The following is a 224,452-nucleotide window of genomic DNA, read 5'->3' on the forward strand; positions in this document are numbered from 1 at the left end:
AATAGGACACATGAACTGGCTTAGCTTTAACCGACCACACCACGCCTTGAAAACGTGGCAGACCGGAGCCGCCGCCCACATGTCCCTTCATCTTAACCAACAATGTCAAAGAACAAAACGCCGGCGCCGAATGGCACCCCCTTTCGGGAGTGGCCCGGTACCTCGCGTTTCAGAACCGTTCGAACCAGGCCGTGAAGGCCGCCCCGTCCGGTGAACAGGCATTTAGGGTAGGGGTCGGATACCGTCAAGCGATTCGATTGCAGTTTTTTGAAATTTGTTCCGCGGAGCCAGAAAAGGGCTCCTGCGCCGCCCCCGACCGCCTGTGCGCCTCATATAGGGTGCGCCCAGCTTGGCGCCACGCCCCCGCTCGGGCAGGCTGGGCTCCACCGGGCCGCTTCGCCGCCCGGCTAGGAGACCTGCCGCATGCGCATGCCCCTGCTCCTCTTTGCGGTCCTGCTCCCCGCCGCGTCCGATCCGCCGCCGGCGGCCGGAACCATCCGGATCGCCCCGCCCTATGCCGACGCGCCGGAGATGGCGCCCGCAGCCGGGCAACCACGCGGCACCCTCCACAGCTTTCTGCTGTTCTCCCGCGACAGCCGCATCTATCCCGGCATCCGCCAGCGCGACACCGAGGCGACCCGCCGCCGCGACCCCTGGGGCAACCGTATCGCCGCCCCCGCCGCCGAACAGTCGGAGCCCGGCGCCTATCGCCGCGAGGTGTTCGTCTATGTCCCCGCCGGCTATCGCCCGGGGACCGAGGCACCGCTGCTCGTGGTCCAGGACGGCCGCGACTATGCCGCCCGGGTCGCGGCCGCGCTCGACACGCTGATCGCCGAGCATCGCGTCCCCGCCATGGTCGCGGTGATGATCCAGTCCGGCGGCGGCGATGCGCAAGGCTCGCAGCGCGGGCTCGAATACGACACGCTGTCCGGCCGCTATGCCGAGTTCGTCGAGGAGGAGGTGCTGCCCCAGGTCACCCGGCACACCGGCGTCCGCTTCACCCGCGATCCCGCCGGGCGCGCCGCGATGGGCGGCAGCTCCGGGGCGGCGGCGGCCTTCTCCATGGCCTGGTTCCACCCCGAATGGTACGGCAAGGTGCTGTCCTACTCGGGCACCTTCGTGAACCAGGCCTCGCCCGTCGATCCGGCAACCCCGCATGGCGCCTGGGACTATCACGCCCGCCTGATCCCCACCGCGCGCGCCAAGCCGATCCGCGTGTGGATGGAGGTCGGCGAGAAGGACCTGCACTGGCAGGATCCGGAGGCGAGCTTCCACAACTGGCCGATGGCCAACGACCGCATGGCCGCCGCGCTGATCGCGAAAGGCTATGACACCCGCTACGTCCGCGCCGCCGGTGCCGTCCATGTCGACGGCGACGTCATCGCCCAGACGCTGCCGGGCGCGCTCGAATGGCTGTGGCGCGACTATCCGCGCTGAGGGGCGGCGCCGGGGCTCAGCCCTCCGGCTGCTGCCAGTGCGGATAGGTGACATAGGCGGTCACCGCGCCCGCCTCGTGCGATCGGATGGTGACGCGCGAGCCCTTGGGCATGTGCACGATCTCGCCCGGCCCGGCGGTGACGGTGCCGCCGTCGCTCTCGACCGAAACCCGCCCCTCCAGCACGATCATCACGTCGTCGACGACGATCTCCTCTTCCATGCGCTGGTCGGGACCGTAGCGGCCATAGCCGATGGTGATCGGCGCACCGTCGCGCTGGTCGACCAGGTTGGCGACATAGGCCGCGCCCTCCTGCCCGGGCGAGCGTTCGAAGCGGGCGTCTGCAATGGCGAACTTGCGAACCGGCATGGGGAACCTCCTTGCGATGATCCGGGCGGCTCGACGCACGAACCCGCGTCCGGGTTCATCCGCGTTCAGAAGCGCAGCGCCTCCACCCGCTCTCCCGCCGCCAGCGCCGGCGCGCCTGCCGGGCGCCGCACCAGCAGGTCGGCAAGCGCCAGCATCGCCTGCGACGCCGCCGACTGGCGGTCGAGGACCGCGACGCCCCCGGGCGTGCGCGCGGCGCACAGGAACGCCTCGCGCGGGCCTGCCGCCTCGGCCGGCGCCGCCAACGGAAGCGGCTGCCAGTCGAGCCCGGCGGCAAAGCCCCGCCCCTCCAGCGCCGTCAGCAGCGGCACCAGGAACAGCCGTGCGACCGTCATCGCCGCGGTCGGGTTGCCGGGCAGGCCCAGCACATGCGCCGCTCCCACCCGGCCGTGCCACACGGGCTTGCCGGGCTTCATCGCCACGCCTGCGAAGTCCGTCTCCAGCCCCAGCGGCTTCAAGCCGGCGCGGGCGAAGTCGCGCTCGCCGCGTGACGCACCGCCCGCCATCACCAGGATGTCGCAATCGGCCAGCGCCGCCTGCGCCGCGGTCGTGATCGCTCCCGCATCGTCGGGCACGCGGGTCGCGCCGCCGGGCTGCCCGCCCCATTGCCGCACCAGCAGCTGCACCGCCTCCGAAAGGCTGTCGGGCAGCAGCGCGTCCCCTGCCGCGGCATGGCCCGGCGGCACCAGTTCGTCGCCGCTTGCGATCACGTGCACGCGAGGGCGCCGCCACACGACGACCTCCGCCGCATCGGCCGCCGCCGCGACCACCAGCGCGCGCGCGTCGAGGATGCGTCCCGCCGCCAGCACCTGGGCCCCTGCCGCGAAATCCGACGCGCGCGGGCGGACATGGCGCTTGTCCGGCAGCCGCGCCGGCAGCAGCACCCCGGCGTCCGTTTCCGTCAGCAACTCGACGGGCACCACCCGGTCGGTCCCGGCCGGCAGCGCCGCCCCGGTCGTCACCCGCACTGCCGCCGCCGGTGCCGCACCGGCGAAGGGCGACCCCGGATAGGCCGCCCCCGCAACCGCCAGGCGCCGCGTCCCGTCCGCCACGTCGCGCTCGCGCACCGCCACGCCGTCCATCGCCGCCGTGTCCCGCCGCGGCGAATCGAAGGCCGCCAGCACCGGCTCGGCCAGCACCCGCCGCCCCGCCTTGCGCAGCGCCACCCGTTCGGTGCCGAGCGGCACGGCCGCGGCCGCCAGCAGCGCCTGCGCGGCATCGAAGCTGCAATCGGCCGCGCAAGGGACCGGGGCGGGGGACGGCTCTTCTACCAGCGGCATGCGCGTTTCCTGCTTCTCCAACCCCGCCCCTGTTTGGCGCATCGGCCGCCGCCCTGGCCAGTGGCAATCGGCACCTGCCCCGGCTTGTGCGCCGGGTCGCGCTGGTTCAACAGCGGCGGGCCGACCGCCCGAGAGGAGCCGCATGACCCAGGAGCCTGCCGAAACCGGCCGATCGGTCGTGGAGACCCTGGTCTCCGTCCGCGCCGACGGCAGCCGCACGGCGGTCGAGCGCGCGGTCGCGGTGGAGCGGCCGGTCGCGATCGAGTTCAACGGCCTCGGCTATGCGGTCGTGATGGCGACGCCAGCCGACCTGGCCGACTTCGCCATCGGCTTCGCGCTCTCCGAACGGCTGATCGCGCGCGCGGACGAGATCGTTGACATCGAATGCCACCCGGTCGAGGCCGGGGTGGTGCTGCGCGTGACGCTCGCCCCCGCGCGGACCGCCGCCGTCGTGGACCGGGTCCGCCACCGCGTGACCGAATCGAGCTGCGGCCTGTGCGGCATCGAGAATCTCGAACAGGCGATCCGGCCGCTCCGCCGCGTACCCCCGGCCCCCGCTCCTGCCGAAGCCGCGATCTTCGCCGCGCTGGCGGGGTTGCGCGGCCACCAGCCGCTCAACCGCACGACCGGGGCGGTGCATGCCGCCGCCCTGGTCGCCGCCGACGGCAGCGTCCGGCTGGCGCGCGAGGACGTCGGCCGCCACACCGCCTTCGACAAGCTGATCGGCGCGATGCTGCGCAGCGGCCTCGGCTGGGACGGCGGCTTTGCGCTGCTGTCGTCGCGCTGCTCCTACGAGCTCGTCGAAAAGGCCGCGCTCGCCGGTTGCCCGACGCTGGTGACGATCTCGGCGCCCACCAGCCTCGCCATCGCCCGCGCCCGCGACGCGGGGCTGCGGCTGGTCGTGCTCGCCCGCTCCGACGCGATGCTGCTGCTGCCGGACGCGCCGTGAGGATCCTGGGCGCCATCCTCGCCGGCGGCCAGGCGCGCCGGTTCGGCTCCAACAAGGCGCTGGCGACCCTGCACGGCGAGCCGCTGATCGCCCATGCGGCCCGCGCGCTGGACCCCCAGGTCGCCGAGGTGGCGGTCTGCGGCGGCGCGCCGCTCCTTCCCGATCGGCTCCACCTGCCCGACCGCCCGGCTCCCGGCCTCGGCCCGCTCGGGGGTCTCGCCGCCGCGCTCGCCCATGCACGGCAACATGGTTTCGACGGGGTGGTGAGCGTCGGATGCGACACGCCGCTGCTCCCGGACGACCTGGTCGCCCGGCTGCGGGCCCCCGGCGGCGCCAGCTTTCTCGAGGCCATGCCGCTGATCGGCTGGTGGCCGGGCGCGCTCGCCCCCACGCTCGACGCCTTTGTCGCGACCGACCCGCGCCGCTCGCTGCGCGGCTGGGGCACGGCCGCGGGGGCCACGCCCCTCGCCCTCCCTCGCCCGATCCCCAACATCAACACGCCCGGGGACCTCGCCGCGCTGCTGCGCTGAGCCGAAACCCGCAGGCTGCATCCTTCGGCGCCCTCGGGGCGTTGTGCCTCTTCAAGGCACGCCGGCCAGGCGGAGGGAGTCGGGGCGATGGACGAGGAAAAGAAGGGCACCGTACATTATAAGGGTGCCGAAGGCGGCTGGGGCTCGGTCCGCGGCATCACCGAGACCTGGATGCGCGAAGTCGACCGCCCCGGTGCGTTGCGCACGCTGGAGCGGCAGAACAAGCCCGGCGGCTTCATGTGCGTGTCCTGCGCCTGGACCAAGCCCGCCCATCCCCACGCCTTCGAATTCTGCGAAAACGGCGCCAAGGCGACGCTCTGGGACCTCACCAGCCGCCGCTGCACCCCGCAGGTGCTCGGCCGCCACCGGGTCAGCGAGCTTAAGACCTGGCGCGACCACGACCTCGAGCAGCTCGGCCGCCTCACCCACCCGATGCGCTACGACGCGGCCACCGACAGCTATGTGGCGTGCAGCTGGCAGGAGGCGTTCGAGGGCATCGGGCGCGAGCTGCGCGCGATCGATCCGGGCTCGGCCGTCTTCTACACCTCCGGCCGCGCCAGCCTGGAGACCGCCTATCTCTTTCAGCTGTTCGCCAGGCTCTATGGGCACAACAACCTGCCCGACAGCTCCAACATGTGCCACGAGACGACCTCGGTCGCGCTCAAGAAGCTGATCGGCGTGCCGGTGGGCACCAGCGTGCTCAGCGACTTCCATCATTGCGACGCCATCTTCTTCTTCGGCCAGAACACCGGCACCAACAGCCCGCGCATGCTCCATCCGCTCAAGGAAGCGGTCGAGCGCGGGGTGAAGATCGTGACCTTCAACCCGATCCGCGAGCGCGGGCTGGAGGTGTTCCGCGATCCGCAGAGCCCGGCGGAGATGCTGCACCTCAAGAAGCCAACCCTGATCTCGCACCAGTATCTGCAGGTGCGCGCCGGCGGCGACATCGCGGCGATCACCGGCCTCATCAAGCACATCCTCGCGGCCGAGGAGAAGCTCTGGGCCGAGGAGCAGCGCCACGTCCTCGACGTCGACTTCCTGGAACAGCACACCGAGGGGTTCGAGGCGCTGAAGGCGCATGTCGCGGGCGTGGGCTGGGACGCGATCGAGGCCGAATCCGGCCTTTCGCGCGCCGATCTGGAGGCCGCCGCCCAGGTCTATGTCGAGGCCAAGAACACCATCGTCATGTACGGCATGGGCCTCACCCAGCAGGTGCACGGGTTCGAGAATCTGGCGATGATCGTCAACCTGCTGCTGCTGAAGGGGAACATCGGCCGCGAGGGCACCGGCTGCTCGCCGGTCCGCGGCCATTCCAACGTCCAGGGCCAGCGCACCGTCGGCATCTCGGAAAAGCCCGAACTGGTCCCGCTCGACACGCTCGCCGAGCTGTTCGGCTTCGATCCCCCGCGCGACAAGGGGCTGAACACGGTCGAGGCCTGCGAAAAGATCCTGAGCGGCGAGGTGAAGGCCTTCATCGGCCTGGGCGGCAACTTCGTGCGCGCCGTGCCCGAGCGCGAGAAGATGGAGGCGGCGTGGACGCGCCTGCGCCTCACCGTCCAGATCGCGACCAAGCTCAACCGCAGCCACCTCATCAACGGCCAGGTCGCCTATCTGCTGCCCTGCCTCAGCCGCACCGAGGTCGACGAACAGGCGAGCGGGCCGCAGACGGTGACGATGGAGGACAGCCTCAGCTGCATCCACGGCTCGGTCGCGCACAACAAGCCGGCGAGCGAGCACCTGCTCTCCGAACCCGCCATCGTCGCCGGCATCGCCAAGGCGACGCTGCCCCCCAACCCGAAGGTCCAGTGGGACGAGTGGGTCGCCGACTATGGCCGCGTCCGCGACCTGATCGAGCAGACGTATCCGGACGAGTTCGCGCAATTCAACGAGCGCCTGTTCACGCCCGGCGGCTTCTACCGCGGCAATGCGGCGCGCGACCGGGTCTGGAAGACGGAGAGCGGCAAGGCCGAGTTCACCGTGCCGGATCATCTGTCCGCCGCCGGGTTCGAGGATGCGCCCGGCCGCTACCGGCTGATGACCCTGCGCTCCAACGACCAGTTCAACACCACCATCTACGGCTATTCGGACCGGCTGCGCGGGATCGAGGGGACCCGCGACGTGCTGCTGATGCACCCGGACGAGATCGCCGCGGCTGGGCTGAAGGAAGGGCAGGTCGTGGGTCTGAAGACGGACGCGGGGGACGGCATCCATCGCGAGGTCGGCGGGCTCACCGTCACCCCCTTCCTGCTGCCGCGCGGCTGCGTCGCCTCCTATTATCCGGAAATGAACGCGCTGGTCCCGCTCAGCCACCACGACCAGGAGTCCAAGACGCCCGCGGCCAAGGCGGTGCCGGTGCGGATCGTCACCTGATCCGCTGCCTTTCGGAAATCCCGTTCCGGTCAACTATCCTGTGTGCTTGACCGCCTCTTCCCGATTGGCAAGGCTCGCCGCGTGCCGGGCAACAGATCCTCGTCCTTCCTCGTCTTGTGCGCATTTGCCCTGGCCGGGTGCAGCGCGGAGTCGCGCACGGCCGGCGCCGACCTGCCGCAGACCCCGCCCACAGGCGCGCAGGATCCGCGCGCGGCCCGCTACGAGCGCAACGCCTATCAGGTGGCGCAGGGCGGCCGCTACTTCACCTGGTACGGCTGCGGCGGCTGCCACGGCAGCGATGCCGCGGGCGCGCTCAATCTCAACGGCAAGCTCTGGGCGCATGGCAGCGACCTCGACCGGGTCTATCGCTTCATCGCCGAGGGCCATGGCGATGCGCGCTATGGCGAGCGCATCCCCGTCGAACAGCTCTGGCAGATCACCGCCTATGTCCGCACACTTCCCCGGCTGAAGCCGGAGAAGCGCCGCCGCCAGGACGTCGACCAGGTCGGCGAGGCGCAGGGCGACAACTGGACCGGGCCGGTGCTGCCATGACCCTGCGCAGGCTCGCGCTGCTGCCGGCGGTGCTGGCGCTTTCGGCGTGCGAGGGCGGCTTCCAGTCGCCGCTCGCGCCCGCGGGCGAGCAGGCGGCGAGCATCCATTCGCTGTTCTGCCTGATGATGGCGGTGTGCGGCTTCATGTACCTGCTGGTGCTGGCCGGGCTCGGCATCGGCCTGCTGCGCGCGCGCCGCCGCCGCGGCGAAACGGGCGAGCCCAGCATCGATCCGGCCGACCGCGGCCTCACCCGCGGGCTGGTCGCCTGGGCCGCGCTGATCGTCGTCGGCCTCACCGTCCTCATCACCGGCAGCTTCCTGGTCGAGCGCACCATCGCCGGCGCCCGCAGCCGCGACGCGCTGGAGGTCCGCGTCACCGGCCACCAATGGTGGTGGCGCATCCAATATCGCGACCCAGCGACCGGCGGCTGGATCGAGACCGCCAACGAACTTCACCTCCCGCTCGGCCAGACGACGCGCGTTGCGCTCGGCTCGTCGGACGTGATCCACAGCTTCTGGGTTCCCAACATCGCGCAGAAGCTCGATCTGATCCCCGGCCGCATCAACCGCGTCGACCTCACCCCCACCCGCGCCGGCTGGTTCCGCGGCCAGTGCGCAGAGTTCTGCGGCATCCAGCACGCGCACATGGCGCTCGACGTGAAGGTCGACACGCCGGAAGCGTTCGCCCGCTGGCTCGCGGGCCAGCGGCGCCCCGCCGCGGCCCCGGCCGATCCCGTGCTGGCGCGCGGGCGCGAGATCGTCACCCGCGGGCCGTGCGCGATGTGCCACGCGATCCGCGGTACCCAGGCGGTCGGCCGCGCCGGGCCGGACCTCACCCACTTCGGCGGCCGCCGCTCGGTCGCCGCCGGCACCCTCGCCATGACCCGCGGCGCCGTCCAGGGCTGGATCACTCAGCCGCAGGCGGCCAAGCCCGGCACGATGATGCCGCCCGTCCCCTTGTCGCCCGCCGATGCGGACGCGGTGTCGCGCTATCTGATGGACCTGAAATGAGCGATCCGCGCACCCCGGCCGTTGAGCTCGGCAAGCTGCACGTCTCCTGGGCCGACGCGCCCGGCATCCGGGGCTTTTTCACTACCGTCGATCACAAGCGCATCGCCGCGCGCTACATCGTTACGGTGGTGCTGCTGCTGTTCCTCGCCGGCATGCTCGCGCTCGACATGCGGCTCCAGCTCGCCCGGCCCGACATGGAGCGGATGACGCCGCAGCTCTACAACGAGAGCTTCTCGCTCCACGGCTCGACCATGTTGTTCCTGGTGTCGGTGCCGGTGATGGAGGCGATGGGCATCTGGCTGGTGCCGCTGATGCTCGGCCAGCGCGCGCTCGCCTTCCCGCGGCTCGCCGCCTTCAGCTACTGGCTGTATCTCGGCGGGGTGCTGATGCTGTGGGTGCCGCACGCCTTCGGCATCACGCCCGATCTCGGCTGGTTCGAATATCCGCCGCTCTCCGGTCCCGCCTATTCGCCCGGCCACCGCGCCGACATCTGGGCGCAGATGATCACCTTTACCGAGGTCGCGGCGCTCGCCGCCTCGGTCAACATCGCCGCCACCGTGCTCAAGATGCGCCCGCCCGGCATGACGCTGCCGCGCATCCCGCTGTTCGTCTGGGCGATGTTCCTCGCCTCGCTGATGACGATCTTCGCGTTGCCGGCGGTGATGATGGTCACCAGCATGCTGATCGCGGACCGCCTCGTCTCCACCCAGTTCTTCGCGGCCGCGGCCGGCGGCGACCCGGTGCTGTTCCAGCACCTCTTCTGGTGGTTCGGCCACCCGGAGGTCTACATCATCTTCCTGCCCGCCGCCGGCTTCGTCTCGATGATCGTCGAGACCTTCTCGCGCCGCACGCTGTTCGGCCATGCGGCGGTGGTGCTCTCGATGCTCGCCATCGCCGCGCTCGCCTTTGGCCTGTGGGTCCACCACATGTTCGCGGTCGGGCTGCCGCGGCTCGGCAACGACTTCTACACCGCCGCCAGCATGGCGGTGGCGCTTCCCGCCGGCGTCCAGATCTTCTGCTGGATCGCCACGCTGGCAACCGGCCGCCCCCGCTTCGACACGCCGCTCCTGTGGGTGCTCGCCTTCATCGTCACCTTCGTGATCGGCGGCCTGTCGGGCATCATGACCGCCTCCGCCCCGCTAGACCAGCAGCTGACCGACACCTATTTCGTTGTCGCCCACTTCCACTATGTGCTGGTCGGCGGCGCGATGTTCCCGCTCTTCGGCGCCTTCAGCTACTGGTATCCCAAGGCGACCGGGCGGATGCTGTCGGAGCGCTGGGGCAAGATCAGCTTCTGGATGGTCTTCGGCGGCTTCAACCTCGGCTTCTTCCCCATGCACATCCTGGGGCTCCAGGGCATGCCGCGCCGCATCTACACCTATGGCGAGGGCATGGGCTGGGGCCCGCTCAACCTGGTCGCCTCGATCGGCTCGGCGATCGCGGTCGCGGGTGGCGTGCTGTTCGTCGCCAACGCCGCCTGGAGCTATTTCCGCGGCAGGGCGGCGGGCCCCAACCCCTGGGGGGGCTCCACCCTCGAATGGGCCGCACCCTCGCCCCCGCCCCAGCATAATTTCGACGCCATGCCCGTGGTCGACAGCCTCACGCCCTTGTGGACGCAGAAACGGGAACTCGCCGTCATGACCGGCCTCGCCGTCGATCGCCGCGAAGTGCTCGTGACTTCGGTCGTGGAGGCGGCGCCGGAGTACCGCCAGAAAAGCCCGCCGCCTTCGACCGCGCCGCTGCTCGCCGCGGTCGCCGTCACCATCCTGTTCGTCGGCAGCATCTTCACCCCCTGGGCGCTGGTCTGGGGCGCGGTGCCGGTGGCGATCGGCCTCACCCTCTGGTTCTGGCCGCAGCGCGAGCGCTCGACCACCGGGCCGCTTCGGGTGCGCAACCGATGAGCGACGCCGTGCCCACCCGCGTCGTCGGCGACCTCTCCGACCTGCCCGAAAGCGCATCCGGCGCGAGCCACCTCGTCTGGTGGGGCAACATCGGCTTCATGGCGATCGAGGGCACCGCCTTCGCGCTCGCCGCCGGCGCCTATCTCTACCTCATGAGCCAGACGGCCGGCTGGCCGCCCGACGGCGTCCGCCCGCCCGACCTGCTGTGGCCGGCGGTGCTGACGCTCGGCCTGTTCGTGAGCGAGATCCCCAACCTCTGGGTGCGCCGCTGCGCCAAGGCCAAGGACGAGCGCGGCGTCCGCATCGGCACGCTCGCCATGACCGTCCTCGGCCTCCTGCTGCTGATCCCGCGCGGCATCGAGTTCGGGCACCTCAACGTCGCCTGGTACGACAATGCCTATGGCTCGCTGACCTGGATGCTGCTGGTGCTGCACACCAGCCACCTCATCACCGACATCGGCGACACCGCCGTCCAGTCCGTGTGGCTCTACACCCATGAGGTCGGCGACGATCAGTTCGCCGATGTCGAGGACAATGCCAATTACTGGACCTTCGTGGTGCTGACCTGGATCCCGGTCGGCGCGCTTGTCTATCTGGCGCCGAGGTTCGGGTGAGCGAGTCCCTTTCCCGCGCGGCACGCGTGCGTCCCTGGGCAGCGCTGCTGCTGCCGCCGGTCGCCTGGTACGTGTTCGAGCTCGGCCTTGGCAGCGTGCTCAAGGTCGATTGCGCCCCCGTCGGCGCCTGGCTCGGCATCGCCTGGGGCCTCGCCAGCCTTGCCGTCTGCGGCCTCGCCATGGCGATCGCCTGGCCCTGCGCGCGGCCCGCGGGCGACCAGACGCGGCCGCGCGCCTGGCTGTCGCGCGTCGCGCTGCTGCTTGCCGGCATCTTCGCGCTCGCCATCGCCTTCCAGACGCTGGCCGTGCTGATCGTCCCGCCATGCGTCGGCTGATCCGCCTCGCCCCCTTGCTGGCGCTGGCGCTGCCGGCCGCCGTCCTGGCGCACGGCGGCCACGACCATGGCGAGCCGCCCGGCTGGACCTGGGATCCGTGGATCACCGGCCCGCTGCTGCTCTCGGCCGTCCTGTTCGCGCTCGGCTGGCGGCAGCTCTATGCGCGCTCGACCGGAGGCCGCACCCGGCTGCGGCGGCGGGCCTGGTGGTTCGCCGCCGGCTGGATCACGCTCGCGGGCGCGCTGGTGTCGCCGCTCCACGAGGCGGGCGAGCGCTCCTTCACCGCACACATGATCGAGCATGAGCTGCTGATGCTGCTCGCCGCCCCGCTGATCGTGCTGGCCGAACCGCTGTCGGCGATGCTCTGGGCCTTTCCCTCGGCCGCCCGCCGCACGCTCGGCCGCATCAGCGCCAGCCGCGCGGTGGCGGTCCCCTTCGCCTGGGCGACCGGCGCCGTCGTCGCCACGCTCCTCCAGGCGGCGGTGCTGTGGATCTGGCACATGCCGTCGCTGTTCGACGTGGCGCTGGCGAGCGAGGGCTGGCACGCCACCCAGCACCTCTGCTTCATCGTCAGCGCGCTGCTGTTCTGGACGGCGATGCTCGGCCGCCGCGGTGCCGGGGCGAGCGCGCTCGGCGATCGCGCGCTGGCCGCCTTTTGCCTGCTCGTCACCTCGTTCGTGACGGGGGCGCTGGGAGCGCTGATGGCCTTCTCCGACTCCCCCTGGTACGCGGGCTATGCGCGCCTCGCGCTCGCGCCCTTCGGCATGACCCCGGCGGAGGACCAGCAGGTCGCCGGTCTCGTCATGTGGGTGCCCGGCGGCCTCGTCCATCTCGTCGCCGCGCTCGCCCTGTTCCGCACGCTCCTCGTGCCGCCGCCGCAAAGGACCGCCGATGCCGTCTGAGCTGCGCTTCGTGCTGATCCTCACCGGCATCGCGACGATTGCGGGCGCCGCCTCGGTGTTCGGCATCTACCGGCAGGATAGCCTCCAGACCCGCACCCAGGCGGAGGCGATGACCGGCGGCGATGTCACGGCGGGCAAGGCGGCGATCGGCCGCTATCATTGCGGCGCCTGCCACCGCGTGCCCGGAATCGCCGGCGCCACGGGCACCACCGGCCCCGCCCTCAACGGCATCGCCGTGCGCGCCGAGATCGCCGGCGTCCTGGTCAACGATCCGAAGAACCTCACCCGCTGGCTGCGCCAGCCGCAGCAGGTGCTGCCCGGCAACGGTATGCCGGATCAGGGCGTGACCGAGCGCGACGCCCGCGACATGGCCGCCTATCTCTACACGCTGAAGCGCTAGCTGCCCGCGCAGGGGAAAGGCCGGCGCTTCCGTTGCGGGAGCGCCGGCCCTGTCCGTCACTTCGCGACGGTGGCCTCTGCCATCGCCGGTGCCGACTGGATGTCGGGGGCACCGCCCATGTCGCCGTTCTTGGTGCGGCCGGCGCCCGGGCCCGCGCCCAAGTCGGCGCCGGTGGTCGGGTCGGCGCTCGGATCGGACGCGGTCCGCTCCACCATCTTGGCCGCGACCTTCTTGTCCTTGGCCGGCAGCTTGACGGACGCGGTGCCGTCGCCCTCGTCGGCCGGCATCACCTGCTGCAGGTCGTCCACGCGGTCCCATTCGTCCCCGGTGTTCCACGGACCCGTGGTGTCGCCCTCGCCCTGCGAGGTGTTGACGTACATGCTGGCGTATTTCTCGACGCCCGGCAGCTTGCCCGACGGGAAGTTGTTCTCGATCGCATAGAGCGCCTTCTCGAACGATTTCTGGTGCGCCACCTCGCGCGTCATCAGAAAGCCCAGCGCGTCCTTGATGCCGGGATCGTCGGTGATGTTGATCAGCCGCTCATAGACGATCTTGGCGCGCGCCTCGGCCGCGATGTTGGAGCGCAGGTCGACGGTCGGCTCGCCGCGCGAGTCCACATAGGCCGCCGTCCATGGCACGCCCGCGCTGTCGCACAGCGCCGGGGCGCCGCCGAACAGGATCGACTCCTTGGCGCTGGTGCCGGTCTGCCCCACCATCTGGTAGAGTTCGGCCTCCTTCATCGTGCCCTCGGCCAGCTGCGCCTTGAGGCCCTTGTTGAGCATGGTGACGATCGACCCGATCACCTCCAGGTGGCTCAGCTCCTCGGTCGCGATGTCGAGCAGCATGTCCTTGCGGCCGGGATCGTCCTCACCCAGGCCCTGGGTGAAGTAGCGCATCGCCGCGGCCAGCTCGCCGTCGGCCCCGCCGAACTGTTCCATCATCATGGTGGCGAGCCGCGGATTGGGCTCGGAAACGCGCACGGTATATTGCAACCGCTTGTTATGCATGAACATTGCCGGCCTCCTGCTGTATCCTTCTGGTCCATCCCAAGCGCATCAGCCACGCACCCGTTCCTGTTGAAAATGACTCGCACCGGTTGCTGCGGGGCGGCTTGAGGCTTTGCGCGGCCGCTGCCACGAGGAGGGGATGACCGATCTTCACCGCCGCACCCTTCTGAAGGCAGGCATCGGCGCCGCAGCACTCGCCGTCCCGGATTCGATCGCGCGCGCGCTCGCGATCCCGGCGGACGTGCGCACCGGCACGCTGCGCGACGTCGAGCACGTCGTGATCCTGATGCAGGAGAACCGCGGCTTCGATCATTATTTCGGGACGCTGCGCGGCGTTCGCGGCTTCGGCGATCGCCTGGCGATCCCGCTCGCCCCGGCTTCGGACGGCGCGGCCCGCACCGTCTGGCAGCAACTCGACCGCACCGCAAAGCAGGGGCCGCGCACCGTCTCCCCCTTTCATCTCTCGACCCGCACCGACTGGGCGCTGATGCGCATGGAGGGCACGCCCCATAGCTGGCCGGACGCGCAGCGCGCCTGGGATCAGGGCCGCATGGCGCATTGGCCGGAGGTGAAGACCGAGCGCGCGATGGGCCACTATCGGCGCGACGACATCCCCTTCCAGTTCGCGCTCGCCGACGCCTTCACCATCTGCGACGCCTATCACTGCTCAGTGCAGACCGGCACCAACACCAACCGGCTGTTCCTGTGGACCGGCACCAACGATCCCGGCGGCCGCGCCGGCGGCCCCGCCATCGCCAACTCGCACGACAGCTTCGCCGAGGACGGCGGCTGGGCCGAGCCTTATCGCTGGACCAGCTATGTCGAGCGGCTCCAGGCGGCCGGGATCGACTGGCGCATCTACCAGGACATGGCAGACAATTTCACCGACAATCCCCTGGTCGGGTTCGAGGCGTTCCGCATCGCCCACAAGAACGCGCCCGGTGCCGATCCGGCGCTCCGCGACCGCGCGCTCACCACCCGCGCGCTCGACGGGCTGCGCGCCGACGTGCTCGCCGGCCGCCTGCCGCAGGTCTCCTACGTGGTCGCGACCGCCGCCGGCTCCGAGCATCCCGGCCCGTCCAGCCCCGCCCAGGGCGCCGCCTATACCGCCGAGCTGCTCGACGTGCTCACCGCCGATCCAAAGGTCTGGGCGCGCACCGTGCTTCTGGTCATGTTCGACGAGAACGACGGCTTCTTCGACCATGTGCCGCCGCCCGCCCCGCCCTCTCCGGATCCGGCGGCGCCCGACGGCCTCGCCGGTGCCTCCACCGTCAGCACCGCCGGCGAATATCACCTCGTCCCGAGCGCCGCCGACGCCGCGGTCGACCTGCCGGAGCTGCGCGGCCGCCCCTATGGCCTCGGTCCCCGCGTCCCCTTCTACGCCCTCTCCCCCTGGAGCCGCGGCGGCTGGGTCAACTCGCAGGTGTTCGACCACACCTCGGTGATCCGCTTCCTGGAACAGCGCTTCGGCGTCGCCGAGCCCAACATCTCGCCCTGGCGGCGCGCGGTGTGCGGCGACCTCACCTCGGTGTTCGACTTCGCCAGCCCGAACCGCGGCTTTCCCGACGGCATCCCCGATCCGCGCCCCGACGCCACCCGCAGCGCGGCGATCCAGGGCCAGGTCGCGCCCCGCGCACCCGCCGCCGCCCAGCCGCTGGTGCAGGAGCCGGGGGTCCGCCCCTCGCGCCCGCTCGCCTATCATCTCTCCGTCACCGAGGCGGCGGACGACGCCGGCATCCGCCTCACCTTCCGCGCGGGCGCGAACCGCGCCGGCGTCGCCGCCGTCTTCCACGTCTACGACCGGCTCGCGCTCGATCGCCTGCCGCGCCGCTACACGGTGGAAGCGGGCGGGCAGCTCACCGGCCATTGGGCGGGCGCGGGCGCGGACGGCGCCTACGACCTGTGGGTGCTCGGCCCCAACGGCTTCCATCGCCACTTCGCCGGCCGCGCCGCCGATCGCGCGCTTGCCGGGCACATCGCCTGGCGCCTCGATCCCGCGCGCGCGACCCTTGCCCTCGCCGCCCGTCCCGGCCCCGCCGCATGGCAGGTCCACCCCAATGCCTATGCCGACCACCACCGCTCCTGGCGCGGCACCGGCACTCCGCCGCTCTGGGACCTCGCGTCCACCGGCGGCTGGTACGACGTGACCCTCACCAGCCCGGCCGCCCCCGGCTTTGTTCGCCGCATCGCCGGCCGGCTGGAGACCGGCCGCCCCTCCACCTCCGACCCCGCCTGATCCGGCGCTTGCGGCGGCATCGGCTTCCGGTCCGTCCCCGCCGTTCCCGTCGCGGATCGGCGTTGCGGGACCCTCCGATCGCGGGCAGCATGGTGCGATCAGGGGGGGAAAGACCATGTGGCGGCTTGTAATCGGACTATTGGCGGTGCTGCTCAGCCCCATGCCGGCGCGGGCGGACAGCTGGGCGCCGGCGACACGGCAGACCTACGAATCGGCGGGCAAGAAGGTCCGCTTCACCGTCATCCCCCGCGATCTCGAAAGCTCGCTTTCCTACTTCGAAGACAAGGTGGCGCACCGGGACCCCGCCGGGCAGCGTGCCGGTGGCGAACCCAGAGCGCGCGGCATTCTCGAGCGCCTTGTCGCCGGCCGCTGGACCACCGTGTGGGAAGCACCGCTGGTGAACGAAGTGGCCCCCGTCTCGGCACTCGTCACGGAGGACGCGGCCTATGTCGTCACCTTCGACAACTGGCATTCGGTCGGCTTCGGCGAGCATGTGGTCGTCCTCTACCGCGGCGACGGGAGCGTCGTTCGGTCCTACGAACTCACCGACATCCTGCCCGCCGACTATGTCCGCGCGCTGCCGCGATCGGTCAGCTCGCTCTGGTGGAGCGGCAGACATGTCCTGTCGGAAGACGGCAAGCGGCTGGTTCTGAAGGTCGTCGTCCCGCGCGCTTCCGGGAGGGAGCCGCGCGGCTACGTCGATGTGACCATCGATCTCGCGACGGGCGCGGTCGCGCCGCTGACGGGTCCGGACTGGGATGCCGCCCAGGCCGCCGCCGCTCCCATCGCCGCCCGTGACAAGGCAGAGGAAGCGCGGTGGCGGGCCTCGGCGATCGCGCCGCTCAGCGCACCCGCGGGAACCGAGCAGGGCGCGTGGAGCCGCTATCTCGCGCAAGCGATGCGGCGCCTGGTGCCCGAAGCCGCCCCCTTTTCCTATGATCTTTCCCTGGTCCTGCCTGCGCCTTCCGCCGCCAACCATGCCCGGACGGCACGTTCCATCCGCGGGCATCTGACCAAGGCTGAAGGCAAGCGCGACCTCGCCGTTGCCGCCCCTGCCGATCCTGGTGCGCTCCTGCGCCTCCTGGTCGAGGCCGGACAGGCATCCGGGCCAGGCAGCCTTGCGGGTTCACGATTGTTCGTGGCCCTGCCCGCTGCGATGGCAGAGCCGGCGCGGGCGGCGCTCGCCCCCACGGGGGCAACCGTCATTCTCTTCGATCCCGCCGTCGCCATTCCCCAACGGCCCGAGATGCTGTCGCGGCTCGGCGTCCGTCCCGATCAGGTCGAGACGGAGGCGCTGAACGCACAGGCGGACGCGCTTCATCACGAGGCGAATGCGGCTGCGCTGGCGGCCCAGGCACCCGCCGACCCACCCGTCGAACCGCCTGCCGGGGAAGAGGGTCTGGTGGAAATGGCAGACGATCTCGAGCGCACCGCGGACATGCTGGAGCAGGAGGCCGAGAGGCTCACCGCCGATCCGGCCGCGTCGGACTAAAGCGCGGGAGCAGTTTCGGTCGGCAGCTGCTCGGGGTCCCGGCGCGGATCATAGGCGACCACCCATTTGGGATAGCCGTCCGGCGTCATGACGATGTCGGGGTGCCCGACCGGATCGTCGCCGGTCTCGATCCATCCGGCGCCGAGGCAATAGTCGCAGACGGCACGCTTGCACCGGAAGCTGACCAGGTCGATCTCGGTGTTCCACTGGCCGTGCCCCCGGCAGATCGGACACTTCGCATCCAGGGTGCCGTTTCTCGGCTGGAGCGGGACGATGTCGAACGCGTGGGGGCTGTCGGGGCCTTCGCATTGCACGACGTTGCTGGCGTGGGCGATCGCTTTTCTCCTCAGCAGCGCCCAACGATCCTGCCCGGGAGCGGTTGCGCCGGGCCCCGGCCCGCCGTTCCGGCCGAAGGCCCGGCCGACGACTCATCGAGCCGATCGTCGGGAGCCGCCCCACACCCGCAGGTTCAGGCTCGCGATCTGCGCTCCCGATGCCGGCCCTTCGGCAAACGCGATTCCATTTCTCCGTCTTCCTCAGGCCATTTCGGGAAAGAGCAATCGGCAACAGATGATGCGAAAGAGGGCGGCCCCGGCGGCTTTCGTCCCAACCGCCCGGCCGTCTGTCCCGCTATAGGTTCCCGATCGGGAATGACTAACGGGCTTGGCTGCGCCACGCCCGTATTGCCGTATACTGGCATCAGCCAGCTTTATACCGAAAGACGATCAGCAAACCGACCACGACCAAAGCAAGGCCGCCCATCATCAGCGCGGACATGGGATTGCCGAGGAACGCCCAATCCATCGCCGCGGTGACACCCGGCACAAGGTAAAACAGGCTAGTGACGTTGACGAGGTTGCCGCGTGCTATCAGTCGGTAGAGCAGGAACGTGGTGCCGACCGAAATGACGAGGCCGAGCCACAGAACCGGCAGCATGAATCCGGCATCCCAGGATGCCCTGAACTCACCGAGCGGTGACACTGCGACTGCGAATGCGAGTCCGACAGCATACTGCATCGGCAGCACCACCCACGGAGCTTGCTTTTCTCGCTTCTGGAGGATTGACCCCGCCGTGATCCCGGCAAGCGACAGTCCGGCGAATGCCAGCCCCAGCAGATCGAAGCGCATCGAGGCGAGGCCATCTGATACGACGAGCGCGAGTCCGGCCAGCGCGCATGTCAGCCCCAGCAGACGGGAGGCAGTGTCGCGTCGTTCGGTGAGAAAGATGGTCAGGATCGGTTGGACACCTAATAGGGTCGCCAGCGCGCCGGGCGTAATGCCGTTGTCCAGTGCCAGAAGGTAAAAGGCGGAATACAGCCCCGCGATCAGGAAGCCGATGAGCGTGTTGCGACGGCGGGTTCCCCGCTCAGGCAGCAGCGTGCCGTTCCAGACCGCAAAGGCCGACAGGACCATGAAGGCGATGGCATAGCGCAGGATGAGCAGCGCGAAGGGAGAGCCGTGCTGTAGTCCGATTTCGGAAACGATGGCCCCGCTGCTCCACAGCAGGACGAAGGCAGTCGTCGGCAGCAGCGCCGACGCATGACGATAGAACATGAAACTTCACCTGAAAGACGTTGCGACGCCCGCGACGCACACGGGCAAGCCTGCCGGCTGTTAGCCGACGACGATCGACACGGGCGGGGGCGGTGCCCCGACACGGCCAATCCGGTCAGTCAGATGAGGCGGGGGAGGTGCTGACGAGACGCGCGTAACCATGCCAGCTACGGCACTATCATGGTCAAGGCAGATGTTCCCGAGCATCGTGGTATGAATACTCCGCTTTATCATCGCGGCCAAGCACACCAACCGACGGCGGCAACTGATTCTCGAAACACCATCCTTTTCGAGAAAGCCGGCAGGGGCAGCCGACGTCGGCTCTCCGCTCTAACGCTCCTGAACGCGGACCGGCAGCAAACACCCACACTCAGCCGTTCAGCGCTCGATCCGGGAGCGGCCCCGCTGATGGGCGCACGACTCAGGCCGAACCGATCCCCACCGCCGGGGCGATGATCGGGCAGGACATGGACGGCAGGGGCACAGCCGGCTACCCGGCGACTATGCCTTTCCGCACCGCATCCGCTATCCCCTCCGGCCCGACGTGCGCCTCCCTGCCCACGCGCGTCTGGCAGGCGGATGGGCCGATCTGCGTGCCCCCAGTGAAGGCGCACCGGTGTTGAGAAAGAAGCGGCGCGCAGACGCCGCGCCCCCCGGCGGCACGGCGCGCCCGCTGACCCTGAAGGCGCACGCATCCGCTCTCCTTGTCGCCGGTGTCGCCGGGCCGCTGGTCTCGGCGTTCGGATCGGTGGCGCTCTTGCTGATCGCGCCGGGCTCGGCGGCGCGCATGAGCCTGCCGAACGCGGCCATGGTGCTGTGCCTGCTCTGGATCGCCATCGCGTTCGTCGCCGCGCCCACTGCTGCCGTGCTGCTGTCCGCCTTGTGGCCCGTGACCCGGCGCGGGACGGCGGCCGGCCGAGCGGTCTGTGTCCTCGCGGGGATCACGGGCGGCATCGTGTTGGCGTCGTTGGGCGGGAAGGGCTCGTTGGCCACGATGCTGATATCGGCCATCATCGGAGCGGCAACCGCAGGCGTCTACTGTGTCGTGCTGGCACGCGCCCTCCGCCGGCGCCGCGCCGAGCCGCAGCTCGACACGATCTTCCGCTGACGCTCTGCTCCCGCCGCGGCGTCACGGGTCCGGCCCGACGCACGTCGAGAAAGATCTCGGAAAATGGTGCACCCGACTGGATTCGAACCAGTGGCCTCTGCCTTCGGCAGGGCTCGGGCGAACGCGTGTTTGCTTGTACATCCACGCGAATCTGCGGCGGCGGCCCACCTGCTTCCCTGCCACGGCTCCTGCCAAACGAACACATAATGGCCACCAAAGCCTTTATCTCTCCACATGATTTGCTGAGCCGACCGTCAACACGGCTGTGACCGGTACGCGCTGCGCACTTCGACAGGTGGGTGGATTGCCGAAGCAGCGAGAGCGAACGCTTGCCCTGTAAAACACTGAAGCGGTCATCAAGGCTATGCCCACTTCGAACTTGAAACATCCGTTCATGGGGAGGCGGGCTGGGGCGCATGGATGCCCCGCCCGCACAAGCCCGCTAGTCTTTTTCGCTACTTCAACTCCTCGCCCGAGGTGATCCGGTTGGTGGTGCTGATGTACGTGCGTTTCCCGCTGTCGCTGCGGAATGTAGAGGACCTGCTGTTCGAGCGCGGGATCGACATCTGTCACGAGGCGGTGCGGCACTGGTGGAACCGCTTCGGGCCTATGTTCGCAGGGACATCCGCTGCCAGCGGGTGAGCCGAATGCGTGGGTTCCGCCACTGGCGGTGGCACCTGGACGAGATGTACGTGAAGCTGAACGGCGAGATGGTCTGCCGGTGGCGTGCGGTCGACCATGAGGGCGAGGCGCTCGAGAGCTTCGTGACCAGAACCAGGGACAAAGCTGATCTGCTCTCCGAAACCCCGTTCCTTCCATCTGTCCATCTCCCGTTGAGGCGGGATCGACCTTGGCGGGTTACGTTCAGGGGAGGCACGTTACAGATTTGTGAGAAAATGTGACAAAACAGCGATAAAGGCGGTTGCGGTCGTTAGTTGCGCATGCACTATGGTGCCATGCAACAATTCGCCCGATTACCGGGGCTGTGTTCCTGGATACTGACGGAGTAACCGCGTGGTAGAGTTTGCCGGGGTGAGCGGCCGGCTCGCCTCACCGCTTCTGTCTTTCGGTGCCTTCAGTTTCGCGCCCGCCACTCAGCAGCTGTGGCGTGGCGGTACGCAGGTGTCGCTCGGCAGCCGCATGGCAGACTTGCTTCTAGCGCTGCTCGCCAGGCCGGGCGAGCTCCACCTCAAGGAAGAACTGATCGCTTGCGCGTGGCCGGGGCGGACCGTGGAGGAGGTTAACCTTCGGACGCAAATCGCCGCGTTGCGTCGCGTCCTGGGCTGCGAACGCGACGGCACGCGCTTTATCGCGACCGTTCCGGGGCGTGGGTACCGCTTCGTGGCGCCCGTCACGGCGACCGCCGCGTCCGGCTTGCCCGCTCAGGCCACGCCGCTCGCGAACTTGGAGCAACCCCGGACTCCGCTGATCGGTCGGGATCAGCCGCTTGCTGCTGTCGTCCAGGCTCTGCGAACCCGCCGCCAAGTCACGATCGCGGGCGCGGGCGGCACCGGCAAGACGGCCGTGGCGTTGGCGGCGGCGCGGGCTGTCGCCGCAGAGTATGCGGCTGTGTTGTTCCTCGATGGCACCAGCGGCAGCCTTACCGCGCAGCTTCTCTCCGGGCTGGGCATTACCGACGGGACAGACCCCGACCAGCAGCTGCCGACGGTGTTGCGGTCCAGTGCGCACCTGCTGGTTGTCGACGGATGCGAGGCTTGCATCGACGAGGCCACCGAACTTGTCGCGACGGTGCTGCGGCTCGCGGCGCGCTCGGCCCTTCTGCTGACCAGCCGAGAACCGCTGCGCACGGACGCGGAAACGGTGCTTCGGCTGGGACCCCTCGACGGTCCGAACGCGGTTGAGCTGTTCGTCGCCCGCGCCCCGCTGGACTTCCCGACCGGCAGCCCGGACGCGTTGGCCGCGATCGGGCGGATCTGCCGACAGCTTGAAGGCAATCCGCTGGCGATCGAGCTTGCCGCCGCTCAGGTCGACCGTCGCGGACTCGAGGGGCTGGCCGATGCGGTGGATTGTTCGGCGGTGCTGCGGCTGCGGGGTTCGCGCACCGCCACGCCGCGCCACCGCAGCCTTGAGGCGTCGGTTGCATATGACGTAGACCGATTATCCCCACTCGAGCGGAACCGACTGCTGGCGCTCAGTGCGTTCACCCGGGCGTTCACCTTGAAGGCGGCAGAGGCGATCGTGGCGGACGACTCGCCCGACCTGCACGACGGCGTTGCGGAGCTCGCCTCCAGGTCGCTGCTGACGGTCAGGCCGTTAGCCAACGGTACCAGCTTCGCCATGCCGCGCATGGTCCGCCTCTACGCCTATGAGCAGCTCTGCGGATCGTCGATGCACGCGCAGGTCATGGAGCGGTTGGCCGAGCAGCTGCGCCGCGACCTGGAGCAGCGCACCGGATGGAGCGGCATCGACGGTGAGGAGCTGGCATGCGCGCTCGATTGGTGCTTCGCCGCTCCGGAGAGGGAGGAGCTCGCACTCGCGCTGACGCTGGCGGCGGTGCCCTTCTGGTTTCATACCGGCGCCTTCGGCCATGCGCTCCACCGGCTGAACCACGCCATCGATCTGGTTGCCAACGGGCCGCGCCGCGCGGTGGAGGTGGAACTCCGCACGGCGCTGACCACCCTGCTCGCGACCCGCATCATGCCCCCAGATGTCCAGCTGGGTGCCGCATCGGTTCTGATTGCGCATGCCGAGGCGGTGGGCAATCGCGATGCGGCAATTCACGGGCGATGGGCGCTCTGGTCGGGCAGTATTTGGCGCGGCGACTTTACGGCAGCACGCCAGCACGCCCGGGATATCGAGGCAATCGCACGCGGCGGTGCCAGCCGAGAGGTGCAGGTCGCGGCTGACCGGCTAATCGGAACCGTTCTCCACTTCACCGGCGAGCAGGACGCGGCGCTCGCCCATCTCGACCGGGTGCTGGCCTTCTATCCCTTTCCGGAGTGGCAAACGCAGAACATCCCGTTCCAATACGACCAGCGTATCGTCAGCCTCTGCTACCGAGCGCGCATCCTCCATCTCCAGGGCGACACCGACCAAGCGTTGCGCACGGCGGAGACCGCGCTGGCGGAAGGGGAGGGGATGGGGCACCTGCTCAGCATCACCTACGCCCTTGCGGTGGGGATCTGTCCGATCTTGCTCGATGCCGGCAGGGTGGAAGAGGCGTGCGCCCCGGTCGCTAAGCTTCGTGCGACCGTGAATGCGCTGCGCATCCCGGCGTGGCAGGGCGTGGCTCAGATGTTCGAGGACTGGCTCGTCGTCGCGCACGAGCGCACGCCCCGGCTCGCTGCGGTGAACCATGCGCTGGCCTCCGTTCGCCGCAGCTCCTTTGGGCCGGTCCGCACCATGGCGCTATGCTCGCTGACCGACGCGCTTGCCCGCGCTGGTGCGACGCCAGAGGCGCTGGCGCTTGCCTCAGCGCTGATCCAGGAAACTGGGGTCACCGGCGAGCGATGGGCGCTGCCAACGGCGAAGCGGCTGCGCGCCGAACTCCTGCTCCGCACGCGCGGTGAGGCTGCGATTGCGGAGGCGCTGGCCGAGGCCAGCGGCGCCCTGCGCCTCGCCCGCGATCAGGGCGCCGGTGCCTGCGCGGGTGCGGCGCAACGTCTGATCGACGCCATCGCCGCACGCTCGGTCGACACGGTCTCTCACGCAGCCTGAAGCGGCCGGGCTGCCGATCGTCCGGCTCCGGCGCACCCGGTCGGCGCGCCGGGCGCGGCTTAGAAGCGGAAGGCTACCCGCCCCGTCGCGGAGCTGGTGCGAACGTCGTCACGCCCGACCGTGACCTGTCCCGAAAGCGCGAAGTCGAGCGCGCCGGTCTGCGCCCGCACGCCAGCGCGCAGCTCGCCCCAGCTCCGGTCCCAGCTCGTCAGGGCAAATGGCGCGCCGACACCGATGCCATCGACGAAGTCAGCCAGGAATACCTCGTCCGGGTCGTTGAAGCGGTTGACCAGGGTGGCCGTGGCGAACGGCCGCACGCCGTTGCCCTCAAAGGCAACGGTCACGCTCGCGCGCCCTTCCAGGCTGGTGAAGGCGTCGCGCTGGATGCCGAGTGCGCCTACGCCGCCGGTCTCGTCCACGTCGCTGAAGCCGATGTGTTCGCCACGGAATGCCGCCCGCGGCTCGAGGCTGAGGGCGCCGGCCCGCAGCGTCCCGCTGACGCCGACCTCGCCGGAGAAGGTCGTCGCGCTGCTTTCGCTGCGCAGCGTGCCGGTCGCCAGCGGCGACTGGCTGCGGCTGGTGTCGGACGACAGGCGGCCAAGAGTCGCCCGGCCGTCAAGCGCAAGCGCCCCGGTGCCAAAGCGACCATAGATCGTCCCGGCGAAGTGCTGTCCCTTGGCCTTGCCGTTGACGCTGTCGCCATCGAGATCGGTGTAGCTCACCGCCAGGCCGACCGCGCTGGTGGCGCCGACCAGCTTCTCCACGCCTGCTGCCAGGCTAAAGCCGCTGAAATCGTCGGTGCCACCCATCCCGGTCATGCGCGCGGCGCTCCCGTCGATGTAGCCCACCGAGAGAACCGCGCTCATGTCGTCAGGCAGGTTCGCCGGCACGACCTCCTGCACCGAGTCGGTCGCGGTCGCAGGGCTAGCGGAACCGGAGCGCCCATTCAGGGCGTGCGCAAGCCGGACCGGCTGGCCGACCAGCGTCAGCTTTCCGCCCGCATTCCCGCTGCTGATCGCGATCAGACGGTCGCTCACCAGCGCGGCGGCATTCTCGGTCGCGGCAATGCCGACGGCGGTCTTGAGTGTTTCGACCGACGGCGCCAGCCCTTCCAGCGACGCGCGAATTCGGTCTGGCGTCTGCATGTCGAGCGCGTCGTACAGGTCAACCAGCTCCGCGGACCTGCTGCGATCCTGGTCGAGCAGGGTGGCGTAGCTGCGCTGCACCGGCGACTGCGGATCGATCACGGTGTTGTAGCTTGCCGCATCGATCCGCACGTCTACCGCGTTGGCGGTGTAGACAAAGGCGGACTTAAGGATGGCGCTGAAGCTGTTCACCCCGCTGAACCTCTCGGTAACGCCACCCTCCGCCGTTAGGATACGAAAGGTGTCGCCATAGCGCACGCGCGTGTCCGGGGTGGGCAGCAACGCCACCTGGCCGCCTACCGAAGCGATGCCGTCCACTCCGGCGTCGTCGTTGGCCCCGATCACCAGCGTGTCCGACGCGCCGTTCGGCCCGATATCGATTGCCAGGATCGACTTGGAGGCGAGCACGACATTGCCGTCGATGTTGAGGGTGCCCACCGTACCGGCGCCACCCGGCGCGATCGTGCCCATCATGTTGGTTACGTAGGGTGCCGCGATGGTGCCCTCGCCACGCAGAAGCCCCGACACCAGCATGAAATCGCCGACGCTTGCCAGTCGTCCGTCGACGATGATCTCTCCGGCAAACTGCGTGATGTTCATCAGGCTGGTCAGCGAGCCCGCCTCCCGGATGTCGAGCCGTGCGGCGTTGTTGCCCAGGGCGAAGCGATCCACCGTAACGTCGCTGGACAGCGTGGTCGTGCCCGGCAGCGACAGCGTCACGTCGAAATAGGAGCCTTTGACGCCGTTGGGCACGTCGGGGTCGCGGTTGTCGGGCGTGAAACCGGTCGCGCCGGGCAGGCCATTGGCAAGCGAGGCAACGGGCGGCACGTAGACCAGGGGATCACCCGAGGCTTCGGCCCGCGCGCGCAGCGCCGCCAGCGCCTCCTCGCTGCCCTGCGGCTCGACGTCGAGCACCTCCTCGCCGTGGTCAAAGAACTTCTTGGTCCGGAGATCGTAGCAGAGGTCGACATCGTCCGCCCGGCTCTGCTGGCAGACCTGGCCATAGGGGGCGATGATCGGGTTGAGGCCCGCACCTGGTGTGTCCGGAATGCCGTTCACCAGATTGCCCTTGGCGTCGATCACGCGATAGCTGGGGTCCAGCACCGTGACCCAGTGGTTCGGGTCTTCCCACGCGCCGTCCCCGCCCTTGGCGTTGACGTAGTGGTACGGGTTGTTGGCCGCGATCCAGTCCCAATAGAGGAACAGGGGCTGGTAGAAGCTGAGGCTGCCGTAGGAACCGGGGGGAAAACCCGGCCCGCCCGACGAGCCGCCGGAGAGCACGCCCAGGATGACCTGGTCGGAGAAGGTCTCGTCCAGGATCAGCGGCCCGCCCGAGTCGCCCGGTGCGGTGATGCCCTCGTTCGGCCGCGCATCATCCTTGAACACGTTGGTGTCATTGGGCGACTCGCGCGATGGGTCGTCGAAGTCGAGGAAGTAGAGGCTCTGGCTCAGGCCGGTCGGATCGTTGCCGAAGGTGACGTCCAGGTCGTCGAACGAGCCGAAGATGCCGATCATGTTTTCCGCGATGCGGCGACGGTAGTCGACCTGCTGGTAGGCGCCGTCCACGCCGTTTCCTGACAGGCCGTAGCCGCCGATGGAGACGTGGTAGCCCGTGCCGTCCGTGTCGCTGATGGTACCGGGCGGAGGCAGGGGAGAGAACAGCATCGCCCAGGTCGGCACGCCGGCCGCGGGGGTGTCCAGCGTCGCGACCGCGATGTCGCCTTGGTAGAAGGTCGAGTTGAGGTCGCCGGTCGCTTCAGCGATGGCAACGGAATTCGGGTGGTAGGCAACCTGACTGATGTTGTAGAACATGTTGCCAAGCGCGGTGCGGTGATAGTTGGCCGACGCCGGGTTGGTGAAATCGCTGAAGCCCGGCCGATTGTCCGCCCGCACGCCAAAGCCGAGCGCGATGCCGCCCGCGCCATAGCCCGTTGGGTCGGCGATGCCGGTCGGCACCGTCACATACTGGCCCGTCGCGGGGTCCAACACGAAGTTCACCTTCGTGTTGACGCAGTGCGCTGCGAACAGGATCGTGCGGGGATTGATCAGGGATGCCGTGCAGGTGCTGCTGCCGAACCCGAAATCGACAACCAACTGGCCGACGCCGGTGACGTCGTTGGGGTCCAGCGCGCCCTCCGGCGTGCTGTCGCCGCCCTGCAGTGTCTGCGCCTCGACCAATTCGGAAACCGACAAGCCAGCCGGGCCGTCGGAGCCCGCCCAGGCCGCGCCGGGCAAGCTCAAGAGGCCGGTCAGCGACACCGTGGCGGTCAGGATCGCCCGAAGCGAGCGGCCGGGGCGCGTGCCAGAGGGGGAAGTCGCCATGGTCTTCTACGATCCTTTTCTCAATGAAGCTGCCGCCAGGGTCGCGCGAACCCACGATCCGGAAATCGGGCAAACCCGTTCCGACGCCGCAGGCCGACGCTGATGGACCCTGGCCCGCCCCCGCCGGCGGACGGTCCCGCACGACGGGCGTGAGCGCTTCCGGCTCCCCCCGCAGCACCGCCTGTCGAGCGACCGGCAGCACGTGAGCGCAAATAAGCACCGGACCCGTGCCGCGCGTAAGTTGAACGTTGTGAAATGATGCGGAAATTGGCCGCACCATCTTGAAATGCTGTGTGTTCGGCAGCGCCGCCCGGGCGGCGCCGACCCGTCCAAGCTACTTGCGGGGCTTGGACGCTACCGCTGGGCACGCTGTGCCCGCCACGCGCGCTAGAGCGGCTGGGCCACTGGCGCACCGTGGCGCCGGGTCGAGCGCAGTGCCTTGGGCGCGGACCGCAGCGTTGGTACCGCCAAGGGCGGTTCGGTCGCCGCCGGCCGCGCCACCCACCGGGCAGCATAGGCGCGAACGGGTGCCGGTAGCCGGTAGCGCATGCCGTTATCTGCCGGACAGATCTCCACCAGCGAGCGCCCGACCAGCAGCCGGAACTGCGTCGCGACCGCGCGAGGGCTACAGAGCGCCGCCTCGGCCGCGGGTTCGAGGGCGAATGTGTCCGGCAGCGTGCTCAGGCGGGCGAGCAATTGCCGCTCGGCCTGTTCCAAGCCGGCAAACGCCGCCTCCATCAGCACGCCGAGCGAACGCTGGCGTAGCGGTCCCGACCGGCGTTGCAGCGAAAGAAGCAGTGCGTCGTCCAGGATGTCGAGCAGCGCGCCGACGCCGATCGTGCGCGCCTCGGCAGCGACCAACTCGATCGCAAGCGGGTTGCCGCCGGTCCGGTGGGCAAGGTCCGCAAGTTCTGGTGGCGTTGCCTCGCACGGAATCCGCCCAAGGCGTGCGCGCAGCAGTGCAACGGCGGGAGAGCCGAGAACGGCGTCGTCACCGCCCGCCTCGTTCGGCAGCGCCAGCGGAGGCAGACGCAGCACATCCTCGAACGCGCCGCCCATCGCTTCGCAACTCGTCATCAGGAGTGCGCAGCGCGGCAGGGCGGTGAGCAGCCATTCGGCGAAGGCGGCCGCAGCATCGAGGTGCCTGTCGGCCCCGTCGATCACCAGCAGCAGCGCGCGCTCGCCGGCCAGCGCTACCAATGCCTCGCGCGCGTTCGCTGCGCACAGGTTCGGATCGATCGCCGTGACCAGCGCCTCCTCAAACCGTGTTGCCGGGCAGTCCTCGTCCGGAGCGAACCAGTGCGCCGCGTCGAACCGATGTGCGGCGGACGCCGCAGCGAGCGCGACCGCCGTCTTGCCGCCGCCGGCCTGACCCACGATGGTCACCTGCCGGTGCTCGCCGATGCGCTCGACCACCTCGGCGATCTCGGCATCCCGGCCGATCACCGCAGTTGCGCACCAGGGCGCCGCCAGGCGCAATTGGTTCGTCCCTGGCGGCGCTTCGGGGGACCGCTCCGCTGACGCAGTCGCCTCCGTCGTGCCGAACTGCACGGGGGCGGCGAAGCGGTAGCCGCGGCCCGACGACGTGGCAATGTACTGCTCGCCGCGCTTGCTGCACCCGAGCGTCCGGCGCAATACGGCCACCTGAGAGCGCACGTTGGAACTGTCGATGGTGCGCCCGGGCCAGACGTGGCGCATCAATTCTTGCTGGCTCAGCAGTTCGCCCGGTCGCTTGAGCAGCACCATCAGCAGTTCGAACATCGTGCCGCTCATGGCGACGCGCTGCTCTCCGCGGAACAGGGCCTGCCGCCGGGGATACAGCCGAAAGCTGCCAAAGGAGATCACTGGTTCCCCAACAACGCCACTCACAGCATCCCCCTGTCACGATGGCCGATCGAGAGGCAGGGTGCCGCGCAGCCACCCGCCCCGTGACCGCCAGCACAGCTAGAAAGGGGTTTGAATGTTGGCGAGCGTTCGGGTCATTCTTTAACAACTATTAGCATCGCCCAGCCGCAGCTACTCTCGCGCCGCGAACTTGGCCGGTTGCCGTTGCATCACGCGGCTGCGGCCACCTCCTCGAGTGCCGGGAAGCTGATGGTGCTGTGGATCTCCGGGCTCGCGGGGCTCACCGACATGGGGCAAGCGACCCCGGGCAGCGCCACCACGTCGAACAACTCGGTGATGTGGCCTTCCAGGCGGATCCACTCGACGATGTCACCCTTGTTCAGATCGACAATCAGCACGCCGCACCAGGGTTCCGCGTCGCGTGCCTTGAGCGCGCCGTCGAGCAGCAGGCCCTTGAACGCGCCGTTGCGCGGCTTGGAGACGGTGACGATCGCGTGGCCGTCGTGGATCGCCAGCCCCCGCAGGAACCCGGGGCAGAACGCCACGTCCTGCTTGGCGCCGGTCTCCCGGTCGATGCGGATGATCTGGCCCCGTCCGCTGTCCAGCGCGAACACGTGCGCGCCATGCACGCGTGGGCTGTGCGGCATGGAAAGCTGGTCGGTGACGATCCGGTCCGTCTCCACGTCGATCAGCATGCCGCCCTCGTGCCGCCGCTCGCGCCAGCCGGTGACGATGTCCGACCGGCTGACGCAGGTGACGTAGCGAGCGCGCCCCCCATCCATCGCGAGCCCGTTCAGGTGGCAACGGTCCTCCGGCGCAAGCTTGGAGATGAAGCTCGGCTTCCACACCGGTTTGAAGCTGTGAGTCAGGTCCAATGTCGCCAGGCAGGAATAGCGGGTGTTGACGAAGATCACCCGGCCGCTGCCGTCCACGCCCAGTTCGTGGATGTCGACGTCGCCAGTGATCTGCGCATTGCGCGGCATCAGCGCCATGTCGAAGGTCTTGTTGGCGACCTCACCCGGCCTGAGCATGTTCTCCAGCCGCCACAGCTGGAAGTGCGATCCCAGGTACAGCCGGCCGGGCCGCCAGCACACGCCCATTGCCCGGTTGAATTGCTGCTGGTTGAACGACACCGTCCCGTTCGGGTGCCGGCCCACTAGGAACAGCTGCCCCGTCTGATAGCTGGTGAAGCCGAGGCTCAGGCGGTGGGTGCGCAGCCAGTCGCCGAACCCGCGCGACACGGACAGGCTGGTTGATCCGGGTGCCGCCGGGGCGGGACCTTCACCGGGCGCAAAGGCGGCGCCGCTGCCGGATCCGCCGCTGGTTTCTTCCGTCATCGCTTACCCCACTCGCCCACCAGGCCGTTCGATTCGTTAGCGCGGCCGATCATGGCAGCAACGGCGCCATGTCGCAGCTGTGATATCGGCGTTTCACACCGATCCACATCTCTTAACGCCGGACCGCCGCGGCCTTCCTGAGGCCGCGGTCGCTCCCCGCCTCAGAAGCGGTAGCGCAGGCCGACCCGGCCGCCGCCGCCGCTGCGGTCGCCACCGAACACCGCGTCGCCCTGCACGAAGCCGTCCAGCGCGCCGCCGAACGCCAGGTTCAGGCCCAGCGCCGCCTCGCCATGATCGACCAGGCGCCGCCCCGCGATCGCTTCGCTGGCGCTGCCGCTGCGGAACAGCAGCCCGCCGTCGCCGCTGAACGCGTGCACATAGTTGGCCCGGGCGTAGAAGATCGACGACGTCGCACCCAGGTCGAACGTCCCCCCCACGCGGGCGCCGAGCTTGCCGGTGACCGCGTCGCTTCCGTCAAACTCGATCGACTGCCTCAGCGCCGTGATCGTATCGATGCTGCTGTTCTGCCACGCCAGGGTCGCCATCGGTTCGACAAAGAAGCTGCCGCTCCCCAGCCGCGCTCCGGCCTCGACCTGAACACCCACCGTGTTGCCGTTCACCGAGTCGCGGAAACTGGCGCCGGTGGTCTCGTCCCGTACGTCGATTGAGTGGCGGTCGTACTGGCCGAGCAGGTTGGCGAACAGCACGCCCGCCCGCACGCTGCCATAGGCACCGATGCCGAAGGTGTCGAACTTCGCCTTTGCGGCGCTGTTGCGCAGGTTCAGGGTGGACGCACGATAGCCGCCGGTGACGCCGAACCGCGCGGTTTCGCCGCCGGCCAGGTCGACGCCGATCTGGGCGCCATAGAAGTTCTGCCGGTAGGCAAGTTCCGGCGCCGCGTCGCCTGCGCCCTGCTTGACGACGCTGCCGAACATCTGTCCCCACAGGCTCCGTCCCGCCCCGGGCGCGTCGCGCTCCTGGGTCCATCGCGTGCTCACCGCAGCGGCCGCCTGGTTCCAGATGTTGCGGGTGGCTTCTTCGATCCGGGTCAGGCGGCGAACCGCGGTGCCGGCCCGGCTGCTCAGCCGGTAGCTGTTCGATGCGCCGTCAAAGGTCAGGCTGTAGTCAATCAGGCCAACGGAGGTGTCGGCCAGGGTGAAGGCGTCGGCCGCCGATGCGGCACCCAGCGCCACCACCGTGTTCTCCCCCGTCAACAGCCGTGCGTCGGCAGCGTCGATGTTCAGCAGGATAGCCGTGCTGCCTGTCGCCGCTCCACCGATCACCAGTTTGTCGGTGGTGCCGTCCGCCACGTCGATGCCCAGACGCGCGTTGCCTGCACCGACGTAGCCGCCCGGCAGCGTCAGCGTGTCGCCCGCCACGTCGTTGCGCAGGTCGATGAGGCCACCGCTGTTCTCGAACCGCTCCAGCCCGAGAAGCGAGAAGGAGCGGGGCGTAGTCGCAGCCCCGCCTGCGGGATCGAGGAACAGCAGCGTGCCGCTGTTGACGAACAGGTCGTCGCCCGCGCCGAAGTCGCTGTTCCTGTTGATGCCGAACGTGCCGGAATTGTCGATCCGATCGGCCAGACCGGTCAGGCGCACGCCGCCTTCGATCCGGCCGCTGTTGGTGATGCGCACCGCCGACAGCGCGGGGGTGTCCGCGCTGTCGGGCGCGAAGATGGCGAAGCCGTTGCCCGCAACGCCGATCGTACCGGCGTTGGTGACCGTCGCCCCGGTCCGGCCGGAAAGGACGATGCTGTGCCCGCCGGTGGCAGACGTCGGGTCCGCCGGGTCGTACCGGCCGCCGCCCACTACGGAGCCGCCCGCGGCGATCGATACCGCCACCGCGCCGTCGCTGGAGGTGGCGTCGATCGCGACCTGGTTGGGCGTTCGCACCGCGCCGGTCACGGTCACGGTGTTGTCGCCGCTCGCCAGCGACCGTACGCCAAGCCCGGTGGAGGTGAGTTTGCCGACCGAAAGGTCCGCGCCGCCGTTTGCCGCCTCGACGTTGATGCCGATCGTTCCCGCGCCGCTTGCCGCGATCGTGCCGGCGGTGATGCGGATGTCGCCACTGTAGCTGTAGGCGAGGATCGCCGTCGCGTCATCACCGCTGACCGACACGTCCGCGGCGTCGATCGACAGGATATTGCCGGCGGCCGCCGCCGCCGTGCCCCCGCCGCCGACCGCGAGCGGCTGCGCGCCCACCAGCCCGGTCGAAAGCGGCACCACCGGCCCACCTCCGTACGGCGGCGGCGGCGACTGCGGAACAAAGGGCGTGATCGCCGCGGCGATGCCGTTGCTGCCTTCGCCGCTGGCGGAGATCGTTCCGGTCGAGGTGATGCTGAGGCTGCCGTGACCGATCGCCAAAATCGCGTCCGCATCGCCCCCCGTCGTGGCGATGCCGCCTGCGTTGGTCACGGTGACGGCGGAGAAGTTGTCGGGGTTCGCCGTGACGAAGATGCCGCTCGCCGCCTCGCCGGCCGTCGTGATCTCGCCGTTGTTGGTGACGCTTAGCGGCCCGATGCCGGCGACCTGCACGCCGTCGCTCTCCGCCCCGCTGGTGCTCACTGCGCCGCCGACCGTCACGGCCACGCCCGCGTTCAACGCATAGCCGCGGATCGCGGCAGCCGCATTGCCGGTGGTGGTGATGTTGTTCGCGGTGATCGTCGCCGTTCCCTCTAGACCGACCGCGTACAGGCCCAGCGCGCCGTCGCCGGTCGTGGACACGTTTCCGGTCGCTGTCACCTGCGTGTTGCGGCCGATCGCGAGCACGCCGACCGCATCCGTGCCGCCGGTGCTGAGGTCGCCCACGGTGACCCGGGTCGAACCCGCGCTGGCAAAGGCATAGGCGCCCAGCGCCATGTCCCCGCTGGTGGCGATGCTGCCGACGTCGATCGTCACGTCCGACGTGACGGACACGCCCAGGATGCCCAGCGCACCTTCAGCCGCCGTGGTGATGCTGTCCGCTGTGACCGATGTGGTTCCGCCGATCGTGGAATTGATCGCGTACACCCCGATCGACCCGACGCCCGCGGTGTCGATGTCCCCCGCGGTGATATCGATGTTGCCGGTCCAGCCATAGTTCCGGGAATCGCTGGTCCGGGCATAGATGCCGAGCGAACTGTCGCCTGAGGTGCTGATGTCGCCCACCTCGATCGTGACGTCGCGCCCCATGGAGCTGGCGAGCACCGCGCTCGACGAGTTGCCCGACGTGGTGACGTCGGTCCCACCGTCGATCACCTGGTTGCCAAAGCTCTGCGTCCGGATGCCGGCGGCGTAGTTGCCTTCGGTCGAGACGCGCTCGCCCAGATGCGCGGCCAGCGAGCCGTCGCTCTGCAGGAACACCGCACCCGAATAGTTGCCGTGCGTGATCACCGATCCGCTGACCGAGATCTCGGCGGTGCGCTCCGGATCATAGACGGGCGGGCCGCCAAAGATCGGCGGGATGCCGGAGATTGCCGACAGCCCGGCCGAATAGTCGCCAAAGGTCTCGACCTCATCGACCGTGATCCGCGCGGTGGTGCCGTTCGCGGTCGCGCCGTAGGACGCGAAACCTTCGGTCCGGATCGTGGAGACGTCGATGATCGCGTCATTGCCGCCCGATGCGACCAGCGCCTGCGACCGGTCGCCCAGCGTGGTGGCGCTGTCGCCGGTGATGACGACGTCAACTCCCTGCGCGAATACGCCGCCGGAGTTCAGTGCATCAGTCTGCACCGTATCAAACGCAACCGTCGCGCGTCCGTCGCGCGCGAACACGCCGATGCCGTTGTAATAGTCGTGGTCCGCGTTCAGCGTGCCCACCCCAATGGCGACATCGCCATAGCTTGCCGACGTGAAGATGCCGCCGCCGGTGACGGTTTCGACATCGATGTTGACGTCGCCGTCGTAGGAATAGGTGTAGATGCCCAGGCTGCGCTGGTCCTCGGTCTTGACCGAGCCTGCGGTGATGCTGATGTCGCCGTTGGTAGCGCGGGTGATGACGGAGATGCCGTCGGAATAGGCGCCGGAGGTCGCCACCGACCCGACGTTGATCGCGACGTCGCTGTTGGTGGCGTAGCTATAGGCCGCGATGCCCGCGGCCCTGTCGCCAAGCGTGGACACACTGTCCGCGGTGATGTCGGTCAGGCTGCCCCGACCGTTGGAAACGGCCAGCACGCCGGTGGAGCCCAGGCCCCGCGTCGAAATGTTGCCGATCGTCACGGTGCTGCTGCTGTTGTCGTTCAGCAGTGCCATGCCGGCGGAATAGTCGCCGGTGGTGTTGATGTCGCCGACCGTCAGAAAGGCAAAGCCCACCGCTCGCACCACCATGCCTGCTGCGCCGTCGCCGGTGGTGGTGATGTCGCCACCCTTCGCGACGATGATGCTGTTGCTGGGCGCGTTGATCCGGACGCCGGTGGAACCGTCCCCGGCGGTCGTCACCTGGTCGAAGTAGGTGAAGCTGTTCTCAAAGCCGTTGTTGTTGACGTTGATGCCGATCGCGTCGGCGCCGGATGTCGCAACGCTGCCGACGTCGACGATCAGGCGGCTGTCGGACACCGTTCCATAGGGGACTTGGTTGACTTGCACCGACACGCCCGCCGCACCATCGCCCGAGGTGGTCACGCTGTCGGCGTAGACGCTGGCCTTGCCGCCCACCGCGACGATGCCGCGCCCGACGGACTCGATCGTGCCGGCAGTGATGGAGGTGGCCGCGCCCGACCCGGCAAGCACCCCCTGGCCGCCGCTGGTGACGTCACCGACGGTGATCGAGGCACCTCCATATTGGGATACCGCGATCGCGCCGATGCTGTCGACGCCGGAGCTCGCGATGGCCCCGGCGTTGATCAGGATGTCGCCGCTGGAGGAAGTGGCGGCGATCCCGTCCGAGCGCACGCCGTCGGTGGTGACTTGCGTCGCGTCGATCACGATATCGCCATCCGCGTCGACGACGATGCCCTGCGCCACGTCGCCGCCTGTGGTCACCACGCCTGCATTGACGGTCGCGGTTCCGCCCGCCGAAACGGCGATGCCGGCCTCACCGGGCTGGGCCGTGACATTGCCGACGTTGACGGCCGCGTCGCCCCGGGTGACAACGGTGATGCCGCGATCATAGTCCGGACCGGCGGCGGCTGCCGCTGTGACGTCGCCCGCGGCTTTCGGCACTACCAGCGTGGGGTCGATCGGCAGGTCGGCCGCTGCCGGCTTCAGCGCGATCGGCGGGAGGTGGCGCGCCAGGCCCAGCGTGGGGGCGACGCGGGCCCGAGCCGGTGCGGCGGCCTGTGCTTGCGAGGCGAGCAGCAGCGCCGCCGTCGAGCCGGACAGGCAGGTCCCGACGGCCAGCGCCGAGCGGAGCCGCCGTGCGCCGCTCGAAAGCATTTTCAACGAGCGCGCGCGCGCATCCGAGCTCGACGAGCGTGTCATGCCAACCCCCAATTGTGCTATTTCGAAGGCATAGCTGACCCACGCGCCACCCGCAGGGCAAGTCGCAAGTTGTGAAGAAACGTGGGAAATCCGTAAGCCGGACCGGGACGTCACCGCGATGGCAGCGTCAGACGAAATGCATCAGATGGTAATCGATCGCGGGCAGGGCTGGTACATGCCCGGTCCGCGCAACCCCGGGAGCCCGTTTCGCTATTTACAAGCAACGACGCTCCGCCACCCTGAGGAGTGGCAGATCCTCGGAGCTCGGCGGCCGCGCTCAGAGCCCGAACTGCATCCTGTGGAGAGCGCTTCGCGTTAGACTGACAGCACCAGCCAAGGGCCGTATCGCTTGACGTCCGCGGTCCCAAAGTTGAATCGCGCAGAATGCAGATCGCCTACAGGCGACGATACGGGTTGAGCCGGAGGAAACGGAGAGTCCGCGTCCGCGCGCGCCATCGCGCGGATCGGCACGATCTTGCAGGCTCGCCCGGCGACCAGCGCGCTTACGGAGTCCGCGTGACGCCGGCTGGGTCGATACCGACCGATGAATTCGTCAGATCATCCGAGACACGCCAACCTTGTCCCCGCTTCATGAAGCCGGCTCTTCGCTCCTGATCGACAGGTCGGAATGGCGGGGCAAGCGAATCGAGGTGCTATACGCGCCATTCGAGCATATCGAACCAGGCGCCCGGATCGTCATCGACGGTCTCACCCCGGGCCGACAGCAGGCGGAGCGCGCAATCGCCTCGTTCGCGTCAGCATCGCGTCGCGGCGAAACTTCCTAGCGCGCCAACGCAGAACGAATTTCCTGCTTCCTCGGCGACAAGCCGGCACATCTCGCGTCCGACAAAAACGACGGACACGCGCTGGTGGCAGCACGGGAGCGCCTGCGCAACCAAGTGGCCGCACTCGTATCGCCGGTGAAATCATGCCCGCGAGCGTCCAGTTAACCCAACCCGCGTTAGGCGATCATCCGATCCCAGGTGCACACAGGAGGCATGACGATTGTTCCTCTCAGGAACGTCAGAGCCCGCCTCGGCGGGGCGTATGATGAACTAGGCCGGCGGGCATTCCATCAGGATCGGCGCTGTCCGTTCTCGTTGGCGAGTACGTGATAGCAGAGGTGCTGAGGGTTTGGCTGACCGCCTCGATGCACCGCTGCTGCATGCGTGGGCGCACAATTTCCACACCTACTCTGACAACGTCAGCGTGTTCGTGGAGCGGAGACGGGCAGACGCCATTGTGGACCTTATTAGGGAGGCGTTCGCCGCCTCGCCCGCCAGCCGCTTTTCGCTCAGCCGCGCCAGCAGTCCCCATAAACCAGCCATTTCGCTTCCTGGCCTATTGATTCCGGAAGACGCCGGAGGGTGTCGAAGCGTTCGGGCCGGAGTTCGTAAACCGCAGAAATGCTGGTGCACCCGACTGGATTCGAACCAGTGGCCTCTGCCTTCGGAGGGCAGCGCTCTATCCAGCTGAGCTACGGGTGCCGGCCGGTGGATGCGCCTAGCAAAGCCTTTGGCCCGACGCCAGCCGTTTTCGCGTCGGGGCAGGCTGCCGCCACTATCGCTTGGCGTCCGCCCCGAACGCGCGTACACCATGGCCATCCCCGGGGGACCGCTATGCCGCGGTTGAGAGGTGGGCAGGAGCCCATGACCCGCTGAACCTGATCCGGCTGACACCGGCGTAGGGAGGGAGCGGTCGGCCAACGTCCGTTTCCTCCATGTGGAGTGGAACCATGGCAGACATCCCGGCAAAGACCTCTATCGGCGTGACCACCGGCCCCATTCGGGGCTCGCGTAAGGTGCACGTCCCCGCCCCCGGCAACCCCCAGGTCCGCGTGGCGATGCGCGAGATCGACCTCGACCCGAACTCGGGCGAGCCGCCCTTGCGCGTCTACGACACCTCCGGCCCCTATACCGATCCGGCCGCCGAGATCGACATCTCGGGCGGCCTCCCCCAGCTGCGCCGCGCCTGGATCGAGGCGCGCGGCGATGTCGAGGCCTATGACGCGCGCGAGATCCGGCCCGAGGACAACGGCCAGCTCGGCCCCGATCGCTCGGGCGGCGTGCCGCAGTTCCCGCGCCGCATCCACCGCCCCCTGCGCGCCAAGCCGGGCATGAACGTCAGCCAGATGCACTATGCCCGCCGCGGCATCGTCACGCCCGAGATGGAATATGTCGCCGCCCGCGAGAACCTGGGCCGCACCGCGATGCACGAGGCCGCGACCCGCGACGGCAACAGCTGGGGCGCCGCCATCCCCGACTTCGTGACGCCCGAGTTCGTCCGGGACGAGGTCGCCCGCGGCCGCGCGATCATCCCCAACAACGTCAACCACCCCGAATCCGAGCCGATGGCGATCGGCCGCAACTTCCTGGTCAAGATCAACGCCAACATCGGCAACTCCGCCGTCGCCTCCAACGTCGCGGCCGAAGTCGACAAGCTCGTCTGGTCGATCCGCTGGGGCGCCGACACCGTCATGGACCTGTCGACCGGCCGCAACATCCACGACACGCGCGAGTGGATTCTCCGCAACTCGCCCGTGCCGATCGGCACCGTCCCCATCTACCAGGCGCTCGAAAAGGTCGGCGGCATCGCCGAGGAACTGACCTGGGAGATCTTCCGCGACACGCTGATCGAACAGGCCGAGCAGGGCGTCGACTATTTCACCATCCACGCCGGCGTCCGCCTGCCCTACATCCCGATGACCGCCAAGCGCGTTACCGGCATCGTCAGCCGCGGCGGCTCGATCATGGCGAAATGGTGCCTGGCGCACCACAAGGAAAGCTTCCTCTACGAGCGCTTCGACGAGATCACCGAGATCATGAAGGCGTATGACATCGCCTATTCGCTCGGCGACGGCCTGCGCCCCGGCTCCATCGCCGACGCCAATGACGAGGCCCAGTTCTCCGAGCTCTACACGCTGGGCGAGCTCACCAAGCGCGCCTGGGACCAGGACGTCCAGGTCATGATCGAGGGCCCCGGCCACGTGCCGATGCACAAGATCAAGGAGAACATGGACAAGCAGCTCGAGGCCTGTGGCGAGGCACCCTTCTACACGCTCGGGCCGCTCACCACCGACATCGCGCCGGGCTACGACCACATCACCAGCGGCATCGGCGCCGCGATGATCGGTTGGTACGGCACGGCGATGCTCTGCTACGTGACCCCCAAGGAGCATCTGGGCCTGCCCGATCGCGACGACGTGAAGGTCGGCGTCGTCACCTACAAGCTCGCCGCCCATGCCGCCGATCTCGCCAAGGGGCATCCCGCCGCCAAGCTGCGCGACGACGCGCTCAGCCGCGCCCGCTTCGAGTTCCGCTGGCGCGACCAGTTCAACCTGAGCCTCGATCCCGACACGGCGGAGTCGTACCACGACCAGACGCTGCCGGCCGAAGGCGCCAAGACCGCGCACTTCTGCTCGATGTGCGGGCCCAAGTTCTGCTCGATGAAGATCACGCAGGAAGTGCGCGAGTTCGCCGCCAAGCAGAACGCCCCCGTCGACACGTTCGTCGCCGCCGAGGAGGCCGAGGCCGGCATGGCCGAGATGAGCGAGCGTTTCCGCGAAAAGGGCAGCGAGGTGTATCTGCCCGCCGCGGAGTGATCCGGCCCCGCCGCAGCGAACCGACGTGCTGCGGCGGGCCGATCCCGGCGCCTGCCCACCAACCATCGAAGCGCGCGGCGCCTCCCCGCTTCCGGATCCCCGCGCAGGCGGGGATCCAGGGTCCAGCAGAGCAGCGCCGGTTGACGCACACAAGCCTGGGCTCCCGCCTGCGCGGGAGCACGAGGAGGTAGCGCGCTTCCGCACGGCGCTCCACGCAGCCTCCCGCCCCCCGGTACAAGGATTTCGGGGTGACCCGCACCCCGCCCGCGCCCTAGCATCCGCCCTCGAAAGGACAGGGAATGGCGGTCATGGCCGATGGGCTCCAGGCACTCACGGAGAAGGAGAAGCAGACGCTTCGCCTGCTGCTGGAGGGGCATGACGCCAAGTCGATGGCGCGCCACCTGGACCTGTCGGTGCACACGATCAACGAGCGCCTGCGCGACGCCCGCCGCAAGCTCTCCGTCTCCACCAGCAAGGAGGCCGCGCGCCTGCTCCGCCAGCGCGAGGCCGCCCCCCAAAGCCTTGGGGACAGGCCGTTCGGGGATGCCCCGCCCCCGCCGATCGCGCAGCACGGCCCCCGGCCCGCTCCCGAACCGCCTTCACCCCCGAACGCGGCCTGGGCCCTCGGAGGTTTTGCCATGTTCCTGATCCTGGTCACCGCACTCGCCCTGTCCGGCCCCACCCAGCCGCCGCCGGCCGTCCCCCAGACCGCCAGCACCCAGCCCGCCAGCACCCCGGCCGTCGCCGCCGCGCCCGCGAGCGAGAGCGCCATTACCCGAGCCGCGGCCGACTGGCTCGCGCTGGTGGACGCGGGCAAGTGGCAGGAAAGCTGGGCCGAGACCGGCCAGTCCTTCCGGTCGCTCAACACCGTCGCCGCCTGGCAAGCCGCCTCCGAACAGGCGCGCGTGCCGCTCGGCCGCATGCTGTCGCGCCAGCTGCTCAGCGAACAGGACGTGCCCGCCCCGCCCAAGGGCTACCGCATGGTCCGCTTCCGCACCGATTTCGAGAACCGGCGCGGCGCGACCGAAACCGTGTCCCTCGACCGCGAAGGTGACAGCTGGAAGGTGGTGGGGGTGTATATCGAGTGAGGGTTGGGGAGCGCGCCTGTGTCACGAACGAAGCGAGGAGCGCTTACGCCAACCTCATGGCTACAACGCCCCTCTAGTGGAGCAGGCCCAACGGAACGCCGTTGGGCCTGCGAAGATCAAGCGTGTCGAATGAGCTTCCAGGTAACCGCCACGCCATTGTACGGCGGCATGCGATTTCCCTTTGCGATTGGCGCGGTGGTCGACGGAGTCGAGATCGCCTGCCAAACTCCAGATTCCGGACAGGTTTCACCGGTCCGTGCGGTTGTGCCAATCGGCTTCTTGGTCTGCATATAGTGCATTTTCACATCCTTCGGGCGCGCAATGCGCCATCTCGTCGCCAACATCCGACGACCAGGTGTTGATTTCAGCGGAAGGAAATGCGATTCTTCGTGTGCAAAGAGAAGGCTCGCGATTTCCAGTCGCTGGCTTACGGAAGGGTCGACCGAAAGGTCGGCCCTTTTGCGTTGCGCCTACAGCGCTCACTTCAATTTATAGCCCTTCCTCCTCGGCATGCCGCCTATCTAGTATCCCTACCCTGATCTTTACCACCATTCGTGGTTTTGCGGAAGTACCGAGTGCGAAAGGCACTCTAAGCATCTTTCTGAGTGTAGATTCAGGATTGAGAGTGGACTATATAGAGCGTATGCCAAGCTCCTCGGAACGGGACATACTTCATAAGCTATTGGAAAGGCGCGCAGATCTCATGAAGGAAGCTGCGGCGCTCGACGCACTCATCAGTCATTACCAGAGACTCGCTTCTCGCATGACTTCAGAATCAAGCGAGGTTGAAGGCCAACTGAGTCTCTATGGCGCACCCTCATCGAGGGCTGTTAAAGCTGCGGAGATTGCCCGAGTCGTCGATGCTGCACGCCGCGCGATCTTAGCCGCGAATCGTCCGATGAAGAGAAGCGAGCTAGCTGAGGCTCTTTCTGATCAGGGATTCCATCTCCCTGGCAGAGACAAGAGCAAGGTTCTTGGAACGAATATATGGCGCTCAGGCAAATTCCGCAGCGTCGAGAATCAGGGCTACTGGCCTAAGGATACCCCCCTTCCTCGATAAAGAAGACACAGTAGGTTATCAAAGAGCATTGTTGGGGGTCTGCGTGACTTCGCTTCTCCCCAACCGCACCCAACCGCGCTACCCCACCTCCATGTGCAACGAAGCCTATCGCCGCACCCAGATCGGCCAGCTCCGCGACGACTGGCACGAGCTGCGCATCCCGCTGCGCTTTCCGGAGGGTATTCCCAACTTCGCGCCCCTCGAAGGCTTCAAGATCACCGATCGCGTCGAAATCATCCGCCCCGCCGCCGACACCGTGGGAGAGGCGGAGATGGTCACCCGACGCTGGAGCTGGCCCGGCCCGGGCGGCAAGCCGGTCTACAACTTCCGCTCGGACGGGCGGCAGATCGCGCATGCCAGCCGTTGCCTGATCCCGGTCGACGGCTTCTTCGAATTCACCGATCCCCCAGCGCCCCCGCCCGGCGAGAAGAAGCCCAAGCGCGCCCCCAAGTCGAAATGGGCCTTTTCCCTGCGCGACCAGCCCTGGTTCTGCATCGCCGGCATCTGGCGCAGCGACCCGCAGGTGGGGGAGGCATGGTCGATGCTCACCTGCCCGCCCGGCCCGGACGTCGCGCCCTATCACCACCGCCAGGTCGTGGTGCTCCCGCTCGATCGCTGCGCCCGCTGGCTCGACCCCGCCTTCCCCGCCGCCGAACTCTGCCAGCCGCTCCCGGCCGGAAGCCTGGAGGTCCGCCAGGTTCGCTAGCGCGTCAGCGCCAACGCAAACTCGATAGTGGTAGCGGCACTGCGCCACCTGCAGCATCTGCTCCGCGCCGGACCCCGCGATCCGATACACCAGCCGATGCTCGTGGCTGATCCGACGCGACCACGCCGGAGAGCTTGCCGCCCAGCGGCTCGGGCTTTCCCGTGCCCTTGAACGGGTGGCGCCGGCATTCCTCGATCAGCGGGTTGATCTTGTCCGTCAGCTTCGCGTCATGCTCCTGCCGATGGCGATCGTCGTCCCACGCCGTCGGCCAGAACGACACTCTCACGGGAGCGGCACGCCTTCCTCACCCGCCTCGAATCCGCGCACTGCCTCCAGCAGCCGCTTGGCATTGGCTGGGGAGCGCAGCAGGTAGAGCGTCTCCTCGATCGACGCCATTCGCTCGCCGCAATCAGCACCGCCCCCTCACCGCGCTGGCGGGTGATGGCCAAGGGCGCGCGGTCGGCGACGACCTTGTCGATCATCGCCTTCGAATTCTCGCGTGCTTCGGAATAGCGGACTGCCTGCATGCGCCGAAGTTCGGCAACGTCCTGTCCAATGTGAACGCAGGCCCTGTCCTACAGGCCGGGTTTCTGGTGTATCCTCCCGGATGCGCGACCCTGCCACCCCGCCCGCCGCATCCGCCGGCCCCCCGGCCCGCGATGCCCTCGCCACCCGGCCCGCAGCCCAGCCGCCCGGCTCATCGCGCGACGCGCACGGCTTCGATCCCGACGACTATGAATGGCGCCCGGTCGCGCGGCGCCCGCGCGCGGACGGCTGGTCGCCGGACGTGCAGCGCCGCTTCGTGGAGGCGCTGGCCGACACCGGCCTCGTCACCGCCGCGTGCGAGGCGGTCGATATGTCGGTGCAGAGCGCCTATCGCCTGCGCCGCGCACCCGGCGCGGAGAGCTTCGCGCGCGCCTGGGACGCCGCGCTCGACGCCGCCGCCGACCATCTCGCCGCCGTCGCCTTCTCTCGCGCGCTGGAAGGCGTGGAGGTGCCGGTGTTCGACCGCGACGGCTGCCGCATCGGCGCGCGCCGCCAGGTCAACGATCGCCTGCTGATGTTCCTGTTGCGCGCCTATCGGCCGGAGCGGTTCGGCGGGGTTGAGCGGCCGCAGCGCACCCCGCCCGCGCGCCCTGCCGCCCCTGCCGCTCCTGCCGCCCCTGCCGCGGCGCCCCACCGCCCGTCGCCCGCGCTTGCCCAGGCGGTGGCCGCGCTCGGCCCGGTGCCGCCGGCCGATCCGCACCTGCGCCTGCCGCCCGATCGGCTTGCGCAGGCGCTGGAAAGCGCGGGCGCGATGGCGGACCTCTATCGCGCCTATCCCGATCTCGATCGCGAGCGCTATGTGCCGCCTGCGCGCGAGTCCGCGATTCCGGCCGCGCTCGCCCGCCCCGCGCCGCCCGGCGGCGGGCGGCGGGATCGCACCGGCCGCCGCCGCGATCCCGCACCGTAAGCGGCGCCCGTTCTTGGCCTAACCTTTGCCTAACCTTCCGCGCCGCAGCATCGTCCAGCCGTGCCGAAAACCGCATGATTTCAACGGCACCGCCGGCACGCCCGTGCGTTTCCCCGGCACGCCCCTCGCCCGATGCGCAGGAGCGGCCCTCGAAACCAGGAGCTTTCGCCATGAGCCTCTTCGGAGCCGATACCCACACGCTCGACGACCTGTTCGTGCACGGCCTCAAGACCATCTACTACGCCGAACGCCAGATCCTGGAGACGCTGCCCCAGATGATCGAGATGGCGACCGACCCCACGCTCAAGGCCGGTTTCCAGCAGCATCTGCGCGAGACCGAGGGCCAGCGCACCCGGCTGGAGCAGGTGTTCCAGATGCACGGCGTCGAGGCGGACGAGACCACCTGCCCCGCGATCGACGGCATCATCAAGGCGGCGAACGCGACCGCGGCCGACATCGACGACAAGCAGGTGCTCGACGCCGCGCTCGCCTTCGGCGCGCAGATGGTCGAGCATTACGAGATCGCGCAATATGGCACGCTGATCGCCTGGGCGCGCGAGCTCGGCCGCCCCGACTGCGCCGCCGTCCTCGACGAGAACCTCGCCGAGGAAAAGGCGACCGACGCCAAGCTCACCGACCTGGCCGAAGCCCGCATCAATCGCGCCGCGGAGATGCAGGCCTCGTAACCAGCGGCGCGGGGTCCCGGCTCGGACGAGGCTCCTCGGAAGGGGGTCCTCAGAAGAGTCCGGGCACCTCGCGCTGCGCCGGCGTCGGCCGGCTGGGCCTCAGCAGCTGCCGCTCGGGCGCCCGGCCCAGCCCGGCGGTGCGCTGGCGGCTCGCGGTCGCGGCCATGCCCAGGATCGGGCTGCAGCTGCGCCCGGCCAGGAAGTCGAGCGCCTGGCGCAGCGACGCCTCGCGCGGGTCGCCCAGCGGATAGCCGATGTCGTCCGGCGCCTCGCAGGTGGCGGGCACGGTGTTGGCGAGGCCGTTGTAGTAGTTGGCGTTGCCGTCGGCGTTCTGCACCGCCAGCGCGACCACCCGCAGCCGGTCGTCGCAGGCGCTTCGGTCGAGCGCGACCTGGCCGACCGGCTTGCCATAGGTGTTGGTGCCCACCAGCGCCATGCCGGTGCCCAGATAGGGCACGAAGCCGTTGATCACCATCTCGCTGGCGGAGGCCGTGCCGCCGGTGCCGATAAAGGCGACGCGGGTCGGGGCGATCGACTGGGGCTGCGGCGCGAAGGTGCGGCTCTCGTCGTTCGCGGACTTGGACGGGCGGAAGCTCACCTTGGTGAACACCTCATTCGTCCGGCGGTTGGCGCCCATCAGGTCGCCCATCAGCTCGGCGATGCTGATCAGCCCGCCGCCGTTGTAGCGCAGGTCCACCACCAGCTCGGTGACGCCCTGGGCACGGAAGCTGGCAAAGGCCTGGCGCAGCTGTGGGTCGGCGGTGTTGATGAAGGTGCGCAGGTTCAGATAGCCGACCCGCCGCCCGCCGTCGTTCAGCACCTTGGCGCCATAGCGGTTCGACACCGGCTGCAGCTCGAAGTCGGCCATGGCCACCGTCACGTTGCGGGTGCCCGATGCGTCGCGGACCTGCATCACCCGCCGGGTGCCCGCCGCGGTCGCCCCCAGCGCTTCGTCGAGCGCGTCGGTCCCGCCCGCGCTCATCAGGCTGGCGACCGTCCGGAGCGTGCCCGTGCTCGTCCCGATCGCGACGATCTCGGTCCCGCGGTCGAGGCCGGCGGCCAGCGCCGGCGCTCCCTCGAACGCCTCGATCACGAACAGCCGGCCGTCGCCGGTCAGCCCCAGGCGGAAGCCGTAGCCGGCGCTGGAGCCTGCGTCATAATAGGCATCCTCCTCCGCGATGGAGGTGCGATAGGTGAAGAAGCGATCCCGCCCCTGCGCCCGTGCCGTGGCGGTCAGCGCATCGACATAGGCATCGACGCTCGCATAGGGCGTCGGGTCCAGCCGTGCCGGCAGCGTCTCGGGGAACAGATACCATTCGTCGAGCTGGGCCGCCGCCCAGTCCTGCCGCTCCCGCAGCGAGCATCCCGCGGTCTCGGTGGGCGTGGGCGTGGGGGTCGGCGTGGGGCTCGGCGCCGGTGTCGTCACCGATCCGCCGAAGACGCTGCCGTCGCCCCCGCCACAAGCCGACAGCAACGCCAGCACGCTCAACGCCACACCACACCGCGAATGCTTCATGATTCCCCCCGTTTCCCAACAGATTAGCGGGAGAATGGCGGGACGCCAGTCGAAACGGCGCGGGGACTTGGACGATTTCTCGCCTTGCTGCGTTTTCTTCTTCATGGCCGATCCCGCCCCGCTCGAACCGATGGAAGCCAAGCTCGCCGCCGAACTGCCGGAGGGCCCCGGCTGGCAGTTCGAGCCCAAGTGGGACGGCTTCCGCTGCCTCGCCGTCAAGCAGGGCGACGCCGTCCTCCTCTGGTCCAAGTCGGGAAAGCCGCTCGCCCGCTATTTCCCGGAGGTCGCCGCCGCCCTCGCCGGGCTTCCCGGCGACTTCGTCCTCGACGGCGAGCTGCTGATCCCCGTCGGCCCCACCCTCTCCTTCGGCGCGCTCCAGCTGCGGCTCCACCCCGCCGAAAGCCGCATCCGCCGCCTCTCGGCCGAAACACCCGCCCGCCTGATGCTGTTCGACTGCCTCGCCGCCGAGGGCGAGACCTTGGCCGACCGCCCCCTCTCCGGACGCCGCGCCGCGCTGGAGCGCTTCCACGCCCGCCATCGCTCGCCGACGCTTCGCCTCTCGCCCGTCACCGACGATCCCGCCGTCGCCCGCCGCTGGCTCGGCGGCACCGGCAGCGCGCTGGACGGCGTCGTCGCCAAGCCGCTCGCCGAACCCTACCGCCCCGGCGAGCGCGCGATGGTGAAGGTGAAGCGCCTGCGCACCGCCGACTGCGTGGTCGGCGGCTTCCGCTACGCCAGCGCCGCGCAGGAGGTCGGCTCGCTGCTGCTCGGCCTTTACGACGATGCAGGCCTGCTCCACCACGTCGGCTTCACCAGCGGCATCCCGGCGGCCGAGCGTCCCGAGCTCACCGCACGGTTGGAGGCGCTGGTCGAGGCGCCCGGCTTCACCGGCGACGCGCCCGGCGGCCCCAGCCGCTGGTCGACCGAGCGCTCCGCCCAATGGCAGCCGCTCCGCCCGCAGCTGGTGGTGGAGGTCCGCTACGACCAGATCACCGACCGCCGCTTCCGCCACGGCACCGCCCTGCTGCGCTGGCGCCCCGACAAGGCGCCCCGCCAGTGCGGCTTCGACCAGCTGGAGGAAGAGGCGCGCCCGGCGGTGGTGGAGGCCGCGATCGGCGGCGCCTGAGCGGTACGCCTGCCCTTCTTTCGTCCCGGGCGGAGGCCGGGGCCCAGTGGGGAGACGTTCCAGCTCCATCGCTGCCGTTCCCCACCTGGACCCCGGCCTCCGCCGGGGTACGAAGCAGAAGGGAACGGGAGCAGGAAACCATCCCGCAACCTCGACACGCCCCGACCCCGCCCGCTACAGCACCGCGATGCCCGCCGATCCCGTGTCCGTTCTCCAGTCGACCTTCGGCTTTCCCGGTTTCCGCGGCGTCCAAGGGCAGGTGGTGGAGCGGGTGCTGGCCGGCCAGCGTACCCTCGCGGTGATGCCCACCGGCGCCGGCAAGTCGCTCACCTATCAGCTGCCTTCGGTGGTGCTCGACGGCACATGCATCGTGATTTCGCCGCTGATCGCGCTGATGCACGACCAGCTGCGCGCGGCGACCGCCGTCGGCATCCGCGCCGGCACCCTCACCTCGGTCGACGAAAACCGGCAGGAGACCATCGCCCGCTTCCGCGCCGGCGAGCTCGACCTGCTCTACGTCGCTCCCGAGCGCGCCTCCAGCGGCCACTTCCGCGACCTGCTCGCCCAGGCGCCCTTGAGCCTGTTCGCGATCGACGAGGCGCACTGCGTCAGCGAATGGGGCCATGACTTCCGCCCCGACTATCGCCTGCTGCGCCCGCTGTTCGACCAGTTCCCCGACGTGCCCCGGCTGGCGCTCACCGCCACCGCGGACGCCCACACCCGCGCCGACATCCTCGAGCAGCTCGGCATTCCCGAAGAGGGGATGATCGTCGCCGGCTTCGACCGGCCCAACATCCGCTATGCGATCACGCCGCGCGACAACACGACGCGCCAGATCGCCGACATCCTCGCCGAACATCCCGGCCCCGGCATCGTCTACGCCCCCACCCGCGCCGCGACCGAGCGACTGGCCGCCGCACTCTCCACCCCGAAGCGCGAAGTGCGCGCCTATCACGCCGGGCTCGATCCGGCCGTCCGCCAGCGTAACCAGGCCGATTTCGTCGCGAGCGAGGACATGGTGATGGTCGCCACCGTCGCCTTCGGCATGGGCATCGACAAGCCCGACGTCCGCTTCGTCGCCCACGCAGGTCTCCCCAAGTCGATCGAGGGCTATTACCAGGAGACCGGCCGCGCCGGCCGCGACGGCGACCCGGCGGTCGCGCACCTGTTCTGGGGCGCCGACGACTTCGCCCGCGCCCGCCAGCGCATCGGCGAGGTCGAGCCAGAGCGCCAGCCGGGCGAACGCGCGCGCCTCAATGCATTGGGTGCGCTGGTCGAGACCGCCGGCTGCCGCCGCGCGATCCTGCTCGCCCATTTCGGTGAGACGCCGCCCGACTCCTGCGGCAACTGCGACAATTGCCTCAACCCGCCCGCCGCAGTCGACGCGACCGAAACGGCGCGCAAGTTCCTCTCCGCCGTGTTCCGCACCGGCCAGATGTTCGGCGTCGGCTATATCGAGCAGGTGCTGCAGGGCCAGTCGACCGAACGCAGCCTGACCAACGGCCATGAGGCGCTATCGGTGTGGGGCATCGTCGGCGCGGAGGAAGCGCACCTCCTCAAACCCGTGGCCCGCGCGCTGCTGCTGCGCGACGCCATCCGCGCCAATCCGCATGGCGGGCTGGAGTTCGGCCCGGCCGCGCGCGGCCTGCTCAAAGGCGAGGCGACCCTCAAGCTCGTCCTGCCGCCCAAGCGCGAGCGCCGCCGCCGTGGGGCGGCCGGCGCTACCCCCAATCCGATCGGCAACCCGCTGTTCGAGGCGCTGCGCCGCCGCCGCCGCGAGCTTGCCGAGGAGGCGTCGGTGCCGCCCTACGTCATCTTCCACGACTCCGTCCTGCGCGACATGGCGACGATGCGCCCGTCGAGCCTTCAGGCGCTCGGCCGCATCACCGGCGTTGGCGCGCGCAAGCTGGAGGCGTATGGCGACGCCTTTCTCCAGGTCATCCGCGAGGCAGCATGATCCGCACCATCGACAGCAAGGTCTCCGTCGCCCCCCAGATTCTCCCTGAGCAGATGCCGGACATCGCCGCCGCCGGCTTTGTCGCGATCGTCAACAACCGTCCCGACGACGAGGAGCCGGGCCAGCCCTCCGGAGCCGAGATCCAGGCAGCGGCCGAAGCCGCCGGCCTCGCCTATACCGCCATTCCCGTGACCCACGCCGGCTTCGGCCACGGCCAGCTCGACGCGATGCGCGCGGCTCTGGACGCTGCCGATGGTCCGGTGCTCGCCTATTGCCGCTCGGGCACCCGCTCCTGCAACCTGTGGGCGCTGGCGGAGGCCAAGGCCGGCGGCGACTCCGCCGAGCTGGTCGAAAAGGCGGCAGGTGCCGGCTACGACCTCTCGGGCATCCGCCCGACGCTGGACGCGCTGAGCGGCCGGTGAGCCGGTACTGAGCATGTCGGACGAACGCTTCGGTCTGCGCCGCCGTGCGCTGCTTGCCGGGCCCCTGGCGCTCGACGGCGGCGCGTCGCTGCCCGCGGTCGAGATCGGCTACGAGACCTATGGCACGCTGTCCCCGAGCGCCGACAATGCGGTGCTGGTCTGCCACGCGCTGACCGGCGACCAGTATCTCGCCTCCGACCATCCCGTCACCGGCAAGCCCGGCTGGTGGACGCGGATGGTGGGGCCGGGCAAGCCGATCGACACCGATCGCTGGTTCGTGATCTGCTCCAACGTGCTCGGCAGCTGCATGGGCTCCTCGGGCCCGGCGTCGATCGACCCGGCCACCGGCCAGCAATGGGGCATGGCCTTTCCGGTCATCACCATCCGCGACATGGTGCGCGCGCAGGCGCTGCTGCTCGACCATCTCGGCATCGGACGCCTTGCGGCCGTCGTCGGCGGGTCGATGGGCGGCATGCAGGCGCTGTCCTGGGCCGCAACCTTCCCGGAGCGGGTCGAGGCGGCGGTGGTGATCGCCGCCACCGCGCGCCATTCCGCGCAGAACATCGCCTTCCACGAGGTCGGCCGCCAGGCGATCATGGCCGACCCGAAATGGCGCAACGGCGCCTATTACGAGAGCGGCGACCCGCCCGCCGCCGGCCTCGCGGTCGCGCGCATGGCCGCGCACATCACCTATCTGTCGGAGGCCGGGCTCACCGCCAAGTTCGGCCGCCGCCTCCAGGCGCGCCCGGACGGACAGGCCGGCGCCAAGACCTTCGGCTTCGACGCCGACTTCCAGGTCGAAAGCTATCTGCGCCACCAGGGCCTCGCCTTCACCGACCGGTTCGACGCCAACTCCTACCTCTACATCACCCGCGCGCTCGACTATTTCGACCTGGCCGAGGAGCATGGCGGGATGCTCGCCAACGCGTTTCGCGACACCGCGACGCGCTTCTGCATCGTCAGCTTCGACACCGACTGGCTCTACCCCACCGCAGAGTCGCGCGTGATGGTGCAGGCCTTGAACGCCGCCGGCGCGCGCGCGAGCTTCGTCGAGCTCTCCAGCCCCTTCGGCCACGACGCCTTCCTGCTCGAATCGCCCGAGCTCGACCGGGTGGTGCGCGGCTTCCTGACCTGGGGGCGGGCATGATCGACATTTCCACCGACAAGAGCCGCCTCCAGCGCGACCGCATCCATGGCTGGCTCGCCTCTACCTACTGGTCGCCGGGGATCTCCCGCGACCTGGTCGAGCGCGCGATCGCCGGCTCGACCTGCGTGGGCGCGTATCGCGACGGCGTGCAGATCGGCTTTGCCCGCGCAATCACCGACGGCGCGACCTTTGCCTGGCTCGCCGACGTGTTCGTGGATGAGGCGGCTCGCGGCCAGGGCATCGGCCGCGCAATGGTGTCGCATCTGACCGACCTTCCCGAGCTCGCCGGCCTGCGCCGCTGGATGCTGGCCACCCGCGACGCCCACTCGGTCTACGCGCCGCTCGGCTTCGCGCCGATCGACCAGATCGCGGACTATATGATCCGGCGCCCCGCCGCAGCGCCGGAGCCCACGGCATGACCGCGCTGCGCCCCGATCTGGCGGTGATCGCCGCGAACGTGGCGGAAGGCGCGCGCGTGCTCGACGTCGGCTGCGGTGACGGGGCGCTGATGGCGGCGCTGCGCGACAGCCGCCACGTCGATGCGCGCGGGCTGGAGATCGATCCGGGCAACGTCGCCGCCGCGGTCGCGCGCGGGCTGTCGGTGGTGCAGGGCGACGCCGACACCGACCTTGCGGGCTATCCGGACGCCAGCTTCGACTATGCGATCCTCAGCCAGACGCTCCAGACCACGATGCGCCCGCATGTCGTGCTCGACCATCTGCTGCGCATCGGTCGGCGGGCGTTCGTGTCCTTCCCGAACTTCGCCCATTGGCGGGTGCGCGCGTCCCTTCTGTGGGGCGGGCGGATGCCGGTCACGCGGCTGCTGCCGGTGCCCTGGTACGACACCCCCAACATCCACCATGTCACCATCGACGATTTCCGGGCGTTTGTGCGCGAACGCGGCATCACCGTGGAACAGGCCTGGTTCCTGAAGGGCGACCGCCGCACCAGCGCCGCCGCCGCCAACTTCCGCGCCGAGCACGCGGTGTTCCTGCTGCGGCGATAGGGCGCTCTAAACGTCTCTCCCGTGCTCCTGCGAAGGCAGGAGCCCAGGGCCCCGGACGCCAACAGCGGTTGTCCTGCGTGGCCCTGGATCCCTGCCTGCGCAGGGATACGGTTGTGGGCGGAGGTAAAGGAACACACGCACAAAAAAGGGGGCACGCGGCCCCCTTCTTCGTTCCCATCGCAACCGTGCTCAGAACGGCACGTCGTCGTCCAGGTCGTCGCCGAAGCCGCCGCCGAAGCCGCCACCGCTGCTGCCGCCGCCCGAACGACCGCCGCCGCCACCGCTGCGCCCGCCGCCGCTGTTGAAGCTGCCGCCGCGACCGCCCGAGCCGCCGCCGAAGTCGTCGCCGCCACCAAAGTCGTCGCCGCCGCGGCTACCGCCGCCGCCACCCTGGCCGCCGCCCGGACCGTCGAGCATGGTCAGCACCGAGTTGAAGCCCTGCAGCACGATCTCGGTCGAATATTTGTCCTGGCCGTTCTGGTCCTGCCACTTGCGGGTCTGCAGCTGGCCTTCGATGTACACCTTCGAGCCCTTTCGCAGATAGCGCTCGGCGACGTTGGCCAGGCCTTCGTTAAAGATCGCGACCGAATGCCACTCGGTCTTTTCCTTGCGCTCGCCCGAGTTGCGGTCCTTCCACGATTCGGACGTGGCGATGCGCAGGTTCACCACCTTGCCGCCGTTCTGGAAGCTGCGCGATTCGGGATCGCGGCCCAGGTTGCCGACCAGAATGACCTTGTTGACGCTGCCGGCCATGATGTCTCCATTGTTCTCGAAAATTGCGGGCGCGCGGGCATTGGTCGCGGGGCGATGTATGCCCGCCGGCGCGGGTGCGCTAGACTAGGCGGCATGGCCGAGATCATCAACCTGAACCGCGCCCGAAAGGCACGCGCCCGCGCCGAAAAGGCGACGGAAGCCGACGCCAACCGCCACCGCTTCGGCCGCACCAAGGCGCAAAAGGCGGCCGAAGCGCAGGATCGCGATCGCGCCGAACGCACCCTCGACGGAGCGCAGCGCGAGGACAAGCCGGACTGACCCCTACCCCGTACCCCCGGCGCAGGCCGGGGTACAGAAAGGATCTACAGCCCCAGCGCCACCGCACTCCAATAGGTGATGCCCGCCGCCGCATAGGCCAGCGCGAACAGATACCCGAGCATCAGCCCCGGCACGCGCCAGCCATTGGTCTCCCGCCGCACCACCGCGATCGTCGACAGGCACTGCGGCGCGAACACGAACCAGGCGAGGAAGGCGAGCGCCGTCGGCAGGCTCCAGCGGCCCGACAGCCGCCCGCCCAGTTCCTGCGCGCCCTGTTCCTCGTCGGTGGCGTCGATCGCATAAACGGTCTGGAGCGCCGATACCGCGACCTCGCGCGCCGCCATCGCCGGAATCACCGCCAGCGACATCTCATGGTTGAAGCCGATCGGCTTGAGCACGACCTCCAGCCCCGAGGCGATGCGCCCGGCGGCCGAATATTCGCTCTGCTTCACCCCCTCCGGCGCCACCGGATAGGAGGCGAGCAGCCACAGCGCGACCGTGACGGCCATGATCGTCGTCCCCGCGCGCCGCAGGAACACATAGGCGCGGTGCCACAGCCCCAGCGCCACGTCGCGCAGCGACGGCATCTGGTAGCGCGGCATCTCCATCATGAAGCCGCCGCCCTGCCCCTTGGCCAGCGTCCGCCGCAGCACGAAGGCCGCGAGCACCGCGCCGACGATGCCGGACAGGTAGAGGACGAACAGCACCAGCCCCTGCAGGCCGACGCCCGGCACCACCTGCCGCGCCGGGATGAACGCGCCGATGATGAGCGCATAGACCGGAAGCCTGGCCGAACAGGTCATCAGCGGCGCGATCAGGATCGTCGTCAGCCGCTCCTTGGGATCGTCTATCGCGCGCGTCGCCATGATGCCGGGGATCGCGCAGGCGAAAGAAGAGAGCAGCGGGATGAACGCGCGGCCCGAAAGCCCGACGCTCGCCATCAGCCGGTCCATCAGGAAGGCGGCGCGCACCATGTAGCCCGACGCCTCGAGCACCAGGATGAACAGGAACAGGATCAGGATCTGCGGCAGGAACACCACGACGGAGCCGACGCCGTTGATGATGCCCTCGACCAGCAGGTCGCGCAGGAAGTTCTCCGGCAGCGTCGCCACCGCGGTCTCGGCGAGCCAGCCCTGCAGGCCCTCGATCCAGCCGATCGGCGCTTCCGACCAACTGAACACCGCCTGGAACATCACGAACATCAGCGTAAGCAGGATGATCGGCCCGAACACCGGGTGCAGCGCAATGGCGTCCATCGATCGCGTCACGGCCCGCGCGCGCGGCTGCTCGGTGATCGCGACCCCGGCGACGCGGCGTGCCTCGCGCTGGAAATGGCGGATGTCGGCGTCGAAGCTGTCGAGCGGCGGCGGCAGCGTCGCGGGCGCGCCCGCCAGCACCTCGGCCAGCGCATCGCGCAGCGCGTCGAGCCCGCGCTTGCGCACTGCCACCGTGGGCACCACCGGGCAGCCGATCTCCGCCGACAGCGCATCCAGGTCGAACTTCAGCCCGTCGCGCTCGGCCATGTCGACCATGTTGAGCGCGACCAGCATCGGCCGGTCCAGCGCCTTCAGCTGGAGGACGAAGCGCAGGTGATTGTCGAGGTTGGTGGCGTCCGCCACCACCACCAGCACGTCGGGCAGCCGCTCGCCCTGCTGCCGGCCGAGTACCACGTCGCGGGTCACTGCTTCGTCGGGGCTGGAGGGATCCAGGCTGTAGGTGCCGGGCAGGTCGACCAGCTCGATCGGTCGCCCGTCGGGCAGCGCCATGCGCCCGGAATGGCGCTCAACAGTCACGCCGGGATAATTGCCCACCTTCTGGCGCGCGCCGGTGAGCGCGTTGAACAAGGCGCTCTTGCCGGCATTGGGGTTGCCGACGAGCGCGACCAGCGGTGGGTGGTCCATGATCCTGTCCGAAAAGGCCTCAGTCGACGGCCAGGGTGACGCGAATGGCGGCGGCGACATGGGGGCGCAGCGCCACCATCATCCGCCCGATGCGGCAGGCGACCGGCCCGCCGCCCAGCCAGGCGCGGTGCAGCAGCTCGATCTCGACGCCCTCGTCCACGCCGAACTCGCGCAGCCGCCGCGCCTCGGCAGGCTGCAGCGCGTCCCAGTCCACGCCCGCGACGCGCGCATGCTGGCGCTGGGCGAGGTGCGAGAGGCTGGCGTTGGGCGAAAGCATTGCGAGTGATTATCAATAGTTGATGCCGAGCGCCAGCTTTTTCGTTCTCAGACAGCCGGGTAGCGCAGCCGCCCGATGAAGCGCGACAGGCTCAGCCGCCGCTCGCTCGACGCACGCCCAACCCATTGCGCCTTGGCCTTTTCGAACTGCATGATGTTGTCGATCCGCCGCGACAGGAACGCGCGGGTGTCGGCCCAGCCCTCGCTTTCGTCGTCCAGGAACACGGTGACGGTGGTGCCATAGACGGCGCCCAGCGTCGCGCGCTTGGTATAGTGGTTGTAGTCGGTCGCGGTGTCGCCCGCGAGCCGCCACATCAGGTCGACGGTGCGCCAGCCCAGCCGAGTGGCACGGGCGAGGTTCTGCGGCATCGCCAGGATCGCGAGCGCGCGGCGCAGCGCCTCGCGCTGCGGGGCGACCGCGGCGAGTCGCGCCTCCACCAACGCAGTGATGCGCTGGCGGATCTTCATCGCGGCGAGCGCGTCGGCGGGCAGCCGCTCCATCATCACCCGGTCGATGTGGGAGAACCAGGCGTCGATCATGTCGACCGGGCTCGGCATCGCGGCGCGGGCGACGTCCGGGTCGATGCCCAGCTGCTCGGCGGCCATGGTCACTGCGGCCGGCGCCCAGCCGTCGAACGCGGCGTTCGCGGCCACCACCGGCGCAAGGGCGGCGCGCAGTTCGTCCAGCGTCGCGTCTTCGAATGCTGCGGTCGCCATCGCGGCCTCCTTCATGGGATCAGGCCACCGATCTAGTCTGCCCGGCGACGGGCGCAACCTTCGGCTCGCGCCGGACCAGCACCAGCGCGACCGCCACCAGCAGCGCACCGATCCAGTCGGGCACGCCCGGCCGCTCGCCATAGACCGCCCAGCCGATCCCGCCCGCCACGATCGGCTGGAGCAGCAGCGTGATGCCGATCACCAGCGGCGGCAGGCGGCCGAGCGCGTAGATCATCAGCCCCTGGCCGAATACCTGGCTGACCAGCGCCAGCCCGATCAGAGGCCCCCAGCCGGCAGTACCGGTGGGCATCAGCCGCTCGCCCAGCCCGATCGCCAGCAGCAGCAGCGGCGCCATCGTCGCGATCCCGGAAAGCGCCAGCGCCGGCATCGGCGGCACCGCCGCGCGCACCCGCGCCATGCCGATGAAATAGACGGCATAGGCAAGGCCCGCGAACAGCGCGAGCAGGTCCCCCATCAGGTGCGCGTGCGACAGCTCCGCCGACTGGCCGAGCAGCATGCCCCCGCCGACCATCGCCAGCAGCAGGGCTGCGACCTGCGGCCGGCTCGGCCAGGCGCGCGCGATCAGGAAGCCGTAGACGGGGTAGATCAGCGTCGCCGAATTGGCGAACAGCGTCGCGTTCGCCAGCGTGGTGCGGTGGATGCTGACGTTCCAGGTCGCCAGATCGGCCGCGAACGCGAGCCCGGCCACCAGCAGCACCGGCCAGAAGGCCAGGCCCCGCCGCAGCGCCCCCGGATTGGCGACCGCCGACCAGATCAGCAGCGCCGGCATCGCCAGCGCCAGCCGCCAGAAGCCGGCGGCGACCGGCCCGGTCTCGGCCAGCCGCACCAGCCACGGGCCCGTCGCCAGCGTCAGGTTGGCGACCACCGCGGCCGCCAGCCCCATTCCCGTTCCGCGGCTCCCCGAGGTCATCGGCTCAGCCGCGGCGCCGGATCAGGCGAAGCGCTGGCGCAGTGCCAGCATGGCAAGCGCCGCCTTGGCGGCTTCCCCGCCCTTGTCCTTGTCGTTGCGGTCGGCGCGGGCCAGCGCCTGCGCCTCGTTCTCGACGGTCAGGATGCCGTTGCCGATCGGCAGGCCGTCCATCGCCAGCGCCATCAGCCCGCGGGCGCTTTCGTTGGCGACGATCTCGAAATGATAGGTCTCGCCGCGGATCACCACGCCCAGCGCGACATAGGCGTCGAACTGGCCGGTCTCCGCCGCCATCGCGACCGCACCCGGGATCTCCAGCGCGCCCGGCACGGTGACGATCTCGTAATCCTGCCCGGCCTCCTGCAGCGCGGTGCGCGCGCCGTCGAGCAGCAGGTCGTTGAGGTGGTCGTAGAAGCGCGCTTCGACGATCAAGATGCGGGCCATGTCAGCGCTCCGTGTCGATGGGACGCTCGCCGACGATCGACAGGCCATAGCCGTCGAGCCCGACGAGGGTGTGATGGGTGTTGGTGAGCAGCACCATTTCGGCGACGCCCAGTTCGTTCAGGATCATGGCGCCGACGCCATAGTCGCGCAGCTGGTCCATGTCGGCGGGGTCGAGCTCGCCGGTGCGCGCCTGCATGGCGACGGTGAACTGGTCGAGCCGCGGCTTGTTGATCACCACGATCACGCCCGCGCCTTCCGCGCCGATGATCTCCATCGACCGGCTGAGCAGCTCGGCGCGGCGGCCGGTCTCGCCGAAGATGTCGGCGAACGGCGACATCGCGTGCATGCGGACCAGCGTCGGCTTGGCGGGATCGATGCGGCCCTTGACCAGCGCGACCTGCTCGCTGCCGGTCGCCTTGTTCCAGAAGGTCATCGCCGTCCACTCGCCGCCCCAGCGGCTGGTGAAGCGGCTCTCCGCGCGCTTTTCGACCAGATGGTCGTGGCGGCGGCGATAGGCGATCAGGTCGCGGATCGTGCCGATCTTGAGGCCGTGGAGCTGCGCGAAGCCGACCAGGTCGTCCAGCCGCGACATGGTGCCGTCCTCGTTCATGATCTCGCAGATCACGCCCGCGGGGTTGAGCCCGGCGAGCCGCGCCACGTCGACCGCCGCCTCGGTGTGTCCGGCGCGCACCAGCACGCCGCCGTCGCGCGCGATCAGCGGGAAGACATGGCCGGGCGTCACGATGTCGGCCGCGCCCTTGGTCGAATCCACCGCCACCGCGATGGTGCGCGCACGATCGGCCGCCGAGATGCCGGTGCTGACCCCTTCCTTCGCCTCGATCGAAACGGTGAAGGCGGTCTCGTGCCGGGTGCCGTTGTTGCGGCTCATCAGCTCCAGGCCGAGCTCCTCGACCCGCGGCTTCGACAGCGCCAGGCAGACGAGGCCGCGGCCGTGCGTCACCATGAAGTTGATCTTCTCCGGCGTCGCCATCTGCGCCGGGATCACCAGATCGCCCTCGTTCTCCCGGTCCTCGTCGTCGACCAGGATGAACATGCGCCCGTTGCGCGCCTCGTCGATGATCTCCTCGGGCGAGGAGAGGAAGCCGTGCTGCAGCCGGGCTGGTTCCACGGGAAGGCGGGCGGGGTCAGGCAGCGCCATGCTGCGTCCTTTCACGATAGCGCTCCATGCGCTGGAGATAGCGGGCGAGCACGTCGATCTCGAGGTTGACGGCCTGCCCCTCGGCGATGTCGGCAAAGGTCGTGACCTCGGCCGTGTGCGGGATGATGTTGAGGCCGAAGCGCGTGCCGTCGGCTCCGTCCTCGACGCTGTTGACGGTCAGCGACACGCCGTCGACCGTCACCGAGCCCTTGGCGGCCAGGTACGGCGCGATCTCCGGGCCTGCCAGGATGGTGACGCGGTGCGATCCGCCTTCCTGGGCCACCTCGGTCACTTCGCCCAGCCCGTCGACATGGCCGGTTACGATATGCCCGCCCAGTTCGTCGCCCAGTTTCAGCGCGCGCTCCAGGTTGAGGCGGCGACCGGCGGTCCACTGGTCGCGGGCGGTGCGCGACACGGTTTCGCCAGACACGTCGACCGCGAACCAGCCCGGCCCCTTGTCGACCACGGTCAGGCACACGCCCGAACAGGCGATCGACGCGCCCAGGTCGACGGTTGCGGTGTCATAGGCGGTGGCGATGCGGACGCGCAGGTCGCCCGTCTGCTCGACGGCCTCGATGGTGCCGATGTCGGTGACGATTCCGGTGAACATATCAATCTCGCTCGCGCTCGTAGACTTCGCGCCGGTCGCTGCCAAGCGAACGCGCCTCGATAAACCGCCATCGGCCATGGGCCTCGGCCAGGCTGGCAAGCCCCAGGTCGCCGATCGCGGACGTGCCCGCGCCGATCAGGATCGGGGCGCGGTAGAAGAGCAGTCGGTCGACGGCGTCGGCGGCCAGGAAGGCGGCGGCGGCACCTGCGCCCCCCTCCACCAGCAGATGGTCGACGCCGGTGAGCGCGCCAAGATCGGCGACGTCCGACAGCGCCTCCCACCCCTCGGGCGCCGGCCCGCGGGTCAGCAGCAGCCGGCGGGGGCTCCGATGCTCCAGGCCCGGCAGGCGCACGTCCAGCCGCGGCGCATCCGCTTCAAAGGTACCGCGCCCGACCAGGATCGCCTCGTGCCGGGCACGCTCGCGATGCACGTCGGCGCGCGCCTCCGGCCCGGTGATCCAGCGGCTCTCCCCCGACGGCAGCGCGATGCGTCCGTCGAGCGAGGTCGCGAGCTTCAGCGTCACATGCGGCCGCCCCAGCGCCAAGCGCGTGAGGAACCCGGCCATGCTGCGCCGCGCCTCGCCCCTGCACACGCCCTCGGTCACCGCGATCCCGGCCTGCCGCAGCCGGGCGATGCCCTGGCCGTTGGTGCGGGGATCGGGATCGGTCAGCGCCACCACCACCCGCGCCGGGCGGGCGGCGCGGATCAGGTCGGCGCAGGCCGGTCCCCGCGCGGAAACATGCGCGCAGGGCTCCAGCGTGACGTAGAGCGTCGCGCCCTCCGCGGCCGCGCCCGCTTGCGCCAGCGCCACCGCCTCGGCATGCGGGCGCCCGCCCGGCTGGGTCCAGCCCTGCCCGACGATGCGACCCTCGGCGACGATCACGCAGCCGACGTTGGGATTGGGCGCGGTCTGGGCGCGGCTGCGCTCGGCCAGCGCCAGCGCCTCGCCCATCCAGCGCGCGTCTTCGGCCGTGTCGGACAAGGGGGTCAAAGCCCCCAGGCGGTCAGGCCGTCGTCCAGCTTCTTGAATTCGGCCTGCACCTTCGCGCGGCGCGCTTCCAGCTCGGCGATCTCCTTCTGGCGCTTGGCCTCGTCGATCTTCTGCTGCGCGCGGATTTCCTCGTCCGTGCGGTCGAGCCGCCAGTCCTGGACGTAGATGATCTCGCGCTTGTACGGCCGCTCGAAATGGGAATCATGGACGAACGCCCAGATCCAGAGGCCGGTGATCGTCACCGCCAGCCCCAGGAACGCCCATTGATGCGGCCGCCGGTGCGACAGGAACAGTCGCAGGTCTCGGTATGCACGCAGCGGCGACAGGTGGCGCAGGATCCTCATGGGCCTTCCAGATAGGCGTCACCGCCCCCGGCCACCAGCCCCTGCGCCGCCCCTTCAGTTCTCCATCTCGAAACGCACCGTCATCACCCGCCAGCTCTCGACCGGGACGCCGTCGCGGGTGGCGGCGCGGAAGCGCCACTTCGACAGCGCCTGCCGACGGGTCGCCTCCAGGAACGCGTCGCTGGTCGCGCGCACCGGCTCGACCGCGGTCACCCGCCCGCTGGCGTCGATCCGCACCCGCACCGTGACCACGCCGTCGCGCTCGGCGCGGCGCTCCGCCGGCGGATAGGCCGGCTGGAACGCGTCGCTGTAGCGCGGGTCCGGCGTGGCATCGACCAGCACCGGCATCGGCTTGGGCGGGTCGACCGAGACACTCGTGCCCGTCCCGCCGGGCGTTCCCGTCATCGTTGGCGGGGTGATCGGCAGCGTCGACTCGCTCGCCAGCACCGGCTGGTCCGGCCGCGGCAGATCGACGACCGGCTTCGGAAGGAAGGTCAGCGGCTGCGGCTGGGGCTCGGCCCGCTTCTCCACCGGCTGCGGCTCGGGCTTCACCTCCGGCGGGACCGGTGGCAGCGGGATGGCGGTCGTGTTGAGCACCGGGTCCTCATAGGGGATCACCGTGACGGAGCCCGCCATCAGCATGGCGGCGAGCAGCCCGCCGTTGATCGCCAGGGCGACGCCCATGCTCGCAGGGTGGAAGCGGCGTTCGGATGCAAAGCGATTCGCGTACATCGGCTTCTCCTCGTTCGTGCCCTCCAAGGGCCGAGCAGGCGATGGTACATCATAACACGAGAGACGCAATGCCGTGCATTCCCGCGCCATCTCAGGAGCACTCCACCCCCTTGTACCCGCGCACGCGAGCCCTCTGCGGAACCCCTGACCGTGCTCTTGCGAAGGCAGGAGACCAGGGTCCCAAGCGCCGCAAGTCGTTGCTCTGCCTGGCCCTGGATTCCTGCCTGCGCAGGGATACGGTGTGACCAAAGGACGACGGCGCCTGCTACGGCGGAGGATGCGGCTAGCGAACCTCCGCCTACGCCGCCGCGCGCAGCCGCAGGATCGCCGCGTCGCGCCCGATCAGCGGCAGCAGCGCCGCCATGTCGGGCCCGTGCTCGCGCCCCGTCAGCGCCAGCCGCAGCGGCAGGAACAGCGCCCGCCCCTTGCGCCCGGTCGCCTGCTTGAGCGCGCCCGTGAGCGCGGCCCAGCTCGCCTCCGCCCAGTCGATCGACTCGGCCACCGCCGCCGCTTCGGCGACGAACGCCCGGTCCTCGTCCGACAGCGCCGGCACCGTGATCGGCCCCGTCACCACCTGCCACCAGTCCGCCGCCTCGGCGACGGTCGACAGGTTCGCGCGGATCGCCTCCCAGCCCGCCCGGTCCATGCCCTCGGGCAGCTGCGCCTGCACCCGCGCCCAGTCGAGCTGGTGGACGATGCGCGCGTTCAGCGCGTGGAGTTCCGCCTCGTCGAACCGCGCCGGCGCCCGCCCGAAGCGCGCGAAGTCGAACCCGGCGATCAGCGGCGCCCGGTCGACCAGCGGCTCGACGGGATCGCTGGTGCCCAGCCGCGCGAGCATCGCCACCACCGCCTCGGGCTCGATCCCCATCGCGCGGAATTCGTCGACGCCGGTCGCGCCCAGCCGCTTCGACAGCTTGCCCTCGGCGCCCGTCAGCAGCGCGACGTGCGCGAACTCGGGCAGCCCCGCCCCCAGGCTTGCGAACATCTGGATCTGGGTCGCGGTGTTGGACACATGGTCCTCGCCGCGGATCACCGTCGTCACGCCCATGTCGATGTCGTCGATCACCGACGGCAGCAGATAGAGCCAGCTGCCGTCCGCGCGCCGCACGACGGGATCGCTCAGCCGCGCCGCCTCGAACCGCTGCTCCCCGCGCACCAGGTCGTGCCAGCCGATCGGCGCGTCATGGTCCAGCCGGAACCGCCAGTGCGGCCGCCGCCCCTCAGCCTCCAGCCGCGCGCGGTCCGCTTGGCTCAGCGCCAGCGCCGCCCGCTCGTACACCGGCGGCAAGCCGCGCCCCAGCAGCACCTTGCGCCGCAGCTCGAGCTCCTCCGGCGTCTCATAGGCCGGATACACCCGCCCCGCCGCGACCAGCTCGGCGAAGCGCGCCTCATAGCGATCGAACCGCGCCGACTGGCGTTCTTCGCCGGCCACGTCGATGCCCAGCCAGGCGAGGTCGGCGCGGATCGCCTCCACGAACCGCTCCTCCGACCGTGCCGCATCGGTATCGTCGATGCGCAGCAGCAACCGGCCGCCGTTCGCCTTGGCAAAGAGCCAGTTGATCAGCGCCGCGCGCAGATTGCCGAGGTGGAGCCGCCCCGTGGGGCTCGGCGCGAAGCGGGTGGTAACGGTCATGCGCCGAGCCTGTAGAGCGATTCCGCCGCCGGTGGAATTGCTCGGAAAGCCTCCTTCCCTGCGCGGGAGGGGAGCGGGCGCCGCCTCACCGCCTCGGGCTGGCGCCCACCTGTCCCAGCCCCGTCGCCGTCCAATAGATGCCGCCCAGCAGGTGCTGCAGATAGCGCTCGTCCCGGTACATCTCCGCCTGGTGGCCCAGCAGCGTCACGAACACGCGCCCCCGTTCGTGCCGGTGGTACCAGGCTTCCGGGTGGTGCGCGCCCATCCGCCGGCCGACCTGGCCCGGCCAGATTCGCGTCGGATCATAGCTCGCCTCGTCCACCTCCAGCACGGGGTTCACCGCCACCCGGTGCGGGTTCTCGGTCACGTAGAACTCGTCGCTCCAGATCCACCGCTCGGGCAGGCCGAAGCTCGCGGGAAAGCCCTTGTCGGCGACGGTGACCACGCCCGTCTGGACCTTGGGATGGTTGACAAAGGACCGCCCGACCAGCCGCTCGTACCAGGGCCAAGCCCCCGCCGGCACGATCGCGGCGCGGTGCACCACCATCGCGTTGCCGCCGCCGCGCATATAGGCCTCGAACCGCGCCCGTTGGCCCGCGTTCAGCTGCTCGGCCGGCGTGTTCAGGAACAGCACCGCCGCATAGGGGCTGAGGTCGCCGTCGAACGCCGCCGGGTCGCTCGTCCAGGTCAGCCCGATGGAGTGCAGCCGCGCCAGCTTTTCCAGGCTCTCGCGCGCGACCGGGATATATTCATAGTGATAGGTGCTGGGCGTCGCGATCACGAGCAGCTTGAACTGGTCCTCGGCCCACGCCGCGCCCGGCACCAGCCCCCAGACCAGCACCGCCAATCGCCGCAGGATCGCCTTCATCGCCCTCTCCCCAGTGCGCCCCTTTGTAGCGAACCCGCGCCCCGGCGCGAGGTCGACCTTTGTCGCGGGGGGCTCAGCAGGAAGCGCTAGCGAACCGCCGCGGTCCGCAGCTCGTGCACGCGCAGCCGCGGGAACACCTCTTCCAGCGGCTTGCTGTCGGGCAGCACATAGACATAGCCGCCCTTCTTCGCGAACTGCGGCCGCAGGAGCTTGCCATAGAACGCCCGGGGCACGTTGATGCAGCCGAAGGTGACGCGATTGTCTTCCGCCGTCGGCGACAGCATCCGCTCGCGGCGGCGCTCCTTCTTGGCGGCGTCCGCCGGGATCGTGTGGATCGCCACCGAAGTTGCGTAATCCACCCACAGGATACGCTCCTTACGGAACGGGATGCCGAACTTCGCCAGGAAGCGCCCGGCCGGCGTGGTCTTCTCGGCAGGGCCGATCTCCGCCAGCTTCTTGCTGCCGACGCCCGCGGTCGCATCGTCGCCCAGCGCGATGCCGATCAGCACGGGCTCCTGCGCCAGCTGCTCGCCCTTCGCGTCGAACAGCAGCATCGTCGCATTGGGCTTGTCGATGATCGCGAACGGCAGCCCGTGGTTGTCGCCCGACGCCGTCACCCAGTCGGCGACGCGGCTCGCATCGGCGGAACGCACCGTTCCGGCCTCTGCCTTGAAGCTGGCGGCTTCCGGCGCCGGCGCTTCCTGCGGACGTGCAACAACTGCGGCGGGAGCGGCCAGTGCGATGCCGGCCAGCACCCGGAGAAGAAAAGTCATCAAATGCAGATACTCGAAATCCGGCCGTCCCGTAAGGGACGACCGGATGGTGTTGACGGGCGGTGCGATCAGTGGCGCGGACGCTTGGGCCGAGCCTCCTGCGCCTGGAGCCGCTGCTCCACGCCGTCCACGCGGCCGTTGATCTGGTCGATCCGCTGGCCATTCGCCTGCGCCTCGGCCAGCGCCGCCTTGGCGGTGCCGTCGGTCTCCTGCAGGCGTGCCTCCAGCGTGTCGACCCGCTGGCTCACCGGCGCGATCTGCTCGCGGACGTACGACTTGGTCGCACAGCCGCTCAGCCCCACACCGGCCACCAGGACGATCAGGGCAGGCGCGAATTTAGAGGCGTTGAATGACATGGTAGTACTTTCACTCGTTGATCTGCCGGAACAACCAAGCTGACGGATGAAAGTTCAACAATCCCGCTTGGGTCCGAATGTGCATTGCGTCAGATCAACCGACAGTGTTGCACGACTTCAACACTTTCCTGAACAACTATTCATCTACCTGAACTGATGTTCATCTAGCTGAACGGATGTTCATCTACGAACATCGCAAGCAACGGCCCGGCTAGTTTTTGCCCTTGCGCCCGCCCCCCGACGAGAAGGGGTCGATCGGGATCCCGTTCGAGGGTTCCTTTTCGCGCGCAGCGCCTGCCGGCTTGTCGCGCTGCCCCGCGACGCAGCGCCGCAGCTCGGCGACCGCCGCCCCGCTTCCATCCAGGCTCAGCCGCTCGACGGGCACATCCCCGCGAAAGATCTGCAGCGTGGGGGAAGCGGCGAAGTGCGCCGGGAACTTCGCGCCGAAGTCGGTGACGAACCCCTGTTTCCCGCCGGAGGCCATGCCCACCGCGAAATGCTTGGGGAAGCTCGCCTTGGCGAGGCGGAAGGTGAGTTCCAGCCGGTCCTTCGGCTTGATCGACCAGTTGGCGTTGAGCACCGTCAGGTGGTTGGTGCCGTCGACCTCCAGCCCCAGCAGCAGCGTCGTCCGTCCGGCGCGATCATATTCGCGCGTCAGGAAGCAGCCCTTGCCGTCCCGGCTCGCCGCCACCGTCCAGGCCCCCACCTCGCGCGTCGCATAGTCGCCCGCGACCGCCGGCACCCCCGCGAGCAGCCCCACGGCAGCCCCAAGCGCCGCAAGCCCCGGCCGCAGGCCCGCCCGGCCCCGGCCGGCAACATCGATCGGTCGTCGTGGCGATCCCATGCGCATCCTTCTCCAACCCGTTCCGCCGGCAGCAGCCCATCGCACCGGCACCCGGTGCCGTTCCCTACCGGCATTGAAGCAATGCTGAACGCGCGAAGGCGGTAGTGGGTGTCAGGTGGGCTTCACCGACCGGATGATTGAGCCGTTGGTCGAGCGTCGGCTTCCGGTCCCGCAAAGCGAACTTTAGTACCCTTTCTCGCGACATTTCCCCCGCAGCATCGTACGATCATGCGGCGGGCAGCGAATTCTACACTCGGCTGGCTCAACGAGGCCGCGAGGAAACTCGGTTGGATTGATGCGGTCGAAGCGTCACGACAAAGCAACCTGTTCTGACACGGATGCGACGGGGCGTTCGCTGCGCCGCTCGTGACCTATTAGCTTTTAAGCTCCGGTACGACTCTCTCGCGTTGCTGTACGAGCAACACCGCTTCGTAAGGTGAAGACCAGTCATCTGTATTTTTTGCGAACAGGAGACAGCTCGCCACATCGCCACGCTCCAGCGCCTCCGCCGCGAAATGCTCCATATGTGCGCGCCGCAGGTTCGCATTCACCCCCTGATGGACATAGAATCCCACCGTTGCCTTTCGATTAAGCGGCGGCACGACCTCCATGAAGCAACCATGACCCGGTTTCGCATTCTTGCGCGTGACTGATCGCTTGAGCCTGTTCAATCCGCGCTCAACCTTTCGCTGCTCCTCGGGGCTCGCGGAGTTGAGGATGAAAATGCCCATAGTGGTCCATCCTTCGGGCTTGGTCCGCGCCAGTTTGTCGATGATTTCTTTGTAACTTCGGTGAATCGTTGGCGCGGGCTTCTTCAGCTCTATTCCGACGTCGCGCGCGTTATAATACCGGTCGATCACGCTAGACATTCCCGACACCATCAGACGATGGAAGTCCTTTCGCTCCGCCCCGAGGTTGAAGCCTGTGGACAGATAGACACCGAGGAAGTCCAACTCGTCTCCGAATACTTCGAAGTGTTTCTGGAAGTGGTAGCGCTCCGAAAAATAATGGAGGAACGGAATTTCCTGATCGACGATATCGGCGATGCAGCACAGGTCGGCGATATGTACCGCCGGAGCCAGATTGTGCCCGTCGGGGATGACCCCGGCTTTCGCCAGCTCTTCCTCCGATGAACTGAGAACCGACAGGTCGTCGAGCGTCAGCGATATCCGAATGATCTGATCGACCAACTCCGCATTCAGACCGAGAGAATTGGTGATTTTCAGGCTTTCCACATCGCCCGCGCGCGCCGCGACGATGTGTCCGGCCAGACGCTCGGACTGCAAGGAGGGCGCGACCACTACGTCGTTCAGATGGCGCTTGAGACGTTCGGGCGCGCCCCGCAGCCCCTGAGGCGTCAATCTATGAGATTTCGCTTCGACAAGAAAAACCGTTTTATCGACGACAGCAATGATATCGGTTTCGAACTGTTGAGCGCCAACCATCCATTTCGCGTTCTTGGTGATTAGCGCCGTGGGCAGGGCTGCCTGGATCACCGACTCCGCTTTGTCTTCAAGGTAGATCGCGCGACGATCCGACAATTCGCTTTCGATCTTCGCTGAAGTCGCGACATTCCACATAATCTCGTTGATATGGCTGAAGATAGCCTGCGGCATCACGAACATGTACCCGCCACCCAGATTGATTCCGGGGCGGGCCCAAACCGGATTAGAGAGGAACATGTGTTCGACTTTATGGTTTGCAAGTTCCCCCGGCGCGATCGAGAGCATGCCCAAAATGCGATCTATCCGTTCTTCCTCTTTACCCGTAGTCGCAGCGATCTCAGCGGTGGTTACGGACATATCATTCAAATGTCGCAGATCCGCATGCGACATCAGGAGGCCTATAATGCCCTCGCGCGGGGTCCCCTTCGGTATCATGTCGAGCAATTCCGCTGGAGTGCCGACGAGATCAGGGAACTCACGGAAATAACCTTCAACCATGGTTGCGCTATCGCGAGCACTCAGCACCCGCTTCAAAGCGTCCATGTAGTTGTTACCGCGTTGCTCGATCATCGTCAGGACGGTCTCCGACACGTCGAGAATATCGCTGAAGGTATATCCCGCCACCGCTTCCAATTTCGCGTCCAGTGACGCATACAACTCGCGGCAAATCAGTTTAACGTCGCTAAAATATCCCCAGTTTCTCACCGCCTGTGTGTGCAGCCTGATTTTCTCCTGAAGCGCCATAAGGGCCTTCTGGCTGTCATCCACTTCGTCAGCCTCAGCGATCAGGCGGCGTTTGAAAATCGTATTGGCTATTTGCGGCACGATATCGAACATGGTCTGCATGACTTCGGCCGTGGAAGGAGCTTTGCCCCAATCAGCCGCCGGCAGAGTGAGAGCGATGCCTTGAAGCAACTCAATGTGATGCTGTTCGATACCTTTGGTCAGCGCACGGGCCTCACCCTTGGCGTTTATCGCCGCGCGGGTGCCGTAAAAGGCGAAAGTCGATACCACGCTTTCTGGCATGCACTCTTTGAGCAGACCGAACAGTTGATCGAGAAGGCTTGGATATTTCTCAACATCCTCACGAGCGGATTCAAGGAAGGCCCGCTTAAATTCCTCATGACGGTTCTCGATGCCGAAATCCAATTTCCCGAAGACCATCTTATTCGGATTGCCGGGTGGCCCCGCGGCGACCCGCTTTTTAAGCTTTCTTCCCCGCGATTTCGGCACCGCTAATCCCCCAACTCGATGGTCGTTTAAAGATCGAGGCAGCCTGAGTCGAACGACAGAGTTAGGGCGCACAACTGTCGATTAAGACCTAACCCCTCACCCCACACTCCCCACCGCCGCGCGGTCATCCCGCAACCGCAGGTACAGCGGCGTCCCCTTGGGCACCGCCAGGCTCGTGCCCGTAAACCCTTCCGGCACGCGCACCGGCTGGGCGAAGCCGCGGTCGCTCGCCACGGCGTCCAGCAGGAACAGGTCGCTGCCGGTCAGCGTGCAGCGCTCCTGCCCGTCGGCACACGCCACGCCCGCGATCCGGGGCAACCGCACCAGCGTGCCGAGCGGCGCCCAGGGGCCGGCCGCCTCGCCCTGCACCACGCGATAGCGCAGCGGGCCATAGGCGGAGCCGCCCAGCGCCTCGGCCGGGGCGATGCTCGCGATCGCGATCGTCGCGTCCTGGAGCTTCACGGGCAGCAGCGTGGTCGCGCGGCCGTCCTCGGTCGCGACCTCCACCCGCTCGCTCCCGGAAAAGCGGGTCGAGCCCTGCCCCTTCAGCGCAAAGGTCAGCCGCGCGTCATTGGGGATCACCGTGTCGCCCTCGATGCGGATCGCCATGCCCTCGGCCCCGGCGCCGCGCGCGACGGTGCGGCTCACCACCGCCGCCATCGGCCGCTGCGCCTCGGCCGTGCCGTCGATCGACAGGCTGCGCCCGTCCGCCAGCACCGCCTTTGCCTGGAACGGCTGGCCCGCGGCCGGCGCCGCCACCGGGGCCGCCGCGCGCAGCACCAGCCGGTCGGCCTTGCCCTCACGCCCCAGGTCGGCGGGCTCGAACACCGCGTCGCCGATGGTCAGGCGCGTGACCTTCTCCAGCCGCGCGCCATAGAGCGTCGCCTCGGCATCGCCGGCGTGGAAGCGCAGGCGGTCGATCCGGCTCGCCTCGGCCAGCGCGACGATCGCGATGCTCTCCGGCTGGGCGACGCCCTGCTGCTCGACCAGCAGCGTCATCTTGCCGGGCTTCGCCTTGCCGAGCGGCAGGGTGGCGGCGATGCTGCCGTCACCCGCGGCCTTCCACGCCACCTCCTGCACCGCGCCCGACGCGTCGCGCAGCGACAGGCGGGAGACGCAGGCGGCGGCACCGCCCTCCAGCGTCAGCGCATTGTCGCGGCCGACGACCACGCCCGCGCCGTCGCCCGCGATCCGCCAGCCGCCCTTCGGCGGCTGCAGGCGGAAGCTCGGCCCCTCGAGCGGGGCAAAGCCCCAGTTGCCGTGCAGCTGCGCCTCCACCGGCTCCTTCTGCCCCGCCAGCAGATTGGCCGCGACCACATAGCCGCCGCGCAGCGCGTCCGCGCGCGCCGGCAGGTCGACGGTGGCGCCGTTGGGGCCCTTGACCCTGAGCGCCATGGCGTGGGCATAGTCGGTCGCATAGACCAGCGGCGCACCCGTCACCGGCAGCACCAGCTCGCCCGGCGGCGCACACAGCACCTGGTCGGCGCCGGCACGCAGCAGCGGCGGATCGACCGGGCGCACCGGCGGCAGGCCGACGACCATCACCGACTTGGGGCTGGAAAAGGAGGGCGCGGTGTTGAGCAGCAGGCTCGCGCGCTCGCCGTCGAGCTGCGCCAGCGCCGGGATATAGGTGAAGCGCGTCGTCTGGAACGCGCCGAACAGCCGCGCCACGTCGCGCACCACGCCGATGTAGGGGCTGTAATAGCCGTATCCGCCCTCGGGCGTGGCGGCGATCTGGAGGGCGAGGTCGGTGGGCGCCCCCACCAGCGTCTCGGCCAGCGAGGTGCGGGTGCCGTCGGTCAGCAGCAGCGTGTTCTCGCTCTGCCCCATGCAGGCGGCGCGCTGCTCGATCGGCTGCTGCAGGCACTCGTCGCGCACCTTGATCGAAAGCGCGCGGGTCAGCTGCTCGGTGCGGGCCGGGATCTCGGCCGGGCGGGTGCGCTCGGCATCCTGGATGCCGTCCAGGAACAGGTCCAGCCGCGCCCGGTCGCGCGAGGCCTGGGAAAGCTCGATGGAGGCGCGCACGAAGGCGCCGGGCTGGCGCTGCACCGTGTCCACCACCGCGTCGAAGCCGCCGCCCGTCTCCGGCACCACGAACAGCACCAGCTGCTCGGCGCCCTTGGGCACCTCCAGGTCGAGGCTGCCCTTCTTGCGCTCCCAGCTTTCCGCCTTGAAGAACCAGCGCTTGGGCGGCGGGTTGGTGGCGCCGCGCAGGAAGGCCGCGACCAGCAGGTAGCGCACGCCCTGACTCTCGGGCAGCTCGGCGGCGATGCGGATGCGGTCGCCCGCGGCGATGCTCGGCACCTTGGCGATCGGCAGGGTCGCGCCGCCGCGGGTGATGGACATGCGCAGGCCCGGGCCGGGCAGGTCGAACTGCTGGCTCTCCGCCTGCGCCGCGGCCGGCAGCATCATCGCCGCCGCCGCCAGAAACGCTCCGAACCGCTGGAATCTCATGCGCAACGCCACTCCCGATGATCCTCGGCACCGCCGCCGTGCCGCTGCCCGGTGTCGATTTTAGGGCACGCCCGGTACCAGATTGGTCCCCTCGCCGCCGCATCCCTCTTTCACTAAACCGTCACCGTGCCTAAGGACGGCCGCATCGGTGGGCAACGAAAGTCGGACATGAAACTCCTCGCGGGCAACTCCAATCTTCCTCTCGCGCAGGCGATCGCAGGCTATCTGGAGATCCCCCTCACCCGCGCCAGCGTCCGCCGCTTCGCCGACGAGGAGATCTTCGTCGAGGTGCTGGAGAATGTCCGCGGCGAGGACGTGTTCGTCCTCCAATCGACCTCCTACCCCGCCAACGACAACCTCATGGAACTGCTGATCATGATCGACGCGCTGCGCCGCGCGTCGGCACGGCGGATCACGGCGGTGCTCCCCTATTTCGGCTATGCGCGCCAGGACCGGAAGCCCGGCCCCCGCACGCCGATCTCGGCCAAGCTGGTCGCGAACCTGGTGACGGTGGCGGGTGCCGACCGCGTGCTCTCCGTCGATCTCCACGCCGGGCAGATCCAGGGCTTCTTCGACATCCCGACCGACAATCTCTTCGCCGCGCCGGTCATGTCGGCGGACGTCGCCACCCGCTACGGCGAGCACAATCTGATGGTCGTCTCCCCCGACGTGGGCGGCGTGGTGCGCGCCCGCGCGCTCGCCAAGCGCCTGGGCAACGCCCCGCTCGCGATCGTCGACAAGCGCCGCGAGAAGCCGGGCGAGTCGGAAGTCATGAACATCATCGGCGACGTGCGCGGCCGCTTCTGCGTGCTGGTGGACGACATCGTCGACTCGGCCGGCACCCTCTGCAACGCCGCGGGTGCGTTGAAGGCGGCGGGGGCCGAGGGCGTGGTCGCCTATTGCACGCACGGCGTGCTGTCGGGCGGCGCCGTCTCGCGCGTCGAGAATTCGGCGCTCACCGAGCTCGTCATCACCGACTCGATCGGCAACCACGATCTGATCGCCGGGGCCGCCAAGATCCGCCACATGACGATCGCCCCCCTCATCGCCGAGGCGATCCGCCGCATCGCCGAGGAAGCCTCGGTCTCCAGCCTGTTCAACTAAGGCGACTGCCCTCCTCGTGCTCCTGCGAAGGCAGGAGCCCAGGGTACCAAGCGACACCGTTCCGGGCTCTGGGCTCCTGCCTGCGCAGGAGCACGGGTTCGCCTACCGCTCCCGCTCGGCGATCCGCGCCATCAGCGTCGTGATCCGCAGCAGCACCAGCAGCCCCGCGGCGGCAAAGCCGGCGAGCGCCAGCACCGCATAGGCCAGCGTCTCCAGCGAGTCGGCGATGCGGCTGTCGGCCGCTGCCGACTCGCGCTGGGCGATCGCCTGGGCGACGTCGGGCGAGACCTTGCCCATCGGCGTCGGCTCGACCCCGGCGAAGCTGTCCTGCCGCGGATCGACCGGGGGGATGCCGTCCGGCGGCACCGGCCGGCTCGCCACCGAGCCCGGCGGCGTCACCGGCCCCCGCGACAGCGTCGCAAGCGCGCCGATCAGCGCCAGCGTCGAGAGCCCGCTCAGCACCAGCAGCGCGAAGCGGCCGAGCCGGTCGGCCATGCTCATGCGCCGGAATCCTCGGTCAGCGGCGCATCGCGCGGGTCGCCCGGCTGGCGCGCACCCGCGTTGCCGCGCCGCCGCAGCTCGGCCTTCAGCACCTCGGGCCGGGGTGCCCACAGGAAGCCGAAGCTCACCGTGCCGTCCTTGGTCCCCACCGCATGGTGGAGCCGGTGCGCCTGCATGATCCGCTTCATATAGGCCGAGCGCGGCAGATAGCGGTGCGGCAGCCGCTTGTGCACGATCACGTCGTGGAAGCCGAAATAGATCGCGCCATAGGCGGCGATCCCGGCGCCGATCCACGCCCAGCCCGGCCACCAGCCCAGCTGCACCCCGCCCAGGATCAGCACGAACGAGGGCACCGCGAAGATCGCGGCATAGAGGTCGTTCCACTCGAACGCGCCGGTGCGCGGGCGATGGTGGCTCGCATGCAGGAACCAGCCCGGCCCGTGCATCAGCCAGCGGTGCGCGGCATAGGCGAACAGCTCCATGCCAGCCACGGTGCCGATGAACAGCGCGATGCCGATTGCCCAGTGCATGGCGGCGATATAGCGATGCCGCATGACGAGTGCGAGACTTGGATGGACGCTGGTCGCCGCCTCAGCGGCGCTGGCGGGCTGCGCCCTTCCGGAAGCGCGGGTGCGCAGCGGCCTGGAGCGTGCCGGCCTGTCGCCGCGCGTCTCCGCCTGCATGGCACAGCGGATGGTCGATCGCCTCAGCCTCGCCCAGCTCCGCCGCCTCGGCAACCTGCCGCACGCCCGCGACGCCCGGTCGCTGCCGGACTTCCTGCGCGAGGTTCGCGCCCTAGGTGATCCGGAAATCCTGGGCGTCACAACCAGTTCCGCCGCGCTCTGTGCGACAGGCCTGGCGAACTGATCTTTATTGCGACCGCTTCGCAATCGCATCAACGGCGTTCAGGGGTGGATTTACCGCCCGCGCTGTGCTTAAGGCTGGCGGAATTTTTCCGTTTCTCGAACCAAGCGAGGCAGGAACTTCTCCATGAACATTCACGAATATCAGGCCAAGGAACTCCTCGCGAAGTTCGGCGCGCCGATCGCCGCCGGCTATGCCGCCTTCACCGTGGACGAGGCCGTCGAGGCCGCAGGCCGCCTCCCCGGGCCGCTCTATGTCGTCAAGTCGCAGATCCACGCCGGTGGCCGCGGCAAGGGCAAGTTCAAGGAACTCAGCCCCGAGGCAAAGGGCGGCGTCCGCCTCGCCTTCAGCCTGGACGAGGTGCGCGCCCACGCTGCCGACATGCTCGGCAACACGCTGGTGACGATCCAGACCGGCGACGCCGGCAAGCAGGTCAACCGCCTGTACATCACCGACGGTGCCGACATCGCCAAGGAATTCTACCTGGCACTGCTGGTCGACCGCGCGACCGGCCGCATCGCGTTCGTCGTCTCGACCGAGGGCGGCATGGACATCGAGGAGGTCGCCCATTCGACCCCTGAGAAGATCCACACCTTCGACGTCGATCCGGCGACCGGCTTCATGCCGCACCACGGCCGTTCGGTCGCGGCCGCGCTCGAACTGACCGGCGACCAGGCCAAGCAGGCCGCCAAGGTCGCAGCCTCGCTCTACAAGGCGTTCGAAGCGACCGACGCCTCGCAGATCGAGATCAACCCGCTGGCGCTCACCGAGCAGGGTAACATCCTGGTGCTCGACGCCAAGGTCGGCTTCGATTCGAACGCGATGTTCCGCCACAAGGACATTGCCGAGCTGCGTGACGAGACCGAAGAGGATCCGATGGAGCTCGAGGCGTCGAACTACGACCTCGCCTACATCAAGCTCGACGGCGACATCGGCTGCATGGTGAACGGCGCGGGCCTCGCGATGGCCACGATGGACATCATCAAGCTCAACGGCATGTTCCCGGCCAACTTCCTCGACGTCGGCGGCGGCGCCAACAAGGAGAAGGTGACGGCGGCGTTCAAGATCATCCTGTCCGATCCGGCGGTGAAGGGCATCCTGGTCAACATCTTCGGCGGTATCATGCGCTGCGACATCATCGCCGACGGCATCGTCGCGGCGGCGAAGGAGGTGAACCTGCAGGTTCCGCTGGTCGTCCGCCTCGAAGGCACCAACGTCGAGAAGGGCAAGGAAATCCTCGCCAACTCCGGCCTCGCCATCGTGCCGGCCAACGACCTGGGCGACGCCGCCAAGAAGATCGTGGCCGAGGTCCAGAAGGCCGCCGCCTGACGCTCAAACGCTCCCGCTTCGCGGCGGGAGCGTTTGGTTCAGACGGATACGGCTGACCAGGCTTGTGCTCCTGCGCAGGCAGGAGCCCAGGGTTCCAAGCACTGCCCACGGTACTGCTGGACCCTCGATCCCTGCCCGCAGGGATACGGCTGCTGGTCCGCCAGACTCGAACCATTCTCGGGGCCCGCCCCGGCCAGGCATCGGGGCACCGCCCCGACCATGGCCGCGGCGGGCCCCTTGCTATAGGGTCCCCGGCATTTCCGTTCACGGAGAGAAAGCACATGAAGCTGTTGGTGCCGGTCAAGCGGGTGCTTGACTATAATGTGAAGCCGCGGGTGAAGGCGGACGGGTCGGGTGTCGATCTCGCCAACGTCAAGATGAGCATGAACCCGTTCGACGAGATCGCGGTCGAGGAAGCCATCCGCCTGAAGGAAAAGGGCGTCGCGACCGAGGTCGTGGTGGTCTCGATCGGCGAGCCCAAGGCGCAGGACACGCTGCGCACCGCGCTGGCGATGGGCGCCGACCGCGCCATCCTGATCACGTCCGACGTGCGTCCCGAGCCGCTCGGCGTCGCCAAGCTCCTCGCCAAGGTGGTCGAGGAAGAGCAGCCGCAGCTCGTGATCCTGGGTAAGCAGGCGATCGACGACGACAACAACCAGACCGGCCAGATGCTGGCAGCCCTGCTCGGCTGGGGCCAGGGTACGTTCGCGTCCAAGGTCGAGGTCGAAGGCGACACCGCCCATGTCACCCGCGAAGTCGATGGCGGTCTGGAGACGGTGGCGCTGCCGCTGCCCGCGATCGTCACCACCGACCTGCGCCTGAACGAGCCGCGCTATGCGTCGCTGCCGAACATCATGAAGGCGAAGTCCAAGCCGCTCGCGCAGAAGACGCCGGCCGATTACGGCGTCGACCTCACCCCGCGCATCACCGTCCTCAAGGTCGAGGAACCCGCCAAGCGCGCCGCCGGCATCAAGGTCGACAGCGTCGACGCGCTGGTCGACAAGATCAAGAGCCTGGGAGTGATCGCATGAGCGTGCTGGTACTGGTCGAACAGCTCGACGGCCGCGTGAAGGACGCGACGCTGGCCACCCTCACCGCCGCTGCCAAGCTCGGCGACATCACCGCGCTGGTCGCCGGCCATGGCGACGCCGCTACCCAGGCCGCCGACGCTGTCGCCAAGGTCGCGGGCGTGTCGAAGGTGCTGCTGGCGAACGATCCGGCATACGCCAACCTGCTCGCCGAGAACGTCGCCGCGCTGGTGGTGCCGCTGATGGCCGACCACGACGCCTTCCTCGCCAACGCGACTTCGATCGGCAAGAACGTCGCCCCGCGCGTCGCAGCGCTGCTCGACGTGATGCAGGTGAGCGACATCGTCGCGGTCGAGAGCGCCGACACCTTCGTCCGGCCGATCTACGCCGGCAACGCGGTCGCGACCGTGCGGTCGAGCGACGCCAAGAAGGTCATCACCGTGCGTGCCACCGGCTTTGAAAAGGCCGCGACCGAAGGCGGCAACGCCGCGGTCGAGCCCGTCGCCGCACCGGGTGACCAGGGCAAGTCGCGCTTCGTCGGTGCCGAGACCCAGGAGTCCGCCCGTCCGGAACTCACCAGCGCCGCGGTGATCGTCTCCGGCGGCCGTGCGCTCGGCTCGGAAGAGCAGTTCCATGCCCTGATCGAACCGCTCGCCGACAAGCTCGGTGCCGCGGTCGGCGCCAGCCGCGCCGCGGTGGACGCAGGGTTCGCGCCCAACGACTATCAGGTCGGCCAGACCGGCAAGATCGTCGCGCCCGACGTCTACGTCGCGGTCGGCATCTCCGGCGCCATCCAGCACCTGGCGGGCATGAAGGACAGCAAGACCATCATCGCCATCAACAAGGACGAGGACGCCCCCATCTTCCAGGTCGCCGACGTCGGCCTGGTCGGCGATCTCTTCCAGATCCTGCCCGAGCTGACCGAAAAACTGTAACCCACAGAGGGGCGGGAGCCATCCCGCCCCTTCTTTCACGCGGGACGCGGAACCCGGAACGCCCGGCCCACATCCCGCCTCGTACCCCGGCGAAGGCCGGGGCCCAGCTGCGGCGCCCCCACGATCCGCGCACCCGATCAGCCCCACCCAACTGGACCCCGGCCTCCGCCGGGGTACCCGAAGTTCGCGGCGCCTCCGCCCGCCCACACCCTCCGCGCCCGCGACTGCCTGGGGCCCCCGCCGTCTGTCTGCGCCGACCATGATCCACCGCCGCCTCTCGCCTGGTCGGACCAACCGTTTCGCGAATGGTCGAGCAGTCGGCGAACGGTGGCGGCAGGGAAGGTCACCCATGCCGATGGAAAGCCCGCGGACCTCGGCTCGATCTCCTAGCGTACCGGAACCACAGATCGGGGAGGCTCGTGCCGCGGGCCCTTTGGCGGTTCCCCCATGCCCCCTTCCAGGGAAGCCCGATCCTGCCCTAGTCTCTGCAGACCAAGAACGGACGCCTGCCATGATTTACCGCCATCTCTGGATCACCGGGCGCGTCCAGGGCGTGTCCTACCGCGCATGGATGATCGAGCAGGCCGAGTCGCTCGGCATCACCGGCTGGGTGCGCAATCGCGCGGACGGCAGCGTCGAGGCGGTGGTCTCAGGCCCCGCCGAGCAGGTGGACGCACTGGTCGCCCGCACCCATCGCGGCCCGCCCGCCGCGCGCGTGACCGCGGTCATCGTCACCGACACCCCGGCGGCGGTGCATACCGGCTTCGCCAAGCATCCGACCGTCTGATCGCCCGCCGCGGGCTGTCCTACACGCCGGCAAGCTGCTTGGGTGCGGCCATGGACCACGCACGCTTCGCTTCGGCATCCCGCCCCCGCCGCCGCTCGTGCGACGGGGCGTCTTGGACTAACTTTCGCCTAACCTTTCACATGCTGGGACGGTTTGGCCCGGCTCGGCGCGGCAGCCTGCGCGGCGCCAGCCGCAGCACGGCATAGCCCGCCAGGGCCGACAGCAGCGAGCCGGCGAGCACGCCGATCTTGACCTCGTCCACCAGCAGCGGGTCGTTCGGGAAGGCGAGGCCGCCGATGAACAGGCTCATGGTGAAGCCGATGCCCGCCATCAGCGACAGGCCCCAGATCTGGACCCAGCTTGCCCCGCCGGGGCGCGGGGCGAAGCCGGTGCGGTCGGCGATCCAGACGCTTCCGAAGATGCCGATCTGCTTGCCCAGCAAGAGGCCGAGCGCCACGCCCAGCGGCAGCGGGTCGAGCAGCACGCCGGCCGAGATGCCGGCCAGCGACACGCCGGCATTGGCGAAGCCGAACAGGGGGACGATCGCATAGGCGACCCAGGGCTGCAGCGCATGCTCCAGCCGGTGGAGCGGCGAGTCGACCGCGTCGGGGGCGGCGGGAGTGGGCTTGACCGGGATCATCAGCGCGGTCGCGACCCCGGCGATGGTCGCGTGCACGCCCGACAGGAAGACGAAGTACCAGAGCGCCAGCCCGAGCAGGAGATAGGGCGTGAGGGACCGCACCTTGGACTGGTTGAGCACGTACATCGCCGCCAGCACCATCCCGGCCCCGGCCAGCGCCAGGCTGGCGATGCCGTCGGTATAGGCGAGCGCGATGATCGCCACCGCCCCCATGTCGTCGACGATCGCCACCGTGGTCAGGAACAGCTTGAGCGAGGCCGGCGCGCGCGATCCCAGCAGCGCCAGGACGCCGATGGCAAAGGCGATGTCCGTTGCCGCCGGCACCGCCCAGCCGCCCTGCAGGTCGGGCCGGCCGCCGGTCACCGCCAGGTACACCAGCGCCGGCACCACCATGCCGGCCGCCGCCGCGACCACCGGCAGCCGCCGGTGCTGCCAGGTGGCGAGCCGCCCGTCCACGAACTCGCGCTTGATCTCCAGTCCCACGAGCAGGAAGAAGATCGCCATCAGCCCGTCGTTGATCCACAGATGGACCGTCATCGGCCCGTATTTGGGGCTGAGCACCGGACCGGTGGTCCAGTGAAGCAGGTGGAAATAGGATTCGGACAGGCCCGGCAGGTTCGCCACCAGCATCGCCAGCGCGGCCGCGGCGATCAGCAGCACGCCGCCGCCCGCCTCGCTTTTCAGGAACTCGCGAAGCGCGGAACGGGGCGAATGGGGCTTGTCTGGCATCATGGCTCCTGCTGGCGTTCCTGCCGACCTACCGTCGCAAGCGCCCAGGGGCAAACCGCTCGCCCGCGACGGTCACGCGCGGGCGAGCGCCTCCGCGATCAGCGTGCGGCTGTTGTCGATGCCATAGAGCGCGATGAAGCTGCCCATGCGCGGCCCCTGGCTGGTGCCGAGCAGCGTCTCGTAGAGCGCCTTGAACCAGTCGCGCAGCGATTCGAAGCCGCCGGTCTTGCCGATCTCGTAGACCGCGTCCTGGATGGTCTCGGCGCTCGCGTCCGCGGGCATCGCCGCCAGTTCCGCGTCCAGCCGCTCCAGCGCCGCCACCTCGACCCCCTGCGGGGCGCGCCGCTCGGGCTTGTCGGCGACGTCGCGGGTGTAGGCGAGCGCATGGTCGATCAGCCGGTCGAGTGCCGGGTACGCCTCGGGCGAGGCATCGGCGACATAGTTCGCCAGATAGCCCCACACCTGCTCCTTGCTCGCTTCCCCCATGACGCCGACGAGGTTGAGCAGCAGCCCGAAGGTGACCGGCAGCGTCTCTTCCGGCGGCGGGCCGCCGTGGATGTGGTGCACCGGATTGCCCAGCTGCTGCTCGACGGGCTGGTTCGGGTAGTTGCCCCGGAACTGCCAATATTCGTCGATGGCCCGCGGGATCACCCCCAGGTGCAGCTGCTTGGCCTTCTTCGGCTCGCGATAGGCGTAGAAGGCCAGGCTCTCCTCCGGGCCATAGGTCAGCCACTGCTCCAGGCTGAGGCCATTGCCCTTGGACTTGGAGATCTTCTCCCCCTTCTCGTCGAGGAACATCTCGTAGTTGAAGCCTTCCGGCGGGCGGCCGCCGAGCACGCGCGCGATCTTGGACGACTGCACGACCGAGTCGATCAGGTCCTTGCCCGCCATCTCGTAATCGACGCCCAACGCCACCCAGCGCATCGCCCAGTCGACCTTCCACTGGAGCTTCGACCGGCCGCCCAGCGCCGACTGGACGATCCGCTCGCCCCCCGGAACACTGGTGTCTTCGAACGCGATCAGCCCGGCCTCGGCATCGACCACCTCGACCGGCACCTGCAGCACCACGCCCGACTTGGGGCTGACCGGCAGCACCGGCGAATAGGTCGCCTGCCGCTCCTTGCGCAGCGTCGGCAGCATGACGTCCATGATGCCTTGGTAATGGCGCAGCACGCCCCGCAGCGCCTCGTCGAAGCGGCCCGAGGTGTAATAGTCGGTCGAGGACGCGAACTCATAGTCGAAGCCGAAGCGGTCGAGGAATTCGCGCAGCATCGCGTTGTTGTGGTGCGCGAAGCTCTCGTGCGTGCCGAACGGATCGGGCACCTGGGTGAGCGGCTTGCCGAGGTGCTCGGCGAGCATGTCGCGGTTGGGCACATTGTCCGGCACCTTGCGCAGGCCGTCCATGTCGTCGCTGAACGCGATCAGCCGGGTCGGCGTGTCCGACAGCTCGGCAAAGGCTTGGCGCACCATGGTGGTGCGCAGCACTTCGTTGAAGGTGCCGATGTGCGGCAGGCCCGACGGACCATAGCCGGTTTCGAAGATCACCGGCGCGCCGCCGGGCTTGCCTTCGGGATAGCGCTTGAGGAGCTTGCGCGCCTCCTCATAGGGCCAGGCCTTGGACGCGAGGGCGGCGGTACGGAGCGCGGGATCGATCATCCCGGCCCTCTAACCCCTCCGCGCCGCCTTGGCCAAGCCGGAACGCGCAATCCCATGCCGCGACGCAACAAAGCCGCCATTGGTGCGTCTCCCCCGCTCCAGTTCACGCAAGGTGCCCGTTCGTGATCGTCAGTGCCACTCCCCGACTCCGCAACCTCCTGCTGGACGTGTGGAGGCCGCTCGCCGTGCTGTTCGTCTGGGACGTGGCGGTCACCGTCTTCTACTATGTCTTCCCCTTCAAGGCGCCGGCGCTGCCGCTGACCCTGTTCGGCAGCGCGCTGGCGCTGTTCCTCGGCTTTCGCGACAACTCCGCCTATCAGCGCTGGTGGGAAGGGCGCGTGCTGTGGGGCGCGATGATCAACGCCTCGCGCAGCCTGGCGCGCGGGGCGATGGCGTTCCTGCCGATCGACGACAATGGTTCGGCGCGCGACCTGAAGCGCAGCATCGTGCTGCGCCACCTCGCCTATGTCCACGGGCTGCGCTGTCAGCTGCGCCGCCAGGACCCGACGGCGGAGGTGCTGCGCTTCCTCTCGCCGACCGAGGCGGCGGACCCGCTCGCCCGGACCAACATCGCCAACGGGCTGCTCGACGGCACCGCCCGCCGCATCGCGCGGGCGACGCGCGAAGGCTGGATCGACACCATCCAGCAGACCCAGCTCGAACGCATCCTGGTCGACATCGCCAATGCACAAGGCGGCATGGAGCGGATCAAGAACACGCCGCTTCCCAATCAGTATCGCTTCTTCCCGACGCTGTTCACGCGCCTGTTCTGCATCCTCCTGCCGATCGGCCTGGTCGAGACGCTGGGCTGGGCGACGCCGATCGGGTCGAGCCTTGCCGGGCTGATGTTCCTGTCGGTGCTGCGGATCGGCGACGACCTGGTCGATCCCTTTGCCGACTCGATTCACGACGTGCCGATGACGGCGATGTGCCGCACGATCGAGATCGACTTGCTGCAGGCCATCGGGGACGAGGCGCCGGCGCCGCTTCAGCCCGACGACGGCGTGCTGTGGTGATGCCGTTCCGCTTCCGTTCACCGGGAAGCCGGCTATAGAAGAGACCATGCTCCCCTATCCCGCGCTGCACGCAAGCCACGGCGGCATCTGGGTCGCCACGCCCGACGGGGAGGTGCGCGGGATCAGCCGGGGCGAGGCGATCCGGCTGGCCGCCGACACACCGACTCTGGTGCTGAATGCGCCGCTGGTGGCGCAGCGACTCGGCTATGCGGAATTGTCCGGGCTCGACCTCCTCGAGCTCTTCGCCTTCCTGCGCCCCGCCCGCTTCATGGTCCCGACTCCCAAGGGGCTCGCCGCCGTGACGGGTCTGCCCACGCCGGAGAGCGATGCGGCGGTTGCCCCCTTCCTCCGGGACGCCGCCGCCGCGCTCCTGGCCCTCATGGAAGGCGAGTGGCCGGAACGCGAGGGCGCCTGGCACGCCGCCCAGTCGCTGTTCCGGCTGCGCTGGACCTGGGCACCTGCCGTCACCCAGCGCCTGGCGAAGCCGGAGCGCGCCGAGCGCTGGCTGTTCGCCAAGCTCCCCGAGTGGGAGGAACGCGCGCCCCGCCCCGCCCCACGTACCATCGCCGTCGACGGCGCCGACGTAGTCGCCCGCCTCGATGCCCTCACCGGCGCCGGGGCCGAACGCCGGCACGGCCAGCGCACCTATGCCGCCGCCGCCGCCGATGCCTTTGCTCCGCGGGTGGTACGCGACTCGCCCAATCTGGTGCTGGCGGAGGCGGGCACCGGGATCGGCAAGACGCTGGGCTATCTCGCGCCCGCGTCGCTCTGGTCCGAACGGGCAGGCGGCGCCGTCTGGGTGTCGACCTATACCAAGGCGCTCCAGCGCCAGCTCGCACGCGAAGGCGAGCGGCTGTTCCCCGATGAGGAGGAGCGCAAGCGGCGGATCGTTACCCGCAAGGGGCGCGAGAACTACGTCTGCCTGCTCAACCTGGAGGATGCGCTGCAGGGCGGTTTCGCCGGGCGCGCGGCGATCCTGGCGCAGCTCGTCGCGCGCTGGGCCGCCTATACCGCGGACGGCGACATGGTCGGTGGCGACCTGCCCGGATGGCTGCCGACCCTGTTCCGCCGCAACGGCTCGACCGCGCTCACCGACCGCCGCGGCGAGTGCATCTACGCAGGCTGCCCGCATTATCGAAAGTGCTTCATCGAGCGCGCGGCGCGCGCCTCCGCGGACGCCGACCTGGTGATCGCCAACCACGCGCTGGTGATGGTGAACGCCGCGCGCGGCCGCGAATCGGCGACTCGGCCCACGCGCTACGTCTTCGACGAGGGGCATCACCTGTTCGATGCGGCCGACGCGATGTTCTCGGCAGCGTTGACCGGCGCCGAGGCGATCGAATTGCGCCGCTGGGTGCTGGGGCCGGAGGCCAAGGCGCGGGGCCGCAGGCGCGGGCTCGCCGCGCGCCTGTCCGATGTCGCGAGCTACGACGACGGCGGGGCGGAAGCCATCGCCGCCGCGGTGAATGCCGCGCAGGCGCTGCCTTCCGACGGCTGGCTCGGCCGCATCAACGAAGGCGCGCCGTTCGGGCCGGTCGAGACGCTGCTCGCAGCGGTCCGGGGGCTCGTCTATGCGCGCGCACCCGATGCGGGCGAGGCCGGCTATGGGCTGGAGACGGAACTGGCCGAACCCGACCCCGGGCTTGTCGATGCCGCCGGACCGGCAAGCGCGGCGCTGGAGGCCTTGTTGCGCCCGCTGCTGGCGCTCGGCCGCCGGCTCGAGTCGGTGCTGGCGGAGGCACCCGACTGGATGGACGCGCCTGCGCGGGCACGGATCGAAGGTGCGATCGCCTCGCTCGGCTGGCGCGCCGAGACGGTCGGCGCCTGGCTCGCCCTGATCGCGCGGATCGGTGGCCCGAACGATCCCGATTATGTCGACTGGCTCGCGGTCGATCGGGTCGAGGGCCGCGAATATGACGTCGGGCTGCACCGTCACTGGCTTGACCCGAGCCGGCCCTTTGCCGACACCGTGCTCAAGCCAGCACATGGCGCGCTCGTCACCTCGGCCACCCTGAAGGCCGGCGGCGACTGGTCCGTGGCGGAAGCGCGCGCAGGCGCCCCCCACCTGGAGCGGGCGCCGGCTCGCTTCGAGGCCGCAAGCCCCTTCGACTATGCCGGTCAGGCCGAGGTGGTCATCGTCACCGACGTGAAGCGTGGCGACCTGGCGGCGCTCGCCAACGCCTATGCCCGCCTGATCGCGGCGGCCGGCGGCGGCACCCTTGGGCTGTTCACCGCGATCCGCCGCCTGCGGGCCGTGCATGCGCGCATCGCCGATCGGCTGGCGCGCGAGGGCCTCCCGCTGCTCGCCCAGCATGTGGACCCGATCGATACCGGCACGCTGGTGGACATCTTCCGCGACGATCCCCGCGCCTCGCTGATCGGCACCGACGCGCTGCGGGACGGGGTCGACGTGCCCGGCGATTCGCTGCGGCTGGTCGCGATGGAGGGCGTGCCCTGGCCCAAGCCGACCGTGCTCCACGCTGCCCGCCGGCTGGCAGGGGGCGGCAGCGTCTATGACGACCGGATCGTCCGCGCACGCCTCGCCCAGGCGTTCGGACGTCTGATCCGCCGTGCGGACGACCGCGGCATGTTCGTGCTGCTGTCGGCGGCCATGCCCTCGCGCCTGCTCACCGCCTTCCCGGAAGGAACGCCGGTGTCGCGCACGACGCTCGACGAGGCGGTCGAGCGCGCATCGCGGCTTTCCCTCGCCCGCCCCTTGGGGCATGAGGCGGCGACCGCCTGACGCCTCGCCCGACGGAAATGCCATGAAGACCCTGACGCTGCTTCGCCACGCCAAGTCCGGCTGGGACGATCCCGTCGCGCGGGACTTCGACCGCCCGCTCAATGCCAAGGGTGCCCGCGCGGCCGAGACCATGGGCCGCCACCTGCGCGGGCTGGGCCTCGCCTTCGACCTGGTGGTCGCCTCCCCGGCAGTGCGGGTGCAGGAGACGCTGGACCATTTCGCTGGCGGTCTGGGAGAGACGCTGGCGCCCGAGTGGGACCGCCGGCTTTACCTGGCCTCGGAAGCGACGCTCCTCGATGTCGTGCGGGCTCTGCCGGACACCGCCGAGCAGGTTCTGCTCGTCGGCCACAATCCCGGTCTCGAAGAACTGGTGCTGCTCCTCGCCGAAGCGGGCGCGCTGCGGCAGGACGTGGCGGAGAAGTTCCCCACCGCAAGCGTGGCGGTGCTGGAAGTGGCGCCGCACTGGAGCGAGGCGCGCGATGGCGAGGCGACGCTCGTGCGCTTCATCCGCCCCCGCGACGTCGACCCCAGTCTGGGACCGGATTTCGGCTAACGCTCAGCGGGCGTCCGCGGCCAGTGCATCTGCCAGCATCGCCCGGATGCGAAGCAGCGGATCCTGGACCACCGGCTTGCCGCGCTCGGCTGCCAGTAGGGTCTGCACTCCGCGGATCGTGTAGCCCTCGTCGCTCAGTAACTGGTGGATCCGCCGCACCAGCGCGACGTCCTCGGGCCGATAATAGCGGCGCTGCCCCGCCCGGGTGACCGGCCGCAGCTCGGAGAAACGGCTTTCCCAATAGCGCAGCCGGTGCTGGGGCAAGCCCAGCTCAGCCGCGACCTCGCCGATCGTGCGAAAGGCCGTCGCCGATTTCTCGGACACGGCGCGGGCCCTCAGCTGGCAGCGACGATGCGGTCGCGCATCATCTGGCTGGCGCGGAAGGTCAGCACCCGGCGCGGCGCAATCGGCACCTCCACCCCGGTCTTGGGATTACGGCCCACGCGCTCGCCCTTGTCGCGCAGCACGAAGCTGCCGAAGCCGGAAATCTTGACGTTCTCGCCCTTGTGCAGCGCCTCGCACATGTGGCGCAGGATCTCCTCCACCAGCTTGGCCGAATCGGCACGTGAAAGGCCGACCTCCTTGTGCAGCGCCTCTGCGAGGTCCGCGCGTGTCAACGTCCCGCCCGCAGTCATGGCAAACCCCCTACCCAGTGGATGCGCCAAGCCGCGTACCACAAGGATGCTCTCGTTCAAACTACCAGCTGCCCGCCGTGCTCCGGCCGGCTGCCGCTCAGAAGCGGACCACCGCCGCGCCCCAGGTGAAACCGCCGCCCATCGCCTCGAGGACGATCAGGTCGCCGCGCCGGATCCGGCCGTCGCGGACCGCCGTATCGAGCGCCAGCGGGACAGAAGCAGCCGAGGTATTGGCATGCTGATCCACGGTGACGACGACCTTCTCCGGTGCGAGGCCGAGCTTGCGCGCGGTCGCTTCCAGGATGCGGGCATTCGCCTGATGCGGCACCACCCAGTCCACATCCGCGGAGGTGAGCCCGGCGGTTCCAAGCGACTCCTCCATCACCTGTGCCAGGTTGACGACCGCGTGGCGGAAGACCTCCCGCCCCTTCATCCGCAGCTTGCCGACCGTGCCGGTCGTGGAGGGACCGCCGTCGACATAGAGGAGACCGTTGTGGCGGCCGTCAGCGTGGAGCTTGGTCGCGAGGATACCCGGCGCGTCCGCATCTTCGGATACCCGCGCCTCGAGCACCACGGCACCGGCACCGTCGCCGAACAGCACGCAGGTTGCGCGGTCCTCCCAATCCAGGATGCGGCTGAACGTCTCCGCGCCGATCACCAGCGCGCGCTGATGTGCGCCCGCGCGGATCATGCTGTCGGCGACCTGCACCGCATAGAGGAAGCCGGAGCACACCGCCGCGACGTCGAACGCGACGCAGTCGTTGATGCCAAGCGCTGCCTGGACCGTCGTCGCGGTCGCGGGAAACGTCTGGTCGGGCGTGGCGGTCGCGAGAACGATCAGGTCGATCGCGTCCGCTTCCAGCCCGGCTGCCGCAATCGCCTTGCTCGCCGCCTCGATCGCCAGCGAGGAGGTCGTCTCGCCCTCCTCCGCGATGTGGCGGAACCGGATACCGGTCCGTTCGACGATCCATTCGTCCGTCGTGTCGACCCGCTCCGCAAGCTCGGCATTGGAGACGCGGCGCTTGGGAAGGGCGGAGCCGGTGCCGGCGATCACGGAGCGACGAATCATGCGGCCTTCGCTTCGATCGCTGCCAGGTCTTCAGCGATCCGATGGGTTAGGTTGTTGCGCACCAGCTTGGCAGCGACCTCGATCGCGTTCGATACGCCGGCGGCGTTCGCACCGCCATGGCTCTTCACCACCAGGCCGTTCAAGCCCAGGAAGATCGCCCCGTTGTGATTATTGGGGTCGAGGTGATGCCGCAGCAGATCGGTGGCGGGCTTCGAGATCAGGAAACCGATCTTGGAGCGGACGGAGCTGCGGAAGGCGCGCTTGAGCAGGTCTGCCACGAAACGGGCGGTACCCTCGGCGGTCTTGAGCGCGATGTTGCCCGAAAAGCCGTCGCACACCACCACGTCCACTTCGCCACGCGAGAGGCGGTCGCCCTCGATGTACCCCGTGAAGGTGAGCGGCAGGTGCGTGGAGGCGCGGATCGCCGCAGCCGCATCGCGGACGCTGTCGATTCCCTTCATGTCCTCGGTGCCGATGTTGAGCAGCGCGACGCGCGGGCTCTCCAGGTCCAGCACGGCGCGGGCGTAGGCCGCCCCCATGACCGCGAACTGGACGAGGTTGCGCGCGTCGCACTCGGCATTGGCGCCGAGGTCGAGCATCACCAGGTCGTTCTCGCCCAGGCTGGGGAGCAGCGCTGCCAGCGCCGGCCGGTCGATCCCCGGCATGGTGCGCAGCGCGAGCTTGGCCATCGCCATCAGCGCGCCGGTGTTGCCCGACGACACCGCGGCAGCTGCCCGGCCCTTCTTCACCAGATCGATGGCAATCCCCATCGACGTGGTGCGGGCGCGACGGATCGCCTGGCTCGGCTTGTCCGAAGACCCGACCAGTTCCGGCGCGTGGACCACCTCCGACGCAGCGGTGAGATTGGGGTGCGACTGGAGACCAGCGCGAATCGCCGTCTCGTCGCCCACCAGCAGGAACCGCAAGCCCGGATTGCGGCGACGCGCCTGGGCGACGCCGGCAAGCATCACCGCAAGGCCCTCGTCACCGCCCATCGCATCGACGGCGATCCACGAGTCCTCGGCCACCACGCCAGCGCCTCCGTTTGCGGTCAGCCTCAGCCCTCGACCGAGACGATCTCGCGCCCGTTATAGTGGCCGCATGCGTTGCACAGGTTGTGCGGGCGCTTCAGCTCGCCGCAGTTCGGGCACTCCTGGAACGACTCGACCGAGAGCGAGTCGTGCGCGCGCCGCATGCCCCGGCGGGAGGGCGAGGTCTTTCTCTTGGGAACTGCCATGTCGGCACCTTTACCGGAAATCTAAGGATCGTTGGCCGTGAAATACCCAACGTTCGACCGGGCAAGCAGGGCCGGGCGACCGGCCGCTCGCCGGACCGGCAGCATGGGCCATGTCACGAAGCGAGCCGCGCCTATAGCGTTTTTGGCAGTGGTTGCAAGCTTGTGGCGGGAACGCGCCTCAGCGGCCGTTCGAATCTTACCTTCCGGCCAGCACCGAATCGGACACGAACGGGTTGCTATGCCGCTCCTGCCCGAAGCGCCCGGGCTGCCCGTGACCGGGGATGAAGCTGGTATCGTCCCCCATCGGCCACAGCTTGGTGACGATCGAGTCGATCAGCGCCTCATGATTCGACAGCGGGAAGTCCGTCCGCCCGACCGAGCCCGCGAACAGCACATCGCCGACCAGCGCGAACTTGGTGCCAGGATGGTGGAAGACGACGTGCCCCGGGGTGTGCCCGGGCGTCTCGTACACGTCGAACGCGACCTCCCCCACCGTCACCTGATCGCCTTCGACCAGCCACCGATCGGGTTCGAACGGCACTCCGCGCAGACCCCAGCGCTTGCCGTCCTCGTCGAGGCGGGCGATCCAGAAACGGTCCGCCTCATGCGGCCCCTCGATCGGCACGCCCAGTGCGTCCGCGAGCGGCTTCGCCTCGCCGCAATGGTCGATGTGGCCGTGGGTCAGCAGAATCTTCTCGATCGTGATGCCGTTCTGCTCGGCCGCCTGGCGAAGCCGGTCGAGGTCGCCGCCGGGATCGACAAAGGCGCCGCGCATCGTCTTGGTGCACCACAACAGCGTGCAGTTCTGCTGGAGCGGCGTGACCGGCACGATCGCCGCACGGATGGGAGAAGGCGTCATTCGGACGGGATAGGCGCGCATGCGGGCTTGCGGCAAGCGCCGCGCCGCTGCAATCCGCAGGGGGAATGCTCTTGCACGACGCCATGCCCTTCGTCCTGCTGGACGACGCCCGCCCCGGCGGGACGGCCCGGCTGTACCGGAACCCGCGCGCCATCGTGCAGGCGGATACTCCCGAGGATGTCGCGCCGCTGCTGCAAGCGCTGGATGACGCTCGACAAGAGGGACGGGCGGTTGCCGGCTTCCTGAGGTACGAGGCCGGGCGGGTGATCGAGGGCATGGCAACCGCCCCTGCCGAGGCGCTGCCGCTTGGCTGGTTCGGCATCTTCGACGCATACGAGCGGCTGGATGCCGATGCGCTTGCCACGCTGCTTCCGGATCCGGCCGGCGCCTGGATCGGCACGCCCGAGCCCGAGCTGGACTACGCGCGCTACGCGGAGGCCTTCGATCGCGTCCGAAGGTGGATCGAGGCGGGGGACATCTACCAGGCCAACCTGACCTTCCGCGCGACCGCTCCTGTCCTGGGCGACCCGCGCGCGCTCTATGCGGCGATCCGGCCGCGCGCGGGGGCAGGCCATGGCGCGCTGGTTTGGACCGGCACCGAATGGCTGCTCTCCTTCTCCCCGGAACTGTTCTTCCGGATCGATGGCACCACCCTTTCCGCCCGCCCGATGAAGGGGACCGCTCGTCGGGACCGAGACCCGGTCCGCGACGCAGCGGCCGCAGCCGCCCTTGCCGAGGATCCGAAACAACGCGCCGAGAATCTGATGATCCTCGACCTGTTGCGCAACGACATCGCGCGGGTCGCCGTCGCCGGCAGCGTCGAAGTACCCGAACGCTTCGTGGTCGAACGCTACCCGACGGTGCACCAGATGGTCTCCAGCGTGCGCGGCGTTCTGGCGCCCGGAGGCAGCCCCGCCCGGGCGCTGGCGGCGCTGTTCCCCTGCGGCTCCGTGACCGGCGCACCGAAGCGCCGGGCGATGGAGGTGATCGAAGCGGTGGAGAGATCGCCGCGCGGAATCTACACCGGCGCGATCGGCCGCATCGACGCGAATGGCGACGCCGCGTTCAACGTCGCCATCCGGACCCTCCACCTGAAGCCCGATGCGGATGCCGCGACGCTGGGACTCGGCTCTGGGGTCGTCGCCGATTCGACGTCCGCGGCCGAGTGGCGCGAGTGCCACGACAAGGCCCGCTTCCTGACCAGCGGCCAACGTCGCTTCGATCTGATCGAGACCATGGCGTTCGACCCGCACCATGGGATTTCGCTGCTGGAGCGACACCTGGAGCGGCTGAAGGCGAGCGCACGGCGCCTGGGCTTCGCCTTTGATCGTCATGCCGCGCGCAACGAACTGCAAGCGGCCACCTTCCGGCTGGAGCAGCCTTCGCGCGTCCGACTGCTGCTGTCCCCCACTGGCGCGATCGCCATAGAGGCAGGGCCACTGCCGCCGGCGCCCTCCGAGCCTGTCTCGGTCGCGCTGGTACCGCTGCCGGTGTCCCCTGCCGATTTCCGCCTGCGCTACAAGACGAGCGATCGCGCCATTTACGACGGCGCCCGCCAGGGCACCGGGTGCTTCGACGTGGCGTTCGTCGCGCCCGACGGACAGGTCACGGAGGGCAGCTTCACCTCCGTCTTCGTCGAGCGCGACGGCCTGCTTCATACGCCGCCGCTCTCCGCCGGGCTGCTGCCGGGGGTGTTGCGGGCGGAGTTGCTTGGCGCGGGCCGCGCAGTGGAGGCGGTGGTGCGACCCGCCGATCTCGCGCAAGGTTTTTACGTCGGCAATGCCGTTCGCGGACTTATTCGTGCGCAGTTGGTTGCGGAGCCCCCCTCCCCCCGCTAAGGCGCCAGCGCCTTTTCTCCAGCGGGAATTCCGATGAAGACCTCTGCCGCGCTCGACCGTATCAGCCCCTCGCCCACGCTCGCCATCACCTCCAAGGTGCTCGAGCTCAAGCGCCAGGGCGTCGACGTGATCGGCCTGGGTGCCGGCGAACCCGACTTCGACACGCCCGACTTCGTCAAGGAAGCCGCCATCGAGGCGATCCGCGCGGGCAAGACGAAATACACCAACGTCGACGGCACGGCCGAGCTGAAGGAGGCGATCGTCGCCAAGTTCAAGCGCGACAACGGCCTCGACTATGCGGTCAACCAGATCAGCGTGAACGTCGGCGGCAAGCACACGCTGTTCAACGCGATGGTGGCGACGGTGAACCCGGGCGACGAGGTGATCGTACCGGCGCCTTATTGGGTGAGCTATCCGGATGTGGTGCAGTTCGCAGGCGGAACGCCGGTGGTCGTTCAGGCCGGTGCCGACCAAGGCTACAAGCTGCGTCCCGAGCAGCTGGAGGCGGCGATCACCCAGCGCACCAAGTGGGTGATCCTGAACTCGCCGTCCAACCCGACGGGCGCCGCCTACACGGTCGAGGAGCTCCGCGCGCTTGGCCAGGTGCTCGAGCGCCATCCGCATGTCTGGGTCTTCGCCGACGACATGTACGAGCACATCCTCTACGACGATTTCGAGTTCGCCACGATCGCGCAGGCGTGCCCTTCGCTCTACGAGCGCGTGCTGACCGTGAACGGCTGCTCCAAGGCCTATGCGATGACCGGCTGGCGGATCGGCTTCGCCGGCGGTGCGGCCTGGCTCATCAAGGCGATGTCGAAGCTGCAGTCGCAATCGACCTCGAACCCCTGCTCGATCGCACAGGCGGCAGCGGTGGCGGCGCTCAACGGCGACCAGAGCTTCCTGAAGGCGCGCGCCGCGGCGTTCCAGAAGCGTCGTGATCTGGTCGTCGGCATGCTCAACGCCATCGAGGGCGTGACCTGCCCGACGCCCGAGGGCGCCTTCTACGTCTACCCCGAAGTGTCCGGGCTGATCGGCAAGACTGCACCGAACGGCCAGGTGATCGCCACCGACGAGGATTTCGCCGGCTATCTGTTGTCCGACGCAAAGGTCGCGGTGGTGCACGGCGCCGCCTTCGGCCTCTCGCCTGCGATGCGGATCAGCTACGCCACCTCGGAAGACGTGCTGCGCGAGGCGTGCACGCGGATCCAGGCGGCCTGCGCCGCGCTTCGCTAGCAGGCGTTCCTTTCCGTATTTTCCGCCGCGTCTCGGCGCGGTGGAACTTCTTTGCACCGCAGCGTTTCGCGCGCGTGGCTTGCGGAGCCAGGTCGGCGATGCCAACTGGCGATGAACGGCAAGGCCAGCCCCGGTTCAGCCCCGGCGGCCTATTCCCGAACAGCGAACGACACGGAGTCGCAAGCAGCTGCAGTCCGCAGGTGCTTGTGGCGCGGTAATGGAACGACCCTGATGACGCAGAACAAGCCCCGCCCCGGTTTCTTCCGGCTTTTCCTCAGCGGCTTTGCACTTGGCGCCGTAGCGCTGGTGAGCGTGCAGGTCGCGCAGCCGGCGCAGGCATCCTCCTGGGAAGCTCCTGTCCAGACCGCAAACTGATCTCCAGGCGACGAGCCCTGCCCCTGTTGATCGGCGAGAACGCCCCCATATCCGCGGCATGCGCCGCATCTCTGCCCTGATCCTCACCGCCGCCCTTGGGGCCGGTGGTCCCGCCCAGGCCGAACGCGCGGTCGCGATACCCGCCGTCGAACATGAGATCCCGTCCAGCGGCAGCCGCGCGGTTGCCGTATTCGCAGGGGGCTGCTTCTGGGGACTGGAAGCGGTGTTCGAACAGGTGAAGGGCGTTGCTTCCGTAACCAACGGCTATGCCGGCGGCACGCAGGCGACCGCCAACTACGCGCAGGTGTCGACCGAGCGCACCGGCCATGCCGAGGCGGTCCGCATCACCTATGATCCGCGGGTCGTCAGCTACGGGACGCTGTTGCGCGTCTTCTTCTCGGTGGCACACGATCCCACGCAGCGGGATCGCCAGGGACCCGACCACGGACCCAGCTACCGTTCCGCGATCTTTCCCCAGGATGCCGGGCAGCGTGCGACGGCGATCCGCTACATCCGACAGCTGGACGCCACGAAGCGCTTTGCCGGGCCGATCGCCACCCGCATCGAGGGAGGCAGGTTCTTCCCGGCAGAGGGCTATCATCAGGATTTCGCCCGCCGCAATCCGCGCTACCCGTACATCGTGCGCTGGGATGCACCCAAGGTGGCAGCATTCCGTGCCGCCTTTCCGACTCTCGCGCGTTGAGGTTCAGATCAGCGCGAGCGCCGAAAGCTCACCGATGAGCCGCGGCGGCAACTCGGCGATCCCGGCGCTGCCCTGGCCGAGGTCGGGCGGCGCATCGGCTGCCTCCAGATAGCGCCAGCCCTGGTGCGCGCGCTTCGGCCGCGCCTGCACCAGCACGAGGTCGGCTGCGAGGTGAATCGCCACGCGTCCGCCGTCCGCCTCGCCGAAGCCCAGGATCGGCGAGCGCGCGACCAGCTGGTGCTTGAGGATCCAGAACAGCGAGCCGCCCTCGATCTCAGCGGCGCGCTTGGGCAGGTAGCGCGTCGTCAGGGCGCCGCCCTCGGCCGCGCGCAGGCGCAGCCGTTCGGCGAGATGATCGACGCTTTCGATCGCGAATGCGACCTTGGTGAGATGGAGTGGCACGTCGTGGATTTGGGGATTGAGGCGGCCGCGCTCAAGTCAGCCGGTGAGCCCCGCCACCGTCGCCAGGCCGAGGAAGGCCAGGAAACCCATCGAGTCCGTGGTCATCGTCACGAACACGGACGAGGCGACGGCCGGATCGGCGCCGAACCGCTCGAGCGTCAGCGGCACCAGAACTCCGGCGAGCCCCGCGATGAGGATGTTCGTCATCATCGCCGCACCGATCACCACACCCAGCCAGGGATTGCCGAACACCAGGCTCACGCCGATACCGATCAGCAGGGCGATGGTGGCACCGTTCATCAGCGCCACCTGAATCTCGCGCAGGATCGATCGGACCGTGTTCGACTGGGTGAGCTGGTTGGTCGCAAGCGCGCGCACCGTCACGGCCATGGTCTGGGTGCCGGCGTTGCCGCCCACCCCCGCCACGATCGGCATCAGCGTCGCCAGCGCCACCATCCGCGCGATCGTGTCCTCGAACAGCGCGATGATGGTGGAGGCGACCAGTGCGGTGAAAAGGTTGGCGACCAGCCAGCGCACGCGGGTGCGATAGCGTTCCAGCACCGGCTGGTTGATGTCGCCCTCGCCCGCACCCGACAGCAGCAGCGCGTCCTCGCCCGCCTCTTCCTGGATGATGTGGACGATGTCGTCGACGGTGATGACGCCGACCAGGCGACCGCTGCCATCGACGACCGCCGCGGAGATCAGCGCGTACTTCTGGAAGCGTAGCGCCACCTCCTCCTGGTCCATGTCGACCGGGATCAGCGTCTGCTCGCGCTTCATCACATCGCTGATCGACACGGAGCGCGGCGAGCGCAGGATCCACGAGAGCTGGCAGGTGCCGACCGGGCGATGCGCCGGATCGACCACGAAGATTTCCCAGAAATCGGTGGCCAGCGACTCGCTGCCGCGCAGGAAGTCGAGCACGTCGCCGACGCTCCAATGCTCGGGCACCGCGATCAGCTCGCGCTGCATCAAGCGGCCGGCCGATTCCTCGGGATAGCTCAGCGCTTCTTCGATCGCGGCGCGGTCGTCCGGATCGAGCGCGCGCAGCACCGCGCGCTGATCCGTCTCGTCCAGGTCCTCGATGATCGCGACCGCGTCGTCGGTATCGAGTTCGGCGGCGAGATTGGCGACCTGGTGCGGCTCCAGCGCATCGATCAGGGCGTCGCGCACCCAGTCGTTCATCTCCGCCAGCACGTCGCCGTCCAGGCGATCGGCCACGGCGGAGGCGAGCGCCGGACGCTGTTCGCCGGGCACCAGCTCGAACAAGTCGGCCAGATCGGCCGGGTGCAGCGGCTCGACCAATGCGCGCACCGTCTCGACATCGTCCGCTTCGACCGCATCGAGCACCGCGGAGACGAACTCGGGCTTCAGCCGGTCGTCGGCGTCGAGTTCGCTTTCGGCGATGTCGTGGGCGGGAAGCTCGGTCTCGCTCATGGCTCGGCTCCCTCGCTGGCGTTGCGCGCCCGCTCTAGCGGCGGCGGCCGCGGTTGCAACCTCCAGGCCGCGGCTCTACGGACGGGATTCCCTATTTTTCCTGATTTCCGGAGCGTTTATGTCCGATCTTCCCAGCACGCTCGTGATGACGCTCGACACGGGCGAAGTGCGTATCCGGCTGCGCCCGGACCTGGCGCCCAAGCATGTCGAGCGGATCACCAAGCTCGCCGACAGCGGCTTCTACGACAATGTCGTGTTCCACCGCGTGATCGCGGGCTTCATGGCGCAGGGCGGCGATCCGACCGGCACCGGCACCAGCGGCTCCAAGGAGCCCAACCTGCCGGCCGAGTTCAGCCGCGAGCCGCACGTCCGCGGCACCTGCTCGATGGCGCGCACGATGGACCCGAACTCGGCCAACAGCCAGTTCTTCATCTGCTTCGACGACGCCCGTTTTCTGGACGGCCAGTACACCGTCTGGGGTGAAGTGATCGAGGGCATGGACGCCGTGGACGCGCTCCCCAAGGGTGAGCCGCCGCGCCAGCCCGGCAAGATCCTCAAGGCCCGCAGCGAGGCCTGATGCTGTGAAAGCCGGTCGCCAGGTCGCGGCCGGCTTTTTCCCTGGACGAACGTGCGATCGTCCATTTCCGGCGAAGGGTGAGGGACCCAGGGTCCCGCAACCACGGCCGGCGGCGTCCGCGCTCCGAAGCTGCTGCCTGCGCAGGAGCACGGATGCGGCCCAACGTCACATATTCTCCGCACCCAGCGCTTGAATCAGCCAGTCGTGGAAGAGCCGCGCCGGCTCCTGCTGCATCATGCGGGGGCGGCAGACGAACCAGTGGCTGTAGGTGCTCTCAACCGACATATCGAACAGCCGCACGAGCCGTGTGTCACGTGCCTCCTCGAAATGCGACTCGAGCATGAAGGCGACGCCCAGCCCCTGCGCCGCCGCCTCCAGCATCAAGGCGCCGGAATCGAAAAAGTCCGTCGCCGCCGGCTCCAGATAGGGGAGCCCGGCCGCCTGCCGCCAGTCGGTAAAGGTGTCGGGCATGTCCCGATGGATCAGCGCGGTAAGCTTGGCCAATTGCTTGGGATCGGTGAGCGGCATCTCCTCCACCAGCGCGCGCGACGCGATCGCGTAGACGCGGTTCCGGTCCAGGCGCCGCGAATAGAGCGCCGGGTCGATCGTATGGCCAAGGACGATTCCGACGTCGATGCCGTCGCCGAGCCGCGCAAGGCTGTGGCCCGCCGTATCGACGTCGAGATGCAGTTCGGGATGGCGCCGCTTGAGATCCCCAAGGCGCGGCATCAGCTTCTGGGTCGCGAACAGCGGCAGCACGCCCAGTCGCAGGCGCAACAGGTCCGACCCTGCCGACATGCGCTCGACCGCGTCCGACAGTGTGTCGAGCGCGTGCGAGATCATCCCCAGCAGCCGCTCACCGTCATGGTTGAGGCGGAGCGCCTGGTGCCGCCGCTCGAACAGCGGCTTGCCGATGAATCGCTCCAGCGCCTGGACCCGCCGGCTGAGCGCGGGGCTCGACAAGGCCAGCTCCTCGGCTGCCGCCTTGATCGATCCGAGTCGGGCGACATGCACGAATGCCTCGATCGCCGTGAGAGGAGGAAGGCGCCGCATCTGCTCCTGCCTTGTTGTTGCACCGCATCATAACCGCCGGGTGCGATAGCGATAGCACCGCTCTGCGCAGAGCAATTTAGCTCTTTGGTTGCAGATTCTGCAACCGCAGTCTTTTCTTTCGCATTTGCACAAAAAAGGTCCGGACCGCATACGGAACAGGCCTTTCAGGCATCCTCTCCTAAACCTTTCACGGCCGGTCCTCGCGACCGGCCTTTTTTTTGCGCCTTGCCCGGCGAACCCTCGATCCTATCTCCCGCACTCGTTTCGAGAAGGTGAAAGGATGCCGATGGCCGACGACGACTCGCAAGCGCGCCGGATACAGGTGGCGAATTCGCGGCCTGAGGACAGCGGCCGCGGCATCGCCCACCTGCCGCGCGCCCTGATGGCGTCATTGGGGGTCGCAGAAGGCGACGTGATCGAGATCGTCGGCAAGCGGACGACGCCGGCACGCGCGGTCGGACCCTATGGCGAAGACGAGGGCCTGGACCTGGTGCGATTGGACGGCCTCCAGCGCGCCAATGCAGGCGTCGGCGCGGGCGATTTCGTCGAGGTTCGTCGCGTCGAGTCGAAGCCCGCCGCCCGCGTGATCTTCGCCCCCGCGCAGCAGAATCTCCGCCTTCAGGGATCCAGCAACGCGCTGAAGCGCACGTTCTTCGGCCGCCCCTTCTGCCAGGGCGACGTGGTGGCGACCGCAGGACACCAGCGGGTGACGGACCCTGCGATCCAGCGCTTCGTCAACGCGCCCGCCTATGCGCTGCAGGAAATCCGCCTCGCCGTGGTGTCTTCGACCCCGAAGGGCGTGGTGCACATCGACGAGAATACCGAGATCGAGCTGCGGCCCGAATATGAGGAACCGCGCGAGGCGCGCCGCGCCGACGTCACCTATGACGACATCGGCGGCATGGCGGCAACGATCGACCAGCTGCGCGAGATGGTCGAGCTGCCGCTGCGCTACCCCGAGCTGTTCCAGCGGCTGGGCGTCGATCCGCCCAAGGGCGTGCTGCTCCACGGCCCGCCCGGCACCGGCAAGACACGCCTCGCGCGCGCGGTCGCCAACGAAAGCGATGCCGACTTCTTCCTGATCAACGGCCCGGAGATCATGGGCTCCGCGTACGGCGAGTCGGAAAAGCGGCTGCGCGAGGTGTTCGAGGAAGCGAGCCAGAACGCGCCGTCGATCGTGTTCATCGACGAGATCGACTCGATCGCGCCCAAGCGCGGGCAGGTATCGGGCGAGGCCGAGAAGCGGCTCGTGGCGCAGCTGCTGACGCTGATGGACGGGCTGGAGGCGCGCGCCAATGTGGTGGTGATTGCCGCAACCAACCGTCCCGAGGCGATCGACGAGGCGCTGCGCCGTCCCGGCCGCTTCGACCGCGAGATCGTGGTCGGCGTGCCCGACGAGCGCGGCCGTCGCGAGATCCTGGGCATTCACACCCGCGGCATGCCGCTGGGCGAGGGGGTCGACCTCAGCGAACTGGCGCGGACCACCTATGGCTTCGTCGGTGCAGACCTGGCGGCGCTGACCCGCGAGGCCGCGATCGAGGCGGTGCGGCGGATCATGCCGCAGCTCAACCTGTCCGAGCAGACGATCCCCGCGGAGGTGCTCGACACGCTGTCGGTCGGCCGCGAGGATTTCCTGGAGGCGTTGAAGCGCGTCCAGCCTTCGGCGATGCGCGAGGTGATGGTACAGGCGCCGACCGTCCGCTGGGAGGACGTCGGCGGGCTGGACGACGCACAGATGCGACTCAAGGAAGGCGTCGAGCTGCCGCTCAAGTCGCCTGATGCGTTTCGCCGGCTTGGCATCCGCCCGGCCAAGGGTTTTCTCCTCTATGGCCCCCCGGGCACCGGCAAGACGCTGCTCGCCAAGGCGGTCGCGCGCGAGGCGGAGGCGAACTTCATCGCCACCAAATCGAGCGACCTCTTGTCCAAATGGTATGGCGAAAGCGAGCAGCAGATCGCACGGCTGTTCGCCCGTGCCCGTCAGGTGGCGCCCTGCGTGATCTTCATCGACGAGCTCGACAGCCTGGTACCGGCACGCGGAGGCGGCATGGGCGAGCCGCAGGTCACCGAGCGGGTGGTGAACACCATCCTGGCCGAGATGGACGGGCTCGAAGAGCTCCAGTCGGTGGTGGTGATCGGGGCGACCAACCGGCCGAACCTGGTCGATCCGGCGCTGCTGCGCCCGGGCCGGTTCGACGAGCTGGTCTATGTCGGGGTTCCAGACCAGGGTGGCCGGCGACGGATCCTGTCGATCCAGACCGAGAAGATGCCGATCGCGGACGACGTCGACCTCGATGCGATCGCCGCCGAAACAGAGCGCTTCACCGGCGCGGACCTGGAGGATGTGGTGCGGCGTGCGGGCCTGATGGCGCTGCGCGAGTCGCTGTCGAACACCACGGTGCGCATGTCCCACTTCCGCCAGGCGCTCGGGGAGTCCCGCGCGTCGGTGACGGCGGAGATGGAGCAGGAGTATCGGCAGATGTCCGCCAAGCTGAAGCAGGATGCGGTCGCGATCCAGCCGATCGGCTTCATCGCACCGGGAATGGTGCAGCCGCGCGGCGAAAAGCACTGACGGAATCGCGCGCCGCCTCCTGCACGGAGGCGGCCCGCGCATCCGATGGGAAGGGCGTCGTTCGCCGCGCTGTGGTACCGCATCGCGTCACGACGAAACCGTTCGGCTTGCATCTTCGTTTCGGTTTTGCGACGACAACTTCGACGCGGCTGCGGCCGCCCCGCCCAAGGATTTCCATGAACACCAGTTCCACAACCGCCAGCCGACGGAGCCCCAAGCGCGTTCCTTCCCCGGCGGGCATGTTCCTGCGCGGATTCGTGAAGCATCCGGTGATGGTGGGATCGGTGATCCCCTCTTCGGGCAAGCTGATCCGCAAGATGCTGGCGCCGGTCGACTGGGCCAACACCAAGGTGTTCGTCGAATATGGTCCGGGCGTGGGCACCTTTTGCCGCCCGATCCTCGAACGGATGGCGCCGGACGCGCAGCTGATCGCGATCGATACCAATCCCGAGTTCATCGATTACCTGAACGGCACGATCCTCGACTCGCGCTTCTCGGCGGTGCACGCCTCGGCGGCCGACGTGGTCCAGATCGTGGCCGACCACGGCCATGCCAACGCCGACTATGTGCTGTCCGGCCTGCCGTTTTCGACCCTGCCCCCGGGCATCGGCGATAAGATCGCCACTGCCACCGCAGAGGTGTTGCGGCCAGGCGGTGCTTTCCTAGTCTATCAGTTCAGCCCCAAGGTCCGCGACTTCCTCTCGCCCAATTTCGAGCGGATCGACCATGACATGGAGTGGTGGAACGTTCCGCCGGCGCAGCTGTATTGGGCCTGGAAGGACTAAGCCTTCAGGGCGCGCTGCCCTTCCCGCGTTGAAGTTCCCGAGGGGCCGCGTGCACAGCCACGCGGCCCCTCGTCAATTCCACTGGTTGACGCGGGGCCGGGGGCACAACACATCTAGTTCATGGACTATCTGAACCTGTCGGAATCCGAGTGGCGCAAGCGACTGTCGCCCGAGGCCTATCATGTGCTGCGGGAGGCGGGGACCGAACGCGCCTTTGCCGGCCATTACAACGACAACAAGGTCGACGGTATCTATCGCTGCGCCGGATGCAGCAACGAGCTGTTCGACAGCCTCGACAAATATGATTCTGGGTCCGGCTGGCCGAGCTTCACCCAGCCTATCGCCGAGGACCGGGTCACCAACCATAGCGATACTAGTCACGGCATGCGTCGCGTGGAAACGCGCTGCGCGCGCTGCGACGGGCATCTGGGCCATGTTTTCCCGGACGGGCCGCCGCCCACGGGCCTGCGCTATTGCATGAACTCGGTCGCGCTGGACTTCCGCCCACGCACCCAGAGCGGCGGCTGATCGCAAGAACGGTGTTGCGTGCTTGTGGGCGGCGCCCGCAGCGCGTAATCCGGCACGGCTTCCATGGCCACCCGCACCCGTAAACGCCCGCCCGCGCCCCGGTGGCGCCGCATCCTGCTCTGGACCCTGGGTTCGGGGCTTGCCCTGCTGTTGCTCGCCGCCCTCGGCCTCACCGTCGCGGTGATGAACGCGCGGGCCAATCTGCCGAGCTTCGGGGAACTGAAATCTTCCCCGAACGGGCAGATGATCCGGGTACGCGCCGCCGACGGCACGATCCTCGTTTCGCTGGGGCCGAGCTATGGCGAGTGGATCCCGTACGACGAGATCCCGCCGGTGATGCGCGATGCGATGGTTGCCGTGGAGGACCGGCGCTTCCGCTCACATTGGGGCGTGGACCCGGTCGCCATCGCGCGCATTATCAAGTTCGCGATCGACAACCACGGCAACGGCCGGCGCCTGCAGGGCGCGTCCACGATCACCCAGCAGGTGGCGCGCACCATCTTCCTGTCGAACAGCTATACGGTGAGCCGGAAGCTGCGTGAGGTCGTGCTGGCGCTGGCGCTCGAACGCAAGTTCACCAAGGACCAGATCCTCGAGCTCTACCTCAACAAGGTCTATTTCGGCGGGGGCGCCTATGGGATCGACGCGGCTTCGCGGCGTTTCTTCGGCCATCCCGGCACCTCGCTGGACCTGTCCGAAGCGGCAGTCGTCGCCGGGCTGGTGAAGGCGCCGTCTCGCTATTCGCCGACCGCGGATGCCGAGGCGGCCGTCGGCCGCGCTGGCGTCGTCCTGGAGCTGATGCAGGAGACCGGCGCGATCAGCGCGAGCGAGGCCGCATCGGCCGATCCGCATGCCGTGAAGCTCGCCCCCGAGCCCAAGCAGAACAGCGTCCGCTATTTCACCGACTGGGCATTGCCGCAGCTCGAGACACTGATCGACGAAACCGACGCGCCGCTGGACGTCTGGACCACGCTGGACCTGCCGATGCAGCGGGCGGCGGACCAGGCGATCCGCGCCAACGCGCCCGCCGGGGTGCAAGGTGCGTTGCTGTCGCTCGATCGCGACGGCGCCGTGCGGGCGATGGTCGGCGGCAAGGACTATGTGTCGTCGATCTACAACCGTGCGACCCAGGCGACCCGCCAGCCCGGTTCGGCGTTCAAGCTGTTCGTCTACCTGGCTGCGCTGGAAGCGGGCTACAAGCCCGAGGACCAGGTGGTCGACGAGCCGGTGACGATCAACGGATGGAGCCCCCGCAACAGCTCCGGCCGCTTCAACGGCTCCATGAGCCTGCGATCGGCGTTCGCCTATTCGATCAATACCGTGGCCGCGAAGCTGGGCCGCGACGTCGGCTACACCACCGTCGCCGACATGGCCCGCCGCTTCGGCATCACCACGCCGATCGACACGCGTCCGGCGATGGTGCTGGGCACCTCGGACGTGCGGCTGATCGACATGACCCGCGCCTTCGCTTCGGTGTCGCAGAAGGGGGTTGCGGTGACCCCCTATGGCATCACCCGGGTGACCGCCGGTGGATCGGTGATCTACCAGCACCAGGTTGACACCTCACGCGTGCTGGTGGCGCCCTATGTGGCCGCTCAGATGACCGACCTGCTCCAGACGGCGGTCGCGACCGGAACCGGCCGCGCTGCGCAGATCGGAAGGCCCGTGGCAGGCAAGACCGGTACGACCACGTCCAACAAGGATGGGTGGTTCCTGGGCTTCTCGAGTGGGCTGACGACGGGGGTCTGGATGGGCCGGGACGACGCTCGCGCGGTCGGCGGCCTGCAGGGCGGCACCGCGCCCGCGCGCGCCTTTGCGAGCTTCATGCAAAAGGCGGTCGCCAGTCGCCCGGTCGAGAATTTCGAGACGCAGGTGACGCTGCCCGAGTGGCAGGAGGAACCGGACGCCGAGTCCTACTATGGCGAGCCCGACAACGGCGTGTTCGTCGATGAGAACGGCTATCCGATCGAGGGTCCGTCCGAGCCGGAGGAGATGGCGCCGTTCCAACCCGAGCAGCAGCAGCCTACACGCACGCCTTATGAGGAGCCGGCGCCGCGCGAGACGTTGGACCAGGATTGGCTGGATCGCGCGATCGGCCGGACCGGGCCGCCGCGGGAGCCCGCACCGGCGCCCCGCCGGCCGGCAGCGGGCGATCCCCGCCGTGCGACCGAGCGTCCCGGCTACGATCCGGACGCGCGCCCGTACCAATGAAGCGAGGCACCGTGCGCGCGGAGCCACGCGCGTGCCGGTGCCGGATCGGACTCCAGCAATCGTGCCACGGCGGCGTGGAACGCCGGACTGTGGTCCATGTGCAGTCTATGCGCGACCTCATGCGCCACGGTCGCCCGCAGCACGAACCCAGGCGCCAGGATCAACCGCCAGCTGTAGCGGATCGCTCCTCCTCCCGTGCAGCTGCCCCACCGGCCCCGCGGATCGCCGATCGTCACCTGAGCGACGGTTACGCCCGCACGCGTGGCATAACGCTGCGTCTCTTGCGCAAGCACCGCCAGCGCCTCGCGTCGTAGCCAGCGCGCCACGCGTGCTGGAACGCCTTCGATCGGCCCCCCGCATCGAAGCAGATCACCGTCCCGAACGGGGCCGCGGCCGGCCTTTTCCTCCCAGACGATCCGCAGCTCTGCGCCGCCGAAGGGAATGATTGCGCCCGGGGTGAAGGGTCGCGCTTCCGGAAGCCGTTCCCGCTGCGCGTCGATCCAGTCCCGCTTGCTCTCCGCCCAGGCAAGCGCCGGGTGAAGAGCCGCGCGGGTGGGGAGGGTGAGCCGCACGCGTCCGGTCGCCGGGTCCACCGACAGGCGCGCGCGGCGCGCCCTTGGGTGCCGGACCACCTCGATCGGCGCGCCCGGGGCTTCGTTCACAGCGGACGGTCGACCAGATGATGCTCGAGGTCGCCCGCGTCGTCCTCGGAGATGGTCCACCCGCGGGTCGATTCCCCAGCGGCATGCACCGCTTCGCGATCTCCGCAGACGAGATAATGCCAGTCGGGCAGCGGCTCGTCATTGGCCCGCAGCCGATAGGCGCAAGTCGAGGGAAGCCATTCGATGTGCGGGACCGATCGCGCGGTCAGCCGCACGCATTCGGAGACATAGGCGTGGCGGTGACGATAGTCGCTGCACTGCCCCGACCGACGGTCGAGCAGGCGGCAGGAGACGTTGGTGGCCATCAGCTCACCCGTTTCCTCGTCCTCCAGCTTGTGCACGCAGCACTTGCCGCAGCCGTCGCACAGCGCCTCCCATTGCGCGCGGTCAAGCTTTGAGAGGGGGGTGTCCTCCCAGAAACGGTCGCTCATCGAACCCACCGTTCGAGTTCGCGGGCGATCGCTTGCGGGCCTTGATCGGTGGGCAGCAGCGCGATCGGCTTGCCCTCCGGCCCCATCAGATAGGCCTGAGTCCCATGGTCCATCAGATACTCGGTCGCGCCCGGATCCTGGCGCTTGGCGAACGGGACCGCATAGGCACGCGCGACCTGCGCGATCGCTTGGGGCGTGCCGGTGAGGCCGACCATTCGCGGGTGGAAGGCGGCGACATAGCGCCCGACGACGTCGGGAGTATCGCGCTCCGGATCGACGGTTACGAAGATCGGCACCACCTTGGCACCCAGATCGGGATGCGTGCCCTCGAGCGCCTTGAGCCCCGCGGCGATCTTCTGGAGATCGACCGGGCACACGTCCGGGCAGAAGGTGTAGCCGAAGTAGACGATGCGGTAGCGGCCGGCGAAATCGGCATCGCGCACCGTCTTGCCTGCACCATCCGTGAGCGCAAACGGGCCGCCGATGCGCGCGCCGGCAAGCGGCGGTTCCTGGGACTGGCCGTTGGTCCCGCTCCCGCACCCGGCGAGAAGCAGCGCGAGCGACAGCATCGGGACGGTGGCGAGGCGGGCGAAGCGATCCATGGTGCGATCAGCCATGATCTGATAGGCTCGCGCTTGCAAGCAGCCCCAGCGGATGAGTACATTTCGCCCCATGTCTCGCGTCTTGAACCTGTGTCTCGCCGCCGCCCTTGTGGCGTCTCCCTCCATCGCCACCGCCCAGCAGCGCTCGCAAAGCTACGAGTTCCTCGAAGCGGTGCGGAAGGGAGACGGGGACAAGGTCACCGACTTCCTGAACCAGCCTGGCCAGTTGCTGATCAACAGCAAGGACCGGACGACGGGCGACGGCGCGTTGCACATCGTGACGAGCCGCAGCGACGGCGTGTATCTCCGCTTCCTCCTCTCCAAGGGTGCGGACCCGAACATCCGGGATGCCGACGGCAACACGCCGGCGATGCTGGCGGTCGAGAAGGGCTTCACCGACGGGTTGGATTCGCTGATCCGCTACAAGGCCAATCTGAACCTTGCGAATTCGCGGGGCGAGACCCCGCTGATCCGCGCGGTGCAGCTGCGCCGCATCGATCTGGTGCGTACGCTGATCGAGGGCGGTGCCAACCCGGATCAGGCGGACGTCATGGCCGGCATGTCTGCGCGGGACTATGCCCGGCGCGACACGCGTACCCCTGCGCTGCTCAAGCTGATGGACGAAGCGCCCAAGGCCAAGAAGCCCGTCGTCGCCGGTCCGCGCCTCTAGGCGCGGGAAACGCGCGCGGCTGGCTACCAGCCCTGCACCGCGTCGGGATCGGTAACGCCGATCAGCCTTCGCGCAGCGCGGCGCGCGAAGGCGAGGGTGCAGCGCTTGCGGGTGGCTGCTGCGAGCGGCACCGTGGTCGCCTCCCGCAGCACGGCCGCGTCATAGCGATCGGCGACCAGTACGCCGCAACGTTCGGGCAGGAACGCTTCGGTGTCCAGGATCGACGTGTCGAAGCCGGCCGGGACTGCCCAGAAATAGCGATCGCAATGACCGAGATAGTCGGTCCACTTGCCGTCCCCGAGAAGGTCGCTACGCGACACCTTGATCTCGACAATGACGATGCGTCCGCTCGCATCGAGCGCCATCAGGTCGGCACGCCGCCCGCCGTCCAGCGGCACCTCCGCCATCGCGGTGCAATCGTGCCGCAGCAGCAGGCGGGTCACCCCACGGGCGACATCCGCCGCCACCAGCGGGCCGGCGTCGACCACCGGCAACGCAGAAGCAGCGTTCGGAACAAGCACGGAACCCATGCCCGGCTTTTTAGAACAATCCACGAACGCGGGGAAGCCCCGCGCCACGGCGATCAGCGATAAAAGATGTGGTTGCCGACGGAGGCCACGCGGGCCTTGCCCCAGCGCGGCGCAAGGTGACGGGCGTGGAAGAACAGCGCGCCGTCGGCGGGGCTGTCCCAAAGCGCGCGCTTGGCGACGTGCGCAACGGCGACCGCAGTGCGCCACGCGGTGCTGCCGGCGTTCGGCTCGGGCAACTTGCCGCCGCGCACGAACGAGAACTGGCCGCGCTGCTTGAGCACGCCACAGGCGGTGTCGGGGAAGCGGCCCGACTGGGTGCGGTTCAGGATGACTTCGGCGACGGCGAGCTGGCCGGAAAGCGGCTCGCCCTTCGCCTCATAATAGATGCCGGTCGCGAGGCAGTTGATCTGCTCGTCCTCGCCTGCATTCGACGGCTGCGCGGCAACCGCCGCAGCAAGCGAGCCAAAGGTGGCGGTGACGCTGGCCGTGCCCACCGCCTGGACGATCGGAGTGGAGGCAGCGAAGGTAACGGTCTGCGGCTTCAGCGGGGAAGCGGCGGGGGCGGCCGTCGTTGCGACGGAGGCCAGCTGGGTAACGGGGGCTGCGGGAACCTTCGCCGCGCTCTCCACGTTAACAGTCTCGACGGATGCACGTTCTGCTTCGAACGCGAAACCCGGAGTGGTGATCGCGCCCAGCAGCGCGACACAGAGATAGAGGGCCGCGGTGCACGCGGTCCGCTTCTTGGACGACATGGATCATCATTGCTATGCGGTTGGTGCGCGACCGATCGGTATGCCGATCGCCCGGGCTTTCCCCCCGACTGCGTCACCGACCGGTATCGCACCCCGGCGCGGCACAACGCCACGAAACAGTGAAACTCCCATCGCCGCGGCAGGAGAACGAGTCAATCGGCGAAGATCGTCTCCGCGGCGAGACGTTGTGCATCTGCGACATTCACCTCGACGACCCAGAGGTCGGGATCGCTGCGGCGGCGCCGTTGCCAATAGTCGCTTACCGACCCCGGATCTCCGTCCGAGGGGCCCACCTGCACGATCGCACGGCGGCCGTCTGGACCATAGCCGCGCTCGAAGAGTCGCGAGGGGCCGCCGCGTTGCTCGACCAGCAGCAGTACGATCCCTGAGTCACGGTCGCCACGCGCCAGCACCATGGCGCTTCCGCCCGCCTGGTCGATCAGGCGCACCAGGGCGTTGACCGCGAGCGCGGTCGGCAGCCGGTCGCTCACGCCGCCCGGTAGCCCGGCAGGCCCGCGAGCGGGATCTGCGAGCGCATGAAGGTCCCGGTACCGCGCGCCGCCTCCTCGCCGTCCGGGCCGATCAGCCGCGCGTCGGCGACGAACACACGCCGTTGCCCGCTGATCCAGCGTCCCTCGGCCACGACCGGCCCGGCCCGCAGGGGACGGGTGAGCAGCAGGTTGAAGGCCGTCGTGAGCAGGAAGCGATCGGTGACCAGGCTGTTCGCGGCATAGAAGGCTGCGTCGTCCAGCATCTTGAAATAGCTGGTGCCGTGGGCGGCGCCGGCAGCGTGGTAATGGGTTTCCTGGATCTCGAAATGGATGCGAGCGACGCCGCTCTCTGCGATTTCGAGGCGGGATTCGAACAGCCGGTTGATCGGCGCGGCCGCGTAGAGCGACTCCAGCGCACGAAAATGGGCCTCCGCGCCGGTCGGATCAGGCGGCGTCACGCGCCTCGACGCCCGTCAGCAACGCATAGAGCGCATCGGAGGAGCCGGCGCCGCGTAGCTTCGCGCGGAAGTCCGCGTCCCGCAGCGCCCGCGACACGCGCGCCAGCGCCTTCAGATGCTCCGCACCCTCGCTGGGCGAGAACAATGCAAAGACCAGGTCGACCGGCAGGTCGTCGACGGCTGCGAAATCGATCGGCTTGGCCGTCCGCACGAACACGCCGACCACGCAGGCAAGCCCCTGGATTCGGGCATGGGGGGTCGCGATACCGTTGCCGAAGCCGGTCGATCCCAGCCGCTCGCGATGCGCCAGAAGATCGCACGCCGCGCGCGCGTCCACGCCGGGCACGGTCGCCGCGACCGTGCCCAGTTGCTGGAACAACGCCTTTCGGTTCGCGGCTGGCACCCCGGCCAGCACGCGATCCGGCGTCAGGAGATCGCTGAAGTCGATCATCAGGCGGCTGAAATCTCCGGCGGCACTCAGGCCGCGCGGTTGGGTTCGACCCAGCCGATCGTCCCGTCGTGACGGCGATAGACCATGTTGAACGCGCCGGTGCCGCTGTTCTTGAACAGAAGCGCATTGGTGTTGCGCAGGTCGAGCATCATCACCGCGTCGGAAACGCTGGCATCCGGCACGTCGACACGCGTCTCGGCGATGATCAGCGGTGCGTCGGCCTCTGCCTCTTCCTCGGCCTCGTTGCCGCCGAAGACGGTGTAGCCGGCGTTGTCGAAGTCGTCATAGGCGCCTGCCTGTGCAAGGGCGGCGGCTTCCACCGCGTTGCGGTCCTTCAGCCGGCGGCTGTAGCGGCGCAACTGCTTCTCGATCTTGTCCGCGGCACCCACGAACGCACCCTGCGCATCCTGACCCGAGTTATGCCCCTTGAGCACCAGGCCTTGAGTTACGTGCGCAACGATGTCGCAGGTGAAGCCGTTGTCATGGGGTCCCTTGCCGAAGGTCGCCGTCGCGGAGATCGCGCGGGCGAAATATTTATCGGCGATGCCTTGGAGGCGCTCCTGGACCAGCTGCTTCAGCGCGTCGCCCGTGTCGACCTGATGCCCTGAAACCCGGATGTCCATACTTCTCTCCACTCAATTGAACCGGCCTAGGCACAGTGCCCAGACCCGTCAACCAGCCGCCCCGGCGTGCCACAACGGCTGCTTGACCGTCTCTAGAAACGCTGCATGGGCCGCCAGTTCCGCATCGCTCGCCGCGAAAACCCGTGGCGGGCGCACCTTCGGCGCTGCAACGACGATGGTTTCCTCCACCTGCGGAGCGGCCGAGGCGAGCCCGAGCCCGATCTGGCGCCCCCCCATCAACTCGACATAGACCTGCGCGAGAAGCTGGGCGTCCAGGAGCGCGCCGTGCAGCACGCGGCGGCTGCGGTCGATTCCGAAGCGGACGCACAGAGCGTCGAGCGTATGCTTGGCGCCGGGATGGCGGCTGCGCGCGATCAGCAGCGTGTCGACCATCCGGTCCATCACGATCGCCGAGCGTTTGCAGAGGCCGAGCTCCCCATTGAGGAAGCCGAAATCGAACGAGGCGTTGTGTGCGATCAGCGGGCTGTCGCCCAGGAACTCGAGCAGTGCGTCCACGCCCATGTGGAACGCCGGCTTGTCGGCGAGGAAAGCGTCGGAGAGGCCGTGCACCGCCTGCGCCTCGGCCGGCATGGGACGACCGGGATTGAAATAGGCGTGGAACACCCGGCCGGTCTCGACCCGGTTGAACAGCTCGACACAGCCGATCTCGACCAGCCGATCGCCGCCTGAAAAGCTGAGGCCTGTGGTTTCGGTATCAAAGACGATCTCGCGCATCAGGCCGCTATTCCCCTTACGAACCGGACAGGCAAGCGATCACGCGGTGAACCGCAGCCCGGGTTTCGGCGAGCGGAACGTCCGTGGGGATGACGAAATCGGCGCGGGCACGCTTCTCGGCATCGGGCAACTGGCGCGCCAAGATGGCTTCGAGCCGCGCCGCGGTCATCCCGGGACGCGCCAATACCCGCTGTCGCTGCACGTCGGCGCTTGCGCTCACCACCGCCACCCTGTCGACATAGGCTTCGCCCCCGGTCTCATACAGCAAGGGGACATCGAACAGCAGAATGGGCGCGGATCCATGATCGCGGACAAAGGCGGCCCGTTCCTCGGTGACCGCAGGGTGGACGATCGCCTCCAGACGGCCGAGCGCCGCCGGATCGGCGAGCACCGCCTCCCCCAGGGCGGTGCGATCGACGCCTTGCGCTCCGGTCGTGTCGGGGAACGCTGCCTCGATCGCCGCGACCAGGCGCCCGGCAGGCCCCTGCAGCCGGTGTACGGCTGCATCGGCATCGAACACGGGAATACCGGCCTCGGCAAACATCGCTGCCACGGTCGACTTGCCCATGCCGATCGAACCGGTGAGGCCGAGACGGATCACCCGAGCAGCAACGCGCGCAGTTCCTCGTCCCGGTCGCGCGGCGGCTGGGCATCGAACAGGATTTCGAACGCGAGTGCCGCCTGGCCCACCAGCATCTCCAGCCCGTCGACCGTTTCCAGCCCGCGGGCGTGCGCGGCGGTGAGCAACGGCGTCTCCAGCGGCGCATAGACGATGTCGTAGACCACCGCGTCTTCCGGCAGAGGCCCGAGATCCAGTTCCAGCGGCGGCTGGCCCGTCATGCCCAGGGCGCTGGCGTTCACCAGCAGCTTGGCGGCCGGCACCGGCGCCGAGAGCGGAAGCGCATCGCCCTTCAAGCCGAAGCTGGCAAGCAGGGCCGCGCCCTTCAGGGGGTTGCGGTTGAGCAGCGTGACGCGGCCGACATTCAGCTTCGACAGCGCGAACAGGATCGCACGTGCCGCGCCGCCTGCACCGACGACGCACACCGGAGCGCCTTCGAGCGCGAGCCCGGCGATGGGCGCATAGAAGCCGCCTGCGTCGGTGTTGGTGCCGACGAGGCGACCATCTCCGTCGCGAAACACCGTGTTGATCGCACCGATCGACTGGCGCACGCCGCCCCGGTCCTCGACATGATCAAGCGCCGCGGTCTTGTGGGGCAGGGTGATATTGCAGCCGCGCCAGGCGGGATCGGCACCGCGTGCGTCGAAATAGGCCTTCAGCCCCTCCGCCTCCACGCGGGTTGCGCGATACTCGCCCTCCATGCCGAGCGCGTCGAGCCAGAAGCGGTGGATGCGGGGCGACTTGGAATGGGTGATCGGGTCCCCGATCACCTCGGCATAGGGTTGCGTCACGACAACAAGACTCCTCTGTCCCGCAGATAGGCGGCGAGCGGCAGCAGCGGCAGGCCAAGGATCGTCCAGTGATCCCCCTCGACGCGGTGAAATAGCTGCGCGCCCATGCCCTCGACGCGATAGCAGCCGACGCAGCCCGAGATTGCCGGCCACTCGGCCTCCAGATAGGCCTCGATGAAGGCGTCGCTCAGCGCCCGCACGTGCAGGCGCGCATGGCCGATGTGGCGCCAGACCGGGCGCCCACCCTCCACGATCACCGCCGCGCTGTAGAGATCATGCTGAGCGCCGGAGAGTCGCCGCAACTGGGTGGCCGCGTCGTCCCGACCGGCAGGCTTGTCGAGCAACCCGCCGTCCGGCGCGGCGACGACCGAATCGGCACCGAGCACCAGTCCGCTGGAGACGCGGGTCGCCGCGCGCATCGCCTTCAGCTCGGCAAGCGCATCGGCGAAGTCGCGCGCCCCGAGCCCTTCGGCCGCGAGCGCCGCCTTGGCCGCCTCTTCGTCGAGTCCGTTGGCCACGGCATCGTGGGCGATCCCGGCGGCGGCGAGCATCGCCCTGCGCGACGCGCTTTGCGATGCAAGCACCAGGCGTGGCGCATCCGTCATTGCCGCTCCCCCTTGCGTTCCTGATAGAGGGTGATGATCGCAGCTGCCGTTTCCTCGATCGAGCGCCGGGTGACGTCGATCACCGGCCACCCGTTGTCCGCGAACATGCGCCTGGCGAACGCGATTTCCCGCGCGACCGAATCCTGCTCGACATAGTCCGTGTTCGCTGCCTGGTTGAGCGACAGCAGCCGGTTGCGTCGAATCTGGATCAGCCGATCGGCACTGGTGGTGAGCCCCACGATCATCGGATGCTTGAGCGAATAGAGCGCCGGCGGCGGTGGCGATTCCACCACGATCGGGATGTTCGCGGTCTTGTAGCCGCGATTGGCGAGATAGATGGAGGTCGGCGTCTTGGAAGATCGCGACACGCCTGCCAGCAGGATGTCGGCCTCCTCCCACTCCTCCCACAGCACGCCATCGTCGTGCGCGATGGTGAACTGAATCGCGTCGACGCGCGCGAAATAGGCGGCGTCGAGGATGTGCTGACGTCCGGGGCGTGCTTTCGCCTCCTGCCCCAGCAGGCTGGACAGCGCATGGCTGACGCCATCGAGCGGCGCCACCGCCGGCAGGCCCATGACGCGGCACCGCGCCTCCAGGGTCTTTCGGATTTCGGCGTTCACCAGCGTGAACAGGACGATCCCGGGATTGTGGGCGATTTCCTGCAGGATCCGCTCGAGATGCGTCTGGCTGCGCACCATGGGCCAGAAGTGCCGGAGCGTCTCGACCCCATCGAACTGCGCGAGCGCGGCCTTGGCGATGTTCTCAAGCGTCTCGCCGGTCGAGTCCGACAGGAGGTGCAGGTGCAGCCGCATGGCTCAGCGGGACAAGGCTGTGGACAACATGGGGATAAGCGCTAGCGCAACCCGAACACGCGGCCAAGCGGCACGATCCGTCCACATTCCCCCGGATTCGTCCACAGCCGCATCGACAGCCGCCGGTTCCATCACCAGCCTGTGGATAACGTGGATAGGTGAATCCGAATCTGAGGGCGTGCGTGAGTCTGCCCACGTCAAGCTGTTGGCAATTTGGGGATGGCGGCATAAACCCCAGCATCCCCACGCCAACAACCTCCACCTCCTTCATTCTTTGAATCTTCTTTTCTGTAGAGGCACCACGCTGACTCAGATTCCGACGCCCAAGCCGCTGCTCGAAACCCTGCGCGGCACCCGCCAGGCCGTCCCTCCGCTGTGGCTCATGCGGCAGGCCGGGCGGTACCTCCCTGAATATCGGGCGCTGCGTGCCGAGAAGGGCGGATTCCTCGACCTGGTGAACGACAGCGAAGCAGCCGCGGAAGTGACTCTGCAACCGCTGCGCCGCTTCGGGTTCGACGGCTCGATCCTGTTCTCCGACATTCTGGTGGTGCCGAACGCGCTGGGGCAGGATCTGTGGTTCGAGACGGGGGAGGGGCCGCGACTGGCACCCAAAATCGACCGGGCGACCCTTGCGTCCTTGCAACCAGCGCCTGAGCGGCTGGAGCCGGTTTACGGGACGGTACGGCGCGTAAAGGCAGCGCTCGACCCGGCGGTGACCTTCCTGGGCTTTGCGGGAGCACCCTGGACGGTCGCTACCTACATGATCGCGGGGCAGGGCAGCCGCGAGCAGGCGGAGGCACGGCGGCTTGCCTATCTCGATCCGGAACTAATGACGGCACTGCTCGATCGGATCGTCGGCCTCACGATCGACTATCTGTCGGCGCAGATCGATGCCGGGGTCGATGCGGTGCAGCTGTTCGACAGCTGGGCGGGCAGCCTGTCGCCCGAGCAGTTCGAGCGCTGGGTGATCGCCCCGACGACCCGCATCGTCGAAGCCGTGAAGGCGCGCCATCCAGACACCCCGATCATCGGCTTTCCCAAGGGTGCCGGGGGCAAGCTGGTCGCCTATGCCGAAGCCACGGGCGTCGATGCCGTCGGGCTGGACGAGACCGTCGACCCGGTCTGGGCCAACGCGGCATTGCCGCGCGATCTTCCGGTGCAGGGTAATCTGGACCCGCTCGCGTTGATCGCCGGCGGCGAGACGCTGGACCGGGCGGTCGACCGGATCCTCGCCGCCTTCGCCGACCGCCCGCACATCTTCAACCTGGGCCATGGGATCCAGCAGGATACGCCGATCGCCCACGTCGAGCAGCTCGTGGCACGCGTTCGCAGGAGCCAAGCATGACCAACTTCCTCGGGTCCGCCTATCTCTGGGTAAAGGCCGCGCACGTCATCTTCATGGTGTTCTGGATGGCAGGCCTGTTCATCCTGCCGCGCTATCTGGTGCATCACCAGGAAGGGCTCGACGACCCTGCCGAGCGGCCGCGCTGGGTGTCCCGCGAGGCGAAGCTGCGGGCGATGATCCTGACGCCGGCGATGGTCGCGGTGTGGCTGCTGGGGCTGGCGCTGGCCGCCAATGCGGGGCTTTTCGACGGACAACCGGGCTTGGGCTGGCTGCATGCGAAGTTGCTCTTCGTGCTGCTTTTGACCGGCTACCACGGCTGGGCGGTCGGCTACGCAAAGAAGCTGGCGGCGGGGCGGCCCACGCTTGCGTCCTCGCGCCTGCGCATGCTCAACGAGGTGCCGGCGCTGCTGCTGGCGGTGATCGTCGCGCTGGCGATCGTGAAGCCCTTCTGACCCACCCTGCGGATCGCTTCGACAAACCGGGCGCGCTGCCGACGCCGCGGATCGTCGTCCTCGCTTGACTTGAGCAAAGGGCGAACCTAACTCGCAAGGACGAGCGGTTGTCCTCCGGCACTCGCGCGTCCCTCCTCCAGCATCGTTTCGCGCCTTCCCTTTTCGCCGATCGACGCTCCTCCCTTATCCGCATCAACGCCACTCGGATCAGCTCCATGCACCTCAAGGACCTCAAGAAGCACGCGCCCGCAGACCTCGTCACGATGGCCGAGGCACTAGGTGTCGAAGGCGCGTCGACGATGCGCAAGCAGGACCTGATGTTCGCGATCCTGAAGGCGCAGGCCGAGAATGGCGACCAGATCATGGGCCTGGGGACGATCGAGGTGCTGCCCGATGGCTTCGGCTTCCTGCGCTCGCCGGAAGCGAACTATCTCGCGGGCCCCGACGACATCTATGTGTCGCCGAACCAGGTCCGCAAGTTCGGCCTGCGCACGGGCGACACGGTGGAAGGCGAGATCCGCGCCCCCAAGGACGGTGAGCGCTACTTCGCCCTGACCAAGCTGGTCTCGGTCAACTTCGACGATCCCGATGCGGTCCGCCATCGCGTCAACTTCGACAATCTCACCCCGCTCTATCCCGAGCAGAAGCTGACGCTCGACCAGCTCGATCCGACGTCCAAGGACAAGTCGGCGCGCGTGATCGACATCGTCGCGCCGCAGGGCAAGGGCCAACGCTCGCTGATCGTGGCGCCGCCGCGCGTCGGTAAGACGGTGCTGCTGCAGAACATCGCCAAGGCGATCACCGACAACCATCCCGAAGTCTTCCTGATCGTGCTGCTGATCGACGAGCGGCCCGAGGAAGTGACTGACATGCAGCGCTCGGTGCGCGGCGAAGTCATCTCCTCGACCTTCGACGAGCCGGCGACGCGCCACGTCCAGGTCGCCGAGATGGTGATCGAAAAGGCCAAGCGCCTGGTCGAGCACAAGAAGGACGTGGTGATCCTGCTCGACTCGATCACGCGTCTGGGCCGCGCCTACAACACGGTCGTACCGTCGTCGGGCAAGGTGCTGACCGGCGGTGTCGACGCCAATGCGCTCCAGCGTCCCAAGCGCTTCTTCGGCGCCGCCCGCAACATCGAGGAGGGCGGCTCGCTCTCCATCATCGCGACCGCGCTGATCGACACCGGCAGCCGCATGGACGAGGTGATCTTCGAAGAGTTCAAGGGCACCGGCAACTCCGAGATCGTGCTCGACCGCAAGGTGGCGGACAAGCGCATCTTCCCGGCGCTCGACGTCGGCAAGTCGGGCACCCGCAAGGAAGAACTGCTCGTCGACAAGGCCAAGCTTTCGAAGATGTGGGTGCTGCGCCGCATCCTCATGCAGATGGGCACCATCGATGCGATGGAGTTCCTGCTCGACAAGATGAAGGACTCGAAGACCAACGAGGACTTCTTCGACTCGATGAACCAGTAAGCGCGTCTTTTGGACGAACGAGCCGGTCCGCCGGCCGACCGATGCCCTGATGGGTCCGGTCGGCTCGCGGGCCGTTTTGATTTCCTACGCAGGCCGGCGACTGCCGCCGCAGAATTGTCACGAAACATTGCTGGAAAAGCCGGCGCCCGTCGTTCGGACTAGGCGCTAGCCGAGCCGCAGACTAGGATTTCGCCATGCTAGACCTTCTTTCGCACCTCAGCGTGGCCGCCACGGCGGTTCCAGCGGGGCCGGGCTCCCCGGCCGAGATCTGGAACCACATCATCTCGGACTTCAGCAACATCGGCTCGCCGTCGGCGCTGTCGGCGTTCCTGCAGGTCCTGATGATCGACGTGGTGCTCGCTGGCGACAATGCGATCGTCGTGGGCGCGCTGGCGGCCGGATTGCCGGTGGCGCAGCGCAAGAAGGTCATCCTGATCGGCATCATCGCCGCGCTGGTGCTGCGGATCGCCTTTGCATTGGTGGTCAGCTGGCTTCTCGGCATCATCGGCCTGATCTTCGCCGGCGGCGTGCTGCTGCTGTGGGTCGCCTGGAAGATGTGGCGTGAACTGCGCCCGGCCGGTGGCCCCGGATCGCCCGAAGTGGAAGGCGACGAGACCGAAAGCATCCGCCCGGCGAAGAGCTTTGCGGCAGCGGCCTGGGCCGTGGCGGTCGCCGACGTCTCGATGAGCCTCGACAACGTGCTGGCCGTGGCCGGTGCGGCGCGGGATCATCCGGGCATTCTCATCATCGGCCTGCTGCTGTCGGTCGCGCTGATGGGCATCGCCGCCAACCTCATCGCCAAGTACATCGAACGCTATCGCTGGATCGGCTATCTCGGCCTGGTGGTGATCCTCTATGTCGCGGTGAAGATGATCTACGAAGGCATCACCGACCAGCATATCGGCCTGCTCCAGCTGTTCGGTTGAACGGCCGGAACCAAGGAAAGAAGGAGAGGGGCGGCCGCGATGGCCGCCCCTTCTTGTTTCAGGCGAGCGCCTGGGCGAGGAAGGCGGCCGTCCGGTCGTCTGCCAGACGCGCGGCGGCATCGGAGCGACGGTTCCCCCGCTCCGTCGCGAAGCCGTGATCCTCGCCCGGATAGTCGTGCAGCGTGACCCTGGGGTGATCGTCGAGGCCGGCGTGCATCGCCGCCTGCACCTCGGCAGGGACGAAGTGATCGGCCCCGGCGATGTGCAGCATCAGCGGCTTGGCGATGGCGTGCTTCTCGTCGAGCAGCGCGTCGATGCCGACGGGGTAGTAGCCGACGCTCGCATCCACGTCGGTCCGCGCTGCCGTCATATAGGCGAGCCGACCGCCAAGGCAGAAGCCGATCGCCCCCACCTTGCCCCCGGATACCAGCCGTTGGGCGAAGCGGATCGTCGCCTCGATGTCGGCGATCGCCGCGGCCTGATCGAACTGCCCCATGAGGTCGAGCGCGCGCTGCATTTCCTCCGGCACGTCGGGATCAAGGTCTACGCCCGGCGCGATCCGCCAGAACAGATCCGGCGCGATCGCCAGATAGCCCTGTTCCGCCAAGCGATCGCACTTGGAGCGAATGCCGGCGTTCACGCCGAAGATTTCCTGGATCACGACAATGGCTGCACGCGGGGTCTCCGCGGGATCGGCGCGGTAGGCGGTGAACTGGTTCGTGCCGTCGAGCGTGTCGAGGGTGAGCGTTGCCATGGAGGTTCCTCTGGTTGGAAACGATGCGGCGTTTGCAGGAGAGCCCGCGTCCGGCGCATAGCGGTGGAACGCTAGGCAATGGCGCCGGAGCCCTCAAGCGGAGACAGGCCAGTGAAGATCAACGTCGAGGTGGATTGCACACCGGAAGAGGCGCGGCGTGCCATGGGTTTGCCGGACTTCACACCGGTGCATGAGCGCTATGTCGCGATGCTGAGCGAGTCGATCGAAAAGGGCGCGAGCCCTGAACTGATGGATGCCCTGATGCGCCACTGGGCGCCGATGGGCGAGGCCGGCATGAGCTTCTGGCGCAAGATGTTCGAAACGGCGAGCCGATCTGGCTGAGCCGATGGACACGATCTTTGCGGTTTCCAGCGGCCAGCCCCCCGCCGCGATCGCGCTGCTTCGGGTAAGCGGCCCGGGTGCCGTGGCTGCAGCGGAGGCGCTGGCAGGCGAGCTCCCGCCCCCGCGGCGTGCAGGGCTGCGGGCGCTGCGGGATCCGGCGGATGGCGGGTTGCTGGACCGTGCGCTGCTGCTGTGGTTTCCGGCCCCCCACACGGCGACCGGCGAGGATCTGGTGGAGCTGCACCTGCACGGTGGGCGAGCGGTGGTGCGGGCGGTCGAGGCGTGTCTTGCCCGTCAGCCCCGACTGCGACCGGCGGAGGCGGGGGAGTTCACGCGCCGTGCGCTTGCCAACGGACGCCTGGATCTGAGCGAGGCCGAGGGGCTCGGCGACCTGCTGATGGCTGAGACCGAGGCGCAGCGGCGCGCGGCATTAGCGACGGCGGAAGGTGCGGTACGGCGGCAGGTGGAGGGCTGGCAGGACCGGCTTCTGATGCTCGCAGCCCACGTCGAAGCGATGCTCGATCATGCGGATGAAGAGGATGTCGCCGACGATTTCGGTGCGCTCGAGAACATCCGGTCAGGATGCGAGGCGCTGGGTGCCGAACTGGCAGAGGTGCTGGCGGCCCCTCCGGTGGAGCGTCTGCGCGACGGGATCCGCGTCGTGCTTGCGGGGCCGCCGAACAGTGGGAAATCGACGCTGCTCAACGCACTTGCCGATCGCGAGGCGGCGATCGTCTCGCCGATTGCGGGCACCACGCGCGATCGCATCGAGGCGCCGGTGGTACGGAACGGCATCGCCTGGGTGCTGACGGATACGGCCGGATTGGCGGAGAACACGGACGATCCGATCGAGCGGATCGGCATCGCACGGGCGGAAGAGGCGATGCAGCGTGCCGATCTGCTGCTGTGGCTGGCCGACGATCCAGCCCCAGAGATCGAAGGCGTCCAGGTGCTGGCGCTGCATCCGCGTGCCGACCTGCCGGGGCGGGGGGCGGTCCCTTCCGACCGCATCGGCCTCTCGGTCGCGCAAGGGTGGGGCATTGTCGAACTCTGGTCGGAAATGGAGCGCATGGCCCGCGGGCTGCTGCCACGCGAGGACATGCTGGCGCTCAACCGACGGCAGCAGGATCTGCTGCACGATGCTGCATGTGCGCTTGCTGATGCCGCGGCGCACCATGATCCGCTCCTGATTGCCGAGGAGCTTCGGCGCGCACGGGCCGCATTCGATCGGGTGACGGGCCGCGCGGATGTGGAGGGTGTCCTGGATGCGTTGTTCGGCCGGTTCTGTATCGGCAAGTGAGTGTTCCACGTGGAACGCTTTGACGGCCGGGCGGCGGCGCAGTAGCGCACAAGCATGTCTCCATTCGATGTGATCGTGGTGGGCGGCGGGCACGCCGGCACCGAGGCCGCAGCCGCGGCCGCCCGTCGTGGCGCGCGAACGGCGCTCCTGAGCTTCGACCTTGCAAAGCTTGGAGCGATGTCGTGCAACCCGGCGATCGGTGGGCTGGGCAAGGGACACATCGTCCGAGAGGTGGACGCTTTCGACGGGCTGATCGCGCGCGCGGCGGATCGGGCAGCGATCCATTACCGGATGCTCAACCGCAGCAAGGGCGCCGCGGTGCAGGGGCCGCGCGTCCAAGCCGACCGCGTCCGCTACGCGGCGGCGATCCAGGCGATGCTGCGTGGGCAGCCGGGCCTCACCTTGATCGAGGGCGAGGCAGAACAGTTGCTCGTGCAGCAGGGCAGCGTTGCCGGGCTGTTGCTTGCCGATGGTACCCGGCTGAGCGCCCGCGCGGTGGTACTGGCCACGGGGACTTTCCTGGGCGGCCGGATTTTCCGCGGCGAAGATCGCGAGGAGGGCGGCCGCGTCGGGGAACGCGCGGCGACCGTCATGGGCGTGCAACTTCGCGACCTGGGGTTGCCGATGGCCCGGTTGAAGACCGGAACGCCGCCGCGGCTCGACGGTCGCACGATCGACTGGGCGGCGCTCGACGAACAGCCGTCCGATGCCGAGCCGTGGACCATGTCGGCGATGCAGTCCGGCCGCGTGCTGCCGCAGCTGTTTTGTGCCGTCAGCCGCACGACGGAAGCGACACATGCGATCATTCGGAGCGGCTTGGATCGTTCGCCGCTGTTCAGTGGCGCGATCGGCGCGCCGGGTCCGCGCTACTGCCCTTCGATCGAGGACAAGGTGCATCGCTTCGGCGATCGTGACGGGCACCAGATCTTCCTGGAGCCGGAGGGGCTCGACACCCCGTTGGTGTACCCGAACGGCATCTCGACCTCGCTGCCCGTTGACGTGCAGGAGGCGATGGTCCGGAGCATTCCGGGGCTGTCGCGTACCCGTATCGTAACGCCCGGCTACGCGGTGGAATATGACTACGTCGATCCGCGCTCCCTCAATCCGCGATTGGCTCTTGGGGCAATGCCGGGGCTTTTCTGTGCCGGGCAGATCAATGGCACCACCGGCTATGAGGAGGCCGCGGGGCAGGGGTTGGTCGCCGGCGCCAATGCCGCTGCCTTCGCCTGCGATCTTGCGCCGCTGCTGCTCGATCGCGCCTCCAGCTACATCGGTGTGATGGTCGATGATCTGGTGCTGCAAGGGGTGAGCGAACCTTATCGCATGCTCACCGCGCGCGCCGAGTATCGGCTGACCCTGCGCGCGGACAATGCGCCGACGCGTCTCTCGGCACGTGCGGAGGAAGCGGGCCTGCTGGGACCGGAGCGGCTCGCCTGGGTACGTGCCCGCGCAGCGGCACGCATAGGGCTGGAGCAGCGCTTCGACACACGGCTGTCGGCGAGCATGGTTGCAGCGAATGGCGGGCAGGTGAGCCAAGACGGTGCCGTGCGGAGCGTTCGCGAGTGGCTGCGCTTCCCCGGGGTTGCGCTCGAGCAGTTGCTGCCGGAGGGGCTTGAGGACGTTCCGGCAGCGCTTCTTGCGGAGGCCGTCGAGGACGCGCGCTATGCCCCATACACCGAGCGACAGCAGGCGGAGCTCGCAGAAATGCGGGCCAATGACCACATCCGTCTACCGGAAGACTTTGGCTACTCGGCGGTGCCCGGGCTGTCGGCCGAAATGGTGCAACGTCTGTCGACCGCTCGCCCCACGACCTTAGGCGCCGCGTCGCGCGTGCGCGGGGTGACGCCGGCGGCGCTTGCGGCAGTGCTGGTCCATGCCCGAAAGGTGGTTGCGTGATGACCGAAGAGGAAGCCCGCAGCTGGTTTGCCGATCGCTATGATGCCGCGCGCGTCGGGCGGGTCGGTCGCTTTCTGGACGTGGTGCGCGAGGAGAGCGGCCGACAAAACCTGGTGGCCGCATCCACGCTCCCGAACCTGTGGTTCCGCCATGGCCTGGACTCTGCGCAGCTGGTCGAACTGGCGGAGGACCGGAACGGCCTCTGGATCGACATCGGCACCGGCGGCGGCTTCCCGGGCATGGTCGTTGCGATCCTGCGTGACGCCCCCACGCTGCTGGTCGAACCGCGGCAGAAGCGCGCGAGCTTCCTTCGGGATGCTGCCGATGCGCTAGGCCTGGCCCATGTTCGCGTCGAGCAGAAGCGGGCAGAGAGCCTCGCCCCACAGCCACCCGCGGCCATCGTCAGTGCGCGTGCGGTGGCAGCCTTGCCGGCACTGTTCGGTGGTGCGGCGCATCTCACCGATCGCAAGACGCTATGGCTGCTGCCGAAAGGACGTTCGGCACGATCCGAGGTGGAAGCCTTAACCGGTTCATGGCAAGGTCTGTTTCACGTGGAACACAGCCTCACCGATCCGGAATCGCTCATCGTGATTGCACGCGGGATAACCCCAGCATGATCTGCATCACCATCGCCAACCAGAAGGGCGGCGTCGGAAAGACGACGACCGCAATCAACGTCGGAACGGCACTCGCGGCGACGGGGCTGCGGGTGCTGCTGCTCGACCTGGACCCGCAGGGAAATGCCTCGACCGGGCTCGGCATCGGCCGCAACGATCGCGAACGATCGACCTATGACCTGCTGCTCGGCGACACGTCACTGCAGGAAGCGGCGATCCCGACCCAGGTTCCGCTCCTCGACATCGTACCGGCGACGGTCGATCTGTCGGGTGCCGAGATCGAGCTGATCGAGTTCGATGCGCGCACCCATCGTCTCGATCGCGCGCTGCAACGCGGGGGAGAGCGCTGGGACGTGATCCTCGTCGATTGCCCGCCCTCCCTGGGACTGCTCACCGTCAATGCGATGGTTGCGGCGCATGCGCTCCTGGTGCCGCTGCAATGCGAGTTCTTCGCGCTGGAAGGGCTCAGCCAGCTGCTCACCACCGTCGAGCAGATCCGCGGCCGCTTCAATCCGGGACTGTCGATCCTGGGCGTGGTGCTGACCATGTACGATCGCCGCAACCGGCTTACCGACCAGGTATCGGACGACGTCCGCTCCGTACTCGGCCGGGTCGTCTTCGATACGGTAATCCCGCGCAACGTCCGCCTGTCGGAAGCACCGAGCCATGGCATGCCGGCGCTGATCTACGATCATCGCTGCGCTGGCTCCGAAGCCTATATCGCCCTGGCACGCGAAGTGATCGGTCGCCTGCCCAAGCTTGCGGAGGCCGCATGACCGACAACACCGCACCTGCCCGCAAGCCGCGTCCGGGTCTCGGCCGCGGACTGAGCTCGCTGTTGGGGGACAGCGCGCGCGAGGCACCCGTCTCGGGGGTCGAACGACAGGCGAGTGGCATCCGGCTGCTTCCCGTGACGGCGATGGCGCCGCACCCGGACCAGCCCCGGCGACATTTCGACGAAGCGGCGCTGGACGATCTCGCGGCGTCGATCGCGTCGCGCGGCCTGATCCAGCCCATCGTCGTGCGACCGCACGGGAAGGAATATCAGATCGTCGCCGGCGAACGCCGCTGGCGGGCGGCCCAGCGCGCGCGGCTGCACGAAGTGCCGGTGCTGGTCCGGGACCTGGACGACGCGGAGACGATGGAAATCGCTCTCGTCGAGAACATCCAGCGGCAGGATTTGAATGCGATCGAAGAAGCGGACGCCTATCGCAAGCTGATCGGCGAGTTTGGCCATACCCAGGATGCGCTGGCCAAGCTGGTCCACAAGTCGCGAAGCCACATCGCGAACCTGCTGCGGCTGCTCGATCTGCCGGCGCCCGTGCAGCAGCTGGTGGTGACTCAACAGTTGAGCATGGGCCACGCTCGCGCGATCATCGGTGCGCCCGATCCGGAAGCGCTTGCGGATCGCGTCATCGCCAAGGGCCTGTCGGTGCGCGAGACCGAACGGCTCGCGCGCGAAGCCAAGCCACAGCCGCTCGGCGGCGCGCAGCCGCGGGGCAGCCGGGGCGGCGGCAACGCAACCGATGGGGACGCTGACATCCTGGCGCTCGAGCAGCAGCTGGGTGACGCGCTCGGGCTCAACGTACGCATCGCGCATGGGGAGAAGGGTGGCACGCTGACGATCAGCTATTCGACGCTCGATCAGCTCGACATGGTCTGCCAGCGGCTGAGCGGCGACGTGATCTGAGGCGGTTCGCGGCGGCCTGGGCCTAGAGCTGGTGGCCGGTGCGATCGCGCTTGGTGGCCAGGTAGCGCGCGTTGTGCGGGTTGGGCGGGAGCGCATGCGGTACCCGCTCGGTCACGCGCACGCCGGCGGCTTCAAGCGCGGTAACCTTGGCCGGGTTGTTGGTCAGCAGGCGGATCTGCCGTTGGCCGAGCAACTGGAGCATCCGTCCGGCGGTGCGGAAATCGCGGGCGTCGATGGCGAAGCCCAGCCGCGTGTTGGCGTCTACCGTGTCGAACCCCTGGTCCTGCAGCGCATAGGCGCGCAGCTTGTTCACCAGGCCGATGCCGCGCCCTTCCTGGCGTAGATACAGCAGGATCCCCCAGCCACTTTCCGCAATCGCGGCGATCGCCGCGTCCAGCTGGGGGCCGCAGTCGCACTTGAGGCTGCCGAGCGCATCGCCCGTCAGGCACTCGCTGTGCAGCCGCACGAGCGGCGCGTGGCCATTGGGCGTGCCGATCAGCAGCGCAATGTGCTCGCCGGGCGATTCCGGTGTCCGGAATGCGACGATCTCGGCCATCTCCGCACCCGCCACCGGCAGGCGTGCGCGGGTTGCGATGGCGAGGCGTGCAGGATCCTCGTGCGCTGCGACATCGGCGGGCGTGACGGCTTCCGCGCCCGCATCGCGGCCGAGGCGAACGAAGAAGGCGGGAAGCACCCCCGCAAGCCGGGCAAGCTGCAACGCGGTCTGCGCGGCATCGGGAGCGGGGAGCGGGATCGCGTGGAAGGGCCCCTTGAGCGGCGTTGCGAGGTCGAGCTGCGGATCGGCAAGCGCGGTCGCGGCCGCGAAGTCCAGCCAAGGCGCGCGGTCGACCAGCACCGGTGCGTCCGGAACGGCGGCCTCGCGCTGGTTCGTAAGCTTCAGCGTGACCGCGCGTCCCGCGGAGAGCAGCACCGCCGCCTTTTCCTCCGGATCGAAGCTCGCGAGCCGCACCGGGTCGGCGGTCTCGATCGCGAGCAGGGTGATGGCTGCTTCAGCACCCAGGATCGCGACGGGCCAGCCCCTGCGCAGCGCGTCGATGGCGCGGGCCACGGCGCGGGGGTCGGTCAAAGCGCGAACTCGGTGAGGATCGGGATATGGTCGCTGGGCTTGAGCCAGCTGCGGCAATGCTCGAACACCTTGTGGCCGGTCGCCTTGGCGGCGACGTCCCGGCTTGCCCACATGTGATCGAGCCGGCGGCCGCGATCGGAGGCCGCCCAGTCCTTTGCGCGATAGCTCCACCAGGTGAACAGCCGCTCAGGGGCCGGTGCGAAGTGGCGACCAAGGTCTACCCAGTCATTCGCCGCCTGTAGCCGGGCCAGCGCTTCGATCTCGATCGGCGTATGGCTCACCACGTCGAGCAGCGCCTTGTGGCTCCAGACGTCGCTTTCGAGCGGGGCGACGTTGAAGTCGCCGACCAGCAGCGTGGGAATGCTCGCCAAGCCTTCGGACCAACGCGTCATCCGCTCCAGGAAATCGAGCTTCTGGCCGAACTTGGGGTTCACCTCCCGATCCGGCACGTCCCCGCCGGCGGGAATGTAAACATTCTCCAGGCGAAGGCCGTTTTCCAGTCGGACGCCGATGTGCCGCGCCTCGCCATTGGCCTGCCAGTCGAGTCGGTCGTCCTCCACCAGCGGCACGCGGCTGAGGATCGCGACGCCATGGTGCATGCGCTGGCCGTTGATCGCGATGTGATTGTAGCCGAGCGCCCGGAACGGGGCGTGCGGGAAATCCTCGTTCACCACCTTGGTTTCCTGAAGACACAGGATATCGGGCGAGATTTCGCGCAGGAACCGCTCGACGATCTCCATCCGGAAGCGAACCGAGTTGATGTTCCACGAGGCGATCGAAAGAGGCGCAGTCATCGCTCGCGATGTAGCGATGGGGACCGAAGGGCGCCAGAGCCGGCGCGCCTGCCGCGGAAATGGAAAGGCCCTCGTTCCGGGGGCATGGAACGAGGGCCGACCTAGCGTTCGTCACGCAGGCAGGAATTGAGAACCCGGGCAACAGGGGGGAAAATCCCGGACGCGCCTCAACTCCGCAAGACACCCTCTAAAGGGTGAAAGCTGTCGCCAGAATGAATGGATTGCACGAATCCGTTCAGCGGCGGTTGGTGCCGCGACGCGGTTCGTTGAAGCGGAACGCATTGTCCGCGACCGGCACGTTGAACCGCTGGTCGGACAGGCGGATCGTGGTGCGGTTGTTCTGCGCATCGAGCGTCACCCAGCCCTGGAGCATCAGCCCGGCGGGTGCCGAGGCGTTGCGCGCGAAGATCAGGGTGATGCGGCCATATTCCGGATGCTTGGGATCATAGGCCTCGACGCTGACCACGCGAGAGTCGCTTTCCGGAAGCACGCGGGCATAGCGGGAGGCGTCGCGGGACGGATCGAGCAGGATGCCGAGCGGCGAGTTGCCGATCGGCCAACGCTGCTTCTGTCCGACTTGATAATCCAGGAAATAGAGGGACTTGCCGTCCGACACCACCAGGATCGGCACGCCTTTCTCATATTGGAAGCGAATCTTGCCCGGCTTCTTCAGGGTCAGCGTCCCCGTCAGCACCTTGCCGGCGCGATCGGTCTGGGTGAACGCGGCCGTCATCGAGTTGGTCTGCGCCAGATGCTGCTGCACGGTCGCGAGGGTGACGGGCGCCTGCGCGTGCACGGCGACGGGCGCGGCAAGCGCGATCGCAGCGGCGGGGGCAAGAAAGCGAATGGGTCGTCTCCAGATCATGGGGCCAAGATTAGGCGTGGGGGATTGAACGCGTCGTGAACTCGCCGGTTTCCTGGCGTTCAGCCGGACCGCCGCCGCCTCAGGCTAGCGGCCGTCCGTCCGGATCCATCAGCACCTCGCGCCGGCCGACATGGTCCGGACGCGAGACGAGCCCTTCCTTTTCCATTCGCTCGATCAGCCGGGCCGCCGAATTATAGCCGACGCGCAACTGGCGCTGCAGCCAAGAGGTCGACGCCTTCTGGCTTTCGGCAACGAGCTGGCAGGCCTTGCGATAGAGCTGGTCCTCGGGGCTGTCGTCGCCGGTAGGGGCACCGTCCAAGCTGAAACCACCGTCCTCGCCCGGATCGTTGGTGACCGCGTCGATATAGTCGGGTTCGCCCTGGGAGCGCCAGAAGTCGGCGACCGCCTGCACCTCGTCGTCGGACACGAACGGCCCGTGGACGCGGGCCAGCTGCTTGCCGCCGGGCATGTAGAGCATGTCGCCGCGGCCCAGCAGCTGCTCGGCGCCCTGCTCGCCCAGGATGGTGCGCGAATCGATCTTGGACGTGACGTGGAAGGAAATGCGGGTCGGCAGGTTCGCCTTGATGACGCCGGTGATGACGTCGACCGAGGGGCGCTGCGTCGCCATGATGAGGTGGATGCCGGCGGCGCGCGCCTTTTGCGCCAGGCGCTGGATCAGGAACTCGACCTCCTTGCCGGCGGTCATCATCAGGTCGGCAAGCTCGTCGACGATGACGACGATCTGCGGCAGCGGCTGCAGGTCGAGCGTCTCTTCCTCGTACATCGGCTGGCCGGTTTCCGGGTGATAGCCGGTCTGGACCTTGCGGCCGAGCTTCTGCCCCTTGGCCTTGGCGGCGCGGACCTTCTCGTTGAACGAGCCCAACGAGCGGACGTTGACGGACGCCATCATGCGATAGCGATCCTCCATCGTCTCCACCGCCCATTTGAGTGCGCGCACCGCCTTGGGCGGATCGGTCACCACATCGGCGAGCAGGTGGGGGATGCCCTTGTACATGCTGAGTTCCAGCATCTTCGGGTCGATCATGATCATGCGGCACTGGTTGGGCGTCAGCCGGTAGAGCAGCGACAGGATCATGCAGTTCAGGCCGACGGACTTGCCCGAGCCGGTGGTGCCGGCGACCAGCAGGTGCGGCATCGGCGCGAGATCGGCGACGACCGGATCGCCGGCGATGTTCTTGCCCAGCACGATCGGCAGCTGCGCATTCTGGTCGGCGAAGCTCTGGCTCGCCATCAGCTCGTGCAGGTTCACCGTCTCGCGGCGCGCGTTGGGCAGTTCGATGCCGATCACGGTGCGGCCGGGAATGGTGGCGACACGGGCGGAGATCGCCGACATGTTGCGCGCGATGTCGTCGGCAAGCTGGATCACGCGGCTCGCCTTGATGCCCGGCGCCGGTTCCAGCTCGTACATGGTGACGACGGGGCCGGGCGAGACCTTCACGATCGCGCCCTTGACGTTGAAGTCGTCGAGCACGCTTTCGAGCAGGCGCGCGTTGCGCTCCAGCGCCGCCTTGTCCACCGAGGGTCCGCTGTTGGGCGGCGGCGGGGCGAGCAGCTCGATCGAGGGCAGCTCGAAATTGTCGCGCAGGTCGAGCGACTGCTGCGTGGACTTGGGTTGCGCGGCCGGCGAGGGCGCGGCGACGCGGTCCTCGATCGTGGGCGGCGGACGACGTTCGGGCTCGGCGAGCTTGCGTGGGCGGGGTTCGAAGGGAAGGTCTTCGGCGTCCTCGGGATCGACGGCGATGCGGCGGCTGCCGGCGAGCGGCATGGCCTCGTCCTCGTCCTCGCCGTCCACCAGGTCGGCGGCGGCACTGCGGCGGGGCAGGCGGAGCGCGCCGGCAGGCAGCTCGATCGTCATGCCGCGGCCCCACAGCACGACGCCGGCGATGCCGGCCAGCAGTCCCACGACCCGCTGCGTCCACAGCACCGCCGTCGGATCGGGAAGGAACCCGATCAACGCCTGGAGGAGCGAGGCGAGCGACCAGCCGACCACGCCGCCCCAGCCGCCGGGAAGCGCCGTCACCGCCTCGTGCGAGACGAAGGAGAGGGCCGTGCCCATCAGCGCCACGCCCAGCACGCAATCGCGCAGCATCGCGCCCCAGCGTCCGACGGGCACGTCGCGCCACAGGCGGACCGCGATGACGATGCCGAGCGGGATCAGCAGGCCGACGGCCACGCCGAAGATCGTCAGCAGCAGGTCCGCGACATAGGCGCCGGGGGCGCCTACGCGGTTGCCGATGGTGGCGCCGGCGGCCGTATTCAGCGACGGATCGCTCGGGTGATAGGTGACCAGCGCGACCGCAACGAGCAGCATCAGCACGAACAGCACCGCTGCGCCGATCATTGCACCGCTGCGAACGGCCCCCGCGCGCATCGCGTCGCGCCACACCATCGGTTGCGCCTGGCTGGCCATGACCTTCTTCCCGCTCGAATATTCTGAAAAACCGGCATGATGCATCGCGCGCGCCGACTCCGTCGTCAAGGCGGCGGGAATCGGCCCGGCCCTTTGCGCGGCCGGGTTTCCGCACTACACCGGCGGCCATGCAGCAAGCGGACGTCCTCATCCTCGGCGGCGGACTGGTGGGCAGCACGCTCGCCGTCGCACTCGCCGCCCATGGCCTCACCGCGATCGTGATCGATCCCGCCGACCCGGCGGTGATCCTCGCGCCCGGCTTCGACGGCCGCGCCTCGGCGATCGCGAGCGCCAGCCATCGCATGTTCGAGGCGCTTGGGATCGCGCAGCAACTGGAGGGCAAGGGGTGCCCGATCCGGGCGATCCGTGCCACCGACGGGCTGGCACCGGGCGCGCTCGACTTCGTGCCGGACGCCGACGCGCCGCCGCTCGGCGTCATGTACGAGAACAAGGCGATCCGCCGCGCGCTGCTTGAGGCTGCCGAGGCCGCGCCGGGCGTGGACCTCCGGATGCGGACGCGTGCGGTGTCGGTCGACCGGGGCCCGAATGGCGTGACGGTGGTGACCGACAAGGGCGATACCCTGACCGCCCCGCTGCTGATCGCGGCCGAGGGACGCAATTCGCCGACGCGCGAGGCGGCGCGGATCCGGGTGGCGCGCTGGAGCTACGACCATGTCGCGATGATCGCGACGCTGAACCACGAACACAGCCACGAGAACGTCGCGTACGAGATCTTCTATCCGGCCGGGCCGTTCGCGATCCTGCCGATGAACGACGACGCCAACGGCCATCGCTCGGCCATCGTGTGGACGGTGGATGCGAAGGACGCGCCGGGGCTGCTCAAGCTGTCCGACCGCGGCTGGCTGGCCGAGGCGTCGAAGCGGATGGGCGGCTTCCTGGGGCGGCTGGGGCCGCTGTCGCCGCGATCGAGCTACCCGCTCGGCTTCCACCATGCCGCGACGATCACCGCGGACCGGCTGGCGCTGGTGGGGGACGCTGCGCACGGCATCCACCCGATCGCGGGGCAGGGGCTCAACCTGGGGCTGCGCGACGTGGCCGCGCTGGTCGAGGTGCTGGTCGAGGGCAAGCGGCTGGGCATGGACTTGGGCGATCCGCACCTGCTCAAGCGCTACGGCCACTGGCGCGGGCTCGACACGCTGGCGGTGGCGACGGCGACGGATGGGCTCACGCGGCTGTTCGGGATCCCAGGTAAGACCGCTAGTGCGGTGCGGCGCTTCGGGCTTTCCGCGGTCGATCGCATCCCGCCGCTCAAGGCCCGCTTCATGGCCGAGGCGCGCGGCGAGACCGGGCAGCTGCCGAAGCTGTTGCAGGGCGAGCTCGCCTGACACTGCGGCACCCGTGCTCCTGCGCAGGCAGGAGCCCAGGGTTACTGATCGTCGCGTTCGTGGCTCTGGGCTCCTGCTTCCGCAGGAGCACGGGTCTCAACCGTAGCTACCGTTCCGCCGAGTCGCTCTGCTCGGCCTCTGTCGGCGCCGCCTGCGGGCGCGTCATGATGAAGCTGCCGCCCCAGGCGCCGTGCACGTGCCAATGGCCGGTGATCTCGTCGCCCTCCGCATTCACCGTCCCGCGATATTCGACGACGTCATACTCCTCGCTCGCCGGAGCGTAGAATTTGGTGAAGCGCACCGCCCGGCCGTCGCGGGTGCCGTCGACTGCGGAGGTGAGGTGGCGGCCGACCACGACGACGGCGTCGATCTCCTCGATGGTGCCGCCCAGCCGCCCCCCCGACTCGGCGAGCGTCGCGCGAAAGCTGGTGGCGGGCAGGTCCCCGGGATAGTTGAAGATCCCGAGCCACACGCCGCTCAGGTTCCCGTCGCTCATGCGTCGAGTGGGCGGGCTTCCTCGACCAGCAGGACGGGGACGCCGTCGCGGACGGGGTAGGCGAGCCCGGCCGCCTCCGAGACCAGTTCCTGCGCCTGCGCGTCCCAGCGCAGCGGCGTGCGCGTCACCGGGCATACCAGGATCGACAGCAGCCAGGGATCGAGCGTCTTCGTCATTGCAGCGTCCTGCCTTCTTCGTCGCCGTGCCGGCCGAAGAACTGCATCAGCTGCACGATCAGTTCGGCGCGCGCCGACAGCGTGTCCGCCTCGAGCAGCGCCTGCTTGGATGCCGGGTCGAACGGCGCGATCTGGGCGATGCCGTTCACCAGCGTCTCGTCGTCGAGACGCGTCACCGATTCCCAGTCCACCGCATAGCCCTGCACCTCGGCGAAGCGGCGGGATTCCATCTCCAGCGACGCGCGCTCCGCGATCGCGAGCGCGCCGCTGGGCTGGTTCGGGAGCAGTTCCGCCTCCACCTGGCGGAAGGGCGTCGCGACATCGAGCTCCTGGAGCACGCGAAACCGTGCGAGCCCTTCCAGCACGATGTCGAAGCGGCCGTCGGGCAGCGCTTCCACGTCGATGATCTGGCCGACGCAGCCCATGCCGAACAACGCCGGGCGCTCGCCGCCGTCGCGCGGCTGGATCATGCCGATCCGCCGGTCGCGGGCGAGGGCGTCGGACACCATCGCCCGATAGCGCGGCTCAAAGATGTGCAGCGGCAGGTGCATGCCCGGAAACAGCAGCGCGCCCGAAAGCGGGAAGATCGAGACGCGGCTCGCCATTCGCTCAGCCGAACAGGACGGCGGAGAGCTTGCGGCGCTGCGCGGATACCCAGGGATCTTCCAGGCCGACGGCCTCGAACAGCTTGAGCAACTGCTGGCGGGCAGCGCCCTCGTTCCATTCGCGATCGGCGGCGATGATCGACAGCAGCGTGGCTGCGGCCGAATCGCGGTCGCCGGTCGCCATCTGCCCGCCGGCGAGCCGGAAGCGCGCGTCCAGGTCCTCCGGATTGGCGGCCACCTCGGCAGCGAGGCCGGCGAGATCGTCCACCGGCTGCGCTTCCCGTGCCAGCGCCAAGGCGGCGCGGGCACGCTCGACCTCCGGGTTCTTGGCGGCTTCGGCAGGAAGGGCGGCGATCGCGGCCTCCGCCTCCTCGTTGCGGCCGAGCGCCATCAGTGCACGGACGCGGCCAACGGCGACGCCGACATGCTCCGGGGCGAGCTCGGCAACCTGGTCGAAGATCGAGAGCGCACGCTCGGCGTCGCCGCCGGCGAGCACCTCCTCGCCCATCTGGACCAGGGGCTCGATGTCGGCACCGGCATCTTCGCCCGCGGCGCCGGGCTCCACCGGCAGCTGGCGCAGGATCTGGTCGAGCATGCCCTTGAGCTGGCTCTCGGTGCGCGCCTGGGTCAGGTCGGCGACCAGCTGGCCCTGGAACATCGCATAGACGGTGGGGATCGACCGCACCTGGAATTGCGAGGCGATGAACTGGTTCTTGTCGGTGTCGATCTTGGCCAGCACCACGCCCTTGTCGGCATAGGCGGCGGCGACCTTCTCGAGTACGGGGCCGAGCGCCTTGCAAGGCCCGCACCATTCCGTCCAGAAATCGATGATCACCAGCTTGGTCATCGACGGTTCGACGACGTCGCGGCGGAAGGCTTCCACGGCCTCCTTCTCGGCGGCGGACAGTCCAAGCGTGGCCAAGGCGTGCTCCTGTTGCGATTGCGGTCAGCGTTGGCCGCCTATGTGGGCGCTGGGATGCGGCAGGCCAAGTCTTTTCGAAAAAGTGCAAGAAGGGGGTTGTCGGGTCTAAAAGTCGCTGCTAGTTGCCCCACCTCGCCGGGGCACACCGGCGAAACGCCAGAGAGCGGGCGTAGCTCAGGGGTAGAGCACAACCTTGCCAAGGTTGGGGTCGAGGGTTCGAATCCCTTCGCCCGCTCCAGTCGTCCACCAGCGAGGTGGACCCATTCACCAGCATTGATGCGATACCGGCTTGTGCCGGAACGGCTTGCGCCGCCAACTCGCTGCGTCCTAGCTCAGCACTCCAGCGGTGCAGGAGAGCGGCATGACGAACAGCAGCGCCCCGGTGCGGGTCGGGATCGGCGGATGGAGCTTTCCGCCCTGGCGCGGCACCTTCTATCCGCAAGGACTGGCGCAGAAGCGCGAGCTGGAGTTCGCTTCGCGCGCGATGACCGCGATCGAGATCAACGCGACCTATCATGGCAGCCAGAAGCCGGCGAGCTTCGCCAATTGGGCCAGCACGGCGCCCGAGGGCTTCGTCTTCGCGGTCAAGGGATCGCGCTACGTCACGAACCGCAAGGTGCTGGGGGAAGCGGGCGAATCGATCCAGCGGTTCCTGAATCAGGGAATCGTCGAACTCGGAGACAAGCTCGGGCCGATCCTGTGGCAGTTCATGGCCACCAAGCAGTTCGATGCGGACGACTTCGCCGCGTTCCTGCGGCTGCTGCCGCGAAAGCATGACGGCGTCGCGCTGCGGCATGCGGTGCAGGTCCGTCATGAGAGCTTCGCGGTACCGGAATTCGTCGCGATGTCGCGCGATGCCAAGGTGGCGATCGCGTTCGCCGATTCGACGAGCTATCCCGCGATCGCCGACGTCACGGCAGACTTCGTCTACGCCCGGCTGGAAGCGGCGGAGGAGGCGGAGCCGGAGGGCTATGCGCCGGCAGCGCTCGACCGCTGGGCCAAGGCCGCGCAGAGCTGGGCTGCGGGCGGCGTGCCGGAGGGACTGCCCTATGTCGAAGCGGCGCCGCCGCCGGTGGAGCCGCGTGAGACCTTCATCTTCTGCATCAACGGGGCCAAGGTGCGCGCGCCCGCGGCCGCACAGGCGCTGATCGCGCGGCTCGGCTGAGGAGGATGGATGCCGCTGTATGCGATCGAGGGGCTGGCGCCACGGCTTCCGGAAGACGGGTCGAGCTGGGTGGCGCCCTCGGCCGACGTGATCGGGGATGCGCGGCTGGGGCGTGAGGTGGGGGTGTGGTTCGGCGCCGTGATCCGCGCCGACAACACGCCGATTCGGATCGGTGACCGCACCAACATCCAGGAAGGGGCGATGCTCCACTCCGATCCGGGCAGCCCTCTGACGATCGGGGCGGGGGTGACCGTGGGCCATCATGCGATCCTCCACGGCTGTACGATCGAAGACGATGTGCTGATCGGCATGGGCGCGATCGTGCTCAACCGCGCGGTGATCGGCGCCGGATCGCTGGTGGGCGCGGGCGCGCTGGTGACCGAGGACAAGGTGTTCCCGCCGGGCAGCCTGATCGTGGGCAGCCCCGCGCGGGTGGTGCGGAGCCTGGACGAAGTAGCGATCGCCCGCCTGCGCCGCTCGGCGGACGGCTATGCGGAGCGCCAGCGGCGATACGCGCAGGGGCTGACGCGAATCGACTGAGCGTACCAGGCTGGGACGAAGTTGAGGAAGTTGAGGCTCGAACCCATCTTTGACCTGCCCTTTCCTGACCACGCGACTCGGTGTGCCAGTGCGGAGCCGAGTAGGACAGGATAGAACGTGGCCGGATCAACAGTTGGGGTGGGCCTCTCGATCGTCCCCCCTCTTACCGTTCGCCTCGAGTAGCCATCGAGCTTGTCGAGATGGCGTATCGAGAGGTCAGCGCTCGCGGCTCTCTCGATACGGGCTCTCGACGAGCTCGATCCCTACTCGAGATGAACGGGATTGGGGAACGGAATGGGCGACCGTGGTGAGCGCCGGACGGCCTAGAACGCCGCGATTCCCGTAATCGCCCGCCCCAGGATCAGGCCGTGGACGTCGTGCGTGCCTTCATAGGTGTTCACGGTCTCCAGGTTGATCGCGTGGCGCAGCACGTGGAAGTCGGCGGAGATGCCGTTGCCGCCGTGCAGGTCGCGGGCGACGCGGGCAATGGTGAGCGCCTTGCCGCAGTTGTTGCGCTTGAGCAGCGAGATCGCCTCGGGCGCGAGGGTGCCGTCGTCGAACATGCGGCCGCAGCGCAGCGCCGCCTGCAGGCCGAGCGCGATCTCCGTCTCCATGTCGGCGAGCTTGATCTGCACCAGCTGCTTGGAGGCGAGCGGCACGCCGAACTGGTGCCGATCGAGCGTATAGGCCCGCGCCGCGTGGAAACAGGCCTCCGCCGCGCCCATCGCGCCCCAGCCGATGCCGTAACGGGCGCGGTTGAGGCAGCCGAACGGGCCCTTCAGCCCTTCGGCGTTCGGCAGCAACGCGTCCTCGCCCACCTCGACGCCGTCCATGACGATCTCGCCGGTGACGGAGGCGCGCAGGGAGAGCTTGCCCTCGATCTCCGGCGCGGCCAGGCCCCTGGTGCCCTTGTCGAGCAGGAAGCCGCGGATTCTGCCGCCGTGCGCGTCGGACTTGGCCCAGACCACGAACACGTCTGCGATCGGCGCGTTGGTGATCCAGGTCTTGGTACCGGACAGGCGATAGCCGCCGTCGATCGCCTCTGCGCGGGTGCGCATGCCGCCGGGATCGGAGCCGGCGTCGGGCTCGGTCAGACCGAAGCAGCCGACCCATTCGCCGGTGGCGAGTTTCGGGAGGTACTTTCGCCGTTGCGCTTCCGATCCATAGGCGTGGATCGGCTGCATCACGAGGCTGGACTGGACGCTCATCGCCGAGCGGTAGCCGGAGTCCACCGCCTCCACCGCGCGCGCGACCAGGCCATAGGAGACATAGCCGAGGCCGGCGCCGCCATATTCGGCCGGGATGGTCGCGCCGAGCAGGCCGAGCGCACCCATCTCGGGAAGGATGTCGCGGTCGAAGTCTTCGTTCAGATAGGCCTGGGTGACCCGCGGCAGCAGCTTGTCCTGGGCATAGGCCTGGGCGGTGTCGCGGACGAGGCGCTCCTCTTCGGTCAGCTGCACGTCGAGGCCGAACGGGTCTGCCCAGTCGAACCGGCCCATGTCGGCCATTGCAGCCTCCTTCAGGTGCCGGTCTGGTTCACGCCGGCCTGGTCGTCCTGTCCGGGATCGGACCCGACAGGCGCCGCTTCGTCCGCCATCGGCTGGGCGGCGGAGGGGACCGGAAGCGGCGCCGGCGGCACGGGCAGGGTGCCGCCGCCCTGGATCGCCACCGTCTCGATCGCGTTCAGCGCCTGGCGCGCGGCGATGTAGCGGCGGGCCGCGTCCATCCAGCTCTGCGCGTTGGCGGCGCCGGGCATGCGCGCGATCTCCGCCAGAGCGCCCTCGACCTGGGCGGCGTCCAGTCGCCGGCGCGCACGGGCGAGCCGGTCGGCCGGCAACATGCTGGGGCTCGCATCCTGGCGGATGATGATCAGCTGCGACAGTTCGCGGCGGATGCCCTGCCACCAGCTTTCGTCCGGACCGCCGCCCGAAAGCTTGGGCGCGATCGTGTCGAGTGCGAGCCGCAGGTCCTCCAGCGTCACCGGCTGGCGCGCGGCGGCGATGACGGTTGCCACCGCCTGCGGCTCGGCCGCGGCGAAACGCTGGCGCAGCTGGTCTTCGATATAGCCGAGCGCGAGGCCGCGATCGAGCGCGCGGCGGGCGGCAAAGGCGACCAGCAGCCCTTCGGCGCGGGTCGCGAAACCGGAAGCCGCCCGCGAGCTGGTGTCGACGTTGGCGAGCCGCGCCTCAAGCTCCGCGATGTGCGCGGCGAGTACCTGCTCCCGCTGCGACAGCGTGGCGATGTCGGCCGGGCGCTGCGCCGGCGGGCGGGCGTTCTGGGGGGTGGCAGGCAGCGGTGCGCTCTGGACCACGGCCGGGGTGGCCGCCGGGCCAAGGCCGATCCAGGCGCCGAAGCGGTGGACCAAGCCGGCCATGGCCGCCAGTCCGAGCACAAAGGCGAGGAGCGCGATCCACAGCATGGTGTTCCCGCGCGGCTTGCGGGGAGCCCCCGTGGCGGAGGTCGCCGTTTCCATCGTCATGCCGCCCTTATCCTCGCGGCGGTGCGCGCGGTCAATCGGCGAGGCGGATTGCGGCGTCGACCAGTGCCGGGTCGGAGGGCCGGGGTGCGACGGCGACCGCGTCCCAGCCGTCTCCGCCGGCCCGGGCGGCCGCGGGGCTGATGGCGGCGAGCCGCAGGGCGGACGGGGGGACCCCGGCTTCGGCGAGCACGTGCCGGAGCCGCTCGGCGGCGCGCGGGGAGTGGGCCAGGGCAACGCTGCCGGCGAGGCGGCGGACGGCGTCCAGGGGCGGCGCCAGAGCCGTGCTGGCGTAGACCGCGACCGTGCGGGAGACCGCGGGGTGCTCCGAAAGGCGGAGGGATTCGCCGCCCAGCCACAGGGCGCGACGGACGCCGGCTTCCAAGGCGGTGTCGAGCAGCGTTTCGGCCCCTTCCGTCCCGGTCCGCACCACGGTCAAGCCCGAGCCTGCGGCAGCGCGGGCGGTCGCTTCCCCGATCGCCCACACCGGGAGCATGGCCAGCCCGGCGAGTTGCGGCCCCGCGTGGCGGACCGTGTTGGCGCTGGTCAGGACGAGCGCGTCATGGTCCGATGCGGCAACCGGCGGCCAGTGCCGTTGCTCCACGTGAAACAATGGGACGCGCAACGGCTGGTGGCCCGCAGCGGTGATCCGCGCGGCGGTCGCGGTCGCACCCGGTTCGGGGCGCAGCACCGCGAGGGGGCGGCTCATTCGCCGGCGAACAGCCGCCGCACGCTGTCGGGCGCGCGGGCGAGCAGGTCCTGCGCCAGGGCGGGGGCGAGCCCGATGTCCCCGACGGAGCCCTCGGCGGAGCCACCGACGTGCGCGCTGCCGTCCTGTGCATAGAGTTCCGCGCGAAGCGTCAGGCGGTTGCCCGTGATCGTGGCAAGCGCGGCGACGGGGGAACGGCAGTCGGCGCCAAGTGCCTCCAGCAGCGCGCGCTCGGCCGACACGGCCGCGCGGGTGTCGGCGTGGCCGATGGCGCCGACGAGTTCGCGTGCACGCGCATCCTCGGCCCGTACCTCGATGCCGACCGCGCCTTGCGACGGGGCGGGAAGCATCACGTCGAGCGGCACCGGGGTGCCCACGTCTTCGCGGCCCAGCCGCACCAGCCCGGCCGAGGCGAGCAGGGTCGCGTCCACCTCCCCTGCGGCGAGCTTGGCAAGGCGCGTCTCGACGTTTCCGCGGAACAGCACGATCTTCGCATCCGGACGGTGGCGGAGCACCTGGGCGGCGCGGCGCGGCGAGCTGGTGCCGACCACGGCGCCCTGCGGCAGCTCTGCCAGCGCCGCGACGCCGAGGATGCGGTCGCGAACATCAGCGCGGGGCAGCATCGCGGCGATGGCGATGCGGGTCGGGCGGATCGTCTCGACGTCCTTCATCGAGTGGACGGCGGCATCGATCTCGTCCTCCAGGAGCGCGCGGTCGAGCTCCTTGGTCCACAGCGCCTTGCCGCCGATTTCGGCGAGCGCGCGATCCTGCACGCGGTCGCCGGTGGTGCGGATCGGCACGATCGCGATCCGGTCGGGCGACCAGCCATGGGCGGCGGCGAGCGCGTCGCGGGTCATGTGCGCCTGCGCCATCGCCAGCGGCGAGCCGCGCGTGCCGAGACGAAAGAGGGGAGCGGTGTCCATGTTTGCGGGGTAGGCAAGCAGCCGGGCTTCGACAAGCCGCCCCTTCGACAAGCTTCCTCCGAGCGGATAGAAGCGGGCCATGTCTGCCCCCCTGATCCTCGGGCTCGAATCGAGCTGCGACGAGACCGCTGCCGCGCTGGTCCGCGGCGACCGCACCATTTTGTCGCACAAGCTCGCCGGCCAGGAGGCGCATCACGCGCCGTTCGGCGGGGTGGTGCCGGAGATCGCCGCGCGCGCCCATGTCGAGGTGCTGGGGCCGCTGGTGGAGGCGGCGCTGGCGGATGCAGGCGTGAAGCTGGGCGAGGTCGACGCGATCGCCGCGACCGCAGGGCCGGGGCTGATCGGCGGGGTCATGGTCGGGCTGGTGACCGGCAAGGCGCTGGCGCTGTCGGCGGGCAAGCCGCTGGTCGCGGTCAACCATCTGGAGGGCCATGCGCTGAGCCCCCGGCTTGCCGATCCGGACCTCGCCTTCCCCTATCTGCTGCTGCTGGTGTCGGGCGGGCATTGTCAGCTGCTGCTGGTGGAGGGCGTCGGCGCCTATCGCCGGCTGGCGACCACCATCGACGATGCTGCGGGCGAGGCATTCGACAAGACCGCGAAGCTGCTCGGGCTCGGATTTCCCGGCGGGCCGGCGGTCGAGCGGGCGGCGGCCGATGGCGATCCTCGCGCGGTGCCGCTGCCGCGGCCGCTGGTCGGATCGGGCGAGCCGCATTTCTCGTTCGCGGGGCTGAAGAGCGCGGTGCTGCGCGCGCGCGATGCCGGCATCCATGCGACGCCCGACATCGCCGCCTCGTTCCAGCAGGCGGTGGTCGACTGCCTGGTCGATCGTACCCGCCGGGCGCTGGGACGCATCGCGCCGCCGACCGCGCTGGTGGTGGCGGGCGGAGTCGCTGCCAATCGCGCGGTGCGGGGGGCGCTGGAGCAGGTCGCGGCCGAGCATCGCCTGCGCTTCGTGGCGCCGCCCTTGTGGCTGTGCACCGACAATGCGGCGATGATCGCCTGGGCCGGTGCCGAGCGGTTCCAGGCGGGGCTTACCGACGCGCTCGACGTGCCGGCGCGGGCGCGCTGGCCGCTGGATCCGGAAGGCGAGCGCGTGCGTGGCGCGGGGGTGAAGGCATGAGCGTGCTGGGTGTATTGGGGGGCGGTGCCTGGGGCACGGCGCTGGCGCAGGTGCTGGCGAGCGGCGGCCACTACGTACGGCTGTGGGTGCGCGAGCCGGAGGTGATCCAGGCGATCAACGGGACCCACGAAAATCCGCTGTTCCTCCCCGGCCGTACCCTGTCCGACCGCATCGAGGCGGTCGGGGACATCACCTGGGTGGCGGAGGCGGCGGCCGTGCTGGTGGTGACGCCGGCGCAGCACATGCGATCGGTTCTCGCCGACCTGCCGCGCCACGGCCAGCCGCTGATCCTGTGCTCCAAGGGGATCGAGGCGGGAAGCCTCAAGTTCCTGCACGAGGTGGCGCGCGAGGCCGTCGACGGATCGCCGGTTGCGGTGCTGTCCGGGCCGACCTTTGCGCATGAGGTCGCGGCGGGGCTGCCCACCGCCGTCACGCTGGCGGCGGAGGATGCCGCGCTCGCCCACCGCCTGGCGGCAACCATCGCGCAGCCGACGCTGCGCCCCTATGTCTCGACCGACGTGGTCGGCGCGGAGGTGGGCGGCGCGGTCAAGAACGTGCTGGCGATCGCGTGCGGCGTGGTCGAGGGCGCAGGGCTCGGCCAGAATGCGCGCGCGGCGGTGATCGCCCGCGGCTTTGCCGAGATGACCCGCTTCGGCCTGGCGCGCGGGGCGCGGGCGGAGACGCTGTCGGGGCTGTCGGGGCTGGGCGACCTGGTGCTGACCTGTTCGTCGACCAGCTCGCGCAACTTCTCGCTGGGCGTCGGGCTTGGGCAGGGCCGGCCGGCGGAGGATCTGCTCGCCGACCGGCGGACGGTGGCGGAGGGCGCGCATACCGCGCCCGTGCTGGCGCAAGCGGCGGCAGCCGCCGGGGTCGACATGCCAGTGACAGAAGCCGTGTGCCAGCTGCTCGCGGGCGCGGACGTCGGCCGGGTGGTCGAGGCGCTGCTCACCCGCCCGCTGCGGGAAGAAGGCTTCTGACGCGGTGCCGGAGGTGCCGCCCATCTCCGGCCTGCTCGAAACCGCGCTCTACGTCGCCGACATGGCGCGCGCGGCCGACTTCTTTCGCGAGGTGCTGAGATTGCGGCCGATGCTCACGGGCGAGCGGCTGACGGCGTTCGACGCCGGCCGCTCGGGCGTGCTGCTGCTGTTCCTGGCCGGAGCCTCGAGGGAGGACATGCCGGGTGCCGGCGGCGTGATCCCGGGCCATGACGGCAGCGGGCCGGTGCACATGGCGTTCGCGATTCCCGCCGGCAGCGAGGATGCGTGGCGGGCGCACCTCGCGGCGCACGATGTGGCGCTGCGCAGCGAAGTGGCGTGGCCGCGCGGCGGGCGCAGCCTCTATTTCGAGGACCCCGACGGGCACGTCCTGGAACTCGCCACGCCGGGTCTCTGGCCCAACTACTGACCGGCTCCGGCCGCGCGCCGGAGCCCCCGGGGTCAGTCGCTCTTCTTGGCAGCCTGGACGGCGGCAGCCGGGTCGACCGACGGCGCGCCCGACGCCGGGGTGGCGGCGTTCTCGAGGTCGGCGGTCGGCGCACCCTCGGCCACATTGGCCTCCGCCTGGGTAGCCGGCGCCTCGCCTGCGGCGGGTGCGGCCGGGAGCGGCAGGTTCGAGCCCTGGGAATTGAGGTAGGCGACGACGTTCGCGCGGTCCTGCGCGTTGCCGAGGCCGGCAAAGGTCATCTTGGTGCCCGGGGCATATTTACGTGGGGAGGTCAGCCAGGCGTCCATCGCGTCGAAGTCCCAATTGCCGGGGACCGACTTCAGCGCGTCGGAATAGGCGAAGTTCGGCAGGTGGCCGTGCGGCTTGCCCACGACACCATAGAGGTTGGGACCGATGCCGTTGGCGCCGCCCTGGTTGATGGTGTGGCAGGCGGTACACTTCTTGAACACCTCGGCGCCCTTGGCCGGATCGGCCGAGGCGAGCAGCGTCGCGAACGGAACCGCGTCCGCACCGCCGGCGCCTTCGCCTTCCACCCCCTCGATCGGATAGCCCATCTTTTCCGGGCGCCCGCCTTCGAAAATCATGCCGCTGGCGACGGTCAGGCCCAAAGCAGCGGCCAGACCAGCCAAAGTCCAGCCAGCGATCGTGTTCATCCGATTGTCCATGCCGCCGCCGATTTCTCGCTAAACAAGGGAAGATTGTTACGCTTTACGTCGGTCTGCCCCTGCGTCGCAAGCAGGCCTTGCGTCGTTGACATCGCGCAACTAATCGCCTGCCCCCATGCAGAGCTATGCCGCACCGGCGCGGGCCTTGGTCGCGCGCATGACCGAAGCGGCGCGCGCAGCCCCCGAACGCGCCGTCGCCTATCAGGGGGCACCGGGCGCGAACTCCCATGTCGCCGCCAACCAGGCGCTGCCGGACGGGCTGCCGCTGCCGTGCTTCAGCTTTGCCGATGCGGTGGAGGCGGTGCTGAGCGGGGCGGCCGGTTGCGGGATCATCCCGATCGAGAATTCGCTGCACGGCCGTGTCGCCGACATGCATTTCCTGCTGCCCGAATCGGGCCTGGTGATCGTGGGCGAGCATTTCCTGCCGATCCGTCACACGCTGATGGGGGTGGGCCGGCTGGAGCAGGTGACGCAGGCGACCAGCCATGAACAGGCGCTGGGGCAGTGCCGCCGCTGGCTTGCGGATCGCGGGATCGCGCCGGTCGCGTATGCGGACACGGCCGGCGCGGCGGCGCTGGTGGCGGAAACCGGGGACCCGGGCCTGGCCGCGCTGGCGCCACCCGGGGCGGCCGGGCTCTACGGGCTCAACGTGCTCGCCAGCGACATCGCCGATGCTGCGCACAATACCACGCGCTTCGTGATCCTGGCGCGCGAGGCGCGGCGCGAGCGGGTCGAGGGGCCGGCGATGACCAGCCTGGTGTTCGAGGTGAAGAACGTGCCCGCAGCGCTGTTCAAGGCGCTCGGCGGCTTTGCGACCAACGGCGTCAACATGACCAAGCTGGAGAGCTACCAGCGCGACGCGAGCTTCACCGCGTCGGAGTTCTTCGCCGACATCGAGGGGCAGCCGGGCGACGTCGCCGTGGACCGTGCCCTCGACGAGCTGCGCTATCACAGCAAATGGGTGCGCCTGCTCGGCAGCTATCCCCGCGCCCGCGAGCGCGGCTGACCGGCTAGGCCTGCGTGTCCAACCAATGGGCGAGCAGGCTGTAGGCGATGGCATAGTCCGGCGGGGCGTCGAACCGTGCACCCTCGGCTCGGGCGAGCGCAGCGGCGACCTCGTCGCGGGTCGCCCAGAAGGCGTCCTCCAGCTCGTCGGTATCCAGGCGGATGCGGTCGTCGAGCGCTTCGCCGATGCAGGCGAGCATCAGCTGCGAGGGGAAGGGCCAGGGCTGGCTGGCGACGTAGCGGACGGCGCCCACCGGGACGCCTGCCTCCTCCAGCACTTCGCGCCGGACGGCCTCTTCCAGCGATTCGCCCACCTCCACGAAGCCGGCGAGTGCCGAGTAGCGGCCGGGTGCCCAAGACGCCTGGCGGCCCAGGAGGACGCGGCCGTCGTATTCGGCGAGCATGATGACGACCGGGTCGGTTCGCGGGAAATGCTGCGCAGCACAGGCGGGGCAGCGACGCGCCCAGCCGGCGCGGAACGGTTCGGTCCCGGTGCCGCAATTGGCGCAGAAGCGGTGCCGTCGGTGCCAGTCGGCAAGGCTGCGTGCGGCCGCATAGGTGGCGGCGTCGGCAGCCGGCATGGCGGCGAGCGCTTCCATCAGGCCGGGCGAGCGGCTGACCGGCGATCCTTCCGCATCGAGCGCTGCGACGAAGCGCGGGACGCCGGCGTCATAGCCCAGAAATAGCGGCGCCACTTCGGCCGGAAGCGTGTCGAGTGCGTCCCAGACGATGCGGCCATGGGCGTCCACTTCCGGTTCCAGCGCGCGCAGGCGCAGCAGCCGGGCGCGCGGATCGGCGAGGGCGGCGGCGAGTGCCTCCGGATCGTCGCGCTCGCGATCGGCACGGTCGAGGGTGCCGCCGGTGAAGCCGATCATCGCCGGAGGTCCGCGAGCACCGCCCGCGTCAGATCGGCGCGCAGCGGCCAGCGATCGGCGGGGAAGTAGTTCACCATCACGGTGCCGCGCAGCTGGTGGGCGGGATCGACGAAGGCGAGGGTGCCGGCGGCACCGCCCCAGCCGTAGGTGCCCTTGCCGAGTCCCCCGGGCGTATCCTCCAGATACACGGAGCCGCCGGCGCCGAAGCCCATCTTCGGCGCGTTGGTGCCGCCGGTGCTCGCGTCGACGCCCCCGAAGCGGACCCCGGCGGGGAGCAGGTCGGACATGGCGAGCGCCACCGTCTCCGGCTTCAGGACGCGCGTGCCGTCGAGCGTGCCGCGGTTCTGGAGCATGTGAAGGAAGCGATCATAGTCGCGCGCCGACATGACGAGGCCGGCGCCGCCATAGGGGAAGCTCGGCGGCCGCAGGAAGATCGAGGTCGCGGCGGGATCGAACGGCACCGCCCGGTCGCCCACGAAGACATAGTTGGTGGCGAGCCTTCCGGCCTGGTCGGCGGGAACCTGCCAGTAGGTGGAGGTCATGCCGAGCGGGCCGAACATCCGCGTCTGGAGGAAGCGTTCGAACGGCATCCCGCTTGCGACCTCGATGACGCGGCCCATCAGGTCGAGGCTGACCGAATAGCTCCATGTGCTGCCCGGGTCGGCGATCAGCGGCAGGGTGGCGAGGCGGTCGGCGAACTCGGCGAGCGACTTCGGCCGCACGCGCGCCATCTCCGCCTCGACCTTGGGGTTGATCGCGCCGGGGAGGATGCCGAGCCGCTCGTATTCGTGGAGCAGCGGCCCCTTGGTGACGATCGAATAGCCCAGGCCCGCGGTGTGGGTGAGCAGGTGGCGAATGGTGATCGGCCGCGCGGCGGGGCGGCTGGCAAGGCTGTGCTCGGGATCGGTCAGCACGCGCATCTTGGCGAAGGCGGGAAGGAAGTCCGACACCGGCTGGTCGAGCCGCATCTTGCCGTCCTCGATCAGCATCATCGCCGCCATCGCCGTGATCGGCTTCGTCATCGAATAGACGCGCCACAGAGAATCCGGCGTGACGGGAGCGCCGCCCTCGCTCAGCGTTCCCTTGGCCACGAAGCGGGTGTCGCCCGGGCCGCCGATCGCGACGGCGATTCCCGGCGCGCGGCCCTGAGCGACATAGCGGTCGGCGAGCGATTCGACGCTGGGGAGCGCGGCTGCCGGGCGGCTGGCCGCGACCTGGGCGCTTGCGACCGGCGGGGCGACCAGTGCCAGCGTCGCGATGCCTGCCATCCATGCCCGTGCCGTCATCGCAATCCCTCCATCAGCCGCTGTGCGCGGACGAACACCGTGGGCATGCCCGCTTCGTCGAGCGAGTCGATCGGCCACCATTCGCCGTCTGGTGCGGGCATGTGGGCCGGCAGCGTGGCTGCCGCAACCGTGCAGCTCAGGCGGAAGTGGGTGAAGCCATGAGCGACGGCACCCATCACCTGCCAGTCGGCGTCGACCGGTGCCTCGGCCATGCCGGGGGGCGTCTCCGCCCAGGGGCCGGTGGGCAGCGCGCGCATGCCGCCGAGCAGCCCCTTGGCGGGACGGCGGACCAGCAGCACCCGAGCGTCGTGTTCGAGCCAGAAGAGCGTGCCGTGGCGCTGCGGCTTCTCACGCCTGGGCGCCTTGCGCGGAAAGGCTTCCGGGTGGCCGGTGGCAAAGCCGTCGCACTCGGTGCGTACCGGACAGAGCAGGCAGCGCGGCGTGCGCGGGGTGCAGATGCCGGAGCCCAGATCCATCATCGCCTGGGCGAAGTCGCCGGCACGGGCATCGGGGGTGATCGATTCGGTGGCGGTGCGGATCGCGGGGCGACCGGCGGGGAGCGGCTGGGGGAGAGCGAACAGTCGTGCGACCACGCGCTCGACATTGGCGTCCACGACCACCGCGCGGCGGCCGAAGGCGATCGCTGCGATCGCGGCGGCGGTATAGGCGCCGAGACCGGGGAGGGCGCGCAGGCCCTCTTCGGTATCGGGAAGCATGCCGCCATGCTCGTTCGCCACGGCACGGGCGCAGGCGAGCAGGTTGCGGGCGCGGGCGTAGTAGCCGAGCCCTGCCCAGGCGGCCATCAGCTCGGCATCCTCGGCGGCGGCGAGGCTCGCGAAATCGGGCCAGCGGGCGACGAATTTTTCGAAGTACGGGCGCACGGTCGCGACCTGGGTCTGCTGGAGCATCACCTCCGACAGCCAGACGCGATACGGGTCCGGCGCGGGGGTGCCGGGCGGCGCGCGCCACGGAAGACTGCGCGCATTGGCGTCGTACCAGTCGAGCAGGGCGGGAGCGATTGCAGAAAGGTTGGCGGGCACCCCGCGCCTATGGCATGGGTGGCCTGCGATGACGACGCCCTCCAAAGCCCCCGCTGTTACCAAGGCCCGGCCTCCCAAGGAGGAGCCGAAGCGCCACGGCTATGCGCGCGCGGTGGCGGACCTGTTGCCGGACATCGGCCGGGCGGCGTTCCGCAAGTTCGGCTTCGTCCAGAGCGCGGTGGTGAGCCGCTGGCCCGAGATCGTCGGCGAACGCTACGCTCGGGTGTCGGCCCCCGAATCGATCCGCTTCCCGCAGGGGCAGCGCGCCGACGGGGTGCTGACGCTGGTGGTGCACGGCGCGCACGTCACCATGATGCAGCACATCGGCCCCGAGATCGTCGAGCGGGTGAACCGCTTCTTCGGCTATGCCGCGGTCGGCCGGATCGCGTTCAAGCAGGGCGACGTGCGCCGCGCGCAGCGGGTGGCGCCGCCGCGGCCGCAGCCGACGCACGTGCCGGCCGAGCTGGGCGACAGCCTGCGCACCATCGCCGACCCGGAGCTGAAGGCGGTGCTTTCGGCGCTGGCCGCCGGCGTCGCGGCGCCGCCGACGCCGCTTTCGATTCCGGTTCTGGGAAAGGTTCGTTGATGCGGTTGCTGGGAGTGCTCGCGGGTGTGCTCGCGGGGCTGGTGATGACGGGTGGCGCAGAGGCGCAGCCGGCACGCGACTGGCGCACGGCGACAGTGAAGGCGGCGAGCGGCGGCTATCAGATCGGCAACCCGCAGGCGCGCGTCACGCTGGTCGAATATGTCAGCTACACCTGCCCGCACTGCGGCCATTTCGTCGAGGAATCCAAGGCGCCGCTCCACGACGGCCTGGTCCGCAACGGCCAGGTGCGGGTGGAGATCCGCAACTTCGTGCGCGATCCGCTGGACCTGGCCAGCGCCTTGCTCGCGCGCTGCGGCGGGACGGCGCGGTTCGCGCGCCAGCACGCGCTGATCTTTGCGAACCAGAAGGCGCTGCTCGACAAGGCGATGGCGTTCCAGGCCACGCCCGATGCGTTCAAGGGCGCGACGACGATCGAGGCGCGGCTGCGGCGGATCGCCGCGGGCTCCGGCCTGACGGCGCTGATGACGCGCAGCGGGCTTTCCCCGCAGCAGGCGGACCGCTGCCTGATCGACGCGGCCGCGCGCCAGGAGCTCGTCGGTGCGACCGAAAAGCTCCAGGGCCGGATCGAGGGCACGCCGAGCTTCGAGATCGACGGCAATCTGCTGGCCGCCAACAGCTGGGCCGAGGTCGAGCCCCCGCTGCGCCAGGCGCTGCAGCGCTGAACCCCCATTCTCTTCACGGAGCCATTTCCATGCGTATCGCCCTTCCTCTGCTGCCCCTTCTCCTGCTCGCCGGTTGCGGTGGTGGGGACGCGGGCTCCGGCAACAGCGGTGCGCCCGCACAGAAGGTCGCGGCGGTAGCAGCGCCGGCCGGCACCAGCTGGGCCGAGACCGTGTCGGTGACGCCGGAGGGCGGCTATCGCATGGGCAACCCCGATGCCGCGATCAAGCTGGTCGAATATGGCTCGCGCACCTGCCCGACCTGCGGCCAGTTCGGGCGTGATTCGGTGCCGGCGCTGGCGGACACCTATGTCGCGAGCGGCAAAGTCTCCTACGAATTCCGCGACTTCGCGGTGCATGGCGCGCCGGATCTGGCGGCCGGTCTGCTCGGCCGCTGCGGCGGGACGGGGCCGTTCTTCCCGATCCTCGACCAGATGTACGCCAACCAGAATGCGGTGCTGGAGAAGCTCCAGTCGCTGCCGGAAAGCTTCCAAGCGCAGGTGCAGCAGATGCCGCCGGCGCAGGCGGTGTCGCTGTGGGCGCAGCAGCTGGGCTACATCGACTTCGTCAAGCAGCGCGGCATTCCCGAGGCGAAGGCGCGCCAGTGCCTGGCCGACCAGAAGGGCCTGGAGGCGCTCGTCAAGATCACCGAGGAAGCCGCCGACAAGGTGACGGGCACCCCGAGCTTCTTCCTGAACGACAACAAGCTGGACGCGGTGAACTGGACGCAGGTCGAGGCGGCGCTGCGCGACGCCGGCGCCTGATCCCCGACTGACCGGGCGCGCGCGGCGATGCGGATCCGGCGGCTGCGCCTGTCCGGCTTCAAGAGCTTCGTCGACGCCTCCGACCTGGTGATCGAGCAGGGGCTGACCGGCGTGGTCGGCCCCAATGGCTGCGGCAAGTCGAACCTCCTCGAAGCGCTGCGCTGGACAATGGGCGAGAACTCCGCCCGGTCGATGCGCGGCGCGGCGATGGAGGACGTGATCTTCGCCGGCACCGCGACGCGCCCGCCGCGCGACTTCGCCGAGGTGTCGATCCTGGCCGACGAGGTCGGGCCGGAGGGTGAGGAAGTGGAGGTGGTGCGCCGGATCGAGCGCGGCGCCGGCTCCGCCTATCGAATCAACGGCCGCGACGTGCGCGCCAAGGACGTCGCGCTCTTGTTCGCGGACGCCGCCACCGGCGCGCATTCGCCCGCGCTGGTCAGCCAGAACCGGATCAGCGCCGTCATCTCCGCCAAGCCGGCCGAGCGGCGGGCGATGCTGGAGGAAGCGGCGGGGATCGCCGGGCTCCACGTCCGCAGGCGCGATGCCGAGAACCGGCTGCGCGCAACCGAGGCCAATCTGGCGCGGCTGGCCGAGGTGCTGGCCGACCAGGACGGACGCATCGCGCAGCTGCGGCGGCAGGCACGGCAGGCGGAACGCTATCGCGAGCTTTCGGGGCGGATCCGCGTCGCGGAGGCGCGGCTGATCTTTGCGCGCTGGCGGGACGCGGCGGCGGCGGCGGATGGGGCGCGGGCGGAAGCCCGGGATGCGGAGGCGCTGGTCGCCACGTGCACGGCGGAACAGGCGGCGGCGGAAGCGGCGCAGGCGGCGGCCGTGGCGGCGCTCGCCACCCATCGCAGCAGTGCCCAGGCGGCGCGCGACGCGCTGTCGGAAGCGACGCACCGGCGCGAGGCGCTGGTGGCGCAGCGCGGGGCTGCCGAACGGCGGCTGCGCGAGCTGGAGGCGGCAGTCGCCCGCATCGCCGAGGATCGCGGGCGCGAGGGCGCCTTGGCGAGCGACGCGGCCGAGGCGCTGGCGCGGCTCTCGGCCGAGGGCAGGGCCCTGGAGACCGAAGCGGCCGCGGCCGATGCCGCGCTGCCGGAACTGACGGCGGCACTGGCGGCGGCAGAGCAGGCGAGCCGCGATGCCGAGGTGGCGCTTGCCCAGGCGCTGGCGCGGCAGGCGAGCGAACTGGCCGATGTCCGCGTCGCGCGCGCCGCGCTGCAGGCGGCACAGGCGCGGCTGGAGCGTGCCACTCGCGACGAGCGGCGGATCGCGGCCGAACTGGCGGCGCTGGCCGATGCGGCGCCGCTCCAGGCCGCGCGCGCGGCGGCAGCCGACGCGCGGGAGAAGGCGCTCGGCGGGATCGAGCATGCGCGGGCGACGCTGGCGTCGGCGGACGCGGAAGAGCGGGCGCAGGCCGGCCGGCGGGAGGCCGCGCAGGCGGCGCGCGCGACCGCGGCGGCGGAACTGGCGGCGCTCGACGGCGAAGCGGCGGCGCTGGAGCGCGCGCAGCGGCGCGGCGGGCGCGAGCGGCTGCTCGACCGGCTGGAGGTGGCACCGGGCTATGAGCGCGCGCTGGCGGCGGCCTTGGGCGATGACGTGGAGGCGGGGCTCGACCCGGCGGACGAACGCTATTGGGGCGGGGCCGAGGCGACGCCTGCCGACCCGCCGCCACCGCCGGGCGTTTCCCGGCTGTCGGGGCAGGTGGTGGCGCCGGAGGTGCTGGGGCGCAGGCTCCACCAGGTATTCGTGTGCGAGGTCGACACCGGCACGTCGCTCGCGGTGGGGCAGCGGCTGGTGACGCTCGACGGGGCGCTGCGGCGCTGGGACGGCTTCCGGGCGGTGGCAGGCGGTGGGGCCGCGGCGGCGGAGCGGCTGGAGCGGGCGAATCGGCTGCGCGCGATCGCGGCGGCGCGTCCGCAGGCAGCGGCTGCGGTCGAGCAGGCGGCGGTGGCGCTTACGGAAGCGGAGGCGGCGATTCGCGCTGCCAAGACGCAGGCGGCCGAGGCGCGGCGCAGCGTCGAATCGCACGAAGCCGCCGCGCGCGAGGCGGCCCGCGCCGAGGACCGGGCGACGGCGGCGATCGAGCGCGCCGAATCGCAGCGCGCCGACCTCGCCGCGCGCCAGCGTCGGGCGGCGCTCGACCTGGAGGAGGCGGTGGGCGAGGCGACCCGCGCCGAAGCGGCGGTGGCGGCGCTGCCGGACGGGAGCGGAACCCAGGCGGAGGTCGCCCGGCTGTCGGCCGAGGCGGAGGCGCGGCGTGGCGGGGTGGCGGACGCGCGCGCGGCGGCGGGCGAACGCGAGCGGGCCGCCACCGCGGCGCGGACGCGGATCACGGCGGCGGCGGCGGAAGCCAAGGGCTGGAAACAGCGCGCGGGCGAGGCGGTGCGGCGCATCGCCGATCTCGACAAGCGCGCCACCGACAGTGCGCGCGAGCGCGACGCGATTGCGGGGCGGCCGGATGCGCTGTCGATCGAGATCGAGACGGTAACGGCGGCCTTGCTGGGCGCGCGCGAGGCGGTGGATGCCGCCCAGCGCGAGGAACATGCCGCCGAACAGGCGCTGCGGGCGGCGGAGACGGCGTTGCGGGCGATCGGCGAGTCGCTGGCTGCGGCGCGCGAGGCGCGCGCGGGTGCGGCGGCGCGTGCGGAGAACCACGATCAGCGGCGGGTGGAGACGGCGCGGCTGTCGGGCGAACGTTTCGAATGTCCCCCGCCGTTGTTGCCGGATCGGCTGGGGTTCGAGAGCGCCGAGGTGGCGACCCCCGAGGCGGAGGCGGCGGCGCACGACCGGCTGACGGCGGAGCGCGAGCGCATCGGTCCGGTGAACCTGGTGGCGGATCGTGAGCTCGCCGAGCTGGATGCGGCGCGGGCGAGCGGCGACGGCGAGCGTGCCGAACTGGAGCTGGCGGTGAATCGCCTGCGCGGCTCCATCGGCATTCTCAATCGCGAGGGGCGGCAGCGGCTGCTGGCCGCCTTCCATGCGGTCAACGCGCATTTCCAGCGCCTGTTCGGCACGCTGTTCAATGGCGGTCAGGCGCATCTGGCGCTGGTCGATTCGGACGATCCGCTGGAGGCGGGATTAGAAATCCTGGCGCAACCGCCGGGCAAGCGGCTCCAGTCGCTCACCCTGCTGTCGGGCGGAGAGCAGGCGCTGACCGCGGTGGCGCTGATCTTCGGGCTGTTCCTGACCAGCCCGGCACCGATCTGCGTGCTGGACGAGGTCGACGCGCCGCTGGACGACGCCAACATCGACCGCTTCTGCGATCTGCTCGAGCGGATGACGGAGGAGACCGAGACACGCTACCTGATCGTCACCCACAATGCGGCGACGATGAGCCGGATGCACCGGCTGTTCGGGGTGACCATGGTCGAGCAGGGGGTGAGCCGGCTGGTGTCGGTCGACCTGCGCGGCGCCGAAACCTTGCTGGCGGCGGAGTAGCGCGATGATCCGACCTGGCCTGATGCTTGCCGCATTGCTGATGGCGCCCGCCCCCGCCATGGCGGAGCCGCAGGGCCTGCCCGGGCATTATTATCTCTCCGGCATGACCGAGGTCGGGTCGGAACTGCTGCTGCGCGGCGACGGGCGCTACCGCTGGATGCTTGCCTATGGCGCGCTCGACCTGGCGGTGGAGGGAAGCTGGACGCGCAGCGGCGACATGCTGACGCTGGTGGCGGATCCGGGCACGCTGGCAGAGGACGGGATGGAGTCGATCTTTGCGCGGATGGTGCTGCGGATCGAGCATGACGGCGCGCTGGTGCCGACGGAGAATTTGCGCGGGGCGTATCGCAAGGCACCGTAGGAGCCCGCGTTCTCAGCGCCCACCCGCAACGGAACGTCATCCTGACGGAAGTCGGATCCATTGCCGCTCCGCTTCCGCCTCTAGCGCTGCGTGTCTGGATCCTGACTTTCGTCAGCATGACGGGTGAGGGCTGGAGTCGGTTTCGCGGAATCAGGGCTGTCCCGGAGGGGTCAGTCCAGTCGCCTTGGCGCATGGCCAGCTTGGTACCCCGGCGAAGGCCGGGGTCCAGTTGGGAGGACGGAAGTTGGGTTCCGAGCCTCACCAACGGCACCGCAGCTGGACCCCGGCCTTCGCCGGGGCACGATACTCCCGTGGGCTCAGTCCAGCCGCGCCTTCGCGATCCGCGTCATGCGGCAGGCGAGGTCGGCTTCGCCCGACGCGACGAGCCAGCTGTCGCCTGCGTCGACGATGCCGGTCGTGAACACCACCGGCTGCGGCAGATAGGCCTGGTGCGCAAACGGCGCGATGAGATCGGGCGCAGCCTCCAGCACCGGAGCCGACTCCTCGCGCTCCAGGATGCGGGTGGGATCGTCGGCGTCGAGCAGCGCGCGATAGGTGCGGTAGACGCCGACTGCGCCCTGTTTCTCGACGCCGTGGTAGAGCAGCATCCAGCCGCGCGCCGTGCGCACCGGGGGCGTTCCGCCGCCGAGCTTGGAGGCGGCTGCGGCCTTCAAGGGCCGGATCGCGAAGTCGGCGACCGGGCGCCAGTGCAGCATGTCCGGCGAGGTGGCGAGATTGATCGACGGACCGCCGGCGTCGTCGTCGTCGGGCGGCATCGCGAACCAGGCGTCCGACAGCGGCCGCGTTAGGGCGAGATACCGGTCGCCGACCGTCCCCTCGAACGGGATCATGTCCTTGTTGCCGTGGTCGAGCACCAGGCCGCACGAACGCCAGTCGAGTCCGTTGTCGGAATCGTACATCACCGTGCACAGCCGCCCGCCCGACACCGCGCACACCGTCATCCACCAGCGATCGCCGATGCGGACGATGCGCGGATCCTCGATGCCATATTCGCCGTGGCGCGCGTCGGGCTCGATCGCGCGGTCGTAGTGGACGGCGACGATGCGCTGGCCTTCCGGATCGAGCTCGACCGGCAGCAGCCACGATAGCGAGGTGAGCCCCAGGAAGGGATAGGCGCCGCCCGACAGCACGAAGAAGCGCGGATCGGCCACGTCGGCACCCGCCGCGTCGAAATCGTCGAGCCGGTAGCCCACGGGCGTCCAGCGGATCGACCGCACCTGGCCGTCGCGGATCGGCTCGGCCAGGGCCTCGGCCACGCGGACCATCAGCAGCAGATTGCCGTTGGCGAGACGGGTGAGGCCGGGGTTGAAGGCGCCGAGCACGAAGGTCGGCTCGGCGATGCCGCGGCGAAGCGGCGAGCGGGCGAGGTCGACATCGTCGGGGGCGAAGACGATGCGGTCCTCGGCCATGGTTCAGCTCGCCTGGAACTGGGTGTGGTGGCGGATCACTTCCTCGATGATGAAGCGCAGGAACTTCTCGGAGAACTCCGGGTCCAGGTCGGCGTCGCGGGCGAGCGCGCGCAGCCGGGCGATCTGGCGTTCCTCGCGGCCGGGATCGGCGGGGGGAAGGTCCTTCTCCGCCTTGTAGCGGCCGACCGCCTGGGTGACCTTGAAGCGCTCGGCCAGCATGAACACTAGGGCGGCGTCGATGTTGTCGATGCTCTGCCGATAGCGGGCCAGCGTGTCGTCGGTCATCGATTCCCTCCCTTGGTGCGCGCGGCTGCGCTTTTCGCGTCGCTTTCCGGGTTGCGCAAGCCCGCCGGCCTTGCGTTCGCCCCGCGTTGCAGCCACATCGGCGTGGCATGAGTGCCACCGTACACCGCCTCACCCCGACCGGTCGCGTGAAGGACCCGTCGCTCGATCCGATGATGACGCTCGTCGCGGAGGACATGGCGGCCGTCAACGCGGTGATCGTCGATCGCATGCAGTCCCGGATCCCGCTGATCCCGGAACTGGCCGGCCACCTGATCTCGGGCGGCGGCAAGCGGCTGCGGCCGATGCTGACGCTCGCGAGCGGGCAGCTGCTGGGGTACCACGGCACGCGCCACCATCTGCTGGCGGCGGCGGTCGAGTTCATCCACACCGCCACGCTGCTCCACGACGACGTGGTCGACGGTTCGGACCTGCGTCGCGGCAAGCGCACCGCCAACATCATCTGGGGCAATCCGGCGAGCGTGCTGGTCGGCGACTTCCTGTTCAGCCGCTCGTTCGAGCTGATGGTGGAGGCCGACAGCCTGGCCGCGCTCAAGATCCTGTCGAACGCCTCGGCCGTGATCGCGGAAGGCGAGGTCAACCAGCTGACCGCGGTGCGTCGGGTCGACCTCCACGAAGATCGCTACCTCGACATCATCGGCGCCAAGACCGCCGCGCTGTTCGCCGCCGCCTGCCGCATCGCCGCGGTGGTCGCCGACCGGCCGCAGGCGGAGGAGCTGGCGCTCGATGCCTATGGGCGGAACCTCGGCATTGCGTTCCAGCTGGTGGACGATGCGATCGACTATGTCTCGGACGCGTCGACCATGGGCAAGGATGCGGGCGACGACTTCCGCGAGGGCAAGATGACGCTGCCGGTGATCCTCGCCTATGCGCGCGGGGATGAGGCGGCGCGCGGCTTCTGGCGCGACGCGGTGTCGGGCCGGCGCGCGACCGACGCAGACTTCGCGCATGCGGTGGAGCTGGTGCGCAGCAGCCGCGCGGTCGAGGACACCATGGCGCGGGCGCGGCATTACGGGCAGCGCGCGATCGAGTCGCTTAGCGGCTTCGCGGATGGCGCGGCCAAGGACGCGATGGTCGAGGCGGTCGAGTTCGCGGTCGCGCGAGCCTATTGAGCGGTGCCCCGGCGAAGGCCGGGGGCGTTGCACGACCGCTTCCGTATCCCTGCGCAGGCCGGGATCCAGGGCCAAGCAGAACAACGGCGCATTGCTCCCGGAGCCTTGGACTCCAGCCTTCGCAGGAGCACGTGGCGGGACGGTCGCGCGTAACGCTGCCGCCTTCCCACCTGGACCTCGGCCTGCGCCGGGGTACGAGAGGGTTTCGCAACCATCCCGCTACCCCCGTCATGCTGACGAACGTCAGCATCCATTCGCGCTACGCTCGCGACTCCAGGCGGAGCGGCAATGGACCCTGACGTTCGTCAGGATGACGAATCGCGGGCGGCGGCCCTTACGCCGCGCGCTTGTCGAGGGCGGCGGCGGCTTCTTCCATCAGCGTGGCGAGGATCACAGCGACCGGTTCCTCGGTCTTGACCATGCCGACCGACTGGCCGGCCATGACGCTACCGTGCTCGACGTCGCCGTCGACCACCGCACGGCGGAGCGCGCCGGCCCAGTAATGCTCGATCTGCAGCTGCGCCTCGGCCATCGCGAGCACACCCTCGTCGAGCGACTGGGCGACTTCGCGCTGCTTGGCGGTGAACAGCTCCGACCCGGCGTTCTTGAGCGCGCGCACCGGGATCACCGGCAGGCGCGGGTCGATCTGGACGCTGGCGACCGCGTCGCGCGCGGAGGCGCGGAAGAACGCCTTCTTGAAATTGGGGTGCGCGATCGACTCGGTCGCACACGCAAAGCGCGTGCCGAGCTGGACGCCGGCGGCGCCCATGTCGAGATAGCCGGCAATCGCCTCGCCCCGGCCGATGCCGCCGGCGACGAACACGGGCAGCGCCTCGGCGATCTCGGGCAGCATTTCCTGCGCGAGCACGCTGGTGGAGACCGGGCCGATGTGGCCGCCGGCCTCCATCCCCTCGATCACCAAGGCGTCGACGCCGGAACGGATCAGCTTCTTGGCGAGCGCGAGGGCGGGCGCGAAGCAGATCACCTTGGCACCCGACGCCTTGATCGCGTCGAGGCTGCCGGCCGGGGGCAGGCCGCCCGCGAGCACGACATGGCCGACCTGATGCCGGGCGCAGACCGCGATCAGATCCATCAGCTGCGGGTGCATGGTGATGAGGTTGACGCCGAACGGCTTAGCCGTCAGCGCCTTGGTCGCGGCGATCTCGGCATCGAGCAGCTCGGGCGTCATCGCGCCGCACGCGATCACGCCGAAGCCGCCGGCGTTGGAGATGGCGGCGACGAGATTGCGCTCGGACACCCAGGACATGGCGCCGCACAGGATCGCGGTTTCGGTGCCGAGGAAGGCAGCGCCGCGGGCCATGCGGCGGGCAAGGCGCTCGGCGCCGACGGAAGAAGTGGTGGTCATGGCGCGCCCCTAGCGTAGCGGATGGCGTTGAGCAAAGGAGACAAGCGATGCGGCAGGCGATCGGCGAGCTGGAGGTACCCACGCGGGGGCAGGGGCTGGTGGAGGTGACGCGCAGCGTTTGCGACTGGGTGACCCAACACGCGATCACGACTGGGCTGCTGACGTTGTTCTGCCGCCACACCTCGGCGTCGTTGCTGGTGCAGGAGAATGCGGCGCCGGAGGTACGCGACGACCTGGTCGCCTATTTCGCTCGGATCGCGCCCGAGGATCGCCATGCCTATGCCCATGACGACGAGGGGCCGGACGACATGCCCGCGCATCTGCGCACGGCGCTGACCGGCGTGCAGCTGTCGATCCCGGTCGCGAACGGCCGACCGGTGCTCGGCACCTGGCAGGGGATCTATCTGTTCGAGCACCGCCGCGCGCCGCATCGGCGGCGAATCGCGCTGCACCTGCTGGGGGAGTAACGCCGCCCGATCAGGCGGCGGTGTCCTCCGCGTCCAGGCCATAGGCGGTGTGGAGCACGCGCACCGCCAACTCGGTATAGTCTTCCTCGATCAGCACGCTGACCTTGATCTCCGAGGTGGTGATCGCCTGCACGTTGATGCCGCGGTCGCCCAGCGTCTTGAACATGGTCGACGCCACGCCCGCATGGCTGCGCATGCCGACGCCAACCACCGAGATCTTGGCGACGCGGGTGTCGTGGACCAGCCGGTCGTAGCCGATGGTCGCCTTTTCGCGATCCAGCACGTCGAGCACACGCGGCAGCTCGGCCTGGTTGATCGTGAAGGTGACGTCGGTCGAGCCGGTCGAGTGCGCGACGTTCTGCACGATCATGTCGACGTTGACGCCGGTGTCGGCGAGCGGGCCGAAGATCGCTGCGACCGCACCCGGGCGATCCGGCACCTCGGTCAGGGTGATCTTGGCTTCGTTCTTGTCGTGCGCGATGCCGGTAATGAGCTGGCGTTCCATGTCGTCCACTTCCTCTTCGCCCACGATCATCGTGCCCGGTTCCGCCGCCGCATCCGCATCGGCAAACGACGAGAGCACCTGGACGCGGACCCCTTCCTTCATCGCGAGCCCGACCGAGCGCGTCTGCAGCACCTTGGCGCCGACGCTGGCGAGCTCCAGCATTTCCTCATACGTCACGCGCTTGAGCTTGCGTGCCCGGGGCACGATGCGCGGGTCGGTGGTGTAGACGCCGTCGACGTCGGTGTAGATGTCGCAGCGATCCGCCTTCATCGCCGCTGCGACCGCAACCGCCGACGTGTCCGATCCGCCGCGGCCGAGCGTCGTCACGCGGCCATTGTCCGCCAGCCCCTGGAAGCCCGGGATCACCGCGACCTCGCCGCCGGCCGTGGCGGCGAGCAGCGCCTGGGTGTCGATCTCGCCAATGCGGGCGGAGGCATGGGTGTCCGAGGTGTGGATCGGCAGCTGCCAGCCGAGCCAGCTGCGCGCGGGTACGCCGATCGCCTGGAGCGCGATCGCCAGCAGCCCGCTCGTCACCTGCTCGCCCGAGGCGACCACCACGTCATATTCGCGCGGATCGTAGAGCGAGGAGGCTTCGCGGCAGAAGTTCACCAAGCGGTCGGTCTCGCCGGCCATCGCCGAGACGACCACGGCGACCTGGTTGCCGGCTTCCCACTCGCGTTTCACGCGCTGGGCGACGCTGCGGATGCGCTCGATCCCGGCCATGGAGGTGCCGCCGAACTTCATCACGATGCGTGCCATGTACCGAGCGCCTCACCCCCTTGGGAACGTCGGGTTGCGCTGATAGGGAGGCGTCATGGTTATGGCAAGCGACGCGGCGCCCGGAGCGCGGGCACCGAACGGCAGCGTGGTGGCGGCGGAGGCCACGCATTTCGGCAAGCTCGCGGCCGACTGGTGGAACCCACACGGCTCCTCGGCGATGCTGCACCGGCTCAACCCCGCGCGGCTCGGCTTCCTGCGGCAGGCGATCGACGCGCATTGGAACGGCGAGAGCCAAGGCTTCACGCCGCTCGCCGGCAAGACCGCGCTCGACGTCGGCTGCGGCGCCGGGCTGCTCGCCGAGCCGCTCGCAAGGCTGGGCGCGGCGGTGACCGGCGTCGATGCCGCGCCCGAGAACATCGGCGCGGCAAGGACGCACGCCGAGGCGCAGGGGCTGGCGATCGAGTACATCGCGGGCGGCGTCGAGGCGGTGGCGGGGCGGCAGTTCGACCTGGTCACCTCGCTGGAGGTGATCGAGCATGTCGCCGATCCCGCCGGCTTTGTCGCCGGGCTGGCGGCGGCGCTGGCGCCGGGCGGGCTGATGGTGGTGTCGACGCCCAACCGCACGCCCCTGTCGCGGCTGGCGATGATCACGCTGGCGGAAGGCGTGGGCGCGATCCCGCGCGGGACGCACGACTGGGACAAGTTCCTGACGCCGGACGAGCTGACCGCGCTGCTGAAGGCGCAGGGGCTGACGGTCGGCGAGGTGCGTGGGCTGTCGTTTTCGCCCACGCGCGGCTTCACGATCTCCGACGACACGCGGCTCGACTATCTGGTGACGGCCTGGCGGGCCTGACATGGCGGCGCTCGACCGCTTCGTCGAGGCGCAGGCGGGCGTGTGGGCGCAGGCGCTCGCCGAGCTGAAGGCAGGGCGCAAGACCGGCCACTGGATGTGGTTCGTGTTCCCGCAGATCGCGGGACTCGGCCGCAGCGGGACCGCGCGCTTCTATGCGATCGCCGATGCGGACGAGGCGCGGGCGTATCTGGCGCACCCGCTGCTGGGCGCGCGCCTGCGCGAGACGGCGGAGGCGCTGCTCGCGCATCGCGGGCGGTCGGCCGAGGCGATGCTGGGCGGGATCGACGCCATCAAGCTGCGTTCCTCCATGACGCTGTTCGAGGCGGTGGCGCCGGGGGAGCCGGTGTTCGCGGCGGTGCTGGACGCGTTTTACGGCGGGAAGTGCGATCCGGAGACGCTGCGGCGGTTGAGCTGATCGACTCGATCTCAACCCAACCGTTCGTGCTGAGGTGGGGCTGAGCTTATCGAAGCCCCGTATCAAAGCACGCGTCCTTCGATACGCCTTTTCGACTTCGCTCAATGGCTACTCAGAACAAAGGGGGTAGGAGTTCACAGGCCTGCTGCTCCCACCCCGTTTGTCTTGAATAGGGGTGTGTCGAGAACCACCGCAACCCTTCTCTCGACACGCCATCTCGACAGGCTCGATGGCTGCTCGAGACGAACGGGGTTGGACCGAAGCCGACGAAGAGAGGACAGTGCCGGGGTGCGGTCCTGGCGCCCAGCGGAACTTCGACGCACGCGAGCTCTTGTTCCGGGATAACCGCCAGGAGCCCCGCATGACCGACATTCGAGACGCCCATACCGAGGTCCTATCGCTTGCCGGCAGGCGGGTGGCGATAACCGGCGGCACGACCGGCATCGGCCGCGCGATCGCGGTGCTGCTCGCTTCCGAAGGCGCGCGGGTGTTCGTGTGCGGGCATGACTCGGACCATCTCGCCGACGCGCTCGCCCGCATTCGGGAGGTGGGCGACGGCGATGGCGCGGTGCTCGACCTGGCGGAGCCGGACCATGCCCGCGGCTTCCTGGAGATCGCCCGTGAGCGGCTGGGCGGGTTGGACGTGGTGGTGCTGAACGCCGCCGTCGCCGCGTCCGGCATTTCGGAGACGGACGAGGCGGAGCTGCGCCACGCGATCGCGCTCAACTTCACCGCCTATCTGCTGGGCTCGCACGCCGCGGCCGATCTGCTGGAAGGCGAGGGCGACCTGGTGCTGGTCGGATCGATGAGCGCGCATGTGCTCGGCCCGGGTTCGACCATCTACGCCGGGATCAAGGCGGGCATCGCCGGCTTTTCCGAGGCGCTGCGGCGGGAACTGGGTCCCAAGGGAATCCGGGTCGGGCTGGTGGAGCCGGGCAAGACCGGCTCCGACATGCAACTGCCGGACGTGCCGGTCGAAAAGCAGCGCGAGCAGATCCACGAGGAGACCATGCTGCGCGCCGAGGACATCGCGGTGGGCGTTCACTACATGCTGACGCAGCCGCGTCGCACCGTGGTGCAGCAGGTGGTAATCACGCCGCGCGCGCAGGCAGCCGAATGAACTTCGACGTCGACCGGCTGGTCTTCACCCCCGACGACGTGGACCTGTCGCGGTCGCCGCTCGCGGGGCATCTCGACGCCGAAACCTATGTGCTGGGTGCATTCAATCCCGGCCTGACCCGGCTGCCGGGCGGCAACCTGCTGATGATGGTGCGGGTGGCGGAGGCGCTGCGCAAGCCGATCCGCGACGGCAAGGTTCACGCGATCCGCTGGGAAGGCGAGGAGGGGAGCGCCGGGCGCTATGTGCTCGACGGCTGGCCGCTCGAGCACGCCGACACCGCCGATCCGCGCAAGTTCCTGCTTCAGGGCAACAAGTGGCGCGTGATGGCGCTGACCTCGCTGTCGTGGCTGTTGCCGGTCGAGCTATCGCCGGACGGCCTGGAGGTGGTCGCCGTGCACTATGATCGCGCGGTGGCGCCCCAGGGCAGCTGGCAATGCTATGGGGTGGAGGATGCGCGGATCAGCCGCATCGACGACCACTACTGGATGACCACCTGCTCGGTGAGCCCGGAGCGGCATTCGACCATGCTCTACAGCTCTGAAAACGGGCTCGACTGGCGGTTCGAGGACATGGTGCTCGATCACCAGAACAAGGACATGCTGATCTTCGAGGGCAAGGTCGACGGACGCTACTGGGCGCAGACCCGGCCGCTGGGCGACCTGTATTTCGCCTATCCCCCCGACAGCGAATGGCGCGCGGGGCCGTCGATCAACCTGGCGACCTCGCCCGACCTCTTGCACTGGAAGCCGTGCCGCAAGCCCGGCATCCGCCCGCACGCCGCGACCGTCGCCACCGCGCGCATGGGCGGCGGCACCCCGCCGATCCGCACGCCCCGCGGCTGGCTGAGCCTGTGGCACGGCGTCGAGCCGCACGAGATCGTCGGCATCTATCGCACCTACTGGACGATCCTCGACGCGGAGGATCCGTCGCGGACGGTCGCCACTCAGCACCCGCCGCTGCTGGAGGCGAGCCCGGCGCTCACCCGGCCGCTGGAGGACAAGATGTACGTGCGGGACGTGGTGTTCACCACCGGCATTGCCGAGCATGGCGGCGTCTATGTGGTGGCGTCGGGCGAGGCGGATCTGGCGTGCCGGATCACGCACATCCCGAAGTCGGTGTTCGCGTGAGTGCTCTTGGCGGAGGTCCGCTCCAGATCGATCCAGTCGGCCTCAAAAAACTGCTTTAGTGCAATAGGACACCGCGCTAGCATCCGCATTCCTGGGGTGGGAGGAATGGGATGCTGGAGCTTCGGAACGTCAGCCATGTCTATGGCAACGGGACGCGCGCGCTGGACGATGTGACGCTGTCGGTGCCGACGGGGATGTTCGGGCTGCTGGGGCCGAATGGTGCTGGCAAGTCGACGCTGATGCGCACGGTCGCCACGCTGCAGACGCCGACCAGCGGCAGCATCACCTTCGGCGACATCGACGTCATCGCCGAGCCGGAGCGGCTGCGCGAGACGCTCGGCTATCTGCCGCAGGACTTCGGCGTCTATCCGCGCGTGTCGGCCTACGACATGCTCGACCATATGGCGGTGCTGAAGGGCATCGCCTCGGCCGCGGACCGCAAGGCGACGGTCGAGACGTTGCTTAACCAGGTCAATCTCTGGAACGTCCGAAAGAAGGCGATCGCCGGCTTTTCGGGCGGCATGCGCCAGCGTTTCGGCATCGCCCAGGCCCTGATCGGCAACCCGCGGCTGATCATCGTCGACGAGCCCACCGCCGGGCTCGATCCGGAGGAGCGCAACCGCTTCCTCAACCTGCTCGCTGAGATCGGCGAGAATGTCGTCGTGATCCTGTCCACCCATATCGTCGAGGACGTGGCGGATCTCTGCCCGCGCATGGCGGTGCTGGCCGGCGGCAAGATCCGGTTGGAGGGTGCGCCGCTGGAGCTGATCGAACAGGCGCGCGGCACCGTCTGGGCCAAGGCGATCGCGCGTGACGAACTGACGGACGTGCGGGAGCGGTACGAACTGATCTCCACCCGCCTGTTCGCCGGGCGGACCATCGTCCACATCCTGTCCGAGGTCGATCCCGGCAACGGCTTCGAGCCGGTGCGCGGCGGATTGGAGGACGTGTATTTCGCGACCCTCGCGCGCACTCGCCGTCCTGTCGACACCGCCGCACTCGCGGCCTGAGGGGAGACGCGCCCATGTTCCGCAAGATCGCGGCGTTCGAGCTCCGCTACCAGTTCGGCAGCCCGGTGTTCTGGGTGGTCGCGGCCCTGTTCTTCCTGCTGACCTTCGGGTCGGTCGCGAGCGAGCACATCCAGATCGGCGCGGGCGGCAACGTCCACGCCAACAGCCCCTTCGCCATCGTCCAGGTCCACGCGATCTTTTCGCTGTTCTTCATGTTCGTGACGACCGCGTTCGTGGCGAACGTGGTGGTGCGCGACGATGAATCGGGCTTTGGTCCGATGGTGCGCACGACGCGGGTGACGCGCTTCCAGTATCTGCTGGGGCGCTTCACCGGCGCCTTCCTGGCCGCGGCGGTGGCGTTCCTGGCGATTCCGCTCGCGATCTGGGTCGGATCGCTGATGCCCTGGATCGATCCGGAGCGGCTGGGACCGACCATGCCCGCTGCCTTTGCCTGGGCGTATTTCGTCGTAGCGCTGCCGAACCTGTTCCTAACGGCGGCGATCTTCTTTGCGGTGGCGACGGTCACGCGATCGATGATGGGCAGCTATGTCGGCGTCATCGTCTTTCTGGTGCTCTATGCCGTGATGAGCACCATGATCGGGCGGCAGCCCGAGTGGCGGCATGTCGCGGGCTATGTCGAGCCGTTCGGCGTCGCTGCGATCAGCAACGCGACCCGCTATTTCACCGCGGCCGAGCGCAACGCGATCCTGCCGCCGCTGGACGGTGCGCTGCTTGCGAACCGGCTGATCTGGATCGGCGTCGCGCTTGCCGCACTTGCCTTCGCCGTGTGGCGGTTCCGCTTTGCCGAGCGCGGCATCTCCAGGCGCCGCTTGCGCAAGCAGGCTCGGCGCGAAGCGAAGCTGGGCCAGACCGCCCCGCGGCTGGTCGACCGGCTGCCCGCGCCCCAGCCGGACGGGGCGGCCTGGTCGCGCCTGCTTACCCGGTGCCGGTTCGAGATGGCGCAGGTGTTCCGCAGCCCCGCCTTTGCGGTGTTGCTGGTGGTCGGCCTGTTCAACACGGTCGGCGCGCTGATCTTTGCCGGCGAAATCTATGGCACGCCGGCGCGGCCGCTCACCTTTGCGCTGATCGAGACGCTGACCGGCGGCTTCGGGCTGATCCCGATCATCATCGCCATCTATTATGCGGGCGAGCTGGTCTGGCGCGACCGCGACCGCAAGATCCACGAGATCATCGACGCGACCCCGCTGCCCAACTGGGCCTATATGGTGCCCAAGGCGCTGGCGGTGACGGGCGTGCTGTTCACCACGCTGTTGGTGGCCGCCGTCGCCGCGATCCTGGTGCAGCTGATCCGCGGCGGCGGCGAGGTGTCGCTCGGCGAATATTGGCGCTGGTACCTGCTGCCGCAGACGGTCGACATGGTGCTGCTGGCGATCCTGTCGGTGTTCGTCCAGGCGCTCAGCCCCAACAAATACGTCGGCTGGGCGATCATGGTCGTCTACATCGTGGCGACGCTGACGCTGAGCAACCTGGGGTACGAGCATCCGCTCTACCTCTATGGCGGCGGACCGACGCCGCAGCTGTCCGACATGAACGGCGCCCAGGTCGGCGGGGCCGCCGCCTGGTGGGTTCGCCTCTACTGGGGTGCGGCGGCGGTGATCCTGGCGACGCTCGCCCATCTGCTGTGGCGGCGCGGGACCGAGACCCGGCTGCTGCCGCGGTTGCGGCGGGTGCCTGCGCGCCTGCGCGGCGTGCCGGGAGTCATCATCGGCGTCGCGCTGGTGGCGTTCGTGGGGATCGGCGCCTTCATCTTCTACAACACCAACGTCCTCAACGAATACCGCACCCGCGATGCCAACGAGCAGCGGATGGCCGACTATGAAAAGAAGTACCTGCGCTACGAGAACGTGGTGCAGCCTTCGCTCACCGCCGTTCGGCTGGCGATCGACCTGCATCCGTCCGAGCGGCGGATGGCGGTGGACGGGCTGTATCGCTTCGTGAACGCCAGCGGCCGGCCGATCGAGACGCTGCACGTGCGCCTGCCGGATGCGGACACCAGGCTCGCCTCCGTCACCGTCCCCGGCGCCAGGCTGGTGGCCGACGACGCGGCGTTCCAGTACCGGCTCTATCGCTTCGACCGGCCGCTGGCGCCGGGCGCCACGGGCACGCTGCAATTCCGCACGGAGCGCACGCAGCGCGGCTTCCGGGCCAGCGGCGAGGATACGCGGCTGGTGGCCAATGGCAGCTTCCTCAACAACTTCGAGTTTGCGCCGCAGCTGGGTATGAGCCGCGAGGGGCTGCTGACCGATCGGGTCACCCGCCGCCGCTATGGCCTGCCGTCGGAGCTGCGCATGGCGAAGCTGGAGGACGTGTCCGCCCGCCAGCGCAACTATCTGGCCAATGTCGACTGGGTGAATTCGGACATCACCGTCACCACCGACGCACCCCAGGTTCCGATCGCGCCCGGCCGGCGCGTGTCAGACACGACGCAGGGCGGACGGCGCACCGCGCACTTCGTGTCGACCGCGCCGATCCTGGCGTTCTTCTCGGTCCAGTCGGCCGATTATGCGGTGCGGCGCGACCGGTTCGGCCCGGTGCAGCTGGAGGTCTACTACCAGCCGAACCACGGCTTCAACGTCGACCGGATGCTCCAGGCGATGAAGCTGTCGCTCGGCTACTACGACAGGGCGTTCGGGCCCTATCAGTTCGACTATGCGCGCATCATCGAGTTCCCGGGCTATGACAGCTTCGCCCAGGCATTCGCGGGCACCGTGCCCTATTCGGAGAAGATCGGCTTCATCGCCGACACCCGCGATCCGGACGAGATCGACTATGTGACCTATGTCACCGCCCATGAGCTGGGCCACCAATATTGGGCGCACCAGCTGATCAGCGCGGACCAGCAGGGCGGCACCGTGCTGGTGGAGACCATGGCGCAATATTCGGCGCTGATGGTGATGAAGCACCTGTACGGCGAGGATAAGATCCGCCGCTTCCTGAAGTACGAGCTCGACAACTACCTGCGCTCGCGCGGCGGCGAGGCGATCGAGGAACTGCCGCTCGATCGGGTCGAGAACCAGGGGTACATCCACTATCGCAAGGGCGCGGTGGTGCTGTACCTGCTGCAGGACCGGCTTGGCGAGGAGCGGGTGAACGCGATGCTGCGCGGGCTGCTCGCGCGGCACCGGTTCGAGGGTGCGCCCTATGCCAATTCGATGGAGCTGGTCGACGGCTTCCGCGGGCTGGCACGCAATGCCGGCGAGCGGCAGCTGGTGGACGACCTGTTCGATCGCATCACCCTCTATGATCTGAAGGCGAAGGCGGCGAAGACCCGCAAGCTGTCCGACGGCCGCTACGAGACGGTGCTGACGATCGAGGGCGGCAAGGCCTATGCCGATGGCCGGGGCAAGGAGACCCAGGCGGCGCTGGACGACCAGGTCGACGTGGGGCTGTTCACCGCGCGGCCGGGGCTGGGATCGTTCGATCGCGCCGACGTGCTGGTGATGGAGCGGCGACCGATCCGCAGCGGCACGCAGGCGCTGCGGCTGGTGACGGCAAAGCGGCCGGCGTTCGCCGGGGTCGATCCGTACAACAAGTATATCGACCGCAACAGCGACGACAATGTGGTGCAGGTGGACTAGGGACGGGTCCGTCGGGGGAGCGGTCTCCCGGCGGAGCGCCTGAAAAAATTGACAATTGCGCGGGTTTGGGATAGGCGCCACGCCTTTCCTGCTCCGTGCATTATTTGAGGAAGCGACCATGGCGCGCGTCACCGTCGAGGATTGCGTCGACAAGATCCCCAACCGGTTCGACCTGGTGCTGATGGCAGCCCAGCGTGCGCGCCAGATTTCCGGCGGTGCCGAGCTGACGCTCGATCGCGACCGTGACAAGAACCCGGTGGTCGCGCTGCGCGAGATCGCCGAGGAGACGGTTCGTCCCGATCACCTCAAGGAAGCGGTCATCACCAGCATGCAGAAGGTGCAGATCGACGACGAGGAAGCGCCGGACGAGCTGGGCTCGCTGTCGGCATCGGCCGAGGCGCTGCGCCTGACCGCGGCCGCGCCGCCGCGCAACCAGAACGTCGGCGGCGACTACGAGGGCTGATCCCTCCTGACGCCGAAGGCCTGAAGAAGGGCGGCTCCGCTGGAGCCGCCCTTTCTTTTTGCGTGGGGTCGGGGGCATCGTACCTCGGTTCCTGCGGCACGTGCTCCTGCGCCGGCAGGAGCCCAGAGCCACGGAGGGCAGCGCTTGCGACTCTGGCCTCCTGCCTGCGCAGGAGCACGCGCTCTCTTGCGCACCATCGGCTGCGAACGCCCGAATCCATTCCAGCGCGTGCTGGCTCCTGGCCGAAGATGGTCGCCCGGGGAGTTCGCGACCCCTTCCACCGCGCGCAAAAAAAGGCCGGTACGTTTCCGTACCGGCCCGAGGTCGTCCGCAGGAGGAACGTCGGGGGCGGCGGGCCCGTGCCCGCCGCCGATCTCAGTAGTTGTAGGCGCGCTCCCCGTGCTCGCCGAGGTCGAGACCCTCGATCTCGACTTCGGGGCTGACGCGGCCGCCGGTCACCGCCTTGGCGATGAAGAAGGCGATGGTGGTGCCGATCGCGGCCCAGGCGATGGTGACGACCACCGCGAGCAGCTGCACGCCGAGCTTGGCGCCCATGTCGTAGTCGGCAGCGCCCGGGCCGCCGAGCGAGGGCGCGTAGACGATGGCGGTGCCGATCGCCCCGACCATGCCGCCGACGCCGTGGATGCCAAAGGCGTCCAGCGAGTCGTCGTAGCCGAGCTTCGGCTTGAGGACGGTCACCGCAAAGTAGCAGACGATCGAGGCGACGGCGCCCAGCACGATGGCGCCGAACGGCCCGGAATTGCCCGCCGCCGGCGTCACGGCGACCAGCCCGGCGATGATGCCCGAGCAGAAGCCCAGCGCCGATCCCTTGTGCCCCGAGAAGCGCTCCGCCAGCATCCAGAACAGCCCGGCCGAGGCGGTGGCGACAAAGGTGTTGATCATCGCCAGCGCCGCCGAGCCATTGGCCTCCAGCGCCGAGCCGGCGTTGAAGCCGAACCAGCCGACCCAGAGGAGGCCGGTGCCGACCATCGTCAGCGTCAGGCTGTGCGGGGCCATGCGCTCGGTCGGATAGCCGATGCGCTTACCGATCAGCATCGCCAGCACCAGCGCCGAGACGCCGGCGTTGATGTGCACCACGGTGCCGCCCGCGAAGTCCAGCGCGCCCATGTCGAAGAACCAGCCGCCGGTCGCCCACACCATGTGCGCGATCGGGAAGTAGACGATGGTGAGCCACACCAGCGCGAACAGCATGACGGCGGAGAACTTGATCCGCTCGACCACCGATCCCAGCACCAGCGCGATGGTGATCGCGGCAAAGGTCATCTGGAAGCAGATGAACACATATTCGGGGATCTCGACCCCGGCAGTGAAGGTCGCCGCCTGCGACGCGGGCGTGACCCCGGCCAGGAACGCCTTGCCGAAGCCCGCGATGAACTTGCTCGGCAGCGCGCTCTCCGGCCCGAAGGCGAGGCTGTAGCCGTAGATCACCCAGATCAGCATGGCGAGACAGGCGACGGCGCCGATCTGCGTCATCACCGACAGCATGTTCTTGGCGCGGGCGAGGCCGCCGTAGAACAGTGCCAGGCCTGGCAGGATCATCGCCAGCACCAGCACGGTCGAGATCATCATCCAGGCGGTGTCGCCCTTGTCGACGGTCGCGGCAGGCGCGGCGGCTGCAGGTGCCTGCAGGGCCGCGTCCTGCGCCCAGGCGGGCAGCGCGGCGAAGAAAGTCGTGCCCGCGGCGATCGCGAGGCCGGTCGGAAGCTTCATGATGTCCCCCTTCATCACAGCGCGGTTTCGTCGGTCTCGCCGGTGCGGATGCGGACCGCCTGGCCGACGTCGAGTACGAAGATCTTGCCGTCGCCGATCGCGCCGGTGTTGGCCGAGGCCTGGACCGCCTCCACCACCCGCGGCGCGACGTCGGACGCGCACACGATCTCGATCTTGATCTTGGGCACCATGTTGGTGCTGTACTCGGCGCCCCGGTAGATTTCGGTCTGGCCCTTCTGGCGGCCGAAGCCCTTGACCTCGGTGACGGTCATGCCCGCCACCCCGACTTCGGTCAGCGCCTCCCGCACGTCATCGAGCTTGAACGGCTTGATGATGGCGATGACGAGTTTCATATCGCGCCCCCTCGCTATGGTCCCAGGGGGTTCCTGAGCAAAGGTCGTGCCAAATGGACGCAAGGCGTTCCGTCGAGCGGCGGCGGGTGCCGCTGCTCGTTACGCCAGCGATAGGATCGATGCAGCTTTAGGCAGCTGCCTAAAAATCAGGCAGGGCGTTCGACGATCGCGCGGGCGGCGGCGAGATCCTCGTCGTCGACCATGACGCGGGTGGGGATCAGCAGCCAGCTGCCGTCGGCGATGCTCGCCTCGCCATCGAAGGCGACGGCGGGGATGCCTTCGCTCTCCAGCCGCCCGACCAGGATCTGCGCCTCGATCCGGGCGAAGCGGCCGAGTTCGACAAGAGCCATCAGGCGGCGGTGCCGCCGACCGTCAGCCCCTCGACCAGCAGGGTCGGCTGGCCGACGCCGGCGGGGACGCTCTGGCCGCCCTTGCCGCACATGCCGACGCCCTCGTCGAGCGCGAAATCGTTGCCGATGCCGGTCACCTTGGTGAGCACGGTCGGGCCGTCGCCGATCAGCGTGGCGCCCTTGATCGGCGCGCCGAGCCTGCCGTCCTCGATCCGGTATGCCTCGGTGCAGGAAAAGACGAACTTGCCCGAGACGATGTCGACCTGACCGCCGCCGAACGACTTGGCGAAGATGCCCTTCTTCACCCGCGACAGCAGCTCGGCCGGATCGTCGCGCCCGCCGCGCATGAAGGTGTTGGTCATGCGGGGCATGGGGGCGTGGGCGAAGCTCTCGCGCCGGCCGTTGCCGGTCGGGGCGACGCCCATCAGCCGCGCGTTCAGGCGATCGTGGATATAGCCCTTGAGGATGCCGTCTTCGATCAGGATGTTCTCCTGGGTGGGCGTACCCTCGTCGTCGATCGACAGCGAGCCGCGGCGGCTGGCGATCGAGCCGTCGTCGACCACGGTGACGCCGGGTGCCGCGACGCGCTCGCCGATCCGGCCCGAAAAGGCGCTGGTGCCCTTGCGGTTGAAGTCGCCTTCCAGCCCGTGGCCGATCGCCTCGTGCAGCAGCACGCCGGGCCAGCCCGGCCCGAGCAGCACCGTCATCTCGCCGGCCGGTGCGTCGACCGCGTCCAGGTTGACCAGGGCTTGTGCGAGCGCGGTGTCGATCGCGCGGTTCCACGTCTCGGGTAGGAACAGGTCGTCGTAGAGGTAGCGGCCGCCGATGCCGAAGCTGCCGGTCTCGCGACGGCCGTTCTGCTCGACCACTAGCGAGACGTTGAGGCGTACCAGCGGACGCACGTCGGTGGCGACGAAGCCGTCCGGGCGGACGATTTCGACCACGCTCCACGAGCCGCTGAGGCTCACGCTCGCCTGCACGACCCGCGGGTCGCGGGCGCGGGCGGCGGCGTCGATCGTCTGGCAGAGATTCACCTTGTCGGCGAAGGGCACCAGATCGAGCGGGTCGGCGGCGGTGTAGAGATGGCGGTTGTTGCCGCGCGGCGGCGGCGCCTTGGCGCCCTTGGCAGGGTCGATCAGTGCCATGGTCTCGCCCGCGCGCAGGATCGCGGCTTCGCTGATCTCATTGGCGTGGGCGAAGGCGGTGGTCTCGCCCGACACCCCCCGCAGGCCGAAGCCGGAGGCGGTGTCGTAGCTCGCCGTCTTCAATCGCCCGTCATCGAAGCCGAACGCCTCCGAGCGGCGATACTGCAGGTAGAGCTCTCCGTCATCGGCCTGCGCCAGCGTGCGCGCGGCCAGGCGGGAGGCAGCGGCGGGGTCGAAGCCGTCGCGGTAGAGGAAGGCACGGGGATCGGAGGCGGTCATGTCCTCCGATATAGGGACGTCAGATGCTGGCGCCAGACGGGATGTCGCGCAACGTCGACTGGTCGACGCCGTCCGCGGGGCCACCGACCAGCACGAAGCGGCGGTCGCAATAGCCGCAGTCGACATAGCCGTGCTCGTCGATCTGCAGCCACACGCGCGGGTGGCCGAGCGCGGGGGCGATCTCCCCGGCACCGTCGCAAGCGACGCGGGGGGTGGTGACGCGGAGGACTTCAGACGGCGGAATCATGGAAGAGGCGATAGCAAGGCGCCCGGCGCTCGACAATGCTGGAGCGTGGCCGATCGCAGCGTTTCGCAACGGCGGGGATTGGCGATTCGTGCCGCGGGGCCTATCCGCTTGCGCCATGACCCAGGCCGCGATCAGCATCCGAGAGCTTTGCAAAACCTATGCGGGCGGCAAGCGCGCGCTGGACGGCGTCACCTTCGACGTGCCGCGCGGGGAGATCTTCGGGCTGCTCGGCCCCAATGGCGCGGGCAAGTCGACGCTGATCAACACGCTGGCCGGGCTGGTGCGCAAGACCAGCGGCACGGCCGAGATCTGGGGTTTCGACATCGACCGGCACCCGCGCAACGCCAAGGCATCGATCGGGATCGTGAACCAGGAGATCACCTTCGATCCCTTCTTCACGCCGTCCGAAACGCTGGAAAACCAGGCGGGCCTGTACGGCGTCCCGAAGGCGCAGCGGCGGACGATGGAGCTGCTGCGCGCGGTGCATCTGGAGGACAAGGCCGACGCCTATGCCCGCAGCCTTTCGGGCGGCATGAAGCGGCGGCTGATGGTCGCCAAGGCGATGGTGCACTCGCCGCCCGTGCTGGTGCTCGACGAACCGACCGCGGGCGTCGACATCGAGCTTCGCCAGCAGTTGTGGGCGTATGTCCGGCAGCTCAACGACGCCGGGGTGACGGTGGTGCTGACCACCCATTATCTGGAAGAGGCCGAGGAGCTGTGCGATCGCATCGCGATCATCAACCACGGCCGCCTCATCGCCAACGAGCCGACCCGCGCGCTTGTCGGCATGGCGCAGGAGAAGCTGGTCGAGGTGACCGTCGACCGCGACATCGGGACGCCGCCGGAGGCGAGCTGCTTCAGCAAGGTCGAGCGCAAGAGCGAGCGGGTGCTGGCGATCACCTATCGCAAGGACGTGGCGAACGCCGGCGAGGTGCTCGCGGCGGTGACGCGCGACGGCTATGGCATCGTCGACGTCTCCACCAAGGAGGCCGATCTGGAGGACGTGTTCCTCAACCTGACGCGCGCCCAGGGGTGAGCGCGCCCCGCCAAAGCGACGTCCTGATCGTCGGCTCGGGGGCGGCCGGGCTGACCGCGGCGCTCAACCTGGCGCAGCGCTTCACCGTGACGGTGCTCGCCAAGGGGCGCCTGGACGAGGGCTCGACCGCCTGGGCGCAGGGCGGGATCGCCGCGGTGCTGGAGCCCGGCGACACGTTCGAGAACCACATCGAGGACACGATGGTGGCGGGCGCGGGGCTCAACGACCGCGCCACGGTGGAGTTTGTCGTCGAGAACGCACCGGCGGCGATCGAGCGGCTGGCCGAACTCGGCGTGCCGTTCAACGACGGCGACGGCGACGAGCGCTGGCACCTGACGCGCGAGGGCGGTCATTCGCACCGCCGCATCGTCCATGTCGACGATGCGACCGGCCGTGCGGTGCAGGAGGCGCTGATCGCCGCCGCCCAGGCGCATCCCAACATCACTTTGGTGCCCGACATGGTCGCCGTCGACCTGGCCACCAGCCGGCATGAGCTGCGCTATTCGGGCGCGGGACGGGTGTGGGGCGCCTATGCGCTCGATCGCAATACCGGGCGGGTGGCGCTGTTCACCGCCCGTGCGACGATCCTGGCGACCGGGGGGGCGGGGCGGACCTATCTGTTCTCCACCGCGCCCGGCGGGGCGACGGGCGACGGCATCGCCATGGCGTGGCGCGCGGGGTGCCGCGTCTCCAACATGGAGATGATGCAGTTCCACCCGACCTGCCTCTACAATCTGGAGGTCAAGAACTTCCTGATTACGGAAGCCGTGCGCGGCGAGGGCGGGCGGCTGCTCAACCCGCGCACCGGCCACCGCTTCATGCCCGAGATCGATCCGCGCGCCGAGCTCGCCCCGCGCGACGTGGTGGCGCGCGCGATCGATGCGGAGATCAAGCGCTTCGGCCTCGACTACGTCCATCTCGACATCAGCCACATGCCGGCCGACTTCGTGCGCGGGCATTTCCCCAACATCCACGACAAGCTGCTGGGGCTTGGCATCGACATGACGCAGGCGCCGATCCCGGTGGTGCCGGCGCAGCATTATACCTGCGGCGGGATCGTCGTGGACCTGGACGGGCGCACCGACCTGCCCGGGCTGTATGCGGCGGGGGAATGCACCGAGAGCGGGCTGCACGGCGCCAATCGCCTGGCGTCGAACTCGCTGCTCGAATGCTTCGTGTTCGGCGAGGCTGCGGCCCGGCACATCGCCGCCCATTGGGACGAGCTGGCGCCGCCGCCGCCGATCCGCGCGTGGGACGAGAGCCGCGTCGCGGATTCGGACGAGGAAGTCGTCATCAAGCAGAACTGGACCGAGATCCGCCGGTTCATGTGGAACTACGTCGGCATCGTGCGGACCACCAAGCGGCTGGAGCGCGCGCAGCACCGCATCGCGATGCTGACCGAGGAAGTGAACGACTATTACGGCCACTTTCGGGTGACGCCGGACCTGGTCGAGCTCAGGAACCTGCTCCAGTCGGCCGAGCTGATCGTGCGCTGCGCGCTCCATCGCAAGGAAAGCCGCGGGCTGCACTATACGCTCGACTATCCCGCGACGCTGCCCGAGGCGGTCGACACGGTGCTGGTGCCCTGAACCCCGGCGCTGCCGAAGCCCTTGGAATCCGGCGCCCTTTCGCAAATATTCACCATTCATCGCTACTGCGGGGTCGTTCGCCGCAAGGCTTCCGCGGCAGCGCTTGCGACCCCAGGCGTTGTGACAGCATGGTATGCGGGTGCGAGGGGCCCAGAAAAACGTGACGTCCGGACAGCAGTTCACCGCTACGCAACGGGCCCTGATCCTGCTGGGATCGGCGCCCTTCGTGCTGATGGGCTGCGCCGTCCATGAAGTGCGCCAGCAGCCGGTGTCGCTGCTGCCGCCGCCGGGCTCCGCCACCTCCAGCTACCGGGTCGCAGTGCCGGTCCCGCCGCCGCCGCCGCCGCTTCCGCAGGCACCGGCCGACCTGACGCGGGCGATCACGACGCTGCTCGCCAATTTCAACGGCACCGCCGCCGCCGCCGTCACCAGCATCGACCAGGGTTGGACCGTCGCCTACAACGGCAACCGGCCGATGCCGCAGCAGAGCGTGAGCAAGCTGTGGGTCGCAATGACCGCGCTCGACCTGCTCGACCAGGGCAAGCTGACGCTGGAGGATCCGGTGGTCGTCCGGCGCGAGGACCTGACCCTGTTCCACCAGCCGATCGCTTCGCTGGTCAAGGGCGACGGCTACCAGACCACCGTCCGCGAGCTGATGCGCCGCGCACTCACCATGAGCGACAACACCGCCAACGACCGGCTGCTGACCTATGTCGGCGGGCCGGATGCGGTGCGCGCGTTTCTGACTCGCAGGGGCATCCAGAACATTCGCTTCGGTCCGGGCGAGCGGCTGCTGCAGAGCAAGACCGCCGGGGTCACCTGGCGGCAGGAATATTCGCTCGGCGGCGGCTTCAACCAGGCGCGAAGCGCCCTGCCGCAGAGCGTCCGCCTCGCCGCCTTCAACGCCTATGTCGCCAATCCGCCCGACGGTGCCGGCGCGACCGCGATCGCCGAGGCGCTGATGCGGCTGAAGCAGGGCAAGCTGCTGTCGCCCGGCTCCACGCGCCACATGCTGGATACGATGGCGGCGTCGCGGACCGGGCGCGCACGGCTGCACGCGGCACTGCCCCCCGGCTGGACGCTGGCGCACAAGACCGGCACCGGCCAGGACCTGATGTCGCGCAACGCCGGCTTCAACGACGTCGGCATCCTGACGGCCCCCGACGGGCGCAGCTATGCGGTGGCGGTGCTCATCGGCGACACGACGGCGCCGATGCGCCAGCGGCAGGAACTGATCCAGCAGGTCGTCCACGCGCTGGTGGCGAACCGGAGGTAGGGGGGCTTCCTTCGCGCCGGCTCTTTTCACCTCGCCGTCATGCTGACGAAGGTCAGCATCCATATACGCTACGCTCGCGCTTCCTGCTGTAGCGGCAATGGATCCTGACTTTCGTCAGGACGACGGACGGAAGAGGTGACGGCAGGCGCGACAGGGCGCCGAGTGGGAAGCGAGCGCCGCGCCCCCCTCTCGTAACCGGCCTGCCGCGCTGCTATCTCGGCGGCCATGCCCCATCTCTACCTCGTCGACGGCTCCGGCTATATCTTCCGCGCCTATCACCGGCTGCCGCCGCTCACCAACAAGCATGGCGAGCCGGTGGGCGCCGTCTATGGCTATACCACCATGCTCTGGAAGCTGGTGGACGAGCTCCACAAGGCGGAGGGGCCGACCCACATGGCGGTCATCCTCGACAAGTCGTCCAGCACCTTCCGCAATGAAATGTACGACCAGTACAAGGCCCACCGGCCGCCGCCGCCCGAGGACCTGAAGCCGCAGTTCCCGATGATCCGCGACGCCACTCGCGCCTTCTCGCTGCCGTGCATCGAGGAGGAGGGCTGGGAGGCCGACGACCTGATCGCCAGCTATGCCAAGGCGGCGCTGGCGCAAGGGTGGCAGGTGACGATCGTCAGTTCCGACAAGGACCTGATGCAGCTGATCGAGCCGGGCCTCGACATGCTCGACACCATGAACAACCGCCGCCTGGACGCCAGCCATGTGGTGGAGAAGTTCGGCGTGCCGCCTTCGCAGCTGGGCGAGGTGCTGGCGCTGATGGGCGACAGCGTCGACAACGTGCCGGGCGTGCCGGGCATCGGCCCCAAGCGCGCGGCCGAGCTCATCACCGAATATGGCGACGTCGAATCGGTGCTCGCCGCGACCGACTCGATGAAGAAGTCGAAGATGCGCGACAATCTGGTCGAGCATGCCGAGGCGGCGCGCCTGTCGCGCAAGCTGGTGACGCTGGCGTGCGACGTGCCGCTGCCGGAGCCGCTCGACGGGCTGGAGCTGCAGGGCATCCCCGACGCGCCGCTGCGCGCGTTCCTGGAGCACCACGGCTTCCGCACGCTGCTCAACCGCCTGTCGGCGGTGGCCGATCCGCCCGCCGAGGCCCCGGTCGCGCCGGTCGACGGCGATGCGGACGCGCCGTGCGACCACGACGCGTACGAGACGGTGGTGGACGAGGATGCGCTCGACCGCTGGATTCAGGTCGCGCGGCACCAGGGCTGGGTGGCGATCGACACCGAGACGACCGGACTGGACGCGACCCGTGCGGAACTGGTGGGGATCAGCCTCGCGCTGCACCCCAACCTCGCCTGCTACATCCCGCTCGGCCACGGTGGGCAGGATCTGCTCGCCGAGGTCCCGCAGCAGCTCGACCGCGCGGTGGCGCTCGCCAGGCTCAAGCCGCTCTTGGAGGACCCGACGGTTCTCAAGATCGGCCACAACCTCAAATACGACATGATCGTGCTCGCGCGCTGTGGCGAGGGCGGCATCCGCGTCGCGCCCTATGACGACACGATCGTCATGAGCTTCGACCTGGACGCGGGGCGCCACGGCCACGGCATGGACGAGCTGGCGGCGACGCATCTGTCGCACAGCTGCATCGCCTACAAGGACGTGGTCGGGACGGGGAAGAACCAGCGCGGCTTCCACGAAATCGACCTCAAGTCCGCCACCCGATACGCCGCCGAGGACGCCGACGTGACGCTGCGGCTGTGGCGGCGGTTCAAGCCGCGGCTGCCCTACGAGTCCGCGACGCGCGTCTACGAGATGGTCGACCGGCCGCTGGTGCAGGTGCTCGCCGACATGGAGTGCCGCGGGGTCAAGGTCGACGCGGGTGCGCTCGCCAAGCTGTCGGAGGAGTTCTCCGGACAGATCGCGGGGCTGGAGACCGAAATCCACGCGCTCGCGGGCGGCCCCTTCACCATCGGCAGCCCCAAGCAGCTGGGTGACGTGCTGTTCGACCGGCTGGGGCTGAAGGGCGGGCGCAAGGGCAAGTCGGGCGTCTATTCGACCGACGTCAACGAGATGGAGCGGCTGGCGGCCGACAAGGACCAGCCCCAGGGTGCCGAGATCGCGGGCAAGGTGCTCGAGTGGCGCCAGCTCACCAAGCTCAAGAACACCTATACCGATGCGTTGCAGGCGCAGATCAACCCGGCGACCGGGCGGGTGCATACCAGCTATTCGCTGACGGGCGCGCAGACCGGGCGGCTGTCGTCGACCGATCCGAACCTGCAGAACATCCCGATCCGCACCGAAACCGGGCGCCAGATCCGCGATGCATTCGTCGCGGAGCCCGGCAACGTCATCCTGGCCGCCGACTATTCGCAGATCGAGTTGCGACTGGCAGCCCACATCGCCGACGTGCCGCAGCTGCGCGAGGCGTTCGCGCGCGGCGACGACATCCACAGCCTCACTGCGACCGAGCTGTTCGGCGAGGTCAACCGTGACACCCGCGCGCGGGCGAAGACGATCAACTTCGCGATCCTCTACGGCATCTCGCGCTGGGGGCTGGCCGGTCGGCTCGACGTGTCGGCGGACGAGGCGCAGGGAATGATCGACCGCTATTTCGAGCGCTTCCCCGGCATCAACCGCTACATCGCCGAGACGCTGGAGGGCGTGAAGGAGCGCGGCTTCACCACCACGCTGTTCGGCCGCAAGACGCATTTCCCGCGCATCAAGTCCAAGAATCAGGCCGAGCGTGCCGGGTCGGAGCGCGCGGCGATCAATGCGCCGATCCAGGGCACCAGCGCCGACATCATCAAGCGCGCGATGGTGCGCATGGAGCCCGCGTTAACCGAGGCCGGGCTGCCCAAGGTGCGCATGCTGATGCAGGTGCACGACGAACTGGTGTTCGAACTGCCCGAGGGTGATGCCGAGGCGGCACGCGTGGTGATCGAGCGGGTGATGGCCACGGCCGCAGAGCCGGCGGTGACGCTGACGGTGCCGCTGGCGGTGGAGATCGGCGTCGGCCCGAGCTGGGGCGCGGCGCATTAAAAAGGAGCCGCCATCCTGCCGCAGAGATCGGCAGGATGGCGGATGGCGGCTCGCACCGCGCATGTCCTACCGTCACCCGAAAGCCGCAGGGCGCGCGCATTCTGCATCAAGGGCTTATGCGGGTCGCCCGGCTTGCCTATGGGGCGCGGATGAACCGCGCAGACGGCCTTACGACTTCCTCCTCCGACGATGACATCGCCGCGCTCGCCAAGGGCGGTCGGACCAATGTGTTCGGCTTCGTCCTGCGCCTGCTCGCGCGCTTGCCGTTCCTGTTCATCGCTGGCCGCGTCTATGGCCCGGAGACGGTGGGGCGGTTCGCGCTCGCCGTGCTGGTCGTGGAGCTGGCGGCGCTGCTGGCGACGCTGGGCCTCAAGCGCGGACTGGCCCAGGCGCTGTCGTCCACCGATCGGCCGCACGTGCATGTCGTGTGGGATGCGATGGTCGTCGCGTTCGTCGTCTCCGTGGCGGCGAGCGCGGTGCTCTTCGTCTTCCCGCAGATCATGTACCCCAACAGCCACATCCTCGGCTTCGAACGGCTGCTGCCGCTGATCGTGTTCGCCATCGCCTGGTCCGACGTGAGCCTGGCGGCGCTCGCCTATCGGCTGAACGTCAAGGCGGCGGTAACGGCGCGGGCGGTGGTGGAGCCCTGGACGATCTCCATCGCGGCGTGGGTGCTTTCCTATGTCTCGACGCGCGACGGGCTGATCCTCTCCTATGTGCTGTCGATGGCCGCGGCACTGGTCGCCTCGCTGGTACCCTTCATCCGCAGCTATGGCCTGCCGCGGGGCTGGACGCCCCAGCTGCGGCCGATGCTGGCGCTCGCGCGGCGCAACATGCCGCTTGCCGGTGCGGATGCGATCGAATGGGGCACCCGCAACGTCGACCGGTTCATCCTGGGCGTGATGTTCCCGCCAGCGGTCGTGGGGATCTATTACATGGCGCAGCAGGTCTCCTCGCTGCCGCAGAAGCTCAAGACGAGCTTCGATCCGGTGCTGGGGCCGGTCATCACCAAGAGCCTGGCCGAAGGCGACAAGGCGGCGGTGGCGCGGCAGGTGCTGCAGGTCGGCTTCTGGATCATGGCGGCGCAGGCGGCGCTGGCGCTCGCCGGCTCGATCCCCGCCGAGGGCGTGATGGGCATCGTGGGGCCGCAGTTCGTGAGCGGTGCAGGCGCGCTGTCCTTCCTGCTGGTGGCGGAGGTGCTCGCCGCGACCGGCGCGGTATCCGAAGCGGCGCTCGTCTATGTGGCGCGCCACCGCAACCTGATGCTCTCGATCGGCCTGCTGACCTTCCAGGTGCTGCTGAGCTTCGCGCTCGTGCTGCTGATGCGCCGGCTGGGCTTCCCCGAGCCCTGGCAGGCCGCAGGGCCGGCGGTGGCGCTCGCCGTGTCGCTCGCCTGCGGATCGTGGCTGAAATCACGGCTGCTGGCGCGCATCCTGGACCACCGCGTCGCGGAAATCCGCCGGCCGTTCGTCGCCGCGATCCTGGCGGCATCGGGGGTCGGCTCGGTGATCATGCTGCTGCCGCCGCACCTGGAATGGGCGGAGATGCTGTTCGGCATCCCGGCAATCCTGCTCACCTATGGCTTCGTGCTGTGGCGCTGGGCGTTCGGCCCCGCCGATCGCGCGCTGTTCCACAAGGCGCCGGTGACGGCGACCATCCCGACCGAGAAGCACAAGAGCTAGCCGGATCGCCACGCTGTTTTGCGGCAAGTGACGCGGCAAGCTCTTGGGGCGACGGGTACAAAAAAGGGGCGCTCGCGGCGCCCCTTTTCGCGTCGGTCGTGCCGTCCAGCCTTAGTGGCGGAAGTGGCGCATGCCGGTGAAGACCATCGCCAGCCCCGCCTCATCGGCAGCGGCGATCACCTCTGCGTCGCGGATCGAGCCGCCCGGCTGGATCACCGCGGTCGCGCCCGCCTCGACCGCGGCCATCAGCCCGTCGGCGAAGGGGAAGAAGGCATCGGAGGCGACGGCCGAGCCGATGGTGCGCGGCTCGGCCCAGCCGGCCTTTTCGGCGGCGTCCTTGGCCTTCCACGCGGCGATGCGCGCCGACTCCAGCCGGTTCATCTGGCCGGCGCCGACGCCCGCGGTGCTGCCGTCCTTGGCATAGACGATCGCGTTCGACTTGACGTGCTTGGCGACCGTCCAAGCGAAGCGGCAGTCGGCGAGCTCCTGCTCGGTCGGCGCGCGCTTGGTGACCACCTTCAGCTCCTCGGCCGCCAGCAGGCCGTTGTCGCGCGACTGGACCAAGAGGCCGCCGGCGATCGACTTGATCGCGAGGCCACCGCGCGCCGGATCGGGCAGCTCGCCCGTGACGATCAGGCGCAGGTTCTTCTTGGCGGCGAAGATCGCGCGCGCTTCCGCATCCGCATCGGGTGCGCACACCACTTCGGTGAAGATGCCGCTGATCGCGCGCGCCGTCTCAGCGTCGAGCGGGCGATTGAGCGCGATGATGCCGCCGAACGCGGACACGCTGTCGCAGGCGAGCGCCGCCTGATAGGCCTCCAGCAGCGTGTCGCCGGTGGCGACGCCGCAGGGGTTGGCGTGCTTGACGATGACGACGGTCGGCGGGCCGTCGCGGAACTCGGAGACGAGCTCCAGCGCGGCGTCGGCGTCGTTGTAATTGTTGTAGCTCAGTTCCTTGCCCTGGAGCTGCTGGCCCTGGGCGATGCCGCGGGTGGCGCCGGTGTTGGGCAGGTAGAGCGCCGCGGTCTGGTGCGGGTTCTCACCATAGCGCAGCGTGTCGGCGCGGGTGAAGGCGAGCGGCAACGTCTGGGGCAGGGTCTCGCCCTGGTCGACGCTCGCGAACCAGCCGGCGATCGCCGAGTCATAGGCGGCGGTGGCGGCATAGGCCTTGGCAGCGAAGCGGCGGCGGGTCTCGAGGCTGGTCGCGCCGGCGTTGGCGTCGAGCTCCTCGACCAGTGCTGCATAGTCGGCGGGATCGGTGACGATCGCCACATGCGCGTGGTTCTTGGCGGCCGAGCGCACCATCGACGGGCCGCCGATGTCGATGTTCTCGATGATCTCGTCGCGGTCGGCGCCCTTGGCCACCGTCTGCGCGAAGGGATAGAGGTTCACCACCACCAGGTCGATCGCGCCGATGCCGTGCTCGCCCATCGAGGCGACATGCTCGGGATTGTCGCGCACCGCCAGCAGCCCGCCGTGCACCACCGGGTGCAGCGTCTTGACGCGGCCATCCATCATCTCTGGGAAGCCGGTGAGGTCGGAGATGTCGCGGACGGGCAGCCCCGCGTCGCGGATCGCCTTGGCGGTGCCGCCGGTGGAGACCAGTTCCACGCCGTAGCGGTCGAGCGCCCGGGCGAGATCGAGGATGCCGCTCTTATCGGAGACCGAGAGCAGCGCGCGCGTGACGGTGACGTTCATGGCCGGCTCCTTTGCGCCGATTCGCCGGGGAGGCAAGGGGGGTGGGGGTCGGCTGAGACCGGCCGTCAGCTTTCCCGTTCCTCTTGAGCAGGGACCGAGCTTGTCGAGAGACCGTATCGAGAGAGCCACCGCCACCGATTTCTCGATACGCCGTCTCGACAAGCTTGAGGGCTACTCCAAACGAACGGAGAAGTGGACGGGGTCAGGACCTACCGCGCGCGGTGGAAGCGCCAGCCGATGCCGGCGCCGCCGGGCTGCGCGACGCCGGTCAGTACCAGCTGCTGTGTCCTGTGCGGGCGGCCCTCGCCGTCGATCCACAGGCTCTCCTCCACCGCCAGCGTGGCGCCGCGGCAGCGGAACTGCCAGACCGAGCGCCCGTCGGGCAGGCGGAGGAAGGCGGCGAGGCCGTCGGCGGTGGACGCGACCTCGACGCCCAGCCCCAGGTGGAAGCGGACGGTGAACCCCACGTCGCCCTGCTTGCCGCTGCTGCCGCCGCGTGCGGACGCGGGGAGCAGCGTGTCTTCCCCCACGAAATCGCGCCCGTCGGTGGACAAGGTGACGCAGCGGCGGTGGATCAGGCCGAGGCGGCGGACATAGCCGTCGTGGCTGGCCTCGATGCGGCTGAGTTCGTCGGTTTCCTGGCGGCTGAGCTCGACCGCGCTCACGCCCCGGCCGAGCGCGCCGTCGGCGTGGATGGCGGTCGAGTTGGAATCGCCCAGCACCAGGGTCGAGTGCGCGGCGGTGGTACGCAGCGCCGGCGCAAGCGTGGGCGGCAGCGTCAGCAGCGCGCCATTGGCGCCGCCGCAGTTGACGACGATGCGGTGACCTGCGTCCGAAAGCTCGAAGGCGAGGGTGGACGCGCAGCCGCCGGTCGCCTGGCGGTTCGCAGGGGGCGGAGCGGCATCGAGCACCACCACGGTCTTGCCTGCGGAGAGCCGCTGGTATCCCCAGTCGCGGGCCTGGCGCAGCGGGCGCGTGCGCACGCCGGTCGCCTCGACGATCTGCTCGATGCGCTCGCCCGAGATGGGGGCCGATCCCTGCCAGCTGCCGAGGCCGCCATCGGCGTGGCAGACGCCCAGCAGCGCCGCGACCAGCCGGGTGAGGGTGTCCCCCAGCACGTCGGGGGCCTCCATGCGCCGCGCGGCATAGGTCTCGCGCAACATGGTGAGCAGCTGGACCAGGTCGAGCTGGTCGGCGGGAGAGCGGCCGAGCGAGCCGCCGTCCTCGAACACCGCCGCCGCGAGCGCGCGAGCGAGCCCGGCCTCTCCGAACACGCGGCGCGGGTCGCCGCCCGGGATCATCAGGCCGGCGGCGACCACGCCACACCAGGCGGCGACGCGCGGCACGCCGGCGGCGACCTTGGCGGCGGTGTTGTCGAGGTGGCGGGCGCCGCGCGCGAGCGCGTGCAACACCTTGGACCGATAGACGAGGTCGGTGCTCGACAGGATCAGCGGCGCGTGCGCGGTCCAGAACAGCAGCCGCCGGCCCCAGAGGTCTGCGCGCCAGGCGGGATTGGACACTTTCGTCTCGTGCGCGGCGAGCCAGTGGCGCATGATCGCCTCGGCGATCGGTGCGGCGGTGGCGCGGGTGGCGACGCTCGAGAGGTCGCGCAGCCAGGCGAAGCTGTGAAGATAGTCGGCAAACGGCGCCGAAAACGTCGGACGCGCCAGCGACAGCGCGTTGATCGGGACCGCTTCCCCCCGGAACAGCACCATGCCGTCGAGCAGCGCCTCGCCGCGCTCGATGTCGCCGAAAAAGGGATCATCGGCGACGGCGATGAGCTTGAGCGGGTGCTTGCCGCGCAGCCGAAGCGCGTGGAACGGAGTGCGCCAGGCGAGGCGCTCGAGCCGCTCGGAAAGCCGCTCGGCCAGCGACAGCCCCTTGCCGCCGCTCTGGCGGATCAGCCGCTTGCCCGCTTCGATGCCGTCGGGCTCGGTGGTTTCGGGAAGCGGATCCGTCACGCGCCTCTCAGTGCCCGGATGTTGTCGGCATAGGCGGCAGGGCCGCCGGCGAAGGTGGCGGTCCCGGCGACCAGCACATTGGCACCCGCCTCGACGGCGAGCGGGGCGGTGGTGCGGTCGATGCCGCCGTCAACCTCCAGGTCGATCTCGCGGCCGGAGGCGTCGATCCGCTGGCGCAGCGCCGCGATCTTGGCGAGCTGGCTGTGGAGGAACTTCTGCCCGCCGAAGCCCGGGTTCACGCTCATCACCATGATGAGATCGACGAGGTCGAGCACATGGTCGACCGATTCCGCCGGTGTTGCCGGGTTCAGCACCACGCCCGCGCGCTTGCCGAGCGCCTTGATCGCCTGGAGCGAGCGGTGGAGATGCGGCCCCGCCTCGGGGTGGACCGAGATGATGTCGGCGCCGGCTTCGGCAAAGGGCTGGAGCAGCGGATCGGCGGGCGCGATCATCAGGTGGACGTCGAACGGCTTGGCGCTGTGCTGGCGAAGCGCCTTCACCACCATCGGGCCGATGGTGAGGTTGGGCACGAAATGCCCGTCCATCACGTCGACGTGGATCCAGTCGGCCCCGGCCGCATCGATCGCGCGTACCTCTTCGCCGAGGCGAGCGAAGTCGGCGGACAGGATCGAGGGGGCAATGCGGACGGGTCTGCTCATGATCGGCCGACCTCTAGCATGGCACACCCCTGCCGCAACCGGGTGTCGGGAGCGGTCGGCGATTTCCGGGGGCGGGTTGTCGCTGCGGGACGCGGGGCACACGCTTCTTGTACCCCGGCAGAGGCCGGGGCCCAGTTACGGTGGTGTCGGATTGGGGCACCCACAACGGCCTTCCCGCCTGGGCCCCGGCCTTCGCCGGGGTACAGAAGTAAGTGCCCCCTCAACCCACCCGGTCGAGCCGCGCGATGAAGAAGCCGTCGAGGCCGCCCTGTTCCGCCAGCATCCCCGGCAGCGTGCGCACCCAGCCTTGCGGGGAGGGCGCGATGCCCTCCGGCAGAAGTTCGGGCGCGGCCGGCACCAGGCGATAGTCGGCATGCTCGGCAAGGAAGCGCTCGACCTGCGCCTCGCCCTCTTCGCGCTCCAGCGAGCAGGTGGCGTAGACCAGCCGGCCGCCGGGCTTCACCCAGTCGGCGGCACGGGCGAGCAGGCGGGCCTGCAGCTCGGCGGCCTCGGTGATCACCGCCGGCCGCACGCGATGGAGCACGTCGGGGTGCCGGCGGAAGATGCCGGTGGCGCTGCACGGCGCGTCCAGCAGCAGCGCGTCGACCGGCTCCCTGGGTTTCCATTTGAGGGCATCGGCGGCGATCACCTTTGCCGAAAGGCCGGTGCGCTCGAGATTCCCGGACAGGCGGGCGAGCCGCTTTTCCGACACGTCGAGCGCGGTCACGTCCCAGCCGGCGGCGGCGAGCTGCAGCGTCTTGCCGCCCGGCGCCGCGCACAGGTCCAGCGCCGTGCCCGGCCCGTTGCCCAAGAGCCGCGCGGGCAGCGAGGCGGCGAGGTCCTGCACCCACCATTCGCCCTCGGCAAAGCCGGGCAGCTCGGGGACGGTCGCGAACGCCGGCACGCGGCGGTGGCGCGGCAGCAGCGCCATGCCCTCGGCAGCCGTGGTGTCGCCGCGCAGGCTGAGGTCGACCGGCGGTGGGGAGGCGATGGCGACGCGCGCGGCTTCGGCCACGTCCTCGCCCCAGGTCGCCTGCCAGCGGAGCCAGGCGGCGGCGGGAAGCTCCGGCAGTTCGGGCAGCGTCGCGTTCCGGCGCATCAGCGTGCCGAACACGCCATGCACCAGCTTGCGCGGGCCGCCGTCGACCAGCGGCAGCACGGTGGCGATCGCGGCGTGCGGCGGCGTGCCAAGCGCGAGCGCCTGGACGAGCGCGATGCGGAGCGCAAAGCGCGCCTTGGCATCCTCCGGCAGCGGCCGCGCGGTGGCCGAGTCGATCAGCGCGTCGAGGTCGGGGAGCCGGCGCAGCGCCTCGCTGACGATGGCGTGGACCAGGCCGCGATCCTCACGCCGGTCGAGGCCGGTGGTGGCGCGGTCGAGGGCTGCCTCCAGGGCGAGGCCGCGACGCAGCACGGCGTCGAGCAGGCGAAGGGCGGCGCGCCGGGCGGGGACGCCGGGCGGTTCGGGGGCGAGCTGGGGACGTGCCATCAGCGCTGGTGCCGCATGCTGTCATTCCTGTCCGTCACTTGATCCCGAGCCTTTCGCCGCCGATGTGGGGGCTGCATCATTATCGGAGAGTCCCATGGGCCAGCGACCGCCCCACGTGAAGCCACCCGAGCATCTTTCCAAGAGTCCGCCGGTGCCGACGCCGGAACCGGTCGTGCCGCCGGCCGCCGATCCGCTGGGCAACAACCCGGTGCGCTACGGCGACTGGGAGCTGAAGGGCGTGGCGGTCGACTTCTAAGGTCCGCGCGGCTCGAAACTCCGGTGCTCCTGCGTAGGCAGGAGCTTGGGGTTGCGGAGCGGTGCGCTTGTGGCCCTGGGCTCCTGCTTTCGCAGGAGCACGGGGTGAAAACCTCCGGTGCGCTTACTTCGGTAGTTCGTCGCCGCGGGCGCGATAGAATTCCTCGACCGCCTTCCAGCCTTCCTCGGCGGTTTCGCAGAAGGTGATGAGGTCCAGGTCGCGCGGCGAGATCACGCCCTCGTCGCACAGCGCCTCCAGGTTGACGACCCGCTCCCAGAACTCGCGGCCATAGAAGAGCACGGGGATCGGCTCGACCTTGCCGGTCTGGATCAGCGTCAGCAGTTCGAAGCTCTCGTCGAAGGTGCCGAACCCGCCCGGGAACACCGCCACCGCACGCGCACGCAGCAGGAAATGCATCTTGCGCAGCGCGAAATAGTGGAACTGCATCGACAGCGAGGGCGTGACATAGGGGTTGGGCGCCTGCTCGTGCGGCAACACGATGTTGAGGCCGACCGACTCGGCCCCTGCCTCGCTCGCACCGCGGTTGGCGGCCTCCATGATGGAGGGGCCGCCGCCCGAGCACACCACGAAGTGACGCTTGCCGTCCTCCGACTGCGGGAAGTTGCTGGCGAGGCCGGCGAGCTCGCGGGCGACATCATAATATTTGGACTTGGCGATCAGCCGCTCGGCGATGCGCTTGGCGCGATCGTCCTGCGCGAGTTCCAGGAGCGCGCCCGCCTTGCTGGGCTCGGGGATGCGGGCCGAGCCGTAGATGACGAACGTGGAGGCGATGTTCGCCGCGTCGAACACCAGCTCCGGCTTCAGCAGCTCCAGCTGGAAGCGGATCGGGCGGAGATCCTCGCGCAGCAGGAAGTCCATGTCCTGAAAGGCGAGGCGGTAGGACGGGTGCTCCGTCTGGGGCGTCGAGATCTGGGTGCGGGCGCTCTCGGCCTCGTGCTTGGCGTCGCGAAATACGCGCGACGGAACTCGGGTATCGGTCATGACACTTCCTGCAACGGCCAAGGCGGGCGGGCGGCGCGCTTGGCGAAAGCGAACCAATCTAGAGAGGCTGCGCGCCCGCGCAAGCTAGCGGCAGAAATCTCCGCGTCCGCCCATGTCGAAATGAAGGTGGTTGTAGTGGGCGGCGTTGTAGTCCGGCCCGAGCACGGTCTTGAAGCGGCGGCAGGCGGAGCGGTGCACCACCTGCAGGAACTGCTGCACCGCCGGGTCGCCGGAGCGCCAGCCCTGTTCGATGCTGATGCGGCGACCGTCGGCGAGCACGAAGCCGCCGATGTCGATCGCGTTGGCAAGCCCGTGCTGCGACAGCTTGGCGGAGCCTGCCGAGCCCTGGCCGACAATGCCGCGGCAGACGTAGCTGCCATAGCTTTCGATCCGCACCACGTCGCTGCCCAGGATCTGGCGGGCGGCGGGGCCGACGCCGTATTGGACCCAGCCAACGAAGGCGCGCGCGGTTGGGCAGCGGATCGCCTTCAGCCCCGCTGTCGGCGTGCCGAAGTCGAGCAGCTGCACGGCGCCCAGCACCAGGCAGCCGCCGCCATAGTCGCGGTCGGGCAGCGGGCTGAACCGGACGCCGGCGCGCGACAGGTCGGCGAAGCATTGCTGCGTGCCGGGTGGAGTCTGGCCGGTCAGCGTCACCGGGCCGCTGCCGCGTGGCCGCGGCGCCGGACGCCGCTCCTCCCGCCCGCCGCCGAAAATGCAGGCCGTCAGTAGAAAGGGCAGCAGCAGGGCGAAGAAGCGACGCGAAACCAGATGCATGGCCTTGGGTGTAGCGGAGGTGGCGGCCCCTGCGCCACCCGGACGCGGGCGCCGGTGCCTCGCCCCGCCGCCCGTGCGCCGTCGTTCACCCAATCCGCTTGCCCCGGCGTTGACAAGCCGCGCAGCCCCGCTAGGGCCGTCGGCGGGCCACGCTGTCCCAACGCAGCGCGTGCTCTCTGTAAGGAGAGACTATTTTGACGGATACAGTTTCGGTTCCCGCCACCGGTGCGTCTGCCGCACCCGCCAAGCCCGCCGCCAAGCCGGCGCGCCCCCATTTTTCCTCCGGTCCCTGTGCCAAGCCGCCCGGCTGGTCGCCCGAGAAGCTCGACACCGAGGTTCTCGGCCGCTCGCACCGCTCGAAGCTCGGCAAGGCGCGGCTGCAGCGCGCGATCGATCTGACCCGCGAGCTCCTCCAGGTTCCCGACACCCACCGCATCGGCATCGTTCCGGGCTCCGACACGGGCGCGGTCGAGATGGCGATGTGGTCGCTGCTCGGCGCGCGGCCGGTGACGTTGCTCGCCTGGGAAAGCTTTGGCGAGGGCTGGGTGACCGACGCGGTCAAGCAGCTCAAGATCGAGCCGAATGTGCTCAAGGCGCCCTATGGCGAGATCGTCGACCTGACCCAGGTCAGCCCGGAGCATGACGTGATCTTCACCTGGAACGGCACGACCTCCGGCGTGCGCGTGCCGAACGGCGACTGGATCGCCGACAATCGCGCCGGCCTGACGATCGCCGACGCCACTTCGGCCGTGTTCGCGATGGACCTGCCGTGGGACAAGCTCGATGTGGTCACCTTCTCGTGGCAGAAGGTGCTGGGCGGCGAGGGCGCGCACGGCGTGCTGATCCTGGGCCCGCGCGCGGTCGAGCGGCTGGAGAGCTACACGCCGGCATGGCCGCTCCCCAAGATCTTCCGCATGACCAAGGGCGGCAAGCTGATCGAGGGCATCTTCAAGGGCGAGACGATCAACACGCCGTCGATGCTCGCGGTCGAGGATGCGATCTTTGCGATGGAATGGGCCGAGAGCGTCGGCGGGCTCAACGGCCTGATCGCGCGATCGACCGCCAACGCCACCGCGCTCGGCCGCATCGTCGCGGCGCGTGACTGGCTCGACCATCTGCCGGCCGATCCGGCGATCCGCTCCAACACCAGCGTCTGCCTGAAGCTCGTCACCGATGCGGATGCCGAGGCCCAGGGCGCGATGGTCAAGAAGATGGCGTCGCTGCTGGAAGCGGAAGGCGCGGCGTTCGACATCGCCGGCTATCGCGACGCCCCGGCCGGCTTGCGCATCTGGTGCGGCGCGACCGTCGACACCGCCGACGTCGAGGCGCTCGGCCCCTGGCTCGACTGGGCCTGGGAACAGGTGAAGCCCGCCTGATCCGCTTCCATGCCCCTGCGCAGGCAGGGGCCCAGGGCCGCAAACACCTGCGCCCGTGACCCTAGGCTCCTGCCTTCGCAGGAGCACTGCATCGTTTTTCGAAGGACCTTTTCATGCCCAAAGTCCTCATCTCCGACAAAATGGATCCCAAGGCCGCCCAAATCTTCCGCGAGCGCGGGGTCGAGGTGGACGAGATCACCGGCAAGACTCCCGAAGAGCTCAAGGCGATCATCGGCGAGTATGACGGCCTCGCCATCCGCTCCTCGACCAAGGTGACGCAGGACATCCTCGACGCCGCGACCAACCTCAAGGTCGTCGGCCGCGCCGGCATCGGCGTCGACAATGTCGACATTCCCGCCGCTTCCGCGCGCGGCGTGGTGGTGATGAACACCCCGTTCGGCAACTCGATCACCACCGCCGAGCATGCGATCGCGCTGATGTTCGCGCTCGCCCGCCAGCTGCCTGAGGCTGATGCCTCGACCCAGGCCGGCAAGTGGGAGAAGAACCGCTTCATGGGCGTCGAACTGACCGCCAAGACGCTGGGCCTGATCGGTGCGGGCAACATCGGCTCGATCGTCGCCGACCGCGCGCGTGGGCTGAAGATGAAGGTCGTTGCCTTCGATCCGTTCCTCACTCCGGAACGTGCGATTGAGATGGGCGTGGAGAAGGTGGAGCTCGACCAGCTGCTCGCCCGCGCCGACTTCATCACGCTGCACACCCCGCTCACCGACCAGACCCGCAACATCCTGTCGGCCGAGAATCTCGCCAAGACCAAGAAGGGCGTGCGGATCATCAACTGCGCGCGCGGCGGGCTGATCGACGAGGCGGCGCTGAAGCAGGGGCTCGACTCGGGCCACATCGCCGGCGCCGCGCTCGACGTGTTCGTAAACGAGCCGGCCAAGGAATCGCCGCTGTTCGGCACGCCCAATTTCGTGTCGACGCCGCACCTGGGCGCCTCCACCACCGAGGCGCAGGTCAACGTCGCGATCCAGGTCGCCGAGCAGATGGCCGATTATCTGGTGTCGGGCGGCGTCACCAACGCGCTCAACATGCCGTCACTGTCGGCCGAGGAAGCGCCCAAGCTCAAACCGTACATGGCGCTCGCCGAAAAGCTTGGTTCGCTGGTGGGCCAGCTGGCGCATGGCGCGCTCAGCTCGATCTCGATCGAGGTCGAGGGCGCGGCCGCCGAGCTCAACCAGAAGCCGATCACCGGTGCGGTGCTGGCCGGGCTGATGCGCGTCCATTCGGACACGGTGAACATGGTCAACGCGCCGTTCCTCGCCAAGGAGCGCGGCCTCGAGGTGCGTGAAGTGCGCAACGAGCGCGAGGGCGACTATCACACGCTGGTCCGCGTCACGGTGCGCACCGAGGCGGGCGACCGTTCGGTCGCGGGTACGCTGTTCGGCAACCAGGCGCCGCGGCTGGTGGAGCTGTTCGGAATCAAGGTTGAGGCCGATCTCGCCGGCCACATGCTCTACATCGTCAACGAGGACGCGCCGGGCTTCATCGGCCGGCTCGGCACGACGCTTGGCGAGGCAGGGGTCAACATCGGCACCTTCCACCTTGGCCGGCGCCAAGCGGGGGGCGAGGCGATCCTGCTTTTGTCGGTCGACGAGCCGGTGACGCCGGAACTCGCGGCCAAGGTGCGCAGCCTGCCGGGCGTGCGCACGGCGATGGCGCTGGCGTTCTAAGGAGCAACCTAGCATCGTACCCCGGCGGAGGCCGGGGTCCAGTTGGGAAGGCGGCTAGGGGTGCGCCAACGCCTCGAACCCGCCGTAACTGGACCCCGGCCTTCGCCGGGGTACGAGCCTGCAAGGGGTGGCCGCGCCGACCAAGCTTGTCGGGCGCGCATGCATCCCGTAGCTGGCCGAGGCGCGCCGATCGGGGCTGCGCCCAACAGGAATTTGCGATGACCGGCCTCTTGCCCGAAGGGTTTCACGACCGCCTGCCGCCCGCCGCCGATGCGGTGGCGCGGTTCGAGGGGCGGGTGCTGTCGGTCGCGCGCAGCTATGGCTATGAGCAGGTCGATCCGCCGCTTGCCGAGTTCGAGGACGCGCTCGGCCGCCGGCTGAAGGCGGCGCGTGCGCAAGACGCTGTGCGCTTCGTCGATCCGGTGTCGCAGAAGACGCTGGCGATCCGTCCCGACATGACCGCGCAGGTCGGCCGCATCGCCGCCACCCGCATGGGCCACCATCCGCGCCCGGTGCGGCTGTGTTATGCCGGTCCGGTGCTGCGGCTGCGCGCGTCAGACCTCGCCCAGCGGCGTGCGCTGCGCCAGATCGGGGCGGAGTTGATCGGCCTCGACAGTGTGGCGGCGGTGCGCGAGGTGGTAACCGTCGCGGTCGAGGCGCTGGCCGCAGCCGGCCTGTCCGACGTGTCGGTCGACTTCACCCTGCCGGACCTGCTCGACGCGCTCGCCGGCGACACGCTGGCGCCCGAGCAACTGCTGGCGCTGCGCGAGGCGCTGGACGGCAAGGATGCCGGCGCGGTCGCGGCGATCGACCCTGCCTATCTGCCGCTGATCGAGGCGGCCGGGCCGTTCGACCAGGCGCTGGCACGGCTGCGCGAAAGCGACGTTGCGGGGAGTCTGGGCAGCCGGCTCGACGGGCTGGAGGCGATCGCCGAGGCCGTTCGAGATCGCGCGGCGCTGACGCTCGACCCGACCGAGCGGCATGGGTTCGAGTACCAGAGCTGGGTCGGTTTCTCGCTGTTCGCGCGCGGCCTGAGCGCCGGGATCGGGCGCGGCGGCAGCTATGCCGTGGTGGGCGAGGACGGGCGGGCGGAGCCGGCGGTGGGCTTCTCACTCTATGCCGACGTGCTGCTCGACGCGGGCGTGGGCGCGGACGCGCGCCGGCGGCTGTTCCTGCCGTTCGGCACGCCCGCCGAGACGGGCGCTGCGCTCCGGGCCGAGGGGTGGGTGACGGTGGCGGCGCTGACCGCGGACGATACGCCCGAGGCGCAGCTGTGCACCCACCGGCTCGGGGACGCGGGGCCGGTCGCGCTGGGGTGAGGGGGCCTTCGCCTTCTCTTCCGTTCGTGCCGAGTAGAGGCCGAGTAGCTCCGTAGGGGGCGGTCCGAGGGCTCGTATCGAGGTACCGCCCCGGGAGACGGCCTCTCGATACGCCGTCTCGATACGCTGCTGCGCAGCTACTCGACGGCCACTCGAGCCAAACGGGAGAGGGGGTAGGGGGCTGCGTGAGCCCCCCAGCCTCACCCTGCCTTGGTGAGCTTCAGCAGCCGGGCGCCCTCGCCGTCCTCCAGCAGCCAGATCGCGCCGTCCGGGCCCTGCTCGACGTCGCGGATGCGCTTGCCCATCGGCCACTGGTCGCCCTTGGCGGCATTGGTGCCGTTCACGTCGACGCGGACCAGCGCCTCGCTCGAAAGGCCGCCGATGAACAGGTCGCCCTGCCATTCGGGGAACATCGCCCCCGTATAGAGCAGGAGCCCGCCCGGCGAGATCACCGGGTTCCACGAGACCTTGGGCGGCTCGAAGCCGTCGCCGGGCTTGTGGTCGGGGATGTCGCGGCCGTCATAGTGGCTGCCGTTCGACGCCTTGGGCCAGCCATAGTTGCGGCCGGGCAGGATCAAATTGACCTCGTCGCCGCCCTTGGGGCCCATTTCCTGCTCCCACAGATTGCCCTGTGCATCGAAGGCGATGCCGAGCAGGTTGCGGTGGCCGTAGGACCAGACCGCGGGGTGGAAGCCGCGCGCGGTGAGGCCAGGGTCGCCCGCCGGCTTGCCGTCGAGCGTCAGGCGCAGCACCTTGCCGAGCGTCGCCTTGGGATCCTGGGCGGGATCGAACTTCTGGCGCTCGCCGTTGGTGAAGAACAGGTGCTGGCCGTCGGGCGCGAAGGCGATGCGGCCGGAGTAATGGCCGTCGCCGGAGACGAAGGGCGTCGCGCTGAACAGTTCCGTTACGCCTTCCAGCCGCGGTCCCTTGGCATCCTCGACGAAGCGGCCGCGCCACAGCTTGACCCCCTTGCCGCCTGCGCCGGCCACCGAGCCGGAGAAATAGACCAGCTTGCTGCGTGCGAAATCGGGTGCCGGCACCACGTCCATCAACGCGCCCTGCCCTTCGCTGTCGACGGCAGGGATGCCGGCCACCGGCATCGTCGCCGTGACGCTGTTGCCCTGGCCGGTCGACAGCGTCACGAGCAGCATGCGCCCGCCCTTTTCCGTCACCAGCATCCGTCCGTCGGGCAGGAACGCCATCGCCCAGGGCGAATCGAGGGTGGTGACCGGAGCCACGGCAAACGGGCGGCCGTCGGCGGCGGGGGCGGCGGCGCTGGCCTGGGCAGCAGGCGCGCTGCCGTTGGCGACGGCGGGATCGTTGGGGGCGCCGCAGGCGGCGACCAGGATGGCGGCGGTGGCGCAGGCGATGGTGCGGTGCATGAAAGTCTCCCTGTTGGCGGCTCAACGCAGGCGGAGGCGGGGCGTTGCGGCGATGTGCTCGTGTTTCGCGCTTGTCCTGATCTGGCGAACGTCCTATATCGCGGCTGTTCTCGACATTGGAAACCTTGGCGAGGTCGGGCCCCACGGGTCCGGCGCCGACGGGGCGTACCTTGGTTCGAACCGACTTTCACGGACCGGCAGCAGGCCGGCCGCAACGAACTGGAGCGTGGATTGGCGGACATCGCCGAACTCAACCGGCTGATCGAGCCCGAGGCGAAGGCCCTGGGGCTGGCGCTGGTGCGCGTGAAGATGTTCGGCGGCAAGTCGGACCCGACGCTGCAGGTCATGGCCGAGCGGCCGGACACCCGCCAGCTGACGATCGACGATTGCGCCACGCTGTCGCGCCGCCTGTCGGACGTGCTCGACGCGCTGGAGGCCGAGGGCCGCGACCCGATCGAGGGCGCGTACCGGCTGGAGGTCTCCTCGCCCGGCATCGACCGCCCGCTCACCCGGCTGCAGGACTTCGCCGACTGGGCGGGGCAGGAAGCGCGCATCACGCTCGCCGAGCCGATCGAGGGGCGCAAGCAGCTCACCGGGGATCTCGTCGGCGTCGAGGGCGACCAGATCACCATCGACGTGCGCAAGTTCCACGCGATGACGATCCCGTTCGCCGCCGTCGCCGACGCCAAGCTCACCATCACCGACAAGCTCCTCGCTGCCACCCAGCCGCTCGATGCGAGCGGGGCGGACGACATCATCGAAGTAGAAGGGTAAGCCCATGGCCACTGCCGTTACCGCCAACCGCGCCGAGCTGATCGCGATCGCCGATTCGGTCGCGCGCGAGAAGCTGATCGACAAGGGCATCGTCATCGAGGCGATGGAGGACGCGATCCAGCGCGCCGCCCGCGCGCGCTATGGCGCCGAGAACGACATCCGCGCCAAGCTCGATCCCAACACCGGTGACCTGCGCCTGTGGCGCGTGGTCGAGGTGGTCGAGGCGGTCGACGACTATTTCAAGCAGGTCGACGTCGCGAGCGCGCAGAAGCTGCAGAAGGGCGCGGTCGTGGGCGACTATATCGTCGATCCGCTGCCCCCGATCGAGTTCGGCCGCATCGCCGCCCAGGCCGCCAAGCAGGTGATCTTCCAGAAGGTCCGCGACGCCGAGCGCGAGCGCCAGTTCGAAGAGTTCAAGGACCGCGTGGGTGAGATCATCACCGGCGTCGTCAAGCGCGTCGAGTTCGGTCACGTCGTGGTCGACCTGGGCCGGGCCGAGGGCGTCATCCGCCGCGACCAGCAGATCCCGCGCGAAGCGGTGCGCGTCGGCGACCGCACTCGCTCGCTGATCCTGAACGTGCGCCGCGAGAACCGCGGGCCGCAGATCTTCCTGTCCCGCGCGCACCCCGACTTCATGAAGAAGCTGTTCGCGCAGGAAGTGCCCGAGATCTACGACGGCATCATCGAGATCAAGGCCGCCGCCCGTGATCCCGGCAGCCGCGCCAAGATCGGCGTCATCAGCCGCGACAGCTCGATCGATCCGGTCGGCGCGTGCGTCGGCATGAAGGGCAGCCGCGTCCAGGCCGTCGTGCAGGAGATGCAGGGCGAGAAGATCGACATCATTCCCTGGTCGGAAGACACCGCGACCTTTGTCGTCAACGCGCTGCAGCCGGCGAACGTCAGCCGCGTCGTGATCGACGAGGAAGAGGATCGCATCGAGGTGGTGGTGCCCGACGACCAGCTCTCCCTCGCGATCGGCCGTCGCGGCCAGAACGTGCGCCTGGCGTCGCAGCTGACCGCCAAGGCGATCGACATCCTGACCGAGGCGGATGCGTCGGAGAAGCGCCAGAAGGAATTCGTCGAGCGTTCCGCGATGTTCGAGCGCGAGCTCGACGTCGACGAGACGCTGGCGCAGCTGCTGGTGGCCGAAGGCTTCGGCGAGCTGGAAGAAGTCGCCTATGTCGAGGTGGATGAGCTTGCCGCGATCGAGGGCTTCGACGAGGACCTCGCCGCCGAGCTGCAGAACCGTGCGCAGGAAGCGCTGGAGCGCCGCGAGGAAGCGAACCGCGAGGCACGCCGTGCGCTGGGCGTCGACGACGCGCTGGCGGAAATGCCGTACCTGACCGAGGCGATGCTGGTGACGCTCGGCAAGGCAGGCATCAAGACGCTGGACGACCTGGCCGATCTCGCCACCGACGAGCTGGTCGAGAAGAAGCGGGCCGAGCCGCGCCGTCGCAACGACGACGCCGCCAAGCGCTCCGAGCCCAAGGGCGGCATCCTGGCCGAGTACGGGCTGTCGGACGAGCAGGGCAACGAGATCATCATGGCCGCGCGCGCGCACTGGTTCGATGACGAGGAAGCCGAGGCTCCGGCCGAAGCCGAGACCGGCGAGGAGGCCGAGGCCTGATGCCGTTCGTCGACATTCGCCTGGCCGGCGCCGCCTCGCGCGAGCAGAAGGCGGCGATTGTCGCCGACGTCACGCGTTCGCTGGTCGAGCGGCTGGGCAAGAACCCGGCCGCCGTCCAGATCAACATCACCGAACTGTCGACCGAGAACTATGGTGCCGGCGGCCAGCTGATCGCGGATCGCGATGCCGGCACGCCCCAAGCGAGGGAGGACGCGCATGCGGAACCCTCGCAATGATGCCGCTTCGGTAACTCCGCGCGCTTCCGGGCACCGCGGACAGCGCACTCCCGCCACGCCCCGGCCTCCGCGTGAACCGCGCGAAGGGCCGGAGCGCAGCTGTATCCTCACCCGCGAGACGGGCGCCAGGGGCACCCTCGTGCGCCTCGCCCTGTCTCCCGACGGGGAAGTGCTGCCCGACGTCCATGCCAAGGCGCCGGGGCGCGGCGCCTGGATCGGCGTCGATCGTGCAGCACTGGATGCGGCGGTCGCCAAGGGGCGGCTGAAAGGTGCACTGTCGCGCGCCTTCAAGACGCAGGCGATCACGATCCCCGACGACCTGTCCGACCGCATCGAGCAGGCGCTGCAACGCGCCGCGCTGGAACGGCTCGGTCTGGAATCGCGCTCGGGAAAGCTGGTTACGGGCGGCGAGCGGATCGTGAAGGCCGCGCGCAGCGGCCAGCTTCATGCGCTCTATCACGCCTCCGACGCCGGTGCCGACGGTGCGGGCAAGCTCGCCCAGGCGTGGCGTGTCGGGTCCGATCGCGAAGGCAGTGGCGTCAGGGGATTGGAATTGCCCGTCGGGCGTACCATATTGTCCTTGGCGCTGGGGCGCGAAAATGTGGTACATGTCGGTGTGACCGACAGATCAGCGGCCAGTCGGGTCGGCGAAGCGATCGCCCGATGGCTGCACTTTATCGGACCCGTACCCTCCTCCGTGTCTTGCGAAACCGAATCGCAGGGCGCATCGGCTGCCGGAACCTCGGCAGCTGTACAGACGACGACGAAGCAGGAACTCGAGTAACGCATGAGCGAGACGGACAACGACAAGCCGAAGCTGGGCGCGCGGGCACCGCTGGGGCTGAAGCGCACGGTGGAGACCGGCAAGGTGAAGCAGAGCTTCAGCCATGGCCGCTCCAACACCGTGGTCGTGGAGGTCAAGCGCCGCCGCGTGCTCGGCCGCCCGGGCGAAGAGCAGCAGCAGGCGGCGCCCGCCGCGGCACCGGAGGCCGCACCCGCGGCTGCGCCGGCAGCCGCCCCGGCGGCGCCGCGTGCGCCTGCGCCGAACCCGGCGGCGGCGAACGCCGGCCTGTCTCGTCATGAGATCCAGGCGAAGCTGCTGCGCGAGGCCGAAGAGGCCCGCATGACCGCGCTCGAAGAGGGGCGCCGTCGTGACGAGCGCCTGCGCCAGGAAGCGCAGGAGCAGGAGCAGCGTCGCGCCGAGGAAAACCGTCGCGCGGACGAAGCGCCCGTGGCGGCACCCGCGGCGCCGGCGGTGGAGCCGACGCCCGAGCCAAAGGTCGAAGCCGCGCCCGCACCGGCTCCGGCAGCGCCCGAGGTGTCCGAGCCGGTCGCAGCGGCACCCGCCGCTCCGACCCCCGCACCTGCGCCGACGCCTGCACCGGCTCCCGCAGCCGAAGCGCCGAAGCCGGCTGCGCCCGCCGCAGCCGCGCCGAAGCCGGCGGCCCCTGCCGCCCAGGCACCGCGCCGCCCGGCTGCACCGCAGCGCCCGCCGCAGCCGACGCAGCCCGTGACGGTGCAGTTCGACTCGTCGCTGCCCGCCCCGCGCCGCTTCACGCCCGTGCAGCGTCCCGAGATCCCGAAGCCCGAGCCCAAGCCCGCACCGGCCCCCACGCCGACGCCGAGCGCCTCGCCCGCTTCGAACAACGCCGCGCCTGCGAACCGCACCGGTGCGCTGCCGCCGCGTCGCAACGACGCCCCGAGCCGGCCTGCGCCCTCGCGCGACCGTAAGGGTGACGATCGTCGCCAGTCGGGCAAGCTCACGGTCACGCGTGCGCTGGGCGATGGCGATGGCGCGCGTGCGCGCTCGCTTGCTGCGCTGAAGCGTGCCCGCGAAAAGGAAAAGCGTCACTATGGCGGCCCGCGCGAGCCGCAGGCCAAGCAGGTCCGCGACGTCAAGGTTCCGGAGGCGATCACCGTCCAGGAACTCGCCAACCGCATGGCCGAAAAGGGCGCCGACCTCGTCAAGACGCTGTTCAAGATGGGCATGCCCGTCACCATGACGCAGACCATCGACCAGGATACGGCCGAGCTGCTGGTGACCGAATTCGGCCACAACATCGTGCGCGTCTCGGATGCCGACATCGACCTGTCGATGGACACCACCGAGGACTCGGCCGACCAGCTGAAGCCCCGTCCGCCGGTGGTCACGATCATGGGCCATGTCGACCACGGCAAGACCTCGCTGCTCGACGCGCTGCGCGGCACCGACGTGGTGCGCGGCGAGGCCGGCGGCATCACCCAGCACATCGGTGCGTATCAGGTGACGCTGAAGGACAAGTCGAAGATCACCTTCCTCGACACGCCGGGCCACGAGGCCTTCACCGAGATGCGGGCGCGCGGTGCCGACGTCACCGACATCGTCATCCTGGTGGTGGCGGCCGACGACGGGCTGATGCCGCAGACGATTGAGGCGATCAACCACACCAAGGCATCGGGCAAGCCGATGATCGTGGCGATCAACAAGATCGACAAGCACGAGGCGAACCCGCAGCGGGTGCGCGAGCGTCTGCTCGAGCACAACGTCCAGGTCGAGGAAATGGGCGGCGAGACGCAGGACGTCGAAGTCTCCGCGCTCAAGAAGATCGGTCTCGATACCCTGATCGAGAAGATCCAGCTGCAGGCCGAGCTGCTCGAGCTGCAGGCCAACCCCGACCGTCAGGCCGAGGGTGCGGTGATCGAGGCGAAGCTCGACAAGGGCCGTGGGCCCGTCGCGACGATCCTGGTCAACCGCGGCACGCTCAAGGTCGGCGACGTGTTCGTCGTCGGCGCCGAGAGCGGCAAGGTCCGCGCGCTGATCGACGACAAGGGCCGTCAGGTGAAGCAGGCCGGACCGGCGATGCCGGTCGAGGTGCTGGGCCTGTCGGGCGTGCCGATGGCCGGCGACCTGCTGCAGGTGGTCGAGAACGAGGCGCGTGCCCGCGAAGTGGCGGAGTATCGTGCCGGCGTGATCCAGCAGAAGCGCACCACCAATGCGCCTGCGAGCCTGGAGAGCATGTTCTCCGCGCTCAAGGACAAGCAGGCGATCGAGTATCCGCTGGTCGTCAAGGCCGACACCCAGGGCACCGTCGAGGCGATCGTGGGCTCGCTCAACAAGATCTCGACCGACGAGATCCGGGTGCGGATCCTGCATTCGGGCGTGGGCGGCATCACCGAGAGCGACGTGACGCTCGCCGGGGCTTCGGGCGCGCCGATCATCGGCTTCAACGTCCGTCCCAACGCCAAGGCGCGCGAGATCGCCGAGCGGAACAAGGTGGCGCTGAAGTATTACGACGTCATCTACGACCTGGTGGACGAGATCCGCGCCGGCATGGCGGGCGAGCTTGGTCCCGAGGCGTTCGAGACCGTCGTCGGCCGCGCCGAGATCCGCGAGGTCTTCTCCGCGGGCAAGACGGGCAAGGCCGCCGGTCTGCTGGTGGTCGAAGGCGCGATCCGCAAGGCGCTCAAGGCGCGCATCACGCGCAACGACGTCATCATCTACCAGGGCGAAATCGCCTCGCTCCGCCGGTTCAAGGACGATGTCGCCGAAGTCCGCGCTGGCCTGGAATGCGGTGTGACGTTCACGCAGAACTTCACCGACATCAAGGCGGGCGACTTCCTCGAAACCTTCGAGGTCGAGATGCGCGAGCGCACGCTCTGAGTATCCGTGTCACCCCGGCTGCGGCCGGGGTGACACCTTCTTTTCTAAGATTGCATCATGAAGAACGAACCGCAGGAACGCTCCGTCCGCACGCTCCGCGTGGGCGAGCAGGTGCGCCACGTCCTGTCCGAGATCCTGCAGCGCGGCGACGTCCATGACGAGACGCTCGCCAGCCACATGGTGTCGGTGACCGAGGTGCGCATGTCCCCCGACCTGCGCCACGCGACCGTGTTCGTGAAGCCGCTGCTGGGCAAGGACGAGGAGGCGGTGCTCAAGGCACTGCGCACCAACACCGCCTATCTGCAGCGCGAGGTCGCGCATCGCGTGAAGATGAAATATGCGGCCAAGCTCAAGTTCCTGGCGGACGACAGCTTCGAGGAAGCGAGCCACATCGAGGCGCTGCTGCGTGCGCCCAAGGTCGCGCAGGATCTGGGCGACGAAGCCACCAACGAAGATTGACGCGGCCGCCGGTAAGACGCATCTTACTGACATGGGTGCGCATACCAGGATTTCAGAGAAAGGGCAGGTCGTGGTGCCGAAGGCGACGCGCGACCGGCTGGGCTGGGCGCCCGGAACCGAGCTCGACATCGTCGAGTCGACGGATGCGATCATCCTGCGTCCGCGCCGCCCGGGCGGGCGGTTGACCGTCGACGAGGGCTTGGCGCGGCTGCGCGCGCTGTACCGTCACGAAGGCCCGGCGATCCCGGTCGAGGCGCTGAACTGGTCCCCGGACGTGGATGACGACCCCGCGTGAAGGCGGTCGACACCAACATTCTCGCCCGCTTGATCCTGCAGGACGATCCGCATCAGGCGCGGCTTGCGGAGGCGATCCTGCGCGAACCCGTATGGGTTTCCAACACCGTGTGGATCGAGCTGGGTTGGGTGCTCGGCAAGCGGCTGCGGCTCGACCATGGCATCGTCGCCGATGCGCTGGAGACGCTGCTGATGCTGGAAACCGTCCATGTCGCCGACCGGGAGGGTCTCTCCTGGGCGATCGGGCGCTACCGCGCCGGTGCGGACTGGGCGGATGCGGTGCATCTGGTGGCGGCACGCGGCGTCGGCGACCGCTTCGTCACCTTCGACCAGGGGATCGCCCGCGTCGACACGCCGCCCCTTCCGATCGAGACCCTCGCCTGATGGCCAAGCTCTATTTCTACTACGCCTCGATGAACGCGGGGAAGTCGACCACGCTGCTGCAGGCCGACTTCAACTATCGCGAGCGGGGGCTCACCACGCTCTTGTTCACCGCCGCGCTCGACGACCGGGCGGGGGCGGGGACGATCGGGTCGCGGATCGGCCTTTCGGCCCCTGCGGCGATGTTCGATGCGGCGACCGACCTCCAAGCGGCCGTGGCCGCCGAGCCGCAGCCCGTCGGCTGCGTGCTGGTGGACGAGGCGCAGTTCCTGTCGGCGGAACAGGTCGACCAGCTCGCGCGGGTCGCCGACGAGCTGAACGTGCCGGTGCTCGCCTATGGGCTGCGCACCGATTTCCAGGGCGTGCTGTTCCCGGGCTCGGCGCGGCTGCTTGCGATTGCGGATGCGCTGGTGGAGATCAAGTCGGTGTGCGTGTGCGGGCGCAAGGCGACGATGAACCTGCGCGTCGATTCGCAGGGCCGCGCCGTGACCCAGGGCGCGCAAACCGAGATCGGCGGCAACGACCGTTACCTTGCGCTGTGCCGCAAGCATTTCTGTGAGGCGATGCGGGGCTAGGGCGACACCCACCCGTTTCGCCTAGAGTAGGGATGAGCTTGTCGAGAGCCCGTATCGAGAGGGGCGGCGCGCGCGGTCTCTCGATACGCCGTCTCGACAAGCTCGACGGTTCCTCGAGACAAACGGGAAGGTAGCAGGACGCGCATTTGTCGGCTGGACTTGCGGCAGGTCCCGCGCATCGCCACTGACACACCCATCATGGACATCGCACAAATCCTCTGGACCATCGCCGTGTGGCTCGTGCCGCTGGTGATCGCCATCGTCTTCCACGAGGTCGCGCACGGCGTGGTCGCCAACTGGCTGGGCGATCCGACCGCGGCGGAGCAGCGGCGGCTGACCTTCAACCCGGTTCGCCATGCAGACCCGATCGGCACGGTCGCGCTGCCGCTGGTGCTGGCGGTGTCGGGCGCACCGGTGTTCGGATGGGCCAAGCCGGTGCCCGTGGACGCGCGGCGCCTGCGCAACCCGCGCTGGCACATGGTGCTGGTGGCGCTTGCCGGGCCGGGCATCAACCTGCTGCTGGCGCTCACCGCCGCGCTGCTGATCGCGGTGGTGGCGTCCGTCACTGGCGGCGAAGCGGGGGACGTCAGCCGGTTCGTCGTCAGCAACCTCATCAACTTCGTGCGGATCAACCTCTTCCTGGCGGTGTTCAACCTGCTGCCGGTGCCGCCGTTCGACGGCGGGCATGTGGTGGAAGGGCTGCTGCCGCGCTCGCTCGCCTGGCGCTACGCGCAGCTCGGGCGCTTCGGAATCCCCGTGCTGCTGCTCCTCCTGCTGGTGCTGCCGATGCTGTCGCCGCAGCTGAACGTGGTCGGGCGCGTGGTGTCGCCGATCGTGTTCGGCCTGGCCGACGCGCTGCTGCGGCTCGTCGGGCTGGGGGGCTGAGATGCACGGCTGGATATTGCTCGACAAGCCGCTGGGGCTCGGCTCGACCCAGGGCGTGAGCGCGGTCAAGCGTGCGCTGCGCGACGGCGGCTATGGCAAGTTCAAGGTCGGCCACGGCGGCACGCTCGATCCGCTGGCGACCGGCGTGCTGCCGATCGCGCTGGGCGAGGCGACCAAGCTCGCCGGGCGGATGCTCGATAGCGACAAGGTCTATGAGTTCAGCGTCCAGTTCGGCGCGCAGACCGACACGCTCGACCGCGAAGGCGCGGTGATCGCGGAGTCCGACGTGCGGCCCACCCGCGCCGCGCTGGAGGCGGTGCTGGCGCGTTTCACCGGTCCGATCGAGCAGGTGCCGCCCGCGTACTCGGCGCTCAAGGTCGACGGCCAGCGCGCCTATGATCTCGCGCGGGCCGGCGAGGAGGTGACGCTCAAGAGCCGCGACGTCACCATCCACGCGCTGACGATCGCCGACGCCGGCGAGGGAACGCTGGAGGAGGCCACCCTCACCGCCCATGTCTCGAAGGGCACCTATATCCGCAGCCTCGCGCGCGACATCGCGCTGGCGCTGGGAAGCGTCGGCCACGTCACCATGCTGCGGCGGGTAAAGGCGGGGCCGTTCGGGCTCGACGCGGCCATTTCGCTGGACAAATTGGCGGAACTCGGTAAGGGCCACGCGCTTGCACAAGCGCTTCTGCCATTGAGGGCGGGGCTGGACGACATCCCGGCTTTTTCCCTCACCCCCGGCCAGGCAGGGCGGCTCCGTCAGGGGCAGCAGTTGGTCGGGATCGCCGCTGACGATGGTCAGGCCTTTGCGACGCTGGACGCGGTTCCGGTCGCCTTGGTCGAGGTCCAGCACGGGGTCGCCCGTGTCGTTCGCGGCTTCAACCTCGAATAGAAAGGACGACGATGTCGATCACCCCGGAGCGCAAGGAAGCGCTGATCAACGAACACGCCCGCGAGAGCGGTGACACCGGCAGCCCCGAGGTCCAGGTCGCGATCTTGACCGAGCGGATCTCCAACCTGACCGAGCACTTCAAGACCCACGCGAAGGACAACCACTCGCGCCGCGGTCTGCTGATGCTGGTCAACAAGCGTCGTTCGCTGCTCGACTACCTCCGCAAGAAGGATGCCGAGCGCTACACCGCGCTGATCGCGAAGCTGGGTCTTCGCAAGTAAGGAACGGCGCCCCGCGGGGCGCCGTTTTCTTATCCCGGCCAAAGCCGGTATAGGAGGCAGGCGGCCACCCCGGCCGCGACGAATTTCCTCCGACCTCCCGCCCGTCCGGCGGTGTCGGAGCAAGCAGGACCGGACGCAATCCGGCGATCTGGTCCCGAGCCCCAAGCGGCTCACCCCTGCGGGCAGGTGCCCGCAAGCTGCCCCGGCCGGCATCGGGCCGCCGGAGTGAAGGAAACGACATGTTCGATATCAAGAAGACCAGCATCGAGTGGGGCGGCAAGACGCTGACGCTCGAGACGGGCCGAGTCGCCCGCCAGGCCGACGGCGCGGTGATCGCGACCCTCGGCGAGACGGTGGTGCTGTGCGCCGTGACCGCCGCGCGCTCGGTGAAGGAAGGCCAGGACTTCTTCCCGCTGACCGTCCACTATCAGGAGAAGTATTCGGCCGCGGGTCGCATCCCCGGCGGCTTCTTCAAGCGCGAGCGCGGTGCGACCGAGAAGGAGACGCTGACCAGCCGCCTGATCGATCGCCCGATCCGCCCGCTGTTCCCGGAAGGCTTCTACAACGAGATCAACGTCATCGCCCAGGTGCTGAGCTATGACGGCGAAAACGAGCCGGACATCGTCGCGATGATCGCGGCGTCGGCCGCACTCACCATCTCGGGCGTGCCGTTCATGGGTCCGATCGGCGCGGCGCGCGTCGGCTATCAGGACGGCGAGTACATCCTCAACCCGACGCTGGAGCAGACCAAGGCGGGCGAGCTCGACCTGGTCGTCGCCGCCACGCACGAAGCCGTGATGATGGTCGAATCCGAAGCCAAGGAGCTTTCGGAAGAGGTCATGCTGGGCGCCGTCGTGTTCGCGCACCAGGAGTCGAAGAAGATCGTCGAGGCGATCATCGACCTGGCCGAGCAGGCTGCCAAGGATCCCTGGGAGCTGACCCCGGTCGCCGACCAGTCGGCCCAGAAGAAGAAGCTCAAGGACCTGATCGGCGCCGACCTGGCCGCAGCCTACAAGCTGACCGGCAAGCAGGACCGCCAGAACGCGATCAACGACGCCCGCACCAAGGCGCGCGAAGCGTTCGCAGACCTGAAGGAAAGCGATCCCGCGCAGTATCTGGGCGTCCTCAAGCTCGTGAAGAAGCTCGAGGCGGACGTGGTGCGCACCGCGATCCTGAAGGAAGGCCGCCGCATCGACGGCCGCGACACCAAGACCGTCCGTCCGATCGAGGCGATGGTGCACTTCCTGCCGCGCACCCACGGCTCGGCGCTGTTCACCCGCGGCGAGACTCAGGCGATCTGCTCGACCACGCTCGGCACCAAGGACGCCGAGCAGATGATCGACGGCCTGAATGGGCTCCACTACGAGCACTTCATGCTGCACTACAACTTCCCGCCTTATTCGGTCGGTGAAGTGGGCCGCTTCGGTGCGCCCGGTCGTCGCGAAGTCGGCCACGGCAAGCTCGCCTGGCGCGCGCTGCACCCGGTGCTGCCGTCGAAGGAAGAGTTCCCCTACACGATCCGCGTCCTGTCGGACATCACCGAGTCCAACGGCTCGTCGTCGATGGCGACGGTGTGCGGCGGTTCGCTGTCGATGATGGACGCGGGCGTGCCGCTCAAGCGTCCGGTGTCGGGCATCGCGATGGGCCTGATCCTGGAGGGCAAGGACTTCGCCGTGATCTCCGACATCCTCGGCGACGAGGATCACCTCGGCGACATGGACTTCAAGGTGGCGGGCACGTCCGAGGGCATCACCAGCCTTCAGATGGACATCAAGATCGCCGGCATCACCGAGCAGATCATGAAGGTCGCGCTGGCGCAGGCCAAGGAAGGCCGCGCGCACATCCTGGGCGAGATGAACAAGGCGCTGGGTGAGACCCGCACCGAGCTTTCCGCCCATGCCCCGCGCATCGAGACCTTCACGATCGACAAGTCGAAGATCCGCGACGTCATCGGCACCGGCGGCAAGGTGATCCGCGAGATCGTGGCGACCACCGGCGCCAAGGTCGACATCGACGACGAGGGCGTGATCAAGGTCAGCTCGTCCGACACCGCGCAGATCGAAGCCGCGATCAACTGGATCAAGGGCATCGTCGAAGAGGCCGAGGTCGGCAAGATCTACACCGGCAAGGTCGTCAACATCGTCGACTTCGGTGCGTTCGTGAACTTCATGGGCGGCAAGGACGGCCTCGTCCACGTGTCCGAGATGAAGAACGAGCGCGTCGAAAAGCCGGGCGACGTCGTCACCGAAGGGCAGGAAGTGAAGGTCAAGGTGCTCGAGGTCGACCAGCGCGGCAAGGTGCGCCTGTCGATGCGCGTCGTCGACCAGGAGACCGGCGCCGAGCTGGAGGACACGCGTCCGGCACGCGAGCCGCGCGGCGAGCGTGGCGATCGCGGTGATCGCGGTGATCGTGGTCCGCGCGGTGACCGGGGCGATCGCGGCCCGCGCCGTGAGGGTGGTGAGCGTGGCGGCGATCGCCGTCGCGAGCGCGGACCGCGTCGCGAGCGCAGCGAAGGCGAGAACAAGGGCGGCGAGGACGGCGGCGACGTCGGCCTGCCGTCGTTCATCACCGACAATTGATCGGTTGCTGAAACCGATCGAAGAAGAGGGGCTCGCGGCAACGCGGGCCCCTTTTTCTTGCAGCGCTTCCAATTGCTTGTGCCCTGCGGCCGTGCCATGGAGCGCAGCCGCCTTGGGCGGCGGTGGGGAGCAGCACGCGTAATGCCGAAGGCGGGAAACCATTTCCTGGAACGCTTGCCGCTCGCCAGCGATCGGCCGGTGCTGGGCGTATCGGTCACCCTGATCTTGGTCGCGGGCGCCTTTGTGCTGCGCTGGTTCGCGGACCCGTTCCTGCCGAGCGGCTTTCCCTACGTCACCTTCTTCCCAGCGGTGATCGTCAGCTCCTTTCTGTTCGGAGCGCGGCTCGGGGCCTTGTCCGCTTTGCTGTGCGGGCTGCTCGCCTGGTATTATTTCATCCCGCAGTTTCGCAGCTTCGACGTTGCAGGGCCGGGCGTGCTCGCCCTCCTCTTCTACGTCTTCGTCGTCGTGACCGACATCACCCTAGTGCACTGGATGCAGCGCGCGAACCGCAACCTGGCGCGCGAGCGCGAGCTGAGCCGGATGCTGGCGGAAACGCGCGAGCTGCTGTTTTCCGAGCTCCAGCACCGGGTGTCGAACAACCTGCAGGTCGCGGCGGGGCTGCTCTCCGTCCAGAAGCGGCAGGTCGCCGACACGACGGCGCGGGCGGCGCTGGACGAGGCGGCACGCCGGCTCGCGCTGATCGGCCGGATCAGTCGCCAGCTCTACGACGCCGGTGGCGCCGCGCGGAGCATGCGCGAATTCCTGGAGCCGCTGTGCGCCGACGTGGTCGAGGCGAGCGGTCGTACGGGCGTGCGCTGTTCGATCAACGTGGCGGAGGACGCACCGCTCTCGCCGGACGCGGCGATCCCGCTCGCGCTGATCGTCGCCGAGGCGATGGCAAACGCGATCGAGCACGGCTTTCGCGACAAGGAGAGCGGCTGCATCGAGGTGCATCTGGCGCGGCATGGCGCCGACATGGTGAAGGTCGAGGTCCGCGACGACGGGGACGGCCTGCCGGACGGCTTCCGGATCGAGGCATCCGACAGCCTGGGTCTCAAGATCGCGACGATGCTAGCAACCCAGCTAAACGGGAAGTTCGACCTGATCCGCGAGCATGGCACGACCGCACGCCTGCTGCTGCCTGCCTGAACGGGAGGGAACCGCGCGTCTGCCCATGCGCTGACCGCGGACACCCCTTATCGCGAGGAGCATGCCGTGGACGACGAACGGGTATGGCAGTTCGAGGAAAGCCTGTGGACGGGCGATGCGGAGCATTATCGCGCCTCCATCGATAACGAGAGCGTGATGGTCTTGCCGACCAAGCCGTTCGTGGTCACGGGCATGCAGGCCGCCGATGCGGTCTCGGATACACCGCGATGGGAATCCGTCGCCTTCTCCAATCAGCAGATCATGCGCCCGCAGGAGGGGCTGATCGTCATCGGCTATACCGCAGAGGCCGCGCGGGGCGAGGAGCGCTATGTGGCGCACTGCACCTCGACCTACCGTCGGCTGGCGCATGAGGAATGGCGCGTGGTGCAACACCAACAGACGCTGCCGCCGGTCGCGGAAGCCAGGGAAGGCTGAGGCGGATGAGTGGGGAGCTTCTGTTGCCCGGTGCTCCCCGAACCGCTGGAATCCGCTTCTGTTGCCCGGTGCGGTCCAACCGCGCATTTTAGAGTAACCTTAGGCCGTTAGGCCTTGGGGTTACGCCGCAATAGCGAGTGCTTCGTTATCGTTGGCACTTGTGTAATGGGCCGTTGCGGTGGTCCCATTCCGAGCGAAAACAGCGCCTTTCAACACACGTCGATCCTGGTTCGGCCCCGTCAGGACCGGCCTGGAAGGCTGGTTCTGGTGGAGCCGCCGGGTACTGCCCCCGGGTCCGCTGCGCCTAGTCTACGCCGCAGTTTATCGCCATATCCGGCCGAAGCCGGCAGAAGCGCATATAGCCACTCGGTTTCGGCAATTAAAGCCTGCCGCGGTCTTTTCATGGCCACAAAGGGCTGGCATGGGCTGCACCCAAGATGTTGACCCAGCGTTCCCGTTATGCGCTGCGCGCAATGTTGTTCCTGGCCGCCCAACCTCCGAGCGTCGCACCCACCCCGATGCACCGGATCGCGACCGGGGCCAACGTCCCGCGCAAGTTCCTTGAACTGATCCTCGCGGACCTGCGCGAGGCGGGATTCCTGCTGTCCACGCGCGGCAAGGCCGGCGGCTATCGCCTCGCGCGCCCCAGCCACCTGATCTCGCTGGGAGAAATTATTCGCGTGATCGAGGGCCCGCTGGCACTGGTGCCCTGCGTCAGCCGGACCGCCTATCGCCCGTGCGGCGACTGCAAGGACGAGGCGGCCTGCGCGATCCGAATCGCCATGGCCCGGGTTCGCGACGAGACCGCCCGCATCCTCGACGGCACCAGCCTGGCGGACGCGACGGCCGAGGAACTGGCCGCCGCCTGACGCCTCCGCGCCGGCCGATCCGGCGCCGGCGGTTCTGGCTCAGTCCCGCTTCATCGCCTCCAGCAGCCGCTTCACTTCCTGGGAGCGGCCGCGCGGCAGGATCAGAATGTCCTCGCCGCTCGCGACGACGATCAGGTCCTTCACCCCGACCATCGAGATGCGGGCGCGGTCGCTGCGGACCAGACAGCCGCTGGTCTCCAGCATCAGCACTTCGCCGCCCGCCACGTTGTCGTTCTCGTCGCGCGTGCTGATCGCGTGGAGCGCATCCCAGCTGCCGACGTCGCTCCATCCCATCGCCACCGGCACCACGGCGACCTGCGCCGCCTTTTCCATCACGGCATAGTCGATCGACTGGGAAGGCGAGGCGGCGAACGCTTCGGCGTCGGGATAGACGCGCTTGCCCTCGTGGCGGGCGCGACTCATCGCCGTCTCCGCCGCCACGCGCATTTCGGGCGCATGGGTGCCGAGTGCCCCCAGGTACATGTCGGCGCGGAACAGGAAGATACCTCCGTTCCAGGCATGATTGCCGTCGGTCAGCATCGCCTGCGCCGTCTCCCGTGCAGGCTTTTCCACGAAACGCTCGACGCGGTGGGCACCGGGCGCGATCTCCTCGCCCACCTTGATCCAGCCATAGCCGGTTTCCGGCGAATCGGGCGTGATGCCGAAGGTGACGAGCCAGCCCTCGGCGACCAGCGGCAGCGCCGCCTCGATCGCGGCGTGGAAGGCGGGCACGTCGGCGATGACGTGGTCGGACGGCATCACCAGCAGCGGGGTGGCATCGCCGCCCGCCGCCACCGCCGCCAGTGCGATCGCGGGCGCGGTGTTGCGGCCCGTCGGCTCCAGCACGAGCGCCTGCGCGGCTGCGCCGATTTCGCCGAGCTGCTCCTCGATCTCCTGCGCATGGGCGGCGTTCGCCACCACGATCGGCGCGCCGAACCGGGGCCCCGAGGCCCGGCGCGCGGTCAGCTGGAGCATGGTCTCCTCGGCAGTGAGGCAGAGCAGCTGCTTGGGACGCTCCCGCGTGGAGATGGGCCACAGCCGTGTCCCGGACCCTCCCGACAGAATGACGGGGACGATCGCGGTTTCGGACTGCATGTGGCGCTTCTCCATGTAAAATGAGATATGCCCCGAAGGATGCCGGGCATTAGACGTCAGAATGTCGCAGCGCACAACGCACCGTTGGCGTCTGTGTTCAGCTTTTCTTCGGGTATTGTTGCAACAGGGGAGGGGTGCCGACCGGGATCTCACGCCCGGCCAGGAAACCGGGCGTCATGATCAGGCTGTTCAAGCATTACATCCCCCACGCCGTGCTGCTGCTCGGAATGCTCGACTTCGCACTGCTGATGGTGGCGGCGGAACTGGGCTGGATCGTGCGCGCCGCGCAGATCGGCATGGTCGCAGAGCCGATCCCGACGCGCATTCCGGAATTGCTGAGCTTCGCCGCGGCACTGGAACTCGCGATGATCGCCGTCGGCGTCTATGGTGCGGAGGCGCTGCAGTCGCTGCGCTTCGCCGCCGCCCGGCTGATCGTCGCCATTGCCCTGGGCGCGATCGCCCTGGCCGTGCTGTTCTTCCTGATCCCGTCGATCACGTTCTGGCGCTCCAACCTGCTGTACGCGATGGGGTTCGCCGTCGTCCTGCTGCTGCTGCTCCGGATCCTGCTGGGGCGGACGCTTGGAGGGCATGTCTTCAAGCGGCGGGTCGTGGTGCTGGGCGCCGGCCCCCGTGCCGCGCGGCTGAAGGCACTGGCCCGCGCGCCCGGCGCTGCTTTCGTCGTGGTCGGCTATGTCGGCATGGGCGATGCCCAGCCGGTGATGCCCGAGGCGATCGGGCGCGAGGCGATCAACAACCTGGCCGAGCACGTCGTGCTGCTTAATGCGAGCGAAGTGGTGCTTGCGCTGGAGGAACGGCGCAACGCGCTCCCGCTCAAGGACCTGCTGCGGATCAAGACGACCGGCGTCCACGTCAACGAGCTCTCGACCTTCCTGGAGCGCGAGACCGGGCGCGTCGACCTGGACAGCGTGAACCCGTCGTGGCTGATCTTCTCCGACGGGTTCTCGTCGGGCCGGGTGTTCTCCAGCATGTTCAAGCGGCTGTTCGACGTGACGTTCAGCCTGGTGCTGCTCGTCCTCGTGCTGCCGGTGCTGGTGCTCGCGGTGCTTGCGGTCAAGCTCGACAGCCGCGGGCCTGCCTTCTACCGCCAGCGCCGGATCGGGCTCTATGGCCTCGCCTTCGACATCATCAAGCTGCGCTCGATGCGCGTGGATGCGGAGGTGGGCGGCAACGCCGTCTGGGCGGAAAAGGACGATCCGCGCATCACGCGCGTCGGCCGCATCCTGCGCAAGCTGCGGATCGACGAGCTGCCCCAGTGCTGGAGCGTGCTGAAGGGTGACATGAGCTTCGTCGGCCCTCGTCCCGAGCGCCCGCAGTTCGTCGACGATCTCGAGCAGCAGCTTCCCTATTATGCCGAGCGCCACATGGTGAAGCCTGGCATCACCGGCTGGGCCCAGATCAACTATCCCTATGGCGCCTCGATCGAGGATTCGCGCCAGAAGCTGGAATACGACCTCTATTACGCCAAGAACTACTCGCCCTTCCTGGACCTGCTGATCCTGCTGCAGACGGTACGGGTGGTGCTCTGGCCCGAGGGCGCGCGCTGAATGCTGCCCGACCTCATCCTGTGGAGCCATGCGCTGGCCGCGCTGCTGTTCGGGATGCTGGCGATCTGGGCGGTCCGCAGCCGCGAGTTGCCGCGCGCGATCCGCGCCAGCTTTGCCGCGGCACTGGTGCTGACGGCGCTTTGGGCCTTGTCGGTCTCCGGCATCGGCAATGCGGAGCCTGCCACCGTTGTGGTGGAGGGATTGCGCAACCTCGCCTGGCTGGCCGTCATGCTGGCGATCCATCGCTGGGGCGGTGCGCGGTACCTGACCCTGCCGATCGCCTATGCGGTGGTGGCGCTGGTGATCGGGTTGCAGGTGGTCCTGCAATTGCTGGCGACCGGGCCGGGGCCGGAAGCGGTGGCCGCCAGCCTGATGCGCGCCGCGCTGCTGATGCGTGCGCTGTCGGCAGCGGGGGGGCTGGTGCTGCTCTATGGGCTGACCACGGGGCTCGGCCGATCGGGGCTGCGGCTGGCGATGACGGCGATCGGGGCGCTGTGGCTGATCGACGTCAACCTCAGCGCGCTGCGCTATCTGACCGGGGAGGCCCCGGGCGAGTTCCAGGCGATGCGCGGCCTGGCACTGGCGCTGCTCGCCGGCGTCATCGCGCTTGCCTTCCATCGCAGCGGCGGGCGCGAATTGCGGGTATCTCGCACCGCGACTCTGCGCTCGCTCTCCGTTCTGAGCCTGGTGGGCTATGTGCTCGTCATGATCGCGGGCAATGCGGCTCTGGCGAGCCTGGGGGGCCGGCATGCGCGCGTCCTTCAGACGGCGTTCGTGTTCGGATCGACCGCGGCGCTGCTGACGCTGATGTCGTCGACCTGGCTGCGCGCCTGGGTGCGGGTCAAGCTCACCAAGCACCTGTTCCAGCACCGCTACGACTATCGCGTCGAATGGGCGCGCTTTACGGAGACGCTGGGCCGGCCGCAGGGCGGTGCGCCGCTCGCCGAGCGCGTGGTCAAGGCAATCGCCGACCTGACCCAATCCCCCGCGGGCATGCTGCTGACCGCGGGCGAGGAAGGGCTGGAACGCACCGCCGGCTGGAACTGGCCGGTGGAGGGGCCGACACCGGAGCCCGCGGCTGCCCTCGCCCGGCATCTGGCGGAGAGCGGACGTGTGCTGGAGCTCGATGCGGTCCGCTCGGGCCGCGCCGAGCGGATGGATGCGGAGGCGACCCCCGCCTGGATGCTGGACCTGCCAAGCGCCTGGGTGGTCGTGCCGCTGCCGCACCTGGGGCAGCTCGTCGGCGCGATCCTGGTGGCGCGGCCGCCGGTCGACCGCGCGCTCGACTGGGAAGACTTCGACCTGCTCAAGATCGCCGGGCGACAGGTCGCCAGCTACCTTGCCGAGGCGCGCGCGACCGAAGCCCTGCTGGAGGCGCAGCGCTTCGACGAATTCAACCGGCGCTTCGCCTTCATCCTGCATGACCTGAAGAACCTGGTCAGTCAGCTGAGCCTGGTCGCGCGCAACGCCGAGCGCCACGCCGACAATCCGGAGTTTCGCGCCGACATGGTGGCGACCTTGCAGGAGTCCGCCGCGCGGATGAACGACCTGCTCGCGCGGCTGGCGCAGCGGCAGCCGGCGGCGGCGGGCACGCCGAGGCCGCTCGACCTGGTGGCGCTGGCGCATGGGATCGCCGACGCGCGGCGTGCCCAGCACGCGCTGGCGGTGGAGGCCGAGGAACCGGTCCGCGCGGTTGCCGATGCGGCGCGGCTGGAACAGCTGCTGGGGCATCTCGTCCAAAATGCGGTGGAGGCGAGCGCGCCCGACACGCCGGTGACGCTGCGCGTGCGCCATGCCGAGGACATGGCGGCCATCGAGGTCATCGACTGCGGCCAGGGCATGTCGCCGGCCTTCGTGCGCGAGCGCCTGTTCAAGCCGTTCGTCTCGTCAAAGGCCGGCGGCTTCGGGATCGGAGCGTTCGAGGCGAGCCAGCTGGCGCAGGCGATGGGCGGCCGCGTCGAGGTGACCAGCCGCGAGGGGCAGGGATCGACGTTCCGCGTGCTGCTGCCGCGCGCCCCGCAATCAACCATGGAGGAGGCGGCATGAGCGCCGAGATGCGACGGCTGCTGATCGTGGAGGACGACCTGGGCCTGCAGCGGCAGCTGCGCTGGGCCTATGAGGGCTACGCGATCACCGCGGTGGGCGATCGCGCGGCGGCGCTCGCGGCGCTGCGCGCGGAGGAACCGCAGGTGGTGACGCTGGACCTGGGGCTGCCGCCGGACCCGGACGGCACCAGCGAGGGCTTCGCCACGCTGGAGGCGATGCTGGCGCTCAAGCCGGACACCAAGATCATCGTCGCCTCCGGCCACGGTGCCCGCGAAAGCGCGCTGAAGGCGATCGCGATGGGCGCGTTCGATTTCTACGCGAAGCCGATCGACATCGACACGCTGGGGCTGATCGTCGCGCGCGCGTTCCACGTCCATGCGCTGGAGGCGGAGAACCGGCGGCTGGCGGCCCGGATCGAGGGCGAGACGGCACTCGGCGGCATGCTGACCGCCGCCCCGGAAATGCTCAAGGTCACGCGCACCATTGAGCGGGTGGCGCCGGCCGACGTGTCGGTGCTGCTGCTGGGGGCGTCCGGCACCGGCAAGGAACTGCTGGCGCGGGGGCTGCACGACGCAAGTCCGCGTGCCCAAGGGTCTTTCGTCGCGATCAACTGCGCCGCCATCCCCGAGACATTGCTCGAAAGCGAGCTGTTCGGGCATGAAAAGGGGGCGTTCACCGGGGCCATCAAGACGACCGCCGGCAAGATCGAGGCTGCGCAGGGCGGCACGCTGTTCCTGGACGAGATCGGCGACGTGCCGCTGCCGTTGCAGGTGAAGCTGCTGCGCTTCCTGCAGGAGCGGGTGATCGAGCGGATCGGCGGGCGCAAGCCGATCCCGGTGGACACGCGCATCGTCTGCGCGACCCACCAGGACCTGGACGCGATGGTGGCGGACGGGCGCTTCCGCGAGGACCTCTACTATCGCCTCGCGGAAATCGTGGTGCGGATCCCGTCGCTCGCCGAACGGCCGGGGGACGCCGGGCTGCTCGCCCGGCATTTCCTGCGCCGCTATGCGCGGCAGATGAACGCAGCGGTGACCGGCTTCGCACCCGACGCTTTGGCGGCGATCGATGCCTGGGGATGGCCGGGGAACGTGCGCGAGTTGGAGAACCGGGTGAAGCGCGCCGTCATCATGGCCGACGCCAAGCAGGTCACCGCCGCCGACCTCGACCTCGACCATGGCGAGGCCGAACCGATCAACCTGAAGGCGATCCGCGAGGAGGCGGACCGGCGCGCCATCCGCCATGCGCTGGCACGAGCCCAGGGCAACATCTCCGGCACCGCGCGCCTGCTGGGGATCAGCCGGCCGACGCTCTACGACCTGATGAAGGCCTATGACCTGCAACCGTAAGGGGGCTGCGCTCCGGGTGGTGCCCGGACCGCCCCCCATCGTCATGCTGACGAAGGTCAGCATCCATACGCGCTGCGCTCGCGCTTCCTGCCGTAGCGGTGCTGGATCCTGACTTTCGTCAGGATGATGGGGAGGCAGGAGGCATGTGCAGGTATCTCCGCCGCTTGCCCGACGCGGCTAGCCGCGGGTAGCGCACGCAGCATGGACGCACCAAACGACACGCTCGCCCGGATCGCCGCTGCGCTGGAGCGGCTGGCGCCGCCGCCGCCCCCCGCGGCCGATCCGTTGGCGCATCCGGCTTATCTGTGGGACGGCACGGTGCTGAAGGCGGCGCGCGCATTCGATCCCCTGCCGATCGCGCTGCTGTCGGGCATGGAGGCGCAAAAGGCGAGCTTCGTCGCGAACCTCCAGCGGCTGGCCGGCGGCATCGCGGCGCAGGACGTGCTGCTGTGGGGGGCGCGCGGCACCGGCAAGTCGGCGCTGGTGAAGAGCGCGGTCGGCGCCGTGCAGGCCGATGGCGCGGCGCTGGCACTGGTTGAAGTGGTGACGCCGCGGCTGGAGACGCTGCCGGCGCTGTTCGCGGCCATCGCCGATGCGGCGAGGGCGTTTGCGATCTTCCTGGACGACCTCGGCTTCGAGCATCCGGGCGAGGCGCGGGCGCTGCGTTCGCTGCTCCAGGGCGGGGCGGAGGCGCGGCCGGCCAATGCGCGACTGGTGGTGACCTCCAACCGCCGCCACCTGATGCCGCGCGACCTCGCCGAGCAGGCGAGCGCGATCAATCCGCGCGATTCGGTGGACGACAGCCTCGCGCTCGCCGACCGCTTCGGGCTGAGCCTGGGGTTCCACGTCGTCGACCAGGACGCCTATCTGGCGATCGTCGCCGGCTATTGCGCGACGCACGACCTGCCGTTCGATCCCACGGATGCGGTGGGCTGGGCGACGCGCCGCGGCAGCCGCTCGGGCCGGATCGCGTGGCAGTATGTGACGGACCTGGCGGGGCGGCACGGGCGGGCGCTGTAGCGCTGGCTTGTTGAAGGGGCTGCCGTCCTGGGCGACAACGGCGGCCTTCCCGACTGGGCCCCGACCTTCGCCGGGGTACGTACGTTTTGGGTCGGGCGCCGTCCGCCGCGGCACCGTGCTCCTGCGCAGGCAGGAGCCTAGAGCCACGAACGGCAGCGCCTTCAACCCTGCGCTCCTGCCTGCGCAGGAGCACGGATTACCCCGCCAGCGCCTCAGCCTGTTCGGCGAGTTCCAGCCAGCGTTCCTCGGCTGCATCCTTGTCGGCGCGCGCCTTGGCGACCGCCGCCATCAGCGCGTCGAACTTCTTGGGATCGCGGGCATAGAGGTCGGCGTCGGCGAGTGCGGCTTCGTCGCGGGCGATCGCCTGTTCCAGCTTCTCGATCTGGCCGGGCAGCAGGTCGTAGTCGCGCTGGTCCTTGTAGCTGAGCTTGGTCGGCTTGGTCCGGACCGGCTCGGCGGCCGGCGCCGCCTTGGCCTTGCGCTCCACCTTGGGCTTGCGGCGCGCTTCCCAGTCGGCATAGCCGCCGACCACCACGTCGACCGTGCCTGACCCGTCGAGCCCCAGCGTCACCGTCACCGTGCGGTCGAGGAAGTCGCGATCGTGGCTGACGATCAGCACGGTGCCGGCATAGTCGCCGATCACCTCCTGCAGCAGGTCGAGCGTTTCCAGGTCCAGGTCGTTGGTCGGCTCGTCGAGCACCAGGAGGTTGGAATGCCGAGCGAACTCGCGCGCGAGCAGCAGCCGCGAGCGTTCGCCGCCGGACAGCGTGCCGATCTTGGCCTCGGCGATGCTCGGGTCGAACAGGAACTCCTTGAGATAGCCGTGGACGTGCTTCTTCACGCCCAGCACCTCGATCCAGTCGCCGCCGTCGGCGAGCACGTCGCGGACGCGCTTCTCGGGCGCCATCAGCTTGCGCTGCTGGTCGATGACGATGCCGTCGAGCGTCTTGGCGCGGGTGATCTTGCCCGAATCGGGCTCCAGCTCGCCGGTCAGCATGCGCAGCAGCGTCGTCTTGCCCGCACCATTGCCGCCGACGATGCCGATGCGGTCGCCGCGCCGCACGCGCAGCGAGAAGTCCTTGATGACGGTACGGTCGCCGAACGCCTTGGTGACGTGCTCGGCGTCGATGACGACCTTGGTCTTGGTGTCGTCACTCTCCACCGCGAGCTTGGCGGTGCCCTGCGGCCCCGTCATCGCCGCGCGTTCGGCGCGCATCTTGTGCAGCGCCTCCAGGCGGCCCTGGTTGCGCTTGCGCCGTGCCGTCACGCCGCGGTGGAGCCAGTGCTCCTCGATCTTGAGCTTGGCGTCGAGCTTTTCGGCCGCGCGCTGCTCCTCGGCCTGCACCGTCTCCATCCAGGCGTCGAAGCCGCCGAAGCCGATCTCGTTGCGGCGGATCGTCCCGCGATCGAGCCACAGCGTCGAACGGGTCAGGCGGGTGAGGAAGGTACGGTCGTGGCTGATCGCGACGAAGGCGCCGTTGAAGCGGCCGAGCCATTCCTCCAGCCACTCGATCGCCGACAGGTCGAGGTGGTTGGTCGGCTCGTCGAGCAGCAGCACGTCGGGGTTCATCGCCAGCGCGCGCGCGATCGCGGCGCGGCGCCGTTCGCCGCCGCTCGCGGTCGCGGCTTCGCGGAAGAGGTCGATACCGAGCTGGTCGGCGATCGCCTCTACCTCGTGGCGGGCCGCAGCATCCTCGCCGTGGCAGGCGAAGTCGTGGAGCGTCGCGAAGCCGGAGACGTCGGGATCCTGCTCCAGCAGGACGACGCGGGTGCCGGGCACCACGGTGCGGCGGCCTTCGTCGGAATCGAGCGTGCCGGCGATCAGCCGCAGGAGCGTCGACTTGCCCGCGCCGTTGCGGCCGATCAGCGCCAGCCGGTCGCGCTGGCCGATGTGCAGGTCCAGGCCGCGGAACAGCCAGCCGGACCCCTGGATCAGGCCGAGGCCTTCGTAGCTCAAGATGGGTGCTGCCATGGGCGGCAGGTAGGCGGCCGCTGCGGACGGGGCAAGTTGCCGCCGTGCAACACTTGCCCGCCCGGCCATATTCATAGGCTATTCAACGCGCTCCCCCTATGCCAACCAGCATGAAGATGTTGGTTCGAGCCGGTCTCTGCGTGTGCGCACTGCTGCCTGTGGCAGCGGATGCTGCGCCCGTGGCCGGCATGCAACGCCATCGTGGCGATCAGGAAGCGGCGATGGAAGGCCGCAAGCAGGGGCGCATCCTGCCCCTGCGCGAGATCGAGCGGCGGGTCACCGGCAAGATCCGCGGCGCACAATATCTGGGCTTCGACTTCGACGCCGGCACCGCCATTTACACGCTCAAGTTCCTGCGCGATGGAGCCGTGATCTGGGTCGATGTCGACGGCCGCACGGGCGAGATCGTCGGCCGGACGGGAAAATAGAGCCTTCGCGAAAGGGTGGAAATGCGCGTTCTGATCGTCGAGGACGAACCGAATCTGGGTCGCCAGCTGCGGGCCACGCTGGAGGGTGCCGGCTATGCCGTGGACCTCGCCACCGATGGCGAAGAGGGGCATTTCCTGGGCTCCACCGAAACCTATGACGCGATCATCCTCGACCTGGGCCTGCCCGAGATCGACGGGCTGACCGTGCTCGACCGCTGGCGCAAGGAGGGGCGCACCGCACCCGTTCTTGTGCTCACGGCCCGCGACAGCTGGTCCGACAAGGTGGCCGGCCTGGACGCGGGCGCCGACGACTATGTCGCAAAGCCCTTCCAGACCGAGGAGCTGATCGCCCGGCTGCGCGCGCTGATCCGCCGCGCCTCGGGCAATGCCTCGGCCGAGCTGATCGCGGGCGACATCCGCCTCGACACGCGCTCGGGCAAGGTCACCAAGGCGGGCGAGCCGGTGAAGCTGACCGCGCAGGAATACAAGCTGCTGAGCTACCTGATCCACCACAAGGGCAAGGTCGTCAGCCGCACCGAGCTGATCGAGCACATCTACGACCAGGACTTCGACCGCGATTCGAACACGATCGAGGTGTTCGTGACGCGCATCCGCAAGAAGCTGGGTTCGGACGTGATCACCACCATCCGCGGGCTCGGCTACAGCCTCGACGAGCCGGGCGCGCCTGCGCCGGTCGCGTGATGCGGGTTCGTGCCCGCGGCCGACAAGGGTAGCGTCCGATGACACTCTGGGGCGGCCTGTTCGACACCTGGGCTGCGCGACGGGACGGGGCAGCGGCCCCGGTGCAGCCGGGGCCGGGCGACCCGCCGCCGCGCAGCTATGTGCGGGTGACGGGCTCGCTCAGCCGCCGCATGATCCTGATCGCGGCGGTATGGATCCTGCTGCTGCTGTCCGGCGGCGGTTATGCGCTTGACCGGGTGCTGACGTCCGCCATCACGCGCAATTTCGACGACCAGCTCGACTATCTGCTGACCTCGATGATCGTCACGGCCGAGATCGGGTCCGACGGTGAGGTCGTGTTCAACCGCAACCTGGGGGACCAGCGCTTCCTGGAGCCGGGTTCCGGCCTGTACTGGCAGGTGAGCGGCAAGGGCTATGAGCCGTTTCCGTCGCGGTCGCTTTGGGATCGCAAGCTGCCCGAGGGCGATCCGCATCACGACAAGGAAGTCCACACCTACGACAGCAACGCCTTCTCAGACGAGAAGCTGCGCATTGCGGAACGCGACCTGACGCTGCCGGGGTCGCCGGTGCGCTGGCGGTTCCAGGTCGCCGAGTCGACCGATGTGCTCGACGCGCAGATCCTGGCGCTCCGCCGGACCCTGGTGCGCAGCTTCCTGCTGCTGGGGCTGGGACTGATCGTGATGGCGGCGCTGCAGACCTGGTACGGGCTGCTGCCCTTGCGCAAGCTGCGCTACGCGATCGCCCGCCTGCGCAGCGGCGAGGCGGCGCGGCTGGAGGGCGCGATGCCCGCCGAAGTGGCGCCGATGGTCGAGGAGCTTAACGCGCTGGTCGAGCACAACGACCGGCAGGCGGAGGAAGCGCGGCGGCATGCGGGAAATCTGGCGCATGCGCTCAAGACGCCGCTGACCGTCATCATGAACGCCGCTGCGGCCGGACAGGACGATCTGGCGGGCACGGTGATTCGGGAGGCGCGCACGATGCGCAGGCAGGTCGACCATCACCTCGCCCGCGCGCGCGCCGTGGGGCGCCGGGGCAGCGCGCACAGCCGTGCCGAAGTGTGGCCATCGGTGGAGGCGGTGGAGCGCGCGGTCAGCCGGCTCTATCCCAACGTGCGGGTCGATGTGGATGGCGCGCGCGATCTGATCGCGCGGATCGAACGTCAGGATCTGGACGAGATCCTGGGCAATCTGGTCGAGAATGCCGCCAAATACGGTGGCGGCAGCGTGTTCGTGACGGTGCGCGCGGACATGGGCTTCGCCGAGATCCTGGTCGAGGACGACGGCGTCGGCATTCCGGAGGCCGATCGTCAGCGCATCTTCGATCGCGGCGTCCGGCTGGACAGCGGCAAGCCGGGTACCGGCCTCGGCCTCGCGATCGTGCGCGATGTCGCCGAGATCTACGAAGGCACGGTCACGCTGGAAGAGAGCGAGGACCTGGGTGGGCTGCTCGTGCGGCTGCGCCTGCCGGCGTTCGGCTAGGGCGCGCCGCGGCCGGTCCGGCCTGCGTCAAAAAACCCGCAGGCCCAGCCGGCGGACCGCCGCGGCATAGTTGCGCATGCCGTCGAATGCCTTGTCGGTGAGCGCGATATAGGCGCGGCGGCGGTCCATCGGGTCGTCCTCCCGTTCGAACAGCCCGGCTTCGACCATGGTCGTGATCCAGCGCAACGCCGTGGTAGGCGGCACCGCCGCGGCGATGCACAGGCTGGAGACCGAGACCGATACCCGCTCCAGGCGCGCGGCCATCAGGTCGAGCAGCATGTCCCAGGCCGGGTCCGCGAAGAGCTGCGGATCGAAGAACTGCGCGCGCAGCCGGCGCGCGCGGATGAGCGCGCGGATTGCCGCCGGGCGGGGCATGGGCTCGTCCCCCGCTGCCTGGGGCCCGCCATCGGGATCGGGACGGGAAGCGCCCTGCGTTTCCGGCTCGGCAGCATATCCGTCGCGACCCTGCGCATGCCCGTTCGCACCGGCGAAGGTGAGGCGCGTCAGCGTCTCGGCGATGCGCGCGACCTCGTCGCTCAGCCGCCGGAGCCGTTCGCTTTCGCTCTCGGTTGCTCCCGGATACCGGAGCGCCTGCCTGCGCCCCGCAACGGCGAGGGCCGCGACCCGCTCGGCGGTGTCGGGCGCGCACAGCAGTTGCACGTCCTCTGCGAGTGCCTGGGCCACCTGGTCCAGCTGTTCGGGCGCGAAGGAGACCACCAGACGGGGGCCGGCTCCTTCGCGAATCCCCCGACCCCATGACAGCAGGCTTTCGAGCGCGTCCGGCGAAGCCTCGGCAGCCTCGATCAGGATCATGTCGAGCGCGGGAAGATCCTGTGGCCGCGGAAGATCGCCGAAGCCGCTAGACCCGGCCACCCGCGCGCCCACCAGCGCTGCCGCATCTCCCGCCGCCTGCGCGCCGACGGCGTCACCGGCGACGATGAACAGCGTCGCCGGATCATGGAAGCCCTGCAGCGGGTTGAGACCATCCACCGGAGACTCGGCGGCGAAGGAAGACGATCCAAGCATGACAGAGCCCCAATCGTGTATCGGACGTTAATCATCCGCTATGGGACTATTCCTGACATAGAACCGGGGCAGTATCAATCGAGCGCCTTGACGATCTCTTCTGTCATCTTCTTGGCGTCGGCGAGCAGCATCATGGTGTTGTCCATATAGAACACCGGGTTGTCGACACCGGCATAGCCGACGCCGCCCATCGAGCGCTTCACGAACAGCACGGTCTTGGCCTTTTCCACGTCGAGCACCGGCATGCCGTAGATCGGCGAGCTCTTGTCCGTCTTGGCGGAAGGATTGGTGACGTCGTTCGCGCCGATGACGAAGGCGACGTCGCTCTGCGCGAACTCGGCGTTGATGTCCTCGAGTTCGAACACCTCGTCGTAAGGGACGTTGGCCTCGGCCAGCAGCACGTTCATGTGGCCGGGCATGCGGCCGGCGACGGGATGGATGGCGTATTTGACGCGCACGCCATGCGCCTTGAGCTTGTCGGCCATCTCGCGCACCGCATGCTGCGCCTGGGCGACCGCCATGCCGTAGCCGGGAACGATGATGACCTGCTCCGCCTGGCTCATCAGGAAGGCCGCATCCTCGGCAGAGCCGCGCTTCCACGGACGGTCGATCGCCTCGCCGCCGCTGGCGCCGCCGCTCTCGGCCCCGAAGCCGCCCGCGATGACGCTCAGGAAGCTGCGGTTCATCGCGCGGCACATGATGTAGCTCAGGATCGCGCCCGACGAGCCCACCAGCGCGCCGGTGATGATCATCGCGCTGTTGCCGAGCGTGAAGCCCATCGCCGCGGCTGCCCAGCCCGAATAGCTGTTCAGCATCGACACCACGACCGGCATGTCCGCGCCGCCGATGGGGATGATGAGCAGGAAGCCGACCAGGAAGGCGAGCAGCGTGATCGCCCAGAACATCCACGGTGCCTGGGTCTCGAAAAAGCCGGCGATCAGGGCGAGGATCGCGCCCAGTACGGCCAGGTTGAGGATGTGGCGGCCGGGCAGCAGGATCGGCTTGCCCGACATGCTACCGTTGAGCTTGAGGAAGGCGATCACGGAGCCGGAGAAGGTGATCGCGCCGATCGCGGCGCCCAGCGTCATCTCTATGCGGCTGACCGGGTGGATGGCCGCGAACGGCTGGCCGATCATCGGCACCACCAGTTCGGCGATGCCGAAGGCGACCGGGTTGAGGAAGGCGGCGCAGGCGACCAGCACCGCCGCCAGGCCCACCAGCGAGTGAAAGGCGGCGACCAGCTGCGGCATCGCCGTCATCGCGATGCGCCGGGCGGTGGTGAGGCCGATGACGGCACCGAGTCCGATCGCGGCGAGGATTTCCAGCAGCGTGAGCATCTCGATGCGCGCAAACAGCGGGCCCGTCGTCGCAACCGCCCCGCTGGAGTCGGCGAGGACGAGGCCGACGGCCTGGATCGGCAGGTGCGTCAGCAGAGTCGTGACGACCGCGATGGTCATGCCGATCATGCCCAGGCGATTGCCGCGCCGGCTGGTGGCGGGCGACGAAAGGCCTCGCAGGGCGAGGATGAAGCAGACGCCCGCGATCAGGTAGGCCAAGGCCACCCAGGGGTTAACCGAAGTCCCGTGTTCCATCCTGAACCCCTTTTCCCGTCACCCCGGCGAAGGCCGGGGTCCATCTCTCCACCTGCGCCTGCCGCGCGATGGATCCCGGCCTTCGCCGGGATGACGATCTATTTGCGAACGGCGTCCGGCCGTTCCTTCTTCTTGTACATCGCCAGCATCCGCTCGGTGACCGCGAAGCCGCCGAAGATGTTGATGCTGGCCAGCACCACCGCGAGCAGCCCCAGCCATTTGGCGCCGGGCACGCCGGCCGCGGCGGCGGCGACCAGTGCGCCGACGATGATGACCGAGGAGATCGCGTTGGTGACCGCCATCAGCGGCGTGTGCAGCGCCGGGGTGACCGACCACACCACGTAATAGCCGACGAAACACGCCAGCACGAAGATCGACAGGATCGAGACGAAGTCCATGGCCTTGCCCTTTCGTCAGTTACGCGCGGGGATTGCGCGCAGGCACGCTTCGAACGCCGCCATTGCTGCCGGGTCCCCGTCCGCGACCGTCACCCATTCCCCGTGCGACGCGACCGCGCCGCCGAGCATCAGATTGTCCTGGTGGCCGAAGTCCTCCACCACCGCGGTCGCATCGTTGCCGACGAGCGCGCGCATGCGCGTCGCGAAATTCTCGCCGCTCGACGAATAGCCGTAGATCGGCCGTTCCAGCGCGGCGAAGAAGCCAAGCTCGAACGCGGTGCCCGCATCCGCTCCCGGCCCGCGGAACGGCGTCAGATTGGCGACAATCGCATCGGCCGAGCGCATCAGCGCCAGGTTGGCGCGATAAATGGCGACGCCCTGCTCGAAGCTGCCGCTGGCCGAGGGACTCGCCTCGACGTCGAACGGAAAGATCCCCTCGAAGCCGAGCGTGGCGCAAAGGTCGAGCTTGGCCCGGGCGATCGCCGGCGCGTCGCCCAAGAACACGTCCGGACCGGCGAGGTAGAGGCGCCCGGGCATGCAGGACGCCTCAGGCCTGGAGCAGCCGAGGGTGCACCACGGCGCCCGCGCGGGTCAGGCGGATGCCTTGGGTGACCTCGTCCTCGTCCGGGAGCACCGGGCGACCGGCATCCTTGTCCCAATAGGCCGAGAGGAAGTTGTAGAGGTTGCGCGCGAACAGCGCCGAGGCGTCGGCGGCCAGCCGGCTCGGCACGTTGCGGTGTCCGAGGATGCGCACCCCATGGCGCTCCACCACCTCGCCTGCGACCGCGCCTTCGACGTTGCCGCCCTGCTCGACGGCCAGGTCGACGACGACACTGCCGGGGCGCATCGTCGCCAACTGCGCGTCGGAGATCAGCCGCGGCGCCGGCTTGCCGGGGATCAGTGCGGTGGTGATGACCACGTCCTGCCTGGCGAGGTGGCTGGAGACCAGTTCGGCCTGCGCCTTCTGATACTCTGGCGACATTTCGGTGGCATAGCCGCCCGAACCCTCGCCCTCGATGCCGGCGACATTCTCCACGAAGATCGGCTTGGCACCGAGCGACTGGATCTGCTCCTTCGTCGCCGAGCGTACGTCGGTGGCGGAGACCTGCGCACCCAGGCGCCGGGCGGTAGCGATCGCCTGGAGACCCGCGACGCCCACGCCCATCACGAACACGCGCGCGGCCGAGACGGTGCCCGCCGCCGTCATCATCATCGGAAAGGCGCGGCCGTACGCCGCGGCCGCATCGATCACCGCCTTGTAGCCGGCGAGGTTCGATTGCGAGGAGAGGATGTCCATCGACTGGGCGCGGGTGATGCGCGGCATCCACTCCATCGCCAGCGCCTCGATCCCGAGCGCGGCATAGCCGTCGACGCGCGCGCGCTCGCCGAAAGGATTGAGCCCGGCGACCAGCCAGGCGCCGGGCTTGATGCCCGTGAGCGAATCGGGCGCGGGGCCCTGCACCGCCAGCACCACATCGGCATCGGCCAGCGCTTCGGCGCGGCTGCCGAGGGTCGCCCCCGCGGCGGCATAGTCGGCGTCTGCGACCGAGGCCGAACGCCCAGCGCCCGCCTCCACCGCGACGCTGGCGCCCAGCTGGACGAACTTCTTGACCGTCTCGGCCGTGGCGGAGACCCGCCGCTCGTCGGGAGCGGCTTCGGACAGGACGGCGATCTTCATCAGGCGGCGATCAGCCAGACGACCAGCGCGGCGAGCAGGAGCACGATGATCGTCCCCCATTTCACCAGCGTGAGGAACCCAATGTACGTATCCTTGTGCGCGCTCAGGTCGCCATTGCCGGCCATCCTCGGATCCCCTGTCGTCTGCTGTTGCATGGAGCTTAGCTTCGCCGCCGGAAGCCGCCAACCCCCGCCGACAGGCGGGCTTAAGCCGGCCTTTACCGTCGTGCTATAGCCACGGCCCGACGAGGCTTCGGGAGTCGGGGATGACGCGCAACGGCCAGCGCCTGCTGATGGTGATTGACGACGACCCTGCGCAGCGCCGCCTGATTTCGGTGATCGCAGCGCGACGCAGTTGGCGGACGATCTTTGCGGACGATGTCGATTCGGCGCTGGAGACGCTGGCGACGCCGGAGGGGCTCGCGCTCGATGCGATCCTGCTCGATCATCGGTTCCCGGAGACGGAAAGGGAACTCGCCGGCCTGATCGCGGCGTTGCGCCGGAACCGGCCGGCACTGCCCCTGCTGATGCTGACCGCCGACGGCTCGGTCGCGCAGGCGGTGGCCGCGATGCGGGCGGGCGCCAGCGACTTCCTGGTCAAGCCGCTCGCTCCCGAACGGCTGCTGTCGGCACTCGACGCGGCGGCCGGGGCGGGGGACGCGGGCGAACTCCGGCCGCTCGCCGAGAAGCTCTCCATGCCGCTCGCCTTCGACGAGGTCGTGGGATCGGCCCCCCAGTTCCGCGCCGCGCTTGCGATCGCTGCAAAGGCCGCGCGCGCCCGCGTGCCGGTGCTGGTGGAGGGCGAGAGCGGCGTCGGGAAGGAAGTGCTGGCGGAGGCAATCCACGCCGCATCGCCGCGCGCGCGCCGCCAGATGGTGCACTTCAACTGCGGGGCGATCCCGGCCAACCAGATCGAAAGCGCGCTGTTCGGGCACGAGAAGGGCGCCTTCCCCGGTGCCTTCGAACGCCGCATCGGGCGCTTCGAGGAGGCGGACGGCAGCACGCTGTTCCTGGACGAAGTGGGCGAGATGCCGCTCGCGGTGCAGGCGAAGCTGCTCGACGCGATCGTGGCAGGGGAGGTGCGGCCGATCGGCGCATCCTATGCGCGCAGCGTCGACGTGCGCGTGATCGCGGCGACCAACCGTACGCTGGCGGACGAGGTGGAGGCCGAGCGCTTCCGGGAGGACCTCTACTATCGCCTGAACGTCGTCCAGCTGACGATCCCGCCCCTGCGCGAGCGTCCGGGCGACGTGGCCCCGCTCGCGCGCCACCTCCTGGCGCGGATCGGCCGTCAGCCGGGGCTGCGGCAGCTGGGCATCACCGACGACGCGCTGGCGTTGCTCGCCGGCTACGACTGGCCGGGCAACGTGCGGCAGCTTCAGAACGCGCTCTTCCGGGCCGCGGTGCTGTGCGAGGGCGACGCGCTGACGCGTGCCGACTTCCCGCAAATCGCGCAGCTTTCCGACGAGGAGACGATCCGTCGGCCCGCACCGGTGCGCCCCACCGAGGCAGGGGTCACGTTGTTCCGGCCCGACGGCAACCTGCGCGCGCTCGACGAGATCGAGGCCGATGTGATCCGGCTCGCGATCGGCCATTATCGGGGGCGGATGAGCGAAGTCGCCCGCCGGCTCGGCATCGGCCGCTCGACGCTTTACCGCAAGCTCGGCGAACTGGGGATCGACCAGAGCGCGGCGTGAGCTAGAGGCACTTGGCAGGACCGTCCGCTGCGGCGCGGGCGCGATCGTTCTGGCCGGCGCCCGGGCGGATCTTGGCGGTGAGGCACGGCGTGCGCTCCAGCGAGACCGGCAGCAGATAGGAGGTCGGGCGGCCCGGCTGGTCGAAGTTCTCGACCACGTCGTAGCGCAGGATCATGGCGTCCGGCTGAAAAGCGCCATCCGTCCCTCGTCCGCGCCACTCGATGCGCTTGCCAATCTCGGTGAAGCCGCCGCCGGCGATCGACGACATCTCCAGGCCATGCTCCTTGCCGCCGGAGACGAGCTTGAGGCTCTGGCGGCCGTCCGCTTCGACCAGCTTCAGCCGATAGCTGCCCATGCCCGGGCAGGTCGACTCGGAGAAGCCCGCCTCGTCGGGGGCCGAGCGTACCACCCGGCAGTCGGTCAGGCTGGTGTAGCGCGACACCCGGCCATCGGCGGCGGTGCTGGCCGTCGCGCTGGACTCGGCAGCCGGGGTGGCGCTCGGGTCGGGCAGCGGCGTCGCCGTGGCGGCCGGAGCCGGCGTCTCGACGGGCGCGGTTGCGTCGGCCGCGGTCGCGTTGGGGGCGGTCTCTTGAGGGTCCGAGCCGCAGGCGGCGAGGCAGGTCACTGCCACGAGGGGGATCAGCTTTCTCATGCCCCCGAAACCATCCGGGAGCGTAATGGCTCCCCCCTCAGCCCGCCAGCGCCGTATCGCGCAGCCCGCGCCAGACGCGCAGCGCCTGCACGGTTTCGGGCACGTCATGGACGCGGATCAGCTGCGCTCCGGTCTCGGCCCCCTTCAACGCCAGCGTGAGCGAGCCGCCCAGCCGTTGGTCCGCCGGCGCCTCGTTGGCGAGCGCGCCGATCATCCGCTTGCGGCTGGCGCCCAGCAGGATCGGGCAGCCGAGGCCGTGGAAGATCGCGAGGCCGTTCAGCAGCGCGAGGTTCTCGGCGAGCGACTTGCCGAAGCCGATGCCGGGATCGACCAGGATGTTGGCGCGGCCGACGCCGCCGGCGACGACCGCCTCGATCCGCTGCT

208 protein-coding genes, 2 tRNA genes, 1 other RNA gene, 3 pseudogenes and 1 riboswitch (1 of these 215 cut by a window edge) are annotated in these 224,452 nt (G+C 69.2%); of the genes and pseudogenes, 112 read left to right on the forward strand and 102 right to left on the reverse strand.

Annotated features, from left to right (window positions below):
- The first annotated feature begins 423 nt into the window (after positions 1-423).
- On the forward strand, positions 424-1,437 hold the full coding sequence (locus tag EO081_RS13620) for an alpha/beta hydrolase (RefSeq protein ID WP_129342573.1): 1,014 nt from the start codon (positions 424-426) through the stop codon (positions 1,435-1,437).
- 16 nt (positions 1,438-1,453) lie between these two features.
- On the opposite strand, the gene EO081_RS13625 is transcribed toward EO081_RS13620, so the two are convergent.
- Positions 1,454-1,804 (reverse strand): cupin domain-containing protein, encoded by a 351-nt coding sequence (locus tag EO081_RS13625; RefSeq protein WP_129342575.1) that lies wholly within the window; start codon positions 1,802-1,804, stop codon positions 1,454-1,456.
- A 65-nt stretch (positions 1,805-1,869) separates the two neighbouring features.
- Positions 1,870-3,102: a molybdopterin molybdotransferase MoeA gene (locus EO081_RS13630; protein ID WP_129342577.1), complete on the reverse strand. Its 1,233-nt coding sequence runs from the start codon at positions 3,100-3,102 to the stop codon at positions 1,870-1,872.
- Between the two features lie 142 nt (positions 3,103-3,244).
- On the opposite strand from EO081_RS13630, the gene fdhD reads away from it, so the two are divergent.
- The 10 genes from fdhD (at position 3,245) to EO081_RS13680 (ending at position 12,665) form a co-directional block, all read left to right on the forward strand.
- The gene (gene fdhD, locus EO081_RS13635) at positions 3,245-4,051 is read left to right on the forward strand and encodes a formate dehydrogenase accessory sulfurtransferase FdhD (RefSeq protein WP_129342579.1); all 807 of its coding nucleotides are present in this window, start codon (positions 3,245-3,247) and stop codon (positions 4,049-4,051) included.
- Complete coding sequence (mobA, locus tag EO081_RS13640; RefSeq protein ID WP_129342581.1) at positions 4,048-4,581, forward strand: molybdenum cofactor guanylyltransferase; 534 nt, start codon at positions 4,048-4,050, stop codon at positions 4,579-4,581. Before fdhD ends, mobA begins: the two co-directional genes overlap by 4 nt.
- A gap of 87 nt (positions 4,582-4,668) precedes the next feature.
- Complete coding sequence (locus tag EO081_RS13645) at positions 4,669-6,951, forward strand: FdhF/YdeP family oxidoreductase (RefSeq protein ID WP_129342583.1); 2,283 nt, start codon at positions 4,669-4,671, stop codon at positions 6,949-6,951.
- An 81-nt stretch (positions 6,952-7,032) separates the two neighbouring features.
- Positions 7,033-7,503, forward strand: coding sequence for a cytochrome c family protein (locus EO081_RS13650; protein WP_165284651.1), 471 nt, complete (start codon positions 7,033-7,035; stop codon positions 7,501-7,503).
- A complete protein-coding gene (gene coxB / locus EO081_RS13655; protein ID WP_129342587.1) occupies positions 7,500-8,513 on the forward strand; it encodes a cytochrome c oxidase subunit II in 1,014 nt (337 codons plus the stop codon). Before EO081_RS13650 ends, coxB begins: the two co-directional genes overlap by 4 nt.
- Positions 8,510-10,414 (forward strand): cbb3-type cytochrome c oxidase subunit I, encoded by a 1,905-nt coding sequence (locus EO081_RS13660; protein ID WP_129342588.1) that lies wholly within the window; start codon positions 8,510-8,512, stop codon positions 10,412-10,414. The genes coxB and EO081_RS13660 overlap by 4 nt, the downstream gene beginning before the upstream one ends.
- On the forward strand, positions 10,411-11,028 hold the full coding sequence (locus EO081_RS13665; protein ID WP_183947975.1) for a cytochrome c oxidase subunit 3: 618 nt from the start codon (positions 10,411-10,413) through the stop codon (positions 11,026-11,028). The genes EO081_RS13660 and EO081_RS13665 overlap by 4 nt, the downstream gene beginning before the upstream one ends.
- Positions 11,025-11,363, forward strand: a complete 339-nt coding sequence (locus tag EO081_RS13670; RefSeq protein ID WP_129342590.1) for a hypothetical protein — start codon at positions 11,025-11,027, stop codon at positions 11,361-11,363. The genes EO081_RS13665 and EO081_RS13670 overlap by 4 nt, the downstream gene beginning before the upstream one ends.
- Complete coding sequence (locus tag EO081_RS13675) at positions 11,351-12,265, forward strand: cytochrome c oxidase assembly protein (RefSeq protein WP_129342592.1); 915 nt, start codon at positions 11,351-11,353, stop codon at positions 12,263-12,265. The genes EO081_RS13670 and EO081_RS13675 overlap by 13 nt, the downstream gene beginning before the upstream one ends.
- Entirely contained in the window at positions 12,255-12,665 is a 411-nt protein-coding gene (locus tag EO081_RS13680; protein WP_129342594.1) for a c-type cytochrome, read from the forward strand. The genes EO081_RS13675 and EO081_RS13680 overlap by 11 nt, the downstream gene beginning before the upstream one ends.
- Before the next feature lie 56 nt (positions 12,666-12,721).
- Here the strand turns inward: EO081_RS13680 and EO081_RS13685 are convergent, their stop codons facing one another.
- A complete protein-coding gene (locus EO081_RS13685; protein WP_129342596.1) occupies positions 12,722-13,678 on the reverse strand; it encodes a manganese catalase family protein in 957 nt (318 codons plus the stop codon).
- Positions 13,679-13,811: 133 nt separating this feature from the next.
- Here EO081_RS13685 and EO081_RS13690 point away from each other — a divergent pair, with 133 nt between their 5' ends.
- A complete protein-coding gene (locus tag EO081_RS13690) occupies positions 13,812-15,908 on the forward strand; it encodes a phosphocholine-specific phospholipase C (protein WP_129342598.1) in 2,097 nt (698 codons plus the stop codon).
- 115 nt (positions 15,909-16,023) lie between these two features.
- On the forward strand, positions 16,024-17,400 hold the full coding sequence (locus EO081_RS13695) for a hypothetical protein (protein ID WP_129342600.1): 1,377 nt from the start codon (positions 16,024-16,026) through the stop codon (positions 17,398-17,400).
- Here EO081_RS13695 and EO081_RS13700 read toward each other — a convergent pair.
- Together EO081_RS13700 and EO081_RS13705 are read right to left on the reverse strand one after the other, a co-directional pair.
- Entirely contained in the window at positions 17,397-17,714 is a 318-nt protein-coding gene (locus EO081_RS13700; protein ID WP_240697688.1) for a hypothetical protein, read from the reverse strand. The genes EO081_RS13695 and EO081_RS13700 overlap by 4 nt on opposite strands.
- Positions 17,715-18,099: 385 nt before the next feature.
- Positions 18,100-18,954, reverse strand: a complete 855-nt coding sequence (locus tag EO081_RS13705) for a DMT family transporter (protein WP_129342604.1) — start codon at positions 18,952-18,954, stop codon at positions 18,100-18,102.
- Positions 18,955-19,570: 616 nt separating this feature from the next.
- Between EO081_RS13705 and EO081_RS13710 the strand changes: the two genes are divergently transcribed.
- The 3 genes and pseudogenes from EO081_RS13710 to EO081_RS13720 all read left to right on the forward strand — a co-directional run bounded on the left by EO081_RS13710 (position 19,571) and on the right by EO081_RS13720 (position 23,740).
- Entirely contained in the window at positions 19,571-20,062 is a 492-nt protein-coding gene (locus tag EO081_RS13710; RefSeq protein WP_129342606.1) for a hypothetical protein, read from the forward strand.
- A gap of 420 nt (positions 20,063-20,482) precedes the next feature.
- A pseudogene (locus EO081_RS17290) lies at positions 20,483-20,862 on the forward strand (DDE-type integrase/transposase/recombinase); the annotation flags it as partial.
- Positions 20,863-21,076: 214 nt separating this feature from the next.
- A complete protein-coding gene (locus EO081_RS13720; protein WP_129342608.1) occupies positions 21,077-23,740 on the forward strand; it encodes an ATP-binding protein in 2,664 nt (887 codons plus the stop codon).
- Positions 23,741-23,799: 59 nt separating this feature from the next.
- Here the strand turns inward: EO081_RS13720 and EO081_RS13725 are convergent, their stop codons facing one another.
- From EO081_RS13725 to EO081_RS13745, 5 genes are all read right to left on the reverse strand, one after another.
- The gene (locus EO081_RS13725) at positions 23,800-27,207 is read right to left on the reverse strand and encodes an autotransporter domain-containing protein (RefSeq protein WP_129342610.1); all 3,408 of its coding nucleotides are present in this window, start codon (positions 27,205-27,207) and stop codon (positions 23,800-23,802) included.
- A 387-nt stretch (positions 27,208-27,594) separates the two neighbouring features.
- Complete coding sequence (locus tag EO081_RS13730) at positions 27,595-28,980, reverse strand: winged helix-turn-helix domain-containing protein (RefSeq protein ID WP_129342612.1); 1,386 nt, start codon at positions 28,978-28,980, stop codon at positions 27,595-27,597.
- A 281-nt stretch (positions 28,981-29,261) separates the two neighbouring features.
- On the reverse strand, positions 29,262-30,389 hold the full coding sequence (locus EO081_RS13735; RefSeq protein ID WP_129342614.1) for a TIGR03032 family protein: 1,128 nt from the start codon (positions 30,387-30,389) through the stop codon (positions 29,262-29,264).
- Between the two features lie 161 nt (positions 30,390-30,550).
- On the reverse strand, positions 30,551-35,785 hold the full coding sequence (locus EO081_RS13740) for a beta strand repeat-containing protein (protein WP_129342616.1): 5,235 nt from the start codon (positions 35,783-35,785) through the stop codon (positions 30,551-30,553).
- A gap of 1,410 nt (positions 35,786-37,195) precedes the next feature.
- Positions 37,196-37,272: transfer RNA gene (locus EO081_RS13745), tRNA-Arg, on the reverse strand.
- A 110-nt stretch (positions 37,273-37,382) separates the two neighbouring features.
- A riboswitch (TPP riboswitch) is annotated at positions 37,383-37,492 on the forward strand.
- A 28-nt stretch (positions 37,493-37,520) separates the two neighbouring features.
- Here EO081_RS13745 and thiC point away from each other — a divergent pair.
- From thiC to EO081_RS17100, 3 genes are all read left to right on the forward strand, one after another.
- The gene (gene thiC, locus EO081_RS13750) at positions 37,521-39,386 is read left to right on the forward strand and encodes a phosphomethylpyrimidine synthase ThiC (protein WP_129342617.1); all 1,866 of its coding nucleotides are present in this window, start codon (positions 37,521-37,523) and stop codon (positions 39,384-39,386) included.
- Between the two features lie 308 nt (positions 39,387-39,694).
- Positions 39,695-40,474, forward strand: coding sequence for a helix-turn-helix domain-containing protein (locus EO081_RS13755; RefSeq protein ID WP_240697690.1), 780 nt, complete (start codon positions 39,695-39,697; stop codon positions 40,472-40,474).
- Between the two features lie 1,103 nt (positions 40,475-41,577).
- A complete protein-coding gene (locus tag EO081_RS17100; RefSeq protein WP_311721259.1) occupies positions 41,578-42,240 on the forward strand; it encodes an SOS response-associated peptidase family protein in 663 nt (220 codons plus the stop codon).
- A gap of 84 nt (positions 42,241-42,324) precedes the next feature.
- On the opposite strand, the pseudogene EO081_RS17295 reads toward EO081_RS17100, so the two are convergent.
- Positions 42,325-42,526: pseudogene (locus EO081_RS17295) on the reverse strand (Txe/YoeB family addiction module toxin); the annotation flags it as partial.
- A 160-nt stretch (positions 42,527-42,686) separates the two neighbouring features.
- Positions 42,687-42,767 (reverse strand): annotated as a pseudogene (locus EO081_RS17250) (type II toxin-antitoxin system Phd/YefM family antitoxin); the annotation flags it as partial.
- Positions 42,768-42,847: 80 nt separating this feature from the next.
- Here EO081_RS17250 and EO081_RS13780 point away from each other — a divergent pair.
- On the forward strand, positions 42,848-43,693 hold the full coding sequence (locus tag EO081_RS13780) for a hypothetical protein (protein WP_129342624.1): 846 nt from the start codon (positions 42,848-42,850) through the stop codon (positions 43,691-43,693).
- Between the two features lie 170 nt (positions 43,694-43,863).
- Entirely contained in the window at positions 43,864-44,379 is a 516-nt protein-coding gene (locus EO081_RS13785; RefSeq protein ID WP_129342626.1) for a YciE/YciF ferroxidase family protein, read from the forward strand.
- Between the two features lie 49 nt (positions 44,380-44,428).
- On the opposite strand, the gene EO081_RS13790 is transcribed toward EO081_RS13785, so the two are convergent.
- Positions 44,429-45,895 carry a S41 family peptidase gene (locus EO081_RS13790; RefSeq protein ID WP_129342628.1) on the reverse strand — a complete coding sequence of 489 codons (1,467 nt, stop codon included), beginning with the start codon at positions 45,893-45,895 and terminating at the stop codon, positions 44,429-44,431.
- 103 nt (positions 45,896-45,998) lie between these two features.
- Here EO081_RS13790 and EO081_RS13795 point away from each other — a divergent pair, with 103 nt between their 5' ends.
- The 6 genes from EO081_RS13795 (at position 45,999) to metW (ending at position 51,553) form a co-directional block, all read left to right on the forward strand.
- The gene (locus EO081_RS13795) at positions 45,999-47,021 is read left to right on the forward strand and encodes an ATP-dependent DNA ligase (RefSeq protein ID WP_129342630.1); all 1,023 of its coding nucleotides are present in this window, start codon (positions 45,999-46,001) and stop codon (positions 47,019-47,021) included.
- A 187-nt stretch (positions 47,022-47,208) separates the two neighbouring features.
- A complete protein-coding gene (gene recQ / locus EO081_RS13800; protein ID WP_129342631.1) occupies positions 47,209-48,978 on the forward strand; it encodes a DNA helicase RecQ in 1,770 nt (589 codons plus the stop codon).
- Complete coding sequence (locus tag EO081_RS13805; protein WP_129342633.1) at positions 48,975-49,400, forward strand: protein tyrosine phosphatase family protein; 426 nt, start codon at positions 48,975-48,977, stop codon at positions 49,398-49,400. The genes recQ and EO081_RS13805 overlap by 4 nt, the downstream gene beginning before the upstream one ends.
- A gap of 13 nt (positions 49,401-49,413) precedes the next feature.
- On the forward strand, positions 49,414-50,547 hold the full coding sequence (gene metX, locus EO081_RS13810; RefSeq protein ID WP_129342635.1) for a homoserine O-acetyltransferase MetX: 1,134 nt from the start codon (positions 49,414-49,416) through the stop codon (positions 50,545-50,547).
- A complete protein-coding gene (locus EO081_RS13815) occupies positions 50,544-50,966 on the forward strand; it encodes a GNAT family N-acetyltransferase (protein ID WP_129342637.1) in 423 nt (140 codons plus the stop codon). Before metX ends, EO081_RS13815 begins: the two co-directional genes overlap by 4 nt.
- A complete protein-coding gene (gene metW / locus EO081_RS13820; RefSeq protein WP_129342639.1) occupies positions 50,963-51,553 on the forward strand; it encodes a methionine biosynthesis protein MetW in 591 nt (196 codons plus the stop codon). Before EO081_RS13815 ends, metW begins: the two co-directional genes overlap by 4 nt.
- A gap of 189 nt (positions 51,554-51,742) precedes the next feature.
- Here metW and ssb read toward each other — a convergent pair whose 3' ends face one another.
- Positions 51,743-52,306 carry a single-stranded DNA-binding protein gene (gene ssb, locus EO081_RS13825; RefSeq protein ID WP_129342641.1) on the reverse strand — a complete coding sequence of 188 codons (564 nt, stop codon included), beginning with the start codon at positions 52,304-52,306 and terminating at the stop codon, positions 51,743-51,745.
- Between the two features lie 93 nt (positions 52,307-52,399).
- Here ssb and EO081_RS13830 point away from each other — a divergent pair, with 93 nt between their 5' ends.
- Positions 52,400-52,585: a DUF4169 family protein gene (locus EO081_RS13830; protein ID WP_129342643.1), complete on the forward strand. Its 186-nt coding sequence runs from the start codon at positions 52,400-52,402 to the stop codon at positions 52,583-52,585.
- A 44-nt stretch (positions 52,586-52,629) separates the two neighbouring features.
- On the opposite strand, the gene feoB is transcribed toward EO081_RS13830, so the two are convergent.
- The 17 genes from feoB to EO081_RS13915 form a co-directional block, all read right to left on the reverse strand.
- Positions 52,630-54,486, reverse strand: a complete 1,857-nt coding sequence (gene feoB, locus EO081_RS13835) for a ferrous iron transporter B (protein WP_129342645.1) — start codon at positions 54,484-54,486, stop codon at positions 52,630-52,632.
- A 19-nt stretch (positions 54,487-54,505) separates the two neighbouring features.
- Positions 54,506-54,763 carry a FeoA family protein gene (locus EO081_RS13840; protein WP_129342646.1) on the reverse strand — a complete coding sequence of 86 codons (258 nt, stop codon included), beginning with the start codon at positions 54,761-54,763 and terminating at the stop codon, positions 54,506-54,508.
- 47 nt (positions 54,764-54,810) lie between these two features.
- Positions 54,811-55,494, reverse strand: coding sequence for a COQ9 family protein (locus EO081_RS13845; protein WP_129342648.1), 684 nt, complete (start codon positions 55,492-55,494; stop codon positions 54,811-54,813).
- A 4-nt stretch (positions 55,495-55,498) separates the two neighbouring features.
- Entirely contained in the window at positions 55,499-56,383 is an 885-nt protein-coding gene (locus EO081_RS13850; RefSeq protein ID WP_240697692.1) for a DMT family transporter, read from the reverse strand.
- A gap of 48 nt (positions 56,384-56,431) precedes the next feature.
- Positions 56,432-56,851: a 6,7-dimethyl-8-ribityllumazine synthase gene (gene ribH / locus EO081_RS13855; protein WP_239436535.1), complete on the reverse strand. Its 420-nt coding sequence runs from the start codon at positions 56,849-56,851 to the stop codon at positions 56,432-56,434.
- 1 nt (position 56,852) lies between these two features.
- On the reverse strand, positions 56,853-58,010 hold the full coding sequence (gene ribB / locus EO081_RS13860) for a 3,4-dihydroxy-2-butanone-4-phosphate synthase (protein WP_129342652.1): 1,158 nt from the start codon (positions 58,008-58,010) through the stop codon (positions 56,853-56,855).
- Positions 57,997-58,620 (reverse strand): riboflavin synthase, encoded by a 624-nt coding sequence (locus tag EO081_RS13865; protein WP_129342654.1) that lies wholly within the window; start codon positions 58,618-58,620, stop codon positions 57,997-57,999. Before EO081_RS13865 ends, ribB begins: the two co-directional genes overlap by 14 nt.
- Before the next feature lies 1 nt (position 58,621).
- On the reverse strand, positions 58,622-59,602 hold the full coding sequence (gene ribD, locus EO081_RS13870; protein ID WP_375781666.1) for a bifunctional diaminohydroxyphosphoribosylaminopyrimidine deaminase/5-amino-6-(5-phosphoribosylamino)uracil reductase RibD: 981 nt from the start codon (positions 59,600-59,602) through the stop codon (positions 58,622-58,624).
- Positions 59,603-59,607: 5 nt separating this feature from the next.
- Positions 59,608-59,955, reverse strand: a complete 348-nt coding sequence (locus EO081_RS13875) for a hypothetical protein (protein ID WP_129342656.1) — start codon at positions 59,953-59,955, stop codon at positions 59,608-59,610.
- Positions 59,956-60,009: 54 nt separating this feature from the next.
- A complete protein-coding gene (locus EO081_RS13880) occupies positions 60,010-60,687 on the reverse strand; it encodes an energy transducer TonB (RefSeq protein ID WP_129342658.1) in 678 nt (225 codons plus the stop codon).
- Positions 60,688-60,985: 298 nt separating this feature from the next.
- Complete coding sequence (gene gltX / locus EO081_RS13885; protein ID WP_129342660.1) at positions 60,986-62,320, reverse strand: glutamate--tRNA ligase; 1,335 nt, start codon at positions 62,318-62,320, stop codon at positions 60,986-60,988.
- A gap of 85 nt (positions 62,321-62,405) precedes the next feature.
- Positions 62,406-63,188 carry a ThuA domain-containing protein gene (locus EO081_RS13890; RefSeq protein WP_129342662.1) on the reverse strand — a complete coding sequence of 261 codons (783 nt, stop codon included), beginning with the start codon at positions 63,186-63,188 and terminating at the stop codon, positions 62,406-62,408.
- A gap of 86 nt (positions 63,189-63,274) precedes the next feature.
- Positions 63,275-63,961, reverse strand: a complete 687-nt coding sequence (locus tag EO081_RS13895) for a L,D-transpeptidase (protein WP_129342664.1) — start codon at positions 63,959-63,961, stop codon at positions 63,275-63,277.
- Positions 63,962-64,029: 68 nt separating this feature from the next.
- A complete protein-coding gene (locus tag EO081_RS13900) occupies positions 64,030-64,317 on the reverse strand; it encodes a hypothetical protein (RefSeq protein WP_129342666.1) in 288 nt (95 codons plus the stop codon).
- A 211-nt stretch (positions 64,318-64,528) separates the two neighbouring features.
- Entirely contained in the window at positions 64,529-65,161 is a 633-nt protein-coding gene (locus tag EO081_RS13905; RefSeq protein ID WP_240697693.1) for a hypothetical protein, read from the reverse strand.
- Between the two features lie 374 nt (positions 65,162-65,535).
- Complete coding sequence (locus tag EO081_RS13910; protein ID WP_129342670.1) at positions 65,536-67,839, reverse strand: hypothetical protein; 2,304 nt, start codon at positions 67,837-67,839, stop codon at positions 65,536-65,538.
- Positions 67,840-67,935: 96 nt separating this feature from the next.
- Entirely contained in the window at positions 67,936-70,293 is a 2,358-nt protein-coding gene (locus tag EO081_RS13915; protein WP_129342672.1) for a hypothetical protein, read from the reverse strand.
- Between the two features lie 168 nt (positions 70,294-70,461).
- Between EO081_RS13915 and EO081_RS13920 the strand changes: the two genes are divergently transcribed.
- A complete protein-coding gene (locus tag EO081_RS13920; RefSeq protein ID WP_129342674.1) occupies positions 70,462-71,397 on the forward strand; it encodes a ribose-phosphate pyrophosphokinase in 936 nt (311 codons plus the stop codon).
- 102 nt (positions 71,398-71,499) lie between these two features.
- Here the strand turns inward: EO081_RS13920 and EO081_RS13925 are convergent, their stop codons facing one another.
- Both EO081_RS13925 and EO081_RS13930 read right to left on the reverse strand, forming a co-directional pair.
- Positions 71,500-71,898, reverse strand: coding sequence for a hypothetical protein (locus EO081_RS13925; RefSeq protein WP_129342676.1), 399 nt, complete (start codon positions 71,896-71,898; stop codon positions 71,500-71,502).
- Positions 71,895-72,428 carry a sterol desaturase family protein gene (locus EO081_RS13930; protein ID WP_129343306.1) on the reverse strand — a complete coding sequence of 178 codons (534 nt, stop codon included), beginning with the start codon at positions 72,426-72,428 and terminating at the stop codon, positions 71,895-71,897. Before EO081_RS13930 ends, EO081_RS13925 begins: the two co-directional genes overlap by 4 nt.
- A 22-nt stretch (positions 72,429-72,450) precedes the next feature.
- Here EO081_RS13930 and EO081_RS13935 point away from each other — a divergent pair, with 22 nt between their 5' ends.
- The 5 genes from EO081_RS13935 to EO081_RS13955 all read left to right on the forward strand — a co-directional run bounded on the left by EO081_RS13935 (position 72,451) and on the right by EO081_RS13955 (position 76,841).
- Complete coding sequence (locus EO081_RS13935; protein ID WP_129342678.1) at positions 72,451-72,765, forward strand: hypothetical protein; 315 nt, start codon at positions 72,451-72,453, stop codon at positions 72,763-72,765.
- 123 nt (positions 72,766-72,888) lie between these two features.
- Complete coding sequence (sucC, locus tag EO081_RS13940) at positions 72,889-74,091, forward strand: ADP-forming succinate--CoA ligase subunit beta (protein ID WP_129342680.1); 1,203 nt, start codon at positions 72,889-72,891, stop codon at positions 74,089-74,091.
- 281 nt (positions 74,092-74,372) lie between these two features.
- Entirely contained in the window at positions 74,373-75,122 is a 750-nt protein-coding gene (locus EO081_RS13945) for an electron transfer flavoprotein subunit beta/FixA family protein (protein WP_129342682.1), read from the forward strand.
- Complete coding sequence (locus EO081_RS13950) at positions 75,119-76,054, forward strand: electron transfer flavoprotein subunit alpha/FixB family protein (protein WP_129342684.1); 936 nt, start codon at positions 75,119-75,121, stop codon at positions 76,052-76,054. The genes EO081_RS13945 and EO081_RS13950 overlap by 4 nt, the downstream gene beginning before the upstream one ends.
- Before the next feature lie 511 nt (positions 76,055-76,565).
- The gene (locus EO081_RS13955; RefSeq protein WP_129342686.1) at positions 76,566-76,841 is read left to right on the forward strand and encodes an acylphosphatase; all 276 of its coding nucleotides are present in this window, start codon (positions 76,566-76,568) and stop codon (positions 76,839-76,841) included.
- A 136-nt stretch (positions 76,842-76,977) separates the two neighbouring features.
- Here EO081_RS13955 and nhaA read toward each other — a convergent pair whose 3' ends face one another.
- Both nhaA and EO081_RS13965 read right to left on the reverse strand, forming a co-directional pair.
- Entirely contained in the window at positions 76,978-78,213 is a 1,236-nt protein-coding gene (nhaA, locus tag EO081_RS13960) for a Na+/H+ antiporter NhaA (protein WP_375781667.1), read from the reverse strand.
- A gap of 69 nt (positions 78,214-78,282) precedes the next feature.
- Complete coding sequence (locus tag EO081_RS13965) at positions 78,283-79,866, reverse strand: lysine--tRNA ligase (RefSeq protein WP_129342689.1); 1,584 nt, start codon at positions 79,864-79,866, stop codon at positions 78,283-78,285.
- 122 nt (positions 79,867-79,988) lie between these two features.
- On the opposite strand from EO081_RS13965, the gene EO081_RS13970 reads away from it, so the two are divergent.
- From EO081_RS13970 to EO081_RS13980, 3 genes are read left to right on the forward strand one after another with little or no spacing between them, the layout of a single operon-like run.
- Positions 79,989-80,882: a bestrophin family protein gene (locus tag EO081_RS13970; RefSeq protein ID WP_129342691.1), complete on the forward strand. Its 894-nt coding sequence runs from the start codon at positions 79,989-79,991 to the stop codon at positions 80,880-80,882.
- A 46-nt stretch (positions 80,883-80,928) separates the two neighbouring features.
- A complete protein-coding gene (locus EO081_RS13975; protein WP_129342693.1) occupies positions 80,929-83,625 on the forward strand; it encodes an ATP-dependent DNA helicase in 2,697 nt (898 codons plus the stop codon).
- A 22-nt stretch (positions 83,626-83,647) separates the two neighbouring features.
- On the forward strand, positions 83,648-84,178 hold the full coding sequence (locus tag EO081_RS13980) for a SixA phosphatase family protein (RefSeq protein WP_129342695.1): 531 nt from the start codon (positions 83,648-83,650) through the stop codon (positions 84,176-84,178).
- Positions 84,179-84,181: 3 nt separating this feature from the next.
- Here the strand turns inward: EO081_RS13980 and EO081_RS13985 are convergent, their stop codons facing one another.
- From EO081_RS13985 to EO081_RS14010, 6 genes are all read right to left on the reverse strand, one after another.
- On the reverse strand, positions 84,182-84,502 hold the full coding sequence (locus EO081_RS13985) for a MerR family transcriptional regulator (RefSeq protein WP_240697694.1): 321 nt from the start codon (positions 84,500-84,502) through the stop codon (positions 84,182-84,184).
- An 11-nt stretch (positions 84,503-84,513) separates the two neighbouring features.
- Entirely contained in the window at positions 84,514-84,813 is a 300-nt protein-coding gene (locus EO081_RS13990) for an integration host factor subunit alpha (RefSeq protein WP_129342699.1), read from the reverse strand.
- A gap of 97 nt (positions 84,814-84,910) precedes the next feature.
- On the reverse strand, positions 84,911-85,882 hold the full coding sequence (locus EO081_RS13995) for a beta-ketoacyl-ACP synthase III (protein ID WP_183947977.1): 972 nt from the start codon (positions 85,880-85,882) through the stop codon (positions 84,911-84,913).
- Positions 85,879-86,910: a phosphate acyltransferase PlsX gene (plsX, locus tag EO081_RS14000; protein WP_129342700.1), complete on the reverse strand. Its 1,032-nt coding sequence runs from the start codon at positions 86,908-86,910 to the stop codon at positions 85,879-85,881. Before plsX ends, EO081_RS13995 begins: the two co-directional genes overlap by 4 nt.
- A gap of 29 nt (positions 86,911-86,939) precedes the next feature.
- Complete coding sequence (gene rpmF, locus EO081_RS14005; protein ID WP_129342702.1) at positions 86,940-87,119, reverse strand: 50S ribosomal protein L32; 180 nt, start codon at positions 87,117-87,119, stop codon at positions 86,940-86,942.
- Positions 87,120-87,315: 196 nt separating this feature from the next.
- Complete coding sequence (locus tag EO081_RS14010; RefSeq protein ID WP_129342704.1) at positions 87,316-87,978, reverse strand: MBL fold metallo-hydrolase; 663 nt, start codon at positions 87,976-87,978, stop codon at positions 87,316-87,318.
- A gap of 65 nt (positions 87,979-88,043) precedes the next feature.
- Here EO081_RS14010 and pabB point away from each other — a divergent pair, with 65 nt between their 5' ends.
- The 4 genes from pabB to msrA all read left to right on the forward strand — a co-directional run bounded on the left by pabB (position 88,044) and on the right by msrA (position 92,127).
- Positions 88,044-89,816 (forward strand): aminodeoxychorismate synthase component I, encoded by a 1,773-nt coding sequence (pabB, locus tag EO081_RS14015; RefSeq protein ID WP_129342706.1) that lies wholly within the window; start codon positions 88,044-88,046, stop codon positions 89,814-89,816.
- Between the two features lie 33 nt (positions 89,817-89,849).
- Positions 89,850-91,049 (forward strand): pyridoxal phosphate-dependent aminotransferase, encoded by a 1,200-nt coding sequence (locus tag EO081_RS14020; RefSeq protein ID WP_129342708.1) that lies wholly within the window; start codon positions 89,850-89,852, stop codon positions 91,047-91,049.
- A gap of 231 nt (positions 91,050-91,280) precedes the next feature.
- Positions 91,281-91,424 carry a hypothetical protein gene (locus EO081_RS16915; RefSeq protein ID WP_165284653.1) on the forward strand — a complete coding sequence of 48 codons (144 nt, stop codon included), beginning with the start codon at positions 91,281-91,283 and terminating at the stop codon, positions 91,422-91,424.
- A gap of 58 nt (positions 91,425-91,482) precedes the next feature.
- Positions 91,483-92,127 (forward strand): peptide-methionine (S)-S-oxide reductase MsrA, encoded by a 645-nt coding sequence (msrA, locus tag EO081_RS14025; RefSeq protein ID WP_129342710.1) that lies wholly within the window; start codon positions 91,483-91,485, stop codon positions 92,125-92,127.
- A gap of 3 nt (positions 92,128-92,130) precedes the next feature.
- On the opposite strand, the gene EO081_RS14030 is transcribed toward msrA, so the two are convergent.
- Both EO081_RS14030 and mgtE read right to left on the reverse strand, forming a co-directional pair.
- Positions 92,131-92,529 carry a DUF1489 family protein gene (locus EO081_RS14030; protein ID WP_129342712.1) on the reverse strand — a complete coding sequence of 133 codons (399 nt, stop codon included), beginning with the start codon at positions 92,527-92,529 and terminating at the stop codon, positions 92,131-92,133.
- A gap of 36 nt (positions 92,530-92,565) precedes the next feature.
- Complete coding sequence (gene mgtE, locus EO081_RS14035; RefSeq protein ID WP_129342714.1) at positions 92,566-93,966, reverse strand: magnesium transporter; 1,401 nt, start codon at positions 93,964-93,966, stop codon at positions 92,566-92,568.
- Between the two features lie 118 nt (positions 93,967-94,084).
- On the opposite strand from mgtE, the gene EO081_RS14040 reads away from it, so the two are divergent.
- Entirely contained in the window at positions 94,085-94,543 is a 459-nt protein-coding gene (locus EO081_RS14040) for a peptidylprolyl isomerase (protein ID WP_129342715.1), read from the forward strand.
- Positions 94,544-94,708: 165 nt separating this feature from the next.
- On the opposite strand, the gene EO081_RS14045 is transcribed toward EO081_RS14040, so the two are convergent.
- Positions 94,709-95,596, reverse strand: coding sequence for a LysR substrate-binding domain-containing protein (locus EO081_RS14045; RefSeq protein ID WP_129342717.1), 888 nt, complete (start codon positions 95,594-95,596; stop codon positions 94,709-94,711).
- Positions 95,597-95,882: 286 nt separating this feature from the next.
- Between EO081_RS14045 and EO081_RS14050 the strand changes: the two genes are divergently transcribed.
- From EO081_RS14050 to EO081_RS14065, 4 genes are all read left to right on the forward strand, one after another.
- Positions 95,883-98,165 carry a CDC48 family AAA ATPase gene (locus EO081_RS14050; RefSeq protein WP_129342719.1) on the forward strand — a complete coding sequence of 761 codons (2,283 nt, stop codon included), beginning with the start codon at positions 95,883-95,885 and terminating at the stop codon, positions 98,163-98,165.
- Positions 98,166-98,341: 176 nt separating this feature from the next.
- Entirely contained in the window at positions 98,342-98,950 is a 609-nt protein-coding gene (locus EO081_RS14055; RefSeq protein WP_129342721.1) for a class I SAM-dependent methyltransferase, read from the forward strand.
- A 120-nt stretch (positions 98,951-99,070) separates the two neighbouring features.
- The gene (msrB, locus tag EO081_RS14060; RefSeq protein WP_129342723.1) at positions 99,071-99,478 is read left to right on the forward strand and encodes a peptide-methionine (R)-S-oxide reductase MsrB; all 408 of its coding nucleotides are present in this window, start codon (positions 99,071-99,073) and stop codon (positions 99,476-99,478) included.
- 63 nt (positions 99,479-99,541) lie between these two features.
- On the forward strand, positions 99,542-101,689 hold the full coding sequence (locus EO081_RS14065; protein ID WP_129342725.1) for a transglycosylase domain-containing protein: 2,148 nt from the start codon (positions 99,542-99,544) through the stop codon (positions 101,687-101,689).
- On the opposite strand, the gene EO081_RS14070 is transcribed toward EO081_RS14065, so the two are convergent.
- The 3 genes from EO081_RS14070 to EO081_RS14080 are packed head-to-tail and all read right to left on the reverse strand — an operon-like array spanning position 101,659 to position 103,399.
- Positions 101,659-102,351 (reverse strand): M48 family metallopeptidase, encoded by a 693-nt coding sequence (locus tag EO081_RS14070; protein WP_129342727.1) that lies wholly within the window; start codon positions 102,349-102,351, stop codon positions 101,659-101,661. The two genes, EO081_RS14065 and EO081_RS14070, sit on opposite strands and share 31 nt — an antisense overlap.
- Positions 102,348-102,782 (reverse strand): YcgN family cysteine cluster protein, encoded by a 435-nt coding sequence (locus EO081_RS14075; RefSeq protein ID WP_129342729.1) that lies wholly within the window; start codon positions 102,780-102,782, stop codon positions 102,348-102,350. Before EO081_RS14075 ends, EO081_RS14070 begins: the two co-directional genes overlap by 4 nt.
- Positions 102,779-103,399, reverse strand: a complete 621-nt coding sequence (locus EO081_RS14080; protein WP_129342731.1) for an SCO family protein — start codon at positions 103,397-103,399, stop codon at positions 102,779-102,781. The genes EO081_RS14075 and EO081_RS14080 overlap by 4 nt, the downstream gene beginning before the upstream one ends.
- A 55-nt stretch (positions 103,400-103,454) precedes the next feature.
- Between EO081_RS14080 and EO081_RS14085 the strand changes: the two genes are divergently transcribed.
- Complete coding sequence (locus EO081_RS14085) at positions 103,455-104,054, forward strand: ankyrin repeat domain-containing protein (protein ID WP_129342733.1); 600 nt, start codon at positions 103,455-103,457, stop codon at positions 104,052-104,054.
- A gap of 23 nt (positions 104,055-104,077) precedes the next feature.
- Here EO081_RS14085 and EO081_RS14090 read toward each other — a convergent pair whose 3' ends face one another.
- The 11 genes from EO081_RS14090 to EO081_RS14140 all read right to left on the reverse strand — a co-directional run bounded on the left by EO081_RS14090 (position 104,078) and on the right by EO081_RS14140 (position 110,921).
- A complete protein-coding gene (locus EO081_RS14090) occupies positions 104,078-104,584 on the reverse strand; it encodes an MmcB family DNA repair protein (protein WP_129342735.1) in 507 nt (168 codons plus the stop codon).
- Between the two features lie 53 nt (positions 104,585-104,637).
- Complete coding sequence (locus EO081_RS14095; protein WP_129342737.1) at positions 104,638-105,336, reverse strand: cell wall hydrolase; 699 nt, start codon at positions 105,334-105,336, stop codon at positions 104,638-104,640.
- 152 nt (positions 105,337-105,488) lie between these two features.
- Positions 105,489-105,827 (reverse strand): DUF1491 family protein, encoded by a 339-nt coding sequence (locus EO081_RS14100; protein WP_129342739.1) that lies wholly within the window; start codon positions 105,825-105,827, stop codon positions 105,489-105,491.
- Positions 105,824-106,285 carry a PaaI family thioesterase gene (locus tag EO081_RS14105; RefSeq protein WP_129342741.1) on the reverse strand — a complete coding sequence of 154 codons (462 nt, stop codon included), beginning with the start codon at positions 106,283-106,285 and terminating at the stop codon, positions 105,824-105,826. The genes EO081_RS14100 and EO081_RS14105 overlap by 4 nt, the downstream gene beginning before the upstream one ends.
- Complete coding sequence (locus EO081_RS14110) at positions 106,272-106,736, reverse strand: PTS sugar transporter subunit IIA (RefSeq protein ID WP_129342743.1); 465 nt, start codon at positions 106,734-106,736, stop codon at positions 106,272-106,274. The genes EO081_RS14105 and EO081_RS14110 overlap by 14 nt, the downstream gene beginning before the upstream one ends.
- A 26-nt stretch (positions 106,737-106,762) precedes the next feature.
- Positions 106,763-107,359, reverse strand: coding sequence for a ribosome hibernation-promoting factor, HPF/YfiA family (gene hpf, locus EO081_RS14115; protein ID WP_129342745.1), 597 nt, complete (start codon positions 107,357-107,359; stop codon positions 106,763-106,765).
- 48 nt (positions 107,360-107,407) lie between these two features.
- Complete coding sequence (gene dnaQ, locus EO081_RS14120) at positions 107,408-108,094, reverse strand: DNA polymerase III subunit epsilon (protein WP_129342747.1); 687 nt, start codon at positions 108,092-108,094, stop codon at positions 107,408-107,410.
- Between the two features lie 16 nt (positions 108,095-108,110).
- On the reverse strand, positions 108,111-108,695 hold the full coding sequence (gene coaE / locus EO081_RS14125; protein ID WP_129342749.1) for a dephospho-CoA kinase: 585 nt from the start codon (positions 108,693-108,695) through the stop codon (positions 108,111-108,113).
- Positions 108,692-109,504 (reverse strand): shikimate dehydrogenase family protein, encoded by an 813-nt coding sequence (locus EO081_RS14130; RefSeq protein ID WP_129342751.1) that lies wholly within the window; start codon positions 109,502-109,504, stop codon positions 108,692-108,694. Before EO081_RS14130 ends, coaE begins: the two co-directional genes overlap by 4 nt.
- Complete coding sequence (locus EO081_RS14135; protein ID WP_129342753.1) at positions 109,501-110,109, reverse strand: Maf family protein; 609 nt, start codon at positions 110,107-110,109, stop codon at positions 109,501-109,503. The genes EO081_RS14130 and EO081_RS14135 overlap by 4 nt, the downstream gene beginning before the upstream one ends.
- Positions 110,106-110,921 (reverse strand): pyruvate, water dikinase regulatory protein, encoded by an 816-nt coding sequence (locus tag EO081_RS14140; RefSeq protein ID WP_129342755.1) that lies wholly within the window; start codon positions 110,919-110,921, stop codon positions 110,106-110,108. The genes EO081_RS14135 and EO081_RS14140 overlap by 4 nt, the downstream gene beginning before the upstream one ends.
- Before the next feature lie 304 nt (positions 110,922-111,225).
- On the opposite strand from EO081_RS14140, the gene hemE reads away from it, so the two are divergent.
- The 4 genes from hemE (at position 111,226) to EO081_RS14160 (ending at position 115,116) form a co-directional block, all read left to right on the forward strand.
- Positions 111,226-112,266, forward strand: a complete 1,041-nt coding sequence (gene hemE, locus EO081_RS14145) for a uroporphyrinogen decarboxylase (protein ID WP_240697729.1) — start codon at positions 111,226-111,228, stop codon at positions 112,264-112,266.
- Complete coding sequence (locus EO081_RS14150; RefSeq protein ID WP_129342757.1) at positions 112,263-112,718, forward strand: CopD family protein; 456 nt, start codon at positions 112,263-112,265, stop codon at positions 112,716-112,718. The genes hemE and EO081_RS14150 overlap by 4 nt, the downstream gene beginning before the upstream one ends.
- 215 nt (positions 112,719-112,933) lie before the next feature.
- On the forward strand, positions 112,934-114,190 hold the full coding sequence (gene rho / locus EO081_RS14155) for a transcription termination factor Rho (protein WP_129342759.1): 1,257 nt from the start codon (positions 112,934-112,936) through the stop codon (positions 114,188-114,190).
- A gap of 194 nt (positions 114,191-114,384) precedes the next feature.
- Positions 114,385-115,116: a TerC family protein gene (locus tag EO081_RS14160; RefSeq protein ID WP_129342760.1), complete on the forward strand. Its 732-nt coding sequence runs from the start codon at positions 114,385-114,387 to the stop codon at positions 115,114-115,116.
- A 58-nt stretch (positions 115,117-115,174) separates the two neighbouring features.
- Here the strand turns inward: EO081_RS14160 and EO081_RS14165 are convergent, their stop codons facing one another.
- Entirely contained in the window at positions 115,175-115,870 is a 696-nt protein-coding gene (locus EO081_RS14165) for a dienelactone hydrolase family protein (protein WP_129342762.1), read from the reverse strand.
- 111 nt (positions 115,871-115,981) lie between these two features.
- On the opposite strand from EO081_RS14165, the gene EO081_RS14170 reads away from it, so the two are divergent.
- From EO081_RS14170 to EO081_RS14195, 6 genes are read left to right on the forward strand one after another with little or no spacing between them, the layout of a single operon-like run.
- Positions 115,982-116,212, forward strand: a complete 231-nt coding sequence (locus EO081_RS14170) for a DUF6489 family protein (protein WP_129342763.1) — start codon at positions 115,982-115,984, stop codon at positions 116,210-116,212.
- Between the two features lie 4 nt (positions 116,213-116,216).
- Positions 116,217-117,512, forward strand: coding sequence for a tRNA uridine-5-carboxymethylaminomethyl(34) synthesis GTPase MnmE (gene mnmE, locus EO081_RS14175; protein WP_129342765.1), 1,296 nt, complete (start codon positions 116,217-116,219; stop codon positions 117,510-117,512).
- Positions 117,513-117,566: 54 nt separating this feature from the next.
- The gene (gene mnmG, locus EO081_RS14180; RefSeq protein ID WP_129342767.1) at positions 117,567-119,408 is read left to right on the forward strand and encodes a tRNA uridine-5-carboxymethylaminomethyl(34) synthesis enzyme MnmG; all 1,842 of its coding nucleotides are present in this window, start codon (positions 117,567-117,569) and stop codon (positions 119,406-119,408) included.
- A complete protein-coding gene (rsmG, locus tag EO081_RS14185; RefSeq protein ID WP_129342769.1) occupies positions 119,408-120,025 on the forward strand; it encodes a 16S rRNA (guanine(527)-N(7))-methyltransferase RsmG in 618 nt (205 codons plus the stop codon). Before mnmG ends, rsmG begins: the two co-directional genes overlap by 1 nt.
- Positions 120,022-120,801 (forward strand): ParA family protein, encoded by a 780-nt coding sequence (locus tag EO081_RS14190; protein ID WP_129342770.1) that lies wholly within the window; start codon positions 120,022-120,024, stop codon positions 120,799-120,801. The genes rsmG and EO081_RS14190 overlap by 4 nt, the downstream gene beginning before the upstream one ends.
- On the forward strand, positions 120,798-121,715 hold the full coding sequence (locus EO081_RS14195) for a ParB/RepB/Spo0J family partition protein (RefSeq protein ID WP_129342772.1): 918 nt from the start codon (positions 120,798-120,800) through the stop codon (positions 121,713-121,715). Before EO081_RS14190 ends, EO081_RS14195 begins: the two co-directional genes overlap by 4 nt.
- A 22-nt stretch (positions 121,716-121,737) precedes the next feature.
- On the opposite strand, the gene ribA is transcribed toward EO081_RS14195, so the two are convergent.
- The 4 genes from ribA to EO081_RS14215 all read right to left on the reverse strand — a co-directional run bounded on the left by ribA (position 121,738) and on the right by EO081_RS14215 (position 126,892).
- On the reverse strand, positions 121,738-122,802 hold the full coding sequence (gene ribA, locus EO081_RS14200; protein ID WP_129342773.1) for a GTP cyclohydrolase II: 1,065 nt from the start codon (positions 122,800-122,802) through the stop codon (positions 121,738-121,740).
- On the reverse strand, positions 122,799-123,596 hold the full coding sequence (locus EO081_RS14205) for an exodeoxyribonuclease III (RefSeq protein WP_129342775.1): 798 nt from the start codon (positions 123,594-123,596) through the stop codon (positions 122,799-122,801). Before EO081_RS14205 ends, ribA begins: the two co-directional genes overlap by 4 nt.
- A 235-nt stretch (positions 123,597-123,831) precedes the next feature.
- On the reverse strand, positions 123,832-124,461 hold the full coding sequence (locus EO081_RS14210) for a LolA family protein (protein ID WP_129342777.1): 630 nt from the start codon (positions 124,459-124,461) through the stop codon (positions 123,832-123,834).
- Between the two features lie 79 nt (positions 124,462-124,540).
- Entirely contained in the window at positions 124,541-126,892 is a 2,352-nt protein-coding gene (locus EO081_RS14215; protein ID WP_129342779.1) for an FtsK/SpoIIIE family DNA translocase, read from the reverse strand.
- Positions 126,893-127,020: 128 nt separating this feature from the next.
- On the opposite strand from EO081_RS14215, the gene EO081_RS14220 reads away from it, so the two are divergent.
- Positions 127,021-128,238: a UbiH/UbiF/VisC/COQ6 family ubiquinone biosynthesis hydroxylase gene (locus EO081_RS14220; protein WP_129342780.1), complete on the forward strand. Its 1,218-nt coding sequence runs from the start codon at positions 127,021-127,023 to the stop codon at positions 128,236-128,238.
- A 106-nt stretch (positions 128,239-128,344) separates the two neighbouring features.
- Here the strand turns inward: EO081_RS14220 and EO081_RS14225 are convergent, their stop codons facing one another.
- The 4 genes from EO081_RS14225 to EO081_RS14240 are packed head-to-tail and all read right to left on the reverse strand — an operon-like array spanning position 128,345 to position 130,422.
- Complete coding sequence (locus EO081_RS14225; RefSeq protein ID WP_129342782.1) at positions 128,345-128,734, reverse strand: hypothetical protein; 390 nt, start codon at positions 128,732-128,734, stop codon at positions 128,345-128,347.
- Complete coding sequence (locus tag EO081_RS14230) at positions 128,731-128,910, reverse strand: Trm112 family protein (protein WP_129342784.1); 180 nt, start codon at positions 128,908-128,910, stop codon at positions 128,731-128,733. Before EO081_RS14230 ends, EO081_RS14225 begins: the two co-directional genes overlap by 4 nt.
- A complete protein-coding gene (locus EO081_RS14235; protein ID WP_129342786.1) occupies positions 128,907-129,515 on the reverse strand; it encodes an LON peptidase substrate-binding domain-containing protein in 609 nt (202 codons plus the stop codon). Before EO081_RS14235 ends, EO081_RS14230 begins: the two co-directional genes overlap by 4 nt.
- Positions 129,516-129,519: 4 nt before the next feature.
- On the reverse strand, positions 129,520-130,422 hold the full coding sequence (locus EO081_RS14240) for a tetratricopeptide repeat protein (RefSeq protein ID WP_129343309.1): 903 nt from the start codon (positions 130,420-130,422) through the stop codon (positions 129,520-129,522).
- A 178-nt stretch (positions 130,423-130,600) separates the two neighbouring features.
- On the opposite strand from EO081_RS14240, the gene EO081_RS14245 reads away from it, so the two are divergent.
- The 3 genes from EO081_RS14245 (at position 130,601) to EO081_RS14255 (ending at position 132,142) form a co-directional block, all read left to right on the forward strand.
- Positions 130,601-130,675, forward strand: a tRNA-Gly gene (locus EO081_RS14245).
- 123 nt (positions 130,676-130,798) lie between these two features.
- The gene (locus EO081_RS14250; RefSeq protein ID WP_129342788.1) at positions 130,799-131,602 is read left to right on the forward strand and encodes a DUF72 domain-containing protein; all 804 of its coding nucleotides are present in this window, start codon (positions 130,799-130,801) and stop codon (positions 131,600-131,602) included.
- Between the two features lie 9 nt (positions 131,603-131,611).
- Entirely contained in the window at positions 131,612-132,142 is a 531-nt protein-coding gene (locus EO081_RS14255; protein WP_129342790.1) for a gamma carbonic anhydrase family protein, read from the forward strand.
- A 323-nt stretch (positions 132,143-132,465) separates the two neighbouring features.
- Here EO081_RS14255 and EO081_RS14260 read toward each other — a convergent pair whose 3' ends face one another.
- The 4 genes from EO081_RS14260 to hemC are packed head-to-tail and all read right to left on the reverse strand — an operon-like array spanning position 132,466 to position 136,250.
- A complete protein-coding gene (locus tag EO081_RS14260; RefSeq protein ID WP_129342792.1) occupies positions 132,466-133,650 on the reverse strand; it encodes an acyl-CoA dehydrogenase in 1,185 nt (394 codons plus the stop codon).
- A gap of 11 nt (positions 133,651-133,661) precedes the next feature.
- Positions 133,662-134,621 (reverse strand): hypothetical protein, encoded by a 960-nt coding sequence (locus tag EO081_RS14265; RefSeq protein ID WP_240697695.1) that lies wholly within the window; start codon positions 134,619-134,621, stop codon positions 133,662-133,664.
- Between the two features lie 31 nt (positions 134,622-134,652).
- On the reverse strand, positions 134,653-135,327 hold the full coding sequence (locus tag EO081_RS14270; RefSeq protein ID WP_129342794.1) for a uroporphyrinogen-III synthase: 675 nt from the start codon (positions 135,325-135,327) through the stop codon (positions 134,653-134,655).
- Positions 135,324-136,250, reverse strand: coding sequence for a hydroxymethylbilane synthase (gene hemC, locus EO081_RS14275; RefSeq protein ID WP_129343313.1), 927 nt, complete (start codon positions 136,248-136,250; stop codon positions 135,324-135,326). The genes EO081_RS14270 and hemC overlap by 4 nt, the downstream gene beginning before the upstream one ends.
- 79 nt (positions 136,251-136,329) lie before the next feature.
- Between hemC and tsaD the strand changes: the two genes are divergently transcribed.
- From tsaD to EO081_RS14290, 3 genes are read left to right on the forward strand one after another with little or no spacing between them, the layout of a single operon-like run.
- Positions 136,330-137,370, forward strand: a complete 1,041-nt coding sequence (gene tsaD / locus EO081_RS14280) for a tRNA (adenosine(37)-N6)-threonylcarbamoyltransferase complex transferase subunit TsaD (protein WP_129342796.1) — start codon at positions 136,330-136,332, stop codon at positions 137,368-137,370.
- Positions 137,367-138,347: an NAD(P)H-dependent glycerol-3-phosphate dehydrogenase gene (locus EO081_RS14285; protein WP_129342798.1), complete on the forward strand. Its 981-nt coding sequence runs from the start codon at positions 137,367-137,369 to the stop codon at positions 138,345-138,347. Before tsaD ends, EO081_RS14285 begins: the two co-directional genes overlap by 4 nt.
- Before the next feature lie 4 nt (positions 138,348-138,351).
- Positions 138,352-138,774, forward strand: coding sequence for a VOC family protein (locus EO081_RS14290; protein WP_206364393.1), 423 nt, complete (start codon positions 138,352-138,354; stop codon positions 138,772-138,774).
- A gap of 32 nt (positions 138,775-138,806) precedes the next feature.
- Here EO081_RS14290 and EO081_RS14295 read toward each other — a convergent pair whose 3' ends face one another.
- Positions 138,807-139,478, reverse strand: a complete 672-nt coding sequence (locus EO081_RS14295; RefSeq protein WP_129342800.1) for a c-type cytochrome — start codon at positions 139,476-139,478, stop codon at positions 138,807-138,809.
- Between the two features lie 115 nt (positions 139,479-139,593).
- Here EO081_RS14295 and EO081_RS14300 point away from each other — a divergent pair, with 115 nt between their 5' ends.
- The gene (locus EO081_RS14300; RefSeq protein WP_129342802.1) at positions 139,594-140,484 is read left to right on the forward strand and encodes a prephenate dehydratase; all 891 of its coding nucleotides are present in this window, start codon (positions 139,594-139,596) and stop codon (positions 140,482-140,484) included.
- A gap of 4 nt (positions 140,485-140,488) precedes the next feature.
- Here the strand turns inward: EO081_RS14300 and nudC are convergent, their stop codons facing one another.
- From nudC to mutY, 3 genes are read right to left on the reverse strand one after another with little or no spacing between them, the layout of a single operon-like run.
- On the reverse strand, positions 140,489-141,358 hold the full coding sequence (nudC, locus tag EO081_RS14305; protein WP_129342804.1) for an NAD(+) diphosphatase: 870 nt from the start codon (positions 141,356-141,358) through the stop codon (positions 140,489-140,491).
- Positions 141,355-142,644, reverse strand: coding sequence for a serine hydrolase domain-containing protein (locus EO081_RS14310; RefSeq protein ID WP_129342806.1), 1,290 nt, complete (start codon positions 142,642-142,644; stop codon positions 141,355-141,357). The genes nudC and EO081_RS14310 overlap by 4 nt, the downstream gene beginning before the upstream one ends.
- Positions 142,641-143,684 (reverse strand): A/G-specific adenine glycosylase, encoded by a 1,044-nt coding sequence (gene mutY / locus EO081_RS14315; protein WP_129342807.1) that lies wholly within the window; start codon positions 143,682-143,684, stop codon positions 142,641-142,643. Before mutY ends, EO081_RS14310 begins: the two co-directional genes overlap by 4 nt.
- A 28-nt stretch (positions 143,685-143,712) precedes the next feature.
- Here mutY and EO081_RS14320 point away from each other — a divergent pair, with 28 nt between their 5' ends.
- From EO081_RS14320 to EO081_RS14340, 5 genes are read left to right on the forward strand one after another with little or no spacing between them, the layout of a single operon-like run.
- The gene (locus EO081_RS14320) at positions 143,713-144,270 is read left to right on the forward strand and encodes a DUF721 domain-containing protein (RefSeq protein WP_129342809.1); all 558 of its coding nucleotides are present in this window, start codon (positions 143,713-143,715) and stop codon (positions 144,268-144,270) included.
- Positions 144,270-144,953: a DsbA family protein gene (locus EO081_RS14325; protein ID WP_129342811.1), complete on the forward strand. Its 684-nt coding sequence runs from the start codon at positions 144,270-144,272 to the stop codon at positions 144,951-144,953. The genes EO081_RS14320 and EO081_RS14325 overlap by 1 nt, the downstream gene beginning before the upstream one ends.
- Before the next feature lie 29 nt (positions 144,954-144,982).
- Entirely contained in the window at positions 144,983-145,714 is a 732-nt protein-coding gene (locus EO081_RS14330) for a thioredoxin domain-containing protein (RefSeq protein ID WP_129342813.1), read from the forward strand.
- A gap of 27 nt (positions 145,715-145,741) precedes the next feature.
- The gene (locus EO081_RS14335) at positions 145,742-149,155 is read left to right on the forward strand and encodes a chromosome segregation SMC family protein (RefSeq protein ID WP_129342815.1); all 3,414 of its coding nucleotides are present in this window, start codon (positions 145,742-145,744) and stop codon (positions 149,153-149,155) included.
- Between the two features lie 4 nt (positions 149,156-149,159).
- Positions 149,160-149,516: a hypothetical protein gene (locus tag EO081_RS14340; RefSeq protein WP_129342817.1), complete on the forward strand. Its 357-nt coding sequence runs from the start codon at positions 149,160-149,162 to the stop codon at positions 149,514-149,516.
- A 317-nt stretch (positions 149,517-149,833) separates the two neighbouring features.
- On the opposite strand, the gene EO081_RS14345 is transcribed toward EO081_RS14340, so the two are convergent.
- Together EO081_RS14345 and EO081_RS14350 are read right to left on the reverse strand one after the other, a co-directional pair.
- Positions 149,834-150,946 carry a glycoside hydrolase family 130 protein gene (locus EO081_RS14345; protein WP_129342819.1) on the reverse strand — a complete coding sequence of 371 codons (1,113 nt, stop codon included), beginning with the start codon at positions 150,944-150,946 and terminating at the stop codon, positions 149,834-149,836.
- Between the two features lie 3 nt (positions 150,947-150,949).
- Entirely contained in the window at positions 150,950-151,231 is a 282-nt protein-coding gene (locus EO081_RS14350) for a chorismate mutase (RefSeq protein ID WP_129342821.1), read from the reverse strand.
- Between the two features lie 107 nt (positions 151,232-151,338).
- Between EO081_RS14350 and EO081_RS14355 the strand changes: the two genes are divergently transcribed.
- Positions 151,339-152,361, forward strand: coding sequence for a polyprenyl synthetase family protein (locus EO081_RS14355; protein WP_129342823.1), 1,023 nt, complete (start codon positions 151,339-151,341; stop codon positions 152,359-152,361).
- 334 nt (positions 152,362-152,695) lie between these two features.
- Here the strand turns inward: EO081_RS14355 and EO081_RS14360 are convergent, their stop codons facing one another.
- On the reverse strand, positions 152,696-153,727 hold the full coding sequence (locus EO081_RS14360; protein WP_183947979.1) for an NAD(P)H-dependent flavin oxidoreductase: 1,032 nt from the start codon (positions 153,725-153,727) through the stop codon (positions 152,696-152,698).
- A 47-nt stretch (positions 153,728-153,774) separates the two neighbouring features.
- On the opposite strand from EO081_RS14360, the gene EO081_RS14365 reads away from it, so the two are divergent.
- Positions 153,775-154,194, forward strand: coding sequence for a secondary thiamine-phosphate synthase enzyme YjbQ (locus EO081_RS14365; protein ID WP_129342825.1), 420 nt, complete (start codon positions 153,775-153,777; stop codon positions 154,192-154,194).
- A gap of 10 nt (positions 154,195-154,204) precedes the next feature.
- Here EO081_RS14365 and EO081_RS14370 read toward each other — a convergent pair whose 3' ends face one another.
- Positions 154,205-155,458, reverse strand: coding sequence for an aspartate kinase (locus tag EO081_RS14370; protein WP_129342827.1), 1,254 nt, complete (start codon positions 155,456-155,458; stop codon positions 154,205-154,207).
- 61 nt (positions 155,459-155,519) lie between these two features.
- On the opposite strand from EO081_RS14370, the gene ubiG reads away from it, so the two are divergent.
- From ubiG to rpoZ, 7 genes are all read left to right on the forward strand, one after another.
- Positions 155,520-156,272 (forward strand): bifunctional 2-polyprenyl-6-hydroxyphenol methylase/3-demethylubiquinol 3-O-methyltransferase UbiG, encoded by a 753-nt coding sequence (gene ubiG / locus EO081_RS14375; protein ID WP_240697730.1) that lies wholly within the window; start codon positions 155,520-155,522, stop codon positions 156,270-156,272.
- Between the two features lies 1 nt (position 156,273).
- Positions 156,274-156,687: a DUF1810 domain-containing protein gene (locus tag EO081_RS14380; protein ID WP_129342831.1), complete on the forward strand. Its 414-nt coding sequence runs from the start codon at positions 156,274-156,276 to the stop codon at positions 156,685-156,687.
- A 361-nt stretch (positions 156,688-157,048) separates the two neighbouring features.
- A complete protein-coding gene (locus EO081_RS14385; protein ID WP_129342833.1) occupies positions 157,049-157,807 on the forward strand; it encodes an SDR family oxidoreductase in 759 nt (252 codons plus the stop codon).
- On the forward strand, positions 157,804-158,934 hold the full coding sequence (locus EO081_RS14390) for a glycoside hydrolase family 130 protein (protein WP_129342835.1): 1,131 nt from the start codon (positions 157,804-157,806) through the stop codon (positions 158,932-158,934). The genes EO081_RS14385 and EO081_RS14390 overlap by 4 nt, the downstream gene beginning before the upstream one ends.
- Before the next feature lie 110 nt (positions 158,935-159,044).
- Positions 159,045-159,944 (forward strand): ABC transporter ATP-binding protein, encoded by a 900-nt coding sequence (locus tag EO081_RS14395; protein WP_129342837.1) that lies wholly within the window; start codon positions 159,045-159,047, stop codon positions 159,942-159,944.
- Between the two features lie 14 nt (positions 159,945-159,958).
- Positions 159,959-163,543: an ABC transporter permease/M1 family aminopeptidase gene (locus EO081_RS14400; RefSeq protein WP_129342839.1), complete on the forward strand. Its 3,585-nt coding sequence runs from the start codon at positions 159,959-159,961 to the stop codon at positions 163,541-163,543.
- 118 nt (positions 163,544-163,661) lie between these two features.
- A complete protein-coding gene (gene rpoZ, locus EO081_RS14405; protein ID WP_129342841.1) occupies positions 163,662-164,006 on the forward strand; it encodes a DNA-directed RNA polymerase subunit omega in 345 nt (114 codons plus the stop codon).
- 375 nt (positions 164,007-164,381) lie between these two features.
- Here the strand turns inward: rpoZ and EO081_RS14410 are convergent, their stop codons facing one another.
- From EO081_RS14410 to EO081_RS14430, 5 genes are all read right to left on the reverse strand, one after another.
- Positions 164,382-165,737, reverse strand: a complete 1,356-nt coding sequence (locus tag EO081_RS14410) for an ammonium transporter (RefSeq protein WP_129342843.1) — start codon at positions 165,735-165,737, stop codon at positions 164,382-164,384.
- 14 nt (positions 165,738-165,751) lie between these two features.
- Positions 165,752-166,090 (reverse strand): P-II family nitrogen regulator, encoded by a 339-nt coding sequence (locus EO081_RS14415; protein ID WP_125960242.1) that lies wholly within the window; start codon positions 166,088-166,090, stop codon positions 165,752-165,754.
- A gap of 146 nt (positions 166,091-166,236) precedes the next feature.
- Positions 166,237-166,440 (reverse strand): putative signal transducing protein, encoded by a 204-nt coding sequence (locus EO081_RS14420; RefSeq protein ID WP_129342845.1) that lies wholly within the window; start codon positions 166,438-166,440, stop codon positions 166,237-166,239.
- Positions 166,440-167,864 (reverse strand): metalloprotease TldD, encoded by a 1,425-nt coding sequence (gene tldD / locus EO081_RS14425; RefSeq protein WP_129342847.1) that lies wholly within the window; start codon positions 167,862-167,864, stop codon positions 166,440-166,442. The genes EO081_RS14420 and tldD overlap by 1 nt, the downstream gene beginning before the upstream one ends.
- A 19-nt stretch (positions 167,865-167,883) precedes the next feature.
- Positions 167,884-168,111 carry a zinc-finger domain-containing protein gene (locus EO081_RS14430; protein ID WP_129342848.1) on the reverse strand — a complete coding sequence of 76 codons (228 nt, stop codon included), beginning with the start codon at positions 168,109-168,111 and terminating at the stop codon, positions 167,884-167,886.
- A 115-nt stretch (positions 168,112-168,226) separates the two neighbouring features.
- Between EO081_RS14430 and EO081_RS14435 the strand changes: the two genes are divergently transcribed.
- The 5 genes from EO081_RS14435 (at position 168,227) to EO081_RS14455 (ending at position 176,688) form a co-directional block, all read left to right on the forward strand.
- Complete coding sequence (locus EO081_RS14435) at positions 168,227-169,147, forward strand: ABC transporter ATP-binding protein (RefSeq protein ID WP_129342850.1); 921 nt, start codon at positions 168,227-168,229, stop codon at positions 169,145-169,147.
- Positions 169,144-170,736 carry an L-aspartate oxidase gene (gene nadB, locus EO081_RS14440; RefSeq protein WP_129342853.1) on the forward strand — a complete coding sequence of 531 codons (1,593 nt, stop codon included), beginning with the start codon at positions 169,144-169,146 and terminating at the stop codon, positions 170,734-170,736. Before EO081_RS14435 ends, nadB begins: the two co-directional genes overlap by 4 nt.
- Positions 170,737-170,968: 232 nt before the next feature.
- Positions 170,969-172,012, forward strand: coding sequence for a serine hydrolase (locus tag EO081_RS14445; RefSeq protein ID WP_129343318.1), 1,044 nt, complete (start codon positions 170,969-170,971; stop codon positions 172,010-172,012).
- Between the two features lie 225 nt (positions 172,013-172,237).
- On the forward strand, positions 172,238-175,006 hold the full coding sequence (gene polA / locus EO081_RS14450; protein ID WP_129342855.1) for a DNA polymerase I: 2,769 nt from the start codon (positions 172,238-172,240) through the stop codon (positions 175,004-175,006).
- A gap of 149 nt (positions 175,007-175,155) precedes the next feature.
- Positions 175,156-176,688, forward strand: a complete 1,533-nt coding sequence (locus EO081_RS14455) for a lipopolysaccharide biosynthesis protein (RefSeq protein WP_129342857.1) — start codon at positions 175,156-175,158, stop codon at positions 176,686-176,688.
- A 111-nt stretch (positions 176,689-176,799) separates the two neighbouring features.
- On the opposite strand, the gene purH is transcribed toward EO081_RS14455, so the two are convergent.
- From purH to EO081_RS14475, 4 genes are all read right to left on the reverse strand, one after another.
- Positions 176,800-178,386, reverse strand: a complete 1,587-nt coding sequence (gene purH / locus EO081_RS14460) for a bifunctional phosphoribosylaminoimidazolecarboxamide formyltransferase/IMP cyclohydrolase (protein ID WP_129342858.1) — start codon at positions 178,384-178,386, stop codon at positions 176,800-176,802.
- A 209-nt stretch (positions 178,387-178,595) separates the two neighbouring features.
- Positions 178,596-180,347, reverse strand: a complete 1,752-nt coding sequence (locus EO081_RS14465) for a heparinase II/III family protein (protein ID WP_129342860.1) — start codon at positions 180,345-180,347, stop codon at positions 178,596-178,598.
- Positions 180,344-181,006, reverse strand: coding sequence for a ribulose-phosphate 3-epimerase (gene rpe, locus EO081_RS14470; protein ID WP_129342862.1), 663 nt, complete (start codon positions 181,004-181,006; stop codon positions 180,344-180,346). Before rpe ends, EO081_RS14465 begins: the two co-directional genes overlap by 4 nt.
- A 220-nt stretch (positions 181,007-181,226) precedes the next feature.
- Positions 181,227-182,492 carry an RsmB/NOP family class I SAM-dependent RNA methyltransferase gene (locus EO081_RS14475; protein WP_129342864.1) on the reverse strand — a complete coding sequence of 422 codons (1,266 nt, stop codon included), beginning with the start codon at positions 182,490-182,492 and terminating at the stop codon, positions 181,227-181,229.
- Positions 182,493-182,586: 94 nt separating this feature from the next.
- Here EO081_RS14475 and EO081_RS14480 point away from each other — a divergent pair, with 94 nt between their 5' ends.
- Complete coding sequence (locus tag EO081_RS14480) at positions 182,587-182,748, forward strand: DUF1674 domain-containing protein (protein ID WP_129342866.1); 162 nt, start codon at positions 182,587-182,589, stop codon at positions 182,746-182,748.
- A gap of 123 nt (positions 182,749-182,871) precedes the next feature.
- Here the strand turns inward: EO081_RS14480 and EO081_RS14485 are convergent, their stop codons facing one another.
- Positions 182,872-183,750: an LOG family protein gene (locus EO081_RS14485; protein WP_129342868.1), complete on the reverse strand. Its 879-nt coding sequence runs from the start codon at positions 183,748-183,750 to the stop codon at positions 182,872-182,874.
- Positions 183,751-183,834: 84 nt separating this feature from the next.
- Entirely contained in the window at positions 183,835-184,524 is a 690-nt protein-coding gene (locus EO081_RS14490; RefSeq protein WP_129342870.1) for an extensin family protein, read from the reverse strand.
- A 194-nt stretch (positions 184,525-184,718) separates the two neighbouring features.
- On the opposite strand from EO081_RS14490, the gene EO081_RS14495 reads away from it, so the two are divergent.
- From EO081_RS14495 to EO081_RS14505, 3 genes are all read left to right on the forward strand, one after another.
- A complete protein-coding gene (locus EO081_RS14495; RefSeq protein ID WP_129342872.1) occupies positions 184,719-185,900 on the forward strand; it encodes a phosphoserine transaminase in 1,182 nt (393 codons plus the stop codon).
- A 113-nt stretch (positions 185,901-186,013) separates the two neighbouring features.
- Entirely contained in the window at positions 186,014-187,591 is a 1,578-nt protein-coding gene (gene serA / locus EO081_RS14500) for a phosphoglycerate dehydrogenase (protein ID WP_129342873.1), read from the forward strand.
- Positions 187,592-187,809: 218 nt separating this feature from the next.
- A complete protein-coding gene (locus EO081_RS14505; RefSeq protein ID WP_129342875.1) occupies positions 187,810-188,910 on the forward strand; it encodes an ATP phosphoribosyltransferase regulatory subunit in 1,101 nt (366 codons plus the stop codon).
- A 200-nt stretch (positions 188,911-189,110) separates the two neighbouring features.
- Here EO081_RS14505 and EO081_RS14510 read toward each other — a convergent pair whose 3' ends face one another.
- The gene (locus tag EO081_RS14510) at positions 189,111-190,292 is read right to left on the reverse strand and encodes a PQQ-dependent sugar dehydrogenase (RefSeq protein WP_129342876.1); all 1,182 of its coding nucleotides are present in this window, start codon (positions 190,290-190,292) and stop codon (positions 189,111-189,113) included.
- 231 nt (positions 190,293-190,523) lie between these two features.
- On the opposite strand from EO081_RS14510, the gene rimP reads away from it, so the two are divergent.
- From rimP to EO081_RS14585, 15 genes are all read left to right on the forward strand, one after another.
- Positions 190,524-191,066: a ribosome maturation protein RimP gene (rimP, locus tag EO081_RS14515; RefSeq protein ID WP_129342878.1), complete on the forward strand. Its 543-nt coding sequence runs from the start codon at positions 190,524-190,526 to the stop codon at positions 191,064-191,066.
- 4 nt (positions 191,067-191,070) lie between these two features.
- Positions 191,071-192,693, forward strand: a complete 1,623-nt coding sequence (nusA, locus tag EO081_RS14520; RefSeq protein ID WP_129342880.1) for a transcription termination factor NusA — start codon at positions 191,071-191,073, stop codon at positions 192,691-192,693.
- Entirely contained in the window at positions 192,693-192,929 is a 237-nt protein-coding gene (locus tag EO081_RS14525; RefSeq protein ID WP_125962114.1) for a tautomerase family protein, read from the forward strand. Before nusA ends, EO081_RS14525 begins: the two co-directional genes overlap by 1 nt.
- Positions 192,930-193,068: 139 nt before the next feature.
- Positions 193,069-193,713 (forward strand): DUF448 domain-containing protein, encoded by a 645-nt coding sequence (locus EO081_RS14530; protein ID WP_375781668.1) that lies wholly within the window; start codon positions 193,069-193,071, stop codon positions 193,711-193,713.
- A gap of 3 nt (positions 193,714-193,716) precedes the next feature.
- Positions 193,717-196,569 (forward strand): translation initiation factor IF-2, encoded by a 2,853-nt coding sequence (gene infB / locus EO081_RS14535; RefSeq protein ID WP_129342883.1) that lies wholly within the window; start codon positions 193,717-193,719, stop codon positions 196,567-196,569.
- A 57-nt stretch (positions 196,570-196,626) separates the two neighbouring features.
- Positions 196,627-197,028 carry a 30S ribosome-binding factor RbfA gene (gene rbfA / locus EO081_RS14540; protein WP_183947981.1) on the forward strand — a complete coding sequence of 134 codons (402 nt, stop codon included), beginning with the start codon at positions 196,627-196,629 and terminating at the stop codon, positions 197,026-197,028.
- Positions 197,029-197,059: 31 nt separating this feature from the next.
- The gene (locus EO081_RS14545) at positions 197,060-197,323 is read left to right on the forward strand and encodes an AbrB/MazE/SpoVT family DNA-binding domain-containing protein (protein ID WP_129342887.1); all 264 of its coding nucleotides are present in this window, start codon (positions 197,060-197,062) and stop codon (positions 197,321-197,323) included.
- Entirely contained in the window at positions 197,320-197,706 is a 387-nt protein-coding gene (locus EO081_RS14550) for a type II toxin-antitoxin system VapC family toxin (RefSeq protein WP_129342889.1), read from the forward strand. The genes EO081_RS14545 and EO081_RS14550 overlap by 4 nt, the downstream gene beginning before the upstream one ends.
- Positions 197,706-198,278 (forward strand): thymidine kinase, encoded by a 573-nt coding sequence (locus EO081_RS14555; protein WP_129342890.1) that lies wholly within the window; start codon positions 197,706-197,708, stop codon positions 198,276-198,278. Before EO081_RS14550 ends, EO081_RS14555 begins: the two co-directional genes overlap by 1 nt.
- Before the next feature lie 198 nt (positions 198,279-198,476).
- A complete protein-coding gene (locus EO081_RS14560; RefSeq protein WP_129342892.1) occupies positions 198,477-199,163 on the forward strand; it encodes a site-2 protease family protein in 687 nt (228 codons plus the stop codon).
- Between the two features lies 1 nt (position 199,164).
- Positions 199,165-200,058 carry a tRNA pseudouridine(55) synthase TruB gene (gene truB / locus EO081_RS14565; protein ID WP_129342894.1) on the forward strand — a complete coding sequence of 298 codons (894 nt, stop codon included), beginning with the start codon at positions 199,165-199,167 and terminating at the stop codon, positions 200,056-200,058.
- An 11-nt stretch (positions 200,059-200,069) separates the two neighbouring features.
- Positions 200,070-200,339 carry a 30S ribosomal protein S15 gene (rpsO, locus tag EO081_RS14570; protein WP_125962122.1) on the forward strand — a complete coding sequence of 90 codons (270 nt, stop codon included), beginning with the start codon at positions 200,070-200,072 and terminating at the stop codon, positions 200,337-200,339.
- Positions 200,340-200,578: 239 nt separating this feature from the next.
- Entirely contained in the window at positions 200,579-202,918 is a 2,340-nt protein-coding gene (pnp, locus tag EO081_RS14575; RefSeq protein WP_129342896.1) for a polyribonucleotide nucleotidyltransferase, read from the forward strand.
- A 141-nt stretch (positions 202,919-203,059) separates the two neighbouring features.
- Positions 203,060-204,067 (forward strand): sensor histidine kinase, encoded by a 1,008-nt coding sequence (locus EO081_RS14580; RefSeq protein WP_129342898.1) that lies wholly within the window; start codon positions 203,060-203,062, stop codon positions 204,065-204,067.
- Positions 204,068-204,133: 66 nt separating this feature from the next.
- Positions 204,134-204,502 (forward strand): DUF4440 domain-containing protein, encoded by a 369-nt coding sequence (locus EO081_RS14585; RefSeq protein ID WP_129342900.1) that lies wholly within the window; start codon positions 204,134-204,136, stop codon positions 204,500-204,502.
- A 47-nt stretch (positions 204,503-204,549) separates the two neighbouring features.
- On the opposite strand, the gene ssrA is transcribed toward EO081_RS14585, so the two are convergent.
- Positions 204,550-204,890, reverse strand: a transfer-messenger RNA (tmRNA) gene (ssrA, locus tag EO081_RS14590).
- Positions 204,891-204,939: 49 nt separating this feature from the next.
- Here ssrA and EO081_RS14595 point away from each other — a divergent pair.
- Positions 204,940-205,371, forward strand: coding sequence for an RrF2 family transcriptional regulator (locus EO081_RS14595; RefSeq protein ID WP_129342902.1), 432 nt, complete (start codon positions 204,940-204,942; stop codon positions 205,369-205,371).
- A 39-nt stretch (positions 205,372-205,410) separates the two neighbouring features.
- Here EO081_RS14595 and EO081_RS14600 read toward each other — a convergent pair whose 3' ends face one another.
- Positions 205,411-206,466, reverse strand: a complete 1,056-nt coding sequence (locus EO081_RS14600; RefSeq protein WP_129342904.1) for a mannose-1-phosphate guanylyltransferase/mannose-6-phosphate isomerase — start codon at positions 206,464-206,466, stop codon at positions 205,411-205,413.
- A 176-nt stretch (positions 206,467-206,642) separates the two neighbouring features.
- Between EO081_RS14600 and EO081_RS14605 the strand changes: the two genes are divergently transcribed.
- The 4 genes from EO081_RS14605 to EO081_RS14620 all read left to right on the forward strand — a co-directional run bounded on the left by EO081_RS14605 (position 206,643) and on the right by EO081_RS14620 (position 212,446).
- The gene (locus EO081_RS14605; RefSeq protein ID WP_129342905.1) at positions 206,643-208,031 is read left to right on the forward strand and encodes a TIGR03013 family XrtA/PEP-CTERM system glycosyltransferase; all 1,389 of its coding nucleotides are present in this window, start codon (positions 206,643-206,645) and stop codon (positions 208,029-208,031) included.
- Entirely contained in the window at positions 208,032-210,077 is a 2,046-nt protein-coding gene (gene prsK / locus EO081_RS14610) for an XrtA/PEP-CTERM system histidine kinase PrsK (protein WP_183947983.1), read from the forward strand.
- The gene (gene prsR, locus EO081_RS14615; RefSeq protein WP_129342907.1) at positions 210,074-211,426 is read left to right on the forward strand and encodes a PEP-CTERM-box response regulator transcription factor; all 1,353 of its coding nucleotides are present in this window, start codon (positions 210,074-210,076) and stop codon (positions 211,424-211,426) included. The genes prsK and prsR overlap by 4 nt, the downstream gene beginning before the upstream one ends.
- Before the next feature lie 201 nt (positions 211,427-211,627).
- Complete coding sequence (locus tag EO081_RS14620) at positions 211,628-212,446, forward strand: DUF815 domain-containing protein (protein WP_129342909.1); 819 nt, start codon at positions 211,628-211,630, stop codon at positions 212,444-212,446.
- 196 nt (positions 212,447-212,642) lie between these two features.
- Here EO081_RS14620 and EO081_RS14625 read toward each other — a convergent pair whose 3' ends face one another.
- A complete protein-coding gene (locus EO081_RS14625; protein WP_129342911.1) occupies positions 212,643-214,418 on the reverse strand; it encodes an ABC-F family ATP-binding cassette domain-containing protein in 1,776 nt (591 codons plus the stop codon).
- A 221-nt stretch (positions 214,419-214,639) separates the two neighbouring features.
- Between EO081_RS14625 and EO081_RS14630 the strand changes: the two genes are divergently transcribed.
- The 3 genes from EO081_RS14630 to EO081_RS14640 are packed head-to-tail and all read left to right on the forward strand — an operon-like array spanning position 214,640 to position 217,026.
- Positions 214,640-214,846, forward strand: a complete 207-nt coding sequence (locus EO081_RS14630) for a hypothetical protein (protein WP_240697698.1) — start codon at positions 214,640-214,642, stop codon at positions 214,844-214,846.
- A gap of 21 nt (positions 214,847-214,867) precedes the next feature.
- Positions 214,868-215,548, forward strand: coding sequence for a response regulator transcription factor (locus EO081_RS14635; protein WP_129342913.1), 681 nt, complete (start codon positions 214,868-214,870; stop codon positions 215,546-215,548).
- 38 nt (positions 215,549-215,586) lie between these two features.
- Positions 215,587-217,026 (forward strand): sensor histidine kinase, encoded by a 1,440-nt coding sequence (locus EO081_RS14640; protein ID WP_129342915.1) that lies wholly within the window; start codon positions 215,587-215,589, stop codon positions 217,024-217,026.
- 27 nt (positions 217,027-217,053) lie between these two features.
- On the opposite strand, the gene EO081_RS14645 is transcribed toward EO081_RS14640, so the two are convergent.
- The 6 genes from EO081_RS14645 to EO081_RS14670 form a co-directional block, all read right to left on the reverse strand.
- The gene (locus EO081_RS14645; protein ID WP_129342917.1) at positions 217,054-218,052 is read right to left on the reverse strand and encodes a winged helix DNA-binding protein; all 999 of its coding nucleotides are present in this window, start codon (positions 218,050-218,052) and stop codon (positions 217,054-217,056) included.
- A gap of 74 nt (positions 218,053-218,126) precedes the next feature.
- Positions 218,127-219,644, reverse strand: coding sequence for an NAD(P)(+) transhydrogenase (Re/Si-specific) subunit beta (locus EO081_RS14650; protein ID WP_129342919.1), 1,518 nt, complete (start codon positions 219,642-219,644; stop codon positions 218,127-218,129).
- A gap of 98 nt (positions 219,645-219,742) precedes the next feature.
- Positions 219,743-220,042, reverse strand: a complete 300-nt coding sequence (locus EO081_RS14655) for an NAD(P) transhydrogenase subunit alpha part 2 (RefSeq protein WP_129342921.1) — start codon at positions 220,040-220,042, stop codon at positions 219,743-219,745.
- A gap of 15 nt (positions 220,043-220,057) precedes the next feature.
- The gene (locus tag EO081_RS14660) at positions 220,058-220,579 is read right to left on the reverse strand and encodes a nucleoside 2-deoxyribosyltransferase (protein WP_129342923.1); all 522 of its coding nucleotides are present in this window, start codon (positions 220,577-220,579) and stop codon (positions 220,058-220,060) included.
- A gap of 10 nt (positions 220,580-220,589) precedes the next feature.
- Positions 220,590-221,720 carry a Re/Si-specific NAD(P)(+) transhydrogenase subunit alpha gene (locus EO081_RS14665; protein WP_129342925.1) on the reverse strand — a complete coding sequence of 377 codons (1,131 nt, stop codon included), beginning with the start codon at positions 221,718-221,720 and terminating at the stop codon, positions 220,590-220,592.
- A complete protein-coding gene (locus EO081_RS14670) occupies positions 221,720-221,875 on the reverse strand; it encodes an aa3-type cytochrome c oxidase subunit IV (protein WP_240697699.1) in 156 nt (51 codons plus the stop codon). The genes EO081_RS14665 and EO081_RS14670 overlap by 1 nt, the downstream gene beginning before the upstream one ends.
- Positions 221,876-221,985: 110 nt before the next feature.
- On the opposite strand from EO081_RS14670, the gene EO081_RS14675 reads away from it, so the two are divergent.
- Entirely contained in the window at positions 221,986-223,416 is a 1,431-nt protein-coding gene (locus EO081_RS14675; RefSeq protein WP_129342927.1) for a sigma-54-dependent transcriptional regulator, read from the forward strand.
- A gap of 1 nt (position 223,417) precedes the next feature.
- Here the strand turns inward: EO081_RS14675 and EO081_RS14680 are convergent, their stop codons facing one another.
- Both EO081_RS14680 and folP read right to left on the reverse strand, forming a co-directional pair.
- A complete protein-coding gene (locus tag EO081_RS14680; protein ID WP_129342929.1) occupies positions 223,418-224,068 on the reverse strand; it encodes a hypothetical protein in 651 nt (216 codons plus the stop codon).
- A 37-nt stretch (positions 224,069-224,105) separates the two neighbouring features.
- Positions 224,106-224,452, reverse strand: the 3' end of a protein-coding gene (gene folP / locus EO081_RS14685) for a dihydropteroate synthase (protein WP_129342931.1). Its footprint extends 748 nt past the window's final position; 347 of the gene's 1,095 nt are visible here — the last part of the coding sequence; the start codon falls outside the window, past its right edge — the gene reads right to left on this strand; it ends in the stop codon at positions 224,106-224,108.

This window comes from Sphingomonas desiccabilis, assembly GCF_004135605.1.
GTDB lineage: Bacteria > Pseudomonadota > Alphaproteobacteria > Sphingomonadales > Sphingomonadaceae > Sphingomonas > Sphingomonas desiccabilis.

What these genes read in the sequence shown, in the direction of transcription:
- EO081_RS13620 (WP_129342573.1), top strand. Translation starts at nt 424, where the DNA reads ATGCGCATGCCCCTGCTCCTCTTTGCGGTCCTGCTCCCCGCCGCGTCC.
- EO081_RS13625 (WP_129342575.1), bottom strand. Translation starts at nt 1,804, where the DNA reads ATGCCGGTTCGCAAGTTCGCCATTGCAGACGCCCGCTTCGAACGCTCG.
- EO081_RS13630 (WP_129342577.1), bottom strand. Translation starts at nt 3,102, where the DNA reads ATGCCGCTGGTAGAAGAGCCGTCCCCCGCCCCGGTCCCTTGCGCGGCC.
- fdhD (WP_129342579.1), top strand. Translation starts at nt 3,245, where the DNA reads ATGACCCAGGAGCCTGCCGAAACCGGCCGATCGGTCGTGGAGACCCTG.
- EO081_RS13645 (WP_129342583.1), top strand. Translation starts at nt 4,669, where the DNA reads ATGGACGAGGAAAAGAAGGGCACCGTACATTATAAGGGTGCCGAAGGC.
- coxB (WP_129342587.1), top strand. Translation starts at nt 7,500, where the DNA reads ATGACCCTGCGCAGGCTCGCGCTGCTGCCGGCGGTGCTGGCGCTTTCG.
- EO081_RS13660 (WP_129342588.1), top strand. Translation starts at nt 8,510, where the DNA reads ATGAGCGATCCGCGCACCCCGGCCGTTGAGCTCGGCAAGCTGCACGTC.
- EO081_RS13665 (WP_183947975.1), top strand. Translation starts at nt 10,411, where the DNA reads ATGAGCGACGCCGTGCCCACCCGCGTCGTCGGCGACCTCTCCGACCTG.
- EO081_RS13675 (WP_129342592.1), top strand. Translation starts at nt 11,351, where the DNA reads ATGCGTCGGCTGATCCGCCTCGCCCCCTTGCTGGCGCTGGCGCTGCCG.
- EO081_RS13680 (WP_129342594.1), top strand. Translation starts at nt 12,255, where the DNA reads ATGCCGTCTGAGCTGCGCTTCGTGCTGATCCTCACCGGCATCGCGACG.
- EO081_RS13685 (WP_129342596.1), bottom strand. Translation starts at nt 13,678, where the DNA reads ATGTTCATGCATAACAAGCGGTTGCAATATACCGTGCGCGTTTCCGAG.
- EO081_RS13690 (WP_129342598.1), top strand. Translation starts at nt 13,812, where the DNA reads ATGACCGATCTTCACCGCCGCACCCTTCTGAAGGCAGGCATCGGCGCC.
- EO081_RS13695 (WP_129342600.1), top strand. Translation starts at nt 16,024, where the DNA reads ATGTGGCGGCTTGTAATCGGACTATTGGCGGTGCTGCTCAGCCCCATG.
- EO081_RS13705 (WP_129342604.1), bottom strand. Translation starts at nt 18,954, where the DNA reads ATGTTCTATCGTCATGCGTCGGCGCTGCTGCCGACGACTGCCTTCGTC.
- EO081_RS13725 (WP_129342610.1), bottom strand. Translation starts at nt 27,207, where the DNA reads ATGGCGACTTCCCCCTCTGGCACGCGCCCCGGCCGCTCGCTTCGGGCG.
- EO081_RS13730 (WP_129342612.1), bottom strand. Translation starts at nt 28,980, where the DNA reads ATGAGCGGCACGATGTTCGAACTGCTGATGGTGCTGCTCAAGCGACCG.
- EO081_RS13735 (WP_129342614.1), bottom strand. Translation starts at nt 30,389, where the DNA reads ATGACGGAAGAAACCAGCGGCGGATCCGGCAGCGGCGCCGCCTTTGCG.
- EO081_RS13740 (WP_129342616.1), bottom strand. Translation starts at nt 35,785, where the DNA reads ATGACACGCTCGTCGAGCTCGGATGCGCGCGCGCGCTCGTTGAAAATG.
- thiC (WP_129342617.1), top strand. Translation starts at nt 37,521, where the DNA reads ATGGCAGACATCCCGGCAAAGACCTCTATCGGCGTGACCACCGGCCCC.
- EO081_RS13755 (WP_240697690.1), top strand. Translation starts at nt 39,695, where the DNA reads ATGGCCGATGGGCTCCAGGCACTCACGGAGAAGGAGAAGCAGACGCTT.
- EO081_RS13780 (WP_129342624.1), top strand. Translation starts at nt 42,848, where the DNA reads ATGCGCGACCCTGCCACCCCGCCCGCCGCATCCGCCGGCCCCCCGGCC.
- EO081_RS13785 (WP_129342626.1), top strand. Translation starts at nt 43,864, where the DNA reads ATGAGCCTCTTCGGAGCCGATACCCACACGCTCGACGACCTGTTCGTG.
- EO081_RS13790 (WP_129342628.1), bottom strand. Translation starts at nt 45,895, where the DNA reads ATGAAGCATTCGCGGTGTGGTGTGGCGTTGAGCGTGCTGGCGTTGCTG.
- EO081_RS13795 (WP_129342630.1), top strand. Translation starts at nt 45,999, where the DNA reads ATGGCCGATCCCGCCCCGCTCGAACCGATGGAAGCCAAGCTCGCCGCC.
- recQ (WP_129342631.1), top strand. Translation starts at nt 47,209, where the DNA reads ATGCCCGCCGATCCCGTGTCCGTTCTCCAGTCGACCTTCGGCTTTCCC.
- EO081_RS13805 (WP_129342633.1), top strand. Translation starts at nt 48,975, where the DNA reads ATGATCCGCACCATCGACAGCAAGGTCTCCGTCGCCCCCCAGATTCTC.
- metX (WP_129342635.1), top strand. Translation starts at nt 49,414, where the DNA reads ATGTCGGACGAACGCTTCGGTCTGCGCCGCCGTGCGCTGCTTGCCGGG.
- EO081_RS13815 (WP_129342637.1), top strand. Translation starts at nt 50,544, where the DNA reads ATGATCGACATTTCCACCGACAAGAGCCGCCTCCAGCGCGACCGCATC.
- metW (WP_129342639.1), top strand. Translation starts at nt 50,963, where the DNA reads ATGACCGCGCTGCGCCCCGATCTGGCGGTGATCGCCGCGAACGTGGCG.
- ssb (WP_129342641.1), bottom strand. Translation starts at nt 52,306, where the DNA reads ATGGCCGGCAGCGTCAACAAGGTCATTCTGGTCGGCAACCTGGGCCGC.
- EO081_RS13830 (WP_129342643.1), top strand. Translation starts at nt 52,400, where the DNA reads ATGGCCGAGATCATCAACCTGAACCGCGCCCGAAAGGCACGCGCCCGC.
- feoB (WP_129342645.1), bottom strand. Translation starts at nt 54,486, where the DNA reads ATGGACCACCCACCGCTGGTCGCGCTCGTCGGCAACCCCAATGCCGGC.
- EO081_RS13840 (WP_129342646.1), bottom strand. Translation starts at nt 54,763, where the DNA reads ATGCTTTCGCCCAACGCCAGCCTCTCGCACCTCGCCCAGCGCCAGCAT.
- EO081_RS13845 (WP_129342648.1), bottom strand. Translation starts at nt 55,494, where the DNA reads ATGAAGGAGGCCGCGATGGCGACCGCAGCATTCGAAGACGCGACGCTG.
- EO081_RS13850 (WP_240697692.1), bottom strand. Translation starts at nt 56,383, where the DNA reads ATGGGGCTGGCGGCCGCGGTGGTCGCCAACCTGACGCTGGCGACGGGC.
- ribH (WP_239436535.1), bottom strand. Translation starts at nt 56,851, where the DNA reads ATGGCCCGCATCTTGATCGTCGAAGCGCGCTTCTACGACCACCTCAAC.
- ribB (WP_129342652.1), bottom strand. Translation starts at nt 58,010, where the DNA reads ATGGCGCTGCCTGACCCCGCCCGCCTTCCCGTGGAACCAGCCCGGCTG.
- EO081_RS13865 (WP_129342654.1), bottom strand. Translation starts at nt 58,620, where the DNA reads ATGTTCACCGGAATCGTCACCGACATCGGCACCATCGAGGCCGTCGAG.
- EO081_RS13875 (WP_129342656.1), bottom strand. Translation starts at nt 59,955, where the DNA reads ATGAGGATCCTGCGCCACCTGTCGCCGCTGCGTGCATACCGAGACCTG.
- EO081_RS13880 (WP_129342658.1), bottom strand. Translation starts at nt 60,687, where the DNA reads ATGTACGCGAATCGCTTTGCATCCGAACGCCGCTTCCACCCTGCGAGC.
- gltX (WP_129342660.1), bottom strand. Translation starts at nt 62,320, where the DNA reads ATGACCGTTACCACCCGCTTCGCGCCGAGCCCCACGGGGCGGCTCCAC.
- EO081_RS13890 (WP_129342662.1), bottom strand. Translation starts at nt 63,188, where the DNA reads ATGAAGGCGATCCTGCGGCGATTGGCGGTGCTGGTCTGGGGGCTGGTG.
- EO081_RS13895 (WP_129342664.1), bottom strand. Translation starts at nt 63,961, where the DNA reads ATGACTTTTCTTCTCCGGGTGCTGGCCGGCATCGCACTGGCCGCTCCC.
- EO081_RS13900 (WP_129342666.1), bottom strand. Translation starts at nt 64,317, where the DNA reads ATGTCATTCAACGCCTCTAAATTCGCGCCTGCCCTGATCGTCCTGGTG.
- EO081_RS13905 (WP_240697693.1), bottom strand. Translation starts at nt 65,161, where the DNA reads ATGGGATCGCCACGACGACCGATCGATGTTGCCGGCCGGGGCCGGGCG.
- EO081_RS13915 (WP_129342672.1), bottom strand. Translation starts at nt 70,293, where the DNA reads ATGAGATTCCAGCGGTTCGGAGCGTTTCTGGCGGCGGCGGCGATGATG.
- EO081_RS13920 (WP_129342674.1), top strand. Translation starts at nt 70,462, where the DNA reads ATGAAACTCCTCGCGGGCAACTCCAATCTTCCTCTCGCGCAGGCGATC.
- EO081_RS13925 (WP_129342676.1), bottom strand. Translation starts at nt 71,898, where the DNA reads ATGAGCATGGCCGACCGGCTCGGCCGCTTCGCGCTGCTGGTGCTGAGC.
- EO081_RS13930 (WP_129343306.1), bottom strand. Translation starts at nt 72,428, where the DNA reads ATGCACTGGGCAATCGGCATCGCGCTGTTCATCGGCACCGTGGCTGGC.
- EO081_RS13935 (WP_129342678.1), top strand. Translation starts at nt 72,451, where the DNA reads ATGACGAGTGCGAGACTTGGATGGACGCTGGTCGCCGCCTCAGCGGCG.
- sucC (WP_129342680.1), top strand. Translation starts at nt 72,889, where the DNA reads ATGAACATTCACGAATATCAGGCCAAGGAACTCCTCGCGAAGTTCGGC.
- EO081_RS13945 (WP_129342682.1), top strand. Translation starts at nt 74,373, where the DNA reads ATGAAGCTGTTGGTGCCGGTCAAGCGGGTGCTTGACTATAATGTGAAG.
- EO081_RS13950 (WP_129342684.1), top strand. Translation starts at nt 75,119, where the DNA reads ATGAGCGTGCTGGTACTGGTCGAACAGCTCGACGGCCGCGTGAAGGAC.
- EO081_RS13955 (WP_129342686.1), top strand. Translation starts at nt 76,566, where the DNA reads ATGATTTACCGCCATCTCTGGATCACCGGGCGCGTCCAGGGCGTGTCC.
- nhaA (WP_375781667.1), bottom strand. Translation starts at nt 78,213, where the DNA reads ATGATGCCAGACAAGCCCCATTCGCCCCGTTCCGCGCTTCGCGAGTTC.
- EO081_RS13965 (WP_129342689.1), bottom strand. Translation starts at nt 79,866, where the DNA reads ATGATCGATCCCGCGCTCCGTACCGCCGCCCTCGCGTCCAAGGCCTGG.
- EO081_RS13975 (WP_129342693.1), top strand. Translation starts at nt 80,929, where the DNA reads ATGCTCCCCTATCCCGCGCTGCACGCAAGCCACGGCGGCATCTGGGTC.
- EO081_RS13980 (WP_129342695.1), top strand. Translation starts at nt 83,648, where the DNA reads ATGAAGACCCTGACGCTGCTTCGCCACGCCAAGTCCGGCTGGGACGAT.
- EO081_RS13990 (WP_129342699.1), bottom strand. Translation starts at nt 84,813, where the DNA reads ATGACTGCGGGCGGGACGTTGACACGCGCGGACCTCGCAGAGGCGCTG.
- EO081_RS13995 (WP_183947977.1), bottom strand. Translation starts at nt 85,882, where the DNA reads ATGATTCGTCGCTCCGTGATCGCCGGCACCGGCTCCGCCCTTCCCAAG.
- rpmF (WP_129342702.1), bottom strand. Translation starts at nt 87,119, where the DNA reads ATGGCAGTTCCCAAGAGAAAGACCTCGCCCTCCCGCCGGGGCATGCGG.
- EO081_RS14010 (WP_129342704.1), bottom strand. Translation starts at nt 87,978, where the DNA reads ATGACGCCTTCTCCCATCCGTGCGGCGATCGTGCCGGTCACGCCGCTC.
- pabB (WP_129342706.1), top strand. Translation starts at nt 88,044, where the DNA reads ATGCTCTTGCACGACGCCATGCCCTTCGTCCTGCTGGACGACGCCCGC.
- EO081_RS14020 (WP_129342708.1), top strand. Translation starts at nt 89,850, where the DNA reads ATGAAGACCTCTGCCGCGCTCGACCGTATCAGCCCCTCGCCCACGCTC.
- EO081_RS16915 (WP_165284653.1), top strand. Translation starts at nt 91,281, where the DNA reads ATGACGCAGAACAAGCCCCGCCCCGGTTTCTTCCGGCTTTTCCTCAGC.
- msrA (WP_129342710.1), top strand. Translation starts at nt 91,483, where the DNA reads ATGCGCCGCATCTCTGCCCTGATCCTCACCGCCGCCCTTGGGGCCGGT.
- mgtE (WP_129342714.1), bottom strand. Translation starts at nt 93,966, where the DNA reads ATGAGCGAGACCGAGCTTCCCGCCCACGACATCGCCGAAAGCGAACTC.
- EO081_RS14040 (WP_129342715.1), top strand. Translation starts at nt 94,085, where the DNA reads ATGTCCGATCTTCCCAGCACGCTCGTGATGACGCTCGACACGGGCGAA.
- EO081_RS14045 (WP_129342717.1), bottom strand. Translation starts at nt 95,596, where the DNA reads ATGCGGCGCCTTCCTCCTCTCACGGCGATCGAGGCATTCGTGCATGTC.
- EO081_RS14050 (WP_129342719.1), top strand. Translation starts at nt 95,883, where the DNA reads ATGGCCGACGACGACTCGCAAGCGCGCCGGATACAGGTGGCGAATTCG.
- EO081_RS14055 (WP_129342721.1), top strand. Translation starts at nt 98,342, where the DNA reads ATGAACACCAGTTCCACAACCGCCAGCCGACGGAGCCCCAAGCGCGTT.
- msrB (WP_129342723.1), top strand. Translation starts at nt 99,071, where the DNA reads ATGGACTATCTGAACCTGTCGGAATCCGAGTGGCGCAAGCGACTGTCG.
- EO081_RS14065 (WP_129342725.1), top strand. Translation starts at nt 99,542, where the DNA reads ATGGCCACCCGCACCCGTAAACGCCCGCCCGCGCCCCGGTGGCGCCGC.
- EO081_RS14075 (WP_129342729.1), bottom strand. Translation starts at nt 102,782, where the DNA reads ATGAGCGACCGTTTCTGGGAGGACACCCCCCTCTCAAAGCTTGACCGC.
- EO081_RS14080 (WP_129342731.1), bottom strand. Translation starts at nt 103,399, where the DNA reads ATGGCTGATCGCACCATGGATCGCTTCGCCCGCCTCGCCACCGTCCCG.
- EO081_RS14085 (WP_129342733.1), top strand. Translation starts at nt 103,455, where the DNA reads ATGTCTCGCGTCTTGAACCTGTGTCTCGCCGCCGCCCTTGTGGCGTCT.
- EO081_RS14090 (WP_129342735.1), bottom strand. Translation starts at nt 104,584, where the DNA reads ATGGGTTCCGTGCTTGTTCCGAACGCTGCTTCTGCGTTGCCGGTGGTC.
- EO081_RS14095 (WP_129342737.1), bottom strand. Translation starts at nt 105,336, where the DNA reads ATGTCGTCCAAGAAGCGGACCGCGTGCACCGCGGCCCTCTATCTCTGT.
- EO081_RS14110 (WP_129342743.1), bottom strand. Translation starts at nt 106,736, where the DNA reads ATGATCGACTTCAGCGATCTCCTGACGCCGGATCGCGTGCTGGCCGGG.
- hpf (WP_129342745.1), bottom strand. Translation starts at nt 107,359, where the DNA reads ATGGACATCCGGGTTTCAGGGCATCAGGTCGACACGGGCGACGCGCTG.
- dnaQ (WP_129342747.1), bottom strand. Translation starts at nt 108,094, where the DNA reads ATGCGCGAGATCGTCTTTGATACCGAAACCACAGGCCTCAGCTTTTCA.
- EO081_RS14135 (WP_129342753.1), bottom strand. Translation starts at nt 110,109, where the DNA reads ATGACGGATGCGCCACGCCTGGTGCTTGCATCGCAAAGCGCGTCGCGC.
- EO081_RS14140 (WP_129342755.1), bottom strand. Translation starts at nt 110,921, where the DNA reads ATGCGGCTGCACCTGCACCTCCTGTCGGACTCGACCGGCGAGACGCTT.
- EO081_RS14150 (WP_129342757.1), top strand. Translation starts at nt 112,263, where the DNA reads ATGACCAACTTCCTCGGGTCCGCCTATCTCTGGGTAAAGGCCGCGCAC.
- rho (WP_129342759.1), top strand. Translation starts at nt 112,934, where the DNA reads ATGCACCTCAAGGACCTCAAGAAGCACGCGCCCGCAGACCTCGTCACG.
- EO081_RS14160 (WP_129342760.1), top strand. Translation starts at nt 114,385, where the DNA reads ATGCTAGACCTTCTTTCGCACCTCAGCGTGGCCGCCACGGCGGTTCCA.
- EO081_RS14165 (WP_129342762.1), bottom strand. Translation starts at nt 115,870, where the DNA reads ATGGCAACGCTCACCCTCGACACGCTCGACGGCACGAACCAGTTCACC.
- mnmE (WP_129342765.1), top strand. Translation starts at nt 116,217, where the DNA reads ATGGACACGATCTTTGCGGTTTCCAGCGGCCAGCCCCCCGCCGCGATC.
- mnmG (WP_129342767.1), top strand. Translation starts at nt 117,567, where the DNA reads ATGTCTCCATTCGATGTGATCGTGGTGGGCGGCGGGCACGCCGGCACC.
- rsmG (WP_129342769.1), top strand. Translation starts at nt 119,408, where the DNA reads ATGACCGAAGAGGAAGCCCGCAGCTGGTTTGCCGATCGCTATGATGCC.
- EO081_RS14190 (WP_129342770.1), top strand. Translation starts at nt 120,022, where the DNA reads ATGATCTGCATCACCATCGCCAACCAGAAGGGCGGCGTCGGAAAGACG.
- EO081_RS14195 (WP_129342772.1), top strand. Translation starts at nt 120,798, where the DNA reads ATGACCGACAACACCGCACCTGCCCGCAAGCCGCGTCCGGGTCTCGGC.
- EO081_RS14205 (WP_129342775.1), bottom strand. Translation starts at nt 123,596, where the DNA reads ATGACTGCGCCTCTTTCGATCGCCTCGTGGAACATCAACTCGGTTCGC.
- EO081_RS14210 (WP_129342777.1), bottom strand. Translation starts at nt 124,461, where the DNA reads ATGATCTGGAGACGACCCATTCGCTTTCTTGCCCCCGCCGCTGCGATC.
- EO081_RS14215 (WP_129342779.1), bottom strand. Translation starts at nt 126,892, where the DNA reads ATGGCCAGCCAGGCGCAACCGATGGTGTGGCGCGACGCGATGCGCGCG.
- EO081_RS14220 (WP_129342780.1), top strand. Translation starts at nt 127,021, where the DNA reads ATGCAGCAAGCGGACGTCCTCATCCTCGGCGGCGGACTGGTGGGCAGC.
- EO081_RS14225 (WP_129342782.1), bottom strand. Translation starts at nt 128,734, where the DNA reads ATGAGCGACGGGAACCTGAGCGGCGTGTGGCTCGGGATCTTCAACTAT.
- EO081_RS14230 (WP_129342784.1), bottom strand. Translation starts at nt 128,910, where the DNA reads ATGACGAAGACGCTCGATCCCTGGCTGCTGTCGATCCTGGTATGCCCG.
- EO081_RS14235 (WP_129342786.1), bottom strand. Translation starts at nt 129,515, where the DNA reads ATGGCGAGCCGCGTCTCGATCTTCCCGCTTTCGGGCGCGCTGCTGTTT.
- EO081_RS14250 (WP_129342788.1), top strand. Translation starts at nt 130,799, where the DNA reads ATGACGAACAGCAGCGCCCCGGTGCGGGTCGGGATCGGCGGATGGAGC.
- EO081_RS14255 (WP_129342790.1), top strand. Translation starts at nt 131,612, where the DNA reads ATGCCGCTGTATGCGATCGAGGGGCTGGCGCCACGGCTTCCGGAAGAC.
- EO081_RS14260 (WP_129342792.1), bottom strand. Translation starts at nt 133,650, where the DNA reads ATGGCCGACATGGGCCGGTTCGACTGGGCAGACCCGTTCGGCCTCGAC.
- EO081_RS14265 (WP_240697695.1), bottom strand. Translation starts at nt 134,621, where the DNA reads ATGACGATGGAAACGGCGACCTCCGCCACGGGGGCTCCCCGCAAGCCG.
- EO081_RS14270 (WP_129342794.1), bottom strand. Translation starts at nt 135,327, where the DNA reads ATGAGCCGCCCCCTCGCGGTGCTGCGCCCCGAACCGGGTGCGACCGCG.
- hemC (WP_129343313.1), bottom strand. Translation starts at nt 136,250, where the DNA reads ATGGACACCGCTCCCCTCTTTCGTCTCGGCACGCGCGGCTCGCCGCTG.
- tsaD (WP_129342796.1), top strand. Translation starts at nt 136,330, where the DNA reads ATGTCTGCCCCCCTGATCCTCGGGCTCGAATCGAGCTGCGACGAGACC.
- EO081_RS14285 (WP_129342798.1), top strand. Translation starts at nt 137,367, where the DNA reads ATGAGCGTGCTGGGTGTATTGGGGGGCGGTGCCTGGGGCACGGCGCTG.
- EO081_RS14295 (WP_129342800.1), bottom strand. Translation starts at nt 139,478, where the DNA reads ATGGACAATCGGATGAACACGATCGCTGGCTGGACTTTGGCTGGTCTG.
- EO081_RS14300 (WP_129342802.1), top strand. Translation starts at nt 139,594, where the DNA reads ATGCAGAGCTATGCCGCACCGGCGCGGGCCTTGGTCGCGCGCATGACC.
- nudC (WP_129342804.1), bottom strand. Translation starts at nt 141,358, where the DNA reads ATGATCGGCTTCACCGGCGGCACCCTCGACCGTGCCGATCGCGAGCGC.
- EO081_RS14310 (WP_129342806.1), bottom strand. Translation starts at nt 142,644, where the DNA reads ATGACGGCACGGGCATGGATGGCAGGCATCGCGACGCTGGCACTGGTC.
- EO081_RS14320 (WP_129342809.1), top strand. Translation starts at nt 143,713, where the DNA reads ATGACGACGCCCTCCAAAGCCCCCGCTGTTACCAAGGCCCGGCCTCCC.
- EO081_RS14325 (WP_129342811.1), top strand. Translation starts at nt 144,270, where the DNA reads ATGCGGTTGCTGGGAGTGCTCGCGGGTGTGCTCGCGGGGCTGGTGATG.
- EO081_RS14330 (WP_129342813.1), top strand. Translation starts at nt 144,983, where the DNA reads ATGCGTATCGCCCTTCCTCTGCTGCCCCTTCTCCTGCTCGCCGGTTGC.
- EO081_RS14335 (WP_129342815.1), top strand. Translation starts at nt 145,742, where the DNA reads ATGCGGATCCGGCGGCTGCGCCTGTCCGGCTTCAAGAGCTTCGTCGAC.
- EO081_RS14340 (WP_129342817.1), top strand. Translation starts at nt 149,160, where the DNA reads ATGATCCGACCTGGCCTGATGCTTGCCGCATTGCTGATGGCGCCCGCC.
- EO081_RS14345 (WP_129342819.1), bottom strand. Translation starts at nt 150,946, where the DNA reads ATGGCCGAGGACCGCATCGTCTTCGCCCCCGACGATGTCGACCTCGCC.
- EO081_RS14350 (WP_129342821.1), bottom strand. Translation starts at nt 151,231, where the DNA reads ATGACCGACGACACGCTGGCCCGCTATCGGCAGAGCATCGACAACATC.
- EO081_RS14355 (WP_129342823.1), top strand. Translation starts at nt 151,339, where the DNA reads ATGAGTGCCACCGTACACCGCCTCACCCCGACCGGTCGCGTGAAGGAC.
- EO081_RS14360 (WP_183947979.1), bottom strand. Translation starts at nt 153,727, where the DNA reads ATGACCACCACTTCTTCCGTCGGCGCCGAGCGCCTTGCCCGCCGCATG.
- EO081_RS14365 (WP_129342825.1), top strand. Translation starts at nt 153,775, where the DNA reads ATGCGGCAGGCGATCGGCGAGCTGGAGGTACCCACGCGGGGGCAGGGG.
- EO081_RS14370 (WP_129342827.1), bottom strand. Translation starts at nt 155,458, where the DNA reads ATGGCACGCATCGTGATGAAGTTCGGCGGCACCTCCATGGCCGGGATC.
- ubiG (WP_240697730.1), top strand. Translation starts at nt 155,520, where the DNA reads ATGGCAAGCGACGCGGCGCCCGGAGCGCGGGCACCGAACGGCAGCGTG.
- EO081_RS14380 (WP_129342831.1), top strand. Translation starts at nt 156,274, where the DNA reads ATGGCGGCGCTCGACCGCTTCGTCGAGGCGCAGGCGGGCGTGTGGGCG.
- EO081_RS14385 (WP_129342833.1), top strand. Translation starts at nt 157,049, where the DNA reads ATGACCGACATTCGAGACGCCCATACCGAGGTCCTATCGCTTGCCGGC.
- EO081_RS14390 (WP_129342835.1), top strand. Translation starts at nt 157,804, where the DNA reads ATGAACTTCGACGTCGACCGGCTGGTCTTCACCCCCGACGACGTGGAC.
- EO081_RS14395 (WP_129342837.1), top strand. Translation starts at nt 159,045, where the DNA reads ATGCTGGAGCTTCGGAACGTCAGCCATGTCTATGGCAACGGGACGCGC.
- EO081_RS14400 (WP_129342839.1), top strand. Translation starts at nt 159,959, where the DNA reads ATGTTCCGCAAGATCGCGGCGTTCGAGCTCCGCTACCAGTTCGGCAGC.
- rpoZ (WP_129342841.1), top strand. Translation starts at nt 163,662, where the DNA reads ATGGCGCGCGTCACCGTCGAGGATTGCGTCGACAAGATCCCCAACCGG.
- EO081_RS14410 (WP_129342843.1), bottom strand. Translation starts at nt 165,737, where the DNA reads ATGAAGCTTCCGACCGGCCTCGCGATCGCCGCGGGCACGACTTTCTTC.
- EO081_RS14415 (WP_125960242.1), bottom strand. Translation starts at nt 166,090, where the DNA reads ATGAAACTCGTCATCGCCATCATCAAGCCGTTCAAGCTCGATGACGTG.
- EO081_RS14420 (WP_129342845.1), bottom strand. Translation starts at nt 166,440, where the DNA reads ATGGCTCTTGTCGAACTCGGCCGCTTCGCCCGGATCGAGGCGCAGATC.
- tldD (WP_129342847.1), bottom strand. Translation starts at nt 167,864, where the DNA reads ATGACCGCCTCCGATCCCCGTGCCTTCCTCTACCGCGACGGCTTCGAC.
- EO081_RS14430 (WP_129342848.1), bottom strand. Translation starts at nt 168,111, where the DNA reads ATGATTCCGCCGTCTGAAGTCCTCCGCGTCACCACCCCCCGCGTCGCT.
- EO081_RS14435 (WP_129342850.1), top strand. Translation starts at nt 168,227, where the DNA reads ATGACCCAGGCCGCGATCAGCATCCGAGAGCTTTGCAAAACCTATGCG.
- EO081_RS14445 (WP_129343318.1), top strand. Translation starts at nt 170,969, where the DNA reads ATGGGCTGCGCCGTCCATGAAGTGCGCCAGCAGCCGGTGTCGCTGCTG.
- polA (WP_129342855.1), top strand. Translation starts at nt 172,238, where the DNA reads ATGCCCCATCTCTACCTCGTCGACGGCTCCGGCTATATCTTCCGCGCC.
- EO081_RS14455 (WP_129342857.1), top strand. Translation starts at nt 175,156, where the DNA reads ATGAACCGCGCAGACGGCCTTACGACTTCCTCCTCCGACGATGACATC.
- purH (WP_129342858.1), bottom strand. Translation starts at nt 178,386, where the DNA reads ATGAACGTCACCGTCACGCGCGCGCTGCTCTCGGTCTCCGATAAGAGC.
- rpe (WP_129342862.1), bottom strand. Translation starts at nt 181,006, where the DNA reads ATGAGCAGACCCGTCCGCATTGCCCCCTCGATCCTGTCCGCCGACTTC.
- EO081_RS14475 (WP_129342864.1), bottom strand. Translation starts at nt 182,492, where the DNA reads ATGGCACGTCCCCAGCTCGCCCCCGAACCGCCCGGCGTCCCCGCCCGG.
- EO081_RS14480 (WP_129342866.1), top strand. Translation starts at nt 182,587, where the DNA reads ATGGGCCAGCGACCGCCCCACGTGAAGCCACCCGAGCATCTTTCCAAG.
- EO081_RS14485 (WP_129342868.1), bottom strand. Translation starts at nt 183,750, where the DNA reads ATGACCGATACCCGAGTTCCGTCGCGCGTATTTCGCGACGCCAAGCAC.
- EO081_RS14490 (WP_129342870.1), bottom strand. Translation starts at nt 184,524, where the DNA reads ATGCATCTGGTTTCGCGTCGCTTCTTCGCCCTGCTGCTGCCCTTTCTA.
- serA (WP_129342873.1), top strand. Translation starts at nt 186,014, where the DNA reads ATGCCCAAAGTCCTCATCTCCGACAAAATGGATCCCAAGGCCGCCCAA.
- EO081_RS14505 (WP_129342875.1), top strand. Translation starts at nt 187,810, where the DNA reads ATGACCGGCCTCTTGCCCGAAGGGTTTCACGACCGCCTGCCGCCCGCC.
- EO081_RS14510 (WP_129342876.1), bottom strand. Translation starts at nt 190,292, where the DNA reads ATGCACCGCACCATCGCCTGCGCCACCGCCGCCATCCTGGTCGCCGCC.
- nusA (WP_129342880.1), top strand. Translation starts at nt 191,071, where the DNA reads ATGGCCACTGCCGTTACCGCCAACCGCGCCGAGCTGATCGCGATCGCC.
- EO081_RS14525 (WP_125962114.1), top strand. Translation starts at nt 192,693, where the DNA reads ATGCCGTTCGTCGACATTCGCCTGGCCGGCGCCGCCTCGCGCGAGCAG.
- infB (WP_129342883.1), top strand. Translation starts at nt 193,717, where the DNA reads ATGAGCGAGACGGACAACGACAAGCCGAAGCTGGGCGCGCGGGCACCG.
- rbfA (WP_183947981.1), top strand. Translation starts at nt 196,627, where the DNA reads ATGAAGAACGAACCGCAGGAACGCTCCGTCCGCACGCTCCGCGTGGGC.
- EO081_RS14545 (WP_129342887.1), top strand. Translation starts at nt 197,060, where the DNA reads ATGGGTGCGCATACCAGGATTTCAGAGAAAGGGCAGGTCGTGGTGCCG.
- EO081_RS14555 (WP_129342890.1), top strand. Translation starts at nt 197,706, where the DNA reads ATGGCCAAGCTCTATTTCTACTACGCCTCGATGAACGCGGGGAAGTCG.
- EO081_RS14560 (WP_129342892.1), top strand. Translation starts at nt 198,477, where the DNA reads ATGGACATCGCACAAATCCTCTGGACCATCGCCGTGTGGCTCGTGCCG.
- truB (WP_129342894.1), top strand. Translation starts at nt 199,165, where the DNA reads ATGCACGGCTGGATATTGCTCGACAAGCCGCTGGGGCTCGGCTCGACC.
- rpsO (WP_125962122.1), top strand. Translation starts at nt 200,070, where the DNA reads ATGTCGATCACCCCGGAGCGCAAGGAAGCGCTGATCAACGAACACGCC.
- pnp (WP_129342896.1), top strand. Translation starts at nt 200,579, where the DNA reads ATGTTCGATATCAAGAAGACCAGCATCGAGTGGGGCGGCAAGACGCTG.
- EO081_RS14580 (WP_129342898.1), top strand. Translation starts at nt 203,060, where the DNA reads ATGCCGAAGGCGGGAAACCATTTCCTGGAACGCTTGCCGCTCGCCAGC.
- EO081_RS14595 (WP_129342902.1), top strand. Translation starts at nt 204,940, where the DNA reads ATGTTGACCCAGCGTTCCCGTTATGCGCTGCGCGCAATGTTGTTCCTG.
- EO081_RS14600 (WP_129342904.1), bottom strand. Translation starts at nt 206,466, where the DNA reads ATGCAGTCCGAAACCGCGATCGTCCCCGTCATTCTGTCGGGAGGGTCC.
- EO081_RS14605 (WP_129342905.1), top strand. Translation starts at nt 206,643, where the DNA reads ATGATCAGGCTGTTCAAGCATTACATCCCCCACGCCGTGCTGCTGCTC.
- prsK (WP_183947983.1), top strand. Translation starts at nt 208,032, where the DNA reads ATGCTGCCCGACCTCATCCTGTGGAGCCATGCGCTGGCCGCGCTGCTG.
- prsR (WP_129342907.1), top strand. Translation starts at nt 210,074, where the DNA reads ATGAGCGCCGAGATGCGACGGCTGCTGATCGTGGAGGACGACCTGGGC.
- EO081_RS14620 (WP_129342909.1), top strand. Translation starts at nt 211,628, where the DNA reads ATGGACGCACCAAACGACACGCTCGCCCGGATCGCCGCTGCGCTGGAG.
- EO081_RS14625 (WP_129342911.1), bottom strand. Translation starts at nt 214,418, where the DNA reads ATGGCAGCACCCATCTTGAGCTACGAAGGCCTCGGCCTGATCCAGGGG.
- EO081_RS14630 (WP_240697698.1), top strand. Translation starts at nt 214,640, where the DNA reads ATGGAAGGCCGCAAGCAGGGGCGCATCCTGCCCCTGCGCGAGATCGAG.
- EO081_RS14635 (WP_129342913.1), top strand. Translation starts at nt 214,868, where the DNA reads ATGCGCGTTCTGATCGTCGAGGACGAACCGAATCTGGGTCGCCAGCTG.
- EO081_RS14640 (WP_129342915.1), top strand. Translation starts at nt 215,587, where the DNA reads ATGACACTCTGGGGCGGCCTGTTCGACACCTGGGCTGCGCGACGGGAC.
- EO081_RS14645 (WP_129342917.1), bottom strand. Translation starts at nt 218,052, where the DNA reads ATGCTTGGATCGTCTTCCTTCGCCGCCGAGTCTCCGGTGGATGGTCTC.
- EO081_RS14650 (WP_129342919.1), bottom strand. Translation starts at nt 219,644, where the DNA reads ATGGAACACGGGACTTCGGTTAACCCCTGGGTGGCCTTGGCCTACCTG.
- EO081_RS14655 (WP_129342921.1), bottom strand. Translation starts at nt 220,042, where the DNA reads ATGGACTTCGTCTCGATCCTGTCGATCTTCGTGCTGGCGTGTTTCGTC.
- EO081_RS14660 (WP_129342923.1), bottom strand. Translation starts at nt 220,579, where the DNA reads ATGCCCGGGCGCCTCTACCTCGCCGGTCCGGACGTGTTCTTGGGCGAC.
- EO081_RS14665 (WP_129342925.1), bottom strand. Translation starts at nt 221,720, where the DNA reads ATGAAGATCGCCGTCCTGTCCGAAGCCGCTCCCGACGAGCGGCGGGTC.
- EO081_RS14670 (WP_240697699.1), bottom strand. Translation starts at nt 221,875, where the DNA reads ATGCAACAGCAGACGACAGGGGATCCGAGGATGGCCGGCAATGGCGAC.
- EO081_RS14675 (WP_129342927.1), top strand. Translation starts at nt 221,986, where the DNA reads ATGACGCGCAACGGCCAGCGCCTGCTGATGGTGATTGACGACGACCCT.
- EO081_RS14680 (WP_129342929.1), bottom strand. Translation starts at nt 224,068, where the DNA reads ATGAGAAAGCTGATCCCCCTCGTGGCAGTGACCTGCCTCGCCGCCTGC.